Source organism: Pseudomonas brassicacearum (assembly GCF_003732265.1).
Taxonomy (GTDB): Bacteria; Pseudomonadota; Gammaproteobacteria; order Pseudomonadales; family Pseudomonadaceae; genus Aquipseudomonas; species Aquipseudomonas brassicacearum_D.
This window is the reverse complement of sequence record NZ_MOBK01000007.1, coordinates 1-227,610: the sequence shown is the minus strand read 5'-3', so window position 1 is coordinate 227,610 and position 227,610 is coordinate 1. Positions and strand designations below refer to the sequence as shown.

Below are 227,610 nucleotides of genomic sequence, written 5' to 3'. Positions count from 1 at the left end.
ATTGAGATGCTAAATGTGAGTCCTTATCATTTGCCCTCACTTTTTCAATCGAGAGATCGCTCCCCATGTTGCCGAAGCGTCTACTGACCGCACTCGCCCTGTCCCTGATTGGCAGCACCGCCGCCCAGGCCGCTGATGAGGTGGTGGTTTACTCCTCGCGTATCGACGAGCTGATCAAACCGGTCTTCGACGCCTACACCGCCAAGACCGGGGTGAAGGTGAAGTTCATCACCGACAAGGAAGCGCCGCTGATGCAGCGCATCAAGGCCGAGGGCGAGAACGCCACCGCCGACCTGCTGTTGACGGTCGATGCCGGCAACCTCTGGCAGGCCGAGCAAATGGGCATCCTGCAGCCATTCACCTCCAAAGTGATCGACACCAACATTCCGCTGCAATACCGTGCCGCCTCCCATGCCTGGACCGGCCTGAGCCTGCGGGCGCGGACTATCGCTTACTCCACTGATCGCGTGAAGCCGGGCGAGCTGACCACCTACGAAGCACTGGCCGACAAGAACTGGGAGGGTCGCCTGTGCCTGCGCACGGCGAAGAAGGTCTACAACCAGTCCCTGACCGCCACGATGATCGAAGTCCACGGCGCCGAAAAAACCGAGAAGATCCTCAAGGGCTGGGTGAGCAACCTGTCCACCGACGTGTTCTCGGATGACGTTGCGGTGCTGGAAGCGATCAATGCGGGCCAGTGTGATGTCGGTATCGTCAACACCTACTACTATGGTCGCCTGCACAAGCAGAAGCCCGATTTGGGCGTGAAGCTCTTCTGGCCGAACCAGGCTGACCGCGGGGTACACGTCAACCTGTCGGGTATTGGCCTGACCAAACACGCACCGCACCCGGAAGCGGCCAAGGCACTGGTGGAGTGGATGACCACTCCTGAGGCGCAAAAGATTTTCGCTGACGTGAACCAGGAATTCCCGGCCAATCCGGCGGTGGCACCTTCGGAAGAAGTGGCGGCGTGGGGCAAGTTCGTGGCCGATACCCTGCCGGTGGAAGTGGCCGGCAAGCGTCAGGCCGAAGCGATACGCATGATGGATCGCGCTGGCTGGAACTGAGACTGTTGCCTTTGTGTCGAGTGACTCACCTGTGGCGATGCGGCGTTCCGACAAGCCCCCTCGCCACAAAGCAAGCTCGCTCTCTTCTCGGCCAGTGGCCCAACATTTTCTAGAGAACCCCTTTGGCCCACCCCGCCCAACGCCGCTGGTATCCCCTGGTCTTCGCCATCGCTGCGCTGGTCTTGTTGCCCCTCAGTGTTTTACTGCTGTCCTGGCAATCCATCGATCAACAGATCTGGTCCCACCTCTGGGACACGCAGATGCCGCGCCTTTTGGGCAACACCCTGACCCTGATAGTCGGCGTCGGGGTCGGCGTCACTTTGCTCGGCGTCAGCCTCGCGTGGCTGACCAGCCTCTGTGAGTTCCCCGGCCGGCGCTGGCTGGACTGGGCCCTGATGCTGCCGTTTGCGATTCCGGCCTACGTGCTGGCGTTTGTCTTCGTCGGCCTGCTGGATTTCGCCGGCCCTGTGCAAACCCTGATGCGCGAGTGGTTTGGCACCGGCCTGAGGTTGCCGCGTGTGCGCTCCACCGGCGGGGTCATTGTCGTGCTGGTGCTGGTTTTCTATCCCTACGTCTATCTGCTGGCCCGCACCGCGTTCCTCGCCCAGGGCAAAGGCTTGATGGAAGCCGCCCGGGTGCTCGGTCAATCGCCGTGGCAGGCGTTCTGGCGAGTCGCCTTGCCGATGGCGCGCCCGGCCATTGGCGCGGGGGTGGCGTTGGCGCTGATGGAAACCCTGGCGGATTTTGGTGCGGTATCGGTGTTCAACTTCGACACGTTCACCACCGCCATCTACAAAACCTGGTACGGATTCTTCAGCCTTTCCACCGCCGCCCAACTGGCCAGCCTGTTGCTGTTGGTGGTGATGGTTGTGCTCTACGGCGAACGTCGTGCTCGCGGGGCCAATCGGGCGAGCAACGAACGGCCGCGGGTCAAGGCGCTGTATCACTTGCGGGGTTTCAAGGCGCTGGCGGCGATGAGCTGGTGCGGTCTGGTGTTTGCCTGTGCGTTCGTCATTCCGATGCTGCAACTGCTGGTGTGGTTCTGGCAGCGCGGGCGTTTCGATCTGGATGAGCGTTATACCGGCCTGATTCTTCACACTTTGTACTTGGGCGGCATGGCGGCGCTGATCACGGTCAGCGTTGCCCTGGTGCTGGCGTTTGCGCGACGCCTGGAACCGACCCGAACGATCCGCGCCGGCATCGGCCTGGCCAACCTCGGCTATGCCTTGCCGGGTTCGGTGTTGGCGGTGTCGATCATGCTGGCGTTCAGTTACCTGGATCGCGAGCTGGTGGTCCCTTTGTCCGGCTGGCTCGGCGGCGCTGGCAAGCCTTTGCTGCTGGGCAGCCTGTCGGCGTTGTTGCTGGCCTATCTGGTGCGTTTCATCGCAGTGGCATACGGGCCACTGGAAAGCAGCCTGGCGCGTATACGGCCATCTTTGCCCGAAGCAGCACGTAGCCTTGGCGTCAGTGGGCCACGACTGTTTTTCAAGGTGTATCTGCCATTGTTGTTGCCGGGCACGTTGAGCGCCGCGTTGCTGGTGTTCGTCGATGTGCTCAAGGAAATGCCCGCCACCCTGCTGATGCGCCCGTTTGGCTGGGACACGCTGGCCGTGCGGATCTTTGAAATGACCAGCGAAGGGGAGTGGGCGAGGGCGTCTTTGCCGGCACTGACGCTGGTTTTGGTCGGCCTGTTACCGGTCATCGGATTGATTCGACGTTCGGCGCATCGAAACAGCTAGGTGCCAGTCCTACACCTTGCGGCTACAATGCGCGGCATTCGGTGCGGTCCGTCTGACAGACCCGGTAGCTGAAATCGGCTGAAAGCCTTCTATTTCAAGGTTTTCACCCCGTGCAGCGCCTGTCCGCACCTTCGCCACGCCCGGAAGGAGAAACCCATGGGACAGCGTACGCCTCTGTATGACCTTCATCTCGCCCTCGGCGCGAAGATGGTCGATTTTGGCGGTTGGGATATGCCTCTGCATTACGGCTCGCAGGTCGAGGAACACCACCAGGTGCGCCGCGATTGCGGGGTTTTCGATGTATCCCACATGACCGTGATCGATGTCAGCGGCCCCCAGGCCAAGGCCTGGCTCCAGCATTTGCTGGCCAATGATGTCGAACGCCTGCACAGCCCCGGCCGTGCCTTGTACAGCACCATGCTCAATGAGCGCGGCGGCATCGTCGACGACATGATCGTCTATCGCCTCGACGACGGTTATCGCCTGGTGGTCAACGCCTCCACCCGCAATCAAGACCTCGCCTGGATGCAGGCTCACCTCGATGGCTTTGATGTGCAGCTCAACGAGCGTGCAGAGCTGGCGATGCTGGCGATTCAAGGCCCTCATGCCCGTCAAAAAATCTGCGAACTGGTCTCCCAGGCGCGCAGCAATCTGATCCAGCTGCTCAAGCCATTCGAAGGCCAGCCGGAAGGTGACTGGTTCATCGCCCGTACCGGTTACACCGGCGAGGATGGATTGGAAATCGTTCTACCGGCTGATCAAGCTCCAGGATTTTTCAACGACCTGGTCGGCGCGGGCATTTCCCCCATCGGCCTGGGTGCGCGGGATACCTTGCGGGTCGAAGCCGGCATGAACCTCTACGGTCAGGACATTCATCAAGATGTATCGCCACTGGCGTCCAATATGGCCTGGAGCATTGCCTGGGAACCGGCCTCTCGCCAGTTCATCGGGCGCACCGCCCTGGAAGCCGAACGGGCCGGCGGCGTACAGCACAAACTGGTGGGACTGGTCCTTGAGGAGCGCGGTGTTTTGCGCGCTCATCAAGTGGTCCGCATCGCCAATGTTGGCGAAGGGGAGATCACCAGTGGTAGTTTCTCTCCTACGCTTAGCAAGTCGATAGCACTGGCGCGCGTGCCGATGGCAACTGCCGACCGCGCAGAAGTGGAAATCCGTGGCAAGTGGTACCCGGTCCGAGTGGTCAAGCCGACCTTCGTACGCCATGGCAAAACCTTGATCTAACCTTTTTTGGCGGACTACGACCGCTGACATTTTTCTTGAGGACACAGAACATGAGCGATATTCCTGCCGACCTGCGTTTTGCCGAAAGTCACGAATGGGCCCGCCTGGAAGCCGACGGCACCGTCGCCGTGGGCATTAGCGATCACGCGCAGGAAGCGCTGGGTGATGTGGTGTTCGTCGAGCTGACTGAAGTCGGCAACAAGTTTGCTGCTGAAGATCAGGCGGGCGTCGTTGAATCGGTGAAAGCCGCCTCCGACATCTACTCCCCGATTGCCGGTGAAGTGATTGCGGTCAACGAAGAACTGAGCGCCAACCCGGAACTGCTCAACACCGACCCGTACGGCGCGTGGATCTTCAAGCTCAAGCCAAGCAACACCGCTGACCTGGAAAAACTGCTCGATGCGGCCGGCTACAAGGCTGCGATCGGCGAGTAATTCTCGCCCTGCGAAATCCAATGTGGGAGCGAGCCTGCTCGCGAAAGCGGTGTGTCAGCAAACATTTATGCCAGCTGACACTCCCACTTCGCGAGCAGGCTCGCTCCCACAGGTTTTATCGCTTCAGAACTGCCTTGACCGCTGCCACCGAACGCTCGACATCCGCTTTGCTCATCGCCGTGAACATCGGCAACGACACAATCAAACGGCCGACCCGCTCGGCGACCGGGAACATCCCCTCCTTGAACCCGCGTTCGCGGTAAAGGCTCAGCAAGTGAATCGGCGGATAGTGATAGCCGATACCGACGCCCAACGCCTGCATCTGCTCCATGAAAGTCGCCCGTGCTGGCAAGCCATCCCCTCGCTCCGGCAACACCAGCTGGAACAAATGCCAGTTGCTGTTCTCGAAATCCGCCGGGGGCAGTTGAGCCCCGTACTGCGCTTCGAAATCCTCACCAAAACACGCGAAATAGTGCCGTGCCAGTTCGCGGCGATGGGTCGTGATGGCTTCGATGTGAGCAAATTGCCCAAGGCCGATGGCCGCCGCGACGTCGGTCATGTTGAACTTGCCGCCCAACACATCGACATCCAGGCCATCGAAACCGCTGCGGGTCACGCCCTGCAGACGGTACTTCTGCGCCAGTCGCACTTCCTCATCATTGTTCAACACCAGGCAGCCGCCCTCTGACGAGGTGACGTTCTTGTTCGCCTGGAAACTGAACGACACGAAATCACCGGTCGAGCCGATGCGCTGGCCGTTCCAGCTCGAACCCAAGGCTTGTGCGGCGTCTTCGACAATCCGCAATCCGTGTTTTTTGGCGATCGCATACAACCGGCTCATGTCCACCGGCAAACCGGCGAGGTACACCGGAATGACCGCTTTGGTCCGCGGCGTGATTGCGGCCTCCAACTGATCCAGGTCGATGTTGCGGGTGATCGGGTCGATGTCGGCAAACACCGGCGTGGCACCGACTTCCAGAATGACGTTGGCGGTGGCCACCCAGGAAATCGGCGTGGTGATCACTTCATCGCCCGGTCCGACCCCGGCAATGCGCAGGGCGATTTCCATGGTGCAGGTGCCGGAATTGAAGGTGAGCACCGGGCGCCCGCCAAAAAAATCCGAGAGTTGTTGCTCAAAGGCCTGGACCTTGGGGCCGCTGGTAATCCAGCCCGAGCGCAATACGTCGCCCACCGCGGCAATCGTCGCTTCATCGATGGTGGGTTTGGAGAACGGCAGGAAAGGCTGTTGGCTCATAAATTCAGGCACCTGATCAGCGGACATTAGGCAGATGCCCAGCATGATGTCCGCAATGGTCGTCGGCGCCAAGCCATCCGCCCGGATATCGACTGCTATGCTGGTTTGACCGTGTTGCATCGACGCTGAGCGCCAGTCAAGAGAGAGCCCGTCATGTCCCAGTTGCCGTCCCTGAGCCAGTTACGCGACCCCAATGCCTTTCTGCGCCGCCACCTCGGGCCCGATGCCGCCGAGCAGCAGGCGATGCTCGACAGCCTCGGCCTTGGCAGCCGGGTCGAACTGATCGAGCAGACGGTGCCGCCGGGTATCCGCCTGAACCGCCCACTCGACCTTCCACCCGCCCTCGATGAGCAAGCCGCGCTGGCCAAGCTGCGTGGCTACGCCGAGCAAAACCAGGTCTGGACCAGCCTGATCGGCATGGGCTACCACGGGACCCTGACGCCGACCGTGATTGTGCGTAACGTCCTGGAAAACCCCGGTTGGTACACCGCATACACGCCTTATCAGCCAGAGATTGCCCAAGGCCGGCTCGAAGCGCTGCTGAATTTCCAGCAACTGACCATCGACCTCACCGGCCTGGATCTGGCCAACGCGTCCTTGCTGGATGAAGCCACAGCCGCCGCTGAAGCCATGGCGCTGGCCAAGCGGGTTGCCAAGTCCAAAAGCAATCTGTTCTTCGTCGACCAGAACTGCCATCCGCAGACCATCTCCGTGGTACAGACCCGTGCCGAAGGCTTCGGCTTCGAGCTGATCATCGACACTGTGGATAACTTGAAACAGCACCAGGTGTTCGGTGCCCTGCTGCAATACCCCGACACCCATGGCGAGATCCACGATCTGCGGCCGTTGATCGATCACCTCCATGCTCAGCAAGCCCTGGCGTGTGTTGCCACTGATTTGCTGAGTTTGCTGCTGCTGACCCCGCCGGGAGAGTTGGGCGCCGATGTGGTGTTTGGCTCATCCCAGCGTTTCGGCGTGCCCATGGGCTACGGCGGACCGCACGCGGCGTTTTTTGCCAGCCGCGATGAGTACAAGCGGGCAATTCCCGGGCGGATCATCGGCGTGTCCAAGGATGCTCGCGGCAATGTTGCCTTGCGCATGGCCCTACAAACCCGCGAGCAACACATTCGCCGGGAGAAGGCCAACTCGAACATTTGCACCGCGCAGGTGTTGCTGGCCAACATCGCCAGTTTCTACGCGGTGTACCACGGTCCTGAAGGGCTCAAGCGCATTGCCCAGCGTGTGCATCGCTTGACCTGCATCCTCGCTGCCGGCCTTGAGCGGCATGGCGTCAGCCGCCTCAACCAGCACTTCTTTGACACACTGACCCTGGACGTCGGCGGCACCCAGACCGCGATCATCGAAAGCGCACAAGCGGCGCAGATCAATGTGCGGATTCTGGGGCGAGGACGGTTGGGGTTGAGCCTCGATGAAACCTCCGACGAAACCACCGTCGCCAAGTTGTTCGATGTGTTCCTTGGCGCCGATCATGGTTTGAATGTCGACGATCTGGACGCTGAAACGCTGGCGTCCGGCATTCCTGACGGACTGCTGCGCGCCTCGCCTTATCTGCGTCACCCGGTGTTCAATGCGCACCACAGCGAAACCGAGATGCTGCGCTACCTCAAGCAACTGGAGAACAAGGACCTCGCCCTCAACCAGTCGATGATCCCGCTGGGCTCCTGCACCATGAAACTTAACGCGACCAGCGAGATGATTCCCATCACCTGGCCGCAGTTCGCCAACCTGCACCCGTTCGTGCCGAAGGAACAGGCCGTGGGTTATTCGCTGATGATCGAAGAGCTGGAACGCTGGCTCTGCGCGATCACCGGTTTCGATGCGATTTGCATGCAACCCAACTCCGGCGCCCAGGGCGAATACGCCGGGTTGCTGGCAATTCGCAAATACCACGAGAGCCGACACCAAGGGGCGCGGGACGTCTGCCTGATTCCGTCTTCGGCCCACGGTACCAACCCGGCCTCGGCGCAAATGGCCGGGATGCGCGTGGTGATTGTCGAGTGCGACGAAGCCGGCAACGTTGATCTGGATGACCTCAAGCAAAAAGCCTCGGAGGCGGGGGACAAACTCGCGTGCCTGATGGCGACGTATCCATCGACCCACGGCGTTTACGAGGAAGGCATCAGCGAGATCTGTGACGTTATCCACAGCCACGGCGGCCAGGTGTACATGGATGGCGCCAACCTCAATGCCCAGGTTGGCCTCGCCCGCCCGGCGGACATTGGCGCCGACGTCTCGCACATGAACCTGCACAAGACCTTCTGTATTCCCCATGGCGGCGGCGGGCCGGGCATGGGGCCGATTGGTGTGCGGGCGCACCTGGCGCCGTTCGTGGCCAATCACCCGGTGGTGCCCATCGACGGGCCATTGCCGCAGAACGGCGCCGTGAGCGCGGCGCCTTGGGGCAGTGCGAGCATTTTGCCGATCAGCTGGATGTACATCGCGATGATGGGGCCGCAACTGGCGGACGCCAGCGAAGTGGCGATCCTCGCCGCGAATTACCTGGCGCAGCATTTATCCGGGGCGTTCCCGGTGCTCTACACCGGTCGCAACGGGAGGGTAGCTCACGAATGCATTCTGGATTTGCGCCCGCTGAAGGCGCTGACCGGCATCAGTGAAGAAGACGTTGCCAAGCGCCTGATGGATTACGGTTTCCATGCGCCGACCATGTCGTTTCCCGTGCCGGGGACGTTGATGGTCGAGCCGACCGAAAGTGAATCGAAGGCCGAGCTGGACCGGTTCATCGGAGCGATGCTGAGCATCCGTGCGGAAATCAGCGAGGTGGAAAACGGCAATTGGCCGGCCGAGGACAACCCGCTGAAGCGTTCACCGCACACCTTGGCGGACATCACCGGGGTGTGGGAGCGGTCGTACAGCATCGAGCAAGCGGTGACGCCGGATGCGCACACCCGACAGCACAAATACTGGCCGGTGGTGAACCGGGTGGATAACGTTTATGGCGACCGGAATCTGTTTTGCGCCTGCGTCCCGGTGGATGACTACCGCTGAACTACCGAAACACAAATTCCCCTGTGGGAGCGAGCCTGCTCGCGAAGAGGGCGTGTCAGTCGACATTGATGTTGCCTGTTACACCGCCTTCGCGAGCAGGCTCGCTCCCACAGGGGATGATTTTCAGGGCAAAAAAATGCCGCTCAGTGAGCGGCATTTTTGTATCGATGGACTTACTTCGAAGCGACGGCGTTCTTCGCCAGAATCGCATTCGCCAGTTCCATGTCCGTCGCCTGCAGGCCCGGGTTGTCGGCGCGGACTTTCTGCATCGCCGCTTCCAGGTAAGGGCCGCGAATGCCGCCGTCACTGGCAACAAAGCTCCCTGCATCGTCCTGGGCCGCGACGATCAGTTTGTGATCCTTGAACGTCAGGTAGGTCGAGCCGGTGGTCGCACCCGACGAAAGGACGTTAGTCCAAAAGCTATCGGCCATCGCGGAACCGACTGGAAGGGACAGCAGCGCGACGGTGGCGACAGCAAGTTTGAAACGCATGATGGGTGACTCCACTGGGTTAACTACACGGCCTTGGATAGCCATCCCCCCATCCAGTTCCATACACCCGCGTCTACTTTTGCTCGCTCTGCGGCGTCACGCGCAGCACCTCTTCGATCGTGGTCAAACCCGCCGCCACTTTCTGCGCGCCCGACAGCCGCAAGCTGCGCATACCCTCCTTGAAGGCCTGACGCCGGATCGCCAGCAGGTCGGTGTCCGGGTTGATCAACGCTTTGACGCCGTCTGTGAGTTGCATGATTTCGTAGACCCCGGCGCGGCCGTGATAGCCGGTGTCGCGACATTCCAGGCAGCCGATGGCGCGTTGTGCGTTGCTCGGCAGCGGGGCTTGCCAGGGTTTGGTCAAGGTTTGCCAATCCTCTTCGCCCAGTGTCAGTGGCGCCTTGCAGTGGGGGCACAACGTTCGCACCAGACGCTGGGCCATGACGCCCAGCACCGTGGCTTTGATCAGGTAATGCGGCACGCCGAGTTCCAGCAGGCGACTGATCGCGCTCGGTGCGTCGTTGGTGTGCAGCGTCGAGAGCACCAAGTGACCGGTGAGCGCCGCCTGAATCGCCATCTCGGCGGTTTCGAGGTCGCGAATCTCGCCAATCATGATGATGTCCGGGTCTTGCCGCATCAGTGCGCGCACGCCGGCGGCGAAGGTCAGGTCGATGTTGTGCTGGACCTGCATCTGGTTGAACGCGGGCTCGACCATTTCAATCGGGTCTTCGATGGTGCAGAGGTTGACCTCGGGCGTCGCCAGTTTTTTTAGCGTGGTGTACAGCGTGGTGGTCTTGCCGGAACCGGTCGGCCCGGTGACCAGAATGATGCCGTTGGGCTGACGGGTCATGTCCTGCCAGCGGCGCAGGTCCTCGGCGGAAAAGCCCAGCTGATCGAAATCCTTGAGGAGCACTTCCGGATCGAAAATCCGCATGACCATTTTTTCGCCAAACGCCGTCGGCAATGTCGACAACCGCAACTCGACTTCGCCGCCGTCCGGGGTCTTGGTTTTCACCCGGCCGTCCTGGGGTTTGCGCTTTTCCGCGACGTTCATCCGCCCCAGGCTTTTCAGGCGACTGACGATGGCCATGGTCACTTGCGGCGGGAATTGATAGACGTTGTGCAACACGCCGTCGATGCGAAAACGCACCGTGCCTTGCTCACGTCGGGGTTCGATGTGGATATCGCTGGCGCGCTGCTGGAAGGCGTACTGAAACAGCCAGTCGACAATGTTGACGATGTGCGCGTCATTGGCGTCCGGCTCCTGGTCGCTGGCGCCGAGGTTGAGCAGCTGTTCGAAGTTGCCCAGGTTAGACGCCTGCTGATCGGCGTTGCTGGCGCCGCTGACCGATTTGGCCAGGCGGAAAAACTCCACGCTGAAGCGCTGAATGTCGACCGGGTTGGCCACGACCCGTTTGATCGGCAGCTTCAGCACGTGGGTCAGGTCGGCTTCCCAGCCGCTGACGTAAGGCTGGGCGCTGGCCACGGTCACCGCATCGCGGTCGATCGACACCGCGAGAATCTTGTGGCGCTGGGCAAAGGCGTAGGACATCAGCGGCGTGATGGCCGCGACGTTGATCTTCAGTGGATCAATGCGCAAGTAAGGCTGGCCGGCCTGCTGCGACAGCCACAGGGTCAGGCTTTCCAGGTCCAGGTGTTTGCCGGGACGGCTGAGATCGTCGAGCTGTTGGCTGGCGATGAATTCCAGCGGATGCATCTGACCATGGGCGGCGTGGCGGCGGCGGGCGTTGAGCGCGTGCTCGGCCGAGTCCTGGCTGATGAAGCCTTGGGCGACCAGTTCGCGCAGCAAATCATTGAGATCCAGCCAGCGGTCCTGAATGGCAAGTTGAACGGACATGCGGGCTCCTCATGAACAACAGTCCGCAAAGGATAGTCGCGCAGCCGTCGACCGTTGGGCCACTACCCGACGAAGCCGTGTCGGGGTTTTTCAGCCTGCCGCCTGGGCCAGTTGATCCCACGCTGCCTCAGCGGTTTGCAACTCGACCGAGCAGACGCTGATCAGGTTACGTAATTTTTCTGCAATGACTTGGGCGCGGTGCCAACTGAGACCGTCCATGACGATATCGATCGACAGCAAATCCTCCTGGCGCTGCACGTTGACCTGTTGCGGCGTCAAAAACTGCAAGGCGAACAGATTGAGCGCCCGGCACAGCAGATCCGGCTCGGCCTCGGCCAGCAGTTGGTAATGAACGCGGCAGTGGGCGTTGCCGACGTTCCAGACATCAGCGCGGGTGGACGGGGTGTGGACGGCTTCTAGGTGCGGCATGGTCGGACTCCAAAATCACTGGAGGAATTTTTACATTCGTTGCCGGGCATTTCTTATCTATGATTGGGCTAATTGACGATTCATCGAATCGTTTAATTCGAATAACGGACGATTGAAGGTTTTCCTATGCAAAGCGAGCTGGATGGCTACGACCGCAAGATTCTCGCGTTGCTGCAAGAGGACGCTTCGCTCTCCAGCGCGCAGATTGCCGAACAGGTAGGGCTGTCGCAGTCGCCGTGCTGGCGGCGAATTCAGCGGATGAAGGAGGAGGGGATCATTCGTGGGCAGGTCACGCTGCTGGACCGCAAGAAGATCGGCCTGAACACGCAGATCTTTGCCGAGATCAAACTCAACGCACACGGGCGTTCGAACTTCACTGAATTCACCGAGGCGATTCGCGGCTTTCCCGAGGTGCTGGAGTGTTATGTGCTGATGGGGTCGGTGGATTTTTTGCTGCGGATCGTCACGGCGGACATTGAGGCGTATGAGCGGTTTTTCTTTGAAAAACTGTCGATGGTGCCGGGGATACAGGAAGTGAACTCGATTGTGGCGTTGTCGGAGATCAAGTCGACGACGAGTTTGCCGGTCTGAGTTTTGCGGTGAATGTGCTGGCCCCTTCGCGAGCAAGCCCGCTCCCACCTTCGACCGCATTCTTCTGCGAGAACTCGATTAAATGTGGGAGCGGGCTTGCTCGCGAAGGCGGTTTTACATACGCAGCAGCATTTTCCAGGCACGATTCTGATACACCGCAATCGCCTGCTGCTTACGCGCATCCAGCGATTCATCGGTGATCGGCTCGTTGGCCAGTTGCGCCAGCTGTTTCAGCTCACCGTACAGGCGATCCATCTCCGGGATATCCAGCACGCCACGGGCATGGTGCAGCCACGCCTGAATGCGCTCGATGCGCGGCAGTTGCTCGGCCAGATCTTCCGGCTGTTGCTGATAACGCTGCAGTTGCAGGGACGTTGCTTCTTCACCCAGCAAACGTGGCAACCAGCTACCCAGTTGCGCAGCGCCTTGGCGATTGCCGCGAACGTTACGATCAGCCGCCCAGGTGCGAGCCAACAACCAACGCGAAGTGTTCAGCGAGAACAGGCCCCAGCGCGGGTCTTCCAGCTCTTCGAGGAATTGTTCCGGTGCGGCTTTGCGCACGTCTTCGTCATCGATACCGGCCTGTACCAGCGGACGCCAGTCTTCGAGCAACGCATCCAGCGCCAGGCGCAGGTCGTGTGTCGACTGACGTGGAGCGGCCTGGCCCAGGCTGCTGAGCAAAGCACGCAATTCAGCGAGGTTTTCGACCCAGTCCAGCAACAGGCGCCAGTGGCCATTGAAGCGATATTGCTCGGCCAGGCGTTGGCTGCTGCCCAGCAAATGCCAGCTCAACGCGGCGAAGGCATCGTCCAGCGGGGTTTCGGCGGTGATTTGCGGCGCCGGCAGGCTCAGCGAATAGCTGTTGGCGTCGTACAGGCGATAGCCGCGCTCAGCCTTGCTGATGTCACACGGCATCAATGCCAGGGTCGCGGCCAGTTCGGCGGCCAATTCCAGCAGGGCAGCCGGCTCGCCTTCGCGCAATTCCAGTTCCAGCTCGCAGATCTCTTCTTTCTGCTTGCCGACGATCACGTGGCCCAGGTCCAGCGCGGCTTCGATGACCACTTTGGTCTTGCCGCGGCCCCAGGCGATTTCAGCGCGTTCGCGAACGAAATCGGTGGTGAAGATCGGCTTGAGGGTTTTCTTGTCCAGCTCGGCCAGCTCTTCAGGCCAGCATTCGCCGTCGAGTTTCTTCACGTCGAGCTTGGCTTTGGGCAGGTTCCAGTCGTATTCGTTACGCTCGGACAAACCGGCAACACTCTGGCCGCGGGTCTTGAGCGTCTGAATCACTTCTTCGCCATCGCGGCGCAGGCGCAGGGCAACCTTGGCGCGGGCCAGGTCGCGCTCAGGCGTGTCGAAGTACTGATTCATCAACTCACGGCGTTCCCAGCCACTTTTGTTGCGTTTTTTCAGGAGCGGGTGCTCGCGCAGGGCGGCGAGGGTTTCGCGGCTGACGCGGAGCTTGATTTCGGTTTCTTTCTGCATGGCCGGAAAATCCAGGATCGGGAGCGCAGCCGGGGGAATGTGTGGCTGCCAAGGTCGTGCAGTGTACAGGAGTGAGCGTTCCTACGCGCCGCGACGGTTTATTCCTGTCGCCAGATGGTTCTATGATGGACTTCAATTCGGGAGTTGGAGTCAGCGATGCCTTTGCCGTCCATGAAAGATCAGTTCGCTGCACTGATCGCTGCGCCGTCGGTGAGTTGCACTCAACCGAATCTGGATCAGACCAACCGCCCGGTGATCGATTTGCTGGCGACGTGGCTGGGTGATCTGGGTTTTGCCTGTGATATCCAGCAAGTCAGCCCCGGCAAGTTCAACTTGCTCGCCAGTTTTGGTTCCGGCCCCGGTGGCCTGGTGCTGGCCGGCCACAGCGACACGGTGCCGTTCGACGGCGCGTTGTGGCAGACCGATCCGCTGAAACTCACCGAAGTCGATGGTCGCTGGGTGGGCCTGGGCAGTTGCGACATGAAGGGCTTTTTCGCCCTGGCCATCGAAGCGGTGATCCCGCTGCTCGATCAGCCGTTCAAGCAACCGCTGCTGATCCTCGCGACCTGCGATGAAGAAAGCTCGATGTCCGGTGCTCGCGCCCTGGCCAAGGCCGGTCGTCCATTGGGCCGCGCAGCGGTCATTGGCGAGCCGACCGGGCTGAAGCCGATCCGCATGCACAAAGGCATCATGATGGAGCGCATCGACATTCTCGGTCAGAGCGGCCATTCCTCGGACCCACGCCTGGGCCACAGCGCTCTTGAAGCGATGCACGACGCGATCGGCGAACTGCGGGGCCTGCGCCTGTTGTGGCAGCGCGAATTCCGCAATCCGCAGTTTGGCGTGCCGACGCCGACCATGAACTTCGGCTGCATCCATGGCGGCGACAACCCTAACCGTATCTGCGGTCAATGCTCGCTGGAGTTCGACCTGCGGCCCTTGCCGGGCATGGATCCCAAGGCTTTGCGTGCGGAGATTCTGCAGCGGCTAAAACCGGTTGCCGAGCGCCATCAGGTGAAGATCGAGTACGCACCGCTGTTCCCCGAGGTGCCGCCCTTTGAGCAGGCCGAAGACGCGGAATTGGTGCGGATCGCTGAAAAGCTTACCGGCCATGGCGCCGAAGCAGTGGCGTTCGGCACCGAAGCGCCTTATCTTCAGCAACTTGGCTGCGAGACACTGGTGCTCGGCCCGGGCGATATCGCCTGCGCCCACCAACCGGGGGAATACCTCGAAATGTCACGTTTACAGCCTACGGTGCATCTATTGCGTCAGTTGATTCAACATTACTGCCTGACACCGGCCAGTTGAGCGACATCTAAATGTGGGAGCGGGCTTGCTCGCGAAAGCGGTATGTCAGACAACATTGAATTGAATGACACGGCCCCTTCGCGAGCAAGCCCGCTCCCACAGGGTTTTGTTTTGGCTGACTAACCGTATAAATTGCCAGTGTCCCAACCCGTATTCATGAGGAGAGCGCGCGTGTCGCCAAGCCTGTTCCGACGATAACCATCAGCCCGCTGTGCGTTTTCAGTTTCGCCCATTTTTTGGCTGCTATTTATTACAGGCCCAGGTTCATGCCCGAATACGTTAATTGGCTTCGTCACGCTTCGCCTTACATCAACGCCCACCGCGATTGCACCTTTGTCGTCATGCTTCCCGGCGATGGGGTGGAGCATCCGAATTTCGGCAATATCGTCCACGACCTGGTGCTGTTGCACAGCCTGGGCGTGCGACTGGTGCTGGTGCACGGTTCCCGTCCGCAAATTGAAACCCGCCTCGCCGCGCGTGGCCTGACCCCGCATTACCACCACGGCATGCGCATCACCGATGCCGCGACGCTGGAGTGTGTGATCGATGCCGTCGGTCAACTGCGCATCGCCATCGAAGCGCGCCTGTCCATGGACATGGCCTCGTCGCCGATGCAGGGCTCGCGCCTGCGGGTGGCCAGCGGCAACCTGGTCACGGCACGGCCGATCGGGGTGCTGGAAGGCGTGGACTATCACCACACCGGCGAAGTGCGCCGGGTCGACCGCAAAGGCATCAATCGCCTGCTGGACGAGCGCTCCATCGTGTTGCTGTCGCCGTTGGGCTACTCGCCGACCGGTGAGATTTTCAACCTCGCCTGCGAAGACGTCGCCACTCGCGCGGCCATCGACCTGGGCGCGGACAAGTTGCTGCTGTTCGGCGCCGACCTGGGCTTGATCGATGAAAACGGTCGTCTGGTGCGTGAATTGCGTCCACAGCAAGTGCCGGCGCATTTGCAGCGCCTGGGCAGCAACTATCAGGCTGAGCTGCTGGATGCGGCGGCTGAAGCATGCCGGGGCGGCGTGGCGCGTAGCCATATCGTCAGCTATGCCGAAGACGGTGCACTGCTCACTGAACTGTTCACCCGTGACGGTGGCGGTACGCTGGTGGCGCAGGAGCAATTCGAAGTGGTGCGTGAAGCCGCGATTGAAGACGTCGGCGGTTTGCTGGACCTGATCAGCCCGCTGGAAGAGCAGGGGATTCTGGTGCGTCGTTCCCGCGAAGTGCTGGAACGTGAGATCGAGCAATTCAGCGTGGTTGAACGCGAAGGCATGATCATCGCCTGTGCGGCGCTGTATCAGATTGCCGATTCGGACGCCGGGGAGCTGGCGTGCCTGGCGGTGAACCCGGAATACCGCCATGGCGGTCGCGGTGATGAGCTGTTGGAGCGCATCGAAACCCGCGCCCGGGCTCAAGGGTTGAAAACCCTGTTCGTACTGACGACCCGCACTGCTCACTGGTTCCGCGAGCGCGGGTTTGTGCCGAGCAGCGTTGAACGCCTGCCGTCGGCACGGGCTTCGCTGTACAACTATCAGCGTAATTCGAAGATCTTCGAAAAGACCCTGTGAAGACAGGCTTTTGTGGCGAGGGGGCTTGTCGGAACGCCGCATTGCCCCGTTCGGCTGCGCAGCAGTCGTGAAATTTGTGTTGCCGCTGCAATTCTGGGGCGGCTCCGCCACCCAACGGGGGCAAGCCCCCTCGCCACAGGGTTCAGCCGTTATTCCGCCACAAACTTCGCACTGACATACGCCGAATAATCCGGCAGCACCGTCTCGACCTTCCCCTGTTCCTTCAAGAACTTCGCCGTCTCGCCAATCGCCTTCGCCGTGCCGCCTTCCAGTAGCGCGGTGGTCTGCTGGGCCTTGGCATCCGGGAACGCGGAACCGGCCAACAACTCCGGTACATCGGCAGCATTCGCACCGGTCAGTTTGGCGATTTTCTGGACCGGCACCGAGTCGGCGGTCCAGCTGTCCTTATGCGCGGCGTAGTCGGCGAACGAGTCGAGCGTGACCTTGGCAAATTTGGCCACCACCTCAGGGTGTTTCTCCGCGTAATCCTTACGCGCGACCCAGACCTCGAAGGTCGGCGCTCCCCACTGACCCACCTGCGCCGCATCGGTCAACGTCTTGCCGGTCTTGCGAATTTCCCCCAACGCCGGCGACCAGACAAACGCGCCATCAATGTCCCCACGCTTCCATGCCGCAGCAATTTCCGCCGGTTGCAGATTCACCACTTTGACTTTCGAGGCGTCCAGGCCCCAGTGCTTGAGTGCGCCGAGCAAGCTGTAGTGAGAGGTTGAAACGAACGGGGTGGCGATGGTCTTGCCGATTAGATCTTCCGGTTTATCGATGCCGCTGCCGTTGCGCACCACCAGGGCTTCCGCCGCATTGATCTGGGCCGACACGATGAACGCAACAATCGGCAGATTGCGCGAAGCGGCCGCAGCCAAAGGACTGGAGCCGAGGTTGCCAATCTGCACGTCACCCGAGGCGATGGCGGTCACCACCTCCGGGCCGCTGTTGAAGCGACGCCAGTCAATTTTTTCGCCGATGGTTTTTTCGTACAGACCGTCCGCCTGGGGGACTTTGCTGGGGTCAATGCCGGTTTGATAACCCACGGTCAAGTTGGCCGCCTGAGCCGAGAGAGAAAATAACAGCGATACACAAACTGTAACAATTGGACTGGATAGTGCGCGTTTGGTCGTCATGACATGGCCTTTCGGTAAGGTTTTGTTTCCGAATTGCTTCAAACGCTAAACGATCTAAAAAACAGCTAATAAATACTATTTAGGAATTAGCTTATGAGCTGGGGGCTCTATTCTGGGGGCAGGAAACGGCGAAGAGCGTAATTCCTAAAGGGTATGAGAAAAGAGAGAGCTAGTTCTTTTCAGGTTTATGACGAACTCATGACCAGCATGGACCAAAAAACGGGGGATTAGACCATGGTCGTAGACACACATAGTTACGATTGACTTGTGGGTCACGCTCTGGCGCTAATCGCGCATCTTAGGATTCCGAGCATCGACTTGGGGCCAGGAACACAAGAATTAGAATCGAGAGGAGCTTAACAATGAACAAGTCAAACTTGGCTTTGGCCGTGGCCGTAGGGGTTTTGGCGCAGCAGGCAGGCGCCGCCGGTTTCCTGGAAGACAGCAAGGCTTCCGTCAGTTCCCGCACCATGTATTACGACGCCGATATACGTTCAAGTCTGAACGCTCCTGCTAACAAGGCTGCTGGTAACCGTCAGCGAGAAACCGCTGAAGGTCTCAAGTTCGATTACCTGTCCGGTTTTACCCAAGGTACTGTCGGCTTCGGTATCGATGCCCAGGCACTCGTTGGCATCCACCTGGACGGTGGCAAAGGGCATCACCCGACGGGTAACGCTAACTCGTTCTTCCCTAGCGATGGCGATCATGCGGCCGATGAGTGGAGCCGTATAAATGGCAACGTCAAGGCGCGCTTCTCGAAGACCGAAGCCCACTACGGTGGCGCCCTGGCTCCTAACCTGCCGATCCTGATCGCGAACGACAGCCGTTTGCTGCCACAAACCTTTGAAGGGGGCACCATCTCCTCGAAGGAAATCGACAACGTCACCATCAACCTGGGTCAGTTGGAACACGCGGCGGGTCGCGCCTCCTCCAACAGCACCGGCATGGCAGTGGCAGGCGGTACTCAGGACAGCAACCAGTTCCGTTACGGCGGTGCTGACTGGAAAGTCACCAAAGACCTGACCTTGCAGTACTACCACGCGGAACTGAAGGACTACTACAAACAGGACTTCCTGGGGTTGGTGCACGTCTGGACGATCGATCCCAAGCAGTCGTTCAAGTCGGATTTCCGCTACTTTGACAGCGGCTCGGTTGGCAAGAACGGCGACGCCGGTTACCGCTTCAACAACAACAACGGTTACGCCAAGACCCCGGGCGAGGTCGACAACACGACCTGGAGCGGTATGTTCACCTACACCCTGGGTGGCAACGCATTCCTGCTGGGTCACCAGCGCGTCAGCGATGACGGTGGCTTCGTGTTCCTGAACCAAGGCAACCTTGTCGATGGCAACGGTAATCAGGAAGGTGCCGGCGGCGCCAGCTTCTACTCGTTTACCGATGCCACGGTTGGCAGCTTTATCCGTGCTGGTGAAAACACCACGTTCGGTCAGTACTCCTATGACTTCGCCGCGCTGGGCGTGCCAGGTTTGAAAGCTTCGATCGCTTACCTCAATGGTCAGGACATCAAGGCTACCAACGGCACGGGTAAAGACCTGAGCGAGCACGAGACCGACGCGCGCGTGGACTATGTGATTCAAACGGGTGCACTTAAAGGGTTTGGTACAACGCTGCGTCACGGTACTTACCGTGGCAACACCAGCACCCTTGATCAAGACCAGACTCGTCTGATCTTCAACTACACCTACAGCTTCATGTAATAAGTCGTCAGAAAACGCCTCGCCAATTGGCGAGGCTTTTTTTTGCCTGTTCATATTCCAATAACAGCAGACGTGCGTATTTTTTATTCTTTTTGGTTTTTTTCGCAAACACCTAAAGTAGGCCCGCCCGGTCCTCACCACGAAACCGGCGTTAGTTGAAACAACCCCCGTCAGTAGAACAGGTCAAGGAATTGGCTTTCATGCCGATACCTCGGATCTGTGCTGTGCAGGCATATACCTAAACGGCATTAAAAAGAAACACGAAATTCTTTTTAGCTTTATGTAGCTGTATCCTGCACGGCCAAAACGACCGGCCTAGAAGGGTCGGCAAAAATTGCGTGTCTTAGGATCCAGGGCATCAGACCCAGGACCAGGACCATAAGCATTAGTAATGAGGAGCGAAACAATGAACAAGTCCACCTTGGCCATCGCTGTGGCCGTTGGGGTTTTGGCGCAGCAAGCAGGCGCCGCCGGTTTCATCGAAGACAGCAAGGCCACCCTGGGGCTACGTAACTTCTACATCAACACCGATAACCGTGACGGTACCGGTCCGAACAAAAACGAAGAGTGGGGTCAAGGCTTCGATCTGCGTTTCATCTCCGGCTACACCCAAGGCACCGTCGGCTTCGGTATCGATGCGATCGGCCTGTTGGGCGTCAAGCTGGATTCGGGCGGCGGCACCAACGGCGCGACGGCTACTTCTTACGGCGGCACTGTGTTCCCGAGCAAGTCCAACGGCGAAGCGGTTGATGACTTCTCCAGCCTGGGCCTGACCGCCAAGGCCAAGGTTTCCCAGACTGAACTGAAACTGGGCACTCTGCAGCCGAAAAACCCGGTGATCGTGACCAACGATGGTCGTCTGCTGCCGCAAACCTGGCAGGGTGGCCAGATCACTTCCGCCGAGATCAAGGACCTGTCGCTGGTCGGCGGTCAGATCGAAGCCGTTAAAGGCCGTAACTCCAGCAACAACGAGCAGATGTCCATTTCGGGCGCGAACTCCCGTGGGACCAAATTCCGCGACAGCAACAAGTTCATCTACGCCGGTGGTGACTACAAAATCACCAAGGACCTGACGGCCCAGTACTACTACGGCAACCTGGAAGAGTTCTACAAGCAACACTTCCTGGGTCTGGTTCACAACTGGGCAATCGGCCCGGGCGTGTTGAAGTCGGATTTCCGTTACTTCAACAGCTCTGACGATGGTGCCAACGGTCACGACCCGCTGTACTACACCACTGGCAACTACAACGCGCCAAACGGTAAAGGCAAGGTCGACAACAACCTGTACAGCGGCTTGTTCCTGTACTCGGTTGCCGGTCATACCTTCGGTGGCGGTTACCAGGTCAGCAACGGCAGCAGCGACTTCCCTTGGCTGAACCAGGGTGACGGTTCGTCGAACTACACCATCACCGATTCGCAAATCCAGAAGTTCGGCCGTGCCGGCGAGAAAACCTGGCAAGCACGCTACTCGTTCGACTTCGCCAAGGTGGGCGTACCAGGTCTGACCGCCGGTATGGTTTACCTGCGCGGCGACAACATCGACACCGTCAACGGTGCAGGTAGAGAGTTGGCTAACGGTGCTTCCGAGTGGGAACGCGACTTGAGCGTTGCCTACGTCGTACAGGACGGCCCGCTGAAAAACCTTGGCCTTGCCTGGAAGAATGCGATGTGGCGCACCGACCTGCCGGGCACTCGCTCCCAGGACGAAAACCGCCTGATCCTCAGCTATTCGATCCCGCTGTTGTAATAGCGCTCGAGTAACCGAGACAAAAAAAAAGCCCCGCCCGGCATCTCGCCCGGCGGGGCTTTTGCGTTTCAAGGCGGGGTCACCCCCGTAAACCCGCCTTGAAATTCCCCTCTTTTGCAGCACTCAAGGCCTTCTCGAACCTTGTGGGTGATGTTGGGCTCGTTGCCTGTTCGCGTCCAATGAACAGATATTTAATATTTCTTTATGATCTAAATAAATCAATATTTATTCTTTTTAATTATTCGCGGATGCAGGCAAAGTCGAACTCAACAAGCACTCACCAGGAGCAGCACCATGAGCCTCAGACTTGGCGACATCGCCCCCGACTTTGAACAGGATTCCAGCGCCGGCACCCTCCGTTTCCACGAATGGCTGGGCGATAGCTGGGGCGTGCTGTTTTCCCATCCGGCGGACTTCACCCCGGTGTGCACCACCGAACTGGGTTTCACCGCCCGGCTCAAGGACGAGTTTGCCCAGCGCGGGGTCAAGGCCATCGCCCTGTCGGTTGACCCGGTGGACTCGCATCACCGGTGGATCGAGGACATCAACGAAACCCAGAACACCCTCGTCAACTTCCCGATCCTCGCCGATGCCGACCGCAAGGTGTCGGACCTGTACGACCTGATTCATCCCAACGCCAACGACACCCTGACCGTGCGCTCGCTGTTCGTGATCGACCCGAACAAAAAGATTCGGCTGACCATCACCTACCCGGCGAGTACCGGCCGCAACTTCCACGAAATCCTGCGCGTGATCGATTCGCTGCAACTCACCGACAATTACAAGGTTGCCACTCCGGCCAACTGGCAGGACGGTGACGAAGTGGTGATCGTGCCGTCGCTCAAGGATGAAGATGAAATCAAGCAACGTTTTCCCAAGGGCTATCGCGCAGTGAAACCGTATCTGCGCCTCACTCCGCAACCGAATCGCTAAACATTTTCTGCGCGGCTTGAATCCTCTTCGCGAGCAGGCTCGCTCCCACCTTGGATCGCGATTTACCTGTGGGAGCGAGCCTGCTCGCGAAGACGGTGTGATAGGCGCTACCGAATTCAGATCCAATAGCAGGGGATTTCAGGCCGTTTCGACGGCCTTTTTTTATGCCCGTAAATCACTGATTTGTATATCTCCATAAGGCATAACCAAATGAATAAATATGATTTATGGATATAACAATCACCTGTTAAGGTCACTCCCATCTCAGCGAGATCGCAAACCGCGAATCGCCAACACCGTTCAAGGAATCATCTGAATGCTGGTCGTCTCACTCGGTGGCAGTCCCAGCCAACGCTCCCGATCCGGGGTGCTGCTGGAACGCTCCCAGCGCTGGTTGCAGGAGCAAGGGGTGGAAGTGGTGAGTTACCAGATTCGGGATTTCCCGGCGGAAGACTTGCTGCACGCACGCTTCGACAGCCCCAAGGTCATCGACCTGCTGCAACAGATTGAAAATGCCGATGGCCTGCTGATCGCCACGCCGGTTTACAAAGCGTCGTTCTCGGGCGCACTGAAAACCGTGCTGGATCTGCTGCCCGAACGCGCCCTGGCCCACAAGGTCGTATTGCCGATGGCCACCGGCGGCAGCATCGCCCACATGCTGGCGGTGGATTACGCGCTCAAGCCAGTGCTCTCTGCGCTGAAAGCCCAGGAAATGCTTCACGGAATTTTTGCGGTAGACAGCCAGATCGCTTACGGCGAAGGCAGCGCCCAGGCGCAATTGGCGCCGGAGCTGGAGCAACGATTGAACGAGTCGCTGGAACTGTTTTTCAGCGCCATGACACGGCGGCCCAAGCCACTTGATCCGAACCTGTTGAATGAACGTTTGTTGAGTGCTCGCTGGAGCATTTAAGCCTCACCCGAAATTGATCCACTCACCTTACTCAGCCGACAACGGCCAAGCAGGTGCAGCCAAAACCCAACTGCAAAAAGGAGAGCGCTATGCGCACTGTCATTTTGCGTCGTGGTCTGGTCGCTCTGTTTGTTGCGGCTGTGTCCCTCGGCGCCATTACTCAAGCTCAAGCCGAGACGTTGCGAATCGGTTATCAAAAGTACGGCACGCTGGTGCTGCTTAAAGCCAAAGGCACCCTGGAAAAACGCCTCGCCGCCCAAGGCGTGGACGTGCAATGGACTGAGTTCCCCGGCGGCCCGCAACTGCTCGAAGGCCTGAACGTCGGCTCCATCGACTTCGGTGTGACCGGCGAAACCCCGCCGGTGTTCGCCCAGGCTGCCGGCGCCGATCTGCTCTACGTCGCCTACGAACCACCGGCACCGCACAGCGAAGCGATCCTGGTGCCGAAGGACTCGCCGATCAAATCGGTGAAGGACCTCAAGGGCAAGAAAATCGTGCTCAACAAAGGCTCCAACGTCCACTACCTGCTGGTGCGTGCGCTGGAAGACGCCGGCCTCAAATACACCGACATCCAGACCGTGTTCCTGCCTCCAGCCGATGCCCGCGCTGCCTTTGAGCGTGGCAGCGTCGACGCCTGGGTCATCTGGGACCCTTACCAGGCCGCCGCCGAAAAACAACTGCAAGCGCACACCCTGCGCGATGGTCAGGGCATCGTCGACAACCATCAGTTCTATCTCGCGACCAAACCCTACGCGCAGAAAAATCCTGAGGTGATCAAGACCCTCGTCGAAGAAGTGCGCGCGGTCGGTGAATGGTCCAAGGCCAATCCTGAAGACGTGACCCAACAGGTGTCGTCACTGCTCGGTCTGCCGGCAGACATCACCCTGACCTCGGTGAAACGCCAAGGCTATGGCGCGCTGTTCCTCACGCCTGAGGTGGTCGCGGCGCAACAGAAAATCGCCGACAGCTTCTACCAGCTCAAGCTGATTCCTAAGCCGTTGAGCATCAAAGACGTGATCTGGGCGCCACCGGCAGCCGTAGCTAAAGCGCAGTAATTCGATTCCCTGAAGGAGACCACTCCATGAGCCTCAATATTTTCTGGTTCCTGCCTACCCACGGCGACGGCCATTACCTTGGCACCGCCGAAGGCGCTCGCGCCGTCGACCACGGTTACCTGCAACAAGTCGCGCAAGCGGCGGACCGCCTCGGCTTCGGCGGGGTGCTGATTCCTACCGGGCGCTCCTGCGAAGATTCGTGGCTGGTGGCCGCGTCGCTGATTCCGGTGACCCAACGTTTGAAATTCCTTGTCGCCCTGCGCCCCGGGATCATTTCCCCGACGGTGGCCGCGCGGCAGGCGGCGACCCTCGATCGTCTGTCCGGTGGTCGAGCGTTGTTCAATCTGGTCACGGGCGGTGATCCGGACGAATTGGCCGGCGACGGATTGTTCCTCAGCCACGAAGAACGCTATCAAGCCTCGGTGGAGTTCACCCGCATCTGGCGTCGTGTGCTCGAAGGCGAAACCGTCGATTACGACGGTCAGCACATCAGCGTGAAAGGGGCGAAATTGCTCTATCCGCCGATCCAGCAACCGCGTCCGCCCCTGTACTTCGGTGGCTCGTCGGAAGCGGCGCAAGACCTCGCGGCAGAGCAAGTGGAAATGGTCCTGACCTGGGGCGAACCGCCAGCCGCCGTGGCCGAAAAGATCGCGCAAGTGCGGGCCAAAGCGGCGAAACTCGGTCGCACGGTGCGCTTCGGTATTCGTCTGCATGTGATCGTTCGCGAGACCAACGCCGAAGCCTGGCAAGCCGCCGATAAATTGATCTCGCATCTGGACGACGAAACCATCGCCCGCGCCCAGGCTTCGCTGGCGCGTTTCGATTCCGTCGGCCAGCAGCGCATGGCCGCACTGCATGGTGGCAGCCGCGACAACCTCGAAGTCAGCCCGAACCTGTGGGCCGGTGTCGGCCTGGTTCGTGGCGGTGCCGGTACCGCGTTGGTTGGCGACGGCTCGACCGTGGCCGCTCGCGTGAAGGAGTACGCGGACCTGGGCATCGACACCTTTATCTTCTCCGGTTATCCACACCTTGAAGAGTCGTATCGCGTGGCTGAACTGCTCTTTCCGCATCTGGACATTCAACGTCCGGAGTTGCCAAAGGGCGGCAACTACGTCAGCCCGTTCGGCGAGATGGTCGCCAACGACATCCTTCCCAAAGCCGTGTCCCAGAGCTGAGGCGCGCCATGAAAAAAATCATCCACAACCTCGCACCCTGGGCGTTGCCGGTGTTGCTGCTGGCGGTGTGGCAGTTGTCGGTGTCGGCGGGCTGGTTGTCGACGCGGATCCTGCCGGCACCGATCGCCGTGATCGAAGCCGGTGTGAGCCTGGTGCGCAGCGGTGAAATCTGGACGCACCTGGCAATCAGCGGCTGGCGCGCCGCGCTGGGCTTCACCATCGGCGGCAGCATCGGCCTGGTGCTGGGCTTCATCACCGGCCTGTCGAAATGGGGCGAACGCCTGCTCGACAGTTCAGTGCAGATGATCCGCAACGTGCCGCATCTGGCGCTGATTCCACTGGTGATTTTGTGGTTCGGCATCGACGAGTCGGCGAAGATTTTTCTGGTGGCACTGGGTACGTTGTTCCCGATCTACCTCAACACCTATCACGGAATCCGCAACGTCGACCCGGCACTGGTGGAGATGGCGCGCAGTTATGGCTTGTCCGGTTTCAGCCTGTTTCGTCAGGTGATTCTGCCGGGCGCGCTGCCTTCGATTCTGGTCGGCGTGCGTTTTGCGTTGGGCTTCATGTGGTTGACGCTGATCGTCGCGGAAACCATTTCCGCCAGTTCCGGCATCGGTTACCTGGCAATGAATGCCCGGGAGTTTTTGCAGACCGACGTGGTGGTGCTGGCGATTCTTTTGTACGCGGTGCTCGGCAAACTGGCCGACGTCGCGGCCCGTGGACTTGAACGCGTGTGGCTGCGTTGGCACCCGGCCTATCAGGTTGTCAAAGGGGGGGCGGCATGACCGCTCAACAACCTCCGCGCCTGCTGCGCGGGATTCCGCTGGTGGTGCGCAAGCTGCAAAAAACCTTTGGCTCGCGGCAGGTATTGCGCGAGATCGATCTGCACATTCCGGCGGGACAATTCGTGGCGGTGGTTGGGCGCAGCGGCTGCGGCAAAAGTACGTTGCTGCGGTTGCTGGCGGGCCTCGACAAGCCTACGGGTGGTGAATTGCTCGCCGGCGCTGCGCCGTTGAGTGATGCGCGGGAAGACACCCGATTGATGTTCCAGGAAGCGCGTTTGCTGCCGTGGAAAAAGGTCATCGACAACGTCGGCCTCGGCCTTAAAGGCGACTGGCGTGCGCAAGCCCTTGAAGCACTGGAATCGGTCGGCCTGGCGGATCGCGCGAATGAATGGCCGGCGGCCTTGTCCGGTGGACAGAAACAACGTGTGGCGCTGGCGCGGGCGTTGATTCATCAACCGCGCTTGCTGTTGCTCGACGAGCCGCTGGGCGCGCTCGATGCCCTGACCCGAATTGAAATGCAGCAACTGATCGAGCGGCTCTGGCAGAAACACGGCTTCACCGTGTTGCTGGTGACCCACGACGTCAGTGAAGCGGTGGCGATTGCCGACCGGGTGATCCTGATCGAAGAGGGCGAAGTCGGCCTCGACCTGATGGTGGAACTGCCGCGCCCTCGGGTTCGCGGCTCGCATCGGCTGGCGGCGCTGGAAACCGAAGTGCTCAATCGCGTCCTCGCACTGCCCGGCGAACCGCCGGAACCGGAACCCGTTTCACCCTTGCCTACGCAATTGCGTTGGGCTCACTAACTCAAGCCGTATCCAACGACAGGAATCAACATCATGACTATCAAAGCCATCAACGTTCGTAACCAGTTCAAAGGCTCGATCAAGGAAATCGTGCTGGGTGACGTACTCTCGGAAATCGACGTGCAAACCGCGTCCGGCATCGTCACTTCGGTGATCACCACGCGTTCAGTGAAAGAGCTGGAACTGGTGGTAGGCAGCGAAGTGATCGCGTTTGTGAAATCCACTGAAGTGTCGATTGCCAAGTTGTAAGGCGGTCAGTGAGATAGGCGGCGCTGCCTTCGCGAGCAAGCCCGCTCCCACACTTGACCGAGTTGTCCAGACGGATGCGATCAATGTGGGAGCGGGCTTGCTCGCGAAGAGGCCCGCACAGCCAATAAAGAAATCAGGCTGAAATGGCGCGCTTGGGCAGATACGGCGGCAAGTACAACCCAAGATAAGCATCAAACACCCGCATCCCTTCCTCAGCCATGCGCGGCGTGATCTGCCCATGCTGCTGCACTGAACGCGCATAAACGCGGTCACCCAATTCCATGGCCAGTGCAAACACATCAACGTCTGTCGGCAGCTTCGGCAATTCGAAATGGTGATCGAAGAGTTTGTGCATCAGGTCGCCCAGTTCGATGTCGTGCTGGCGGTCGGCCTGGGTGACTTCGGTCAGGCCATGCTGGGCGAGGATCAATTGGCGGGCGGCGGCATCTTCGCTATAGATCGCGAGCATTCGTTGTTCCACCAGGCGTGACAGGTCACGCCAGCCGCTGAGGGCGCCATGATCGATGGGCGCTTGCAGGCAGGCGCGGAACGCGGCGTGAACGTCGGCCGTCAGCGCTTCAAGCAGCGCCGGAACGCTGGCGAAGAAGTGGTAGACGGAGGAGGGCGGGATCTCCGCGCGCTCGGCGACGCTGTAGATCGACAGACTGGCCACGCCCTCGGCGGCCAGCAGCGTGCGGGCGGCATCGAGTATCGAATCAATCCGCGCCTGGCTGCGGGCGCGGGGTTTGCGTGGGGTGGCGAGTCGGGTCATTGAAGTCTCCTGCGGGGGCAGCGGGCATTGTACGCAGAGCAGGCAGATGTTCCATATCCCTGTGGCCCTCTAAGGTTGCCGGCGAACGCCTGTGGCGAGGGAGCTTGCTCCCGTTGGGTCGCGAAGCGGCCCCAAAACCGTCTAACCCGGTGTGTCTGACGGAATCGTATTGGGGATGAAAGGGAGTCCTTCGGCCTCCAGCGGGAGCAAGCTCCCTCGCCACAGGTTTGATGTTGGCCATAAAAAAACGCCGCAGGCTTCAATAGCCGACGGCGTTCTTTTTTACTGCAATCGCTTACACGGTATGCAGGTACCAGTTGTACTCAAGGTCGGAGATGGAGTGTTCGAACTCCTCCAGCTCGCTTTCCTTGCAGGCCACGAAGATATCGATGTATTTAGGATCGATGTACCTGGCCATGACTTCGCTGTCGTCCAGCTCACGCAATGCATCGCGCAGGTTGTTCGGCAGGCTTTGCTCGTTCTGCTCGTAGGAGTTGCCTTCCACGGGCGCGCCCGGCTCGATCTTGTTGGTCAGGCCGTGATGCACGCCTGCCAGGACCGAAGCCATCAGCAGGTATGGGTTGGCATCGGCGCCGGCCACACGGTGTTCGATGCGCACGGCATCGGAAGCACCGGTCGGAACGCGGATCGCTACAGTACGGTTGTCCAGGCCCCAGCACGGCGAGTTCGGCACGTAGAACTGTGCGCCGAAACGACGGTAGGAGTTGACGTTCGGGCAGAGGAAAGCCATCTGCGCGGGTAGGGTCTCGAGCACACCGCCGATCGCGTGACGCAGTGCGGCGTTCTGCTCGGGATCCTCGCTGGCAAAAATGTTTTTGCCGTCTTTATCAAGAATCGAGATGTGGACATGCAGACCGTTGCCCGCCTGGCCCGGGTAAGGCTTGGCCATGAACGTGGTGTCCATTTCATGGTCATAGGCGATGTTCTTGATCAGGCGCTTGAGCAGGACCGCGTAGTCGCAGGCCTTGATCGGGTCGGCCACGTGGTGCAGGTTCACTTCGAACTGCGCCGGGGCACTTTCCTTGACGATCGCATCGGCAGGGATGCCTTGCTCTTTCGCACCTTCCAGAATGTCCTGGAGGCAGTCGACGTATTCGTCGAGGTCGTCGATCAGGTAGACCTGTGTCGAATGCGGGCGTTTGCCGGATACCGGCGAGCGTGGCGGTTGCGGACGACCGTTCACGTTCTCCTGGTCGATCAGGTAGAACTCCAGTTCGAATGCGGCGCAGATGGTCAGGCCCATGTCGTCGAACTTGCGAACCACATTGGCCAGCACTTCCCGAGGGTCGGCGAAGAACGGCTGGCCTTCGAGTTCGTGCATGGTCATCAACAGTTGCGCGGTAGGGCGCTTCTGCCAAGGCTCGTTGCACAGGGTGTCAGGGATTGGATAGCAGATTCGGTCAGCATCACCGATGTCCAGGCCCAGGCCGGTGCTTTCCACCGTCGAGCCATTGATATCCAGAGCAAATAGAGAGGCCGGCAGGTTGATGCCTTTCTCGTAAACCTTGTGGAGACTGGTGCGTTCAATGCGCTTGCCGCGCACCACACCATTCATATCCGCAATCAGAAGGTCAACGTACAGAACCTCAGGATGTTCCTTAAGGAACGCGTTCGCTTCGTTAAGCTGAACGGCACGCGGGGGTACCGACATGATGCAACACCTTTGTTGTTAAAAATATCAATCATTGATCTCTTCGGATTCCAGTCAACCCGAACGGCCTGCCGAAGTCAAGCGAGGCCTTTTTTGCCCTAAAAAAGCGCTCGTAAGGCTTTTTTGGGGCACTTTGGGGCGTTTTTATGCCTTTGAACGCTTTGGTTGTCGCGGGCTTGAGCGGGGCGTGTTGTATTTTTTACGGGGGTGTTGTGTAAAAAAATGAACAAGGCTAAGCTCGATTCAAACCCATAACACCAATAATACCGGGGTGCTTCATGTCTCGCCTGCCGTTAATCGGCGTCACCAACTGCTCTAGGCAGATTGGTCTGCATGCTTATCACATCAGTGGCGACACCTTCGTCCGCGCCGTGGCCTCAGACGCTCCGGGACTGCTGGTCATTCTGCCGTCCCTGACGGATCGCCTGTCTCCGTCCGATATTCTGGACGCCGGAGATGGCACCCCCATTACGGTTACTTCATTCAATATAGAACCGATTCACAATAGCGCCCCGGCTATCGCTCAGGGCATTGCTCGTGATTCTGCACGCCCGGCGTTTGCCGCAACGTCCGGAAAAACACGATAGCCTGACCTAGACACCCGTTTCAACGCGACGCCGATGCGTCAAACATTGCCTGACGCAAGCAAGCGTCAGGAAACTCAAAGCCTAGAGGCATTTATGAGTAACAACCTCGACCAGCTCACCGATTGGTTGAAAGACCACAAGATCACAGAAGTCGAATGCATGATCGCCGACTTGACCGGGATCACCCGGGGCAAGATTTCGCCGACCAACAAGTTCATTGCTGAAAAAGGCATGCGCCTGCCCGAAAGCGTTCTGTTGCAGACCGTAACCGGCGACTATGTCGAAGACGACATCTATTACGAACTGCTCGACCCGGCCGACATCGACATGATCTGCCGCCCCGACCAGAACGCCGTATTCCTCGTGCCGTGGGCCATCGAGCCGACCGCCCAGGTGATCCACGACACCTACGACAAGCAAGGCAACCCGATCGAGCTGTCGCCGCGCAACGTGCTCAAGAAAGTCCTCAAACTCTATACCGACCGCGGCTGGCAGCCCATCGTGGCGCCGGAAATGGAGTTCTACCTGACCAAGCGCAGCGACGACCCCGACTACCCGCTGCAACCGCCGATTGGCCGTTCCGGGCGCCCGGAAATCGGTCGTCAGTCGTTCTCGATCGAAGCGGCGAACGAATTCGACCCGCTGTTCGAAGACGTCTACGACTGGTGCGAATTGCAGAAGCTGGACCTCGATACGTTGATCCACGAAGACGGCACGGCGCAGATGGAAATCAACTTCCGTCACGGCAATGCCTTGTCCCTGGCCGACCAGATCCTGGTGTTCAAGCGCACCATGCGCGAAGCCGCGCTCAAGCATGACGTGGCGGCGACGTTCATGGCCAAGCCCATGACCGGCGAGCCGGGCAGTGCGATGCACTTGCACCAGAGCATCATCGACATCGAGACCGGCAAGAACATCTTCTCCAATGAAGACGGGACCATGAGCCAACTGTTCCTGCACCACATCGGTGGCTTGCAGAAGCTGATCCCTGAGTTGTTACCGCTGTTCGCCCCGAACGTCAACTCGTTCCGCCGCTTCCTGCCGGACACTTCGGCGCCGGTGAACGTGGAGTGGGGCGAAGAGAACCGCACCGTGGGCCTGCGGGTTCCGGATGCCGGGCCGCAAAACCGTCGGGTGGAAAACCGCCTGCCGGGCGCTGACGCCAACCCGTACCTGGCGATTGCCGCGAGCCTGCTCTGCGGCTACATCGGCATGGTCGAGGGCCTCAACCCGAGCGCACCGGTGGTGGGTCGTGGCTATGAACGCCGCAACCTGCGCCTGCCACTGACCATCGAGGACGCGCTGGAACGCATGGAACACAGCACGACCATCGAGAAATACCTGGGCAAAAACTTCATCACTGGCTACGTCGCGGTCAAGCGGGCCGAGCATGAAAACTTCAAGCGCGTGATCAGTTCGTGGGAGCGGGAATTCCTGCTCTTCGCCGTCTGATACGCCGGGCGCCGTCGTTGTCGGGCGGCGCTTTCACCTGATTTTTTTTGGAGATTGGTATGACCAGCAACAATCCGCAAACCCGTGAATGGCAAACCCTGAGCAACGATCACCACCTGGCCCCGTTCAGCGATTTCAAGCAGCTGAAAGAAAAAGGCCCGCGGATCATCACCAACGCCAAGGGCGTTTATCTGTGGGACAGCGAAGGCAACAAGATCCTCGACGGCATGGCCGGCCTGTGGTGCGTCGCGATCGGCTACGGGCGTGATGAACTGGCCGACGCGGCCAGCAAGCAGATGCGCGAACTGCCTTACTACAACCTGTTCTTCCAGACCGCTCACCCGCCGGTACTGGAACTGGCCAAGGCCATTGCCGACATCGCGCCAGAAGGCATGAACCACGTGTTCTTCACCGGTTCCGGCTCCGAAGGCAACGACACCATGCTGCGTATGGTTCGTCACTACTGGGCAATCAAGGGCCAGCCGAAAAAGAAAGTCATCATCAGCCGCAAGAACGGTTATCACGGTTCCACCGTGGCCGGCGCGAGCCTGGGTGGCATGACGTACATGCACGAACAAGGCGACTTGCCGATCCCGGGCATCGTCCACATTGCGCAGCCGTACTGGTTCACCGAAGGCGGTGACATGACGCCAGAAGAGTTCGGCGTCTGGGCGGCGAATCAGCTGGAAGAGAAGATTCTGGAAATCGGCGTGGACAACGTCGGTGCCTTTATTGCCGAGCCGATCCAGGGCGCCGGCGGCGTGATCATTCCGCCTGAGACCTACTGGCCGCGCATCAAGGAAATCCTCGCCAAGTACGACATCCTGTTCGTAGCGGACGAAGTGATTTGTGGTTTTGGCCGCACCGGTGAGTGGTTCGGTACCGATTACTACGACCTCAAGCCCGACATGATGACCATCGCCAAGGGCCTGACCTCCGGCTACATCCCAATGGGTGGCCTGATCGTGCGTGACGAAGTGGTGGCCGTACTGAACGAAGGCGGCGACTTCAACCACGGTTTCACCTACTCCGGTCACCCGGTGGCGGCTGCGGTGGCGCTGGAAAACATCCGCATCCTGCGCGAAGAAAAAATTATCGAGCGCGTTCACGCAGAAACGGCACCCTATTTGCAAAAGCGTCTGCGGGAACTGAACGATCATCCGTTGGTGGGGGAAGTGCGCGGGGTCGGTCTGTTGGGGGCCATTGAACTGGTTCAGGACAAAGCCACGCGCAAGCGCTACGAAGGCAAGGGCGTCGGCATGATCTGCCGCCAGTTCTGCTTCGACAACGGCCTGATCATGCGTGCCGTGGGCGACACCATGATCATTGCTCCGCCACTGGTGATTACACCGGCTGAAATCGACGAACTGGTGGCCAAGGCACGCAAGTGTCTGGACCTGACCCTGAGTGCGTTGCAGGGCTAAGTGCTAGGCTCTGGGCGGGGTGCGAAGCTGGCACTTCGCTCAGGGCAAATTAAGGATGGGTCTTTCCTTGAAAGCCTGCCTCGGAACTTGCCAGACTACCGGTTGTTCGGATGCCCAGTAAAAGGCCGCTGAGCACGTGGTTAAAAAGAAAAAATTGGAGCATTACTGATGAAGGCATTAGGTATGAAGATAGCTGGCAAGACCCTTCTCGCCATGTCCCTGTTGGGCGCGATGGCAGGTGCAGTTCAGGCGGACGACAAGGTGTTGCACGTCTATAACTGGTCCGACTACATCGCTCCGGACACTATCGCGAACTTTGAAAAAGAGTCCGGGATCAAGGTGGTGTACGACGTTTTCGACAGTAACGAAACCCTCGAAGCGAAGTTGCTGGCAGGCAAGTCCGGTTACGACATCGTCGTGCCGTCGAACAACTTCCTGGCCAAGCAAATCAAGGCCGGCGTTTACCAGAAGCTGGACAAGTCCAAGCTGCCTAACTGGAAAAACCTGAACCCTGAACTGCTCAAAGCGGTATCGGTGAGCGACCCGGGTAACGAACATGCCTTCCCTTACATGTGGGGTTCGATCGGTATCGGCTTCAACGCCGAGAAGGTCAAGGCTGCACTGGGCGCCGACGCACCGACCAATTCCTGGGACCTGATCTTCAAGCCTGAAAATGCTGCCAAGCTGAAGTCCTGCGGTATCAGTCTGCTGGATTCGCCAACCGAAATGATTCCGGCGGCATTGCACTACCTGGGCCTGCCGACCGACAGCCAGAAGAAAGAAGACATCGATAAGGCTGAAGCCCTGCTGCTCAAAGTCCGTCCTTCGATCGCCTACTTCCACTCGTCCAAGTACATCTCCGACCTGGCCAACGGCAACATCTGCGTCGCCGTGGGTTACTCGGGTGACATCTACCAGGCCAAGTCCCGCGCGGCTGAAGCCGGTGACAAGGTGAAAGTCAGCTACAACATTCCGAAAGAAGGTGCCGGCAGCTTCTACGACATGGTCGCCATCCCTAAAGATGCCGAAAACGTCGAAGGCGCCTACAAGTTCATGACCTACCTGCAGAAGCCGGAAGTCATGGCTGCCATCACCAACGCCGTGCGCTTCCCGAACGGTAACGCGGCTGCCACACCGTTGGTTGATAAAGACATCACCAGCGACCCGGGCATCTACCCGCCAGCAGACGTGATGGCCAAGCTGTACGCGATTGCCGACTTGCCGGCCGCGACCCAGCGTCTGCTGACTCGCAGCTGGACCAAGATCAAATCGGGTAAATAAGTACTAAACCTGTAGCAGCTGCCGAAGGCTGCGTTGAGGTCCGAAGGACCTCCGCTGTTCGCCAGCACAACCGCTTCGCCGTTGAACGCAGCCTGCGGCAGCTGCTACAGATTTTCATAAAGTTTGCTGGAACGGTTTTTCGAGGGTAAGTTGCGCGCCGGTTTTGTTGCCAGGCAGCCATGGCTGTCATGTAACGCGGGGCAACTTGGGCCCAACTAATTTTAGAGGACCTCCACTTGCCTATTTTTTCTCTGTTTCGCAATGCCATGCTGGTCGCAGCCGGGTTGACGCTTGCCGTCAATGTCCAGGCCGCCGGCACTGTGCATATTTATAACTGGTCGGACTACATCGGTTCGACCACCCTGGCAGACTTCCAGAAAGAGACCGGCATCAAGCCGGTTTACGACGTCTTCGATTCCAACGAAACCCTGGAAGGCAAGTTGCTGGCCGGGCGTACCGGGTACGACGTCGTGGTGCCGTCCAACCACTTCCTCGGCAAGCAGATAAAGGCGGGCGCGTTCCAGAAGCTCGACCGCTCCAAGCTGACAAACTACGGCAACCTCGACCCGGTGCTGCTCAAGCGCCTGGAGCAGAACGATCCGGGTAACCAGTACGCCGTGCCGTACCTGTGGGGCACCAACGGCATCGGTTACAACGTCGACAAGATCAAGGCCGTGCTGGGCGTCGACAAGATCGATTCCTGGGGCGTGCTGTTCGAGCCGGAAAACATCAAGAAACTGCACAGTTGCGGCGTAGCGTTCCTCGATTCCGCTGACGAAATGATGCCCACGGTCCTCAACTACATGGGCCTGAACGCCAACAGCACCAACCCGGAAGATTACAAAAAGGCCGAAGCCAAGTTGCTGGCCGTGCGGCCTTACGTGACGTACTTCCACTCCTCCAAATACATCACCGACCTGGCCAATGGCGATATCTGCATCGCGATCGGGTTCTCCGGCGACATGTTCCAGGCCCGCAACCGCGCGAACGAAGCCAAGAAAGGCGTGAAGATCGCCTACACGATTCCGAAAGAGGGCGGCGCGCTGTGGTTCGACATGCTGGCGATTCCAAAGGATTCGGCCAACGTCAAGGAAGCCCACGCCTTCATCAACTATTTGCTGAAACCTGAGGTGATTGCCCAGGTCAGTGATTACGTCGGCTACGCCAACCCTAACCCCGGGTCGGACAAACTGATGGAACAGTCCATTCGCACCGACGAAGCGGTTTATCCACCGCAAGCCGTCCTCGACAAGACCTACGTGTCGGTCGAGTTACCACCGAACATTCAACGTTTGATGACCCGCAGCTGGACCAAGGTCAAGACGGGTAAATAGCTTCAAGGCTCAAACTATCCAAGGTTGGCTCACCTTGAGCGAACTGCACTCTTTTTTTCTGGGAGTTTCGTAAATGGCAGTTGCCTCCGGCGCCTATAAGAAAGCCCTCGAGGGCGACCAGTCACCTAAACAGGTGCTGGTCAAAATCGACCGGGTCACGAAGAAGTTCGACGAGACGATTGCCGTGGACGATGTGTCCCTGGAAATCAAGAAAGGCGAGATTTTCGCCCTGCTCGGCGGCTCGGGATCGGGCAAATCCACCTTGCTGCGCATGCTCGCAGGCTTCGAACGGCCCACGGAGGGGCGCATTTACCTCGACGGCGTCGACATCACCGAGATGCCGCCGTACGAGCGACCGATCAACATGATGTTCCAGTCGTACGCCTTGTTCCCGCACATGACCGTGGCGCAGAACATCGCCTTCGGCCTCAAGCAGGACAAAATCCCTGCCGCTGAAGTCGATGCCCGTGTCGCGGACATGCTCAAGCTGGTTCAGATGACGCAATACGCCAAGCGCAAGCCGCATCAGTTGTCCGGTGGTCAGCGTCAGCGTGTGGCCCTGGCGCGTTCCTTGGCCAAGCGACCGAAGCTGTTGCTGCTCGACGAGCCAATGGGTGCACTGGATAAAAAACTGCGTTCGCAAATGCAGCTGGAGCTGGTCGAGATCATCGAGCGCGTCGGCGTAACCTGCGTCATGGTGACCCACGACCAGGAAGAAGCCATGACCATGGCCGAGCGCATCGCGATCATGCACTTGGGCTGGATCGCCCAGATCGGCAGCCCGATCGACATCTACGAAACCCCGACCAGCCGCCTGGTCTGCGAGTTCATCGGCAACGTCAACATCTTCGACGGTGAAGTGATCGACGACGCCGAAGGTCACGCCACCATCACCTGCAAGGACCTGGACCGCCAGATCTACGTGGGCCACGGCATCAGCACCTCGGTGCAGGACAAATCCGTGACCTACGCGATCCGTCCTGAAAAACTGCTGGTGACGCCGACCATGCCGACCTGCGAATACAACTGGTCCAGCGGCAAGGTGCATGACATCGCCTACCTCGGCGGTCACTCGGTGTTCTACGTCGAACTGCCGAGCGGCAAGATCGTCCAGTCGTTCGTCGCCAACGCCGAGCGCCGTGGCCAGCGCCCAACCTGGGGTGACCAGGTTTACGTGTACTGGGAAGACGACAGCGGCGTGGTACTTCGCTCATGAACATGCGCAAGTTCAAACGCCGCCTCAATCGAATAATTCCCGGTGGCCGTCAGCTGGTCATCGGGGTTCCGTTCATCTGGCTGTTCATGTTCTTCATGTTGCCGTTCTTCATCGTCTTGAAGATCAGCTTCGCCGAAGCCGACGTGGCCATTCCGCCTTACACCGAGATCTACAATTTTGTAGACCAGAAGCTGCAGGTGCTGCTCAACCTCGGCAACTACGCGATGCTCGGCGACGACGAGTTGTACATCGCCGCTTACCTCGGCTCGTTGAAGATGGCGCTGATCAGCACCGTGCTTTGCCTGTTCATCGGTTATCCGATGGCCTATGCCATCGCCAGTGCCCGTAAAGAGCTGCAAACGGTGCTGGTGTTGCTGATCATGATGCCGACGTGGACCGCGATCCTGATCCGCGTGTATGCGTGGATGGGCATCCTCAGCAACAACGGCCTGCTCAACGGTTTCCTGATGAGCATGGGCTGGATCAACGAACCGCTGCAGATCCTCAACACCAACCTCGCGGTGTACATCGGTGTTGTTTATTCGTACCTGCCGTTCATGATCCTGCCGCTCTACGCCAACCTGGTGAAGCACGATAACAGCCTGTTGGAAGCCGCCTCGGACCTCGGTTCGAGCACGTTCAACAGCTTCTGGAAGATTACGATTCCGCTGTCGAAAAACGGCATCGTTGCCGGCTGCATGCTGGTGTTCATCCCGGTGGTCGGTGAGTTCGTGATCCCGGAACTGCTCGGCGGTCCGGAAACCCTGATGATCGGTAAAGTGTTGTGGCAAGAGTTCTTCAACAACCGTGACTGGCCGGTGGCGTCTGCCCTGGCGGTGGTGATGCTGTTGATCCTGATTGTGCCGATCATCCTGTTCAACCGCAGTCAGGCCAAAGAAATGGAGGGCAAAGAATGAAGCGCTTCAATTTCTCGAGTTTCATGCTGGTATTCGGCCTGCTGTTCATCTACGCACCGATGCTGATCCTGGTGATCTACTCGTTCAACGCCTCGAAACTGGTGACGGTGTGGGGCGGCTGGTCGATCAAGTGGTACGTCGGACTGCTCGACAACAGCCAACTGATGGGCTCGGTGGTGCGCTCGCTGGAAATCGCTTGCTACACGGCGATTGCAGCGGTTGCGCTGGGCACGCTGGCTGCGTTCGTGCTGACCCGTATCACCCACTTCAAGGGTCGCACGCTGTTCGGCGGCCTGGTGACCGCGCCGCTGGTGATGCCGGAAGTGATCACCGGTCTGTCGCTGTTGCTGCTGTTCGTGGCGATGGCGCAGATGATCGGTTGGCCACAGGAACGCGGCATCATTACCATCTGGATCGCGCACACGACGTTCTGTGCGGCGTATGTGGCGGTGGTGGTATCGGCGCGCTTGCGTGAGCTCGACCTGTCCATCGAAGAAGCGGCCATGGACCTCGGTGCACGGCCGTGGAAGGTGTTCTTCCTGATCACCATCCCGATGATCGCGCCATCGCTGGCGGCGGGCGGCATGATGTCGTTTGCCCTGTCGCTGGATGACCTGGTGCTGGCGAGTTTCGTGTCCGGACCGGGCTCGACGACTTTGCCGATGGAAGTGTTCTCGGCGGTGCGCCTGGGCGTGAAGCCTGAGATCAACGCCGTGGCCAGCCTGATTCTGCTGGCGGTGTCGATCGTGACCTTCCTGGTCTGGTTCTTCAGCCGCCGTGCCGAAGAAAGCCGCAAGCGTGCGATTCAGCAAGCCATCGAAGAAGGCGCTGCCGACTCCTGGAAACAACCGGACGTACGCCGCGCCCCGGCGCCGGAAGCGGCTTAAGGGTTGGCCACAAACGTGTGGCCGACCCAGATCCAATGTGGGAGCGGGCTTGCTCGCGAAGGCGGTGTATCAGTTGATGTATCTATCGACTGACACACCGCCTTCGCGAGCAAGCCCGCTCCCACATTTTGTTTCAGGACACCCAAGGAGATTGGCGGATGATCTCGACAAAGTTCATCGGCTTGAACCCCGCCTCGCTGTCCACCAGCACATCCGCATTCACCGTGCCGAACGTCGTGTCCGGCTTGTGCTTGAAGCCGTTGGCGAACGCACACAGGATGCACTCCTTGAACCCTTCGCCCCGTGGATGCGCATGCACCACCGCCTCGCGCTGCACGGTGGAAAACCCCGCGTAGTCGATGCCCAGCACATCCATTTCAACGCCTGCGGTCACCAGCGCCACGTTCGGCCGCAGGTGCTGCGGCACACCCGGTGTGGTGTGCAACGCAATCGACAACCAGACCTGCTCGATATCGTCATCGCTCAGCCCGTAAGGCTTGAGGAACGCCTTGGCGGCATTGGCGCTGTCGACTTCAAAACGCTCGTCCGCGCTGCGATGACCTTCCATCAGACCGAGGTCATGGAACATCGCACCGACGTACAACAACTCCGGGTTGTAGGCCAGTTGCTTGCGTTCGCCGCTCAAGGCACCGAACAGGAACACCCGGCGGGAGTGGTGATACAGCAGGTCGGATTCGACGTCGCGGATGTATTCGGTGGTGGCCTTGGCCAGTGCGCTGTCGGGGATTTTGATACCGGCAATGATGCTGCTCATGGTGATTTCCTCGTGGGGAACGCCGTGGCGGCGCTGATGGGTAAAGTCTGTGCCGCCCCCTGAAACCGGACAATCGATCCATGGCTGCGATCCTTGCCAATGAACCTGCATATCGCGCCAACCTCGCTTGTTGCGCGTGGATTGGCTAAGTTGGACGGCAGTGAATGAGCTTTTGTGGCGAGGGGGCTGTTGTGGCGAGGGGGCAAGCCCCCTCGCCACAACAGCCCCCTCGCCACAGGTCCGCGCCAAATTCGATATTTAGAGGGCGTCCGCTTTCATGAGTAAAACCGTCGCCATCGTGGTCTTCGCCGGCGTTCAGTCCCTGGACGTCACCGGTCCCATGGATGTGTTTTCTGAAGCCAATCGTTTCCTCGAACCACAAGACCACTATCGATTGGAGGTGATCGGTGTCGAGCGCGGGGTGATGCCGTGTTCCAACGGTCTGTCGCTCAATGCTCACCGGCATTTCAGCGAAGCGCTTGAGGTGTATGACCTGCTGCTGGTGGCCGGTGGACCACAGTTGCCGTTCATGGAGTTCGGCGCGGCGTTCGATACCTGGCTGCGAGGTGCCTGCGCGCGGGCGCAGCGCTTTGGCTCGATCTGCAACGGCGCCTTCATGCTCGCCCGGGCCGGATTGCTGCAGGGGCGAACCGTGACGACTCACTGGGGCGACGCTGCCGCGCTGGCTCAGTTATGTCCGTCGACCCAGGTCGAGGCGGATCGTTTGTACGTGCAGGACGGCGAGCTCTACACCTCGGCCGGGGTCACGGCGGGGATCGATTTGTCGTTGTATCTGCTGGCCATGGACCACGGACCGGAAGTCGCGCTGAACGTGGCCAAGCGTCTGGTGGTGTTCACCCAACGCTCAGGCGGGCAATCGCAGTTCAGCCCCTTCCTCACGCCCCACGCCGAGCCGACCTCTGCCGTGGCGCTGGTTCAGCTCTACGTGTTGGCCAATCTCACCGGCGACCTGACCATCGCGGACCTGGCGAATGCGGCCAACATGAGCACGCGCAATTTCTCCCGGGTGTTCGCCAAGGAAGCCAAGATCACCCCGGCGGAATTCGTCGAGCGGGCGAGGGTGGATGCGGCGCGGGTGCTGCTGGAGAGCACGCATTCGCCGCTCAAGACCGTGGCTTACCAATGTGGATTTCGCGATGCCCAGCACATGCGCAGCGTGTTCAACCGCAGGCTGGGCGTGACGCCGCAGCAGTTCAGGCTGAATTTTTCTGCGATGGTTTGAGCGAGCTTTTTTGTTGCCTGTCAGGGCCTCTTCGCGAGCAAGCCCGCTCCCACATTGGAACGCATTTCAAACTGTGGGAGCGGGCTTGCTCGCGAAGGCGTCAGTCCAGGCACGAAAAATCTAAGGCACTGCCCGCGCTGGCAAAAACTTCACCGTACTACGCGTATTGGCCGTGACTTCTTCATCGTTGAAATGCGCTTCGTAGTACACCCCTTCGACATACGCCTCGGCCTGGTCGTCGTAGTGACTGTCAAACGGCACGCCGCTCTGGCCGACCGGGTTGATGGTCAGGCTGTGAGCCGGGTCGGCGAAATCCACCAGGCGCCGCGTCGACGGGCCATAAGTCACCGGCCAGGGCGCCGGACCGATTTTGGCCGAGAGATTGTTCGGCACTTCGTGGGTACCGGGTGCATCGAACGGCCCGACGTTGAAGACCCGATCAAGCGGCTTCTGCACGCCCAGTGGATGACCATGGGTCAGGGTATGCGCCTTGCCCCACTGCCACTGCGCCGAATCCGCGCCGAGGGTGGTCTTGAGGTGGGCGATGCTCGCTTGCCAGGCCACCTTGACCGTGTCGGCGCGGGTTTCCTTGCCGAGGGTATTGCGGTTGTCCCACCACGGCGAATCAGGCGTGGCAGCGAGGCGCGGCAGCGCGGCATCGATCACCCGGGTCGAGAGCAAGGTCTCGAAAAAATCATTGCCCAGTTCATCGTGCATCGTCGCGTCAGCGAGGTTGAACAGGAACTGGTTGAACAGCGTGGCGCTGGTCGAATCGAGCGGGTAGTCGCCTTTCCACTGCGCCAGTTGTTCCACCCGTTTCAGTTCGCTGGGATCAGTCACCACTTCACGCAGCACCGGCAGCAACGGCGCCAACAGCCGAGGACCGTAGGCGGTGGTGGTGCCCAGTTGCAGCTTCTGGCTGGCATCGATGTCCCACTTCACGTTTTTGTCGCTGAGCTGGCGATTAAGCTGCTGACCGCGATCGGCCAGGTTGTAGTAACCGGGAATCTCCATCCCGGTCGGCGACAGCGGCTGGAAGTTGGCCGAGACGATGTAGCCGCGTGCCGGATTTTCTTCCTGCGGGTTGGCGCTGAACGGGTAGAAGCCGTCCTTGTCCGGCTGATTGGTGCTGCCGTCGAGGATGAAACCGGGTTTCACCCCGGCCGCGCGCTTGGGCAGCAACGCCGAAGCCCACCAGCCGATGTCGCCCTTGGCGTTGGCGTAGACAATGTTCAACCCCGGCGCTTGAACCTTGGCGGCTGCAACGCGCGCCTTGGCCAGGGTGTCGGCGCGGTTGAGCTGATAGAAGCCGTCGAGAATCGGGTTCGGTGTTTCAAGGAACGCCCACCACATCGCCACCGGCGTCTTGCCGGCCGCCGTGCCGAGTGCATCGTTGATGATCGGGCCGTGGGGCGATTGACGCAGCGTCAGCTTGACCGCTTCCTGCCCCTTCACGACGATCTGTTGCTCGGTGGTGACCATGTCCACCCACTTGCCGCGATACCAGACCTGGTTCGGATTGTCCGGGTTGGTTTTCTCGGCGATCAGGTCCAGGTCGTCGTTCTGGAACATGGTCAGGCTCCAGCCGAAGTCCAGGTTGTGGCCCAGAAACGCAAACGGCACCAACGCCTGATGGTGACCGTACAACTCGAAGCCCGGTGCAGAGAGTTGCGCCTCGTACCAGACCGCCGGCACGGAAAAGCGAATATGCGGGTCACCGGCCAGCAGCGGTTTGCCGCTTTTGGTGCGGTTGCCGGAAATCACCCAGGCGTTACTGCCCTCGAATTGCGGCAGGCCATTGTCGGCCAGTGCCTGTTCACTCAGACGGGCGAGGGCGTTCAGGTCTTTCCAGTCGCTGGAGGACAGGATTGGCGCAGGCTTGGAATGCCCTTGGGCCAGGACGCCTTTGGGCTGCCAGTCGAGATCGAAGATGTTCAGGTAGTCGGCGCCCAACTGATCGCGCACGAACGTCAGCAACGGCTCGGTGCGAAACGCCGCGGCAAAGCTGTAGGCCATGTAACCGGCGACGCTGATGCTGTCTTGCGCCGTGAACGGGCGCTTGTGGATGCCCAGCACGTCGAACTCGACAGGCGCGGCGTGCGTGTCCTGATATTGATTGATCCCGTCCAGATAGGCTTCCAGGGCCTTCCATGCCGGTGACTGCCGATCCAGCGTGGCGACGTAGCTGTCGGCCCGTTCGCGGATGCGCAGGCTGCGGAACAGTTTGTCGGTGTCGATCAGTTTCGGGCCGAGGATCTCGGCCAGTTCACCGCGGGCCAGGCGACGCATGGCTTCCATCTGGAACAAACGATCCTGGGCCTGCACATAGCCGAGGGTGCGGTAGAGGTCGGTCTCGTTTTCCGCGCGGATATGCGGCACGCCGCGCTCGTCGTAGCGCACGCTCACCGAACCTTGCAGGCGCTGCAACTCCACCTGGCCCTGGCGCGTCGGCTGCTTGCTGTACACGTACCCGCCGACCCCGATAGCGAGCGCGACAATCAGCAAGGCAAGTACGGTCAGGACGCGTTTCATGGAGACTCCTTGTTCTTATTGGATTGCCGCCCGTGTGGGCTGCCAACATGTAGCACAGACCTCCTGTGCCGGGCACTGCGGTCCTGCAAAAGTCAGGAATGCCTTAGTTCACTTCAACCGGCCACGGGCAGTAACAACCGATGGCCAGCGTATGCGTTGCGTTCACTGCGCGACCTTCGCTCAGTGCTTGCAGGATGGGCTCGATAAAGCTGTTGTTCGAATTGCAGGTCAGGCCTTCGCTGTACGGGCCGAAATACGCCAGTTTGCCGCTGCGATCCCAGATCGCCACGGCGGGGCTGGCGGGAATCTGTTCGGAGCCGGGCAGCAGGGTGATGGTTTTCAGGCTGTTCAACGTAGTGGGGAGCTGGCCATGACTGCCGGGTTTTTGCACGGCGTAAAACTCGACGCCCTGTGGCACATAGCGTTCAACCAGTTCGCTCAGGTGTTGCTGATTGCCGACGTTGCACGGGCAGGCCGGGTCCCAGAAGTGCACCAAGCGAATGGCGCCGGGGCCGGCAAGGTCATCGGGCAGGCGCAGCGGGTCGCCGGAAAATACCGCAGTGTGTTCGCTGAACGCCCGCAAGTAGCGTCCTTGAAACCAGTCATACGCGGCCCACAGGACGCCGGCACACACGAGGGCGAGCAGGCTGGCAAGCAGTGTGGTGCGGTAGGCCGGGCGCATGGGTTTCATCCTCGAAGGCCGGCTAGCTTGCCATGCTTGCTGCGACAGATGAATATCGCAGGCCTATAAAGTCCGTTTAACGCTCTGGAATCCTTCATGTCAGCCACGTTTTCCCCCGATCATTTGCGCGCCAGCCTGCGGCCATTGGCCGAGGGGCAGCCGCTGTCGACCGAGGCCATGGCGTATCAGCATTTTTACGGGCTGGATTTTCCGGGGCGTACATTGCGTGGGGGGCTCGGGCGTTTCGAGATCGATGGCTATCACTTGGTCAGCCAGTTCTGGTGGCCGGAGCGGGCGAAGGCGACGCTGTTCCTGTTCCACGGTTTCTACGATCACACCGGGCTCTATCGCCATGTGATCGAGTGGGCGCTGGATCAGGGTTTTGCCGTGATCGCCTGCGACTTGCCGGGGCATGGGCTGTCCAGTGGCGAGCGGGCGAGCATCAAGGAATTCGCCGAGTATCAGGACACGCTGCAAGGGTTGTTCGCCGAGGCGTTGTCCATTGACCTGCCGCAGCCGTGGCACCTGTGCGGGCAGAGCACGGGCGGGGCAATCGTGATTGACCATGTGCTCAATCACGGCGCGAACAGTCCGGCGCAAGGCCAGGTGATCCTGTTGTCACCCCTGGTTCGGCCGCGTGCCTGGGGGTGGTCGAAACTCAGCTATTACCTGCTCAAACCGTTCGTCAAAGCCATCGCCCGGCGCTTCAGTGAGAACTCCAACGACCCTGATTTCCTGCCATTCCTGCAAGCCGATCCGTTGCAGCCGCTGCGTTTGCCCACGGCGTGGGTCGGGGCGTTGTCGCGCTGGATCAAGCGAATCGAAGCCGCCCCGAACAGCCCGCGTCGGCCGCTGATCGTGCAGGGGCAGGCGGACATGACGGTGGATTGGGAGCATAACCTGGGGGTGTTGAAGGCCAAGTTCGACCGGCCTCAGGTGTTGATGTTGCCAGAGGCGCGGCATCATCTGGCGAATGAGACGTTGGTGATGCGGGAGGAGTATTTCGGGTTTTTGAGCAAGCGGATCAAGGGCCGGAATTTGTAGCGACAGTAATGGCCCCTTCGCGAGCAAGCCCGCTCCCACACTTGACCGCACTCCCCTGAGAGAACTCGGTTAAATGTGGGAGCGGGCTTGCTCGCGAAGGCGATTTCCCTGGCGCCGAAAATTACTGGGCGAGATTCGAAGTACTTTGCCCCACCGCCAACCCCGCCCGAATCGCCGCCAGCGCCGCCTGGTAATACGCCTGGCCCTCGGTGGACTCGGCAAACGTGGCGAACTCTTCCAGTTCGTTGTCCGAGAGATCGCGATAGACATACAGCAGCGTGTTGTTCAGGTCGCTGCCGATCTGGTCCATCAATCGCAGGCGCTGACCGTTCAACATCCCTTGCGACTGTCCACTACTGAGCAACCCGGGGATCATCGAACTCAGGCTGTCAGCCGCGACACCGGCAATCGCCAGGCTGACCTCAGCACCCGCCTCGCGAGCCGGCAGGGCCTTGGCCAAGTGGCCGATGATCAATTGACGGCTGTCGCTGGCCTGCATCTTCGGCAGGCCCTTGGCGTTTTTCGCCAGTTGGTCGCGACGGGTGGCCAGCAACTCGGCGGCCACGACTTTTTTGCCCAGGGGCGATTGGAAGAAGGTCAGTGCAGGTTTTGGGTCGGCGAGACTTTTGCGTAGTTGTGCTTCGGCGCGTTGATCGACCGACTGCGGAGCGAATCGCTGATTGCTGTTGTTGACCAGTGCCTGAAACACCGCCGGTGGCAGGCTGCTTTCGTAGCGTTGTTGCGCGGCTGTGAGGGCGTCGTTGAAATGCGCGCGTTGGTCTGGCCAGCCGGCGACTTTATACAACTGGTCGTGGCCGTCTGCCCAAGCGGGCAAAGCACAGAGCATCAACAGTGAAAAAAGCAACCGGCGCATAGGGACTCCTGTCAGCAGGCGACTATTCTCCGTGTGGCATCCGTACTTGTCGAGAATTCGTATCAACCCGCTGCGTGGCTCTGTCGGATTTTCAGGCACAGGAATACTATGCGCGGCATGCAAATACCCTCTGATCACCCGCTGCTGTTACGTATCGTTGACGACCTGGCTGCAAACGGCTGGTCGCAACAGAACATTTTCCTGCCTGAGGATCTGACCCGGGCGCTGGCGGCTGAGTGCCGTAAACGTGCAGCCGAGGGTGAACTGGCCCCTGCGGCGGTAGGCCGAGGGCCGTCATCGGAGGTTCGCGAGGGGATTCGCGGCGACCATATCCAGTGGATCGACCCCGGTCAGGCCGAGGCGTGCGACAGCTATCTGGGATTGATGGACAGCCTGCGCGAAGCGATGAATCGCGGTTTGTTTCTGGGTCTTGAGGATTTCGAAAGCCATTTCGCGCTGTACCCGCCGGGTGCATTTTACCTCCGGCATGTCGACCGTTTTCGCGATGACGACCGGCGCATGGTCTCGGCCGTGGTGTACCTCAATGACGGTTGGCTGCCCGAGCACGGCGGACAGTTGCGCATGTATCTGGAGGAAGACCGGGCCTACGATGTGGAACCTGTCGGCGGATGCCTGGTGGTGTTTCTGTCGGGCGAAGTCCCCCACGAAGTCCTGCCCGCGACCCGGGATCGCCTGTCATTGACCGGCTGGTTCCGACGCCGGGGTAACGAGCCGTTCTGATCATGCAGAAAATTCTGGTAAGCCGCTGCCTGCTGGGCCACCGCGTACGCTACGACGGCGGGGCGAGCGGGCCATTCGACCAGCTTCAGCAGTGGCTGGACGAAGGCCGGGTCATCCCGTTGTGCCCCGAGGTGGCGGGAGGTTTGCCGACACCCAGGGCCGCAGCGGAAATTCCTGGCGGGCAGGGCGCGCACGTGCTGGATGGCCACGCCAGCGTGATCACCACCGAGGGTGAGGATGTCAGTGCCGAGTTCCTGTCGGGGGCTTATCAAGCGCTGGAACTGGTGCAAAAGCACGGCATCCGCATTGCCGTGCTCAAGGCCAATAGTCCGTCTTGCGGGAATTTGCTGACGTATGACGGAAGCTTCAGCGGTGTGAAGGTGGCGGGCGAGGGTGTGACGGCGGCGTTGCTCAGGCGTAATGGTGTGCAGGTTTTCAGCGAGTTGGAGTTGCCGCAAGCGGCTGCTGCCCTGACAACCTTAGTCTGAAGACCGCCACAAAACTAATGTGGGAGCGGGCTTGCTCGCGAAGGCGCAGTGTCAGTCGACATCGATGTGTCTGACACTCCGCCTTCGCGAGCAAGCCCGCTCCCACATTAGATCTCCACAGCCTTCAACCTGAAATCAGGGTTTTGACGCCGCGCTCGCATCCGCCCCAAACCACTTCTTCTCCAGCGCCGCCATCCGGCCATCGTCCTTGATCCGCTGCAACGCATTCTCCAGGCTGGCATGAAACGCCGGGTTGCCTTTCTGAAACGGAATCGCCAGACCCACCGGCGGATTGGCCTTGGGCTTCTCTTCGGCAAACGACTGCACCAGCAGCATCGAGCGCGGCTCTTCCTTCTGCGCGATCAATTGCGCGGTTTGAAGGTAAGGCTCGCTGAAATCGAAACGATCCTTCAGATCCGGGGTCATTGCTATGTGGTTGATGGCGACGTCGTACTTGCCGCTTTCTACGCCGGTCAACAGATCGCCCGAGTCGGTGACGACGAAGTCGGGGCGGACATCGAGTTCGCTGGCCAGCAGTTGGCCCAACTCGACTTCGAAGCCGCTGAGTTTGCCTTCATCCTTGAAATTGAAGGGCGGTGTATTAGCTTCAAGAGCAATGCGCAGTTCGCCACGGTCGTTGATGTCGTCAATCAGTTCGGCATGAGCCAAAGGGCTCAAAAGGGGTAGCAGGCAGATCAGGCCAGGCAAGAAACGCATGGTCACTCCTTTGAATTCATTATCGCGATGCTCTGGTTCAGGCTCGCTTTGCTATGGTTGTCGAGTGCCTTCGACAACGATTGACCATGAAGTTGTCATGGTCACGCGGATTTTACGAAAAAACTGGAGAAGAGAATGAAAACGTTTATGTCTCGTGCGGCTATGGCTGGCCTGCTGATGGGTGTTTCGGTGCTGGCCAGTGCTGCCACGCCGGCGCCTAAAGGTGCCGAAGTGTCCATCGTCTCTCCTGAAGACGGTGGGACTGTCCCGCAAACTTTCAAGGTTAAATTCGCTGTCGAGAACGTTTCCCTGGCCCCGGCGGGTGATGAGACCAAAAACACCGGTCACCACCACCTGCTGATCGATGCCAAGGACGTAATCCCTGCAGGTTCGGTGATTCCGGCAGACGCCAATCATGTGCATTTCGGCAAGGCGCAGACCGAGACCGAGCTGACGCTGACTCCCGGCAAACACACCTTGCAACTGGAGCTGGGTGACAAAGGCCACATGGCTTTCGATCCGCCAATCGTGTCGAAAAAAATCACCGTCAACGTCAAGTGACCTGGTCGGAATAAAAAACCGCGCCCATGAAAAAGGAGCCCCTGAGGGCTCCTTTTTTTGTTGCTCAGTCGCTATCAGAACAACACGCGGCAACGAATGGTGCCGTTGATGTGCTGCAACTTCTCCTGGGCGATTTCCGAGTAGTCGGCGTCGACGTCGATCACGACGTAGCCGACTTTCTCGTTGGTCTGCAGGAACTGACCGGAGATGTTGATGCCGTTTTCGGCGAACACCTTGTTGATCTCGCTCATCACACCCGGAATGTTTTCGTGGATGTGCAGAAGGCGGTGCTTGCCAGGGTGAGCCGGCAGGGCCACTTCCGGGAAGTTCACCGACGATACGGAGGTACCGTTGTCGCTGTACTTGACCAGTTTTTCTGCCACTTCCAGACCGATGTTGGCTTGCGCTTCAGCGGTGGAACCACCGATGTGCGGGGTCAGGATCACGTTGTCCAGGCCACGCAGCGGGCTTGCGAACTCTTCGTCGTTGGAGCGTGGCTCCACCGGGAACACGTCGATGGCCGCGCCGATCAGATGCTTGTCCTTGATCGCGTCCGCCAGGGCGTCCAGTTCGACCACGGTGCCGCGAGCGGCGTTGATCAGGATGCCGCCCTTCTTGATCGCGCGGATTTCCTTCTCGCCGATCATCCACTGGGTCGCAGCGGTTTCCGGAACGTGCAGGGTGACGATGTCGGACATGCCCAGCAGCTCGTGCAGGTTGCCGACCTGCGTGGCGTTACCCAGTGGCAGCTTGGTCACGGTGTCGTAGAAGTACACCTGCATGCCCAGGCCTTCAGCCAGGACCGACAGTTGCGTACCGATCGAGCCGTAACCGACGATGCCCAGCTTCTTGCCGCGGATCTCGAAGGAGTTGGCCGCGCTCTTGATCCAGCCGCCACGGTGGCAGGAAGCGTTCTTCTCAGGGATGCCGCGCAGCAGCAGGATCGCTTCGGCCAGCACCAGCTCCGCTACGGAGCGAGTGTTGGAGTACGGTGCGTTGAACACCGCAATCCCGCGTTCGCGCGCTGCGTTCAGGTCAACCTGGTTGGTGCCGATGCAGAAACAGCCGACCGCGACCAGCTTCTTCGCGTGATCGAAGATCTCTTCGGTCAGTTGAGTGCGCGAGCGAATGCCGATGAAGTGCGCATCAGCGATCTTTTCCTTCAGTTGGGCTTCCGGCAGAGAACCGGTGAGGTACTCGATGCTGGTGTAGCCCGCCGACTTGAGAACGTCGACAGCCGATTGGTGGACGCCTTCGAGAAGAAGGAACTTGATCTTGCTCTTATCGAGAGAAGTCTTGCTCATCTGCGTAAACCTGTATCCCGGAGAAAAATGGCAGGAAATAGCCAGCAGACGCTGACCCGGACGGCAGGAAAGCCGTCGCCGCAGATTGGCCGTTGGGCACTATGCTGCGGGGTCGGTATGCTAGCATACGCACCCCGCTAAACACTCATTCCTGCGACGTGAAGCGTTCTCAGGATGACCATGAATTGTTCGAGAGTTCTGTCGATGACCAATCCTGCGCTGATTGATGAGCTGAAGACCCTGGTTGAGCCTGGCAAGGTGCTGACCGATGCCGACTCCCTGAATGCTTACGGTAAGGATTGGACCAAGCATTTTGCTCCGGCCCCGACCGCCATCGTGTTCCCCAAGACCACCGAACAGGTGCAGGCCATTGTCCGTTGGGCCAATGAACGCAAGGTGGCGCTGGTGCCGTCCGGCGGCCGTACCGGGCTTTCTGCTGCGGCGGTGGCTGCCAATGGCGAAGTGGTCGTGTCGTTCGATTACATGAACCAGATCCTCGATGTAAACCTCACCGATCGCACGGCCGTTTGTCAGCCGGGCGTGGTCACCGAGCATTTGCAGAACGTTGCTGAAGAAAAAGGTCTGTACTACCCGGTGGACTTCGCCTCGGCAGGTTCGAGCCAGATTGGCGGCAATATCGGCACCAATGCCGGCGGGATCAAGGTTATTCGCTACGGCATGACCCGTAACTGGGTCGCCGGCATGAAAGTCGTGACCGGTAAGGGCGACCTGCTGGAACTGAACCGCGACCTGATCAAGAACGCCACCGGCTACGACCTGCGTCAGCTGTTCATCGGCGCGGAAGGCACCCTCGGGTTCGTGGTTGAAGCGACCATGCGTCTGGATCGCGCACCGAAAAACCTCACCGCGATGGTCCTCGGTACCACCGATTTCGACTCGATCATGCCGGTGTTGCACGCGTTCCAGAGCAAACTCGACCTGACCGCCTTCGAATTCTTCTCCGACAAGGCCTTGGCTAAAGTCATGGGGCGAGGCGATGTTCCGGCGCCTTTCGAAACCGATTGCCCGTTCTACGCGCTGCTGGAATTTGAAGCGACCACCGAAGAAGTGGCCAACCACGCGCTGGAAACCTTCGAGCACTGCGTCGAACAGGGCTGGGTGCTGGACGGCGTGATGAGCCAGAGCGAAACCCAGTTGCAGAACCTCTGGAAGCTGCGCGAATACATCTCCGAAACCATTTCCCACTGGACGCCGTACAAGAACGACATTTCGGTCACCGTGTCGAAAGTACCGGCGTTCCTCAAGGAAATCGACGCGATCGTCGGCGAACACTACCCGGACTTCGAAATCGTCTGGTTCGGCCACATCGGCGACGGCAACCTGCACCTGAACATCCTCAAGCCGGAAAACCTGAGCAAGGATGAGTTCTTCGCCAAGTGCGCCACGGTGAACAAGTGGGTGTTCGAAACCGTCGAGAAGTACAACGGTTCGATTTCCGCCGAGCACGGCGTGGGCATGACCAAGCGTGATTACTTGACCTACAGCCGTTCGCCGGTTGAGATCGAGTACATGAAAGCGGTCAAAGCGGTGTTCGACCCGAACGGCATCATGAACCCGGGCAAGATCTTCGCTGTTTGATTTTCGAACGTTAAGAGCACGAATCAGGAGTCGGTAATGAGCTATCAGCACCAGTATGTCGACGGTACGCGTATTCATTTCCCGCTGGGGAAAGTGGTGTGCATCGGCCGTAACTACGCCGAACACGCCAAGGAACTGGACAACCCGGTGCCTACCGAGCCGCTGCTCTTCATTAAGCCGGGCAGTTGCGTGGTGCCGCTGGAAGGCGGTTTTGCCATTCCGACCGAGCGCGGTTCGGTGCACTACGAAGCGGAAATCGCTGTGTTGATCGGCAAGCCGTTGTCGACCAAGCCGAGCCGCGAAGAAGTGCTGGACGCCATCTCCGGTTTCGCCCCGGCACTCGACCTGACGCTGCGTGACAAGCAGGCCGAGCTGAAATCCAAGGGCCTGCCGTGGGAAATCGCCAAGTCGTTCGACGGCGCGGCGGTGATCGCGCCGTTCGTGTCCGGCAGCACCTTTGCTGACCTGACCGACATCGGCATCCGCCTGACCATCAACGGCGAAGTGCGCCAGGATGGCAACAGCAGCGCGATGCTCAACCCGATCGTGCCGATGATCCAGCACATGGCCGGCTGCTTCTCGCTGCAGGCCGGTGACGTGATCCTGACCGGCACGCCAGTGGGCGTTGGTCCGTTGAATGTCGGCGATGAGATTGTTCTGGAACTGCCAGGCGCGAGTAGCTTCACCAGTAGCGTGCGCTAGTCGCATCACCGCAAAACAACTGTGGGAGCGGGCTTGCTCGCGAATGCGGTGTATCAGGCAACTTTAATGTTGACTGACACGCCGCGTTCGCGAGCAAGCCCGCTCCCACAGTGGGTTTCGTGGTTGGTCGCAGTAGGGCAATCCCGCCATTTCCCGTTTTTTTCACATTTCGTCTGGATAATTCCGGGGCTCGCGGCGTCTGAGCCGGCCCCAATTGTGCTATTACCCCTAGCCTGAATTTCTGGAACGCATCCCTCAATGGCCACCCCACCGCTGTCCACGCTCAAAACAACCCGCCGCTCGCGCTTCGCGCTGCCTTGGTTCGCCTGGCTGATGCTGGTGGCGGTCATTGCGTACGGCGTTGCTTTTGCAATGCATTGGGATAATCGCGGCGTGCTCTGGGTGAAAGAGCAATTCAAGAGCCCGGCCGAGCGTCAGGCCAGTATCTGGCTTCCTGGCTACCGGGCAGTGATCGATGCCAAGGTATTGCCGGGCATGGAAAAGGACGAAGCCTCGGACCTCGCTTACGATCCTCAGACCAAAACGCTGTTTTCGGTTATGGGCAAGAACCCGTTTCTGGTCGAGCTGAATCTTCAAGGCGATGTCCTGCGCAAAATGCCGCTGGTGGGTTGGAGCAACCCGGAAGGCGTCACCGTGCTGGGCAACGGCCTGCTGGCGATTGTCGATGAGCGCGAGCACTTGATCACCGTCGTCAAGGTCGATGCCAACACCCGTGAATTGAACATCGCCGACTTTACGAAGTACGACCTCGGGCCTTCGAAAGACCAGAACAAGGCCTTTGAAGGGGTCACCTGGGATTCGCAAAACCAGCAGTTGCTGCTGGGCGAAGAGCGTCCGCCGGCCCTGTTTGCCTGGAAAGGTGACGGCCGGGTCCTGACCGGTGACAAGCTGAAGCTGGCCAGCCATGCGCTGGACATGCGCAACCTGTCGGCCCTGGCCATCGACCCGCGCACGGGCCACATGCTGGTGCTGTCCGCCGACTCGCACTTGTTGATGGAGCTGGACAAAAAGGGTGAGCAAGTCAGCTTCATCGCCCTGTTGCGCGGCTTCAATGGCCTCAAGAGCACCATTCCACGCGCCGAAGGCGTGACCATGGACGACGCGGGCAATTTGTACATGGTCAGTGAGCCGAACCTGTTCTACCGCTTCGAAAAGCAGAAATAGTCGCCACACACCCACGGTTGTGGTCGCAAGCCAATGGCCATTAAGCTTGAATTCATACGGGCGTGATATTTCATCCGCCCGTTTTGTTTTCGAGCTCGCCTGAATGCGCCGACTTGCCCGTCCCAAACCCCTCGTTTTGATCCTGTCAGTGATTGCGCTGATCGTGCTGGTTGCGATCGGCCAATACATGCGCCTGTTCGAGCGTGCGTGGTTCAATCTGCATAAGCTTTGGCAGCCGCAGAGCAGCATCTCTATGGGCCTGGATCAATACCGGGTGGACATCGAGGCGCGGGTGATCGACGGGCTGAACGATAACGTCTCGGCGCTGACGTTCGATCCGGTGCGCAAAAGCCTGTTCACGGTCACCAATAAAGATTCCGAGCTGATCGAGTTGTCGCTTGAGGGCAAGATCCTGCGGCGTGTGGCGTTGATTGGTTTCGGTGATCCGGAGGCGGTGGAGTTCATCAGTGCCGACACTTACGTGATCACCGATGAGAGCCAGCAGCGGCTGATCAAGATTCACCTGGAGCACGACACGACTTTTCTCGACGGGGCGGACGCCGAGCAGATGGTCCTTGGCGTGCACATGGGCAGTAACAAGGGGTTTGAAGGGCTGGCCTACGATTCGGTGGGCAAACGGTTGTTCGTCGCCAAGGAGCGCGACCCGATGCTGATCTACGAAGTGCAGGGATTCCCGCATTACAACCCGGAGAAATCCTACGCCGTGCACGTGGTGAACAACCCCAAGCGCGATGCCGGGATGTTTGTGCGAGACCTGTCGAGCCTGCAATACGACGAACGCAGCGGCCATTTGCTGGCGTTGTCCGACGAGTCGCGACTGATTATTGAGCTGGATGTGGACGGGCGTCCGCTGAGTACGATGTCACTGAACAAGGGGCGCCAAGGCCTGCAAAAGACCGTGCCGCAAGCGGAAGGCATCGCCATGGACGACGACGGCACGATGTACCTCGTCAGCGAGCCGAACCTGTTCTACGTCTTCAAAAAACCCACGCAACCCTAACAAACACCGCAAAACAACTGTGGGAGCGAGCCTGCTCGCGAAGCGGTGCATCATTCAACATCACTGTCGACTGACACACCGAATTCGCGAGCAGGCTCGCTCCCACAGGTTTTGTTTTGTGTATGGCTTACTCGGCGCGCAGGGTTTTCACGCCTTCGCTGGTGCCCAGCAACAGCAGGTCTGCCGGACGCGCCGCGAACAGGCCATTGGTGACCACGCCAACAATCGCGTTGATCTGGCGTTCCAGTTCAACCGGGTTGGTAATCTGCATGTTGAACACGTCGAGGATGATGTTGCCGTTGTCGGTCAACACGCCTTCGCGGTAAACCGGGTCGCCGCCCAGTTTCACCAGCTCGCGGGCCACGTGGCTGCGGGCCATCGGGATCACTTCGACCGGCAGCGGGAACTCACCGAGCACCGGCACCAGTTTGCTGGCGTCGGCGATGCAGATGAAGGTCTTGGCCACGGCCGCGACGATCTTCTCGCGGGTCAGGGCTGCGCCGCCGCCCTTGATCAGGTTCAGGTGCTCGTCGCTTTCATCGGCGCCGTCGACGTAGAACTCCAGGTCGCTGACGGTGTTCAGCTCATACACCGGAATGCCGTGGCCTTTAAGTCGGGCGGCAGTGGCTTCGGAGCTGGCAACCGCGCCGTCGAACGCGCCTTTGTGCTTGGCCAGGGCGTCGATGAAGCAGTTGGCGGTGGAGCCGGTGCCGACCCCGACGATGCTCTTGTCGTCGAGTTTCGGGAGGATGAAGTCGACGGCGGCCTGAGCCACTGCCTGTTTGAGTTGATCCTGGGTCATGCGGGCTCCGAGGTGCCGAAGGAGGAAACTAAAGGCCGGCATTATAGGCTTCGAGGCGGGGAAGGTCATTGCCCGATTGGCAGAAGTACACAACCCTTTGTGGCGAGGGGGCTTGCCTGTGGCGAGGGGGCTTGTCGGAACGCCGCATCGCCCCGTTGGAGCGCGAAGCGCTCCCCAGCATTCCTTCAAGCAGACCGCATCAGTCAATTTTACGACTGCTTCGCAGCCGAACGGGGGCGAGCCCCCTCGCCACAATGGATCTTCATCGCCTGCGGAGGGCTAAAACCACCTGTTTAGTGTGGTCGCCCGGCCGAAAGCCGGGTTAGACTCCTTGGCCCTGCCCAACCCGCTCAGTGATGCTTTCCGATGCTCGAACAGTACGTCAAAAAGATCCTCACCTCGCGCGTTTATGACGTTGCCGTAGAAACCCCATTGCAGACTGCCCGCCAGCTCTCCGAGCGGCTGGGCAACAATATCTGGCTCAAGCGTGAAGACTTGCAGCCGGTGTTCTCGTTCAAGATACGTGGCGCTTACAACAAGCTGACCCAGTTGAGCGATGAAGAACGTGCTCGCGGCGTGGTCACGGCGTCGGCAGGCAACCACGCGCAAGGCCTGGCCCTGGCGGCGAAAGTGTTGGGCGTCAAAGCCACCATCGTCATGCCCAAGACCACCCCGGAAATCAAAGTCGAAGGCGTGCGTTCGCGCGGCGGCAAAGTGGTGCTGCACGGGGATTCATTCCCGGAAGCCCTGGCCTACTCGCTGAAACTGGTCGACGAAAAAGGCTACGTCTACATCCACCCGTACGACGATCCCCACACTATTGCCGGGCAGGGCACCGTGGCGATGGAGATTCTGCGCCAGCACCCTGGCCGTCTCGACGCGATCTTCGTCCCGGTCGGTGGCGGCGGCCTGATTGCCGGCATCGCGGCGTACGTGAAATACCTGCGCCCGGAAATCAAGATCATCGGCGTCGAACCGGACGACTCCAATTGCCTGCAAGCCGCGATGGCGGCTGGCGAGCGCGTGGTACTGCCGACCGTGGGCATCTTCGCCGACGGTGTGGCGGTGGCGCAGATTGGCCAGCACACCTTCGATATCTGCAAAGACTATGTCGATGACGTGATCACGGTCAGCACCGACGAGATCTGCGCGGCGATCAAGGATATCTACGACGACACCCGCTCGATCACCGAGCCGGCCGGTGCGCTGGGCGTGGCGGGAATCAAGAAATACGTCGAGCAGAATGGCGTCACCGGCCACACTTTCGTCGCCATCGACTCTGGCGCCAACGTCAACTTCGACCGTTTGCGTCACGTCGCCGAACGCGCGGAACTGGGCGAGGGCCGTGAAGCGATCATCGCCGTGACCATCCCCGAGAAACCGGGCAGCTTCAAGGCGTTCTGCGAAGCCATCGGCAAGCGCCAGATCACCGAATTCAACTACCGCTACAACACCGGCAGCGAAGCGCACATCTTCGTGGGCGTGCAGACGCACCCGGAAACCGACCCGCGCAGTGCGCTGCTGGCGAGCCTGACCGAGCAGGGTTTCCCGGTGCTGGACCTGACCGACAACGAACTGGCCAAGCTGCACATCCGCCACATGGTCGGCGGTCGTGCGGCCCACGTGGTCGACGAAGTGATCCTGCGCTTCGAATTCCCGGAGCGTCCGGGCGCGTTGTTCAACTTCCTCAGCAAGCTGGGTGGGCGCTGGAACATCTCGATGTTCCACTACCGCAACCACGGTGCCGCGGACGGTCGAGTAGTCGCCGGGCTGCAAGTGCCTCATGACGAACGTCATCTGGTGCCGGCGGCGCTGGAAGAAATCGGTTACCCGTACTGGGACGAAAGCGACAATCCGGCCTATAAGCTGTTTCTGGGCTGAGCGGCTACGCTGGTGGGCAGGCATAAGGAAATCGGACAATGGAAACGTTAACTGCCCTGAAAATGGCGCACACCGCGGCAACGGCCATATTGTTGGGCTGTGCGCTGGGCCTGGGAATATGGGTTTGGCAAACGCGGCGTAGTGGCGATGCGACTGCTGGGGCACGCACGCTGCAGCGGCCACGGGTGTTCGTTTGGCTGCTGATGGGCCTGGCGCTGCTGAGCATGCCGTTCACGGGGTGGTGGATGGTGCATCTGGTGGGCTGGCCGTTGGGGCAGACGTGGTTGTTGGCGTCGAGTGTGCTTTACACCGTGGCGGCGTTGGCGTGGTTTTGGTTGCTGGTGCGGCTTAATCGGTTGCGCAAGGCGCCGGGTGGGGTGGGGAGATTTACCTTTGCCTTGGCGTTGTTCAGTTTTGTCTGCTTTATCGCCATTGCGGGGTTGATGGGGGCCAAGCCTGTTTAAGGCTTGAGACCGGGTTGACCCCTTCGCGAGCAAGCCCGCTCCCACCTTTAACCGTATTTCTCTGAGGGAACTCGGTTAAATGTGGGAGCGGGCTTGCTCGCGAAGGCGATATCAGCCGCGCAACGAAATCACCGGCCACCCACGCTTCTCGGCTTCAGCACGCAAATTCGGATCCGGATCCACCGCCACCGGATTCGCCACCTGCTCCAGCAACGGCAAATCATTCATCGAGTCGCTATAGAAATAGCTGTCCTCCAACGAATACCCGGTCTCTTCCAGCCAACGAGTCAACCGCGTCACCTTGCCTTCGCGAAAGCACGGCACATCCGTGCTGCGCCCGGTATATCGGCCATCGACCATTTCGCACTCGGTGGCGATCAGGGTTTCAACGCCCAGGCGCTGGGCAATCGGCCCGGTCACGAAGCGGTTGGTCGCGGTGATGATCACCAGTTTGTCGCCGGCATCGCGGTGTTTGGCCAGCAGTTCGATGGCCTGCGGCAACACGATCGGCTCGATGCAATCGCGCATGTAATCGAGGTGCCATTGATCCAGCGTGGCCATCTCGGTGCGCCCGAGTACTTCCAGGCAGAAGTTCAGGTAGGCGTCGTTATCCAGCTTGCCGGCCAGGTAATCCTGATAGAACTCGTCGTTGCGTGCCTTGTAGGCGACGGCGTCGAGAAAGCCGCGCTCGCACAGGTAATCGCCCCAGGCGTGGTCACTGTCGCCGCCCAGCAGGGTGTTGTCCAAGTCGAATAAAGCCAGACGCATTGCAGTTACTCGCTGAAAAGTCTGTAGAAAGGCGCCCAGAATACGGACTTTTCACAAGAGTGCACATAAGGTCGGTCGGCGCGTTGCTGCTTTCACAACCTTTGTGGAACAATGCGGCGACATGCGTTTGCGAGGTTGTTGCCGTGATCGACCCCGATGGTTTCCGCCCCAATGTCGGGATCATTCTCACGAATGATGCCGGACAGGTGCTATGGGCTCGCCGTATCAATCAAGATGCCTGGCAGTTTCCTCAGGGCGGTATCAACCCCCAGGAGACGCCGGAAGACGCCTTGTACCGCGAGTTGAACGAAGAAGTGGGTCTTGAGCGCGAAGATGTTGAAATTCTCGCCTGCACCCGGGGCTGGTTGCGCTATCGTTTGCCGCAACGTCTGGTTCGTACCCACAGCCAACCGCTGTGCATCGGCCAGAAACAGAAATGGTTTCTCCTGCGCCTGATCTCCAACGAGCAGCGGGTGCGGATGGATTTGACCGGTAAACCGGAATTCGATGGCTGGCGCTGGGTCAGCTATTGGTATCCGTTGGGCCAGGTGGTGACATTCAAGCGCGAGGTGTATCGACGCGCTCTCAAAGAGCTTGCCCCGCGCCTTTTAACGCGCGACTGACGACGGAGTTCGACCCCGAGCCATGCTCAATACGCTGCGCAAGATCGTCCAGGAAGTTAACTCCGCCAAGGATCTCAAGGCGGCGTTGGGCATTATTGTATTGCGCGTCAAAGAGGCCATGGGCAGCCAGGTCTGCTCGGTCTACCTGCTTGACCCCGAGTCCAACCGCTTCGTGCTGATGGCCACCGAGGGCTTGAACAAGCGCTCGATCGGCAAAGTCAGCATGGCGCCCAACGAAGGTCTCGTTGGCCTGGTCGGCACGCGCGAAGAACCGCTGAACCTCGAAAACGCCGCGGATCACCCGCGCTACCGCTACTTCGCCGAAACCGGTGAAGAGCGCTACGCCTCCTTCCTCGGGGCGCCGATCATTCACCACCGTCGCGTTGTCGGCGTGTTGGTCATCCAGCAAAAAGAACGCCGCCAGTTCGATGAAGGTGAAGAAGCCTTCCTCGTGACCATGAGCGCGCAGCTTGCTGGCGTAATCGCCCACGCCGAGGCCACCGGTTCGATCCGCGGCCTGGGTCGTCAGGGCAAGGGCATTCAGGAAGCCAAGTTCGTCGGCGTGCCGGGTTCGCCGGGTGCGGCGGTCGGTACGGCGGTGGTCATGCTGCCACCTGCCGATCTGGACGTGGTGCCGGACAAGACCATCGTCGACATTGATGCCGAACTGGCGTTGTTCAAGACCGCCATCGAAGGCGTGCGCGCCGACATGCGCGCGTTGTCGGCCAAACTGGCTTCGCAGCTGCGTCCTGAAGAGCGGGCCTTGTTCGACGTCTATTTGATGATGCTCGACGATGCCGCGCTGGGCAACGAAGTCACCACCGTGATCAGGACCGGCCAGTGGGCCCAGGGTGCGTTGCGCCAGGTGGTCACTGAGCACGTCAACCGTTTCGAATTGATGGACGACGCCTACCTGCGTGAGCGCGCCTCGGACGTCAAGGACCTTGGCCGGCGCTTGCTGGCGTATCTGCAGGAAGAGCGTCAACAGAATCTGGTTTACCCGGAAAAGACCATTCTGGTCAGCGAAGAGCTGACGCCGGCGATGCTCGGCGAGGTGCCGGAAGGCACGCTGGTCGGTCTGGTCTCGGTCCTCGGCTCGGGTAACTCCCACGTCGCGATCCTCGCCCGGGCGATGGGCATCCCGACGGTGATGGGCCTGGTCGACCTGCCCTATGCCAAGGTAGACGGCATCGACCTGATCGTCGATGGCACCAAGGGCGAGGTCTACACCAACCCAAGCGAAGTTCTGCGCAAGCAATTCGCCGAGGTGGTGGAAGAAGAGAAACAACTGGCGCTCGGTCTAGACACCCTGCGCGACTTGCCGTGCGTGACCCTCGACGGTCACCGCATGCCGCTTTGGGTCAACACCGGCCTGCTGGCGGACGTGGCGCGGGCGCAGAAGCGTGGCGCCGAAGGCGTGGGTCTTTACCGCACCGAAGTGCCGTTCATGATCAACCAGAGGTTTCCGAGCGAAAAGGAGCAGCTGGCGATCTACCGCGAGCAGCTCGCCGCGTTCCATCCGCAACCGGTCACCATGCGCAGCCTGGACATCGGTGGCGACAAGGCGTTGTCGTACTTCCCGATCAAGGAAGACAACCCGTTCCTAGGCTGGCGCGGGATTCGCGTCACGCTGGATCACCCGGAAATCTTCCTGGTGCAGACCCGCGCCATGCTCAAGGCCAGCGAAGGCTTGAACAACCTGCGGATCCTGCTGCCGATGATCTCCGGCACCCACGAACTCGAAGAAGCCCTGCACCTGATCCACCGGGCCTGGGGCGAAGTACGCGACGAAGGCACCGACGTGCCGATGCCGCCGATTGGCGTGATGATCGAGATTCCGGCAGCGGTGTATCAGACCAAGGAACTGGCGCGGCAAGTGGACTTCCTGTCGGTCGGCTCCAACGACCTGACCCAGTACCTGCTGGCCGTGGACCGCAACAACCCGCGGGTGGCCGACCTTTACGACTACCTGCACCCGGCGGTGCTTCAGGCGTTGCAGAACGTGGTGCGTGACGCCCATGCCGAAGGCAAGCCGGTGAGCATCTGCGGTGAGATGGCCGGCGACCCGGCTGCGGCGGTGCTGTTGATGGCGATGGGCTTCGACAGCCTGTCGATGAACGCCACCAACTTGCCGAAAGTGAAGTGGATGCTGCGTCAGATCAACCTGAGCAAGGCCAAGGATTTGCTCGCGGAACTGATGACCATCGACAACCCGCAAGTTATCCACAGCTCCTTGCAACTGGCGCTGAAGAACCTTGGGTTGGCGAAGATGATCAATCCGGCTGCGGTCAAGACCCTCTAAACCTATTGCGGACCCTTCACGAGCAAGCCCGCTCCCACATTCGATCGCATTCTTCTATGAGAACTCGGTTAAATGTGGGAGCGGGCTTGCTCGCGAAGAGGCCAGTCAAGACAACACAAAACTAAACCCTGATCTCCACTTCCCCCAGATGCCCCCCATACGGCCCGAAACTCCTTTCGACCATATGCCGCGTCCCATCCGCCTGAACAATCAGCGCCGTACTCGCCCGCGTCCCATAACTCTGGCTGGCGATAAACACACTCGACAACAACGTCTCGGTCGCCAAACCAACCCCGGTATCCGGCAGTTCGGTAAACGGCGCCGCCTGCGAATCCCCCAATAACGCCAGCAACGCCTGCGGCTTCGGGTCCGCCAACTCTTTTTCCAGCGCAGCACGGGCCTTGAGCAATTTTGGCCACGGCGTATCGAGCCCGGCGTTCGACAGTCCGTAAACACCCGGGGGCAACATCACCGCCTCAGACTCCCGCGCATTGAAGTGCCACAGCTCGTTGGCATTGCCCATCAGCAGATTAAACCCGGCATATTCGATGGAACGTCGGACAACATCGCCCAAATAGTCATCAATCGTGCGATCACCCAACAGAAACCCCGCCACCAGTTCACCCCGGGATTTACGCGAAGGGGGCTGATGCGGATCACGAATATTGGTCAGTGCCGCAAAGCGCCCATTGGCGCCAATACCGAGCCAGGTGCCGCCGGCTTCCAGGTCTCGACCGGCATAAACGTCGGGCGCTTCGGGCCATTGCGCCAGGGGCAGGCTCGGGCGGGCATAGAATTCGTCGCGGTTGGCCGCCACGATCAGCGGCTGGGCGTGGTCGGGTCGCCAGGCGAAGACAATCAGGCACATAAGGTGGTCCTTGTGTGTTTTTTGCTCACTCTACGCAGTCCTCGCCCGTCGTTCCATCGCCTCGCGCAGTGGAGCGTTGACCCCTCCATCCGTTACCATGCCCCACTTCTTCGGGGATGCATCCATGGAATTTCTGCTTTACCTGGCGCTCGGCGCCTGCGCAGGCGTGCTGGCCGGGCTGTTCGGGGTTGGCGGCGGGATCATCATCGTCCCCGTGTTGGTTTTCAGTTTCACCTTGCAGGGCTTTGACGCATCGATCCTGACCCACCTGGCCGTCGGTACGTCCCTGGCGACGATTATCTTTACCTCGGTCAACGCCGTTCGCGAACATCATCGCCGTGGCGCGGTGCGTTGGCCGATTTTCGTCTGGATGACCGTCGGCATTCTGATGGGCGCCGGTTTCGGCGCGCTGACCGCCGAAGCGATCTCCGGCCCGAACCTGCAGAAGATCATCGGTGTGTTCGCCCTGGTCATCGCCGCGCAACTGGCGCTGGACGTCAAGCCCAAGGCCAGCCGAACGGTGCCGGGCAAACTCGGTCTGACCTTGGCCGGCAGTGTGATTGGCTGGGCCTCGGCGATTTTCGGGATTGGCGGCGGCTCATTGACCGTGCCGTTCCTGACCTGGCGCAGTGTGCCGATGCAGCAAGCCGTGGCCACATCGTCGGCCTGCGGTCTGCCCATCGCGTTGGCCAGTGCTTTAAGTTTCATGATTCTGGGCTGGCACGATCCGTTGTTGCCGGCCCATAGTCTCGGTTTTATCTATTTGCCGGCGTTGCTGGGGATTGCCCTGACCAGCATGGTGTTTGCCCGTATCGGCGCGCGACTGGCCCACAGGCTGTCGCCGAAGTTGCTGAAAAGACTGTTTGCCGCTTTGCTGTTCTGCGTTGGCCTGAGCTTTCTGCTCTGACACGCGGCGCAATCCTGGCTTAATCCTGAGGTGGCAGCGTCGCCCGGGAATTTTGGTTTCAACTCTAACGAGGAGTCGCAATGCTGCCTTACCCGCAGATCGACCCGGTGGCCCTGGCCATCGGTCCGCTGAAAATCCACTGGTACGGCTTGATGTACCTGATCGGCATTGGCGGCGCCTGGCTGCTGGCGTCTCGCCGGTTGAACCGGTTCGACCCGACCTGGACCAAGGAGAAACTCTCCGACATGGTCTTCTGGATGTCGATGGGCGTCATTGTCGGCGGCCGTCTGGGTTATGTGCTGTTTTACGATCTGCACGCCTATCTGGCCAACCCGACGCTGATTTTCGAAGTGTGGAAGGGCGGCATGTCGTTCCACGGCGGTTTCATCGGCGTGATGCTGGCGGCGCTGTGGTTTGGCAAGAAGAACAACAAGTCGTTCTTCCAGCTGATGGACTTCGTCGCACCGATGGTGCCGATCGGCCTCGGTGCCGGGCGTATCGGCAACTTCATCAACGCCGAGTTGTGGGGCAAGCCGACCGACGTGCCATGGGCGATGATCTTCCCGCCGTTCAGCGATCCGTCGCAGTTGCCGCGCCACCCCTCGCAGCTGTACCAGTTCGCGCTGGAAGGCGTCGCGCTGTTCCTGATCCTGTGGCTGTTCTCGCGCAAACCGCGGCCGACCATGGCGGTATCGGGGATGTTCGCGCTGTTCTACGGCATCTTCCGGTTCATCGTCGAATTCGTCCGAGTACCGGACGCGCAACTGGGCTATCTGGCCTGGAACTGGCTGACCATGGGCCAGGTGCTCTGCGTGCCGATGATCGTCGGTGGTCTGTTCCTGATCTGGCTGGCGTATCACCGCGCCCCGGCGACCCCAGCGGCAGCTGTATAAATTCGAATCCCGGAGGCGACGGCCTCCGGGTTCAAGGACACAGGTAACTCATGAAGCAATATCTCGAACTGGTCGCCCATGTCATCAAGAACGGCACCAAGCAAGCCAACCGCACGGGCGTGAACACCATCAGCTTTCCGGGCGCGATGCTGCGTTACGACCTGAAAGAAGGGTTCCCGGCGATCACCACGCGCAAGATGGCTTTCAAATCCGCCATCGGCGAGATGTGCGGTTTCCTGCGTGGCGTGAACAACGCCGCCGAATTCCGTGCACTGGGCTGCAAGGTCTGGGACCAGAACGCCAACGAAAACGCCCAGTGGCTGGCCAACCCGTTCCGTCAGGGCGAAGACGACCTCGGCGAGATCTACGGCGTGCAATGGCGCAAATGGCCGGCGTACAAGCAGATCCCCGTCAGCAACCAGGCCGCCATCGAGCAGACTCTGAGCCAAGGCTATCGCCAGATTGCTGAAGGTGAAGAAGACGGTCAGGCCTACGTGGTGCTGTACAAGGCGATCGACCAGATCCGCCAGTGCGTCGACACCATCATCAAGGACCCGGGCAGCCGGCGCATCCTGTTCCACGGCTGGAACGTTGCCCAGCTCGATGAAATGGCCCTGCCGCCATGCCACTTGCTGTACCAGTTCCACCCGAATGTCGAGACCAAAGAGATTTCTTTGACGCTCTACATCCGCTCCAACGACCTGGGCCTTGGCACACCGTTCAACCTCACCGAAGGCGCTGCGCTATTGAGCCTGATAGGTCGCCTGACCGGTTACACGCCGCGCTGGTTCACCTATTTCATCGGTGATGCCCACGTCTACGAAAACCACCTGGACATGCTCAACGAACAGCTCAAGCGTGAGCCGTTCCCGATGCCGAAACTGGTGATCAGTGATCGTGTGCCGGCGTTTGCCGAGACGGGCGTGTATCAGCCGGAGTGGCTGGAACTGATCGAACCGGGCGATTTCTCGCTTGAGGGTTATCAGCACCACGCCCCAATGACCGCGCCGATGGCGGTCTAAAACTTAACACCGACCAAATGTGGGAGCGGGCTTGCTCGCGAAGGCGTCGTGTCAGTCAGCGATAATGTCGACTGGGATACCGCTTTCGCGAGCAAGCCCGCTCTCACATTTGATTTTCGGTTGTTTAGTGACCGTGGCTTCTCCCGACATGGGAATGCTCAACCTCCGTCGCCACAACCCCGCCACTCACTTCCAACCGCTGCAAAATCCCGCACTGATCAATATCCGGCCCTTCGCCACACCGTTGGCGCAGGTCGAGCAACTGTGTCTGCAAGGCCAATAACCCATCGATCCGCGCCTTGACGTGATGAATGTGCTCATCGATCAACGCATTCACGCTTTGACACTGGTCCTGCGGGCTGTCGCGCAAGGCCAGCAGGCTGCGGATCTCTTCGAGGGTCATGTCGAGGGTGCGGCAGTTGCGGATGAAGGTCAGGCGTTCGGCGTGGGCCTGGGTGTAGACGCGGTAGTTGCCGTCGCTGCGGGCCGGTTCCGGCAGCAGGTTTTCGCGCTCGTAATAGCGGATGGTTTCCACGGCGCAATCGGTCAGTTTGGCCAGTTCTCCGATCTTCATGACGGCAATCTCCAAATGGGTGCTTGACCCTATAGTGGCTACAGGGTCTTTACTTGGCAACAGGCACCTTCATGGACGCGACCCGATGAGCGATTCCCGACACACCCACACCCACGAGGCTGGGCACGATCACAGCCACAAGCTGCAGCCTATGCAGAAACATGAGCATGGCGGGCACGGCGATTCCTGCTGTTCCGCCAAAGTGGCGGCACCTTCACTGATCAAGTTGAGCGAAACGCCAACCGCCGGTGCGCGGCTGAGCAGTTTCCGCATCGACGCCATGGACTGCCCGACCGAGCAAACGCTGATCCAGAACAAACTCGGCAAACTCGCGGGTGTGCAACAGCTGGAATTCAACCTGATCAACCGCGTGTTGGGCGTGACCCATAACCTGCCGGGTACCGCGCCGATCATCGAGGCGATCAAGTCGCTGGGCATGGTTGCCGAGCCGCTGGAGCAGGGTGTCGAAGCGCCCGTGCCGGCTCCCGAGAAAAAACCGTGGTGGCCATTGGCGCTGTCCGGTGTCGGCGCGCTCGCCGCCGAAGTGATCCACTTCACCAATGCCGCGCCCACTTGGGTGGTGGCGGTCATCGCGCTGGTCTCGATCCTCAGCGGCGGCCTGACCACGTACAAAAAGGGCTGGATCGCCCTGAAGAACCTCAACCTGAACATCAACGCGCTGATGAGCATCGCCGTGACTGGCGCGATCCTGATCGGGCAATGGCCGGAAGCGGCGATGGTGATGTTCCTGTTCACCGTGGCCGAGTTGATCGAGGCCAAATCCCTGGACCGTGCCCGCAACGCCATCAGCGGCTTGATGCAGATGACCCCGGAACAGGCCACGGTGCAGTTGGCCGACGGCAGTTGGGTCGAGCAGGACGTCAAAACCATCGAGCTGGGTGCGCGGGTGCGGGTGAGGCCCGGTGAGCGCATTGGTCTGGACGGTGAAGTGGTCTCGGGCAGTTCGACCATCGATCAGGCGCCGATCACGGGCGAAAGCCTGCCGGTGGAGAAAGCCATCGGCGACAAAGTCTTCGCCGGCACCATCAATCAGGCGGGGTCTCTGGAATATGCCGTGACCGCAGCGGCCAACAACTCGACCTTGGCGCGGATCATCCACGCCGTCGAACAGGCTCAGGGCGCACGCGCGCCGACCCAGCGTTTCGTCGACCAGTTTTCCAAAATCTACACACCGGCGGTCTTCATTCTTGCTCTGGCGGTCGCGGTCATTCCACCGCTGTTCATGGGCGCCGTCTGGTTTGACTGGATCTACCGCGCGCTGGTGTTGCTGGTGGTCGCGTGCCCGTGTGCACTGGTGATTTCTACCCCGGTGACCATCGTCAGCGGCCTCGCAGCGGCAGCGCGCAAGGGCATTCTGGTCAAGGGCGGCGTTTATCTGGAGGGCGGTTACAAACTCGATTACCTGGCGCTGGACAAGACCGGCACGATCACCCACGGCAAACCGGTGCAGACCGACTACCTGTCGCTCGACTCGAGTGCTGACGAATCCGCCCCGGCGATTGCGGCGGCGCTGGCCGGTCGCTCGGATCACCCGGTGTCGCTGGCCATCGCCAACGCGGCTGTGGATAAACAGTTCGCACCGCTGATTGTGGATAACTTCGAAGCGCTGGCCGGTCGCGGCGTTCGCGGCGATATCAACGGTCAGACTTACCACTTGGGCAACCATCGTCTGGTGGAGGAGCTGAACCTCTGCTCGCCCGCGCTGGAAGAGAAGCTGTTCGCGCTGGAAAAACAGGGCAAGTCGGTGGTGCTGCTGCTCGATAAATCTGGCCCGTTGGCGTTGTTCGCCGTGGCGGACACGGTCAAGGAGTCCAGCCGCGAAGCGATCCAGCAACTGCACGACCTGGGCATCAAGACCCTGATGCTCACCGGCGACAACGTCCACACCGCTCAAGCGATTGCCGCGCAAGTCGGCATCGACGAGGCCAAGGGCGACCTGTTGCCGACCGACAAGCTGCAAGCCATCGAAGCCCTTTATGCACAGGGGCATCACGTCGGCATGGTCGGCGACGGCATCAACGACGCGCCGGCACTGGCTCGGGCCGAGATCGGTTTTGCCATGGCCGCGGCCGGTACCGACACTGCGATTGAGACCGCCGATGTCGCCCTGATGGACGACGATCTACGCAAGATTCCAGCGTTTATCCGCTTGTCGCGCCAGACCTCGAGCATCCTGAAACAGAACATCGCCCTCGCGTTGGTCATCAAGGCGATCTTTCTTGGGGTAACCTTCGCCGGGATCGCTACCATGTGGATGGCGGTGTTCGCCGACATGGGCGTGAGCCTGTTGGTGGTGTTCAACGGTTTGCGCCTGTTGCGCAAATAAGCGATGAGGAGCGGGTGTGCTGAGTGCCGAGCTGAAGGCGTTTTACATGGTGGCCCGGTTGGGCAGCATTACCCTGGCGGCGAAAAAGCTAGGCCTGAGCCAACCGACGGTGACGACGCAGATCCGCAATCTGGAAAGCCAGTACTCGGTTGAACTGTTCTACCGGGGCGGTCGCCGCCTCAGCGTCAGCGAAGAAGGCGCGCGGCTGTTGCCGATGGTCAAGGCGCTGTTGCAGCAGGAAGCCGACATCGAGTTTTTCCTGCGCAACAGCGGCCAGGTCCAAGGCACTTTGCGCATCGCGGCCACGGCGCCGTATTACATCCTTGATCTGGTGAAGACTTTTCGCGAGCGCTTGCCGCAAGTGGAAGTGTCGGTGGAAATCGGCAACTCCCAGCAAGTGCTCGAAGCGCTGGAGGATTACCGGGTGGATGTCGCGGCGTCATCGCAATTGCTCGACGATGCGCGGTTGATTCGCCGGGTGCTGGGCAGCGATCCGCTGGTGCTGGCGGTGCATCGCAACCATCCGCTGGCGGTGCATGACCATGTGCCGCTGAGTGCGTTGGCCGGACATACGTTGTTGATGCGTGAATCGGGCTCGACCACTCGGCGTCTGACTGAAGAGTTGCTGGCCAGCGCCGGGGTGAGTTTCGGGCCGCTGCTGGAGATTGGCAGCCGTGAATCGATCCGGGAGGCGGTGTTGCGCAACATCGGCATCAGCATCATTGCCCGGCAGGAAGTGCCGCATGATCCGCAACTGCGGGTGCTGACCATCGAAAATGCGCCGCAGATTCCCGAGTACCTGTATTGCCTCAAGGAACGCAAAGGCGCACGGCTGCCGGCGGCGTTTCTGGGGTTGGCGCAGGAAATGGCCCCGGCCTGAAATCTCTGGTGTCTATGCTGGCCTCTTCGCGAGCAGGCTCGCTCCCACAGGGGAATGCGGTCAACTGTGGGAGCGAGCCTGCTCGCGATGGCGTCAGCCCCAGCAACCAAAATCCCTGAATACCACTATCAGCCATTTTTGCCTCACTGCCACATGACGGACGCATTACATCCCTAGGATGGCCTTCATCTGCTTGATGAGGCCCGTCCATGAACCACTCGATCGCAACTGCCCTGACCAACCCCGGCGCCCCGATGAAGGTGCGCGGCGTACAGAAACGCTTCGGTGCCTTTACCGCGCTGGATAACGTTTCCCTCGACGTGGCGGCCGGTGAACTGGTGTGTCTGCTGGGCCCGTCGGGTTGTGGCAAAACCACCTTGCTGCGCTGCATCGCCGGTCTGGAAAAACAGGACCGCGGCGAGTTGTACCTCGGTGATCGTGACGTTTCCCACCTGGCCCCCCAGGCGCGGGACTACGGCATTCTGTTCCAGTCCTACGCGCTGTTCCCCAATCTCACCGTCGAAGCGAACATTGCCTACGGCCTCGCCGGCAGTGGTCGCGATGAAGTGCGCAAGCGTGTCGGTCAGATGCTGGAACTGGTCGGCCTGATCGGCAGTGAGAAAAAGTACCCCGGCCAATTGTCTGGCGGCCAACAACAACGCGTCGCCCTGGCTCGGGCCCTGGCGCCGGCGCCTTCATTACTGTTGCTGGATGAACCGATGTCGGCACTCGACGCCCGGGTTCGCGAGCATCTGTGCACCGAACTGCGCCAGTTGCAGCGCAACCTCGGCATCACCACCCTGATGGTCACGCACAATCAGGACGAGGCCATGCTGATGGCCGACCGCATCGCCGTGATGAACAACGGTAAGGTCGAGCAGTACGCCACGCCGCAGGAAATCTACGACCGTCCGGCCACGCCGTTTGTGGCGGAGTTCGTCGGCCAGGGTAACTGGCTGCCGTTCCGCCGCAGCAGTGACAGCCACGCCCAGGTCGGCGGGCTGAACATGCGCCTGGCCGATGGCAGCGCGAAAACCGCGTCGGGCCGTTTGTTCTGCCGCCCGGAAGCGATCAACGTCAACCCGCTGGTGCATGAAGAAAACCTGTTCCCGGCCAAGGTTCGCGAGATTACTTTCCTCGGCAACCGCTGCCGAATGAGCTTCGAACTCGATCAATTGCCCGGTCACCCATTGCTCGCCGAACTGGCGCCGGAAGCCATGCCGCGCCTTGGCGCCCAGCAGATCATGGTCGCCTTGCCGCCGCGCAGCCTGCAGGTGTTTGCCTGATGAGCGCGAACATCGCGCTGCCGATACCGCACAAGCAGGTTCGGCAGACCTCCCGTGCCGAAATCGGCGACCGGGTGTTCGTGGTCGGCGGCAAAGTCCTGTTGCTGGTGTTGCTCGGCGTCGCTGTGTTGATGCCGTTGCTGGCGATCTTCTGGCGCGGTTTCAGCTCCGAAGCCGGGCAGGGCGGTGGTCTGGTGGCTGCACGGGAGTTGGTCACCAGCGAGAATTTCCACTGGCTGTTAGGTAACAGCCTCAAGGTTTCCCTCAGCGTCGCGGCGATTGTCGTACCGCTGGCCTATCTGTTTGCCTACGCGCTGCAACGCACATTGATTCCCGGCAAAGGCATCTGGCGCGGCATTTCGCTGCTGCCGTTGATGGCGCCGTCGATGCTGCCCGGTATTGCACTGGTGTATCTGTTCGGCAATCAGGGCATGTTGCGCGGTCTGCTCTCGGACAACATCTACGGCTTCTGGGGCATTGTGCTCGGCGAGGTGATCTACACCTTTCCACACGCCTTGATGATCCTGCTGTCGGCGCTGTCCCTGGCGGATGCACGACTGTTCGATGCCGCCTCCAGTATGGGCGCGAGTCCGGCAAAAGCCTTCCGCAGCATTACCTGGCCGGCGACGCGTCAGGCCGTGTTCGCCGCGTTCTGTCTGGTCTTCACGTTGACCATCACCGACTTCGGCGTGCCTGTGGTGGTCGGTGGCGACTACCAGGTGCTGGCGCTGGAAGCCTATAAAGCGGTGGTCGGCCAGCAGCAATTCGGTCGCGGCGCGTTGATCGGCATGGTCCTGCTGTTGCCGGCGCTGTTCAGCTTCGGCGTCGATGCGTGGTTGCGTCGACGTCACGGCGACTCCATGAGCGGGCGTGCGCAAGTCTTCAAACCTGCGCCCTCGACACTGCGCGACGGCTGCTACCTGGGCATCGTGTTGCTGATCAGCGCGGCGTTGCTGCTGGTGTTCGGCATGGCGATCTTCTCTTCGCTGGTCAAGTTCTGGCCGTACAACCTGTCGCTCTCGCTCAATCACTACCAGTTCAACGACACGGCGGGCGGCGGCTGGCTGGCTTACGGCAACAGCGTGAAGATGGCGTTGTGCACGGCGTTGATCGGCAGCGTGCTGATTTTCACCGGCGCTTACCTGATGGAAAAAACCAAGGGCCAGCGCGGACTGAACCTGACTTTGCGCATGCTCAGTTTCGTACCGATGGCGGTGCCGGGCTTGGTGCTGGGCCTGGGTTACGTCTTCTTCTTCAACCTCACCGGCAACCCGCTTCATGTGCTCTACGGGACCATGACCCTGCTGGTGGTCTGCACCATTGCTCACTATTTGACCACCGCACAAATGACCGCGACCACCGCGCTGCGTCAGCTCGACGCCGAGTTCGAAGCCGCCGCGCTGTCGCTCAAGGCGCCGCTGTATCGGCATTACCTGCGCGTCACCGTGCCGATCTGCCTGCCGGCGCTGCTGGACATCGTGCGCTACCTGTTCGTCTCGGCCATGACCACCGTCTCGGCGGCGATCTTCCTCTACAGCCCCGACACCATCCTCGCGGCGGTGGCGGTGCTGAACATGGACGACGCCGGCAACGTTGGCGGCGCGGCGGCGATGTCGACACTGATTCTGTTCACCTCGGCGGGCGTGTCCCTGCTGCTGGCCTGGGCTTCGCGCGGTTTGCTGCGCCGTTCCCAAGCCTGGCGGCAGACCGCGCCTGGCCACTGATTCACACCCTCAACTCAAAAACAGGAAAAGATCATGTTCAAGCCTTTGGCCCTGGCCGCTGCTGTCCTCACCGCTTTCAGCCTGAACGCTTTCGCGGCGCCAACCGAGTTGACGGTGTACACCGCCCTCGAAGCCGAACAACTGAAGACCTACAAAGAAGCCTTCGAAAAGGCAAACCCGGACGTCGAGATCAAGTGGGTACGTGATTCCACCGGCATCATCACCGCCAAGTTGCTGGCCGAAAAAGCCCGCCCACAAGCCGACGCCGTCTGGGGCCTGGCCGCTTCGAGCCTGGCGATTCTCGACCAGCAAGGCATGCTGCAAAGCTACGCGCCGAAGGACCTGGGCAAGATCGGCGGCAACTACCGCGACGCCGCCAACCCGCCAGCCTGGGTCGGCATGGACGTCTGGGCCGCGACCATTTGCTTCAACACCGTCGAAGCCGAGAAGCAGGGCCTGACCAAGCCGGTGAGCTGGCAAGACCTGACCAAACCTGAGTACAAAGGCAAGATCGTCATGCCTAACCCGGCCTCGTCCGGCACCGGTTTCCTCGACGTCAGCGCCTGGCTGCAAACCTTCGGCGAGAAGCAGGGCTGGCAGTACATGGACGACCTGCACCAGAACATCGGCCAGTACGTTCACTCCGGCTCCAAGCCTTGCAAACTGGCGGCGGCCGGCGAATTCCCGATCGGTATTTCCTTTGAATACCCGGCCGTTCAGCTGAAGCGCCAAGGCGCACCGCTGGACATCATCCTGCCGAAAGAAGGCCTTGGCTGGGAGATCGAAGCGACCGCCGTGATCAAGGGCACACCGCATGAAGACGCGGCGAAGAAACTGGCTGACTTCTCGGCGAGCCCGGCGGCGATGGAGCTCTACAAAGAGAACTTCGCGGTACTGGCTCAGCCTGGCATCGCCAAGCCGCAGACCGAATTGCCGGCCGACTATGAGCAGCGTTTGATCAAGAACGACTTTGCCTGGGCTTCCAAAAATCGCGATGAAATCTTGACCGAATGGCGCAAGCGCTATGACGGCAAGTCCGAGAAAGTGGTTGCCAAGTAAGATCTTCATCGGCTGACAGGGCCCCTTCGCGAGCAAGCCCGCTCCCACATTTGATCTGTGTCGTTCACAAATCCAGTGTGGGAGCGGGCTTGCTCGCGAATGCGGCTTCAAACTCGGGACAATTTTCCATGACACACCACAACGACCTGCTGGTCGTCGGCGCCGGCATCCTCGGCCTGTCCCACGCCTACGCCGCCGCCCGACGCGGTCTGAAAGTCACCGTCTTCGAACGCAGCGAAACGCCTCTGGGCGCCTCGGTGCGCAACTTCGGCCAGGCCCTCGTCACTGGCCAGCCGCCGGGCCCGATGCTCGAACTGGCCAAGGCCAGCCGCGAGATCTGGGGCCAGTGGGCGCAACTCGCCGGCCTGCAACTCAAGCGCAACGGCTCATACCTGTTCGCCCGCAACGAAGCTGAAGAACACCTGCTGGAAGCGTTCTGTGCCGGCCGCGCCGTGGAGCACGGTTACCGCGTCGAACTGCTGCGCGGCGCTGCCTTGCGTGATCTGTACCGCGGCCAGTTCACCCATCACCGCGCCGCGTTGCACGGGATGGACGATCAGCAACTGTATTCCCGCGAAGCCATTCCGGCGCTGATCGACTACCTGCGCCGCGAACTCGGCGTGACCTTTCACTTCTCGACGCTGGTCCGCGACATCGAACCGGGCCGCTTGCACAGCACCGCCGGCACGTTCAGTGCCGAGCAGATCATCGTCTGTTCCGGCCACGATTATCAGACGTTGCTGGCCGAACAGATTGCCGAACTCAAACCGCAAATCTGTCGTCTGCAAATGCTTCGCGCCCGCCCGCAGATCAACCTCAACCTGCAACACGCCTTGCTCACCGGTTTGAGTTGCGTGCACTACGGCGCCTTTGCCGATCTGCCGGAAGCGGCGGCGGTGCAGGCGCAAATTCTGCGCGATGAACCGCACCTGCATGACAACGGCATTCACCTGCTGATCAGCCCGACCCCTTACGGCGAATTGATCATCGGCGACTCCCACCACTACGGCAGCGATCCGTCGCCGTTCAACACCGAGCAAGTGGACGACTGGATGATCGAACTGGCCGAGCAGACGCTGGGCTGCAAGGTGCAAGTGGTCGAACGCTGGCAGGGTGTCTATGGTTCACGGGGGCCGGGGCCGTTTTCGTTCCTGCGTCCGGCACCGGGATTGAGCGTGGCGCTGATGCACACCGGTGTCGGCATGAGTGTCGGGCCAGCGATGGCTGAACGTAATGTGGCGACTGTGTTGGGAGAGCGTTGATGAGTAACCACGAACAGGTGATCTCCGAAGTGTTCGGTCTGTACGAACGCTTTGGCGACAGCGACTACATTGGCGAACCGGTGTCGCAGATCGAGCATATGTCCCAAGCCGCGCAATTGGCGATGGCCGAGGGCTTCGATGATGAAGTGGTGTTGGCTGCGTTTTTTCACGACATCGGGCACATCTGCGCCGAAAGCGCCGAGAACATGGGCGGCTTCGGAGTGGTCAGCCACGAACGACTGGGCGCCGACTACCTGCGCCGCGCCGGTTTCAGCGAGCGCATGGCGCGGCTGGTGGAATACCACGTGCAGGCCAAGCGTTATCTGACGCTCAAAGAGCCGGGGTACTACGAGCGGTTGAGCGAAGCCAGCCGCCGCACGTTGGAATTTCAGGGCGGTGTGATGACAGCGGTCGAGGCTGATGCCTTCGAGCAGGATCCGCTGTGCGAGGTCAGCTTGCGCATGCGTCAGTGGGATGAGTTGGCGAAGGAAATGTCGGTGCCGGTGATCGACTTACAGGTGCTGAAGTCGAAAGCCTCGGCGCTGTTGGCCAGGAACAAGTCTCCTGCAACTCAGACACCTTTTGCGGCAGGTGTTTAGCGAGATTTCCTACATAACGCGGCGCAGTTGCGCCATGGTTCCAACGATTTCGAATCGTTAGTGTTTGAGCTTCTTTTATTGCCAGGGAATGCTCATGCGCTATTTGAAAGTCACCGTCCAGGACCGGGTCGGCAACGGTCGTGCCGACTCGGTACTGCTGCAATTCTATGAAACTGCCTGTACACCCGGCGACGATGTCCTGATCAAAAAAGCCTTCGCACTCGACTTCGATGCCGACGGCAAAGTCGACTACAAAATGGGCGACGTCACCAACGACGGCAAGGAAAACACGGTTGATCAGCGCCTGCTGAAAACCTTCGCCAATGCCTGCCTCAGGCTGCAATGGTTCAATCCAGGCGCTTCGACAAAACGCTATCTGAAAATATTTACCGAGGATTTCGCCGGCGATGGCACCCCGGACACCGTGCGGTTGCACTTTCACGAAGGCACTGGGAAACCCACGGACAAAACGCTGGCGTCTACTGCCGCTGCTTACGACACGGATAACAACGGCACACTCGACTGGTCGGTCCACTTCGATGTGGATAACGATGGTGATACAGATGCTACGGATCGTGAACTGGTGTCGTTGCTGAGCGACACTTACCTCAAGTTCAAATGGAAGTAGGCCCTGGAGCGTTGTGCTGAGTTCTGACGCGTTGGTACGGGCTGTGAGCAATCAGAGCGTGAAACCGCGTCACGGCCATCGCGAGCAGGCTCGCTCCCACATTGGATTTGTGCACGACGCAAATTCCCTGTGGGAGCGAGCCTGCTCGCGAAGGGGCCGGTCCAAACACCGCAATCTACCCGACCTTAAAGCTGCTGCGCCAACACCTCAACCTGCTCCTGTCTCTCCGCCTGATTCAACTTCGCCTGCGTATTCAGCGACGACCACTGCGGGTGCGCCCGGGCCTTGTTTAACACCTCGGGCAGTTTTCCTTCGCGCCAGATCTTGTCCTGCGGCGTGGCGACCTGAATGCTGTCCATTGCCGCATGCCCGCGTGCGTTCAGCGCCTGCAACAACTGGCGCTGACGCAACGCCAACAACCGCAGCACACTGTCATCGATGGTCAGCTCTCGCTGACCTTTGATCTTGCCGATCAAGCGGCTGCCATAGCTGCGCGCGGTTTGCAGGGCGCCACCGGCAATCGCGCCGGCCAGTGCTGCCGCACCCAGGGTCAGACCACCCACCAGCAAGTCGACCCCGGCCCCGGCGGCTGCACCGGCCGCTATCCCGCTGCCGACCCGTACACCGAGCTGCTTCAGGGTTTCCGGGTTAAACAAATCATCGCCCCAACGCCCATCGAGCAGCGGCAAGTCACTGGCCGCCGCATCCTGTGGGCGGAAGGCGTACAGCTTGAGCAGCGCTTCAACGCAGCGTTGTTCGCGCTGACGCACGGCTTTGTGCAGTTCGTTGATGGCCTGTCGTTCTTGATCCGCATCGCTGGCGACGCTGCGCCGGCAGGCGGCGCAATCAATCAACAATTCGGCAATCAGCCGCACCGCGCTTTGTTGACGTGCGACGCGCTGAGCCTGTTGATCGGCGATCAAGCGTTCAAGCTGTTCACGGGAATTTTCCAGCAGCAGCGCGAGGCTTTCGTAGAGGCGACGTTCGCCATCCTCCGGCGGTGCGACGCTGTCGAAGCGAACCAAGGCGTGCAAGCCCAGACGCGCCAACGCTTCGCGCCAATCCGGCTCGCGATGCTGGGCGCTGCTGACGAAATTCAGCACCGGCAGCAGCGGCTTGCCGCAACTGGCCAGCACTTCCAGTTCATCGCGGTACTTGGCCAGCACCGGTTCGCGGGCGTCAATCACGTAGAGGCCGGCATCGCAGGTGAGCAGTTGCCGCAACACTTTGGCTTCCTGCTCAAAGCGCTGCCGGGCTTCACTGCCCTCAAGGAATCGCGCCAGGCGGGCCGGGCCGTCGAGGCGTTCGCCGGGTCGCTCCAGGCGTTCGAGGTAATCGAGCAGGGCGATGGCGTCTTCCAGGCCGGGGGTGTCGTAGAGGTCGAGCAATGGCTCGCCGTCCACCGACAAGCGTGCGCCTTCGACGTGGCGCGTGGTGCTGGGGCGATGGGACACTTCGCCGAAGCCGACATCGCGGGTCAAGGTGCGCAGCAATGAGGTTTTGCCGACGTTGGTGTGGCCGACCACGGCGAGTTTCAACGGGGCCTTCCAGGCGTTACTCATGACCGGTCTCCAGCCAGTTCATCGGCGCGCAATCGGCGAACGGTAATTCCAGCTGCTGCAATGCGATGTGCCAGTCACCCAGCCGTTCGGCGTCGAGCGCCTCGCCGGGCGGCGCTTGCAGCAGCCAGACGCGAGTGGCGGCGGCATTGCGCGCCAGTTCGGCGATCAACGCCAGGCTGCCACGGTCCGGCGAGCGCCGTGGATCGCAGGCGATGAGCAGGCGTGCGGGTGGAAAGCGGCTCAATTGTTCGAGGAGTCGGTGGCGCGATTCACGGCTGTCGAGAACCCCGGCGTTGCCCACGGTTTTCGGCAGTTGCGGTGGCCACGGACGTTGGTCATCGAGTTCGATGGCGACCAGCAGGGCACCGTCGCTTTGCTGGTCGGTGACACCGCTTTCGACGCGATGCAGTTTCTCTGGTGCGGCGTCACTGATGCCCAGGCGTTCGCTGGTGGGCATCAAGCGTTCACGCAATTGGGCGTAGCCGGGCAGGTTCAGGTCCAGCTGCAATTTCCCTTGGCCGGTTTTCCAGCGCCAGCGGCAAAACAGCATCAGCAGCAAGCGCGGTAGCACCCCGTAGATCAACAGGACACCGACCAGCCAGGCGGCCCAGGCCTGTCGGGCGCTTTCGATGTTCAGCGCGGCATCGCCGCTGGCGCGGATCATTTCCACGGTGGGCACGCTGAAACCGAGCAGTGCCGGAAGCGCGCCGAGGGCCTGGGTCATGGCGACGAATGTGTCGGCGCTCAAAATGGTGGTTTCCCAGACGAAACCGTAGCGCCGGGTCGCCATCAACGTCAGCAGAATCACCAGGGCGCTGAGCATCGCCAGCAGCCACAAACCGTTGACCAGCGTACCGACCGCCCAGCGATTGAGTTTGTGTCGTTGCAACAGCAGCAACAGCGCCGGGGCCAGTTGCGCGGCTTTGGCATCGCGGGCGAGTTTTTCGCTGAGCCACAACCATAAGCGCCCGAGGGTGGCGCCCTGTTCACCGGCGAATATCAGCCCCAGCGCCCAACTCAGCAACAGAATCAGGTTCAGCCCGAGCAAACTGCCCAAGGCCCAGAACACATTCACCGGGGTTTGCCCGTCGCCCATCGCGGCGAAGGCCAGGCCGGCGCCGCTGATCACGGCGAGCACCGCCATCACGATCAGCGCCAGTCGCGCACCTTGCAGCCAGTGTTGCAGGGCGTTGGCCAATCCATCGCGTTCGGCCAGCCACATGGCCCGCCGGTGAATCCGTGTCGGCAAGTCGCCGCCGGCGCTGCGGGCCAGGCGGTTGGCTTCCATGTCTTCCAGCGGGCCGGCGTGTTCTTCACGCAGGCGCACGGTTTCGGTCAGCCAGAGAGTTTGCAGTCCAGTCAGTTCAGTCACGCGCGATCCCATCGCTCCATTGAGCTGTGAGCATAACCGCTGTGGCGCTTATCGGGGTACGGATGGCTCTGGTATCCTCGCGGGCATGACTAAATTACTTCCCCTCAGCCTGATCGCAGCCCTCGGTGAAAACCGTGTGATCGGCGTCGACAACAGCATGCCCTGGCACTTGCCGGGGGACTTCAAATACTTCAAGGCCACCACCCTGGGCAAACCGATCATCATGGGTCGCAAGACCTGGGATTCCCTCGGTCGACCGCTGCCGGGCCGGTTGAACATCGTGGTCAGCCGTCAGGCGGATCTGGTGCTGGAAGGCGCCGAGGTTTACCCGTCGCTCGAAGCCGCGGTGGTTCGCGCCGAAGCATGGGCGAAGGAGCAGGGCGTCGATGAGCTGATGCTGATTGGCGGCGCGCAGTTGTATGCGCAGGGGATGGCCCAGGCGGACCGGTTGTACCTGACCCGCGTGGCGCTGAGCCCGGAAGGGGATGCGTGGTTTCCGGAGTTTGATTCGGGGCAGTGGAAGCTGGTGTCGAATGTTCCGAATCCGGCTGAAGGCGACAAGCCGGCGTACAACTTTGAGGTTTGGGAAAAAGCCTAAAAGCTTCGCGAGCAAGCCCGCTCCCACATTAGTCCTGCGACGAACACAGCATTTGTGAACACCTGAATTCAAATGTGGGAGCGGGCTTGCTCGCGAAGAGGCTCGCCCAGTCGCTGAAAGACTCAGGCGTGAGCCAACTCCGAATGCTCATCCGCATCCAGCAACTCTTTATCCGTCTGCTGCATGATCTGGCTGGTAATCGCCCCCGCCGTCATCGACCCGCTGACGTTCAGCGCCGTGCGCCCCATATCAATCAGCGGCTCGACCGAAATCAGCAACGCCACCAGTGACACCGGCAAGCCCATCGCCGGCAACACGATCAGCGCAGCAAATGTCGCACCACCGCCCACACCCGCCACACCGGCCGAGCTCAGCGTCACAATCGCCACCAACGTCGCGATCCACAGCGGGTCCAGCGGGTTGATACCCACGGTCGGCGCGACCATCACCGCCAACATCGCCGGGTACAGACCGGCACAGCCGTTCTGGCCAATGGTCGCGCCAAACGACGCGGCGAAGCTTGCGATGGATTGCGGAATGCCCAAACGGCGGGTCTGCGCTTCGATGCTCAACGGAATCGTCGCCGCGCTCGAGCGGCTGGTGAACGCAAACGTCAGCACCGGCCAGACTTTGCGGAAGAACCGCAGCGGGTTGATCCCGGCCGCTGACACCAGCAGGCCATGCACCACAAACATCAGGCCGAGGCCGATGTAAGACACCACGACAAAACTGCCGAGCTTGATGATGTCTTGCAGGTTGGAACCGGCGACCACTTTGGTCATCAGCGCCAGCACACCGTACGGGGTCAGCTTCATCACCAGACGCACCAGACGCATTACCAAGGCTTGCAGGGTGTCGATGGCGTTGATCACTTTCTGACCTTTCTCGACGTCATCCTTCAGCAATTGCAAAGCGGCGACGCCGAGGAACGCCGCAAAAATCACCACACTGATGATCGAGGTCGGTTTGGCGCGCGCCAGATCGGCAAACGGGTTTTGCGGGATGAACGAGAGCAACAGTTGCGGCACGTTCAGGTCTGCGACCTTGCCGGCGTAGTCGGTCTGGATGGTTTGCAGGCGCGCCATTTCCTGGGTGCCGGCCACCAGGCCTTCGGCGGTCAGGCCGAACAAGTTGGTCAAGCCGATGCCGATCAACGCCGCGATGGCGGTGGTGAACAGCAGCGTGCCAATGGTCAGGAAGCTGATCTTGCCCAATGACGACGCGTTGTGCAGACGGGCCACGGCGCTGAGGATCGAGGCGAACACCAGCGGGATCACGATCATTTGCAGCAACTGCACGTAACCGTTGCCCACCAGATCGAACCAGCCGATCGAGGCTTTCAAGACCGGATTGCCGGCGCCATAAACGGTGTGCAGCGCCACACCAAACACCACGCCCAACACCAGGGCGAGCAGGACTTTTTTCGCCAGGCTCCAGGTGGTGTGGCGGGTTTGGGCCAGGCCGAACAGCAGGGCGAGGAATACCAGCAGATTGAGGATCAGCGGCAGATTCATAAAAACTCCGATCAGACATGTGCCAGCTGCCTTCCGGGGCAGCCGCGAACCGGCAAGCCTAACAGCTTGATATCTAATGAATTAATACCAAAATCGGAGGTGAACTGTCGTTTTTGGAATAAGCCGGTGTCGCTGTCGGGGATGCAGTTGGCGCGATGGGTACGGTAGCGGTCGCTGACAGACGAGGACTGTCACACTTATTTGTTAGCGTCGATGTCTTTCACATTCAGGGAGAGTCGTAGATGAAATTCATACCAAAAATGCTGGCTGCAGCCATTTGCCTGGGCCTTGCCGGCCAGGCATTCGCCACCGACTTGAAACACTGGCCAGCCGATCAGGCCAAGGCGCTGGACGCAATGATTGCCGCCAACGCCAACAAAGGTAACTACGCGGTGTTCGACATGGACAACACCAGCTACCGCTACGACCTGGAAGAGTCGTTGCTGCCATTCATGGAGAACAAGGGCCTGATCACCCGCGACAAACTCGACCCTTCCCTGAAACTGATTCCGTTCAAGGACACCGCCGACCACAAGGAAAGCCTGTTCAGCTACTACTACCGTCTCTGCGAAATTGACGACATGGTGTGTTACCCATGGGTCGCGCAAGTGTTCTCGGGCTTCACGCTCAAAGAACTCAAAGGTTATGTCGACGAGTTGATGGCCTCCGGTAAACCGGTGCCGGCCACTTATTACGAAGGCGACGTGGTCAAAAAACTCGACGTCAACCCGCCGAAAGTCTTCACCGGCCAGGCCGAGCTGTACAACAAGCTGATGGAGAACGGCATCGAGGTCTATGTGATGACCGCCGCCTCCGAAGAGCTGGTGCGCATGGTCGCTTCCGATCCGAAGTACGGCTACAACGTCAAACCGCAGAACGTCATCGGCGTGAGCCTGCTGCTGAAGGACCCGAAGTCCGGCGAACTGACCACCGCGCGCAAGCAGATCACTGCTGGCAAGTATGACGAGAAGGCCAACCTCGGCCTCGAGCTGACTCCATACCTGTGGACCCCGGCGACCTGGATGGCTGGCAAGCAAGCGGCAATCCTGACTTACATCGATGAGTGGAAAAAGCCGGTGCTGGTGGGCGGCGATACCCCGAGCAGCGATGGTTACATGCTGTTCCACAGCGTTGACGTGGCCAAGGGCGGCATTCACTTGTGGGTTAACCGCAAGGACAAATACATGACCCAGATTAACGGCATGATGGCCAAGAACGCCGCGGCCCAGGCCAAGGAAGGGCTTGAGGTTACGGCGGACAAGAATTGGGTGATCGTGAAGCCTGAAGAGATCCAGTAAGCGCCAAAAATCTAAATGTGGGAGCGGGCTTGCTCGCGAAGGGGCCAGCACTTTCAACATCAATGTTGAATGTCAGACCGCTTTCGCGAGCAAGTCCGCTCTCACATTTAACCGAGTACAACAAAGATGCCCCGCACTTGGCGGGGCATTTTTATTTCTGCGATTGACGCTTACAACCCGTCGAGCATCGCCTTGTTGCGCACGGCACCCTTGTCGGCGCTGGTCGCCAGCAGGGCGTAGGCTTTCAGTGCAGTGGTCACCTTGCGTGGACGTTTTTCCACAGGCTTCCAGCCTTTCTGATCCTGCTCGGCACGACGCCCGGCCATTTCTTCGTCGCTGATCAACAGGTTGATCGAGCGGTTCGGAATGTCGATCAGCACTTTGTCGCCGTCCTGCACCAGGCCAATCGCGCCACCCGCTGCCGCTTCTGGCGAAGCGTGGCCGATGGACAGGCCCGAGGTGCCGCCCGAGAAGCGGCCGTCGGTGAGCAGGGCGCAGGCTTTGCCCAGGCCTTTGGATTTCAGGTAAGACGTCGGGTACAGCATTTCCTGCATGCCCGGGCCGCCTTTCGGGCCTTCGTAACGAATGATCACGATGTCGCCGGCCTTCACTTCGTCAGCGAGGATGCCGCGTACGGCGCTGTCCTGGCTTTCGAAGATCTTGGCGTTGCCTTCGAAGACGTGGATCGACTCGTCGACGCCTGCGGTTTTCACCACGCAGCCATCCAGCGCGATGTTGCCGTAGAGAACGGCCAGGCCGCCTTCTTTCGAGTAAGCGTGTTCGACACTGCGGATGCAGCCGTTTTCACGGTCGTCGTCGAGGGTTTCCCAACGGGTCGACTGGCTGAACGCGGTCTGCGTCGGAATGCCTGCCGGGCCGGCCTTGAAGAAGTGATGCACGGCTTCGTCGTCAGTCTGGGTGATGTCCCACTTGGCGATGCCTTCGGCCAAAGTCTTGCTGTGCACGGTCGGCAGGTCGGTGTGCAGCAGGCCGCCACGGGCCAGCGAGCCGAGGATGCTGAAGATCCCGCCGGCGCGGTGCACGTCTTCCATGTGGTACTTCTGGATGTTCGGCGCGACTTTGCACAGTTGCGGCACGTGACGGGACAGACGGTCGATGTCGCGCAGGTCGAAATCGATCTCGGCTTCCTGGGCGGCGGCCAGCAAGTGCAGGATGGTGTTGGTGGAGCCGCCCATGGCGATGTCCAGCGTCATGGCGTTTTCGAACGCCTTGAAGTTGGCGATGTTGCGCGGCAGTACCGACTCGTCGTTCTCGGTGTAATAACGCTTGCACAGCTCGACGATGGTGCGCCCGGCCTGCAGGAACAATTGCTCGCGGTCGCTGTGGGTGGCCAGGGTCGAACCGTTGCCCGGCAATGCCAGGCCCAGGGCTTCGACCAGGCAGTTCATCGAGTTGGCGGTGAACATGCCGGAGCACGAACCGCAGGTCGGGCAGGCGCTGCGCTCGTACTCAGCGACTTTCTCGTCAGAAGCGCTGGAGTCGGCGGCGATCACCATGGCGTCGACGAGGTCGAGACCGTGGCTGGCCAGTTTGGTCTTGCCGGCTTCCATCGGGCCGCCGGAAACGAAGATCACCGGGATGTTCAGGCGCAGGGACGCCATCAGCATGCCAGGGGTGATCTTGTCGCAGTTGGAGATGCAGACGATGGCGTCGGCGCAGTGGGCGTTGACCATGTACTCGACGGAGTCGGCGATGATCTCGCGGCTCGGCAGCGAATACAGCATGCCGTCGTGGCCCATGGCGATGCCGTCATCCACGGCGATGGTGTTGAATTCTTTTGCCACACCGCCAGCGCGTTCGATCTCGCGGGCGACCAGTTGGCCCAGGTCCTTGAGGTGGACGTGGCCCGGTACGAACTGGGTGAAGGAGTTGGCAATGGCGATGATCGGCTTTTTGAAGTCGTCATCTTTCATCCCCGTAGCGCGCCACAGTGCGCGGGCGCCGGCCATGTTGCGGCCGTGGGTGGATGTTTTCGAGCGGTAATCAGGCATGAAGCACTCCGGGCGGCTAATCAGGTATCAAAAGGGAAGTGAGCTTCTATTGACGTCTGGAACACTCAGAAATGGCCGTGTGTCCGGAAGTTGCCGATAACTTTGCGGGATCGCCGCGCGCTTCAGCTTGAGCTCATAAACCCGCCGGGGGATGACTGGCGATGAATGTCGCGATTCTACACGGCTGGCGTCAGGAGGGAATGGCTGCCGCTTTGGAGATAGCGCTGACAAGACGTGTGGACAGGGTTATCGGCGATTGATCACGACGTTCAAGCCGATACCCACCGCACTCAACATCAAAAAGCACACGGCCAGGGCCGTGGTCAGGTAGGCGCTGGCCAGGTTGATCACGGCACTGATCAGGCCGCCACACATGAAAATCAGCAGGCTGCCGGCCGAGGTCGCGGTACCGGCGTGTTGGGGGTAGAGGCTCATCGCCCTGGAGTTGGCGATGGGGCGGCAAATGGTGGTGCCAGCGGTACAGATCAGCATGGGAATCAGAACCGTGGCGGCGGACAGGCCAAACTGCCAGACCAGCCATGGCATCACCAGGCCCGAGAGCGCAATCAGGCCCAGGCCGATATTGATTTGCCGGCCGCCCTCCAGATGGCGATGCAGGAGGCTGGCGATAATCCCGCCGACCACATACGCGGCGCCATACAGCAACAGCGCCCAGGCGAACTGGTAGGCGGACAGGTTCAGGTGCTCCATGAACAGGAGTGGTGAAATGACGATGAACGAGAAATGGCAGGCGAAGGCGAGACCGGATATCAGCCAGTAACCCGTAAAGCGGATGTCGCTCAGCAGCAACCAATAAACGCTGAAGAATCGCCGGGACGATGGAGCACTGCTACGGCTTTCCTTCAGCAGGAAGCAGGACCTCAACCAGACAATAATGGCCAGGCCGATGAAAACATAAAAACTGCCCTGCCAGCCCACATGCAACTGTAGCCAGGTGCCGATCAGCGGCGAACTGGAGATGAAAATCCCGCCGGCGGTGGCCATCCAGATTCGCAGTCGTTCCAGTTCGCGGCCAGCGAACAGGTCCTGGACCAGTGCCTGCGACAAGGCAAACGAGCCGCAGCCCATCGCCTGAACAACGCGAAAGACCAGAAACCAGGTGTAATCGCTGACGAGCAGACAACCCGTTGCACCCACGGCAGCCAGAGCAATGCCCCCTAGCAGCAGTTTTTTGCGGCCGAACCTGTCGGACAACGGCCCGATCAGCAGCAGTGAAAACGCCAGGCCAATGGCAAAGAGGCTGACGGACAACGCTATATCGACAGGCGTAGTGCGGAAGTGGTCGGAGAGCGCGGGAAAGGACGGGAGCACGACGTCGAGGGGGAAAACAGCAAGCAGCGTCATGGTCATCAACAGAATGACCATGGCCCGGCCTTCTTTGACCTGGGGTGCTTCGATAACTTTATTCATCAAGAAGCCCGGCTCTGGTGAAGAGTTGCCGGTTGTAAGGCAGGTCGAAGAACCCGGCGTTTTTCAGGGCGCTCAGGGTCGCGCTGGCGCCCGAACGGGTCCGTTGCAGCGTGGCTTGCGCATCGGACAGTCCTTCAGTGATTTCCAGGCAGACTGCTTCCCTGAGGCCGACGCTGCGAAAGCTTGCCCTCAGCCAGTGCTCATCGACTTCAAAGAAAACCCGAATGAGCTCCGGCAGCAGACCCGCGCAGAACAGGCGTTGGGCGCTGGTCAGGTGCAGCCACAGGTAATGGAACACTTCGCAGAAATAGCGACTGTGTCGCGCCTCGTCGGCAAGGTGGTCCCTGAGCATTTCCTGAACGCCGTCCACCAACGCATCGCGGCAGATGTCGAGTAGATCCTTGGCGATGATCGTTTCGGAGACGAAACCGGTGAGGAACCAGGCCAGTGGCTTGTGCCGGTCAGGTGTGCGTTCGAGCAGGGCGTGCAGCCGGGTGATTCGCTGCGGCATGACGGGTCGATCGAACAGGCCGTAGAACGCGGCAATCTGCTCGGCGAGGCCGTTGGAAAAGAGCGCGTGATAGCCCTCGTCGGTGTAGAGCTGCAGCGCAGCGTTTTTCATCCGCTGTGGAATGCTCACACCCAGTTCGTCATGGACGATGGTTTCGACAGATCGATTGACGATGCGATGTTCGAGCAAGGTGGTGTAGTCGAGGAAATACACCAGATGATTGGCCGACAGTCGATGAGTGATCGCGCGGCCGGCGTCTTTCACGGCCGGGTGATTCAAATAAGGCAGGAAGGCCGGCGGGAACCAATGTCGGGTTTCCAGTTGCTGTTCAATATCGGGCGGCAATAAATAGCTATGTTTGCTGGTTCGCACTGCGGCGCGGTTATCCCAGTCGCCGAGGGTAAAGCGATCGGCCCAGCCAGTGGGAAGCATTGCCTGTTCGAGGCGCGTGTCGGTCATGACTGCGAGTCCTGACGGTTCAGCAGCGTTTTCAGTTCCTTGCACAGCGGGTCCCCGTCGCTGTTGCCGCAACCGACAAAAAACAAAGGCTGTTCTGCGCTGTCATTGAGGCCGAGAAGCGTCTCGACCTGATCATCGGTCAGGGCGCCGGTCAGCCAAGTGTTAAAGCCGAGCGAGGTGGCCAGCAACTGGAAGGTCTGGGAAATATGCCCAGCTTCAACGTAGGCCATTCGATAGGCGCGCGAGTGTTCATATTTCCACCACAGCTTGTCGAATCGACTGGTGATGAACAGGCCAACCGGCAGGTTATTGATGAAGTGTTGCCCGCACAGCAGTTGCCCCAGTGGTCGATCTGGCAGCGAGTTGACGAAGCTCAACGCATGTTCGGTTGGATGGTAGGCATAGAGCCCAGGTTTGAGGCCGCTGACGTTTTGCACGAGCAGGAAGCCTTCACAGGCGTTTAGCCCCCCCCCGGAGGGGCTGGTGCGGCGGGCGCCAAGTCCTTCGGCGACGTTTTCGTCGACGTCGTCCTCACGTTCTCGCAAGTAACCGAGGGACAAGTAGAGCAACGTGCTGACCGCTTCGAGCGAGAGGGGCTCGCTGGTGAAGGTACGGCAGGTTTTTCGGTCGATCAGGGCATTTGCCAGAGTGCCTTGTGGCAGGCATCCAGGTTTGGGCAATGAAATCTTTTCGTCTGCCAGACGTTCCGCCAGACGGGTGTCCGGGGTCGGTGTGGCCAGCACTTCGCTGCAATGGTTCAGATATTCTCTGGACCATTCATGAATATCTTGTGGGGTATGTTGGCAAGGGATGTTCTTGGTGCCGATATGAAATATTTTCGACAGATCATCCCAGCCCCATTCAATTAGAGTGGGGGTTGAAGTCGTGAGTATTCCTGCTTCAAGAAGTTGGGTGTCTATACTGTTGTTACGATTGAACTTGTTCGGGTTGTTGATCAATTCTGCAAGTCGTGTTGAATAGTCAAGATCCAGTTCGTACTGTTTGTGATTTTTGTAATCCCACACTATTTGATCGGGCGTGCGCGGAAGTATGAAAAGATAAGGGTTTATCTGCATGATGGGCGATTCACTCTGGGTTTTTCGTAGAGAACGCTGGGTAGCCGGCACTCCCCAGCGCTTCATTTACTTAGCGGGCTTTCGGCGCAACCAGAAAAGCCAGGTTGGCGATGGTGTTTGCTTCCAGAGTAATTGCTTTCATCTTTGTAACTCCTTGTCATTGATAATGAGCGTCACTTCAATGTGACAACTCAATCATAGTTGGTAATGAATTCTTATCAAGGAGAGATTGAGTAGGAATGTTCTAGTTATTTTGTCGGATCAATCGAAATGACCCTTAGATTTTGTAAGGCGTATTCTCCAAAGTGCAAAGCACAGAGAAACGTCCTGCAAGTCGCAAGGATTGCAAGTGTAAGAAGTTGTAGGAATGAACATCGAATAATAGGACGGGGAGCCGATCGGCTCCCCGTCAAACCGCGCAATCAGCTGTTTGGCAGCAGGCGGCAGGTGATGCTCTTGATGTAGCGGGTTTCAGCGATGGCCGGGTGAACCGGGTGATCCGGGCCTTGAGCGCCACGCTCCAGCAACTGGATGTTGCGGTCCAGGTGACGGGCGCTGGTCAGCAGGATGTTTTGCAGGTCGTCTTCTGGCAGGTGCATCGAGCACGAAGCGCTGACCAGGATGCCGTCCTTGCTGAGCAGGCGCATGGCTTGCTCGTTCAGGCGGCGGTAGGCGCCTTCGCCGTTCTTCATGTCTTTCTTGCGTTTGATGAACGCCGGCGGGTCGGCCACGATCACGTCGAAACGTTCTTCGCTGGCTTTCAGCTCTTTGAGGGCTTCGAACACGTCGCCTTCAATGCAGGTCATTTTGTCGGCGAAACCGTTCAGCGCGGCGTTACGCTCGACGCCGTCGAGGGCGAAGGCCGACGCGTCGACGCAGAACACTTCACTGGCGCCGAAGGCGGCTGCTTGCACGCCCCAGCCACCGATGTAGCTGTACAGGTCGAGCACGCGTTTGCCTTTGGCATACGGGGCCAGGCGTGCGCGGTTCATGCGGTGGTCGTAGAACCAGCCGGTTTTCTGGCCTTGCATGACCGGTGCTTCGAATTTCACGCCGTTCTCTTCCAGCGCTACCCACTCCGGCACCAGGCCGAACACGGTTTCGACGTAGCGGTTGAGGCCTTCGGCATCACGGGCGGCGGAGTCATTCTTGAACAGAATGCCGCTTGGCTTGAGCACTTGGGTCAACGCGGCGATCACGTCTTCTTTATGAGCTTCCATGGTCGCCGAGGCGATCTGTACCACGAGGATGTCGCCGAAACGGTCGACCACCAGGCCTGGCAGCAGGTCGGAGTCACCGTAGACGAGGCGATAGAACGGCTTGTCGAACAGGCGATCGCGCAGCGACAGGGCGACGTTGATACGGTGAACGAGCAACGACTTGTCCAGCGGCAACTTGATGTCGCGCGACAGCAGGCGGGCGCAGATCAGGTTGTTCGGGCTCATGGCAACGATGCCCAGCGGCTTGCCGCCGGCGGCTTCGAGGATCGCCTGATCACCGGCCTTGAAGCCGTGCAATGGAGTGGCGGCGACATCGATTTCGTTGCTGTAGACCCACAAGTGGCCGTTTCGCAGGCGACGGTCGGCGTTGGCTTTGAGGCGCAGGCTAGGCAGGGACATGACGTCGCTCCGGAAAAAAGAGCGGGAGTATAGCGTGTTGCGCAAGGCCCCGGTTTGATGGATGGACATGCGGTGAAGGCGCGCCAAAGATGAAACTTCAGCAGATGTACCCTCCAAGGTGTCGGATCCAACTTTTAGAAGCTAGAATCTGCGCCTGGCCCAGAGTGTGTACTTATGTCCCAAGAGCTGACTACCGAACAGATTCAACAGTCCCTGCAAGGCATCAGCGTGCCCGCCCAGCCGCAAATCATGGTGGATTTGCAGATGGAGCAGTACATGCCCGACCCGGACCTGGAAGTGATCGCCAAACTGATCTCCCAAGACCCGGGCCTCTCTGGCGCCTTGCTGAAGATCGTCAACTCGCCGTATTACGGCTTGAGCAACAAGATCGCCTCGATCCAGCGCGCAGTGAATCTGCTGGGCAGTCGCTCAATCATCAACCTGATCAACGCGCAGTCGATCAAGGGTGAGATGAATGACGACACCATCGTCACGCTGAACCGCTTCTGGGACACGGCTCAGGATGTGGCGATGACCTGCCTGACGCTGGCCAAGCGCATTGGTGCCCAGGCGGGCGACGAAGCGTACGCGCTGGGCCTGTTCCACGACTGCGGCGTGCCGCTGATGCTGCAGCGTTTCCCCAACTACATGACCGTTCTGGAAGAGGCGTATGCCAACGCCAGCGCCGAATGCCGGATAGTGGACACCGAGAACCGCGTGTTCAACACCAACCACGCCGTGGTCGGTTACTACACCGCCAAATCCTGGCGCCTGCCGGACCATGTGACCGCCGCGATCGCCAATCACCACAACGCGTTGGCGATTTTCAGCGATGAGTCGTCGCGCAATGCCCAGCTCAAGAACTTGCTGGCGATCCTCAAGATGGCCGAACACATTTGTGCGTCCTACCGGGTGTTGGGCAACCAGAATGAAGACCACGAATGGAACAGCATCGGGCATCTGGTGCTCGACTATGTCGGCCTCTCGGATTACGACTTCGAGACGCTCAAGCAAACCATTCGCGACCTCGGCGCTCACCGTTGAGTGCTGGATAGCCTGATTCGAGTGCACCATGCCTGAACTGCCGGAAGTCGAAACCACCCGCCGCGGAATTGCGCCGCACCTCGAGGGCCAACGGGTCAGCCGGGTGATCGTGCGTGACCGGCGCCTGCGCTGGCCGATTCCCGAAGACCTTGATGTGCGGTTGTCCGGGCAGCGCATCGTGCTGGTGGAACGGCGCGCCAAGTACCTGCTGATCAATGCCGAAGTCGGCACGTTGATCAGCCATCTGGGCATGTCGGGGAATTTGCGGCTGGTGGAAGCCGGCCTGCCGGCGGCCAAGCATGAGCACGTGGATATCGAACTGGAATCCGGCCTGGCGCTGCGTTACACCGACCCGCGACGGTTTGGCGCGATGCTCTGGAGCCTTGACCCGCTCAACCACGAACTGCTGATTCGCCTGGGGCCGGAGCCATTGACCGACCTGTTCGACGGCGAGCGTCTGTTTCAACAGTCACGTGGGCGTTCCATGGCAATCAAGCCGTTCATCATGGATAACGCCGTGGTGGTGGGCGTCGGCAATATCTACGCGACCGAAGCGCTGTTCGCCGCCGGCATCGATCCGCGCCGCGAAGCCAAGAGCATTTCCCGGGCGCGTTATTTGAAACTGGCGATAGAAATCAAACGCATCCTCGCCGCCGCCATCGAGCGCGGCGGCACCACGTTGCGCGACTTTATCGGCGGTGACGGCCAACCGGGTTACTTCCAGCAGGAACTGTTCGTGTATGGCCGGGGCCATGAGCCCTGCAAGGTCTGCGGCACAGAACTTCGGGATGTGAAGCTCGGGCAGCGCGCCAGCGTCTTTTGCCCCCGCTGTCAGAGCTGAAAACTCCCACGGTCTATAGTCAGTGTTCTCACTGCCTCGCATAAGGACCGTGCCATGAACCTGTTTCGAACCCTTGTCGTTGTCTGCTTGCTCGGCGCCAATGCCGGCGCGCTGGCAGCAAACAATGGCAGCGGCGACCCGCTCTACACCATCCAGAATCCCCCGGCGTACGCCATGATCGGTGATTTGCTGATTGCCCGACCGTTGCTGGTCGTGGCGACGGTGATTGGTGCTGGTGTGTTTGTGGTGTCGTTGCCGTTTACCGCACTCGGTGGTGGCGTTGGCGACGCGGGGCAGGCGTTGGTGGTTGACCCGGCGAAAGCGGCGTTTGTACGGTGTCTGGGGTGTATCGGGGAGGGGTTTGAGCAGCGGGAGTGACAGCCTTTGGATTTTCTGTGTGGCTGATGGCGCCTTCGCGAGCAAGCCCGCTCCCACATTAGACCGCGATCAAATGTGGGAGCGGGCTTGCTCGCGAAGGCGTCTGAACAGGCTCTACAAAACTATCTGACTCAAGCCTTGCCGGTAATCTTCCGGTACTTCTCCATCAACTCGTCTTCAGTCTCCGGATGCGCTTCGTCCAGCGGAATGCAATCCACCGGGCACACTTGCTGGCACTGAGGTTCGTCGTAGTGGCCGACACACTGCGTGCACAGGTTCGGGTCGATCACATAGATCTCTTCGCCTTGGGAAATGGCGGCGTTCGGGCACTCGGGTTCGCAGACGTCGCAGTTGATGCAATCGTCGGTGATGATCAGGGACATGCTAACTCCAGCCAGGGCGACAGGCCCGGGCGCAATAAACCAATGCGCGCAATTGTGCCGCATTGGCGCCCGCAGTGCACGCGGGCGCCGCTTGAGCGGTCTTTACTTCTTGAAGCGCTCAGTAAGAGCGTCGGCCACCGCAGGGTGGACGAATTTGGTGATATCACCGCCCAGCGCCGCGATTTCACGGACCAGCGTCGAGGAAATGAACGAATAACGCTCGGAAGGCGTAAGAAACAGGCTTTCCACATCCGGCGCGAGCTGACGGTTCATGTTGGCCAGCTGGAATTCGTATTCGAAGTCCGACACCGCACGCAAGCCACGCAGGAACACGTTGGCGTTCTTCTCTTTGGCGAAGTGCGCGAGCAGCGTCGAGAAACCGACGACTTCAACGTTCGGCAGATGTTTAGTGACCTCGCGGGCCAGCTCCACACGCTGTTCCAGAGGAAACAACGGGTTTTTCTTGGGGCTGGCGGCGACGGCAATGATCACATGATCGAACAGGCGCGCGGCGCGTTCGACCAAGTCGCCATGGCCCTTGGTAATAGGGTCGAAGGTACCTGGGTACAACACTCGGTTCATCGCGTCGTCCTGGCGGGAGTCCGTTGGGGAGTCGGATGGTATCGCAGCCTTCCCGGTCGGCCAAGTCGCCTGTTGGGTAAGAAAGCACTATAGACGATACGAATATTCTCCCTTTTCATGGGTTTTTCAAACGTTCGGCCAGGGAAGTGGCCAGTTGCGCGGTCAGCCCGTACACCGACAACTGCGGGTTTGCGCCAATGCTGGTGGGGAACAGCGAGCCGTCATGGATCGACAGATTGCTCAGCTGGTGATGACGGCCGAGGCTGTCAGTCACGGCGTTTTTCGGGTCTTCGCCCATCGCACAACCGCCCATTACGTGGGCGCTGCCCAGGCGCGTGCGATACAACTCAAGGCTCAAGCCATCGATCAACGTGCGCGCTTCAGCCAGGGTTTTCACGTAGCGAGCATCGGCGTGCATCGGCATCACTGATTTGGCGCCACCGGCGAACTGGATCTCGGCCATGCTGTGGAAGGCCCGGCGCAAACCGTCCCAGGCGTAAGGCGAGACTTGATAGTCGAGCACGGGCGTGTTGTCACCGCGCAGTTCGACGCTGCCGCCGGGGCTGTCCGGATGGAAACCGTCGCGCAACAACGCAAGCATGGCGTGGGTATGCGGCAGGTGCTCCATGTGCTGGGCGTTTTCCTTGCCAAAACCGCCGAGCAGGGTCGTCGCCAGTGCCGGGTGCAGGGGCGGGACTTCAAGTTTGTAGGCCATCTTGCCGGTGGTGCCGTCCTGCCATTGGAAATGGTCGGAATAGATCGACTGTGGCGCGCCGTAGAACGGGTTGATCACCTCGTCGAACAGCCCGGCGGACATGTTCACCAAATGCAGGAACGTGCGTTTGCCCAGACGCTTGTGCGGATCCGGTGCCTCAGAACGCAGGAGCAGCGCCGGGCTGTTGATCCCGCCGCCGGCGAGTACGTAGTGGCGCGCCTTGACCGTGATCGTGCGTCCGATCGGTGCGACGCAACGGTCGTCCATCGCCACGCATTGCAGGCCAGTGACCTTGCCGTCCTTGATCGACAGCTTTTCGGCGCGGGCCAGGTACAGCAGCTCGCCACCTTTTTCCAGGGTCGCCGGAATGGTCGTGACCAGCATCGATTGCTTGGCGTTGGTCGGGCAGCCCATGCCGCAATAGCCGAGGTTCCAGCAGCCACGCACGTTGCGCGGGATAACGTGCCAGCTGTAGCCGAGTTTTTCACAGCCTTTGCGGATCACGTCGTTGTTGGCGTTGGGCGGCACCCTCCACGGCGCGACGCCGAGGCGTTGTTCCATTTTTTCGAACCAGGGCGCCATTTCGGCAGGCGAGTGGCCTTTTACATCGTGTTCGCTGGCCCAGTGTTCGAGCGTTGGGGTGGGTGTGCGAAAGCTCGAAGTCCAGTTGATCAGCGTGGTGCCGCCCACCGCGCGGCCCTGGAGGATGGTGATTGCGCCATCCTTGCTCATGCGCCCGATGCCTTCCTGATAGAGGCTGGTGTAGGCCTGGTCTTCGAGCATCTTGAAGTCGCTGCTGGTCTTGAGCGGGCCCTCTTCGATCAACAGCACTTTGTAGCCGGCCGCGCTGAGGATTTCCGCCGTGGTGCCGCCGCCGGCACCGCTGCCGATGATCGCCACGTCCGCTTCGAGGGTCAGGTCTTGGGTCAGTTGCGCGCCGTTGTAGGTTTTCCAGCCACGGGACAGGCCTTCTCGGAACGGGTCGGGTACAGGCATTCTCAGGTTCTCTTGTAGTTGTTTTTTGGGTGTTCTTGCGGGCGCCATCGCGAGCAGGCTCGCTCCCACAGGGGGACGCAATCTCATGTGGGAGCGAGCCTGCTCGCGATAGGGTCGACTCGGTTTCAGACTGTAGGCGGCCCGGGATACCCGCAATGCACCCACGATTCGGCCCGGGTGTACCACGCCATCATCACCAGTTGCAGCAACGAGCTATGCCCCATGCGCAACAAGCTCAACGAACTGTTTTCCCAGCGATCAAGAAAATGCCGGATCTCATCACCACTGGCATTTTCCCAACTACCCCAGATCCCGGTCAGCGGCCCGCGCGTCACGGCCATCCCCAACACATCGAACAGTTGCTGAGTCAGCCTGAGCATTTCCGGCGACAGGTGATTCAGGCTGTTATCCAGGCAGTGCAGGGTCTGGTCGACCGATGCCGGCATTTTTTCGGCAGCGACCGCACCCTCGAGCATCACCGGGATCAGTGCACGCAAAAACAGCAGGTCGCTGCTGCGCAGGATCACGAAACCGTTCGCCGCGGTGCTCGACGAGCAGCCGCTGAGGCTTGCGCCCAACCCGGCGGTAGCCAGGAAGGCGCTGGCGCCGAGGCTGAATTTCAGCAGGCCGCGCCGTGACAGCGCGGGTGTATCGGTCAGGCTTGGGCTCATTATTGTTATTACCCGATGGTGGTGATCGTTAGCGGATGAACAGCTTCTGGATCAGTTTCTGGATGGATTTTCCGTACGGCGGGTAGATCAGCTTTGAGGCATTGAAGCGCTGCTTGATCAACACCCCTTTGGCCTTGCTGAAGGTCAGGAAGCCTTCGTGGCCGTGGTAATGGCCCATGCCCGATGCACCGATGCCACCGAACGGCATATCGTCCTGCGCGACGTGCAGCAGCGTGTCGTTGAGGCAGACACCACCGGAGTGGGTTTCGTGGAGCACACGGTTCTGTTCGCGTTTGTCGTAGCCGAAGTAGTACAGCGCCAGTGGGCGAGGGCGTTGGTTGATGTAGGCAAAGGCCTCATCCAGGTGCTTGTACGGCACGATTGGCAGCAGCGGGCCGAAGATTTCGTCCTGCATCACGGTCATGTCGTCGGTGACGTTGAGCAGCAGACTATGGCTCATGCGCCGGCCCTGACCCTGATCGAACAGCGGAATCAACAGCGCACCTTTGCTGGTGGCATCGCTGATGTAGCCGTTGAGACGCGCCAGTTGCCGCTCGTTGATGATGGCGGTGTAGTCCGGGTTGTCAGCCAGTGTCGGATAAAACCCGCGAACCACCTGACGATAGGCTTCGACGAAACTACCGACGCGGTCTTCCGGCACCAGCACGTAGTCCGGGGCCACGCAGGTTTGCCCGGCGTTCAGGGTCTTGCCGAAGGCGATGCGTTCGGCGGCGTCTTTCAGCGGTACGTCATGGGACACAATGGCCGGGGACTTGCCACCGAGTTCGAGGGTCACCGGGGTGAGGTTCTCGGCCGCCGCACGCATCACGTGTTTGCCGATGCTGGTGGCGCCGGTGAACAGCAGGTGGTCGAAACGCAGGCGAGAGAACGCGACACCAACGTCGGCTTCACCCAGCACCACGCACACCAGGTCTTGAGGGAAGACCCGGGCGAGCAACTCCTTGAGCAGCAAACCGGTGGCCGGGGTCGATTCGCTGAGTTTGAGCATCACCCGATTACCGGCCGACAGCGCGCCCACCAATGGGCCGATGGCCAGGTACAGCGGGTAGTTCCACGGCACGATCACGCCGACCACGCCCAGCGGTTGGTAAACGACTTTGGCCGCCGCCGGTTGAAAAGCGATGCCGACCTTGCGCCGCGAGTCTTTCATCCAGCCTTTGAGGTGCTGGCTGGCGTAATGAATGCCGTGCAGGCTGGGCATCAGTTCGGCGAGCAGGGTTTCGTCGGCGCTTCGATGGCTGAAATCCTGGCTGATCGCCTCGATCAGTGCCTGGCGTTCATTGCTCAACAGGTCGCGCAGGGCTTTGAGCCATTGCTGGCGCTGGGCGGCCGGCGGCATCGGGTTGGCGGCGTAAGCGGAGCGCTGGGCGTCGAACAGGGTCTGCAGTTCTTCCAGAGGCTGATTCAGGTTCTGAAGGTAGGCGATGTCAGCAGTCATTGTCGGCTCCGGATTTATTGTAATGAGTGACTTTTTAGAGTCTATGCTCTAGAAAGTCAAATGACATCCTGGAACAGCATTGTTTTATCCACTCGCGGATAGGTCGTAAGATGCCTGTCATCGCACTCTGAATTAAAGCTCAAGCCATGGCCCCTCGGATCAAAACCAGCGAGCGCATCGTGCAGAACAGCCTGGAGCTGTTCAATCAGCAGGGTGAGCGCAGCATCAGCACCAACCACATTGCTGCCCACATGGAAATTTCACCGGGCAACCTGTACTACCACTTCCCCAACAAGCAGGCGATCATCGCCGTGTTGTTCAGTGAGTACGAAAGCCTGGTGGACAGCTTTCTGCGCCCGCCGCAGGGGCGTGCGTCGACGGTGGACGACAAGCGCTTCTACCTTCAGGAGTTGCTGGCGGCGATGTGGCGCTACCGGTTTTTGCATCGCGATCTCGAGCACTTGCTCGACAGCGATCCGGAACTCGCCGCCCGTTACCGACGGTTTTCCCAGCGCTGCCTGATCCATGGGACGCACATCTATGCGGGCTTCGTCGAGGCCGGCATCCTGCAGATGGACAAGGTCCAGATCGAGTCCCTGACACTGAATGCGTGGATCATCCTGACGTCCTGGGTGCGATTCCTGTGCACCACGCGGGAAAACTCCAATCACTTGAGCGAGCAAGCCATTAAACGGGGCGTGTATCAGGTGCTGGTGCTTGAGGCCGGTTTCGTCACGGATCAGGCGCGCGATGCCGTGGATGCGCTGTACGAAGAGTTTTACGTGCCGTTGGCCCAAGCCCTTGAGGAAGTGCAGTAGGATCGAACACCGACTTATTCACAGGAGCCCGCTATGCCCATTGCGCAACTGATCAGCCCGCAAGCACTGGACCTGAAAAAGGACCAGCCGGGGCTGGTGATTCTCGATTGTCGTTTTGCCCTCGAAGACCCGGATTACGGCCAGCGCAGCTATGCCGAAGGGCACATCGCCGGTTCGAAGTTTGCCGATCTCGAGCGTGATTTGAGCGGGACGGTGGTCAAGGGCGTGACCGGGCGTCATCCGCTGCCTGAAGCGGATGACTTGATCGAGCGCCTGCAAGCCTGGGGCATCAACCCCGACAGCGAAGTGGTTTTGTACGATGACGGTCCCGGTGCCTTTGCGGCGCGGGCCTGGTGGTTACTGGCATGGCTGGGCAAGCGTGACGGCGTGTTTATTCTGGATGGCGGGCTCAAGGCCTGGCATGCGGCGGGTTTGCCGCTCAGTCTGGATGCGTGCGACACCAAACGGGGCACCTTCAGCGGGACGCCGGACAACGCGCTGGTCTTGAGTACGCAACAGCTTGAGCAGCGTCTCGGCCAACCTGAGTTGACCTTGCTCGATGCCCGCGGCTTGCCGCGTTTCAAAGGCGAAGTGGAACCGATTGATCCGATAGCCGGGCACATTCCGGGGGCGCAATGTGCGGCGTTTACCGACAACCTTGGCGGCGATGGGCGGTTTTTGCCGGCTGATCAGCTCAAGCAGCGATTTGCCGCGAAACTTGGTGATCGCTCGCCGACCGATCTGGTGGCGTACTGCGGGTCGGGCGTAACGGCTTGCCATAACCTGTTTGCGCTGTGCCTGGCGGGTTATCCGTTGGCTTCGTTGTATGCCGGTTCGTGGAGCGAGTGGATCAACGATCCCTCACACGGCGTCGCTATCGGCGAATAAACACAGATCCCAATGCTCCCACACTGGGATTTGCGCCACGCTCAATCCCAGAGCGGTTTTCGGGCGCTGCGATACGCCCCCGGCCCCACGCCATACACCTGCTTGAACTGCCGACCCAGATGACTCTGATCGGCAAACCCCAATTTCGGCGCCGTTTGCCAGAAGCGGATCGACTCGCCCTGATCGACGTCCATCGGCTACTCGCGCCCCACGGCGGCCAGCCACTGCGGAATGCGTCGTTCCAGGTAATAACCCGGTTGCCTGAACGAGCCATCGACGAAGCCGACATGCCCGCCCCTGGTCTGTAATTCCAGTTGCGTGCAGGCCGACAATTCGTCGGCTTGCGGCAGGCTGTGGGGGAAGACGAAGGGATCGTCGGCCGCCTGAATGATCAGGGTCGGTGTGCGAATCTCCCCAAGGAAATAACGGCTCGACGCGCGGCGGTAATAATCCTCGGCATCGATAAAACCATTCAATGGCGCTGTGACCCGGCCATCGAAATCCCAGAAGGTGCGCATGTTTTCCAGCGAACCCAGTGCTGCCAACGCCGCAAGGCCCTCTTCGCGTCCGTCGTGCTGGAACTGGCGCTGTTTGTTCTTGATGTAGGCGAGCATCTCGCGCATGAAATGCGCCTGATAAACCCTGGAAAAGCCCTGTCCGATACGGTCCGCGCACTGGTCGAGGCGAAACGGCACCGACACCGCGACCGCGCCGGCCACGCCGCTGTCACTGCCGGATTCACCCAAGTGCTTGAGCAAGACATTGCCGCCCAAGGAATAACCCACCACGTACAGCGGCGCTAATGGACGTTTGGCCCGCAGGTGCCTGATGGTTTCGGCGAGGTCTTCGCTGGCGCCGGAATGGTAGCTGCGCGCCAACAGATTAGGTTCGCCCGAACAGCCGCGCCAGTTCAACGCGACACTGGCCCAGTCTTGGGCGGCGAGGGCCTTTTGCACGCCGGCCACATACGGTGAATTCGAGGAGCCGGTCAGCCCGTGCAACACCAGCACCAACGGTGCAGTCGCGCTGTGTGGGCCGTGCCAGTCGAGGTCGAGAAAGTCGCCGTCTTCGAGCCACAAGCGTTCGCGCTCGCGTTCGATGTGCGTGGTTTTGCGCCAAAGCGGTCCCCACAAGGTTTGCAAGTGCGGATTGCCCAGGCCCAAGGCGGGGGTGAAGCGGTCTGGCGGATGGGACACGATTGCTCTCGATGCAGCGGTGCGCAACGGGTGCGCACCTTTTCAGGCCGGTCGATTAACCGGCGATCTCTGCCATACGTTGCCACAACGCGTAGTAGACCCGCCCGGATTTCTGTTCCCGGTGCAGGCGCCAGTTGCCTGGCAAACCGAGGGACGACGGCGCGTTTTCGCTTTCAGTGTAGATCCAGGCCTCGTCGGCCAGCCACTGACGCTCTTCCAGCAGCGTGCAGACGCCCGGCAGCAGGTTCTGGTTGAACGGCGGGTCGAGGAACACCAGGTCGTAGGCCGTGGCGGTCTGGGTTTCCAGATAGCGCAGGGCGTCGGCGGTCTGAATCTGGCCGGTGGTGCAGCGCAGTGTGCCCAGATGTTCCTTGATGCTGGCGACCGCGATGTTGCTCGCGTCCAGCGCCTGGCCCATGGCCGCGCCACGGGACAGGGCTTCGAGGAACAGTGCGCCGCTGCCGGCGAACGGGTCCAGCACCTTGGCGCCCGCGACATACGGCGCGAGCCAGTTGAACAGGGTTTCACGCACCCGGTCCGGCGTCGGGCGCAGGCCCGGGGCGTCGGGGAAGCTCAGCTTTCGGCTGCCCCATTCGCCGCCGATGATGCGCAGTTGATTCACGCCGTTATGGACGTTGTGAACAGGTTTTTTAGGACGCGTGGCCATTAATGCTCCGGAACCCCGAGCGGCTGCTCGGCAGGTTTATCAGATGGGGCCGGTAACGGCTTTTGTGGCACGGTCGGGCCAGCGCTGACGATGACCATTTTGTCCGTGCTCAAGTGTTTGTTCAGTGCGGTCTTGACCTGGTCGACGGTCAGGCTCTGGGACTCACGCATGAAGTCATCCAGATAATTGAGCGGCAGGTTGTAGAAACCCATGGCGCCCAACTGGCCGACGATATCGGCGTTGCTGGCGGTGGACAGCGGGAAGCTGCCGGCCAGTTCACGCTTGGCGTCATCGAGTTCTTTCTGTGTCGGGCCGGTTTTAAGGTAGTCGGCCAGCACGTCCTGCACCAGTTTCAGCGTGCCTTCGCTCATCTCGGCGCGGGTCTGCAGGTTGATCATGAACGGGCCGCGCGCCTGCATCGGGGTGAAGCCCGAGTACACGCCGTACGCCAGTCCGCGTTTTTCGCGCACTTCGCTCATCAGACGGGTGCCGAAACCACCGCCGCCGAGGATCTGGTTGCCCAAGGACAGGGCGGCGTAGTCCGGATCGTCACGGTCGATGCCCAGTTGCGCGAGCATCAGGTTGGTTTGCTTGGACGGAAACTCGATGTGGCCGACGCTGGCTTTCGGTTCTTGCGGCTGCGCGATCTTCGCCAGTGCCGGGCCTTTGGGCAGTGCGCTGGAGACTTGCGCGGCAATCGCTTCGGCCTCGGCGCGGGACAAGTCACCGACCAGCGCAATCACTACGTTGCCGGCGGCGTAGGCTTTCTCGTGGAAAGCTTTGAGCTGCGCCAGAGTGATCGCCGGAACGGTTTTCGCCGTGCCATCGCTGGAGTGCGCGTAAGGGTGATCGCCGTACAAACGGTTCATCAGCTCCAGGCTCGCCAGTTTGCCGGGGTTCTGTTTCTGGTATTCGAAACCGGCGAGCATCTGGTTCTTGATGCGCGCGAAGGAATCGGCAGGGAAGGTCGGTTTGCCGATCACTTCAGAGAACAGCTTCAGGGCCGGTTCGCGTTTGTCCTTGGCACTGAGGCTGCGCAAGGAAGCCAGCGCCATGTCCTTGAACGCGCCGTTGCCGAAGTCAGCGCCCAGGCCTTCGAAGCCCTGAGCGATGGCGCCGACATCTTTGCCGGCCACACCTTCGTTGAGCATCGCGTTGGTCAGCACGGCCAGGCCCGGCGCAGTACCGTCCTGGCTGCTGCCGGCGGCGAAGATCAGGCGCATGTCGAACATCGGCAGCTCACGCGCTTCGACGAACATCACCTTGGCGCCTTCGGCGGTATTCCAGGTCTGTACGTCGAGCGTGCGGTGGCTTGGCGCCTTGCCGTCGAGTTCGGTCAGCGATTGGAGCTTCTGGCTGGACTTGGCTTTGTCCAGGGCCTCGCTGGCTTTGGAATCTTCACTTCTCGACAAATAAAACGCTGCGGAGCCGATCAGGGCGACGGCGATCAGGCCGATCAGGGCCAGGCGTGGTTTTTTGCGCTCACTCATGAGTCGTCTCCAGTGGCAGGACATGGGCGACGCTGAGACGTTCGCGGGTGAAATACAGCTTGGCGGCGTTCTGGATGTCTTGCGGGGTTACGCTTTCCAGGTCGCTGAGTTCGGTATCCATCAGTTTCCACGACAGGCCGACGGTTTCCAGTTGGCCGATGGACGTGGCCTGGCTGGTGATCGAATCGCGCTCATAGACCAGACCGGCAATTACCTGGGCCCGCACACGCTCGAGTTCTTCAGCGGACGGCGCGGTGGTTTTCAGCTGTTCAAGCAGCTTCCACAGACCGGCTTCGGCCTGGGCCATGGTTTTCTTTTTCTGCGTGTTCGGCGTGGCCGACAAGGTGAACAGGCTGTCGCCGCGGGTGTAGGCGTCGTAGCTCGACGAACCGCCGGACACCAGCTCTTCGCCGCGTTCCAGTTGCGCCGGTATGCGGCCGCTGTAGCCGCCATCGAGCAGGGCCGAGATCAGGCGCAAGGCGTTCACCGAACGTTTGTCTTCGGCGGTGGCGATGCTGGGCACGTTGAAGCCCAGCATCAGGCTCGGCAATTGGGTTTGCACGTGCAGGGTAATCAGGCGCTCGCCGGGCTCGGCCAGTTCCAACGGGATTTTCGCCGGGGGCACGTCACGCTTGGCGATCGGGCCGAAGTAACGTTGGGCCAGGGCCTTGACCTCGTCCGGGGTCACGTCACCGACCACCACCAACGTGGCGTTGTTCGGCACGTACCAGGATTGGTACCAGTGGCGCAGCTCTTCGACTTTCATGCGGTCCAGGTCCGCCATCCAGCCGATGGTCGGCGTGTGGTAACCGCTGGCCGGGTAAGCCATCGCCTTGAAGCGTTCGTAGGCCTTGGACATCGGCTTGTCGTCGGTGCGCAGGCGACGTTCTTCTTTAATGACTTCGATCTCGCGGGTGAACTCGTCAGCCGGCAGGCGCAGGCTGGCCATGCGGTCGGCTTCCAGTTCGAAGGCCACGCCCAGGCGGTCGCGGGCCAGCACTTGGTAATAGGCGGTGAAATCGTCGCTGGTGAACGCGTTCTCTTCGGCGCCGAGGTCACGCAGGATCAGCGAGGCTTCGCCGGGGCCGACTTTCTCGCTGCCCTTGAACATCATGTGTTCCAGCGCATGGGAAAGACCGGTCTGGCCCGGTGTTTCGTAGCTGGAGCCGACCTTGTACCAGACCTGGGACACCACCACCGGCGCCCGATGGTCTTCGCGCACGATAACTTTCAAGCCGTTATCGAGGGTGAATTCGTGGGTGGGTTGTGGATCGGCAGCCAAGGCTGACAGTGGCAGACAAACTGTGCTGAGCAGCAGGCCTGCAGCGCGGCGGGCTAGAGCATTCATTCGTTTTTTAAACCTGTTGGGCTGCCCGCTTGGTCTTAGCGTCAGCGGGCGAGAGGGTGCTAGGATAACGGTCCGTTTTACTGGCGGCCACGCCTATCAGGCCTTTGATCGGTCTGCAGGTTGTTTGGGTTTGCGGCGCAAGCTACGAGTTTGACAGCTAAACTCTGCGTTTTCGCCGACGATGCCGTTCCAGTCCTTCGTATTAGTCGACCTTTGGGGTGCGATTTGCACCTCGACAAATTGTTGCGCGTGAACAAGCTGGATCAATCGCAGTCTGTTCTGCATCGAATATTTATTTGCCGAGGCGCCCTTTGGCGCGTCGCTACCGTGAGATAGCCGTCCTCCATGTTTGGTTCCAACGACGACAAGAAAGCCCCAGCTGCGGCTGGCGAGAAGAAAAGCCTGTTCGGATGGCTGCGCAAAAAGCCGCAGGAAACCGTCGTCGAACAGCCACAGCCACTTTCTGAGCCCGCACCGGCGCCGGTAATAGAAGAAGAGCTCGCGCCGATCGTCTTGCCGATCGCCGAGCCGGTGCTGCAATCGGTGGTCGAGCCTGATCACGTTGCCGAAGTCGTAGCGCAACCCACCCTGACCCCGATTGCCGAACCCTGGCTGACACTGCCGGTGGCCGAAGAGCCGGTTGCCCTCGTTGAAGACGAGTTGGCACCGCACGTTACGCCGCCGATTCCAGCCCCGAGCGCGTTTGTGCCTGAGCCCGTGCCTGTGCCTGTGCCTGTTCAGGTTCCGGTGGTCGAGCCGGTTGTAGCGCCAGTGGTTGTGGCCGAGCCTGAACCGGTGGTTGCAGAACCGGTGGTTCCTGCTTCCGTTGCTCCGGTTGCTCCGGTTGCTCCGGTTGCTCCGGTCGCTCCGGTCGCTCCAGCCCCAGCCCCGGTTGCCGCGCCCGTCGAAACGCCCGTCGAACCGCCGCGTACAGAAGAATCCAAAGCCGGCTTCTTCGCCCGCCTCAAGCAAGGCCTGTCCAAGACCAGCGCCAGCATCGGCGAAGGCATGGCCAGCTTGTTTCTGGGCCGGAAGGCCATCGATGACGAACTGCTCGAAGACCTCGAAACCCGCCTGCTGACCGCCGACGTTGGCGTCGAGGCCACGTCGGTGATCATCCAGCGCCTGACCCAAAAGGTCGCGCGCAAGGAGCTGGCCGATTCCGATGCCCTGTACAAATCCCTGCAAGCCGAGCTGGCCGCGATGCTCAAGCCGGTCGAGCAACCGCTGAAAATCACCTCGCAGAACAAGCCGTTCGTGATTCTGGTGGTGGGCGTCAACGGCGCCGGCAAGACCACCACCATTGGCAAACTGGCGAAGAAGCTGCAGCTTGAAGGCAAGAAAGTCATGCTCGCGGCCGGTGATACTTTCCGTGCCGCAGCAGTCGAGCAACTGCAGGTCTGGGGCGAGCGCAACAAGATCCCGGTCATCGCCCAGCACACCGGCGCCGACTCGGCTTCGGTTATCTTCGATGCCGTGCAGGCCGCCAAGGCCCGTGGCATTGATGTGCTGATCGCCGACACCGCCGGTCGTCTGCACACCAAAGACAACTTGATGGAAGAGCTGAAGAAGGTTCGCCGGGTGATCAGCAAGCTCGACGCCGATGCGCCGCACGAAGTGCTGTTGGTGCTCGATGCCGGCACCGGCCAGAACGCCATCAGCCAGGCCAAGCAATTCAACCAGACCGTCGAACTGACCGGCCTGGCGCTGACCAAGCTCGACGGCACCGCCAAGGGTGGGGTGATTTTCGCCCTGGCCAAGCAGTTTGGCCTGCCGATTCGCTACATCGGCGTCGGTGAGGGCATCGACGATTTGCGTACCTTTGAAGCAGAACCCTTTGTCCAGGCACTGTTTGCCGAGCGGGAGCGTTCATGATTCGTTTCGAACAGGTCGGTAAACGCTACCCGAACGGTCACGTCGGCTTGCATGAGCTGAGTTTTCGAGTCCGTCGGGGCGAATTCTTGTTTGTCACCGGCCACTCTGGCGCCGGTAAAAGCACCTTGTTGCGCCTGTTGCTGGCGATGGAACGTCCGACCACCGGCAAATTGCTGCTGGCCGGCCAGGACCTCGCCACCATCAGCAACGCGCAGATTCCTTACCTGCGCCGGCAGATCGGCGTGGTGTTCCAGAATCACCAGCTGCTGTTCGATCGCACGGTGTTCAACAACGTCGCGCTGCCTTTGCAGATCCTGGGTCTGTCGAAGGCCGAGATCGTCAAACGCGTGGATTCGGCCCTGGAGCGCGTGGCGCTCTCGGACAAGACCGATTTGTACCCCGGCGACCTGTCCACCGGTCAGCAACAGCGCGTCGGCATCGCCCGCGCCATCGTTCATCGCCCGGCCTTGCTGCTGGCGGACGAACCGACCGGTAACCTCGACCCGCGTCTGGCCGCCGAAATCATGGGCGTATTCGAAGACATCAATCGCCTGGGCACCAGTGTGCTGATCGCCAGTCACGACCTGGCGCTGATCGCCCGTATGCGTCACCGCATGCTGACCCTGCAACGTGGCCGATTGATCGGCGATGGGGAGGCTGCCGAATGAGTGCGACCCGCAGCCCCAAAGTTTCCGAACGCGTAGCCCCGAAGGCTGCCGATCCGCAACCGCAGAAGAAAAAACGCGACGATGACGACGGCCCGGACTTCGCGACGTTGTTCCGCGCCTGGGTTGAAAGTCACCGCGCGAGTCTACTGGACAGTTTGCGCCGCTTGGGCAAGCAGCCGATTGGCAGCTTCTTCACCTGTATGGTGATGGCCGTTGCGCTGAGTTTGCCGATGGGCCTGTCACTTTTGCTAAATAACGTCGAGCGTCTGGGCGGTTCCTGGCAGCGTGCGGCACAAATTTCCCTGTACCTGCAACTGGAAGCCAGTCCTGAGCAGGGCGAGGCGTTGCGCGAACAGATCAAAGGCATGCCGGGCGTAGCTGATGCGGAATATGTCGGTCGCGACCAGGCGCTGGAGGAGTTTCAGCAGCAGTCCGGTCTGGGCGAAGCGCTCAAGGAGTTGCCGGAAAACCCGCTGCCCGGTGTGGTTCTGGTGACGCCGAATGAAGTCGACAAGCCCGCACTTGAAGCATTAAGACAAAAACTATCCGAGCTGCCGAAGGTACAACAGGCACAACTTGATCTAGTCTGGGTGGAGCGTCTGGCAGCCATCCTCAAGCTGGGCGACCGTTTTGTCTTCGGTCTGACTGTGCTTCTGGTTTCTGCATTACTTTTGGTGATAGGCAATACCATTCGTCTTCATATTGAAAACCGCCGCACAGAGATAGAAGTGATTAAACTCGTCGGCGGCACTGACAGCTATGTGCGCAGGCCCTTTCTATATATGGGCGCGCTGTATGGCTTCGGTGCGGGGATGCTGTCTTGGGGTGTATTGGCGTTTGGCCTGAACTGGCTGAACGACGCGGTGGTTGGGCTGGCCGGTCTGTACGGTAGTGATTTTGCGCTGGCCGGAGTGCCAGTTGCCGACGGTCTGTCTCTCTTGCTTGGCGCGGTGCTGTTGGGGTATATCGGTGCATGGATTGCAGTCGCACGCCACCTGAGGGAGCTTGCGCCTAAGTAGTATCATTTTGCTCGTATTGACCTTTCAGCGTTTTTGGGAACTTGTCTTTCGGTTTCCGGTCAATTTTCGCAGTGCTGAACTGCACGAGTTTGTAAGTGGGAGGTTTTTTCGTATGACCAATTCTTTGCAACCTGCATATGCTCTGGTCCCGGGTGCGAACCTGGAGGCCTATGTGCACACCGTGAACAGCATTCCATTGCTGACGCCGGAGCAGGAGCGTGAACTGGCCGAGAGTCTCTATTATGAGCAGGATTTGGGGGCGGCTCGGCAGATGGTGCTCGCCCACCTGCGTTTTGTCGTACATATCGCCCGTAGCTATTCCGGCTACGGTCTGGCTCAGGCTGACCTGATCCAGGAAGGCAACGTCGGCCTGATGAAGGCCGTGAAGCGCTTCAACCCGGAAATGGGTGTGCGTCTGGTGTCGTTCGCCGTGCACTGGATCAAGGCGGAAATTCACGAGTTCATCCTGCGCAACTGGCGCATTGTGAAAGTCGCGACCACCAAGGCCCAGCGCAAGCTGTTCTTCAATCTGCGCAGCCAGAAGAAACGCTTGGCGTGGCTGAACAACGAGGAAGTCCACCGTGTGGCGGAAAGCCTTGGTGTAGAGCCTCGGGAAGTGCGCGAGATGGAAAGTCGCCTGACCGGCCATGACATGGCCTTCGACCCGGCCGCGGAAGCGGACGACGACAGTGCTTTCCAGTCGCCAGCGAACTATCTGGAAGACCACCGGTACGACCCGGCCCGTCAACTGGAAGACGCTGACTGGAGCGACAACTCCAACCACAACCTGCACGAAGCGCTGGAAGTGCTGGACGACCGCAGCCGTGACATCCTTTATCAGCGCTGGTTGGCTGAAGAGAAAGCCACGCTGCACGACCTGGCGCAGAAGTACAACGTGTCGGCCGAGCGTATTCGTCAGCTTGAGAAGAGCGCGATGAACAAGCTCAAGTTGTCGATCGCGGCATAACCTGCGAATCGGCCATAAAAAACGCCCCGATCATTGATCGGGGCGTTTTTGTTTGTGCCTGGTTTTGTGGTGTTACTGAGCCCAAGGCGCTCGCCGTGAATCATTGAGGCCCAACAGATAGCTGTCACCTCCCAACTGACTCATCTGCTGCCGAATCCACCCGGCCCGTCGTGCGACGTAATGGGTCGGATGGCTTGCGCTCCACACTCGTGGATTTGGCAATACGGCCGCCAGCAAGCTCGATTGCTGACGGCTCAGGCTTTTAGCGCTCACGCCAAAGTGATGCCGTGCGGCAGCCTCGGCGCCAAACACCCCGTCATCCCACTCGACGCTGTTGAGGTACACCTCAAGAATCCGCTGCTTGGGCCAGAACACCTCAATCAATCCGGTGAACCACGCTTCCAGGCCTTTACGCAGCCAACTTCGACCAGACCATAAAAACAGGTTCTTCGAAACCTGCTGACTCAGCGTGCTGGCGCCGCGAATCGAGCCACCCAGTTCGTTATGAGCCAGTGCCGCCTGAATCGCGCCGAAGTCAAAACCCCAGTGCTCCGGGAATTTCTGATCCTCACCGGCAATCACCGCGACTTTCAGGTCGTCGGAGATTTCGTCCCACGGCTTCCAGGTCCGTTGCAGGTCGATCGGCTCGCCGTCGAACCAGGATTCGATCTTGCGCTCGACCATCAGCGCCGTTCCCGGCGGCGGCACCACGCGAAAGATCAGCACCAGCAAGACGCTGCCGCCCGCGAACCAGAGCACGGCCTTTGTGAATCGTCGTAAAAATATACGCAGCATAGAGATGGCTTGGCCGAACCCGTTGAGCGGGCCATTATACAGACCCTGTTGATCGAGTCTGACTGGAGTTCTTCATGCTGCGTGGCTTTTTGATGCTGGCCGCTTTCTTCGGCTTCACAGGCGTTGCCCTCGGTGCGTTCGCCGCGCATGGCCTGAAAAACCGTCTGACCCCCGAATACCTGGCGATTTTCCACACAGGCGTCACCTACCAGCTGGTGCACACTCTGGCGTTGCTGGGCGTGGCGCTGCTGGCCACGCAGATATCCGGGCGTTTGATCACCTGGGCCGGGGCCTCGTTTGCTATCGGTATCCTGCTGTTTTCCGGCAGTCTGTACCTGCTGACCCTGACCGGCGTCAGCAAGCTCGGAATCGTCACACCTTTCGGTGGGTTGGCGTTCCTGATCGGCTGGATGTGCTTGGGTCTCGCCGCCTGGCGCTTGCCACTTACCGCTTGACGCTTGTTGCTGACCTTTAGGTCATGATCGGGCTAGAATGCCAGCCCCTAAAAATGATGGCGGCATTCGGCATGCGCATTCAGTTGAACGGCGAATCCCTTGAACTGCCCGACGGTGAAACCGTTGCGGCCCTGCTGACCCGTCTGGATCTGACCGGACGCCGGGTGGCAGTCGAACTCAATCTGGATATCGTCCCGCGCAGTCAGCATGCCGACACCACGCTGAACGACGGCGACAGCGTCGAAGTCGTTCACGCCATCGGCGGCGGCTAGTCGTCCGGCCCGCAAGGGCACAGAATTCTGCAAGAACCTCACCCCTACAGAGGATTTCCCATGAGCATCGTTCGTAACGACAAGCCCTTCGTCCTGGCCGGTCGTACTTACCAGTCGCGTTTGCTGGTAGGCACCGGCAAGTACCGCGACATGGAAGAAACTCGCCTGGCCATCGAAGCCTCGGGCGCCGAGATTGTCACCTTCGCCGTGCGCCGCACTAACCTCGGCCAGACCCCGGGCGAACCGAACCTGCTCGAAGTCCTGTCGCCGGATCGCTACACCTTCCTGCCGAACACCGCCGGTTGCTTCGACGCTACCGAGGCCGTGCGCACATGCCGCCTGGCCCGTGAGTTGCTCGGCGGCCACAACCTGGTGAAGCTGGAAGTGCTGGCCGACCAGAAAACCCTGTTCCCCAACGTGATCGAAACCCTCAAGGCCGCCGAAGTGCTGGTCAAGGAAGGTTTTGACGTGATGGTCTACACCAGCGATGACCCGATCATCGCCCGTCAACTGGCGGAAATCGGCGTTATCGCGGTGATGCCGCTGGCCGGTCTGATCGGCACGGGCCTGGGGATCTGCAACCCGTACAACCTGCAGATCATCCTCGAAGAAGCCAAGATTCCAGTGTTGGTGGATGCCGGTGTCGGCACCGCTTCCGACGCCACCATCGCCATGGAACTGGGTTGCGAAGCGGTGCTGATGAACTCGGCCATCGCCCACGCCCAGCAGCCGGTCATGATGGCGCAAGCCATGAAACACGCCATCGTTGCAGGTCGCCTGGCCTACCTCGCCGGCCGCATGCCGAAAAAACTCTATGCCAGCGCCTCCTCGCCGCTGGATGGTCTGATCAAGTAAGAGCCATTGATGACTGAATCAAACGAAACGCCTGTCCTGCCGGAAGAAGGCGAAGAGCGCCAACACCGCCGCATCAAGAGCTTTGTGATGCGCGCCGGTCGCATGACCGAAGGCCAGCAAAAAGGTCTGGAGCAGGGCACGCCGCTGTTCGTCCTGCCGTTGGCCGATGCGCCGGTGGACTTCGATCAGGTGTTCGGCCGATCGGCGCCGCGCTCGCTGGAAATCGGTTTTGGCATGGGCCATTCGCTGCTGGAAATGGCCGCGGCCTCGCCGGAACAGGATTTCATTGGCGTGGAAGTTCACCGTCCGGGTGTCGGGGCGCTGCTCAATGGCGTGCTGACGCAGGGCCTGACCAACCTGCGGGTCTACGATTGCGACGCGATCGAGGTGCTCAACCGCTGCATCGCCGACAACAGCCTCGATCGCCTGATGCTGTTTTTCCCGGACCCGTGGCACAAGAGCCGCCATCACAAGCGCCGTATCGTTCAGGCGTCGTTCGCTGAACTGGTGCGCAGCAAGTTGAAGGTCGGCGGTGTGCTGCACATGGCAACCGACTGGGAACCGTACGCCGAGTACATGCTGGAAGTGATGAACGTTGCACCGGGTTATCGCAACCTCGCCGAAGACGGCAAGTGCGTACCGCGCCCGACCGAACGCCCGATCACCAAATTCGAACGCCGCGGCGAACGTCTTGGGCATGGCGTGTGGGACCTGAAGTTCGAAAAACAGTCCTAAAGCCCTACGCAATACCCTATGTGGGAGCGGGCTTGCTCGCGAAGGCGTCGTGTCAGTCGACATAAATGTGTCTGATACACCGCCTTCGCGAGCAAGCCCGCTCCCACATTTGTTGTGTGGTGTGTTCGAAAGTTATCGGCGATCAGCGACTACGCCGATCAGCACCAGCACCACCAACAGCACCGGTGCCAGGCTGTAGTTGTTGAACTGGCTAAGGCCGCGCACGATCCACGGCGTGGCGTAGATCAGCGCTGCGCCGCTGCCGACCATGCACAACAGGGCCATCAGCGGGACGCGCAAGGCGCCGGCGATGCTGCCCAGGCGTTGCTCGACCCAGGTCTTGAAATCCGAACCGAACAGCACCAGCAAGCAGCCCACCAAAGCCAGGGCGATTTCCGACAGGTTACTGCGGCTCCAGCGGGACACGGTGGCGAGCAGGTCGAGTATCAAATCCATTCGTTTTCCCTTAAGGCTGAAATCAGCTCAGAAATGTCTGCAGCAAGTCATTGAGAAACAGCTGTCCGCGCTCGGTGGCCGCCAGACGTGACGGTTCGACCTGCAACAAGCCACTTTGTTCGGCTTCCCGGCGGCCTTCGGCGAGGCTTTCCAGGGTCATCCCGGTGCGTTCCGGGTACAGCCGCGATTCGACGCCCTCGGTCAGGCGCAGCGCGTTCATCAGGAACTCGAACGGCATCTCGTCATTGGTCAGCGCTTTGTCGCCGGCCTTGAAGCTTTTCGCCGGGTTGAGGTAGTCCTTGGGCAGGCGGGTCTTCCAGGTGCGCACGATGCGCCCGTCCGGATGACTCAGCTTGCCGTGGGCACCCGCGCCGATGCCGATGAAGTCGCCGAAGCTCCAGTAATTGAGGTTATGCCGCGCCGGGCGACCCGGTTGCGCGTAAGCCGAGACTTCGTATTGCGCGTAACCGTGTTCGGCGAGCAACGCCTGACCCGCCTCCTGAATGTCCCACAACGTGTCGTCTTCGGGCAGCGTCGGCGGCTGGTTCCAGAACACCGTGTTCGGCTCCAGCGTCAGCTGATACCAGGACAGGTGCGTCGGTTTCAGGGCGATGGCTGTGCGCAGGTCGCTCAGGGCATCTTCCAGCGACTGATCGGGCAAGCCGTGCATCAAGTCCAGGTTGAAGTTATCGAACCCGGCCTGACGCGCCATGCCGGCGGCACGCACCGCTTCGTCACCGTTGTGAATCCGCCCCAGCGCCTTGAGTTTCTCTTCCTGAAAACTCTGGATGCCGATCGACAGGCGATTGATCCCCAGTTTCCGGTACGCCACGAACTTGTCTTGCTCGAACGTCCCCGGATTGGCTTCCAGGGTGATTTCGATGTCGCTGGCAAACGGAATGCGTTGCTCGACGCCTTTGAGCAAACGGCCCAAGGCCTCGGCGCTGAACAGGCTAGGCGTGCCGCCGCCAAAGAAGATCGAGCTCAGCTCACGGCCGTACACCGCGTGCAGGTCCTGATCGAGGTCAGCGAGCAAGGCGTCGACGTACTCTTCTTCTGGCAGCACCGGGCTGGCGGTGTGGGAGTTGAAGTCGCAATAAGGGCATTTACGCACACACCACGGAATGTGGATGTACAGCGCCAGTGGCGGCAGCACTGGCAGTGCCGCCCGTGGCGATTGGGCGTCGCCGCCGTAGATCAGCGGTGACGCGGATGAGTCGTGGGTCATTTCAGTCCCAGACGCTGGCGCAGCAGATCCATTGCACGGGCGCGGTGGCTGATCTGGTTCTTGTCGCTCGGGCTCAGTTCGGCGCTGGAGCAATCGCGCTCCGGGACCCAGAACAGCGGGTCATAGCCGAAACCATGCTCGCCACTGGCCGCCATCAGGATACGCCCGTGCCACAGGCCTTCGCAGAGGATCGGCAACGGATCATCGGCGTGACGCACCAGTGCGAGGACGCAGACGAACTGCGCGCCGCGCTCGGCTTGCGGCACGTCTTTCAACGCGTCGAGCAGTTTGGCGTTGTTCGCCGCATCGCCCTTGCCGTCAGCGTAACGAGCCGAATAGATACCCGGCGCACCGCCGAGGAAATCCACGGCCAGCCCGGAATCGTCAGCCAGCGCCGGCAAACCGGAAATGCGCGCGGCGTTGCGCGCCTTGAGAATGGCGTTCTCGACGAACGACAGGCCGGTTTCTTCAGGCTCGACAGTGCTGAACTCGCCGATCGAGCGCAGTTGCACCGAGTCGCCGAGCATGGCCTGGAGTTCCTTGAGTTTGCCGGCGTTATGGCTGGCCAGTACGAGTTGCGTGAAGTTGATCATTCGCCGGGGAAAAGCTCTTGGTTGAAATTGATGGTGTTGATTTTGTCACCGTTCTGCACCTTGATCTCGAAGGTGCGGATTTCCTGCTGGTCCACCGGGTATTGGGCGATGTAGTAAATCGCACCCTGTTCGGTGATCTGTTTGAAGTTCAACGGCACGGTCTGGCTGGTCAGGTCTTTGACCGAGCCGGACACCGAAGCCACCAGCGGCTTGCCGTCCTTGATCACGGAGACATTGATCACGCCCTGATTCTTGCTGCGAACCAGTTCCGCCGCTTTGGCGATGTCCGGGGTCAGGTACGTGGAGTTGAAGGTGTTGTAGTGCACCGTCGTGTCGCCGAAGGTTTCCTGGCGTTCGCCCTTGATGACGTCAGCGGCCATGGCGGTGACGCTCAGGCAGGCAGTAAGTACAAACAGCGCTAGACGACCCATGTTCGTTCTCCTTGGAATGTCGTGGTTCAGACCGCGACCTTGTGATCCTGCAGCCCGGGGCTGCTGACGCGGTAAATACCGATCTCACCTAACAGATTAGGCCATAGCTTACTGGCCCACCCGTGCCGATGCTGTTGATCCACGGCAAGCCGATCAATGACCTTGGCTTCACGTTCGCGACACAACGCCTCAAAGTCTTCAAAAGTGCAGAAGTGGATGTTCGGCGTGTTGTACCAGGTGTACGGCAGAAACTCGGAAACCGGCATCCGCCCCTTGCTTGCCAGGTACCAGCGGCAACGCCAGTGACCGAAGTTGGGGAAGGTGATGATGCACTGGCGACCGACCCGCAGCATTTCGTCGAGGATTTTGTCCGGGTAATGCACGGCTTGCAGCGCCTGGGTCATGACCACGATGTCGAAGCTGTTGCTGGCAAAGTTGCCCAGGCCCTTGTCCAGGTCCTGCTCGATGACGTTGATGCCCTTGGCCACGCACTCGGCGATGTTGTCCGGGTCGTTTTCCAGGCCATAACCGGTGACTTGCTTATGGTCGCGCAGCCAGGTCAGCAGTTCGCCATCACCGCAGCCAAGGTCGAGCACGCGGCTGCCGGCGGGGATCCATTCCTGGATGATTTCCAGATCAGCTCTCATGGCTTTCTCACAACGTAATGCGGTTCATGTAATTGCTGAAGGCCTGCAAGTAACGCGGGATCGGAATCAGGAAGGCGTCGTGGCCTTGCGGAGCATCGATCTCGAGGTAGCAGACGTCTTTCTTGGCCGCCATCAGCGCGTCCACCAGTTCCCGCGAGCGGGCAGGGGAGAAGCGCCAGTCAGTGGTGAAGGACATCACGCAGAACTTGGCCTGGGCGTTGGCGAAGGTTTTCGCCAGGTCGTCGTCGAAGTTCGCTGCCGGGTCGAAGTAGTCCAGCGCCTTGGTCATCAGCAAATAGGTGTTGGCGTCGAACCGCCCGGAGAACTCCTCGCCCTGATAACGCAGGTAGCTTTCGACCTGGAACTCGACGCTGTGGAAGTCGTAGTTGAGCTTCTCACTCTTGAGGCCGCGGCCGAATTTCTCGCCCATGGAGTCGTCGGACAGGTAGGTGATGTGCCCGACCATCCGCGCCAGCATCAAGCCGCGCTTGGGGATCACGCCCGCTTCCTGGAACGAACCGCCGTGGAATTCGGGGTCGGTGAGGATGGCCTGGCGTGCCACTTCGTTGAAGGCGATGTTCTGTGCCGAGAGCTTGGGCGCCGAGGCGATGGCCAGGCAGTGGCGAATGCGTTCCGGGTAGGTGATGCTCCATTGCATCGCCTGCATGCCGCCGAGGCTGCCGCCAATCACCGCCGCCCATTGGCTGATGCCGATACGGTCGGCCAGACGCGCCTGGCTGTGCACCCAGTCTTCCACGGTCAGCACCGGGAAATCGGCGCCGAAGGGCTTGCCGGTTTCCGGGTTGATGCTGCTCGGGCCGGTTGAACCGTTGCAACCGCCGAGGTTGTTCAGGCTGACGACGAAGAATTTGCTGGTGTCGATCGGCTTGCCGGGACCGATGCAGCTGTCCCACCAACCGGGTTTACGGTCGTCGGCGCTGTGAAAACCGGCAGCATGATGGTGACCGGACAACGCATGGCAAATCAGCACGGCGTTGCTCGCCGTGGCGTTCAGCGTGCCGTAGGTTTCGTAGATCAGGTCATAGGCTGGAAGCGAACGCCCGCAGGCCAGGGCCAGGGGTTCGCTGAAGTGCGCCACTTGCGGCGTCACCAGACCAACAGAATCGGGGGGAAAGGCAGTTGGCATCGACCCTGCTCTCGTTGAAATGAGGCGTAAGTCTAAAGACCGGGGGGGTTAGCGGCAAGCAAAGGGCTGAGCTGATTTTCCCTGTCAGACCGAGGCGCGGCCATCGCGGGCAAGCCACGCTCCCACAATGGAATGCGATCCCCTGTGGGAGCCGGGCTTGCCCGCGATGAACGATGACGCGGTCATCCTGCCGGACGCACCAGATCAGGCAACTCCGGCAGCTTCTTTGGCGAACAAATTCGCACCCGTTTCTGCCGGTTCAACTCGCCGCTGATCAAACTGACCTGGCTCTTGGACACCCCAAATGCCTTGGCCAGAAACGCCATCAGATACGCATTGGCCTTGCCTTCAACCGGCGGCGCGGTCAGGCGAATTTTCAGGCGATCGCCGTGCAGCCCGCAGAAATCATCACTGCGGGCCGCCGGTTGCAGGTGACACTCCAGAATCAGGTCGTCACCTTCCCAGCGAAAGTAGCTCATCAGATCAGGCCGAGCAGCCCCTGCGGCATGAAGGCAAAGTAGGCCAGGCGCGGGATCAGCCAGCTTTGCAGCAGCTGGATCACGATGAAGGCGAAGATCGGCGAAATATCCAGACCGCCAAGGTTCGGGATGATCTTACGGAACGGTGCGAGGACCGGCTCAGTAATCTGCGCGACCAGCTCGGCGCCCGGATTGTGGCTGCCCGGGGCGACCCAGGACAGGATCACGCTGATGATCATGGCGTAGAACAGAATGTTCAAAAACAGCGAGAACAGCGCGATCAGGGCCCATGGCACCAACAGCAGCCAGTCGACCATGAAGCCTTTGAGCGCCAGGATGACGGCGATCAGCAGCATCTGGATGATCAGCGCCAGCACCAGCGACGACATGTCGAGCCCGAACATGCTCGGGATCACCCGACGCAGCGGCTTGAGCAACGGCTGAGTGGCTTTGACGATGAACTGGCAGAGCGGGTTGTAGAAGTTCGCCCGAACCAGTTGCAGGATGAAACGCATCAGTACGATCAGCAGGTACAGGCTGCCAAGGGTTTTAATGATGAAAATGGCAGCGTCATTGAGTCCGAGCATCGTTGATTCCTTTGTAAGAGCTGATTAGCGACCGAGTTGCTCAGCCATCTCGGCCGAGCGATGCGCGGCGGCGCCGAGTGCTGTTTCGACCAGAGCTTCGAAGCCCCCGGCCTGGAATGACTTGATCGCAGCTTCCGTGGTGCCCGCAGGCGACGTTACACGACGACGCAGTTCGGCGGCATCGACATCGCTGGCAACCGCCATGTGCGCGGCGCCCAGCGCAGTTTGCAGGGTCAGTTGCGCGGCAATGTCTGCCGGCAGGCCAAGTTTCACGCCGGCGGCGGTCATCGCTTCGATAAGCAGGAAGAAATACGCCGGGCCAGAACCGGAAACGGCGGTGACCGCGTCCAGCTGCTGTTCCTCGTTCAGCCACAGGGCGATGCCCACGGCCGAGAGCAGTTGTTGCGCTTGCTGGCGTTGATCGGCGTTCACTTCGGCGGTGGCATACAAACCGCTCACGCCCTGACGCAGCAGCGCCGGAGTGTTGGGCATGCAGCGCACGATTGGTTGGGCGCCGAGCCAGTTGTTCATGCTGGCGCAGGTGATGCCAGCGGCAATCGACACCACCAGTTGATTCGGCTTGAGGCTCGGGCGAATCGCTTCGCACACGGTTTTCATCGCTTGGGGTTTGACCGCCAGTACGATGACGTCGGCATCCCGGGTGGCGTCGGCGTTGTCGGCGAAGACTTCGATGCCGTGTTCGGCAGCCACCTTGGCGCGGGTTTCAGCACCCGGATCGCTGGCGCGGATTTGCGAGGCGTCCAGACCTTTGGCGCGCAGGCCACCGATCAGGCTGGCGGCCATGTTGCCGGCACCGATAAAGGCAATACGGGTTTTGCTCATGTCAGGTCCTTAAAAAAGAAAGTGGTCAAGGCTGGCTGTAGTCGCGGGCGCCGAACAGGGCCGTGCCGATACGGACCCAGGTAGCGCCTTGGGCGATGGCCGACTCGAGGTCATGGCTCATGCCCATGGAAAGTGTGTCGAGTGGCAGGTTCAGGCTGGCTTGCAGGCTTTGTACGGCAGCAAAAGCGGCATCCTGTTCGGCACGATCATCCGTCGGCTCGGGAATCGCCATCAACCCGCGCAGATGAAGGCGCGGCAATTCGCTGATGGCCTTGACCAGGGCCGGCAGGTCGGCCGGGGTGCAGCCGGATTTGCTGGCTTCACCGCTGACGTTGACCTGGATGCAGATGTTCAAGGGCGGCAGATCGGCAGGGCGTTGTTCGGACAGACGTTGTGCGATTTTCAATCGATCCACGGAATGCACCCAGGCGAAGTGCTCGGCGATAGCGCGAGTCTTGTTCGATTGAATGGGGCCGATGAAGTGCCAGATCAAGGGCAGGTCGGCCAGTTCGAGCTGTTTGCCCAAGGCCTCCTGCAGGTAGTTCTCGCCAAAGTCGCGCAGGCCGGCGGCATACGCTTCGCGCAGGGCTTGGGCGGGTTTGGTCTTGCTCACGGCCAGTAGCTGAACGCTGTGCTCATCGCGCTGGGCAGCCAGGGCGGCGGCACGGATGCGTGAACTAACCTGAGCAATGTTGTCTGCTATCGTGGACATTCAATGTGCGCCAGCGGTCTGAAGGTTCGCGGCATTCTACTGGAATTGAGGGGCGCTATGGATATCACTGAACTGCTGGCTTTCAGCGCTAAACAGGGCGCATCCGACCTGCACTTGTCCGCCGGCCTGCCACCGATGATCCGTGTCGACGGCGATGTGCGACGCATCAACCTGCCGGCCCTGGACCATAAACAGGTGCAGGCGCTGATCTACGACATCATGAACGACACCCAGCGGGTGGACTTCGAGAAACACCTGGAAACCGATTTTTCTTTTGAAGTACCTGGCGTGGCGCGCTTCCGGGTAAACGCCTTTAACCAGAACCGTGGCGCAGGCGCCGTGTTCCGGACCATTCCGTCGAAGGTCCTGAGCATGGACGACCTCGGCATGGGCGAGGTGTTTCGCAAAATCACCGACGCGCCGCGTGGGCTGGTGCTGGTGACGGGGCCGACCGGCTCTGGCAAGTCCACCACGTTGGCGGCGATGATCGATTACCTGAACAACCATCGCCATCACCACATTCTCACCATCGAAGACCCGATCGAGTTCGTCCACGAATCGCGCAAATGCCTGATCAACCAGCGCGAAGTGCATCGCGATACGCGCAGTTTCGCCACGGCCTTGCGTTCGGCGCTGCGGGAAGACCCGGACGTGATCCTGGTGGGGGAGATGCGGGATCTGGAGACCATCCGCCTGGCGCTGACCGCCGCCGAGACCGGGCATCTGGTGTTCGGCACGCTGCACACCACCTCAGCGGCGAAAACCATCGACCGGGTGGTGGATGTGTTTCCGGGGGATGAGAAGTCGATGGTGCGTTCGATGCTGTCCGAGTCGTTGCTGGCGGTGGTGTCGCAGTCGCTGGTGAAGAAGATCGGTGGCGGGCGGATTGCGGCGCACGAGATCATGCTCGGCACGTCGGCGATCCGTAACCTGATCCGCGAAGACAAGGTTGCGCAGATGTACTCGTCGATTCAGACCGGCGGGAACCTGGGGATGCAGACGCTGGATATGTGCTTGAAGGACTTGGTGACCAAGGGCTTGATCAGCCGCGAGCATGCGCGGGAGAAGGCGCGGTCGCCGGATAACTTTTGAGGTGCGGTGTTCTCACGGGCCCCTTCGCGAGCAGGCTCGCTCCCACAGGATTGATGCAGTCCATGTGGGAGCGAGCCTGCTCGCGAAAGGGTCATCATGCACAAAAAAAATCCCGGGACAGGCCCGGGATTTTCGGATCAGCGCTGTACGACGCGCATCTGATTCGGTTCTTTCGGCAGAACCCGCTTGGCAACCACGTAGTGGCTTTCCCAGTACGGCTTCTTCAGCGTGTCGATGGTCACCGACTTGCCACGACGTGGAGCGTGGATGAAGCGGTCGTTGCCCAGGTAGATGGCAACGTGATTGACCCGACGGCTCTTGATGTTGAAGAAAATCAGGTCGCCCGGCTTCAAATCGCTGCGATCGACTTTCTCGCCGTGACCGCTGGCCATGGCGTTAGAAGTGCGCGGCAGGTCAAACGTGGCGTCGTTAAACGCATATTTCACCAGGCCGCTGCAGTCGAACCCTTTACTTGGGCTGCTGCCGCCCCAACGGTAAGGCGTACCGAGGACGTTTACAGCGCGGCTCAGCACGTTGCTGCTGGTCTTGCTCGCCATCGGCGGAACAAGCTTGCTGTTGTCACTCAGCTGGGCCGAGTGTTTTGCATTTTGTTTGTTTTTGCTCGAAGGAGCAGAAACGTGGGATTTTGGGGTGTAACCATTAACGTTTGGAAGACGTTGCTCACGATTGGTGGCGTGGGCGGCCAGTGGCATCAAAAGGCAAATGGTTAGCCATGTCTTGAAAAATGGACGCATTAGGCAGGGCTCGAATAGGTGAACGCGCAACTTTATAACAGCTTTTTTTGCCCTTCCGAGGCCGTTGGTCGATTCAACCTGGTGGTCAATGGAACCAAACAAGCGGCAAATGGACGCAATTGTCGGACAGAAGTCAGGTGCTATAAGGCTTTGACGGACATCACGGTACCATTTGCCATACGTCGGCAACCTGTAAAAAAGTCACAAAGATTTAAAGAATATTTATCTATCGTGTGAATCGAGGTGCTCCATGAACAGCTATCAACAGTCCGCCGCGCATCAAGATACGCACAGCAAAGTGATCGGTTATCTGCTGTGGATTTTCGGTTTTACCGGCGCTCACCGCTTCTATTACGGCAAGCCGGTGACCGGGACGATCTGGTTCTTCACCTTTGGCTTGTTGGGAATCGGCTGGCTGATCGACCTGTTTCTGATCCCGGCAATGGACCGTGAAGCGGACCTTCGGTTCACCGCGGGGCCGATCGAATACAACGTGGCGTGGATTCTGCTGACGTTTCTAGGGGTGTTCGGCGTACACCGGATGTATCAGGGGAAGTGGATCAGCGGATTGCTGTACCTGGTGACGGGCGGGTTGTTCTTTGTCGGGGTGCTGTATGACTTCTGGACGCTGAATGACCAGGTTTCGGTGCGTAACGCGCAGAACAGAGGCGCTTTCCAGTAAGCCTTCGCGAGCAAGCCCGCTCCCACATTTGATCTGTGTCGTTTACAAATCTAGTGTGGGAGCGGGCTTGCTCGCGAAGGCAGGCAACCCGGTATTACGCCTGGTGGCTAATCCGCCCATCCACCAAGGTGTAGCGCACCACGCTCGGCAGGCTATGCCCAATGAACGGGCAGTTCTCACCCTTGGACAGCCAGGTTTCGCCCGCCACGGTCGACGCCGCAGGGTCGAACAGCACGATATCCGCTGGCCCACCCACCGCCAGCTTACCGGCCGGCAAACGCAGCGCCTCGGCAGGCCCGGCACTCAAGCGCGCCAACAACGTCGGCAGGTCCAGCAAACCATCCTCCACCAGCGTCATCGCCAGCGGCAGCAGCAATTCAACACTGCTGATGCCCGGCTCCGTCGCGCCGAACGGCGCCAGTTTGGCATCCCGTTCATGCGGTTGGTGATGGCTGGAGATGGCCGAGATCACCCCCGATTTCACAGCCGCACGCAGGCCGTCGCGGTCGGCGCGGGTGCGCAGCGGCGGCTGGACGTGGTAGAGGCTGCTGAAGTCAATCAAAGCTTCATCGGTCAGGATTAGCTGATACAACGCCACATCGGCGGTCACCGGCAGTCCACGGGCCTGGGCCTGAGCGATCAGGGCCACGCCGCGAGCGCTGGTGAGCTGGCTGAAGTGCGCGCGTACGCCGCTTTGCTCGACCAGCAACAGGTCACGGGCCAGGGCCACGGTTTCAGCGGTTTCCGGAATGCCCGGCAAACCGAGGAAACTGGCGGTCGGGCCTTCATGGGCCAGACCACCTTCGGCCAGGTCGTGGTCCTGCGAGTTGAAAATCACCGTCAGGTCGAACGTCGCTGCGTATTCCAGTGCCCGGCACAGGGTGCGGGTGTTGCGGAAACTGTCCAGGCCGTTGCCGAAGGCTACGCAACCGGCATCGCGCAGGGCAACGAGCTCGGCCAGCTGTTCGCCGTCGAGGCCTTTGCTCAGAGCGCCGATCGGGAAGACCTTGGCGTTGCCGGCTTCACGGGCGCGGTCGAGGATCAGTTCGGCCACGGCCGAGGTGTCCAGCACCGGTTTGGTTTTCGGCGGGCAGCACAGGCTGGTCACGCCGCCGGCGGCTGCGGCGCGGGTTTCGCTGATGATCGAGCCTTTGCGGCTGTAGCCCGGCTCGCGCAGGGCGACGTTCAGGTCAACCAGCCCGGGAGCGGCCACCAGGCCTTGGGCATCGAGGGTGTCGACCGCGACAAAACCGGCTGGCGCGGCGCCGAGGGCGACGATCTTGCAGGCTTCAATGTGGATATCAGTCACTTTATCCAGGCCAGAGGCCGGATCAATCACGCGTGCGCCGAGAATGCTGAGCTTCACTGGGCGTTCTCCTGCTCGAATTGGCGCTGGGCTGTTTGCCCGCTCATGGCCATGGACAGCACGGCCATACGAATCGCAATACCGTAGGTGACCTGGTTGAGGATCACCGAGTGCGGACCGTCGGCCACCGCCGACTCAATCTCCACCCCGCGGTTGATCGGCCCAGGGTGCATGACGATGCAATCGGGTTTGGCCCCGGCCAGGCGCGCGGTGGTCAGGCCGAACAGGCGGTAGAACTCGCCCTCGCTCGGCAACAGGCCACCGGCCATGCGCTCGCGTTGCAGGCGCAGCATGATCACCACGTCGACGTCTTTCAGGCCTTCGGTCATGTCGGTGTAGACCTTCACGCCGTATTGCTCGACGCCGATCGGCAGCAGGGTTTTCGGTGCGATCACGCGGATGTCCGGGCAACCGAGGGTTTTCAGCGCCAGCATGTTCGAACGTGCCACCCGCGAGTGCAGGATGTCGCCGACGATGGCCACCGAGAGGTTTTCGAAGCCGCCCTTGTGACGACGGATCGTCAGCATGTCGAGCATGCCCTGCGTCGGGTGCGCGTGCCGGCCGTCGCCGCCGTTGATGATCGCCACTTGCGGGCACACATGTTCGGCGATGAAGTGCGCGGCGCCGGAGTCACCGTGACGCACGACAAACATGTCGGCGGCCATGGCTTCCAGGTTGCGCAGGGTGTCGAGCAGGGTTTCGCCCTTGCTGGCCGACGAGGTCGACACGTTCAGGGTGATCACGTCCGCCGACAGCCGCTGGGCGGCGAGTTCGAAGGTGGTGCGGGTGCGGGTGGAGTTTTCGAAGAACACGTTGCACACGGTCTTGCCGCGCAGCAACGGGACTTTCTTCACCGCCCGGGCGCCGACTTCGAGGAACGAGTCAGCGGTGTCGAGGATTTCCGTCAGCAGCTCGCGGCGCAAACCGTCGAGCGAGAGGAAGTGGCGCAGCTGGCCCTGATCATTGAGCTGCAGCGGGCGCTTGGTATCTAGAGGCGTCATCGCGAGGGGGACTCTCAATAGGGCGGATTAAAGGGCGAGGTCTTGCAGTTCAAGCTTGAGCTCGGGGCCGGACAGCTTGACCCGCTCGTGGGCGGCCAGCGACAGCGTTGCGCCGACCACATTCGGGCTGATCGGCAACTCGCCGGCGTCGAGGTCCAGCAGGCAGACCAGCGTTACGCTGGCCGGGCGGCCGTAGTCGAACAGTTCGTTCATGGCGGCGCGGATGGTCCGGCCGCTCATGAGCACGTCGTCGATCAGCACCAGGTGCTGGCCTTCGATCTCGAACGGCAGTGCCGACGGGCGCACCTGCGGGTGCAGGCCATTCTGGCTGAAATCGTCACGGTAGAAGGACACGTCCAGGGTGCCGAGCGGCGAGTCGCTGCCCAGTTCTTCGAGCAACGCCTGGGCGACCCAGACGCCGCCGGTACGGATACCGATGTAACGCGGTTCGCTGATGCCACGTTTGGCCAGATAGGCGTCAAGCCGGATCGCCATCTGGCTGATCAGTTCGGCGGGATTGGGCAGGCTCATGGTTGCTCCTTCTTGGGCCCGAGCCGGATGCTGCTTGAAGGGTGGCTCGGGTTGTCGCTATAGAGAGTCGCTTGCGGCGGCTCTTGAGGATTCGTTGCTTCAGGACTCGAACAGCGCGCTGTTCTCATCGAGCCAGCCTTGCAGCAGCAGTGCGGCGGCAATGGCGTCGACCGGGTTGTCGCGGTAACTGCCTTTTTGCCCGCCGCGGTCACGTCGCTCGCCTTTGGCTTCAAACGTGGTCAAGCGTTCGTCGTGGGTATAGAAGGGCAGGTTGTAGCGGCCATTCAGGCGGCGGGCGAATTTTTCCGCGCGCAGGCACATGTCGCTCGGGGTGCCGTCCATGTTCAGGGGCAGGCCGACCACTACGGCGTCAGGCTTCCACTCCTTGATCAGGGCTTCGACCTGATTCCAGTCGGGAACGCCGTTCTGCGCCTTCAAGGTGCACAGCTCGCGGGCCTGGCCGGTAATCACCTGGCCGACCGCGACGCCGATCTGTTTGGTGCCGTAGTCAAAACCCAAAATCAGGCGCAGGGCCATCAGGCGTGCCCCGCCTGGCTGGTCAGCAGGCTGAGGTTAACGCCGAGGTGCTTAGCCGCCGCTTCAAGGCGCAGTTCGCTGCTGGTGTTGAACAGGATGTCGGCGGCGTACGGGCAGGTCAGCCAGGCGTTCTGCGCCAGTTCGGCATCCAGCTGGCCGGGTTCCCAGCCCGCGTACCCGAGGGCGATCAGGCTTTTCGCCGGGCCCACGCCGTCGGCGATGGCGAACAGCACGTCCTGGGAAGTGGACAGGGACAGTTGGTCTTCCAGATCAACGGTCGCCTGATAGCTCTGGCCCTTGGGATGCAGGACAAAACCGCGATCGGTCTGCACCGGGCCGCCGATGAAAATCGGCACATGCCGGCACAGCGCGGGTGGCTCGATGTCCGGGCGCAGTTGCTCGAGGATCTCGGCCAGATTCAGGTCTTGCGGGCGGTTGATCACCAGCCCCATGGCACCATTGGCGGTGTGCTCGACGATGTAGGTCAAGGTGTGCGCAAAGTTCGGGTCGGCCATGTGAGGCATGGCGATCAGGAAGTGATGCTTGAGGTAGCTGGGGCTGACGTTCTTCATGAGCGCTAGTGTGGCGTTGGAGGGGCAAACTGACAAGCTGGGGATGCCGCAATTTGGCAGTCGACACAGCTTAAATGTGGGAGCGGGCTTGCTCGCGAATGCGGTTAATCATTCAACACTGATGTCGACTGACACCACACCTTCGCGAGCAAGCCCGCTCCCACAGGGGATTTGTGTGGGTCAGTTACTGGACAGTCTGTCCCCACGCGCAAACTTCCACGTGCGGATGATTTCCAGGCGGTCGATGTCCGAAAGGTCCCCGGTAAACGGCGCAAACGGTGCCGCGAGCCTGACGATCCGCTGCGCCGCCTGATCCAGCAACGGCTGCCCGGACGACTCCAGCACCAGCACTTCATACAGCGAGCCATCGCGGTTGATCGAGACCATCAAGCGCAAATTGCCGTAAATCTGTTGGCGGCGGGCTTCATCGGGGTAGTTGAGGTTGCCGATGCGCTCGACCTTCTTGCGCCATTCGTCCTTATACCAGGCGCCTTTGTCTTTCATGGTCGAAGCAGCGCTTAGGCGGTGGATGCGCGGGCGCTTGGCGTACAACTGTTGTTCGTTGGCCAGTTCCGCTTCGAGGCTGGCGATGTCGCTGGACAGCTGGGAACTGTCAAACGTCGGCGCGGCCACCTCCGCTTTGGTTTGCGGTTTGACCTCTTCGTTCTTGGCCGGGGCTTTTTTCGGCTTCGGTGCGATGGTCGTCACGGCAGCCTTGGGCGGCGCTTCTTGTACTTCAGGCTTGGCGGCGGGCGGTGGCGTGACTTTCTGCACCTTGTTGTCCTGGAACGGCGCGACCTCGGTGGTCTTGGGAATGGCCTTTTTGTCCAGGGTGCCGCTGCCTTGCTGATTTTCCTGGGCGAGGAAATCAGCTTTTTCGGGCTTTTTTTCGCTCTTGAAGGTGGCGAGGGTGATTTCCAGGGTTCTGCTGATCTGTTTGGGCTCGACCATCGTAAAGCCGACGCCCAACAGCAACGCCAGGTGAATCAACGCCGCCAGAAACAGGGTAAAACCGAGGCGATCGGCCGGGCGCACGCCACGATGGGCGAGTTCAGCGGGCAGATCGGACGGAAGTGTCATGACAAAAAAACCAACATCGCGTTTTTCACAGGCCGCGCATGATAACGCAATGTTGGTTTCATCTTGGGTGTTCTATATCAACGAGCCTTGAGCTTCTGATCGATGGCATCCATCAGCAGGCCACCGATGTCGGTGCCGAACGCGTTATCAATCTCGCGAATGCACGTCGGGCTGGTGACGTTGATTTCGGTCAGGTGCTCGCCGATCACGTCCAGACCCACGAACAACAGGCCTTTCTCGCGCAGGGTCGGGCCCACTTGGGCGGCGATCCAGCGATCCTTGTCGGTCAACGGGCGAGCTTCGCCACGACCGCCGGCCGCGAGGTTGCCACGGGTTTCGCCAGCGGCAGGAATTCGCGCCAGGCAGTAATCCACCGGCTCGCCGTCGATCATCAGAATGCGCTTGTCGCCGTCCTTGATCGCCGGCAGGTAAGCCTGGCCCATGATCTGCTGGGTGCCCAGCGCGGTCAGGGTTTCCAGAATCACCGACAGGTTCGGGTCGCCGGCGCGGTGACGGAAAATCGAAGTGCCGCCCATGCCGTCCAGCGGCTTGAGGATCACGTCGCCGTGTTTGGCGGCGAATTCACGCAGCACATCGGCGCGACGGCTGACCACGGTCGGCGGCGTGCATTGCGGGAACAGCGTGGCGAACAGCTTTTCGTTGCAGTCACGCAGGCTCTGCGGCTTGTTGACCACCAGCACGCCAGCGCGCTCGGCCTGCTCCAGCAGGTAGGTGGAGTACACGAATTCCATGTCGAACGGCGGATCCTTGCGCATCAGGATCACGTCCAGATCGCTCAGCAGCGCGTCGGTCTCGGCTTCCAGTTCGAACCATTTTTCCGGGTTGGCGAAGACTTTCAGCGGACGCATCCGCGCCCGTGCTTCACCTTCACCTTGGTACAAATCGCGCTGTTCCATATAGAACAGTTCCCAGCCGCGCTTCTGCGCAGCCAGCAGCATGGCCAGCGAGCTATCCTTTTTATAGGAGATGCTGGCAATAGGATCCATGACAATCCCGACGCGAACGCTCATGGGTTTTTCCTCGAAAATGGGTGGTCCGAATGGACACGAAAAAGTGGCGTCAGAGTGGCGCTGAGTGTGTTCCCGGTCAAGGAAAAACCACCGCAAAGACCGGCCGATAGATTGCATTTGGAGACTGTGCTAAAAAGGCTGCCATGCCGTGCTGGCCCTTGAGCATCAAGGGTTTCCAGCCACCGGTAACCGAAAAACGGACAATTTGTTTCGCAAAGGCGACGGTAGAGCATTTATGGATCAGCATTCCAGCGCCTTGAAGGTCATGGTGATCGACGACTCGAAGACGATTCGTCGCACCGCCGAAACGCTGTTGAAGAATGTGGGTTGTGAAGTCATTACGGCCATCGACGGTTTCGATGCGCTGGCCAAGATTGCCGATAACCATCCCGGCATCATCTTTGTCGACATCATGATGCCGCGTCTGGATGGCTATCAGACCTGCGCTTTAATCAAGAACAACAGTGCGTTCAAGTCCACGCCAGTGATTATGCTGTCGTCCAAGGACGGGCTGTTCGACAAGGCCAAGGGGCGCATCGTCGGCTCCGACCAGTTTTTGACCAAGCCTTTCAGCAAGGAAGAATTGCTGAACGCGATCCAGGCCCATGTTCCGGGCTTCGCCGCCGTTTTGCCGCAGTAGGACACGCACAGTGACGCTCGGCCAGCGGGCCCGGCGTCGACAAGAATGGGGAAGACCATGGCACGTATTCTGATCGTCGATGATTCGCCGACCGAAATGTACAAACTGACCGGCATGCTGGAAAAGCACGGTCACGAAGTGTTGAAAGCCGAAAACGGCGCCGACGGCGTAGCCCTGGCCCGTCAGGAAAAACCTGACGCCGTGCTGATGGACATCGTCATGCCTGGCCTCAACGGTTTCCAGGCAACCCGTCAGTTGACCAAAGACCCGGACACCGGGCACATCCCGGTGATCATCATCACCACCAAGGATCAGGAAACCGACAAGGTCTGGGGTACGCGCCAGGGCGCCAAGGACTACCTGACCAAACCGGTCGACGAAGAAACCCTGATCAAAACCCTCAACAACGTACTGGCCGGTTGATCGTCCGGCCATGACCGAGTCGCTGACGGCTTTCGAACTGCTGCTGCAGATCGACCAGCGCTGTCGTCTGCTGGCGGCGGACCTGCCGTCGCAGCCGACCCGCCAGGACAGCTGGAGCGGCATCGGTTTTCGCATGGGCGAGGATTGGTACGTCGCGCCGATGGGCGAAGTCAGCGAAGTCCTGCATGAACCACGTTTCACTCAGTTGCCGGGCGTCAAATCCTGGGTCAAAGGGGTGGCCAACCTGCGTGGGCGATTGCTGCCGGTCATGGATCTGTGCGCTTTCTTTGGTCACGAAGTCTCGGCGCCGCGCAAGCAGCGGCGGGTGTTGGTGGTGGAACATAACGAGGTGTTTGCCGGGTTGCTGGTCGACGAAGTCTTCGGCTTGCAGCACTTTGCCCAGGACAGCCTGGAGCCGGCAGATCAGGCGAACGGGCCGATGGCGGCGTTCGTCAAAGGCCAGTTCCAGCGCGAACAGGCCTGGCAAGTGTTCAGCCCGTTTGCGCTGGCGCAGTCGCAAGGTTTTATGCACGTGGCGCTCTAGTTGGCTCGCCACCTATTAAATGTGGGAGCGGGCTTGCTCGCGAAAGCGGTGGATCATTCAACATAGATGTCGATTGATAGACCGCTTTCGCGAGCAAGTCGAATCGTCGCACCGCCGCTCACACAAGGGTTCTTCGGCGGGTTCTAAAGGTTGGTTAACAGGCGAGGACCGATGATAAAAACAAAAACAGGCAAGCCAGAAGGATCGCGCAGCCGCTCGCAGATCATCGTGCTGTTTATCGCGCTGATCGTGTTCATCATGCTGCTGTTCGCCAATTTCGCTTACCTCAACACTCAGGCCACGTACGACAAACAGTACATCGGCCACGCCGGTGAGCTGCGCGTGCTGTCCCAGCGCATCGCCAAAAACGCCACCGAAGCCGCCGCCGGCAAAGCGGCCGCGTTCAAGCTGCTCAGCGATGCGCGCAACGATTTCGCCCTGCGCTGGGGTTACCTTAAGAAGGGTGACCCGGCCACCGGCCTGCCGCCCGCGCCATCCACTGTGCGCCCGGAAATGCGCGCTGTGCAGCTCGATTGGGAGCGCCTGCTGAAAAACACCGACGCCATTCTCTCCAGCGAGCAGACCGTGCTGTCGCTGCATCAGGTCGCCGCGACCCTGGCCGAAACCGTGCCGCAGTTGCAGGTCGAGTACGAGAAAGTGGTCGAGATTCTCCTGCAACGGGGCGCGCCGGCGGCGCAGGTGGCGATGGCCCAGCGTCAATCGTTGCTGGCCGAGCGTATTTTGGGCGCGGTGAATACCGTGCTGTCCGGCGACGAGAACTCGCAGCAGGCCGCCGATGCCTTTGGTCGCGACGCCGCGCGTTTCGGTCAGGTGCTTAACGGCATGCTTCAGGGCAACGTCGCGCTGCGCATCAGCCAGGTCGAGGACCGCGATGCGCGTGCCCGGTTGACCGAGATTTCCGAACTGTTCGAATTCGTCTCGGGCTCGGTGGATGAAATCCTCGAAACTTCGCCCGAACTGTTCAAGGTCCGCGAGTCGGCGACCAACATTTTTACCCTGTCGCAAACCCTGCTCGACGAAGCCTCGCACCTGGCCACCGGTTTCGAAAACCTCGCCGGCGGGCGCAACACTGACACCATCGGCGGCTACGTGCTGGGTTTGCTGGCGCTGACGTCGATCATCCTGATCGGCCTGGTGATGGTTCGTGAAACCAACCGCCAGCTTCAGGAAACCGCCGAGAAGAACGAACGCAACCAGAACGCGATCATGCGCCTGCTGGACGAAATCGAAGACCTGGCCGACGGCGACTTGACCGTCACCGCCTCGGTGACCGAAGACTTCACCGGGACCATCGCCGACTCGATCAACTATTCCGTCGACCAATTGCGCGACCTGGTGGCGACCATCAACCTCACCGCCGGCCAGGTCGCCGCCGCCGTGCAGGAAACCCAGGCCACCGCCATGCACCTGGCGCAGGCCTCGGAGCATCAGGCGCAGCAGATTTCCGAAGCTTCCACCGCGATCAACGACATGGCCCAGTCCATCGACCAGGTGTCGGCCAACGCCGCCGAATCGTCAGCGGTGGCCGAGCGCTCGGTGGAAATTGCCAACAAGGGCAACGAGGTGGTGCACAACACCATCCACGGCATGGACAACATTCGCGAACAGATTCAGGACACCGCCAAGCGCATCAAGCGTCTGGGTGAGTCTTCTCAGGAAATCGGCGACATCGTCAGCCTGATCGATGACATTGCCGACCAGACCAACATCCTCGCGCTCAACGCCGCTATTCAGGCGTCGATGGCCGGTGATGCCGGGCGTGGTTTTGCCGTGGTCGCCGACGAGGTACAGCGCCTGGCGGAGCGCTCGTCCGCTGCCACCCGACAAATTGAAACCCTGGTGCGGGCGATCCAGACGGACACCAACGAAGCGGTGATTTCCATGGAGCAGACCACCACAGAAGTGGTGCGTGGCGCGCGGCTGGCGCAGGATGCCGGTGTGGCCCTGGAAGAAATCGAAGGGGTGTCGAAGACCCTCGCTGCGTTGATCCAGAGTATTTCCAACGCCGCGCAGCAACAAACCTCTTCGGCCGGGCAGATTTCCCTGACGATGAACGTGATTCAACAGATCACCTCGCAGACCTCGTCCGGTTCCACCGCCACCGCCGAGAGCATCGGCAACCTGGCGAAAATGGCCAGTCAGCTGCGGCGTTCGGTGTCCGGCTTCACCTTGCCGGCCGCCAAGGCGCAGGCGGCAGACAACGCGTGAACCGTCCACAGGCGTATGATTTTTGATTGGCGTAGGGACTGGAGTGGTTATGGGTGATCGGCACGACTATGTGGCCCTTGAGTGGGTCAAAGGCGAGATTGCCGAAACGCTGAAGCTGGCTCATCAAGCCATCGAAACCCTGCTTGATGACCCGCAGGCGTTGTACGCCCTGAGCGATTGCCTGGCGTACATCCATCAGGTTCACGGCAGTTTGCAGATGGTCGAATTCTACGGCGCGGCGTTGCTCGCCGAAGAGATGGAACAGTTGACCAGCGCCTTGCAGCACGACCGCGTCAGCCATCGTGACGAGGCACTGCACCTGTTGCTGCAAGCCCTTGGGCAACTGCCGATTTACCTCGATCGGGTGCAAAATGCACGCCGCGACCTGCCTTTGGTGGTGCTGCCGCTGCTCAACGATTTGCGCAGTGCCCGGGGTGAAACCCTGCTCTCGGAAACCAGCCTTTTCAGCCCGCAACTGGCGGATCTGCCGCCGTTGGACGAAGCTTCGCTGACCCGGCTGGAACCGGCGGATTTCGCCAATGTGCTGCGCAAATTACGCCAGATGCTGCAGGTGGCGCTGGTCGGGTTGCTGCGCGAACAGGATGACCAGACCCACCTCGATTATCTGGCGAGGGTTTTTTCACGGCTGGAAGGATTGAGCTCGGGTGCGCCTCTGAGCCCGCTGTGGCAAGTTGCCTCGGCGCTGGTCGAAGGCATGCGCGCCGGCGTGATCGCCAACAGCCCCGCGCTGCGCAGCCTGTTCAAGGAGGCCGATCATGAGCTCAAGCGTTTGCTTGAACAAGGCTTCCACGGCATCAATCAACCGGCACCGCCGGAGCTGCTCAAGAGTTTGCTGTTCTACATTGCCAAGGCCGACCATCCCACCGGGCAGATGCTGACCATGAAAGATCGCTACTCACTGGACGATGCGTTGCCCGACAGCGCGATGGTCGATGAAGAACGGGCACGGCTGGCCGGCCCCGACCGCGATGCCATGCGCTCGGTGCTGGCTGCGCTCTGTGAAGAACTGGTGCGGGTCAAGGAACGCCTCGACCTGTTCGTACGCAGCGACCGTCAGCACACCTCGGACCTCGACAGCCTGCTGGCGCCGCTGCGGCAGATCGCCGACACCCTGGCGGTGCTGGGATTTGGTCAGCCGCGCAAAGTCATCATCGATCAACTGGCGGTGGTGCTGAGCCTGGTTCAGGGTCAGCGCGAACCCAACGACGCGATCCTCATGGACGTTGCGGGCGCCTTGCTCTATGTCGAAGCGACCCTGGCCGGCATGGTCGGCACCGTGGAGCCCGAGAGCCAGGAAGAAAGCCGCCTGCCGACCACCGACCTGACGCAGATCCACCAGATCGTCATCCGCGAAGCGCGCATCTGTTTGCAAGAAGCCAAGGACATGATCGTCGACTACATCGACGCCGACTGGGATCGTCAGCATCTTCAGGCATTGCCTGCGTTGCTGACCCAGGTGCGCGGCGCGTTGGCGATGATCCCGTTGAGCCGGGCGGCGAGCCTGATCGAAACCTGCAATCACTTCATCCGCGAGCATTTGCTGCTGGAACCGGATCAGCCCGGTTGGCAGGAACTGGACAGCCTCGCCGACGTGATTTCCAGCATCGAGTATTACCTGGAACGCCTGAGCGACGACCCCGAAGCACCGGGCGAAAAGCTGCTCGATGTCGCCGAAAAAAGCCTGGCATCGCTCGGATTTTTCCCCAGCGAACTGCACGTGCCGATGCTCGATGATGTGCTCAGCCCAAGTGAAGCCCAGGTGATGCAGGAGCAGCAGGAACTCGATGACCCCGAGACCGTGCAGTCGCTGGCCGATGTGCTGGCCAGTCCCGTGTCCTCCGTCAATCCACCGGCCCTGACCACGCCGGGCAGCCTGTTACCGCCGCCTGCCGGTGAAGAACCGGTCGACGATGAGCTGCGCGAAGTCTTTCTCGAAGAGACCGATGAAGTCCTCGACATCCTCCATGAATACTTGCCGCGCTGGTCCGCCAATCCCGACGACAAGCCCGCCCTGAGTGAGCTGCGCCGCGCCTTTCACACGTTGAAAGGCAGTGGCCGGATGGTCCGGGCGCTGGTATTGGGCGAGCTGGCGTGGGCGGTGGAAAACCTGCTCAACCGCGTGCTCGAAGACAGCGTCGCGCCTGGCGCCGCCGTGCAACAACTGCTCACCGATGCACTGAATCTACTGCCGGAGCTCGTGGCCGAATACGCCGGCAATGCCCAGCGGCAACGCAACGATGTCGACCAATTGGCGGCGCGTGCTCACGCCCTCGCCAAGGGCGATGCGCCGGCCAGCGATGAAGACACGCAGGACGTTGCGGCCCTCGATCCGCTGTTGCTGGAGATCTTCCGCAAAGAAGCCGAAACCCACCTGGCCAGCCTCAACCGTTTTCTCGATCAGGCCGCTGAGCATGTGCCGCTGCAGGCCAGCGACGAATTGCAGCGCGCCTTGCACACGCTCAAGGGCAGCGCCTCGATGGCCGGCGTGTTGCCGATTGCCGAGCTGGCGACGCCGCTGGATCAACTGGCCCGCGAATACAAGGCGCACCTGATTGCGCTGGACCTGGACGAAGTCGAACTGTTGCTGGAAGCCGAAGGGCTGTTCCGGCTCGGCTTGCGCCAGCTCAAGACTGATCCGCTGGCCGAGATTCGCGGTGCCCGCTCACTGATCGAGCGCACCCAGGCGTTGCTCGCCGAGCGTCTGCAATCCCTGTCGAGCACGCCCAATACCGCGCTGCGAACCAAGCGCGATCCGCAGCTGATCAACAATTTCCTGGCCCAGGGCATGGACATCCTGCTGGACGCCGAAAGCCTGTTGCAGCGCTGGCAAAAGCATCCCGGCGAACGTCAGGAACTGACCGCGCTGCTCGATGAACTGACCACCCTCGGCGAAGGCGCGCACCTCGCCGACCTGCATCCGGTGGACGCGCTCTGCGAAGCCTTGCTCGACCTCTATGGCGCGGTGGAAGAGAGCAGCCTGGCGGTCAGCGAACGGTTTTTCGATGAGGCGCAAAGTGCCCACGAAGCGCTGATCAACATGCTCGACGAACTGGCCGCCGGCCAGGAAGTCAGCCCGCAGCCGGAACGCATCCGGGCCTTGCGCGGCTTGCTCGATGAAAGTCTTGATCCGTCGTCCATGGGCCTGATCCGCAGTGATGGCAGCCGTACCCTGAGCATTCGGGAACTGGGCAGCGCCACCGCCGAACTTGAGCAATCGGCGACCCAGGTGGATCTGGACGATGAAATCGTTTCGATCTTCCTCGAAGAAGCCGTGGATATCCTCGAAAGCGCCGGCCAGGCCCTGCAGCGCTGGCTGAGCGACCCGGACAACGCCGCACCGCTGTCGTCCTTGCAGCGCGATTTGCACACGCTCAAGGGCGGTGCGCGGATGGCTGAGGTCGAGCCGGTTGGCGACCTCGCCCATGAATTGGAAAGCCTGTACGAAGGCTTGGTGGACCGCCGTTACACCCACAGCGAAGCCCTGGCGCAATTGCTGCAAAAGAGCCATGACCGGCTCGCGGTGCTGCTGGAGCAGTTGCAGAATCAGCAGTCGCTGGGAAATCCAGGCGAGCTGATCGAGGCGATTCGCGAGTTTCGTCAGGGCAATACGAACACCGCCGAAGCGGCGGAGCCTGTGCCGGTCAAGGATTCACCGGGGCATGATCCGGAGTTGCTGGAAATCTTCCTCGAGGAAGGTTTCGACATCATCGAAAACTCCGGCGCAGCGCTGGTGCGCTGGCAAGCCGAGCCGTCGAACCGACAAGAAGTAGAAACTCTGCTGCGCGACCTGCACACGCTCAAGGGTGGTGCGCGCATGGTCGAAATCGCCCCGATTGGCGACCTGGCCCATGAGTTGGAATTTCTCTACGAAAGCCTGTCGGCGGGCACCCTGCAACCGAGTGCAGCGTTGTTTACCTTGTTGCAAAGCAGTCACGACCGCTTGGCGCAGATGCTCGATGCGGTCCGCGCCGAACAGCCATTGCCGCCCGCCGACCGGTTGATCGACGCGATCAAGAATTTCAGCCATCCGGCCGTTCTGCAACCGGCCGTGGTCGCGCCCGTCGCCGCCAAGCCCGAGGTCCCCGCGCCGCAAGCCGACGCGGGTGCCGACATGGTCAAGGTCTCGGCGGAATTGCTCGACGATCTGGTCAACCTGGCCGGTGAAACTTCGATTTTCCGTGGCCGTATCGAGCAACAGGTCAACGATGCGCGGGTCACCCTGAGCGAAATGGAAACCACCATCGAGCGGATGCGCGACCAATTGCGCCGGCTCGATACCGAAACCCAGGGGCGGATTCTCAGCCGCCAGCAAGTCGACGCCGAACGCCTGGGCTACGAAGAATTCGACCCGCTGGAAATGGACCGCCACTCGCAATTGCAGCAACTGTCGCGGGCGCTGTTCGAGTCGGCCTCTGACTTGCTGGACCTCAAGGAAACCCTCGACCGGCGCAATCAGGATGCGGAAAACCTGCTGCAACAGCAGGGCCGCATCAATACCGAGTTGCAAGAAGGCCTGATGCGTACGCGTATGGTGCCGTTCGAACGGATGCTGCCGCGTTTGAAGCGCATCGTTCGCCAAGTCTCCAGCGAGTTGGGCAAGGACGTGGAATTCATTGTCGGCAACGCGGAAGGCGAGATGGACCGCAACGTCCTCGAACGCATGGCGCCGCCGCTGGAGCACATGCTGCGCAACGCCGTGGACCATGGGCTGGAATCGGCCGAGGTGCGCATCGCTGCCGGCAAACCGGCCAAGGGGCGGATCACCCTCGACTTGTCCCGCGAGGGTGGCGACATGATTTTCGACATCCGCGACGACGGTGCCGGCGTGCCGCTGGACGCCGTGCGGCGCAAGGCGATCAAGCGCGGTTTGCTCGCTGAAGACGCCGAGATCAGCGACCGCGACGTGTTGCAGTTCATCCTGCAACCGGGGTTCTCCACGGCCGAGAAGATCACCCAGATTTCCGGGCGTGGCGTCGGCATGGACGTGGTCCATGAAGAAGTCCGCCAGCTCGGTGGCACCATGGTCATCGACTCGGTGCCGGGGCAGGGCGTGCATTTCCGCATTCGACTGCCATTCACCGTGTCGGTCAACCGCGCGCTGATGGTGCAGTGTTTTGACGATCAATACGCGATCCCGCTGAACACCATCGACGGTATCGTCCGTGTACTGCCCAACGAACTGGAAGGGCATTACCGACTCGATCCTCCGCGGTACAAATACGCCGGGCAGGACTATGAACTGTGCTACCTCGGCGAGCTGCTGAAAACCAGCAGCCGCCCGAAATTGCTGGGCCAAAGCCTGCCGTTGCCGGTGTTGCTGGTGCAATGCAACGATCGGCACATTGCGGTGCAGGTCGACTCCATGGCCGGCACCCGCGAGATCGTGGTGAAAAGCCTCGGCCCGCAATTCGCCGCGGTGCAGGGTTTGTCCGGGGCGACGATTCTGGGCGATGGCCGGGTGGTGCTGATTCTTGATCTGCTGGCGCCGATCCGCGCCCTGCAGACGCCTTCGCCGCAACAGACACTGACCCAGGACACCGAGGTCGAGCCGCACAAGCCCTTGCTGGTGCTGGTGGTCGATGACTCGGTGACTGTGCGCAAGGTCACCAGTCGTTTGCTCGAACGCCACGGCATGAACGTGCTGACCGCCAAGGACGGGGTCGACGCCATGCTGCTGCTCGAAGAACACATGCCGGACGTGATGCTGCTGGACATCGAGATGCCGCGCATGGACGGCTTTGAAGTCGCGACCCAGGTGCGCGCCGACGAGCGTTTGCAGCACCTGCCGATCATCATGATCACCTCACGCACCGGCCAGAAACACCGCGACCGCGCGATGGCCATTGGCGTCAACGACTACCTCGGCAAGCCGTACCAGGAATCGGTGCTACTGGAAAGCATCGCCCTGTGGAGCAAACCCCATGTTTGATGACCATTTTTACCAGCGCACCAACAACCTTACCGGCCTGTTGCTGCCCTTGGCCGACCGCAACCTGATCGTGCCCAACGTCGCGGTGGCGGAGCTGATCGACTATCAACCGGGGGCGTTCGATCTCGATACACCGCCGTGGTACCTGGGGTTGGTGAAGTGGCGCGACCGGCAGATTCCGTTGCTCAGTTTTGAATCAGCGTGCGGCCAGAAAATTGTTATTGGCGAGCGGGCGCGGATCGTGATTCTCAATGCGCTGGGCGGGCGGCCAGGGTTGAAGTTCATTGCGCTGCTGGTGCAGGGGATTCCGCGGTCGTACAAGCTCGACAGTCAGTTGAGCTATGTCGACGTGCCGTTGTGTTCGCTGGAACAGGCGGCGGTGCAGGTAGGGGAGCAAGTGGCGAAGGTGCCGGACTTGCTGGCGCTGGAGGAGTTACTGGTAAGTGCCGGGTTGGCCTGACGGGCCCCTTCGCGGGCAAGCCCGCTCCCACATTTAACTTGCGACCGACGCAACACTAATGTGGGAGCGGGCTTGCTCGCGAAGGCGGCCTTCAATTCACCTCAAACCTGACGGCTAAACCTTGGCCTGAGCCCGCAACTGCATCTGCAACGCCTCGACATGGTCCAGCGCCCGCTCCACCAACAACTGCACCCCATCCGCCATTCGGCTGATCGCCAAGGCAACCGAGCGGCGTGAGCCTTCCACATCGTCCGCCAGATCAGCCGCAATCGCGCTGATCGACAGCATGTCTTCGGAGGCGTTGGCCAGCAGGGCTTCTGCGTCGATGTCGGGGCATACCGTGAAGAGCCGGGACTTGTTACGGCGTCTCGATGGTTTGTCGCTGGCAGGGGGGAAGTAATGGGCGAAGGCGCGGTCGGCAGCTTCCTTGAGTTTTTCGGCTTCGAGGGATGCTTGGGAGTCGGTGTCGGTGATATCGGCTGGGTTGGACGTAACCTTGGACATAATGAGTTTCCGCTTACAGGTTGGAGTTGGTCCACTCGTAATGAATGGTGCTTTTTCTCCGTCTTTTCGGGGTTCCAGGCCCGGGCGCTGAATTCGCGGCGACCCATAAACGATAACGATCCGAGCAAAACCCCACCAGTCAGCGGCTTCCGGCATTGCTGTAGGTATCGCCGCCAGACTGCGTAGCCTCACACCATTCCTGCTTACAAACTTTTAAACACAAAACCTCAATCGACCGGCAAAAGTTGATAAGTCCCAAAAAGGGACCTATCGTTCCTTTTTTGGGACTTATCGGTTGCCACTGTGAAAAACCTTTCCCTCAGCGAAGTCCTGTTCACGACCACTCAGCAAAAAGTGCTGGGCTTGTTGTTCGGCAAACCCGACCGCAGTTTTTACGCCAACGAGATCGCCCGCTGGGCTCAAGTGGGTAAAGGCAGCCTCATGCGCGAACTGGATCGGTTGCAGCAAGCCGGCGTGCTGACCCTGAGCCGTCAGGGCAACCAGACCCACTATCAAGCCAATCCGCAATGCCCTATCTATGCCGAACTGTTGGGCATCGCCCGCAAGACGTTCGGTATTGCCGAGCCTTTGCGCCATGCGCTGCAGCCTTTTGCCGATCAGATCACCTGGGCATTTGTGTACGGTTCAATCGCCAAGGATTCGGCAAACGCATCCAGTGACATTGATCTCATGCTGATCGGCGAAAGCCTCCACTACAGTGAAGTGATGGAACGGCTCATGCCTCTGGAAGAGCAACTGGGCCGCGTCCTCAACCCGACGCTCTACACCCCCGACGACTGGGCCGCAAAACTGGCGGCTGAAAACAGCTTTGTCGTGCGGGTGGCGCAGCAGGACAAGATCAACCTGATGGGGGGAAACCCTTTGGAGTCCAAGGATGGGCAGCAACGAGAACCTGGAGAACCTGATACGTAGCGGTGGACTGAAAGCCGAGCCGCCGGATCGCAAGGAATGCGAAGGACTGATGCGTTCCGCGGTGGATCGATTGAAAGATGCGCAAACGTCTTCGCTTTCCTTCGCGAGCCGTTTTGACCTGGCTTACAACGCTGCCCATGCCTTGGCTCTGACGGCTCTTCGTTTGTGTGGTTACCGTTCAGACAAGAGATATCTGGTGTTTCAGTGCCTGGTTCATACCGCTGATATTGGCAAAGTGCAGGTTCGGTTATTCGCGCTGTGCCATGAGCGACGGAACCTGGCGGAGTACGAAGGTTACATGGATGAAGATCCGGCGTTGTTGGTGCAGTTGTTGGAAAGCGCTGAGTATTTGCTGGTTCGTGTTCAGCAGATGATGACTGGGTGAAATGTTGAAACTGCGGTGATTGTTCCGGCGCCTTCGCGAGCAAGCCCGCTCCCACATTGGAATGCGATTCAATGTGGGAGCGGGCTTGCTCGCGAAGGTGCCAGTCCAGGCCCCAGATATCTCCAGTCAACCATTACCCTGACCGTAACGATCCACCACTCAGCTTGATTGATGCCCCCACCCAACACTCCTAAGGTGACTCCCACGACAGCGAACCCGTGGAGTGGTCATGACAACAACAATATCCCCCGACTCGCGATGGACGCGGCGGCGCAGCGAAAAGCAGCGGCGTCTGGCGTTTGTCAAGGATCTTGCCGACGGTGTGGTGCTGCCCACCGACAATATCGTCGCGGCGCTGGAAGCCTTGATCCTGCCCGGCGACCGCGTAGTGCTGGAGGGCAATAACCAGAAGCAGGCGGACTTCCTCTCCCGCTCCCTGGTCAAGGCTGATCCCGCCAAGCTCCACGACTTGCACATGATCATGCCCAGCGTCGGCCGTGCCGAGCATCTGGACCTGTTCGAACGCGGCATCGCCCGCAAGCTCGACTTTTCCTTCGCCGGTACGCAAAGCCTGCGCATCAGCCAGTTGCTGGAAGACGGCCTGCTGGAAATCGGCGCGATCCACACCTACATCGAGCTCTATGCGCGGTTGGTAGTCGACCTGATTCCCAACGTCGTGCTCTCGGCCGGTTTCATGGCCGACCGCGCCGGCAACATCTACACCGGGCCGAGCACCGAAGACACCCCCGCCTTGATCGAACCGGCGGCCTTCAGCGACGGCATCGTCATCGTTCAGGTCAACCAATTGGTGGACGACGTCACTGACCTGCCGCGCGTCGACATCCCCGCCTCCTGGGTCGATTTCGTGGTGGTGGCTGACAAGCCGTTCTACATTGAACCGCTGTTCACCCGCGACCCACGGCACATCAAACCTGTGCACATCTTGATGGCGATGATGGCGATCCGCGGCATCTACGAAAAACACAACGTTCAGTCCCTTAATCACGGCATCGGTTTCAACACCGCGGCCATCGAATTGATCCTGCCGACCTACGGCGAATCCCTCGGCCTCAAAGGCAAGATCTGCCGCAACTGGACGCTCAATCCGCACCCGACCTTGATCCCGGCCATCGAAAGCGGCTGGGTCGAAAGCGTGCACTGCTTCGGCACCGAACTGGGCATGGAAAACTACATCGCCGCGCGTCCGGATGTGTTCTTTACCGGGCGCGACGGCTCGCTGCGCTCCAACCGGATGTTCTGCCAACTGGCGGGGCAATACGCGGTGGACCTGTTCATCGGCGCGACCCTGCAAGTCGATGGCGACGGTCATTCCTCCACCGTGACCCGCGGCCGCCTCGCCGGTTTTGGCGGTGCGCCGAACATGGGCCACGACCCGCGCGGTCGCCGTCACAGCACGCCGGCCTGGCTCGACATGCGCCACGAGGATGCGCCTGAAGCCTTGCTCGAACGCGGCAAAAAACTTGTGGTGCAAATGGTCGAGACTTTTCAGGAGGGCGGTAAACCGACCTTCGTCGAGACCCTCGACGCGATAGACGTGGCGAAGAAAAGCGGCATGCCGCTGGCGCCGATCATGGTCTACGGCGACGACGTCACCCACTTGCTGACCGAAGAAGGCATCGCCTATTTGTACAAGGCGCGTTCGCTGGAAGAACGCCAGGCGATGATCGCCGCCGTCGCCGGGGTGACCGCCATCGGCCTGCGCCACAACCCGAAAGACACCGCACGCCTGCGCCGTGAAGGTTTGATTGCCTTGCCCGAAGACCTCGGCATCCGCCGCACCGACGCCACCCGCGAACTGCTCGCCGCGAAAAGCGTGGCCGATCTGGTCGAGTGGTCCGGTGGCCTCTACAACCCGCCCGCCAAGTTCAGGAGCTGGTAATGCACGCACTCAACCTGCAACCGAAAACCCTGACCTTGGCCGAACGGCTGGCCGATTTGGCGGTGGACGCTTTGATCGACGAAGCGGACCTGTCGCCGAAACCGGCACTGGTCGACCGTCGTGGCAACGGCGCGCACACCGATTTGCACCTGGGGCTGATGCACGCCTCGGCGTTGTCACTCTGGTCCGCGTTCAAGGAAATGGCCGAAGCTGCTATCGAATGTGGCGAAATCGGTTTGCCGCTGCGCGAAGCGGTGGGGCGAATTGGTCGGGAAGGGGAGCAAGCGATGCTCGCCACCACGGGTGGTGTGAACACCCATCGCGGGGCGATCTGGGCCTTGGGCCTGTTGGTCACGGCTGCCGCGCTGGAGCCTGAATCCAGCGCCGCAGGCTCCATTACCCTGCGCGCCGCACGCCTGGCGTTACTCGACGACCGCTACGCACCACGACCTCTCAGCCACGGCGCCCAAGTCGCCCAGCGTTACGGCGCCCATGGTGCCCGTGAAGAAGCGCAGCTGGGTTTCCCTTCTGTGGTTCAACGCGCATTGCCGCAACTCAAGCACAGTCGCGCCGCTGGTCACGGTGAACAGAACGCCCGGCTCGATGCCTTGCTGGCGATCATGACCCGACTGGCCGACACCTGTGTGCTCTACCGCGCCGGCGAAGCAGGACTTCACACCATGCAACACGGCGCACAAGCCGTGCTCGATGCGGGCGGCAGCGCCAGCCTTGCCGGTCGCCGCCGTTTGCATGAGCTGGATGAACAATTAATCGCGCTGAATGCCTCGCCCGGTGGTGCTGCCGACCTGCTCGCCGCCTGCCTGTTTATCGACCGCCTCGAGTCCGGAGCTTTCTGATGGAAACCTTATCCTTTGAATTCCCCGCCGGGCAGCCGCCACGCGGTCGCACGCTGGTGGGCTGTGTCGGCTCGGGCGATCTGGAAGTGCTGATCGAACCGGGTCAGGCCGGCAAGCTGACCATCAACGTGCAGACCTCGGTCAATGGTGCGCAGCAGCGCTGGGAGCATTTGTTCTCGCGGATGTTCGACGGTCAGACACCGCCGGCGATGGACATCGCCATCCATGATTTCGGCGCGACACCGGGTGTCGTGCGCTTGCGTCTGGAACAAGGCTTTGAGGAGATCGGTCATGACTGATCTCCTTCACAAACACAGCTTCATCGAACTCGGCGCCCGGCAACGCGCGAAAGCCTTGCTCGACCCCGGCACCTTCCGCGAATTGCTCGACCCGTTTCAACGCGTCATGTCGCCGTGGCTTGAGCGCCAGGGCGTGGTGCCGCAAGCCGATGACGGCGTGGTGATCGCCAAGGGCAGCATGGGTGGTTTGCCGGTGGTGATCGCCGCCATCGAAGGCGCCTTCCAGGGCGGCAGCCTTGGTGAAGTCGGCGGAGCGAAGATGGCGGGCGCGCTGGAACTGGCTGCCGAAGACAACCGCAACGGCATTCCAACTCGCGCCGTGCTGCTGCTGGAAACCGGTGGCGTGCGCTTGCAGGAAGCCAACCTCGGGTTGGCGGCGATTGCCGATATCCACGCGGCGATTGTCGACCTGCGCCAATACCAACCAGTGATTGGGGTGGTGGCCGGCAGCGTCGGCTGCTTTGGCGGGATGTCGATTGCCGCCGGGTTGTGCAGCTATTTGTTGGTGACCCAGGAAGCGCGCCTTGGCCTGAACGGTCCGCAAGTCATCGAACAGGAAGCCGGGCTTGAGGAATATGACTCCCGCGACCGGCCTTTCATCTGGAGCCTGACCGGGGGCGAGCAGCGTTTCGCCAGCGGTCTGGTGGATCGTTTTGCCGCCGATGATGTGGCGCAGATTCAGCAGCAGGTGAGTGAATTGCTGCAGCAGGGTTTGCCGGCGCAACAACGCAGTCGTCAGGCCGATCTGTACCTGGAACGGCTGGCCCGCCTGGACGCCGCTCCGCAAATCGAACCGGCGACGGTTCGCGATCTGTATCAGGGAGCGCGCTCATGAACAGCTATTCGCTGAGAGGTTTGAACTGGTTCAACGCCTTGAGTGCCGGGGCGACACCGGTCGAAGGTTTGCCGGCTTCATTGAAGGTCGCCGATGGCGTGCTGGGTGATCAGCCTGTCCGGTTTATCGCGGTGGTGGCGGATCCGGACAACCGTTTTGTCCGTGCGCGCAACGGTGAAGTCGGTTTGCTGGAAGGTTGGGGTTTGGCCAAGGGGGTGGATGAAGTGATCGCCGCTGATGTGGATAAACCGCACAAGCGCGCCGTGATCGCCATCGTCGATGTGCCGAGCCAGGCCTATGGCCGACGCGAAGAAGCCCTCGGCATTCATCAGGCATTGGCCGGGGCGGCGGACAGTTATGCCCGTGCCCGGTTGGCGGGTCATGCGGTGATTGGTTTGCTGGTGGGCAAGGCGATGTCCGGGGCGTTTCTGGCCCACGGGTATCAGGCCAATCGGCTGATCGCCCTGCGCGATCCGGGGGTGATGGTGCATGCGATGGGCAAGGCGTCGGCGGCGCGGGTGACCTTGCGCAGCGTTGAAGAACTTGAAGCACTGGCCGCCAGCGTGCCGCCGATGGCCTATGACATCGACAGTTACGCCAGCCTTGGTTTGCTGTGGGAAACCCTGTCGGTGGAACAGATTGAACAGCCGACGGCTGCTGATCTGACGCGAGTGACTGAATGCCTGAATCAGGCGATTGGCGATGTGGCTACCCACGGTCGCGATCTGAGCAGCCGCTTGGGTGCGGACAACCGTGCCGCGTCGAGCAAGGTTCGCCAACTGCTGAGAGCGCAGTGGTGAATACGTTTCTGGCCCACGATTTGCTCTGGGGCATGACCCCGCAGCAGCTACCTGCGGATGCGCCTACGTGGGTGACCGAATCCCTGAGCGCGGGCCAGCCCGTGGTGGTTCGGCGTGCGCTGAGCGCGCCGGGTCTGGTCGCTGTCGGTGTGCGTGGGCGTTTGCGTGAACAACGTTTTGCGACGCTGATGCCGGTCGATGCCATTCAACGTCGGGTCAAACCGGAAGACCTTTGCCAGCGCTCGACTGATCGCGATTTGCCGGCCGTGCGCGCCCTCAATCATCTGCGGCCGATGCTCGATGCCTGTGGTTGGGTGTGGGGTGTCAGCGGCAGTGCGGGGTTTGAATTGGCCAGCGGGTTTGCAGCGTTGCACGAGGGCAGCGATCTCGACTTGATCCTGCGTACGCCGCAAGCGCTGGGCCGTTCTCAAGCACAGGATCTGGTGGAGATTCTGCAGGCTGCCGAGTGCTTGGTGGACATGCAGTTGCAGACACCGTTCGGCGCTGTGGCCCTGCGCGAATGGGCCGGTTCGGCTCGTCGGGTGTTGCTGAAAAATGCCAGCGAGGCCTGTCTGGTGATCGATCCGTGGAACCCGCAGGAGCACGCCGCGTGAGCAGTTTGCTGGTGTTCCCGGGCCAAGGCGCGCAGCAGCCGGGCATGCTCCAGCGTTTGCCTCGCGAAACGCTGAACGAGGCGAGTGGCGTGTTGGGTGAAGACGTTTTACTGCTCGATTCTGCGCAGGCGTTGAAGTCGACACGAGCCGTTCAGCTTTGCCTGTTGATCGCAGGAGTCGCGGCCTCTCGTCAATTGGCCATGGCGCCGGATTACGTGGCCGGATTGTCCATCGGCGCTTACCCGGCAGCGGTGGTGGCCGGCGCCTTGAGCTTCGGCGATGCGCTGCATCTGGTCAGCCTGCGCGGTGAGTTGATGCAGCAGGCTTATCCACAGGGCTACGGCATGACCGCGATCATCGGTCTTGAGTTGTCCACTGTGGAAGGCTTGCTGGCGCAGGTTCACAGCCTCGACACGCCGGTTTACCTGGCCAACATCAACGCCGATAACCAGGTGGTGATTGCCGGCAGCGACGAGGCGATGAAAGCGGTGGCGGCGTTGGCGAAAGGTCAGGGTGCAGGCCTGGCGAAACGGCTGGCGGTCAGCGTGCCTTCGCACTGTCCGCTGCTGGAGGGGCCGGCAAAAATCCTGGCCGAAGCATTCGCCAAGGTGTCACTGAAAACGCCGTCGTTGGGTTACCTCAGCGGCAGTCGCGCCCGGCCCATCATCAACGCCGACGCCTTGCGCGATGACCTCGCGTTCAACATGTGCCGTGTCGTCGATTGGCGCGGCACGGTGCAAAGCGCTTATGAGCGCGGCGTAAGACTTCAGATTGAACTGCCGCCCGGTGCGGTGTTGACCGGGCTGGCGCGCCGGGTATTCGAGCAGGGCACCGTGATCGCTTTCGACGGTGCGCGGCTCGACACCTTGCAGGCGCTGTTGCGTGAGGAGGGAAGCCGCCAACTCTAGACCCGGACTCAGGCCTTCGAACAACAAAAACAACATTCGACGATGCACTTTGAGGACTACAACAATGATTATTTACGGTGTGGCGCTGTTGGCGATCTGTACGCTGGCAGGGGTGATCATGGGTGATGCGCTGGGCGTGTTGCTGGGCGTCAAATCCAACGTCGGCGGGGTCGGGATCGCGATGATCCTGCTGATTTGCGCGCGGTTGTGGATGCACAAACGCGGCGGCATGACCAAGGATTGCGAGATGGGCGTCGGCTTCTGGGGCGCGATGTACATTCCGGTGGTGGTCGCAATGGCCGCGCAACAGAACGTCGTCACCGCGCTGCACGGCGGCCCGGTCGCGGTGCTCGCGGCGATCGGATCGGTCGTGATCTGCGGCTGCACGATTGCCTTGATCAGCCGGACCCACAAAGGCGAACCCTTGCCCGATGAACCGGTGGAAGTCACCCCGGTCGGCACACCCGTAGGAGGTCGCTGATATGTGGGAACTCATTGATAAAGGCTTGACCGCTAATGGCCTGGTCACCGCGTTCGCGTTTGTTGGCGTGATCATGTGGGTGTCAGTGGTGTTGTCGAAACGCCTGACGTTCGGGCGGATTCACGGCTCGGCGATTGCCATCGTCATCGGCCTGGTATTGGCTTGGGTCGGCGGCACCATGACCGGCGGGCAAAAAGGCCTGGCGGACCTGACCTTGTTCTCGGGTATCGGGTTGATGGGCGGTGCGATGCTGCGGGACTTTGCCATCGTTGCCACGGCATTCGAAGTGCAAGCCACGGAAGCGAAGAAGGCCGGGCTGATTGGTGTGATCGCGTTGCTGCTGGGCACGATCCTGCCGTTCATTGTCGGCGCGAGCATGGCCTGGGCGTTTGGTTACCGCGATGCGATCAGCATGACCACCATCGGCGCGGGCGCGGTGACGTACATCGTCGGGCCGGTGACCGGGGCGGCGATTGGTGCCAGTTCCGATGTGGTGGCGCTGTCGATTGCGACCGGGCTGATCAAGGCGATTTTGGTGATGGTCGGCACCCCGATGGCGGCGCGCTGGATGGGCCTGGATAACCCGCGTTCGGCGATGGTGTTTGGCGGGTTGGCCGGGACGGTCAGCGGCGTGACGGCGGGGCTGGCGGCGACCGATCGGCGACTGGTGCCTTATGGCGCGTTGACGGCGACGTTCCACACCGGGCTTGGGTGCTTGCTGGGGCCTTCGCTGCTGTACTTCATTGTTCGCGGGATTGTGGGCTAGGGGTTGGTTCCTCTATTGAATGATCGGCCCCCTTCGCGAGCAAGCCCGCTCCCACATTGGCTCATGGTCGTAGTCAAATATCAGGTACGACACAAATAGAATGTGGGAGCGGGCTTGCTCGCGAAGGGAGCGACGCGGTTTCAGATCTGGCGATTGGCGTACATCCGGCACTCCGCCAACAGCGCCAGCAAATTCGGATCACGTTCCTTGGCTTTCAAGAACACCACACCAATGTGCTGCTGCAACCGATAACGCTCCTGCAACGGAATCAGCTTCACCCGGTTCTCATACACCGCCGCAATCCGCCCCGGCAGCAACGCATAACCCACCCCTGAACTGACCATGCTCAGAAGGGTGAAGATGTCGTTGACCTGCATCGCCACCTTCGGCTCGAACCCCGCCTGCTTGAACACCCGATTACCGTCCTGGTGCGTGGCGAAGCCCTGGGTCAGGGTAATGAATGTCTCGTCGCGCACTTCGGCCAGGTCGACTTCGGCGCGCTGGGCAAACTTCGAATCCGCTGGCGTCGCGAGAAAGATGTCGTCGGAAAACAGCGGGATCTGCTCGCAGTCCGGATCGTTGACGCTGTCGTCCAGCGACACCAGGATCGCGTCGACCTCCATGTTCTTGAGCTTGTACAGCAGGTCGAAATTGGAGCCGAGGATCAGGTCGATGTTGAGTTCGCTGCGGCGAATCTTCAGGCCCATGATCAGTTGCGGCACGGTCTTCACCGTCAGTGAATACAGCGAGCCCAGCTTGAAGCGTTCCGCAGAAAAACCGGCGGCTTCGCGGGTCAGGCGCACGGTTTCGACCACGTCCTGAATCAGCTTCTGTGCCCGTTCTTCGAGCACGTAAGCGCTTTCCAGTGGTGTGAGGTTGCGGCCTTCATGTTTGAACAGCGGGCAACGCAGGGCACTTTCCAGGGAGTGGATCGCCCGGTGCACGCTGACGTTGCTGGTCTGCAACTCGGCCGCAGCGCGGGCCAGGTTGCCGGTGCGCATGAAGGCCAGGAACACCTCGAGTTTTTTCAGGGTCAATTCTTCATCGATCAGCATGAGGCAGACTCTTTTTGGAATGACCTGATTGTGCCCAATTGGGCCGCCCTTGGCTCAAAGGATTTAGGGGCGCGACAATCAGAAACATTGCGCTTTTACCCTCAAGGCCTGAGCCTTGCGCGATGTTGCAACGAATGTTGAGGTGAGCGACACATGTATCACGGGGAACGATTGAACGCCTGGACGCATTTGGTCGGGGCAGTGGCGGCAACGGTCGGGGTGGTGTGGATGCTGGTGATCGCCAGCATGGACGGCAGCCCATGGAAGATCGTCAGCGTGGCGATTTACGGTTTCACCTTGCTGAGTTTGTACAGCGCCTCGACCGTTTACCACAGCGTGCGCGGGCGCAAGAAAGCGATCATGCAGAAGGTTGATCACTTTTCGATCTATTTGCTGATCGCCGGCAGCTATACGCCGTTCTGCCTGGTAACCCTGCGCGGGCCGTGGGGCTGGACGCTGTTCGGGATTGTCTGGGGGCTGGCGCTGATCGGCATCCTGCAAGAGATCAAGCCGCGCTCGGAAGCGCGGATTCTGTCGATCGTGATTTACGCGGTGATGGGCTGGATCGTGCTGGTGGCGGTCAAGCCGTTGCTCGCGGCGTTGGGCGCGGCGGGGTTTGCGTGGCTGGCGGCGGGCGGGATTTTGTACACCGTTGGGATTATCTTTTTTGCCCTTGATCATCGCCTGCGCCATGCCCACGGGATCTGGCATTTGTTTGTGATTGCCGGGAGCTTGCTGCACTTTGTGGCGATTTTCTTTTACGTCCTCTAAGACCGAGGTGCGGCCTTCGCGAGCGGGCTCGCTCCCACATTTAATCTGTGTCGTATGAAATTTTGTGTTCACAGAAGATCTAGTGTGGGAGCGAGCCTGCTCGCGAAGGCTGCCTAGAAGTCACCCCACAGCTGCTGGGCCACCGCAAGCGCAACGACCGGTGCGGTCTCAGTGCGCAACACCCGAGGCCCAAGCCGGGCAGCATGAAAACCAGCAGACTTGGCCTGCTCGACTTCGGCATCGGACAGCCCGCCTTCGGGGCCGATCAGGAATGCCAATGTCGCCGGCTTCGCATGACTCACCAACGGCTCCGCCACCGGGTGCAGCACCAGTTTCAACTCGGCTTCGGTCTGCTTCAACCAATCCGCCAGCAGCAGCGGCGGATGAATCACCGGCACCCGTGAGCGCCCACATTGCTCGCAGGCGCTGATTGCCACTTGGCGCCAGTGCATCAGGCGTTTGTCGGCGCGCTCGTCCTTGAGGCGGACTTCGCAGCGGTCGCTGAAGATCGGGGTGATTTCGCTGACGCCCAGTTCGGTGGCTTTCTGAATCGCCCAATCCATGCGCTCGCCACGGGACAGGCCCTGGCCGAGATGGATCGCCAGCGGCGACTCGACTTGCCCGGCAAAGCTTTCATCGATCTGCACCACGACGCGCTTCTTCCCAACCTCCACCAGCGTCGCGCGAAACTCGTGGCCCGAACCGTCGAAAAGCTGCAACCCATCGCCCTCGGCCATGCGCAGCACGCGGCTGATGTAATGGGCCTGGGCTTCGGGCAACTCGTGTTCGCCGGTGCTCAGGGGGGCGTCGATAAAGAAGCGGGACAGTCTCATGCGGGTTCTCTGAAAAATTGGCTTTTGTGGCGAGGGGGTACTCAGTGACTTCTAGCCCGGATCGCGGAAGCCGGGGTGGAAGTCCTTCGGCACCGCCACGCTCACGCTGTTACGCGTCGCGATGTCGATCCCTTCACTGGCCACTTCCGCCAGAAAGTCGATCTGCTCCGGCGTGATCACGTACGGCGGCAGGAAATACACCACGCTGCCCAACGGACGAAGTAAAGCACCGCGTTCCAGTGCGTGCTGGAACACCTTCAAACCGCGACGTTCCTGCCACGGATAGGCTTCCTTGGTGGCCTTGTCCTTGACCATCTCGATGGCCAGCACCATGCCGGTCTGGCGCACTTCCGAGACGTTCGGATGATCAGCCAGGTGCGCAGTGGAGGACGCCATGCGCTGGGCCAGGGCCTTGTTGTTCTCGATGACGTTGTCTTCTTCGAAGATATCCAGCGTCGCCAGTGCCGCCGCGCACGCCAGCGGGTTGCCGGTGTAGCTGTGCGAATGCAGGAAGGCGCGCAGGGTCGGGTAGTCGTCGTAGAAAGCGCTGTAGACGTCTTCGGTCGTCACGCAGGCCGCCAGCGGCAGGTAACCGCCGGTCAGGGCCTTGGACAGGCAGAGGAAGTCCGGGCGGATGCCGGCCTGTTCGCAGGCGAACATCGTGCCGGTGCGGCCAAAGCCGACGGCAATTTCGTCGTGGATCAGGTGCACGCCATAGCGGTCGCAGGCTTCGCGCAGCAGTTTGAGATAAACCGGGTGGTACATGCGCATGCCGCCAGCGCCCTGGATCAGCGGCTCGACGATCACTGCCGCGACAGTGTCATGGTTCTCTGCCAGGGTCTGTTCCATGGCCGCGAACATGTTGCGCGAATGTTCTTCCCAGCTCATGCCGTCCGGACGCAGGTAGCAATCCGGGCTCGGCACCTTGATGGTGTCCAGCAGCAGGGCCTTGTAGGTTTCGGTGAACAGCGGCACGTCGCCCACCGACATCGCCGCCATGGTTTCGCCGTGGTAGCTGTTGGTCAGGGTGACGAAGCGCTTCTTGTTCGGCTGGCCGCGGTTGAGCCAGTAGTGAAAGCTCATTTTCAACGCGACTTCGATGCAGGACGAACCGTTATCGGCGTAGAAGCACCTGGTCAGGCCTTCCGGGGTCATCTTCACCAGGCGCTCGGACAGCTCGATCACCGGCTGGTGGCTGAAACCGGCGAGGATCACGTGCTCCAGCTGATCGACCTGATCCTTGATGCGCTGGTTGATGCGCGGGTTGGCGTGGCCGAACACGTTGACCCACCAGGAGCTGACAGCGTCGAGGTAGCGCTTGCCTTCGAAGTCTTCCAGCCAAACGCCTTCACCGCGCTTGATCGGGATCAGCGGCAGTTGTTCGTGATCTTTCATCTGGGTGCAGGGATGCCACAACACCTTGAGATCGCGTTCCATCCACTGTTTATTCAGGCCCATTTTCTGTCTCCTCGAGGCTACCCGTGACGTAGGCGGGTAAACAATCGCGCAAGCCTATGCAATGCGTCGCGCCGGGACAACCCATTGTGACGATTGAGCTACTTTGTATGGGGCGATAGACGTTGCTGGCGGGCGTCTTAAGCCTGACGTATCCTTCGCGGTTCCTGGAGTCGCCTGACTCGTAAAACTGCTATTTCCTCATGTATTTCCGGAGTTCGCTGAATGTCTGTCGGTTGGCTGCGCGCCTGTGCGCTGGTGATGTTGGGGCTGTTCAGCGTGTCTGCGCTGGCCAAGGATAAAACCGCGATCGTGATCGGCGGCGGGCTGTCTGGCCTGACGGCGGCTTACGAGCTGCAGAACAAAGGCTGGCAGGTCACCCTGCTGGAAGCCAAACCGAGCCTGGGCGGTCGCTCCGGCATGGCCACCAGCGAGTGGATCGGCAACGACAAGACTCAGCCGGTGCTGAACAAATACGTATCGACCTTCAAGCTGAGCACCACGCCAGCCCCGGAATTCGTGCGCACCCCAAGTTATCTGATCGACGGTGAGTACTTCTCCGCGGCTGATCTGGCGACCAAGCAACCGGCCACCGCCGACGCGCTCAAGCGTTTCGAAAAAACCCAGGATGACCTGGCGCGCTCGATTGACGATCCGCAGAACCCGCTCGCCACCAGCACCTTGCAAACCCTGGATCAGATCACCGTCTCCAGCTGGCTCGACAAGCAAAACCTGCCAGCCACGGCGCGTCAGCTGATCAACCAGCAGATTCGCACCCACTACGACGAGCCTTCGCGTCTGTCGCTGCTGTACTTCGCGCAGCAAAGCCGTGTTTACCGTGGCACGTCCGATCGTGACCTGCGTGCTTCGCGACTGGTGGGCGGCAGTACAGTGCTGGCCCAAGCGTTCGTCAAACAGCTGAAAACCATCAAGACCAGCTCCCCGGTCTCCTCGATTACCCAGGACAAGGACGGCGTGACCGTAAAGGTCGGCACGGTCAGTTATCAGGCTGACTACGTGGTATTGGCTGTGCCGCTGCGCGCACTGAACAAGATCCAGATGATCCCGTCGCTGGATGCCCAGCACATGGGCGCCATCAAAGGCACCAACTACGGTTGGCGCGACCAGATCATGTTGAAGTTCAAGACGCCGGTATGGGAACCGAAGGCGCGCATGTCCGGCGAGATTTTCAGCAACACCGGCCTCGGCATGTTGTGGGTCGAGCCGGCGTTGAAGGGTGGCGCCAACGTGGTGATCAACCTGTCTGGCGACAACGCTCGTGTGATGCAGGCGTTCGGCGACAAGCAGATGGTCGATCAGGTGCTGATTCGCCTGCACGCCTTTTATCCACAGGCGCGCGGTTCGTTCACCGGTTATGAAATCCGCCGCTACAGCACCGACCCGTCGATGGGCGGCGCTTACCTGGCCTTCGGCCCGGGCCAGATCAGCAAGTACTGGCGCCTGTGGGAACGTCCGATCCAGCGCGTAGCGTTTGCCGGCGAACACACCGACACCTTGTACCCAGGCACCCTGGAAGGCGCATTGCGCACCGGCCAACGGGCGGCCAGTCAGGTAGAAGACCTGGCTGCGGGCAAATCGTTTGAACCGGCGAAAGTGGTGCCGGCAGCAGCGGCCGGCGCAGTGGCGGCGAAGAAAGGTAATTTCTTCAGCAACCTGTTCGGTGGTTCGGATGACGACAAGAAGGCCGAGCCGGTCAAGGCACCAGCGCCTTACACGCCACCGGCGCCGGATCCAGCCCCGGTCGTTGCACCCGCCCCGGTGGAAGCACCGAAGCCTGCAACGCCGGTGAAAGCCGAGCCTGCCAAAAAGGCTCCGGCGAAAAAACCGGCAGCCAAGACCGATACCAAAAAGGCGCCAGCCAAGGCACCGGTGAAGAAAACCGAACCGGCAAAAAAACCAGCCGCTAAACCGGCTGCAACCCCGGCAACGGAATCCAAGGCGCAGTAAGCGTCTGGACTAAAAAAACGCGGCAGAGATGCCGCGTTTTTTTATGCCTGGAGAAAAACCGGTACTAAGAATCGAATAAACCCGGGGGCGAGGGTGTTCTTTAGTTGGGCTTCAACTTTTCTCATGCATTGGTCTTTAATCTTTCCTTAACAAGCCTATTTCAAGCTCTTGATCGTATTTCTCGATATTTCAAAGCGAAATTTTCCGCTTTAATTCGATAGATAACTCGATAGTCTTGGGCCAGCACTTACAGGGACTCGGCAATGCAACTACGAAACTCTACCTCTCGCTACGGCTGGGTCAGCATCTTCATGCACTGGGGCGTAGCGCTGGCAGTGTTCGGTTTGTTCGGTCTGGGTCTGTGGATGGTCGGTCTCGGCTACTACGACCCTTGGCGCAAGGCGGGACCTGACCTGCACAAGAGCATCGGTCTGATCCTGCTGGCTGTCATGGTGTTGCGCGTGTTGTGGCGCTTTATCAGCCCACCGCCGCCAACGCTGACCAGCTACAGCCGAATGACGCGCCTTGGCGCCAAGTTCGGGCATGCTTTTCTGTATCTCTGTTTGTTCGCTGTGATGATTGCCGGTTACCTGATTTCCACCGCAGAGGGTGTCGGGATTCCGGTGTTTGACTGGTTTGAAGTGCCTGCACTGGTTTCCGGGCTACCGGACCAGGCAGATAACGCAGGTGCGATTCATCTCTACCTGGCGTGGGCATTGGTAATTTTTTCCGGTCTCCATGCGTTGGCAGCATTGAAGCACCACTTTATCGACCGTGATGTGACCCTGAAACGAATGCTGGGTCGCAAAGCCTGACATTCAACTTAGCCCCTCAAGGAATACAAGACATGTTGAAAAAGACTCTCGCCGCTCTGGCAATCGGTTCCGCCCTGTTGTCCGCAAACGTAATGGCAGCTGACTATGTCGTCGACAAAACTGGCCAGCACGCCTTCGTCGACTTCAAGATCAGCCACCTGGGTTACAGCTACATCACCGGTACTTTCAAGGACATCGACGGCAAGTTCAGCTTTGATGCTGCCAAGCCAGAAGACAGCAAGATCGAGTTCAACGTGAACACCGCGAGCGTTTTCACCAACAACGCCGAGCGTGACAAGCACATCTCCAGCAAAGACTTCCTGAAAGTGGCTGATTTCCCTAAAGCCACGTTCGTGTCGACCAGCGTTAAAACCACCGGCAAAAACGCCGACGGTAAAGTCACTGCCGATGTGGCCGGCGACCTGACCATTGCGGGTGTCACCAAGCCAGTTGTGGTCAAGGCCACTTTCCTGGGTGAAGGCAAGGATCCATGGGGCGGCTACCGTGCCGGCTTCGAAGGCACCACCAGCATCAAGCGTTCTGATTTCGGCAAGATGATGGATCTGGGTCCACAGTCCGACGCGGTTGATCTGTACGTCACCTTTGAAGGTGTGAAAGCGAAGTAATTTTCGCCGCAGACACAAGAACGCCCCCGACCTCACGGCCGGGGGCGTTTTTTATTGCCCACCAAAAATGCACAGGCGCTACACGTCTAATGTGGGAGCGGGCTTGCTCGCGAAGGCGCCAGGTCAGTCGACATCAATGTTGAATGATCCACCGCTTTCGCGAGCAAGCCCGCTCCCACATTTGATCTTTGGTGAGATCGGTAATTGTGCGTGGTCCAGAAAAAATGCCCCGGATCGTGAGATCAGGGGCATTTTTCATGGCGGGGAAAACTCAGCGATTGCGGGTCAGCAATGCTGGTTTTTCGCCGCGTGGACGGCCTGGCAGTTGATCAAGTTGCTCGGGAGTCGGGAAACGATCGGTTTTCGACTCCTTGTGAATGATCTTCGGCGCTGGACCGCGCGGGTTCTGCACGGCCGGTTCCGAACGTGGCTGATCGTCACGGGCCGGACGACGGTTGCGGCCTTCTTCGCGACGGGCTTGACCGTCACGTGGAGCACCGCTGCGTGGACCGCTGCGCTTTGCCGGCGGGGTGCCGGTGGTGGCGCCGTCGCTGCTGCGCGGACCGCTTTGGCGACCCTGAGGCTTGCCGCCGGTGCGCGGAGCACCTGCGCCAGCCGTCGTGCCTTGTGCCGGAGCACCCGGACGGCGACCACGGCCCTGAGCCGGTTTGGCTTGCGGGACGTAATCAACGCGGTTACCGAAGTTATCGATATCGTCGTCCAGGAACTCGTCCGGAGCACGGTCCGCTGCGGCAGCGCGTGGCGCCGGACGCTGTTGCTCGCGCGCCGGGGTGCCTTCGCGTGGCTTGTGTTCACGGGCCGGGCGATCGCCACGGCCAGTGGCGGCAGGCTTTTCCTTGCCGCCCTTGTCCTTGCCTTTGTCCTTGCGACCGCCACCACCACCGGTGCCGTTCGGGCCGTCGCCGCGCGGGCCACGTGGGTTGCGCGGGTTACGCACATCCGGACGCTCGCGAACTTCAGGCTTCTCGGCTTCTACAGCGCTGGAGTCGAAGCCCATCAGGTTGCCGTCGGCAATCTTCTGCTTGGTCATGCGCTCGATGCTTTTCAGCAGCTTCTCTTCGTCCGGAGCAACCAGCGAGATCGCCTCGCCCGAACGGCCGGCACGGCCAGTACGGCCGATACGGTGCACGTAGTCTTCGTCGACGTTTGGCAGTTCGAAGTTGACCACGTGTGGCAACTGGTCGATGTCGAGGCCGCGAGCGGCGATGTCGGTAGCAACCAGAATGCGCACTTCACCGGCCTTGAAGTCGGCAAGGGCTTTGGTGCGAGCGTTCTGGCTCTTGTTACCGTGGATCGCGACGGCGCTGAGGCCGTGTTTGTCCAGGTACTCGGCCAGGCGGTTGGCGCCGTGCTTGGTGCGGGTGAACACCAGCACCTGTTCCCAGGCGCCTGCGGTGATCAGGTGCGCCAGCAGCGAACGCTTGTGGTTGGCTGGCAGGCGGAATACGCGCTGTTCGATGCGCTCGACCGTGGTGTTCGGTGGCGTGACTTCGATGCGTTCCGGGTTGTGCAGCAGCTTGCCGGCGAGGTCGGTGATGTCCTTGGAGAACGTCGCCGAGAACAGCAGATTCTGCCGTTTGGCTGGCAGACGGGCCAAAACCTTTTTCACGTCATGGACAAAGCCCATGTCGAGCATGCGGTCGGCTTCGTCCAGCACGAGGATTTCCACGTGGGACAAGTCGACGCTGCCTTGGCCAGCGAGGTCGAGCAGGCGGCCAGGGCAGGCCACCAGCACGTCGACACCACGGGACATGGCCTGAACCTGCGGGTTCATGCCGACGCCGCCGAAGATGCAGGCGCTGACGAACTTCAGGTCACGGGCATAGACCTTGAAGCTCTCGTGCACTTGAGCCGCGAGTTCGCGAGTAGGGGTCAGGACCAGGACGCGCGGTTGGCGCGGGCCGTGACGCTGGGATTTGTCCGGGTGACCGTTAGGGAACAACCGCTCCAGGATCGGAAGGGCGAAGCCACCGGTTTTACCAGTACCTGTCTGAGCCGCAACCATCAGGTCGCGACCTTGCAACACGGCGGGAATGGCCCGCTGTTGCACCGGAGTAGGCTCGGTATAGCCCGCTGCCTCGATGGCGCGGACTAAAGCCTCGGAGAGACCGAGGGAAGCAAAGGACATGAGTAATCCTGTTTTAGTTAGGGCTTGGCCCAATGGGAGTCTTGCCTGGCGCGAATGGCGTTTAAGAGGAACGCAATCCCGTCCGGTCCTGCTGGGCCTTGAAAGCTCGTCTGGAGCGCTCGCGCGGGCTGAAGAGCTGCGCTGTAGCGGGGTCGAGATGCCTTGAACAAGTCCGAGCGTCCGGGCGTGAGCCTGGCGGGAAGGCCGGAGTATAACAGAGCAATCACTGTGCGCCGCTTTCCTGCTGCTCAACGGTTTTTACCGTGGCCGAAGTGGCGGTGGCGGCTTTCACATCGGATCTAACATCGGCACTGGGATCGGCACCGTAACGGGCGCTCAACTCCGCGTAGGCGGGCTCGCGCTTGAAACGCTTGAGTTCGGCACCGAAACGCTGCACCAACAAATCCATGCCGGCATTTTTACGGACCGCCAGAAACTGGCTCTGATGGCTGATAACGGTCGGGTTTTCAGTGATGCTGCCGCGGATACCCAATTCATCGAGCAAGTGCTGGCCAACCCGACGATCCGTGATCAGTAGGTCGATACGCCCGCGTACCAGCTTGCCGAAGTTGGCTTCATGGGTCGGCGCCGGCTCACGGGTGAACAGGGTGGAGTCGCTGAAATCCTTGCTATAGAGGTAGCCCGGCGAAGTGCCGATGGTCAGACCTTTCAGGTCGTCGAGGGTACGAAACGGATGGGGCCGCTCATTGGCATAGAACATCACGAATTCGACTTCCGAGAGCGGTTCCCCGGGGTAGAGCAGCGTCGCGTCACGCTCATCGCTGTGGAAAATGTCCAGCGCGCCGTCCGCCTGACCGGTTTCAAGCATCGACAGGCAGCGTTTCCACGGCAGGAACTGCCAGTCCACTTCGATCCCCAGGCGTTTGAAGACGATGGCCGTGGTTTCGTAATCCAGTCCCAGGGCTTTGCCGTCTTCCTCGTAGACGTAAGGCGCCCACGGTTCGGTGACAATGCGCAGCTTCTCGCCCCGGGCGGCGAAGCTCAGGCAAGTGAAAAGCAGCACTGTCAAAAATTGCGAAATCAGGGGCATGGCTTGAGATTACGACGAGAAATCATAAAGAGCCAGAAACGGGATCCAGAAGCTCTGGCACAACGCCTATTCCATAAAAAAGGCCCTGGATTTCGCCAGAGCCTTTTCGGGGTTTTGCACTGTTTCAGCGCGGCAACTTCAGGTTGTTCCACACCGCCAGGCTCGCCTCAGCCTGATTCAGTGTGTAGAAGTGCAGGCCCGGTGCGCCACCTTGCAGCAGGCGTTCGCACATTTCGGTGATGACTTGCTCACCAAAGCCTTGAATGCTTTGGGTGTCGTCGCCGTAGGCTTCCAGCTGTTTACGGATCCAGCGCGGAATTTCCGCGCCACAGGCGTCAGAGAAGCGCGCCAGTTTGCTGTAGTTGGTGATCGGCATGATCCCCGGCACGATCGGGATGGTCACGCCCGCTGCCCGTACACGCTCGACGAAGTAGAAGTAGCTGTCGGCGTTGAAGAAGTACTGGGTGATCGCACTGTCCGCGCCAGCGTTGGCCTTGCGCACGAAGTTGGCGATATCGTCTTCGAAGTTGCGCGCTTGCGGGTGCATTTCCGGGTAAGCGGCGACTTCGATGTGGAAATGATCGCCGGTCTCTTCACGAATGAATTCGACCAGGTCATTGGCGTGGCGCATTTCGCCGCTGGCCATGCCCATGCCCGAAGGCAGGTCACCGCGCAGGGCAACGATACGCTTGATGCCGGCAGCCTTGTATTGGGCCAGCAGGCCGCGCAAGTCGTCCTTGCTGTCGCCGACGCACGACAGATGCGGGGCGGCAGGGACTTTGACTTCGCTTTCGAGCTGCAACACGGTGTTGAGGGTGCGATCACGGGTCGAACCGCCAGCGCCATAGGTGCAGGAGAAGAAATCGGGGTTGTACGTGGCCAGCTGACGGGCAGTGGCGAGCAGCTTTTCATGCCCAGCGTCGGTCTTCGTAGGGAAGAACTCGAAGCTGTAGCGACGGTCTTGGGACATGGGAATACCCTTGAAAACACGTGAGCCTGGAAGACTTGCACATCCCAATGTGGGAGCGGGCTTGCTCGCGAAAGCGGTGGGTCAGACAACATTAATGTTGAAGGATAAACCGCCTTCGCGAGCAAGCCCGCTCCCACAAGGGAGAGCAGGCAGCAGGTCAATCAGTAGCGGTAAGCGTGCGGCTTGAACGGACCTTCAACGGTCACGCCGATGTAGTCGGCCTGGGTCTTGGTCAGTTGAGTCACAACGCCGCCGAAACCGCGGACCATTTCCAGGGCCACTTCTTCGTCGAGTTTCTTCGGCAGTACTTCAACAGTCAGGCGCTCGGCTTTCTGGGCTGGCGACAGGTCGGCGTACTTCTGGCCGAACAGGAAGATCTGCGCCAGAACCTGGTTGGCGAACGAACCGTCCATGATGCGGCTTGGGTGACCGGTAGCGTTACCCAGGTTAACCAGACGGCCTTCGGCCAGCAGGATCAGGTAGTCATCGTTCTGAGCGTCGAAAGCGCCCGGGCCGGTGCGGTGGATTTTGTGAACCTGTGGCTTCACTTCTTCCCACGCCCAGTTTTTGCGCATGAAAGCGGTGTCGATTTCGTTGTCGAAGTGACCGATGTTGCAGACAACAGCGCGCTTCTTCAGGGCTTTGAGCATGTTCGAGTCGCAAACATTGACGTTACCGGTGGTGGTCACGATCAGGTCGATCTTGCCCAGCAGCGCTTTGTCGATGCTTGCTTCGGTGCCGTCGTTGATGCCGTCGATGAACGGCGAAACCAGCTCGTAGCCGTCCATGCAGGCCTGCATGGCGCAGATCGGGTCAACTTCGGAGACTTTGACGATCATGCCTTCCTGACGCAGGGACTGAGCGGAGCCCTTGCCCACGTCACCGTAACCGATGACCAGCGCTTGCTTGCCGGACAGCAGGTGGTCGGTTCCGCGCTTGATCGCGTCGTTCAGGCTGTGACGGCAGCCGTACTTGTTGTCGTTCTTGCTCTTTGTTACCGAGTCGTTGACGTTGATGGCCGGGATTTTCAGCTCGCCCTTGGCAAGCATGTCCAGCAGGCGGTGAACGCCGGTGGTGGTTTCTTCGGTCACGCCGTGGACGCGGTCCAGAACCTGTGGGTACTTGTCGTGCAGCAGCTGAGTCAGGTCGCCGCCGTCGTCGAGGATCATGTTGGCATCCCAAGGCGCGCCATCTTTGAGGATGGTTTGCTCCAGGCACCACTCGTACTCTTCTTCAGTCTCGCCTTTCCAGGCGAAAACCGGGATACCGGCAGCAGCGATAGCGGCAGCGGCCTGGTCTTGAGTCGAGAAAATGTTGCAGGACGACCAACGTACTTCGGCACCCAGGGCAACCAGGGTTTCGATCAGCACGGCAGTCTGAATGGTCATGTGGATGCAGCCGAGGATTTTCGCGCCTTTGAGCGGCTGCTCACCGACGTATTTACGGCGCAGACCCATCAGGGCAGGCATTTCGGATTCGGCGATGATGGTTTCGCGACGGCCCCAGGCAGCCAGGGACATGTCGGCCACTTTGTAATCGTTAAAATCTGCAGGCGTGATAACAGCGCTCATGATGAGCCTCCATTCGTAATGTATGCGAATGGGCGCCGTTGTGCGTTTAGTGTCTGGTCGATAACGACCAAGCAACGCCCCATCCGAGCCTGACAGGTCGAACCTGCTGCAGCGCCCCTCGGACAGGTGGCGGGAAAACGGTATCAACCGAAGATGACCGTTTTGAAACGGTGGCGATTATAGCCGTGTGAGCGATACTTCCAAAGCGTTTATGTGGGGCAATGTCTGAACGGTAATCGAGACCATAGTCTATGCGTAATAGAGCTCCAGGCCGGGCTCTGCCATGATGCCCCCCATCATTTCGCAAGACGCTCAGGAGTGAATATGAATTTCCACACCCGCAAATGGGTAAAACCTGAAGACCTCAACCCCAACGGCACGCTGTTCGGCGGCAGCCTGTTGCGCTGGATCGACGAAGAAGCGGCGATCTATGCCATCGTTCAACTGGGCAACCAGCGCGTCGTCACCAAGTACATTTCCGAAATCAACTTCGTCAGCGCCTCGCGCCAGGGCGACATCATCGAGCTGGGCATTACCGCGACCGAGTTCGGGCGCACGTCGATCAGCCTGACCTGCGAAGTGCGCAACAAGATCACCCGCAAAAGCATCCTGACGGTAGAGAAGATGGTGTTCGTCAACCTGGGCGAAGACGGCTTGCCGGCGCCGCACGGGCGTACCGAGATCAAGTACGTCAAAGACCAGTTTCAGGATGATGTGGCTAGCGAGTGACATCGGTGGCGCGGCCTTCGCGAGCAAGCCCGCTCCCACACTTTATCTCGGTCAATCACAAATGCTGTGTTCACTGAAGATCAAATGTGGGAGCGGGCTTGCTCGCGAAGGCCGCGCCGCCGTCAATGATGATTTGACTGACCACTGAACAGCTCCGAACCGCGCGTGTCGTACCTAAATGACACGCCACCGGTTCAGGAACGCTATGGACACCCCAAAAGACGGCAAGACCCCGAACCTCTCGGCTGAAGAACAGCACGACGTCGACAAAAACCAGCCGCCCCGTGCGGCGGTACTGCACGAAATCATCCGCACCCAGGGCGACCAGGAGCTCGAGCGCAGCATCGCTGCGTTGTGGTGGTCGGCGCTGGCCGCGGGCCTGACGATGGGCTTGTCGCTGATGGCCATGGGGTTACTCAACTCACGGCTGCCGGACGGCGAGCATTTCAAGGTGATCGCCAGTTTCGGCTACTGCGCCGGTTTTCTCGCGGTGATCCTCGCTCGTCAGCAGTTGTTTACCGAAAATACCCTGACCGCCGTGTTGCCGGTCATGACCAAACCCACTCTGAACAACTTCGGCCGATTACTGCGGCTGTGGGTAGTTGTGCTGGGAGGCAACCTGTGCGGCACGTTGCTGGTGGCCTACGTGATGCTGAACCTGCCGATTTTCGATACGAAGACCGACGTGGCCTTCCTCGAAATCGGGCGCAAAGTCATGGAAAACCACGCCAGCCAGATGTTCGCCAAGGGCATCGTCTCGGGCTGGATGATCGCCACCATGGTCTGGATGATCCCGTCCATGGAGAGCGCGAAGATGTGGATCATCATCCTCATCACCTACCTCATGGCGCTGGGTGATTTCACCCACATCGTGGTCGGTTCGGCCGAGGTGTCGTACCTGGTGTTTGCCGGCGAGTTGCCGTGGAAGGATTTCTGGCTGGTGTTCGCCGGGCCGACGCTGGCGGGGAACATCATCGGCGGCAGCTGCATCTTTGCGCTGATCAGCCATGCGCAGATTCGCAGCGAAAGTGGGCCGCCGAAGAAGAGCCCTGATCAAGTGGCGGATTCAAGCAAACGCAAAGATGAGTGAACCGCGTCAACTTCTTCGCGAGCAGGCTCGCTCCCACAGGGAAGGACGCGGTCCATGTGGGAGCGAGCCTGCTCGCGAACGCAATGTCATGGGCGATGCAGCTATTCAGCCCGATACATTCACTGCAGCCGCACCACGACGCTGCAGGTAAATAAAGAACAACGCGGTCAACACCGTCAAACCGCTGACCCACGCGCCGGTCCACGGCAAGTCCGCCAGGTCGGCGCCACTGGCAACCACCAGCCCGCCGATCCAGGCGCCGGCGGCGTTACCGAGGTTGAACGCGCTCTGATTCAGCGTCGAGCCGAGGTTGGGCGCTTCGTGTGCCTGATCGATGATCAGCAGCTGCAGGATCGGGCACAGGGCGAACGCAAAAATCCCCCACAACACCAGCGTGATCGCCGCCGGAATCACCGAATGGCTGGTCTGCGTGAATGCCGCCAGCACCACCAGCACGGCCAGCGCCATGCCCACCAGCGAAGGCAGTAAACGACTGTCCGCCAGTCGACCGCCGAGCATGCTGCCCGCAGTCAGCCCCACGCCGAACAACAGCAGCATGATGGTCACGCCATGCGGGCTGACGCCGGTGATGTCTTGCAGGATTGGCGCGATGTAAGTGAACACGCTGAACAGACTGGTCGACGCCAGCACGCTCATGCCCAGCGCCAGCAACACATTGACCTTGCCCAGCACCTTGAACTCGCTGGCCAGATTCGCCTTGTCCATGGCGATGTGTTTCGGCAGCCAAAGCCATTGTGCGATGGCGGCAATCACGCCAATCACCGAGACCGCCCAAAAGGTCGAGCGCCAGCCGGCGTACTGCCCGAGCGCGGTGCCCAAGGGCACGCCCAGCACATTGGCCAGCGTCAGGCCGGTGAACATCATCGCAATGGCTTGTGCCCGTTTGTTCGGTGCGACCAGCCCGGCCGCGACCACCGAACCGATGCCGAAGAAGGCGCCGTGGCACAACGCAGTGACCACGCGAGCCGCCATCAAGGTGGCGTAGTTCGGCGCGAGGGCACACAGGACGTTGCCGAGGATGAACATCAGCGTCATCCCCAGCAATGTCGCCTTGCGCGGCATGTTCGCGGTGCCGATCGCAAGGATCGGCGCGCCGAACACTACGCCCAGGGCGTAGCCGGTGATCAGCAGGCCAGCGTGCGGGATGCTGACGGCGAGGTCGCGTGCGACGTCAGGCAGCAGGCCCATGATGACGAATTCAGTGGTGCCGATGCCGAACGCGGCAACAGCGAGGGCAAGCAAGGCGAGTGGCATGCGCAAGGTCTCTGTCGGTAGTCTTGACGCTGTGATCAGGCATACGCATGCCGACGACCGTTCTCGGCGAGAGCGGGCATGGACAGAAATTATTGGAATTAGTCTGTGCGCAACTGAGTGCGGCGTGGTCGCTTGCAGTATAAACAGCTGCTGACATATCGCGAATCAATTATCCGGGCGCGTCCCGCCGGAAATAAAAACAAATGAAGGAGTAGGCCGTGCTTGCAACAGCACTGGTGTTAGTCGCGGCGCTGTTGCATGCGGCGTGGAATACCCTGATCAAATTCAGTGCGGAACGTTTGTTGGTGGTGGCCTGCATGGACAGCGTGGCGATGTTGTTTGTCGCCGTGATGCTGCCGTTTGTGAACATGCCACCCATTGAAATCTGGCCGTGGATCCTGGCCTCGGCGGCGTTCGAATTGCTGTATCGCTATCTGCTGATTCAGGCCTATCGGGTCGGTGATCTGGGGCTGGTCTATCCGTTGATGCGCGGGCTGTCGCCGTTGGTGGTGCTGGCCCTGACACTGGTCTTTGCCGGGGAAGTGCTGACGAATCAGCAGATCTTCGGAATCCTGCTGATCCCGTTCGGCATGCTGTGCCTGCTGTGGCAGGGCGGTGGCGGCGCACGTTTGCCGTGGTCGATGCTGCCGGTGGTGGCGCTGATCGGTCTGTGCATCGGCTGCTACACGTTCATCGACGGTCAGGCGTTGCGGCGCTGGTCGCACCCGCTGGATTACCTGGTGTGGGTCACGTTGCTCAGTGCCTGGCCGTTTCCGTTGCTGGCGCTAGTGCGCAAACGGCCGGCGTTCATGCTGTTCTGGCGGGAGCAATGGCGGCTGGGGCTGGCGGTCGGGTTTTGCGTGTTGTTCAGCTACGCTCTGGTGCTGTGGGCCATGCAGCTGGGCTCGATTGCCGAAGCGGCGGCGTTGCGTGAGATCAGCGTGATCCTGGTGGTGTTGTTCGGAATGCGCTACCTGAAAGAACCTTTCGGCCGGCCACGGCTCTTAGCCTGTGGGCTGGTGCTGATCGGCATCCTGGTGATGAAGTTTTAACCGACACCCGAATTTCCAAACTGAAGAAAGGACTGCTTTATGACGGTTGCGCTGTGGTGCATTTTGATCGCGATTTTCCTGCCTTATGTCTGCACGGCGATCGCCAAGGCCAGTGGTGGGTATGGGCTGAAAGACAACCATGATCCCCGTGACTTTCTCGAATCGCTCAATGGTTTGGGTCGACGCGCGCATGCTGCGCAACTGAACAGTTTTGAAGTGACCCCGGCGTTCGCGGCAGCAGTGATCGTGGCGCACCTGGCCGGCAATGCCGAGTTGGTGACGATCAATGTGCTGTCGGTGTTGTTCATCACCAGCCGGTTGCTGTACATCATTTGCTACCTGGCGGACTGGGCGATATTGCGGTCGTTGGTGTGGTTTGTGGGGATGGGGTTGATTGTGAGTTTCTTTGTTGTGTCGGTCTGATAGAACTGCGTTGGTTTACCGGCCCCTTCGCGAGCAAGCCCGCTCCCACATGTGACCTCTGTGGACACAGTATTTGTGTACACCCGAGATCTAGTGTGGGAGCGGGCTTGCTCGCGAAAGCTATCTATCAGTCGCTGCAGAAGTCAGGGGGTAGTCTTCACCGCATCAGCCACCTGAGGCACTTGCGGCAACGCCGCACCTTTAGGCCAAAGCATCCAGATCTGCCCCTGCTGTTTCATGTCCCCGGCCAATTGCCCGGCCGCCTCGCCTGTGCCCCAGAACAGATCCGCCCGCACTTCGCCGGCAATCGCGCCGCCGGTATCTTGAGCCGCTACCGGACGAACCAGTGCAGTGCCGTCCGGTTTAGTAGTGGATAACCACAACAGGCTACCCAGCGGAATCACTTTGCGGTCCACCGCCGCGCTATAGCCGGCAGTGAGCGGCACGTTCAACGAGCCGCGCGGCCCTTCGTTACTGTCAGGGTTACGGGTGAAAAACACATAGCTGGGGTTGCTGCCGAGCAGCTCCGGAATGCGCGTCGGGTTGGCCTTCGCCCAATTGCTGATCGCACCCATGGTCACGTCTTCCTTCTTCAGTTCGCCTTGCTCCACCAGCCAGCGGCCGATGGGCCGGTACGGATGGCCGTTCTGGTCGGCGTAAGCGATGCGCAGCTGGCGACCGTCATCGAGCTGAATGCGCCCGGAACCCTGGATCTGCAGGAATTGCAGGTTCATCGGATCGGTCAGCCAGGCGACCACCGGTGCCTTGACCCCTTTGGTCTCAATCGTTGCCGCATCGTCGTAAGGCTTGAGCACTCGCCCTTCCAGTCGACCGCGCAGGCGCTTGCCCTTGAGTTCTGGGTAAATGCTGTCCAGCGAGACGATGATCATGTCGTCGGGCACGCCGTACACCGGGATGTTCGCCACTGCGGTTTGCGTCAGGCTGCCGGGGTAGACCGGTTCGTAGTAGCCGGTGATCAACCCGTTGGGGTTGTCATTGGCGGCGCGCAGGCCGTAGACGTCCAGATTCTGTTTCAGAAAGGCGCGAATATCGGTGGCGGTTTGCGGCACGTTGGCGGAAGCGGTGCAGGTCGAGCCCCAGACCGGGTCGGCCTTGAGTCGGTTGCACGCGCTGCGCCACGATCCGAATCCGGCGACCAGGTCGCTGTCGGACACCGCCGGCAGCGCTTCCCAGGTGGCGCTGGAATAGGTGGCCAGTGCGTGGGTTTTTGGCTTGTTGTTATCGCCGCCGGTGCAACCGGCGAGGACCGCCACCATTGGAAGAGTCCACGCGAGGTGGTGACGCCATGCCTTGAAACGGCTGTTCATGGAGTAATTCCTTTGCCGGTCGCCTGAGTGCTCCATGCGCTCAAACAACCCGTATTGATAATAGGGCTATTGGTCTTTGTCGATGACGCGAGGATACTGGCCGCCGTTTCCCGTGACCTGAAGCCACCATGACTCTTAAAAGACTTTCTGTTGTATTGCTGGCCTGCCTGACGTTGTCCGCTTGCGGCGGCGTAGACCCGAATTCGCCGTTGGGTCAGCGCAAGGCGATCTTCAAGCAGATGCTCAAGACCGGCGAAGACCTGGGCGGCATGCTGCGTGGCCGCATTCCGTTCGATGGTCAGAAATTCGCCGACGGCGCCGTGAAACTCGATGCGCTGTCCCATGAGCCGTGGAAACATTTTCCACAGGTGCGCGAAGAAGATCACACCAGCGCCAAGGACACTGTCTGGCAACAGCAGGCTCGTTTTCAGGAAATGTCCCGCAACCTTGAAGCTGCCACCGGTGAATTGGTGATCGCCAGCCAGGTTCAGCCTTACAAGGCCAGCAACCTGGGGCCGGCGGTGCAGAAAGTCGAAGATGCCTGCAGTGCTTGCCATAAACAGTTTCGGGATCATTGATTCTCGCTTGGCTAGATGATCGTTCCCCACGCGGAGCGTGGGAACGATCACTACCAAGGCTACTTATCCAGTTCGTCGAGCGCGTCCTGCAATTCCTTGCGAGACTCGGCGAGTTTGTCTTTGCGCTTGTTGATCTTGTCGGGGTCGCCGTTCTTCATGGCTTTGTCGAGGTCGGCCTGACGTTTGCTGACTTCATGCTTGGCGTCGAGGACTTTGTTTTCCCGTTCTTTCTTCAGCAAAGCGTCTGTGCAATGCGCCGTGACTTCGCTCAAGGCGGTTTCCAGGCCTGCTTGCTGATCGGCGTTGCCGTGTGACTTGGCCAGTTCGATCTGGTTGATGATGCCCTGTTTCTTGGCGGCGCAGCCGGTCAGTTCCGGCGCTTCTTCAGCCGCCATCAGTGGAGCGGCCAGCACGCTGCAAAGGGTCAACAGGGCGAGCGGTGAAAGAAATTTCATAAAAGCTCCATGTGCAAAGGCAAGCGGGTCTGTGTGGCAATGGGCGTTGGAGCGTATCGGTCCTTGGGGGTTCCCGGCTGCCGTGGATTGCCGGTCTTTAGAAACCGTCAATCCCGGCAACCCGTAATGTTTCACTCAAGGCCAGGACCTGCGGGTCGCGGAAAAACGCGCTCAATTGCGCCGCGCGTCCCGGGCCGATACCGGTTTCAGCCTGCCATTGTTCTGTGTTTCGGCTCGCCAGCGCCTGCCACGAATCGGCAAGTTGTGCCTGACCCGTCGGCGGTAAACCCAAGGCTTTCAGCCAACGACTGAAGGGGCGCTGTCGAGCACTGTTGAAACTGTTTAAAAGACGAGCACTGCTGCGTTCGCCGAAGCCGTTAATGGTAGCAAGCTCTTGAGCGTCGAAGGTCAACCAATCCAGAAGGCTATTCAGGCGGCCTGTTTCTAAAAGTTTCTCCCAAGTGCCGGGGCCGACATGAGGCAAGGCCAGTCCCTGCTTGCCGCTGAGCCAGGTCAGTCGTGCGAGGAATTGGCTCTCGCACCCCGGCGTAGGTTGCCAGCAACTCAATTGATGGTAATCGGCCGCTAGCGGAATATTCAGTTCGGGGCGTTCGGTGCCGCGATGCACAACGCTGTCGAGCCTGGGAATGGTCAGTCCGGCCAGGCTGATGGACACCTGATCGCCGGGGCGGATGTCCAGTTTCTCCCAGCGCTGCAGGGAGCTGACGCTCACGCGTTTGATCTGCCGGTCATCGAGCGTCACCGGTTTGAGGTTCAGCACCGGTGTGATTCGACCCGTGCGCCCGACCTTGAAGTCGACTTTTCGCACCTCGGCCAGCACCTGTGCGAAAGGGTATTTCCAGGCGACGGCCCAGTGGGGTGATTTCGCCTGCCAGCGTTCGGCCGAAGGTCGCTGACTTTGGCGCAGGACGACACCGTCACTGGCAAACGGCAGGGGCGAGCGATACCAGTGATCGCGCCATTGTTGGGCGTCGGCCAATGTCTGTATGGGTTGGCTATAAGATGCAGTGCTCGGGAAACCCAGTTCATCCAGAGCAGCGATTCGTTCCGGCAGACTGGCCGGGCCTTGTGGCCAGTCCCAGACAAACAACCTGATATTGGCGGCGTGTTCTGGGGCGAGCGTTTTGCGCGCCATCAGACCGGCTACGGTGGAGCGTGCATTGAGGCTGCCGGCCTTGGCTTGTATGTGGTCGGTCAACTGCCAATAGAGTTCTCCCTGCACCAGCATATCCACAGGTTGTGCGAGTTGTCGGGGAATGCCGGGGATCAGTCGCGCCGAGGCCGTCCAGTCCTGACCATTGATGCCATCGCCACGACTGATCGCTTGATGCAGCATGCCATTGCGATAGGCCAGTGTGACGGCCACCCCATCGATCTTGGGTTGTATCCAGATGTCCTTGCGATCGCGCAGCCAGTTTTCCACAGCGTGACCATCACGGAGTTTGTCCAGACCGGTGTGGGCGATGGGGTGGGCGATCTTGCCACTGGCAGTGCGCAAGGGTTCGGGTGCCAGGCCCAAGTCAAAGCACTCACGCCATTCGATCAATTGTGCGCGGGACTGATCGTAGATTTCGTCGGCGACCAGTGAGCGTCCGCCCCGGTGGTAATGGTCGTCCCAGAGGTCGATCTGTTTTTGCAGGGCGTTGATTTCGTCTTGGGCACGGGCGGGTGGCCAGTCGGGGCAGTCGGCAGCGTTTGAGTTCAGGCAAAACAAAGTCAGGAAGACAGCGGAAAAGAGGCGCAGCAGCATCGTGAGCGTCCTTGCTCAAGTGGAGTGCTTGAAGGCTAGTAAAAATTTTCGGGCGGGCAGGGTGGGTGTTTTGCCTGGTGTTTCGGGGGTGGCCGGGCGGGCCTCATCGCGAGCAGGCTCACTCCCACAGGGGCGACAATAAAAAGCCCCGCACGGCGAACCGTGCAGGGCTTTGGGTACCGCCGGGGAAGTCTTACAGGCCAGCAGCCAGACGCAGGTCGTCGGCGCGGTCGGTTTTTTCCCAGGTGAACGTGGTGAAGGTGTCTTCGCCCACGGTCTTGGTCGCCGGGGTGCGACCGAAGTGGCCGTACGCAGCGGTTTCCTGGTACATCGGGTGCAGCAGGTCGAGCATGGTGGTGATTGCGTATGGACGCAGGTCGAACACTTCACGAACCAGTTTGACGATTTTGTCGTCGCTGATTTTGCCGGTGCCGAAGGTGTTCAACGAGATCGACGTAGGCTGGGCAACACCGATCGCGTAGGAAACCTGAATCTCGCAGCGCTCGGCCAGGCCGGCAGCGACGATGTTCTTGGCCACGTAACGACCGGCATAGGCAGCCGAACGGTCAACCTTCGATGGATCTTTACCGGAGAACGCGCCGCCACCATGACGGGCCATGCCGCCGTAGCTGTCGACGATGATCTTGCGACCGGTCAGGCCGCAGTCGCCAACCGGGCCACCGATGATGAACTGGCCAGTCGGGTTGATGTGGAACTGAGTGTCTTTGGTCAGCAGTTCGGCAGGCAGTACGTGCTTGACGATCAGCTCCATCACGCCTTCGCGCAGGTCTTTGTACGACACTTCAGGGTTGTGCTGGGTCGACAGAACCACGGCGTCGATACCGACAACCTTGCCGCCTTCGTAACGGCAAGTCACTTGCGACTTGGCGTCCGGGCGCAGCCAAGGCAGCAGGCCGGATTTACGGGCTTCGGCTTGGCGTTGCACAAGCTGGTGCGAGAAGGTGATCGGTGCTGGCATCAGCACGTCGGTCTCGTTGCTCGCGTAGCCGAACATCAGGCCCTGGTCGCCGGCACCCTGATCTTCAGGCTTGGCACGGTCAACACCCTGGTTGATGTCTGGGGACTGCTTGCCGATGATGTTCATCACACCGCAAGTGGCGCCGTCGAAGCCGACATCGGAGCTGTTGTAGCCGATGTCCAGAATGACGTTACGCACGATTTCTTCCAGGTCGACCCAGGCCGACGTGGTCACTTCACCGGCGATGATTGCAACGCCGGTCTTTACCAGAGTCTCGCACGCCACACGGGCGAACTTGTCTTCAGCAATGATGGCGTCCAGCACCGCATCGGAAATCTGGTCGGCGATTTTGTCCGGATGTCCTTCAGACACGGACTCGGAGGTGAAGAGGGAGTATTCGCTCATCTCGATGTTTTCCTGAATTTACCGATGGTGAGTGTCGCCAGCCGGTCGCTGAAAATGGCGGACCTGGATCTGGAAACCATTACGTAAGCCTACATAGAGGCTTTCCCCGGGAACGAGTCCCGCAGCGGTGGCCCAACGGGCCAAATCGTCCTGTTCAAACCCCAACCAGAGATCACCGCAGGCCTCCCTGGCCCAACTCTGGTTGTGGCTACATAACTCTGTCACGAGCAGGCTACCGCCCGGTTGCAGCAAGTCGGCCATGTGCTTGAGCGCTTCGGCCGGCGCGGCGAAATGGTGCAATACCATGTTCAGTACAACGCAGTCGGCCTGAAGACTGACACCGTTTAATGCATCGGCCAATTGCAGGCTGACGTTAGCCAGCTTTTCACGTTCGCAGACCTGGCGCGCCAGTTCGAGCATCGCCGGGCTGTTGTCCAGCGCGGTGACTTCAGTGAAGCGGCGCGCCAGTTCCGGCAGAAACTCGCCGTCACCGGGGCCGACTTCAATGGCCGTGGCGCCGTTGCCGAAACCCAGCTTGTCGAGCAAGGCCACCACGCTTTCGCGGTATTGCGGCAGGCCGGCGATCAAGTCTTGCTGGGCGCGAAATTTCTCCGCAACCCGTGAGAAAAAGTCCTGGCTGGCCGCCGCTCGTTGTCCGTGTACCTGACCGATCCGCGACTGCACATCAGCCGGCAGGGTCAGGTTGTCCACTTCTTCCAGCAGGGCGGCGTGCAGCTTGCCGCCCAGCAGGTCGGTGTGGGGCAGGGCGCGACGGTAGAAAATCGCGTTGCCTTCACGGCGGGTCGCCACCAGGTCGGCCTGGGCCAGTACCTTGAGGTGATGACTCATGCCGGACTGGCCGATGCCGAAGATCTGCGCCAGTTCCAGTACGCCGAACGAATCGTTGGCCAGGGCGCGCAATACATTCAGACGCAGAGGGTCGCCGCCGGCCTTGCAGAGGGCCGCCAGCTCGTCGCAATCGTCATGTTGAATGGAAGGCACGCGTAAATTCATAAGGCCAGCAGTCTAGTGATGGGTCGAAATCACTGCAAGAGCAATATCAAAAAGTTTTGATATTGCTCGATAGATGGCACTTCTCGACGTCAGGTTCTGTCAACAAATGGACAGCGGAAAGGTTTCACCCGTCGAAACCGCCGTTATCACATGGAAAAACGCCTCCAGATGACTATCTGTCATTGCCCCGAGGCGGCCCGGTGAGGGAAAATGCTCGCCTTTTTTCCGATTCGTTTTATTCACTCTCGATTCAATATCCGCAGGAGAACAGCGATGCCCAGCCGTCGTGAGCGTGCCAACGCCATTCGTGCCCTCAGCATGGATGCCGTGCAAAAAGCCAACAGCGGCCATCCCGGTGCCCCTATGGGTATGGCGGATATCGCCGAAGTACTTTGGCGTGACTACCTGAAGCACAACCCGAGCAATCCATCGTTCGCTGACCGTGACCGCTTCGTGCTGTCCAACGGCCACGGTTCGATGTTGATCTACTCGCTGCTGCACCTGACCGGCTACGACCTGTCGATCGATGACCTGAAAAACTTCCGCCAACTGCACAGCCGCACCCCGGGTCACCCGGAATTCGGCTACACCCCAGGCGTTGAAACCACCACCGGTCCACTGGGCCAAGGCCTGGCGAACGCCGTAGGTTTTGCCCTGGCAGAAAAAGTCATGGCCGCGCAGTTCAACCGTCCTGGCCACAACGTTGTCGACCATCACACCTACGTGTTCCTGGGTGATGGCTGCATGATGGAAGGCATTTCGCACGAAGTCGGCTCTCTGGCCGGTACGTTGGGCCTGGGCAAGCTGATCGCTTTCTATGATGACAACGGCATCTCCATCGACGGCGAAGTCGAAGGCTGGTTTACCGACGACACGCCGAAGCGCTTCGAAGCCTATAACTGGCAAGTGATCCGCAACGTCGACGGTCATGATCCGGAAGAGATCAAGACAGCAATCGAAACCGCGCGCAAAAGCGATCAGCCAACCCTGATCTGCTGCAAGACCACCATCGGTTTCGGTTCGCCGAACAAGCAAGGCAAAGAAGACTGCCACGGCGCCCCGTTGGGTGACGCGGAAATCGCTCTGACCCGCGCCGCACTGAAATGGAACCACGGTCCGTTCGAAATCCCGGCTGATATCTACGCCGAGTGGGACGCCAAGGAAGCCGGTAAAGCGGCCGAAGCCGAGTGGGATCAGCGCTTCGCTGCTTACTCCGCTGAATTCCCTGAGCTGGCCAACGAACTGGTGCGTCGCCTGAGCGGCGAACTGCCGGCCGACTTCGCGGAAAAAGCCTCGGCTTATATCGCTGAAGTCGCGGCCAAGGGCGAAACCATCGCCAGCCGTAAAGCCAGCCAGAACGCACTGAATGCCTACGGCCCGCTGTTGCCTGAACTGCTGGGCGGCTCCGCTGACCTGGCCGGTTCCAACCTGACCCTGTGGAAAGGTTGCAAAGGTGTTTCGGCTGAAGACGCCAGCGGCAACTACATGTACTACGGCGTTCGCGAATTCGGCATGAGCGCGATCATGAACGGCGTGGCCCTGCACGGCGGTCTGGTGCCTTACGGCGCGACCTTCCTGATGTTCATGGAATACGCGCGCAACGCGGTACGCATGGCTTCGCTGATGAAGAAGCGCGTGGTGTTCGTCTACACCCACGACTCCATCGGTCTGGGCGAAGACGGCCCGACTCACCAGCCAATCGAGCAACTGACCAGCCTGCGCAGCACGCCGAACCTCGACACCTGGCGCCCAGCCGACGCCGTTGAATCGGCCGTGTGCTGGAAGCTGGCTCTGGAACGCAAGGACGGCCCTTCGGCGCTGATCTTCTCGCGTCAGAACCTGCAGCACCAGGATCGCAACGCCCTGCAAATCGCCGACATCGCCCGTGGCGGTTATGTGTTGAAGGACTGCGACGGCGAGCCTGAGCTGATCCTGATCTCCACCGGTTCTGAAGTAGGCCTGGCGGTTCAGGCGTACGACAAACTGACCGAGCAAGGTCGCAAAGTGCGCGTTGTCTCGATGCCTTGCACCAGCGTGTTCGATGCTCAGGACGCCGACTACAAGCAAGCGGTTCTGCCGTTGCAGGTCAGCGCCCGTATCGCCATCGAAGCCGCTCACGCGGACTACTGGTACAAGTACGTGGGCCTGGAAGGCCGCGTAATCAGCATGACCACCTACGGCGAGTCGGCGCCTGCGCCTGCCTTGTTCGAAGAGTTCGGCTTCACCCTGGAAAACATCCTGGGTCAGGCTGAAGAGCTGCTGGAAGACTAAGTTCAGGTGATGTATTGCCTGTTCTGACGCCATCGCGAGCAGGCTCACTCCTACAGGGTTTTACATTGCCCATGTAGGAGTGAGCCTGCTCGCGATAGCGCCGGTCCAGGCAATACAAAACTGACAGATTCACCACGGTAATCGAGAACCCCATGCCTCAACCGCGTCCTTACAAAGTTGCACTCAACGGCTACGGCCGGATTGGTCGTTGCGTCTTGCGTGCGTTGTTTGAGCGAGGCGAAAAGGCCGGGTTTGAAATTGTCGCGATCAACGATCTGGCTGACATGGCCAGCATCGAATACCTGACACGCTTCGACTCCACTCACGGGCGTTTTCCCGGCGAAGTGCGGGTTGACGGCGATTGTCTGCATATTAATGGCGACTGCGTGAAGGTCCTGCGCAGTGCCACCCCCGAAGGCATCGATTGGGCGTCGTTGGGCGTCGATCTGGTGCTGGAGTGCTCCGGCGCTTACCACACCCGTGCCGATGGCCAGCGCTTTCTCGACGCCGGCGCACCGCGTGTGCTTTTTTCCCAGCCGATGGCCAGCGAGGCGGATGTCGACGCCACCATCGTCTACGGCGTGAACCAGGATTGCCTGACCGGCGACGAACTGCTGGTGTCCAACGCGTCCTGCACCACCAACTGCGGCGTGCCGCTGTTGCGTCTGCTGGACCAGGCCATTGGCTTGGAATACGTGTCGATTACCACCATTCACTCGGCGATGAACGATCAGCCGGTGATTGACGCCTATCACCACGAAGACCTTAGACGCACCCGTTCGGCGTTCCAGTCGGTGATCCCGGTGTCCACCGGTCTGGCGCGTGGCATCGAGCGCCTGCTGCCGGAACTTGCCGGGCGAATTCAGGCCAAAGCCGTACGGGTGCCGACGGTTAACGTGTCTTGCCTCGACATTACGATGCAGACCGTCAGCGACACCGACGCCACCGAGGTCAACCGGATTCTGCGCGAGGCCGCCACCACTGGCCCGCTCAAAGGCCTTCTGGCTTACACCGAGTTGCCTCACGCCAGTTGTGATTTTAACCATGACCCACATTCGGCGATTGTCGATGCCAGTCAGACTCGAGTTTCCGGCCCGCGGCTGGTGAACATCCTGGCCTGGTTCGACAACGAATGGGGGTTTGCCAACCGAATGCTGGACGTTGCAGAACACTATCTGCAAACAGCTACTCCAACAGCTTCTCCAAAACAGTAACTCAGGAATTGCGACCCATGACCGTGTTGAAGATGTCCGACCTCGATCTGCAAGGTAAGCGCGTACTGATTCGCGAAGACCTCAACGTCCCAGTCAAGGACGGTGTTGTCACCAGCGATGCGCGAATCCTGGCCTCGCTGCCGACCATCAAGCTGGCCCTGGAGAAAGGCGCGGCCGTGATGGTCTGCTCGCACCTTGGCCGTCCGACCGAAGGCGAATTCTCGGCCGAGAACAGCCTCAAGCCAGTGGCTGACTACCTGAGCAAGGCCCTGGGCCGCGAAGTGCCGCTGGTCGCCGATTACCTGGGCGGCGTCGACGTGAAAGCCGGCGACATCGTGCTGTTCGAAAACGTGCGCTTCAACAAGGGCGAGAAAAAGAACGCGGACGAACTGGCCCAGCAATACGCCGCCCTGTGCGACGTGTTCGTGATGGACGCCTTCGGCACCGCTCACCGTGCCGAGGGTTCGACCCACGGCGTGGCCAAGTTCGCCAAAGTCGCCGCCGCTGGCCCGTTGCTGGCTGCCGAGCTGGACGCACTGGGCAAAGCCCTCGGCGCCCCGGCCCAGCCAATGGCTGCCATCGTTGCCGGCTCCAAGGTCTCGACCAAACTCGACGTACTCAACAGCCTGAGCCAGATCTGCAACCAGCTGATCGTTGGCGGCGGCATTGCCAACACCTTCCTGGCCGCTGCCGGTCACCCGGTCGGCAAATCCCTGTACGAACCGGACCTGCTGGACACCGCTCGCGAAATCGCCGCCAAAGTCAGCGTGCCATTGCCGGTCGACGTTGTAGTTGCCAAGGAATTCGCCGAGAGCGCCACTGCGACCGTCAAGTTGATCGCTGACGTGGCTGCCGACGACATGATCCTGGACATCGGCCCGCAGACCGCAGCGAATTTCGCCGAGCTGTTGAAGTCGTCCAAGACCATTCTGTGGAACGGCCCGGTCGGCGTGTTTGAATTCGACCAGTTCGGCAACGGCACCAAAGTGTTGGCCCAGGCCATCGCGGAAAGCTCGGCGTTCTCCATCGCGGGCGGCGGCGACACCCTGGCGGCCATCGATAAATATGGCGTTGCCGAGCAGATCTCCTACATTTCTACCGGCGGCGGCGCGTTCCTCGAATTCGTCGAAGGCAAAGTGCTGCCAGCCGTTGAAGTCCTGGAAAGCCGGGCGAAAGCCTGAGGCCGCCCATTTGACCAGGCGAAGGAGTGTTTACATGGTCAAGACGTTAACGCTGTTGATCGCAGCGGGCATGCTGGCGGCTTGCGGGAGTAACCCGAAAGCCAAGCCGGAGCCTGCGCCGCAGTCGCAGGAAAAAGGCTGCTACCAGGCCGACTGGCAAGCGGAAACCAATCCTGTGCTCAACAAGCGTTCCGGACCCGATGGCCTGGATAAATACGAGACACAGACACCCGCCAAGGAACATGGTTGTCCTTGACGGGTCTGACTCATTACTCAGGGCTGGCGGCGTGCGCCGTCAGTCGAGGAACATGGATGAAAGGTTTTATCGCCGTTACGGCGTTGGCGTTGCTGGCCGGTTGCGCTCAGTTGAACCTGTTCCAGTCGTCCACCCCTGTGGATAACTGGACCACCTGGACCTGCGACAGCCAGGCCAAAGTGCTGTGGCGCTACACCGACGACAGCCGCAAGGAAGTCGACGTGCGCCTCGGCGGGGCCGATCAGGTGTACCGCTTGAAACAGGAGCCGGGCGCCGAAGGTTCGCTGTACAGCAATGACATGCTGGCGTTTCACGTAAAAGGTGAGGAAGGCCTGGTGTACTGGGTCGCCACCAATGATTTGATTGGCCGCGGTTGTAAAGCGCAGTAATTGACACACCACGGACCTGGTGTGGGAGCGGGCTTTTGTGGTGAGGGGGCTTGCCCCCGTTGGAGTGCGAAGCGCTCCCGAAGCCAGTAGATGCGGTGTTTCAGTTAAACCGCATCGTCCTGTTTACGACTGCTTCGCAGCCGAACGGGGGCAAGCCCCCTCGCCACAAGGTATGAGCGTTACTTGGCTTTTGGCAGTACCGAATTCGCAGCCCGGACCAACCCCCGATCTGCAATAACTTGAATAGCCGCCGCCGCTACGGCAGGCTGGCACGATTAACGACCCAAACCGGGAGAGACACACACAATGGCACTTATCAGCATGCGCCAGATGTTGGACCACGCAGCCGAGTTCGGCTACGGCGTTCCAGCCTTCAACGTCAACAACCTTGAGCAGATGCGCGCCATCATGGAAGCCGCTGACAAGACTGACTCTCCGGTGATCGTCCAGGCTTCGGCCGGTGCTCGCAAATACGCTGGCGCCCCGTTCCTGCGCCACCTGATCCTGGCCGCGATCGAAGAATTCCCGCACATCCCGGTGTGCATGCACCAGGACCACGGCACCAGCCCTGACGTCTGCCAGCGCTCCATCCAACTGGGCTTCAGCTCGGTGATGATGGACGGTTCCCTGGGCGAAGACGGCAAGACCCCGACTGACTACGACTACAACGTGCGTGTTACCCAACAAACCGTGGCCATGGCTCACGCCTGCGGCGTTTCGGTAGAAGGCGAGCTGGGCTGCCTGGGTTCGCTGGAAACCGGCATGGCTGGTGAAGAAGACGGCATCGGCGCTGAGGGCGTTCTGGATCACAGCCAAATGCTGACCGACCCGGAAGAAGCCGCTGACTTCGTCAAACGCACTCAGGTTGATGCCCTGGCAATCGCCATCGGCACCAGCCACGGCGCGTACAAGTTCACCAAGCCGCCTACCGGCGACGTACTGGCCATCGACCGCATCAAAGAAATCCACAAACGCATCCCGAACACCCACCTGGTGATGCACGGTTCTTCTTCGGTTCCGCAAGAGTGGCTGGCGATCATCAACCAGTACGGCGGCGACATCAAAGAGACCTACGGCGTACCGGTTGAAGAAATTGTTGAAGGCATCAAGCACGGCGTGCGCAAGGTCAACATCGACACTGACCTGCGTCTGGCATCCACCGGTGCGATGCGTCGCCTGATGGCCACCAACCCGAGCGAGTTCGATCCGCGTAAGTTCTTCGGCGCGACTGTGACCGCGATGCGTGATGTGTGCATCGACCGTTACAACCAGTTTGGTACCGCGGGTAATGCTTCGAAGATCAAGCCGATCTCGTTGGAAGGGATGTATCAGCGGTATTTGAAGGGTGAGTTGAACGCTAAGGTTAACTAAGACCTTTCGTGTTTGAGTTGCATAAAAACCCGCCGAGAGGCGGGTTTTTTAATGCCTGAAAATAGGCTACTGAGCGTGGCTCGTTTGCCGTCCTACGCTGCTACAGGAGTTTTTACTTGTCGTGATCAATGTCCAGCTTGCTGAACGTTACTTTGCCGCCTTCGCTGGTGTACCCGGTGTGGTCTTGCACATAGACCCCAGCCTTGAAATACAGCGGCTTGTCGCGCCACGTCGCGCTGATGTTGGTGTCCCACTGGTAGCCTGCCGCGCTGATGCCCAATGCACCGCCAGGACTCAGGTGAATGAGGTAGGAAAACTCCTGGTCCATCTTCACGCCGGTGGCGATGGTGATCACCCGACCTTCACCGTCATCCGGATGCATGCGCACTTTGGCGACAATGTTGCCGGTAGAGGTGCTGGTCTTGTACTGATACTCAAGTTTCACCAAAGGCTTTTGACTTTCATAAGCGTGAATCTGGCCGATAACGATCTTCCCTGAACTCGGCACCTGGTTCACCGCCAGCGTCGCGCGAAGGGAGTTGTCCGCGTCCGGATAGAGCCAATTACGCAAAGTGCCGTTGCTGTAGGTTTCGCGAAGTTCAGTGCGGGGATACTTTGCATTGGCTGTTTTAGAGCCGGTGACCGGTGCCCAGAAAAACAACGTGCCGGTGTCGGAGTGGAAGTATTGGTCCTTGAAGCCGTCCACCAGTTTGGCGGTTTCAACGGTATACGGCGGATTGCCAACGGGAACGCTGAGGTTCCAGGTTGCGAGATCGATCATAGACAAAGCTTCCACAAATTTTTGCTGCACGCACGTGCCAGATGCTCTAGCACGCGCATCGGGGGGCGGCCTTTATAAGCGTACGAGGCCACTTTGTTAATGCCCATCCGGCGGAGATTTGGCGTCAACGTCCTGTCGAAATGCCATCTTTCCCGGTTTTCGGGGCTCTCAGGACCGACCGTTAGTCGGCAAATGAACGTGTTAGTTAAATGATGGCGCTCTGATGGCTTCTGCTTTTGTGTATCCCGGTCTAGAGTGAAGGCCTAGTATTTGTCCGGTTTTCACGAGAAATCGGCCTGACGTCCCCGAACAAGAGAAGCAGCATGGAATGCGCGCAACCCACGCCAGCCGAAGGCAACTCGATCCTTTTAATCGTCGATGACTACCCTGAAAACCTGATCAGCATGCGCGCTTTGCTCCAGCGCCAGGACTGGCAGGTGATGACCGCCGCCTCCGGCTTTGAAGCGCTAAACCTTTTGCTCGAACACGATGTCGACCTGGTGTTGCTCGATGTGCAGATGCCGGGCATGGACGGTTTTGAAGTCGCGCGCCTGATGCGCGGCAGTCAGCGAACCCGCCTCACACCGATCATTTTCCTCACCGCCAACGAACAGTCCCAGGACGCCGTGATCAAGGGCTACGCCAGTGGTGCGGTGGATTACCTGTTTAAACCGTTCGACCCGCAAATTCTCAAGCCAAAAGTCCAGGCCCTGCTGGAGCATCAACGCAGTCGCCGGGCGCTGCAGCGCCTGAGCCACGACCTGGAAGTCGCGCGCGCGTTTAATGCCTCGGTGCTGGAGAACGCGGCCGAAGGCATTCTGGTGGTGAGTGAGGGCGGGGTGATCCGTTTTGCCAACCCGGCGATGTCGCGACTGCTGAATGCCACGGTGCAGGAGCTGCAAGGCAAGGATTTCCTGGACTTCCTGCAAAAACCGCACATCCCGGTGTGGCTGGAGTCCGAGATTTATACCGGTTACCAGCGCGGCGAAACCTTGCGCCTGCATGATGCGCTGTTGCGTACCGCGCCGGGTCAGCAGGTGCCGGTGGCGCTGTCGTGCGCGCCATTGCCTGCAGAGCAGCACGCGATGGTGGTGACGGTGCTGGACATGTCGGTGGTCCGCCACCTGCACCAGCAACTGGAATTCCAGGCCGTGACCGATCCATTGACCGGCCTGCTCAATCGCCGAGGTTTCTACCAGACCGTTGAAAACCTGTTGCTGCGCGGTGAACGCACCGACAGCGCCTGGGTGCTGCTGTACCTGGACCTCGACGGTTTCAAGCGGGTCAATGACTCCCTCGGTCACGATGCTGGCGACCGCGTGCTGCGCTGGGTGTCCGAGCAGTTGAAGGCCTGCTTGCGGCCGTTCGACATTCTGGCGCGCATGGGTGGCGATGAATTTACGGCACTGCTGGACCTGGAGTTTCCCGAGCAGGCGGCGAAGATTGCGGAAAAACTCATCGAGCGGGTATCGATCTGTCAGCAGATTGATGGCCTGGAAATCACCTTGGGCGCCAGCATCGGGATTGCGACGTTTCCGGATTGCGGGGCCAACCTCGACGGTTTGTTGCGCGCCGCAGACATTGCGATGTACGAAGCCAAGCGCGCGGGCCGTCAGCAGTATCGTTTCTACGATCACGAAATGAACGGCCGGGCGCGCTCGCGGCTGATGCTCGAAGAGAGCGTGCGCACGGCCATCGAAAACCGTGATTTCAATCTGGTGTACCAACCTCAAGTGTCCATCGCCAACGGGCAGATCCGTGGGTTCGAGGCGTTGTTGCGTTGGCAGCACCCGAGTGTCGGCGACGTCCCGCCGGGGCTGTTTTTGCCGTTGCTGGAAGAGGCGCGGCTGATCAGTCGGCTGGGCAGCTGGATTTACCAGCGTGGGGCCGGGCAGCGCAAGGCCTGGGAAACCCTGTTTGCCGAGGACCTGGTACTTGGCGTCAGTTTGAGCAGCACCCAGTTCGGCATGCCCAACCTGGTCACCGAATTGCGCCAAGTGCTGGAGCGACATGGCCTGCAACCGCGGCATCTGGAAGTCGAAGTGACGGAAGAAGCGTTGATGCAAAACCCGGAAGAAACCCATAAGACTCTGCGTCTACTGCGCAATCTTGGGGTGCGGGTGGCACTCGATGACTTTGGTTCCGGGCCCTGCTCGCTGGCGCATCTGCGGGACCTGGAACTGGACACGCTCAAGCTCGACCGGCATGTGATCGCCCGGCTACCCGAGTCCTCAAGGGATGCGGCGCTGGTGCGCACGGTGATCGACCTGTGCAAGCAATATGGAATGCTGGTGATTGCCGAAGGGGTGGAAACCGTTGCCCAGTACCAATGGCTGCAAGCGAATGGCTGTGAGTACGTGCAGGGTTTTCTGGTGGCGCGGCCGATGATGGCCGAGGACGTCGGCGACTTTGTGCGGCCGTTCGACTGGAGCGCACTGAACAGTTGAATTCGCTACACTGGCGACCTTTTCGTGATTCGTGTTGCCGCCCCAATGACCGCGTTGAAATACCTCCAGGCCTATCCTGCTGCATTGCAGGATCAAGTGCGCCAGCTGATCGCCGACGATCGGCTGGGCGAGTACCTGACCCAGCGCTACCCGGAAAAGCACGGCGTGCAGAGCGACAAGGCGCTGTACACCTACGCGCTGGACCTCAAGCAGGAATACCTGCGCAATGCTCCGGCCATCGACAAAGTGCTGTTCGACAACCGTCTGGACCTCACGCATCGCGCCCTTGGCTTGCACACCACGATCTCGCGGGTGCAGGGCGGCAAGCTCAAGGCCAAGAAAGAAATCCGTGTGGCCTCGCTGTTCAAGGAAGCGCCTTCCGAGTTTCTGAAAATGATCGTGGTGCATGAGCTGGCGCACTTTAAAGAGTCGGATCACAACAAGGCGTTCTACAAACTCTGCGAACACATGCTGCCGGGCTATCACCAGGTGGAATTTGACCTGCGGGTGTACCTGACCTGGCGAGACATGCAATAACGGATCAACGGCCGGGAGTGTTTGAATGGAAGTCAGCAAGACCAAGAGCAGTTTCTATCGCCGGTTATACGTGGCGTACCTGATCGACAGCGGGCTGGCGAGCAGCGTCCCGGCCTTGACCGAAGTCACCGGCATGCCCCGGCGCACGGCGCAGGACACGATTGCGGCGTTGGCGGACCTGGACATCATTTGCGAGTTCGAGCAGGAAGAAGGCGCGCGCAATCATGCGGGGCGTTATCGGATTCGAGAGTGGGGGGCGATTGATCGAGGGTGGATCGAGCGGAATTTGCGGCAGATCAAAGCGGTGCTTGAGTATCCCTAGCTCCTGCGGTGTGACAGCTGACGCCTTCGCGAGCAAGCCCGCTCCCACATTCGACCGTATTCTCCTGGAAGAGCTCGGTTAAATGTGGGAGCGGGCTTGCTCGCGAAGAGGCCCTTAAAGCCGACGCATCCCGATATGCGGAATACCATCCTCGACATACTCCTCACCCGCCACCACAAACCCGTACTTCCCGTAATACCCCTGCAAATGCGCCTGGGCCGACAGATAAACCGGCATGTCTGGCCAGTGCTTTTCAGCCTGCTTCAACGCCTGCGCCATCAGCTCATGCCCAATCCCGGCGCCACGGGCCGCAGGGGCAACGATCACCCGGCCAATCACCACGTCACCTCCCTGCAACTGCGGATCGAGCAATCGCAGGTAACCCACCAGTCGGTTCTCGTCCCATGCCATCAAATGGCAGGTGTCACCTTCCAGGTCCTGGCCATCGATGTCTTGATAGACGCATTTCTGCTCGACGACGAACACCTCGGCGCGCAGTTGCAGAATGGCGTAAAGCTGTTCCTTGCCCAAGTCGCTGTGGTGTTTGCAGATCCAGTCAATTGTCATTTTCACTTTCCTTGAACGTCGTCGCTCCGATACTAAGCGTCCTGAGGATCATTGTCTTTATGGCGGGGAAATCTGTGACAAAGGCCAAAATGCCATCATTCATTTCGCGCGGTGCCATCTTCTTTGTGTAATCTTCGATGACGCGCTGTGCAATCGCTTCAATGAGCTAATGTTGAGTACTGGCTGCCGGTACACGGGTCTTGGAGTTTGGGCTGAAAAACACGTCGGGTTTACCGCCCGCTAAGGATTTTCTAGCATGCCGCGATTGCATCGAGCTTGCGCTTTGATCGTATTGCTGTTGCTGTCACAGGGCGCGGCAGCGGAAAAGCTGCGTCTGGTCGCCGACGCCTGGCCACCCTTTACCGACGCCACGCTGATCAACGGCGGATTGGCGACGGACATCGTCACGACCGCGCTGGCACGCGCAGGCTATGCCAGTGATTTCGAGCAGGTGCCCTGGGCCCGAGCGTTATTGGGCGTAGGCGAGGGGCGTTATGACGTGCTGGTCAACGCCTGGTTCACCAATGATCGGACCAAACTGGGCCAGTTCTCCGGCGAATACCTGCTGAATCGGGTGCGCTTTCTGAAACGCAAAGATGCGCCCATCGAATACAACAACTTGCAGCAACTGCACACCTATCCGATTGCGATCGTGCGCGGCTACGCCTATTCGCCGGAGTTCGATGACGACGCATCACTGCAGAAAGTCCCGGTGCATAACTTTTCGATGGCGGTGCGCATGGTCGCGGCGGACCGGGTCAAGTTGACGCTGGAAGATGAATACGTCGCCCGTTATTACCTGGCGCGTGAATCCTCCAAAGTGCGCAATGCGGTGGAGTTTCTGCCCAAGCCGTTGAGCGAGAACAGCCTGCATATATTGGTCAGTTTGAAGAACCCGCAGCATGAGCAGATCGTCGCCGGGTTTGACCGGGAGATTGCCGAGATGAAGGCGGATGGCAGTTATGAGCGGTTGATGAAGCAGCATGGGATGTGAGGTGTGGCTGATGGCCTCTTCGCGAGCAGGCTTGCTCCCACAGGGGATTTGTGTCACGCCATAGATCAATGTGGGAGCGAGCCTGCTCGCGAAGAGGCCGGCCCAGCCCCCCGCAAATCTCAATCCTCACTGGTGTCTTTGATCAAATGCGCCGCCAACGTCCGCAACGGTCCCAGTTGCCGACAGATCAACGCCAACTGCGTCTGCACCAGCCGCTGCCCTTCATCGATTTCATCCGGCATCTGCTCAAGCGAATTGGCCAGAGCCTCTTCTTCATCACTCTGAATCGCCACCGGCGTTTTGCTCGCCAGGCCTTGGGCGATCTCGTCGATGCTCGCCGCCAGGCTCACGCCGGCACCCTCGATCAGTTGTTCGCGTACATCCGCGGGTAGCGCCGTTTCACGGTGCGCGCCCAGCCCGGACAGATAGCTGAGCAAGGTGTGCGACAGCACCAGAAAACGAAACCCGACATCCGCCTCTTTCCGGAAGTGCCCAGGCTCCATGAGCATGTTGGCCAGCGTCGTCGACAGCGCCGCATCGGCGTTGTGCGCGTTGCGTCGAGCCAGGCGATAGGCCAGGTCGTCGCTTTTGCCGGCGGCGTATTGCTGCATGATCTGGCGCAGGTAAATGCTGTTGCAGGTCAGGGTGTTGGCCAGCACTTTGTTCAGGCGTCGACCCTGCCAGTCCGGGAGGAACAGGAACACCGCCAGCCCGGCGATCAGGCTGCCGAGCAAGGTATCGAGCAGTCGCGGCAGGAACAGCCCGTAACCGTCGCCGACCTGGTTGAAACAGAACAGCACCATCAAGGTGATCGCGGCCGTGGCCAAGGTGTAGCGGGTGGTGCGGTTGATAAAGAACACCACGCCGGCGGCAATCGCAAAACACGACTGGATCAATGGATTCGGGAACAGATCGAACAGTGCCCAGGCCAGGGTCAGACCGATCGCCGTGCCGATGATCCGCTGGCCGAGTTTGCGTCGGGTGGCGCCGTAGTTCGGCTGGCACACGAACAGCGTGGTCAGGATGATCCAGTAGCCTTGCGACGGGTGAATCAAATGCACCATGCCGTAGCCGATGCTCAGCGCCAGGGGCAAACGCAGTGCATGGCGGAACAGCAGCGATGTCGGCGTCAGTTGCGTGCGCAAGCGCATCCACACATCTTTGAGACTGCGCGGCGAACGGTCGAGCAGGCTGCTGTCGGTGGCATCGGCCAGGGCGTCCGGGTTGCTCGCGTCGCTGAGCAAGCGGTCGAGTGTCGAGAGGTTGGCCGTGAGTGCCCGCAGCGAGCGCAACAGGCCGCGCCAGGCCGGGTTGCTCTGGATGCGCAGGTGTTCGATGGAGGCATTAAGGTCGCCCAGGGCTTCGGCGAAGCTGGCGTCGTAGACAAACGGCTGACGCATCTGGATCGACTCGGCCAGGGCGCGGCACGCCTTGCCTTGCTGACGCAGCAGGCGCTGACAGCGGAACAGCACGTCGCTGTGGAAAAACGCCTCGGCGAGTGCGTTATAGGGGTAATGCGACGAACTGGCGCGCTCGTGGATGTCCTGGGCGAGGAAGTACAGTTTCAGGTAGCGGCTGACTTTCGAGCCCGGCCGTCCGTTGCCGACCCGGTGCAAAATGATTTCCTTGGCCGCGTTCAACGCGGCCACCACTCGGCCGTTTTGCTGGGCCAGTTCCAGGCGCCGCGCTTCGACGTCCATCTGCCGGATCGGCTCGAACAGCGACGATTTCAGCTTCAGGTAGAACCCCAACTCACGGAACAACCGCGCCAGGCTTTGTTGCACCGGCTGATTGGAAAACATCGCCTGCCACAACACCGACAGCAAACCGTACCAGGCCGCACCGGCCACCAGCAGCACCGGTTCGTGCCAGAAATCGGTGACCGCGCCGCCGCGCTGGTCCACGCCGATCATGGTGTAGACCGACAGAATCAGCGTCGCCGAGGCAATGGCGCCATAGCGTTCGCCGAGGGCGCCGAGCATGGTCAGGCCGAAACTGGCGAGGGCCAGGGCAACGATGAAGATGTAGGGGTAGGGGAACAGCAACTCGACGGAGAAGGCGGCGACGCTGAAGCACACCAGCGTCACGGCGAGCGCATTGAGGCGGCCCTGCCAACTGTCGTCGGTTTCGGCCAGGGCGCTGGCGATGATCCCCAGGAACAACGGGATCAGCAGGCCCATTTCATCCTGATACCAACAGACCGCCATGCTGCCGGTCAGGGCGATGAACACCCGCACGCTGTAGCTGAATTTATCCAGTGCCCAGAGGCGACGCAGAGACTGACTGAGAGGAGTCGATGACATGAAGTGCGAGGGCCTTCCGAGGCAATGACGCTAAATTGAGCCAGTAATGACGCCGACGCAATGGCGTCGATCACATCTGACAGCAAAATCTGTTCCTTTACCGGTCACCACGTCACCCATGTGGGAGCGGGCTTGCTCGCGAAAGCGGCGTGTCAGTCAATATCTATGGCGACTGACAGATTGCATTCGCGAGCAAGCCCGCTCCCACATTTTATTTGTGTACACCCATTGATCAGGCGTACTGCGCAGCGGCGTAGCCGGAAGCCCAGGCCCACTGGAAGTTGAAACCACCGAGGTGACCGGTCACGTCGAGCACTTCGCCGATGAAGTACAGGCCAGGGCTTTTCAGCGATTCCATGGTCTTGGACGACACTTCGTGGGTGTCGACGCCGCCCAGGGTCACTTCCGCCGTGCGATAGCCTTCGGTACCGGCCGGCACCACTTTCCAGCTCGCCAGTTTTTCGGCGATGTCGGCGATTTCCGCGTGGGTGTATTGCTTCATCGGTTTGGACACGAACCAGTTATCCGCCAGCAGGTTGGCCATCTTTTTGGTGAAGATTTCCCCCAGCAGGGTTTTCAGTTCGCTGTTCGGGCGTTCGGCCTGCTGCTGTTGCAGCCACTCATGCGCGTTGTGGTCCGGCATCAGGTTGATCTCGACCGTGTCGCCAGATTCCCAGAACGAAGAAATCTGCAAAATCGCCGGGCCGCTGAGGCCACGATGAGTGAACAGGATGTTTTCGCGGAAACTCTGTTCGTTGCAGCTCACCAGGCAATCCACCGACGTGCCGGACAGCTCGGTGCAAAGCTCTTTCAACTGATCGGTGATGGTGAACGGCACGAGGCCAGCGCGGGTCGGCAGCAGTTCATGACCGAATTGCTTGGCGACCTGATAACCGAAACCGGTGGCGCCCAGGGTCGGAATTGACAGTCCGCCCGTGGCGATGACCAGCGATTCGCAGGTGATCTGGCCCATCGTGGTGTCCAGCAGGTAACCGCTTTCGAGTTTTTCGATGGTCTGGATCGAGGTGTCCAGGTGCAGGCTCACGCCGACCTGATCGCACTCGTTGAGCAGCATTTCGAGGATGTCGCTGGATTTGTTATCGCAGAACAATTGCCCGAGCTTCTTCTCGTGGTACGGCACGCCGTGTTTGGCGACCATGCCGATGAAATCCCACTGGGTGTAGCGCGCCAGTGCGGATTTGCAGAAGTGTTCGTTCTGCGAGAGAAAATTGCCAGGTTCGGTGTACATGTTGGTGAAATTGCAGCGGCCACCGCCCGACATCAGGATTTTCTTGCCAGCCTTGTTCGCATGGTCGAGCAACATCACCTCGCGCCCACGCCCGGCGGCGGTCAGCGCACACATCAACCCTGCGGCGCCAGCGCCAATGATCACGACTTCGGTAGAGCGCAAAACGGTGTCCTCACACAAGAGCTGATCTGGAATGCAATCAAATGTGGGAGCTGGCCTGCCGGCGATGGCATCGACGCGGTTACCAGTCTGACCGAGTCGATGCCATCGCTGGCAGGCCAGCTCCCACAGGGGGCCGCGGCGTTCTTACAGGATGCGAACGCGCAGTGAACGGCCTTTGATCTTGCCGTCGTTCAGGCGCTGCAAGGCTTGCTTGGCGATCCCGCGTTCCACGGCCACATACGCCTGGAAGTCGAAAATCGCGATCTTGCCGACCTGGGCGCCCGGAATGCCCGCATCACCGGTCAGTGCGCCGAGGATGTCGCCCGGACGAACCTTGTCTTTACGGCCTGCGCCGATGCACAACGTGCTCATGACCGGCAGCAGCGGGCCACCGCCCTGGGACGTCAGGTTGTCCACCAGATCCCAGGTCAACGGCGTCTGCTGGAGGTGTTCGATGGCTTGGGCGCGCTGCGCTTCGGGCGGTGCAACCAGGCTGATCGCAATACCTTTCTCGCCAGCGCGGCCGGTACGGCCGACACGGTGGATGTGAATTTCCGAATCACGGGCCAGTTCGACGTTGATCACCATGTCCAGCGAGTCGATGTCCAGACCGCGAGCGGCGACATCGGTGGCCACCAGGACCGAAGTACTGCGGTTGGCGAACATCGCCAGCACCTGGTCACGGTCACGCTGTTCCAGATCGCCATGCAGGCCGACGGCGGAGATGCCTTTGGCGGTCAGGTGATCGACGGTTTCCTGAACCTGTTGCTTGGTGTAGCAGAAGGCAACGCAGGACGCCGGGCGGAAGTGGCCCAGAACCTTGGTCACGACGCTCATGCGCTCTTCTGGGGAAATTTCGTAGAAGCGCTGCTCGATCTGCGTGTCGTCATGGAACGCCTCGGCCTTCACAATCTGAGGGTTACGCATGAACTTAGCGGCGAGCTGCTTGATGCCCGACGGGTACGTGGCCGAGAACAGCAAGGTCTGGCGACGCTCCGGGGTCTGGGCGATGATTTCTTCGATGGAGTCGTAGAAACCCATGTCGAGCATGCGGTCAGCTTCGTCGAGGATCAGCGTGTTCAGGCCGTGGAGGACCAGCGAACCTTTGCGCAGGTGCTGCTGGATGCGACCCGGGGTGCCAACGATGATGTGCGCGCCGTGTTCCAGCGAGCCGATCTGCGGACCGAAGGACACGCCACCGCACAAGGTCAGGATCTTGATGTTGTCTTCGGCGCGGGCCAGACGACGGAGTTCCTTGGCAACCTGGTCCGCGAGCTCGCGAGTCGGGCAGATGACCAGTGCCTGGCAACCGAAGAAGCGCGGATTGATCGGGTTCAGCAGGCCGATACCGAAGGCGGCGGTCTTGCCGCTGCCGGTCTTGGCCTGGGCGATCAGGTCCATCCCCTTGAGGATCACCGGCAAGCTTTGCGCCTGGATCGGCGTCATCTGGGCATAACCGAGGGAGTCGAGGTTAGCCAGCATGGCGGCGGACAGCGGCAAAGTATTAAAAGCGGTGGCAATGGTGGTCACGGGACTGGCCTGCAAAACAAAATGTCGCGCAGTGTATCAGTCCCGGGGCCATTCGCCCTAAGGCTCGATGTGTTCTTCCGGACGTTTGACGCGCCGTCCGTCTTCCTTTGAGAGCTGGGAAAAGATCGTCGCGGCCAGCATGGCCATGATTCCGACCGTGACAAACGTCAACTGGAACGCGCCCAACACCGTCTCCACGCCATCGTTGCCGATCTCGGCGGTAAAGCCGCCGAGCAACGCACCGGCGCAGGCAACGCCCAGGCTCAGGGACAATTGCGCGACCACCGACAGCAGGCTGTTGCCGCTGCTGGCGCTGGCGTCGTCGAGGTCGATCAGGGTGACGGTGTTCATCGCGGTAAATTGCAGCGAGTTGATCGCCCCGAGAATCGCCAGCAGGCACAGCAGCAGCCAGTACGGCGTCTGTTCGCTGACCAGGCCCATGCTCGCGAGCATGATGCCCAGCGCCAGGGTGTTGCCGGTCAGCACGATGCGGTAACCCAGGCGTTCGATCAGCGGCCGCGCCACCCACTTGGCAATCATCGCCGCCGCGGCCAGCGGCAGCATGCTCATCCCCGCCTGAGACGGCGAATAACCCAGCGCCACTTGCAGCAGCAACGGCACGAGGAAGGGCAGGGCGCCGCTGCCGAGGCGGGCGAACAGGTTGCCGAGGATGCCCACGGCGAAAGTCCGGGTCTTGAACAGCGACGGCGCGAACAGCGGGTTTTCAGTATGCCCGGCGCGCAACCAGTACGCCGCGAGGCAGGCCATGCCGGCGAACAGCAGCAGCATCACACGCAGGTGGGGCAAGTGCAGTTCGCCCAGGCCTTCCATGGCGACGGTGATCAGAATCATCGCCGCGCCGAACAGCACGAACCCCAGGCTATCGAAACGGGTGCGCTCGGTGCCGCGCAGGTCGGGGATGAATTTCCACACGGCGTAGCAGCCGACCAACCCGACAGGCAGGTTGATCAGGAAGATCCAGTGCCAGGTCAGGTATTCGACCATCCAGCCGCCCATGGTCGGGCCGATCAAGGGGCCGAGGAGGCCGGGGATGGTGATGAAGCCCATGATCCGCACCAATTCCGAACGGGGGTAGGCGCGCAGCACCACGAGGCGCCCGACCGGCAACATCAACGCGCCGCCCAGGCCCTGAATGATCCGTGCACCGATCAGCAGGCTCAGGCTGGTCGACAAGGCGCAGAGCAATGAGCCGAGGCTGAACAGAAGAATCGCGCCGAAGAAGATTTTCCTGGTGCCGAAACGGTCGGCAATCCAGCCGGAGGCGGGGATCAGCAAGGCAACGGTGAGCATGTAGGCGATGATCACGCCCTGCATGCGCAACGGGTCTTCCGCCAGGTCCCGGGCCATGGCCGGCAGGGCGGTATTGAGGATGGTGCCGTCGAGGGACTGCATGAAAAACGCAATGGCGACGACCCACGGCACCCAGCGGGCGGTGACAGCGTCGAGAGGCGGGCGGTTGGGCATGGGACCTCTTGCGGGAGAAGTGTTAATGCAATGTAGCGGAGGATTGCAATCCCTGTGGGAGCGGGCTTGCCCGCGAAGAGGCCATCAGCTTGAGCATCAATGTTGACTGACACACCGCCTTCGCGGGCAAGCCCGCTCCCACAGGGTCCCCTGTTTGCTGGAGTTTTGTGTTTACAGGGTCAAGGTGAGTTTGCTGATGAGCGCACCCGGCAATAACGCCGAAGCCGTCGCCCGTTGGCTGTAGGTACTCGCTGACAGCAACAACTCGCGCTCCTCGGTCAACGCTTCCAACTGCGAACCCAGCAAGCTGTAGGCGCTGTCATCAAAGCGCATGGTGCTGACCGGTGCCTGAATCTCACCGTTCTCGACCCAGAACGTCGCAAACCGCGTCATGCCGGTCATGCGTGCCCCCGGTTGGTCGGAGTAATTCAGGTACCAGAGATTACTGATGTACAACCCAGTGCCCAGTTGCTTGAGGATCTCGGCTTCAGGCAACGTCCCGGCCGCCATGTTCAATGCACTTGGCATTTCACCGCCGCCAGCCCCGTTGGCGGTCAAGCCGTATTCGGCCGCGCTTCGTGAGCTGACCATTTGCGCGCCGGCCTTGCCTTCGACGATCAACCCCAGATCACTGCGGGGATAACCTTCGCCGGAGAATGCCGGACTCAACGAGCCGCTGACTTTTTCATCAATGGACACCTGCGGGCTGAACGCACTGTCCCCTGCATAAAGCTTTTGCAGCGGGCTGGTTTTGCTGGCAATCGACTGCGCTGAAAATCCTCCCCAGCCGAGCATGCCCATGATTTCCTCAAGGGCTGCCGGTGCGAGGTAAGCGCGGTACTGACCCGGTGCCAGCGTGCGCAACGGCCGACCAAGAAACGCCAATTGCTCGCGCGCCAGGGCGAAGCGCTTGGCAAAGCCTTCGCTGCTCCAGTCATGCCCGGCGTAGCTGGCTTTCACCGCTTGGCCATTGTCGTGAAACAGGCTGAAGTCGAAGTTGAAGCTGTTGGCCTGATGCCAGCCAAACGCACCCGAGGAACTGGCGAAACCACGACTGATCGGGCCCGCCGCATAGAAACCCACCAGGTCCAGCCCCTCGGCAGCCTGTGTGATTTCGGCCACCACCTGCTCGGTGTCTGGCAACGGATGGTCCTGCACATTCTGGCTCTGCCAGCCGTTGTGGTTGAGCAGCAGGTACGGATCCTGCGGCAGCAATGGCAGGGTGTCGCGCAACTGTTGCAGGCCTTCGGCCAGACGCTGCAGGTCCACTTCCGGGTCGCCGGCCAGCGTGATGTCGAGGTCGGCATGCCGGCCATCGTTGATCAGCTTGAGGCCGATGCTCGCTTGCTGTACCTGCCCGGCCTGGCGCACCTTGGCGTGGTTGAAGCGCACGAAGGCCGATGACTCGGCGGCGTAGCTGAGGGTGAATTGTTCCGGCTCGCGAATGGCGTCGCGCAGCCAGTTGACCAAGGCCTTGAAGCCATCGACCTGATTTTTTGAAGTGCTCATCAGGCGTCTCCCCCAAACACATCCACGTTGCTGAACACACAGGCCGGCGACGCATGGCCGACGCGGATCACCTGGTTCGGTTCGCCCTTACCGCAGTTCGGCGTGCCCAGGACCTTGACGGTATTGGCGTCGCCGACGGCGCTGAGGCTTTTCCAGAACTGCGCGGAAATCGCCCGGTAGTTGGGGTTTTTCACCACGCCCTTGAGTTCGCCGTTTTCGATCAACTGCGCCCATTCGCAACCGAACTGGAACTTGTTGCGCGCATCGTCGATGGACCAGGATCGGTTGGTCGACATCATGATGCCGTGCTCGATGTTGCCGATCAGTTGCGCCAGCGGTTGATCGCCAGGCTCGATATTGAGGTTGGCCATGCGGTCGATCGGCGGACGGTTCCAGCCGCAGGCGCGGCTGTTGGCGACACCGTTCATGCCGGCGCGGAATTGCGACAGCGCCCCGCCCAATGGGCGCAGCAACAAGCCTTCCTTGATCAGAAATTGCTTGCTCGCGGCCGTGCCGTCATCGTCATGGCCGTAGCTGGCGAGCTGCTCCGGGATGTCCGGGTCGAAGGTTACGTTGAGCAGTTCCGAGCCGTATTGCAGGTGACCGAAGTCTTCTGCCTTGACGAAACTGGTGCCGGCGTAATTGCGCTCATCACCGAGGATGCGGTCCAGTTCCAGCGGGTGACCGATGGATTCGTGGATTTGCAGCATCATCTGGTCGGGCATCAGCAGCAGGTCGCGCGGGCCTTGCGGGGTGTTCGGCGCCAGCAGCAATTGCAGCGCCTGATCGGCGACTTGCGGGCCGGCACCGATCAAGCCGCAACGGCTGATCACATCGGCGCCACCCTGCTGGCCGAAGTTCTCGCGGCCCAGGCTGCGGGTCTGGCTGTCGCTGCCGTCATAGGCTGTGACGTCGAGGCCCGGGTAGACAAAACGTTGGGCCTGGCGCAGTACGGCGCCGGCGCTGTTGAGGTAGATCTGCTCGACGTTGGTGATGCCGATGCTGACCTGCCAGTTCACCAGCCGCTCGTCCTTGGGTACGGACGCGGATTCGGCGCCGAGCAATTGGTAGCAGTCGCTCAAGGATGGGAAGGGCTGGTCGAGATTCGGCGAAAAATAGTCGGCGCGGTCGCTGGAAACGGCCTGGTCGCGCAGGTCGAGCAACGCGTGGGGCTTGAGTCGGCGGGCTTGTTGTTCGGCGCGGTCCAGTGCCGATTGCAGGCCTTGTTGCGACAGGTCGTTGGTCGCGGCGTAGGCTTCGACGCCGTTGACCCGTACGGTCAGCATCGCGCCTTCATCACGGCTCAGGCTGGGAGGTTCGGCGACATTCTTGCGCACCGACAGGTATTGGCCGGACTCGCGCACATAACGCAGCGAAAAGAATTCAGCGCCCGTGCGCAAGGCAGCGAAGCGCTGCTTGAGCTGGGGGTGGAAATCGAACATTCGGGAACCTCCTTGGAATGGAGTGGCGGTGTAGCGGTGTTGCGAAGGGGGAGGTGAAACGTTTGCGTGGCGCTAGATTAGGCCTGCGCGGGGGGTAGGATCAAGCTTGGATCGGTGTAGGAAAAGGAATGCTGAGAGATGTGTGGTGTTTTGTAGGGCCCCTTCGCGAGCAAGCCCGCTCCCACATTTGACCGCGTCGTTATCTGGCGACTCGGTCAAATGTGGGAGCGGGCTTGCTCGCGAAGGCAGCACCGCGGTGTAACTGTCTTACTGCGCGGTCAGGCTCACTTCCCGCAACGGCTTGCCCCGCACCGGTGCATCACCGGCCACGAAGTAGGCAGCCTTGCTGCGCGGCAGCGGCTGGCGACCACGGATCTTGTCGGCGATTTTCTCGGCGATCATGATCGTCGGCGCGTTCAGGTTCCCGGTGGTGATGATCGGCATGATCGAGGCATCGACCACACGCAGACCTTGCATGCCATGCACGCGGCCTTCGCCATCAACCACGGCCATTTCGTCGGTGCCCATCTTGCACGAGCAGGACGGGTGGAACGCGGTTTCGGCGTGTTCGCGGATGAACTTGTCGAGCTGTTCATCGGTTTGCACGTCGATGCCCGGGCTGATTTCGCGGCCACGGAAAGCGTCCAGCGCAGGCTGCTGCATGATTTCGCGGGTCAGGCGAATGCCGTCGCGGAATTCCTGCCAGTCCTGCTCGGTGGCCATGTAGTTGAAGAGGATGCTCGGGTATTCGCGCGGGTCTTTCGACTTCGCTTGAATGCGACCCCGGCTCGGCGAACGCATGGAACCCATGTGCGCCTGGAAGCCGTGCTCTTTCACGCCGTTGCTGCCGTTGTAGTTAATCGCGACCGGCAGGAAGTGGTACTGGATGTTCGGCCAATCGAATTCTTCACGGGTGCGAATGAAACCGCCGGCTTCGAACTGGTTGCTGGCGCCGATACCGGTGCCGTTGAACAGCCATTCGGCACCGATGGCCGGCTGGTTGTACCAGAGCAGCGACGGGTACAGCGAAACCGGTTGGGTGCAGGCGTATTGCAGGTACAGCTCAAGGTGATCCTGCAGGTTTTCGCCGACGCCTGGCAGGTCGTGGACCACCGGGATGTCGAGCTTGTTCAGCAGTTCGGCCGGGCCGACACCGGAGCGTTGCAGAATCTGCGGCGAGGCGATGGCGCCGGAGCACAGCAGCACTTCTTTGCGGGCGCGGGCTTCAACGCGCTCTTCAGCGGCGCCGATCAGGTAACGCACGCCGACCGCACGCTTGCCTTCGAACAGGATCTTGTCGGTGAGGGCGTGGGTGACGATGGTCAGGGTCGAACGCTTCTTGGCGACGTCCAGGTAACCGCGAGCGGTGCTGGCGCGACGGCCGTTCGGCGTCACGGTGCGGTCCATCGGGCCGAAGCCTTCTTGCTGGTAACCGTTGAGGTCTTCGGTGCGCGGGTAACCGGCTTGCACGCCGGCTTCAACCATGGCGTGGAACAGTGGGTTGTTGCCGGCTTTCGGCGTGGTCACGCTGACCGGACCTTCGCCGCCGTGGTAATCGTTCGGGCCGATGTCGCGGGTTTCGGCTTTGCGGAAATACGGCAGGCAGTTCAGGTAATCCCAGTCTTCCAGACCTGGCAGCTTGGCCCAGTTGTCGTAGTCCATTGCGTTGCCGCGGATGTAGCACATGCCGTTGATCAGCGAGGAACCACCGAGGCCCTTGCCGCGACCGCATTCCATCCGGCGACCGTCCATGTGTGGCTCTGGATCGGTTTCGTACGCCCAGTTGTAGCGACGGCCTTGCAGCGGGAACGCCAGGGCGGCCGGCATCTGCGTGCGGAAGTCGAAACGGTAGTCCGGGCCGCCGGCTTCGAGCAGCAGGACGGTGACGCCTTCGTCTTCAGTCAGACGGGTCGCCAGGGTGTTACCGGCCGAGCCGGCACCGATGATGATGTAATCGAATTCTTGGGACATAGGCCCTCCGGGAGTTTCAAGCTGCAAGCTTCAAGCTGCAAGAGAGCAGCGAGCGGTGTTGAGATGGAGCGGCAAACCAAACTGCTTTTACTTGCAGCTTGAAGCTTGCCGCTTGTAGCTGGATCAGCTAATCAAAATACCGAAACGTACTCACCCAGTTCGACTTGCACGGACTTGATGCGGGTGAAGTTATTGAGAGAGCTGATCCCGTTCTCACGACCCACACCCGACTGCTTGTAGCCGCCGACCGGCATCTTCGCGTCGGACTCGCCCCAGGCGTTGATCCAGCAGATACCGGCTTCCAGTTGATGAATCACGCGGTGAGCGCGGTTCAGGTCCTTGGTGACAACACCAGCGGCCAGGCCGAAGTCGGTGTCGTTGGCACGACGGATCACTTCTTCTTCGGTTTCGTAAGTCAGGATTGCCATCACCGGGCCGAAGATTTCTTCGCGCACGATGGTCATCTCGTCGGTGCAGTCGGTGAACACGGTCGGGGCCACGAATGCGCCTTTGGCGAATTCGCCATCGGTCAGACGACCGCCGCCGCACAGCACGCGAGCGCCTTCTTCCTTGCCTTTGGCGATGTAGCCCAGCACGCTTTCCATGTGGGCGAAGCTGACCAGAGGACCGAAGTTGGTGTTCTCGTCTTCCGGGTTGCCGACGCGGATGCGCGCAACGCGCTCAACGATCTTGGCTTCGAACGTAGCTTTCAGGTGGCTCGGTACGAACACGCGAGTACCGTTGGTGCAGACCTGGCCGGAGCTGTAGAAGTTGGCCATCATCGCGGTGTCGGCGGCGCGATCGAGGTCGGCGTCGTCGAAAATGATCAGCGGGGATTTGCCGCCCAGTTCCATGGTCACGTCTTTCAGTGACGAGGCAGAGGCGCTGGCCATGACTTTCTTGCCAGTGTCGGTGCCGCCGGTGAAGGAGATTTTTTCGATGCGTGGGTGCTCGGTCAACCAGGTGCCGACTTCACGGCCGCTGCCGGTCAGTACGTTGAACACGCCGGCTGGCAAGCCTGCTTCGGTGTAGATCTCGGCCAGTTTCAGCGTGGTCAGGGACGTGACTTCGCTTGGCTTGAAGATCATCGCGTTACCGGCCGCCAGGGCCGGTGCGGATTTCCACAGGGCGATCTGGATCGGGTAGTTCCACGCGCCGATACCGGCGACGACGCCCAACGGCTCGCGACGGGTGTAGACGAACGAGGTGGTGCGCAGGGGAATCTGCTCGCCTTCGATGGCCGGGACCAGACCTGCGTAGTACTCCAGCACGTCAGCGCCGGTGACGATGTCGACGTACTTGGTTTCGGAAAACGACTTGCCGGTGTCCAGGGTTTCCAGGGCGGCCAGTTCATCGTTGCGCTCGCGCAGGATGTCGACGGCTCGACGCAGGATGCGCGAACGCTCCATCGCGGTCATCGCGGCCCAGACCTTCTGGCCCTTTTCGGCGCTGACCACCGCGCGTTCAACGTCTTCTTTGGTCGCGCGTTGTACGGTTGCGAGGACTTCACCGTTAGCCGGGTTGATGGCTTCGAAAGTGGCGTCGCTGCTGGCGTCGGAGTAACCGCCATCGATGTAGAGTTTTTGCAGTTCGAAACGGGCCATAAAGTCCTCGCAAGTGCATAAGTGGTTGGCGTTGACCACTGGACGTGCCGTGTTGCGCTGGCACGCTGGTCAGTGGCGGTTCGGGGGTTGAGCGTTCTGTGTGTGCTCTAACTCACCCGCTTGGCCAGTTGGAAATCCATGTATTCGTAAGCGATCTGTTGCGCCTGCTCGGTGTCGAAAGCATCTCCCGACAACGCGCCGCGCAACCACAAACCGTCAATGAGAGCCGCCAGGCCGCGGGCCGCACTGCGCGCATCATCGAGCGGCAATACACGGCGGAACTGGCAACACAGGTTGGAATACAGACGGTGATCGTTGATCCGCTGCAACCTGTGCAAAGACGGCTGGTGCATGCTGGTGGCCCAGAAGGCCAGCCAGGTTTTCATTGCCGGTCCATTGACCTGGCTGGCGTCGAAGTTGCCTTCGATGATCACCTGCAGATGTGCCCGTGGGCTTTCATCTGTCAGCGCTTGGCGGCGCAGGGTGACGTTCTCGCTGAGGACACTCATCAGGTACCGCATCGTGGCGGCGATCAGACCGTTCTTGTCCTGAAAGTAATGACTGATGATGCCATTCGAGACACCGGCCAAACGGGCGATCAGCGCAATGCTGGCGTCCCCCATGCCGACTTGATCGACGGCCAGCAATGTGGCTTCGATCAGTTGCTGGCGGCGGATGGGTTGCATACCGACCTTGGGCATCTTGCACATCTCCTTAGGCCTTCCGGTGGACGTCAAACGGCTACCGGATTGAGGGCCAGTCTATTTTGTTTTGATTGAACGTTCAATCAACAAAGAATAAGATCTGCGACAAATCGTCGCTGCCTACAGGTTTTTCCTACGCGCAGTGGCGGAAAAAACGACTTCCGAAATTGCTCGAAACCCACGCGCTCTGGCGCTCCCGGGGTTTCGGGCTTTTTTCGGGGTGTCTTTATATCACCCGCCGGTCGGCTGCCCACTAACCGATTGGTCGGGTAACGCGTTGCCTTGTGTTCTTCTCTCGCACTGCCTGGAGCATCTGTGCCATGAGTTCTGCCTCTCTTATAAAGACCCCACCCGATAAGGTGACGGTCAACGGTTGGGTGTTCTACACCTCTACCGCGCTGATCCTGTTGTTGACCGCCATTCTGATCATCGCCCCGCAAGAGGCCGGCAGATTGCTCGGTATTGCCCAGGCCTGGTTGTCCCGCAGCTTCGGCTGGTACTACATGGTGGTGATCGCCGCGTACCTGGTGTTTGTGGTGGGCCTGGCGTTTTCGTCCTACGGCAAACTGAAACTGGGCAGCAAGGACGACACCCCGGACTTCAGCTACGGCGCCTGGGCGGGGATGCTGTTCTCGTCGGGTATCGGCATCTCGCTGCTGTACTTCGGTGCTTCCGAACCGCTGGACCACTACTTCAATCCGCCCGAAGGCGTGGCCGCCAGCAACATGGCCGCCCGTCAGGCCGTTCAGCTGACGTTCCTGCACTGGGGCCTGCATGGCTGGGCGATCTACGCATTGGTCGGTCTGGCCGTTGCCTACTTTGCCTACCGTCACAACCAGCCGCTCGCGTTGCGTTCTGCGTTGTACCCGCTGGTGGGCGAGCGCTGGGTCAAAGGCGCGGCTGGTCATGCGGTGGATGGCTTTGGCATGTTCGTGACCCTGCTGGGTCTGGTGACGAACCTGGGGATTGGTTCGCTGCAAGTGTCCTCGGGCCTCGAAAACCTGTTCGGCATGGAACACAGCAACACCAACCTGCTGATCGTGATCATCGTGATGAGCACCGTGGCGACCATCGCTGCCGTGTCCGGTGTGGAAAACGGTATTCGCCGTCTGTCCAACCTGAACATCGTGCTGTTCAGCGGTTTGCTGATTTTCGTCCTGCTGTTCGGCCCGACACTGCACCTGCTCAACGGCTTCGTGCAGAACATCGGGGATTACCTGAACGGCGTGGTGCTGAAGACCTTCGACCTGTATGTGTACGAAGGCGACAGTGAGAAGTCCGATCGCTGGTTGGGGCTGTGGACCCTGTTCTACTGGGCCTGGTGGATTTCCTGGGCGCCATTCGTGGGCATGTTCATCGCGCGTATTTCCCGTGGTCGCACGGTGCGTGAACTGGTGGCTGGCGTGCTGCTGATTCCGCTGGGCTTCACTCTGGCGTGGCTGTCGATCTTCGGTAACTCGGCCCTGGACCTGGTGATGAACCATGGGGCGGTGGAGCTCGGGAAGACGGCGCTCGAACAGCCGTCGATGGCGATCTACCAGTTGCTTGAGCATTACCCGGCGTCGAAGGTTGTGATCGGCGTGTCGATCTTTGTCGGTTTCGTGCTGTTCCTGACCCCGGCGGATTCCGGCGCGGTGATGATGGCCAACCTTTCGTGCAAGGGCGGCAATGTCGACGAAGATGCGCCGCACTGGCTGCGGATCTTCTGGTCGGCGGTGATCACGCTGGTGACCATCGGCCTGCTGTTCGCCGGTAACTTCGAAGCCATGCAAACCATGGTGGTGCTGGCCGGTCTGCCGTTCTCGGTGGTGCTGGTGTTCTTCATGTTCGGCTTGCACAAGGCCATGCGCCAGGACGTGCAGATCGAGCAGGAGCAAGCGGAGTTGGCGGCGCGTGGTCGTCGTGGTTTCAGCGAGCGTCTGACTCAGCTGGACCTGCAACCGAACCAGTCGATTGTTCAGCGTTTCATGGACAAGCAAGTCAGCCCGGCGCTGGAAGATGCGGCGGTGCAATTGCGTGGTCAGGGTCTGGATGTGCAGACATTGCTGGGCAAGTCGAAGCGCTGCATGGGCGTGCGGATCGAGATGGAAGAGGGCAACCCTTTTGTCTACGAAGTGAGCCTGGACGGCTATCTGGCGGCGGCGAGTGACACCGCGTCTGCGGAAAGCGCTGATGAACCGCGCGCACGCTACTACCGCGCCGAGGTGTACCTGCACAACGGTAGCCAGGATTACGACTTGATGGGCTTCACCCAGGATCAGATCACCCGTGACGTGCTCGATCAGTTTGAAAGCCATCGGCAACTCCTTGGCCGTGTCTATAGCTAGGTCTTGATTGAACGCGGTGTTTCAGTCTGAAACACCGCGTTATCTTCTTCGCGAGCAAGCCCGCTCCCACATTGGATTTGTGAACGACGCAGATCAAATGTGGGAGCGGGCTTGCTCGCGAAGGGGCCATCAGCTTCACAACTGCTGCCCCCGATATTCCGATAAACAAAAACGCCGCGATCCTCTCGCGGCGTTTTTGTGTCTGTTGCCTTACCCCAGATTCTTGCCGAGCAGCGCGTGATACAACTCGCTGTCCCCGAGAATCCCGACCACTTTGTTGTTGTCGTGCAACACCAGTTTGTTGCCTGTCTGGTAACGAATCTGCAGCGCATCGCGCATGCCGATGTTCGAGTCCACCAGCGTCGGCCGACGCCCCAGACCTTCCACCGCTTGCCCTGGAATCCAGTTCTGCAGGTCCAGGCTCGCGCCGTTCTGGCGGGCGCCCTTGATGGTGTTGCCTTCAGCCAGGTCCAGCCACGAATCGCCGCCCGGATCGAGGCACACCGAACCGTTGATGCGCTTGCAGTTGTCCAGCGTGCGCATCAGGCTGCGGCCGCACAACACGTTCAGCGGGTTAGTGTGCGCGACGAAGGTCCGCACGTAGTCATCCGCCGGGTTCAGCACGATTTCTTCCGGCTTGCTGTACTGGATGATCCTACCGTCTTTCATGATCGCGATGCGGCTGCCGAGCTTCAGGGCTTCATCGAGGTCGTGGCTCACGAATACGATGGTCTTGCTCAGCTTGCGTTGCAGTTCCAGCAATTCGTCTTGCAGGCCTTGGCGGATCAGCGGGTCGAGTGCCGAGAACGGTTCGTCCATCAGCAGGATGTCGGCGTCCATCGCCAGGGCGCGGGCCAGGCCCACACGTTGCTGCATACCACCGGACAGCTCGTTGGGTTTCTTGTTGCGCCATTGGGTCAGGCCCACCAGCTCAAGCTTGTCGTCCACCAGTTTGCGGCGTTCCTTCTCGGGACGACCCTGCATCTCCAGGCCGAAACTGATGTTTTCACGAACGGTTAACCAAGGCATCAGGGCGAACTTCTGAAACACCATCGCAATGCGCTTGGTGCGCATCATTTTCAGTTCTGCCGGGGTGCACGAGGCGATGTCGATCTGCTTGCCTTCGTGCTCGACAAACAGCTTGCCACGGCTGACGGTGTTGAGGCCGTTGATGCAGCGCAGCAGGCTGGACTTGCCGGAGCCGGACAGGCCCATCAGTACGCAGATTTCACCTTTTTCGACGTCCAGGCTGGCCTTTTCCACACCAACGATCTGCCCGGTCTTTTTCAGGATCTCGTTACGGGTCATGCCTTGATCCAGCAGCTTGAGTGCCTCGCGTGGATCTTTGGAGAAGATTACGTCGACGTTATCGAAGCGAATAATGCTCATGCGTCACCCCCTACTTTGGCGTCGGGTTGTTTGCAGATACGGTCGAGCATGATCGCCAGCAATACGATCGCCAGGCCCGCTTCGAAGCCCAGGGCGATATCAGCAGTGTTCAGTGCGTTGACCACGGGTTTGCCCAGGCCGTCGGCGCCTACCAGTGCCGCGATCACCACCATCGACAGCGACAGCATGATGCACTGGGTAATGCCGGCCGCGATGCTTGGCATGGCGTGGGGCAATTCAATCCGTGAGAGCAGTTGACGTCGCGAGCAGCCAAAGGCCTTGCCAGCGTCCATCAATTCTTCCGGAACATCGCGAATGCCCAGGTAGGTCAGGCGGATAGGCGCGGCAATCGCGAACACTACCGTCGAGATCAAGCCCGGGACCACACCCAGACCGAAGAGGGTCAGGGTAGGAATGAGGTACACGAACGTCGGTACGGTCTGCATCAGATCGAGCACCGGACGCATCAGTGTGTAGAACATCGGTTTGTGCGCGGCGACGATGCCCAACGGCACGCCGATGACCACGCAGACCAGGGTGGCGAACAGCACCTGGGCGAGGGTTTCCATGGTTTCCTGCCAGTACCCCAAGTTGAGGATCAGCAGGAAGGAGGCGATGACGAAGACCGTCAGTCCCCACTTGCGTTGAATGAAGTGTGCCAGTAGCGCGATGAGGCCGATCAATGCCAGCGGGTTGAACCAGGTCAGCGCAAAAGTCACGCCGTGGATCATCGTTTCCAGTGTCACGGCGATTGCGTCGAAGGTGTTGGCGCCGTGTTGCGTCAACCATTCAACGAAGCCCGCGATGTACTGGCCTAAAGGGATTTTCTGATCAATCAGCATGGTAGTGAACGTCCGCATGCAAGGAAATAAACAGCCCGGACGGCCGAAGCCGTCCGGCGTAAGCGATTACTGCGCGAGCTTGGCTTTCACGGCTTCCAGGCCAGGTTTACCGTCAATGGTGGTCACGCCAGCGAGCCAGGTATCGAGGACCTGTGGATTCTTTTTGAGCCAGGCCTTGGCGGCCGCGTCAGGCTTCATCTTGTCGTCCAGGATGTTGCCCATCAGAGAGCTTTCCATGTCGACGTTGAATTCCAGGTTCTTCAGCAGTTGGCCGACGTTGCTGCATTCCTGGGTGTAACCCTTGCGGGTGTTGGTTGCCACGGTGGCGGCGCCGAAGTCGGGGCCGAAGAAGTCGTCACCACCGGTGAGGTACTGGATCTTGAAGCGCTTGTTCATCGGGTGCGGCGCCCAGCCGAGGAAGACCACGGCGGTGTCGCGCTTCTGCGCGCGATCGACCTGCGACAACATGCCGGCTTCGCTGGACTCGACCACTTTGAAACCAGCGTCTTTAAGGCCGAAGGCGTTCTTGTCGATCATACTCTGGATCAGGCGGTTACCGTCGTTACCAGGTTCAATGCCGTAGATCTTGCCGTCGAGCTCTTTCTTGAATTTGGCGATGTCGGCGAAGTCATGCAGCCCTTTGTCGTACAGCGCTTGCGGCACGGCGAGGGTGTACTTGGCGCCGGTCAGGTTGGTGCGCACCACGTCGACGGTGCCGGCATCACGGTAAGCCTTGATGTCGTTTTCCATGGTCGGCATCCAGTTACCCAGGAAGACGTCCATGTTCTTGCCGTCGGCCAGGGACTTGTAGGTCACCGGCACGGAAATCATCGTGGTTTTGGTCTTGTAGCCGAGGGCGTCGAGCACGACGCTGGTGGTAGCGGTTGTCGCGGTAATGTCGGTCCAGCCGACATCGGAGAAGTTTACGGTACTGCACTGAGCGGGTTCTGCAGCTTGAGCCAGTAACGGCAGACTCAGCATGGCGGCCAACAACAACGACGGGGAACCTTTCATGGATGGACTCCTTGGTGTTTTTTTTGGCAGTGTTCCGACTGGACCACCGCACTTATAGGTTGCGGTTGGATGGCGTTTTGGAGACAGCTCTACCACGGCGCCTTGCAATCGAGTCGATACGATCATGTACCAGTGAAAATCTGACGCCTACAGGGGGCGTCGTATCCAGTACAGGGATGGTCGCATCCAGTGTCGGTGACGTCGTTTACAGCTTTTTTCGGCTCTCTTTCCCCCTCTGATCCGCTAAAAAACGGCGAAAACATTGCGTCACCGCCCTGCGGCGTTAGTGGGCATGAGTGCGTCGGTGTGAGACGTCGAACGACATGACAAAAGCCTGATGATGCGGCCATCTCGGCGGATTGCAGCTTGAGCGTAGCAGCTCCGCCACTGGGCGCCTTTGCGTCTGGAGTCGGCACATCCAGGAGTTCGGCAGTAATGGCTATCAGCGTTTTCGACCTGTTCAAAATCGGCATCGGCCCTTCCAGTTCACACACCGTGGGGCCTATGCGGGCCGCCGCGCTGTTTGTCGAGTCGCTACGGGACAAGCATCTACTTGAGCAGGTGCGACGGGTCGAAGTTCAACTTTATGGTTCGTTGTCGGCCACCGGCATCGGTCACGGCAGCGACAATGCGGTGATCATGGGCCTGATGGGCGAGTGGCCGGATGCGATCGATCCGTCGCAAATCGGCATCCGCATCGAAACCCTGCGCGAAACCCACACGTTGTTGCTCGACGGTCGCTTGTCGGTGCCTTTTGTCTGGGCCCGCGACATGCGCCTGATCGACGAAAACCTGCCGTTCCACCCCAATGCCATGACCCTGATCGTCGAAGGCGATCACGGTGAAATACATCGCGACACCTACTATTCCGTCGGCGGTGGTTTTGTCGTGGATGAGGCCCAGGCGTCCAGCGGCGTGGTCGATCTGGACCGCACCGAGTTGCCGTACGATTTCTCCAGCGCCGTCGAATTGTTGAGCCTGTGCCAGACGCACAACCTGCGCGTGGCTGAATTGATGATGGCCAACGAGAAGGTCTGGCGCAGCGAAGAAGAAATCCGCGCCGGCCTGATGAAGTTGTGGCGCGCCATGCAGGATTGCGTCGACCAGGGCCTCAAGCACGAAGGCATCCTTCCCGGCGGACTGAATGTGCGCCGTCGTGCGGCGAAGTTGCACCGCAGTCTGCAGGAGCTGGGCAAACCCAACGTGATCGGCTCGACCTTGAGTGCCATGGAGTGGGTCAACCTGTTCGCCCTGGCGGTCAACGAAGAGAACGCCGCCGGCGGGCGCATGGTCACGGCGCCGACCAACGGCGCGGCGGGGATCATTCCGGCGGTGTTGCACTACTTTATGAAGTTCAGCGAGGCGGTGACGGAGGCCAACGTGGTCGACTATTTCCTCAGCGCCGCAGCGGTGGGAATTCTGTGCAAAAAAAACGCCTCGATCTCCGGCGCCGAAGTCGGTTGCCAGGGCGAAGTGGGTTCGGCCTGCGCGATGGCGGCAGCGGGGCTGGCGGAGATTCTCGGTGCAACGCCGGAGCAGTTGTGCAATGCGGCGGAAATCGGCCTGGAACACAACCTCGGCCTGACCTGCGACCCGGTGGGCGGGCTGGTGCAAGTGCCGTGCATCGAGCGCAATGCGATTGCGGCGGTGAAAGCGATCAACGCGGCGCAGATGGCGCTGCGTGGGGATGGTCAGCACTTTATCTCGCTGGACCGGGTGATCCGCACCATGCGCGATACCGGCGCCGATATGCATGACAAATATAAAGAGACATCGCGGGGTGGGTTGGCGGTTAGCGCGGTGGAGTGTTGAATCAGTAGGGTCGAGTTGTCTGCTTCGCGAGCAAGCCCGCTCCCACATTTGATCTCTGCTGTACACAAAACCATGTTCACTGGAGATCTAATGTGGGAGCGGGCTTGCTCGCGAAGAGGCCAGACCAGTCAAAACTGCGCGCTAAATGAACACCCGATCCCAAACGCGCCACCTTTTAGCGCGTCGCTTACAGATAAGCCCCTTTACCAAACACAGGGATCCAAACCGCCCCTGACCACTCGTCACCCGTGCTTGCGGTGACACTCTCTCCCGGCACCTCGCAGCCCTGTTCCCACAAGTGCTACCGATTTGCTCACGCCCAGCAGGACAGGGCGTCTATCGCCGATAATGGCACTTATATCCACCCGTCGCCGCGCGGCTTATGTAGACATGCCGCGACGTCGTTTTCAGGAGTTATTGAACGCGCATTCAATTTTAGGCATGGCAATTGCTCTGTCATTACAAAGCCCGTCTCCCACGCGAGAACGATGGCAATAACAAGAGCCTCCGCCTGAGGCCATCACCCGCTTTGTGTGAGGAGATACCGCGATGACGACGTCCAACTCCGGGGCCCAACCCCAGAACCGTGCGCCTCAATCCATCGGCTTTCTGCTGTTGGACAATTTCACGCTTATTTCTCTGGCCTCCGCAGTGGAACCCCTGCGCATGGCCAATCAATTGTCCGGCCGCGAGCTGTATCGCTGGTCCACACTCACCGTCGATGGCGGCCAGGTCTGGGCCAGTGACGGCCTGCAGATAACCCCCGACTGCTCCATGCACAAAGCCCCGCCACTGGACACCATCATCGTCTGCGGCGGTATCGGCATCCAGCGCACCGTTACCCGTGAACACGTGTCATGGCTGCAAAGCCAGGCGCGTCAGTCCCGTCGCCTCGGCGCGGTCTGCACCGGCAGCTGGGCCCTGGCCTGCGCCGGCCTGCTGGACGGTTTCGATTGCAGCGTGCACTGGGAATGCCTGGCCTCGATGCAGGAAGCGTTCCCGCGTGTGGCCATGAGCACCCGCTTGTTCACCCTCGACCGTAACCGTTTCACCAGCTCCGGCGGCACCGCGCCACTGGACATGATGCTGCACCTGATCAGTCGCGATCACGGCCGTGAACTGTCCGCCGCGATCTCGGAAATGTTTGTCTACGAACGTATCCGCAACGAGCAGGATCACCAGCGCGTGCCACTCAAGCACATGCTTGGGACCAACCAGCCGAAGTTGCAGGAAATCGTCGCGCTGATGGAAGCCAACCTCGAAGAGCCGATCGACCTCGACGAACTGGCGGTGTACGTCGCCGTTTCGCGTCGACAGCTTGAGCGCCTGTTCCAGAAATACCTGCACTGCTCGCCGTCGCGCTACTACCTGAAGCTGCGCCTGATCCGCGCCCGGCAGTTGCTCAAGCAAACGCCGATGTCGATCATCGAAGTGGCGTCGGTGTGCGGTTTCGTGTCCACGCCGCACTTCTCCAAGTGCTACCGCGAATACTTCGGCATTCCGCCGCGTGACGAGCGCGTAGGCTCCAACACCACGCAACAGGTGGCGATGATGCCGCTGCCGCAAGCGCTGGTGCTGTCGCCGTTGTCCGGGCCGTTGTCGGCGTTGAGTCAGGCGCGCAACGAGTCGACGTTCGCTAGCGTACGGCTCTAGACCATTGTGGCGAGGGGGCTTGTCGGGACGCCGCATGGCCCCGTTCGGCTGCGCAGCAGTCGTAAAGCTTTTAGGGCCGCTTCGCGACCCAACGGGGGCAAGCCCCCTCGCCACAGGTCAGGTTCGGGAGCTCTGCTGATACTCCGCCAACGCTGGCAGCAATTGCTTGTCGATCGCCTGACGCACCGCCGGCAGGATGGTCGCGCTGCTGGTGTACATATCCTTGACCATCTTGCGCAGTTCATATGCCCGGGCATCGTCCAATCCCCTTACCGCACACTCGCAAGCCTGTTCGGCTGTGGCACCGCTCGGCACTTGAAAACCCAACGACTTCAGCTGGCCCAACAGGTCTTCCTGGTCGATCAAATCAGCGTACATCATGACGCAATCCTTCTTCAGGGAACGGTGTCTTGGCTCGATTCTGGTAGGGGGACGAAGTGGCGGCAAGGGCGATTTGTCGCAATGGCCGCAATACCTATGAACAGGTCGTTTTCGGCTAACTTGTGAATCAAGGGAGTGGGCACACTGGACTCAGCTGGCAACACGAAGGTTTGGTCACCCTCGCGCAACGGCTCCTCAACAGTACCCTCCTCAGCTCCGATCCTGTCACGGCTTGATCGGGGTTTTTTTTGCCTGTGATTCAGGGATATTTGAGGTGCATTGACTGACGCCTTCGCGAGCAAGTCGAATCGTCGCACCGCCGCTCCCACATTCAACCGGGTTTTATCAGGAGAATGCGGTCGAATGTGGGAGCGGCGGTGCGACGATTCGACTTGCTCGCGAAGAACGATGACGCGGTCTAGCGTTGCAACACCAGGATCCGCGACAACAACTCATCACGGTCTACATAGCACCCCTGAAAATGCCGGGCGCCACTGGCAGGATCAAACGCATTGCGCGCATGCAGCGTACGGCGGTTATCAAAACACCACAGCTCACCCGGATTCAGCCGCGTCATCAGCCGAAACCGCGCTTCCCGAGTCATCGCGATGAACCGCCGGTAAGCGTGATACAGCCTGGGCATTTGCTCCACTGACGCATCAAACGGCCCGCGCAGGAAATTCGCCATGCGGATTTCCGACACCTGCCCGCGTGCATCCAGCGCGATGATCGGCGCCAGGCAACGGTAGTCGCTGTGACGGTCCTTGTTGCGGAATTCCACGGGGATTTCACAGAGGCTTTTAAACGCCTCCGGATCTTCACTGCGCAAGGCATCGGCGATGGCAAAACCGTCGACGAAAATACTCTCGCCACCGTCGGCGTCATTGACCAGGCAATGCAGGAATTGCAGGCCAGGTTGCAGCTCCCGGGTCGGCAGATCGCTGTGCAACGGCAGGTTGAAAGCGGTGTAGGCATTGCTGTCGGCATCGGCCTTGGATTGCACGTTGAACAGCACGCCGAAATTGCTCTCGCGGATAAAGGAGATCCGCTGGGCGATCAATTTCAGCGAGCCCGGCTCAGTGGGGACGCCGCGCACTTGAGTCAGGCCGATATCGCGCACTGCCAGCAGCCATTGCAGCAGGGCGTCGTTGTCATTCATCAGGGCCTTGTATTCGAACACCGGCAGCTGCAAATCCTGCTGCCAAAGCCTGGCCTTGGGTTTACGCGCCTCGCGTTCGGCACGGGACTCATCGTCATACGCATGGGCACGCAGCCAGCCGGGGTCGAAGCGGCTGAGATGACCGTCCTGCCAATCGATGCAGAGACAACCTTCAGCATCGACGCGTGAATCGGTGGGCGACAGGGTTTCGGCGACATCGACGATTTCCAGCACTTGCTCGCGGGTCACGGTATAGACGCATTGCGGGCACGGGCAGTTGTCGCGCAACCACTGATGATGAAAGGGGCTGACACGACCGTCCGCCCAGTTCACTTGAATTCGGTCCGCCAGGGTGTGCACGGCGGTCAACGCGCTGATCAACGGGTAGGTACGGAAGTCGGCAAAAGCGGCGGCGGTGTTCAATGGCGATCTCCTTGTTATTTTTTTGGAGGTAAAGCGATCACTCGACCAATGTACTCGGGGGTGGGCAAGTCAGTCTGTTCGGCGACGATGGCTTGCAGCTTACTGAGCGACAGTTCGCTGAATGGCGCGGATCGCGGCCCGGCGAGGTCGACGTGCAGCAACATTTGCTCGTTGCCGGCCAACTCCTTGTCGTCACCGACCAGATGCAGGCTGTGGTAGAGGTGCAGGCGCTTGCTGTCGTGGCCAATGATTTGCGTGTGCACTTCGACGTCAGCGTCGAGCTTCACTTCGTGCAGGTAATTGAGGTGCAGTTCGAGGGTGAACAGTGAGTGACCGCTGGCTTCGCGGTTGTTGCTGTCGAGCCCTAAGCGATCCATCAGCGCGTCGGTGGCGTAGCTGAAGATCAGCAGGTAGAAGGCGTCGCGCAGGTGGCCGTTGTAGTCGACCCAGTCGGGGATGATGCGGGTTTGGTAGGTGGTGAGGGTGGGCATGATGTCTGTTCCAGAATTAAGGGTGACTGGACCGTCGTCTTCGCGAGCAAGCCCGCTCCCACAGGGGATTTGTGGTGTGAACAATGTCTATTTCACAACGCAGAACCAATGTGGGAGCGGGCTTGCTCGCGAAGGGGCCAGACCTGCTGATGGGTTATTCGCTGAAGGCCATCCCATGCTTCTCTTTGGTGGTCTTCACCGCCTCCAGCACCGCCAGCAGGCAATCATCACGATAGCGCTCCAGCGCCGAAATGCTGTGCGTCCCCAGCTGATCAGTGGTGCCATCCACCACGTCATCGATCAATTTGTCGGTCAGCTCTGGCGCTGGTAAATAGGTCCAGGGCAATTGCAGGGCCGGCCCGAATTGCGCCATGAAGTGGCGCATCCCGGCATCACCGCCGGCCAGCGTGTAGGTCAGGAACGTGCCCATGAACGACCAGCGCAAACCCGCGCCAAAACGAATCGCGTCATCGATTTCACCGGTGGTCGCCACGCCGTCGTTCACCAGGTGCAGCGCCTCACGCCAGAGCGCTTCGAGCAAGCGGTCGGCGATAAAACCCGGGACTTCCTTGCGCACGTGGAGCGGACGCATCCCCAGGGATTCATACACTTTCATCGCCGCTTGAACAGCTTCCGGTGCGGTGTTTTTACCACCGACCACTTCCACCAGCGGCAGCAGGTACACCGGGTTGAACGGGTGGCCGACCACGCAGCGTTCCGGGTGGGTTGCGCTCTCGTAGAACTCGCTCGGCAACAGGCCCGAAGTACTTGAACCGATCAAGGCATTGGGCTTGGCGGCGGCGCTGATTTTGCTGTGCAGTTCCAGTTTCAGATCGAGGCGCTCGGGGGCGCTTTCCTGGATGAAATCGGCCTCGCGAACGCATTCTTCAATCGTCGCGACAAAGCGCAGGCGATCCTGAGAAGCGCCCGGCGCCAGGCCTTGTTTCTCCAGTGCGCCCCAGGCGTTGGCGACGCGTTTGCGCAGGACGGCCTCGGCACCGGGGGCCGGGTCCCAGGCGATCACGTCAAGGCCATGGGCGAGGGCGCGGGACACCCAACCGCTGCCGATGACACCGCTGCCCAGGGCTGCGAAGGTTTTGATTTCGGTGATAAAAGTCATGGCGACGTCCTGTAAGAATTAGGTGACCTAATGTGGGAGCGGGCTTGCTCGCGAAAGCGGAGTGTCAGTCGACAGAGATGTCGGATGTGACTGCCTCTTCGCGAGCAAGCCCGCTCCTACAGGTAATGTGTAGGTGTGGGTTAACCGCGCTTGGTCAGGCCCATTTTTGCCCGGCCTTCCGCCGGGGTCAGAACCCGGGCGCCGAGGCGGCTGAGGATTTCGCCGGCGCGTTCGACCAGTTGGCCGTTGGTCGCCAGTACACCCTTGTCCAGCCAGATGTTGTCTTCCAGCCCGACCCGCACGTTGCCGCCGAGCAGCACCGCTTGCGCCGCCATCGGCATCTGCATGCGGCCAATACCAAAGCCTGCCCACACAGCATTGGCCGGCAGGTTGTCGACCATGGCTTTCATGGTGGTGGTGTCGGCCGGGGCGCCCCACGGGATGCCCAGGCACAGCTGGAACAACGGGTCGTCGAGCAGGCCTTCCTTGATCAGCTGCTTGGCGAACCACAGGTGACCGGTGTCGAAGATTTCCAGCTCGGCTTTCACGCCCAGCTCTTGAATACGTTTGGCGCCGGCACGTAGTTGGGCCGGGGTGGACACGTAAATGGTGTCGCCATCGCCGAAATTCAGGGTGCCGCAATCGAGGGTGCAGATTTCCGGCAGCAGTTCTTCGACGTGCGCCAGACGGGTCAGCGGGCCGACCAGGTCGGTGTTCGGGCCGAACTCCATCGGGTTCTCGCCGGCGCCGATTTCCAGGTCACCGCCCATGCCGGCGGTGAGGTTGACGATGATGTCGACGTCGGCCTCGCGTATGCGCTCCATCACTTCACGGTACAACGCCACGTCGCGGCTGAACTTGCCGGTTTCGGGGTTGCGCACATGGCAGTGGACCACGGTGGCGCCAGCCTTGGCGGCTTCCACGGCGGCAGCGGCGATTTGTTTCGGGGTGACCGGCACGTGTGGGCTCTTGCTGGTCGTGTCGCCAGCACCGGTGAGTGCGCAGGTGATGATGACGTCGTGGTTCATTGGGCGGTTCCTTACAGGCGAGTGTTTTTCAGGAGAAAAGCCGGGCGTGGTGGTCCCGTTCGCAGCCCGCTCGGGCTGCGAATCGGTGGTTCGGTTCCAGGATTTATTTACTGGTCAGTTGCAGGTTTTCAGCCGCTGGTTTGCCATCGAAGGTGGTTACGCCTTCGAGCCAGCGCTGCTTGTCTTGCGGGTGATCTTTCAGCCATTGCCTGGCCGATTCGAAGGCGTCCTTGTGATCCAGCAGCGGCTGCATCATCCGGCTCTCGTCTTCGGCGGTGTAGGTCAGGTTGCTCAACAAGCGACCGATGTTCGGGCACTGTTCGGCGTATTTCGGCGCGGTGACGGTCCAGACCGTGGCCATGCCTTCGTTCGGGCCGAGGGCGTTGTCACTGCCGGTGAGGTAGGTCATCTTCACGTTGACGTTCATCGGGTGCGGCGCCCAGCCGAAGAACACCACGGCCTCGTTGCGGCGCACGGCGCGATCCACGGCGGCAAGCATGCCGGCTTCGCTGGACTCGACCAGCTGGAACTTGCCGAGGCCGAACTGGTTCTTGGCGATCATCGCCTTGATCTGGGTATTGGCGCCCGAGCCAGGCTCGATGCCGTAGATCTTGCCGCCCAGTTCCTTCTCGAACTTGGCGATGTCGGCGAAGGTTTTCAGGCCCTTGTCGGCGAGGTAGGTCGGTACGGCGAGGGTTGCGCGGGCGTCTTTGAGGCTTGGGGCTTGCAGCACTTTGACCTGGTTGCCATCGACGAACGGAGTGATGGTCTGGGTCATCAGCGGGTTCCAGTAACCGAGGAACAAGTCCAGGCGCTGGTCGCGGATCCCGGCGAAGATAATCTGCTGGGACGCGCTGGTTTGTTTGGTGTTGTAGCCGAGGCCATCGAGCAGGACCTGGGTCATGGCACTGGTGGCGATCACGTCGGTCCAGTTCACTACGCCCATGCGCACGTTCTGGCACGAGGCGGGTTCGGCGGCCATGACGCTGGCGCTCAGCAAAGCGGTACCACTGAGTGCAAGAACACAGCTGCTGATCAGTCGTTTCATCTCAGGTTCCTCGGCAGTTCGTTATTGTGGGTCCCGGAGTCTGATGCGCCGGTGATGCCAAGTTACGCAGCTAAAGGCCCGTGAAAGCGCACCACGGCGACCAGCTCTTGCACTGCAGCGACCTGTCCTCTTGAATGCCTGTCGCAAGTGGCGTATCAACGTCCACACGCTCCCCGCCCTCTCGTTACCCCAATCGAGTGCGCTCCATGTCCCAGGATTTCTACTTCTTGTTGATGCCGGGTTTCTCGGCGATTGGATTTATCTCGGCCATCGAGCCGCTGCGGGTCGCCAATCGCTTTCGCGGCGAGCTGTATCGCTGGCATGTATTGAGCGCCGACGGCGGGGCGGTACTGGCCAGCAACGGCATGTCGGTCAACGCCGACGCGGCGCTGGAACCGCTGAAGAAAGGCGCGACGCTATTGGTGGTCGCCGGTTTCGAACCGCTGAAATTCGCCACCCCGGCACTGGAGCACTGGTTGCGCCGTCTCGACAATGAAGGCGTGACCCTCGGCGCCATCGACACCGGCAGCTTCATCCTCGCCGAGGCCGGCCTGCTCGACGGCCATCGCCTGACGCTGCACTGGGAAGCCATCGACGCCTTCAAGGAATCGTATCCACAGCTGAGCGTCACCCAGGAGCTGTTCGAGATCGACCGCCGCCGCATCACTTCGGCCGGCGGCACCGCCTCCATCGACCTGATGCTCGACCTCATCGCCCAGGCCCACGGCCCGGAACTGGCGATCCAGGTCAGCGAACAATTCGTACTCGGCCGCATCCGCCCACGCAAAGACCACCAGCGCATGGAAGTCGCCACGCGCTATGGCATCAGCAACAAGAAGCTGGTTCATGTGATCGGCGAGATGGAACAACACAGCGAACCGCCGCTGACCACGCTGGAACTGGCGGAATCGATCAAGGTGACGCGGCGGCAACTGGAGCGATTGTTTCGCTTGCACCTGAACGACACGCCGAGCAATTTCTATCTGCGGTTGCGATTGGAAAAGGCCCGGCAGCTACTGCGTCAAACGGACATGAGCGTGCTGGAAGTGAGTATTGCGTGCGGGTTTGAATCGCCGTCGTATTTCACCCGTAGCTATCGGGCGAAGTTTGCGCGGTGCCCGCGGGAAGACCGCCGGCGTTTGGGGGATGGGCGAGAGCTGGTTTGAGCCAAACGCAAAACGAAGCGTGGAAGCGGGCTTGCTCGCGAAATCGGTCAGTCATTCAACATTGATGTTGGCTGACACAACGCCTTCGCGAGCAAGCCCGCTCCCACATTTGATCTGCGTTCGCTTCTATTTCTTCATCAGCATTGAGCATGCCGCTTTAAACGCTTCATGCTGATACTTGTTCAGCGTCGCCGGCGGTTCGAAATCATGCTTCTTGCTCTGCGCATTGATCGTCTGCGGCGACAGCAGCGTCACCTCGCAATTCTCCAGCAGCTGAAACACACCCTCGATCTTGAACGTGGTCGGCCCACCGGCGAACTCGCCTTTCTTGCTGCGCTTCTTGATCGCAATCCGATCGATTGAGTTCTCGCGCACAAACGACGCCACCTGAGCAGCAAAGACTTTGACGTTCGCCGCCTCATCGTCATCGTCGAGGGCGATTTTCTTTGTGTTGAGGGCGATATGGCTCAGGGTCGAACCGTCGAGGGAGGCCACGGCGATGATCGCTTCGCTGCCTTTGATTTCAATGCCGCAGATTTTCATTTCGATCCCTTTCCCGGTAGATGTTGTGCAGCTTACAGCTCAAAGAATAACCGTAATGGGGGCGCAAGAAGTCGGAAAGGTTTTTTAAGTTAAAATAAAAGATCAAATATTATCCGTTAATGGCAAATTATCATGTGTATGGACAATATATTATCCCCTGAGTGTTGGGTTTCTATCGCGCTGCTACACTTGCTCATATTCCTCTTGAGGTCGACCTGTGGCCCTTACCCATATTCTCTACTCCCCCGGAGAGATCGCTTTACAGATTGCCGGGAATGCCAAGCGCCTGAGACTCAGCAAGAACCTTTCGCGACGCACGCTCGCGCAAAAATCAGGTGTTCCCGAGTCGAATATCAAGCGCTTTGAAACGACCGGCAAGATCTCTCTGGATGGCTTGTTGCTCATTGCAATTTGCCTCGGGGCGGAAGAGCCGTTGACGAGTTTATTCGCCTCTACGCCGTCGCTGACACTCCAGGAACTGAAAAATTACGAAAGGGCTCGTGGCCGACAATGAAAATCGTCAACGCACTCAGCGTCATGCTTCAAGGTTCAAGAGTCGGCGAGTTGGTCGCGATTCCACGTCGGGGCGTGTTCTTTTCTTATGATCCGGGGTGGTTGGCGAAAGGCTTCAACCTTGCGCCGTTTCACATGGATTTCTCGATCAAGCCACAGAGCGCGGCTGATCCGCTGCTGTTCGACGGTCTGCACGGCGCGTTCAGTGATTCGTTGCCCGATGGTTGGGGACTGCTGCTCATGGATCGATTCTTTCGCAGTCAATTGGGCGTCGAGCGCCACGCAATCGGCCCGCTGGACCGCCTGGCATACATGGGTAATCGCAGTATGGGCGCGCTTGAATACGTGCCGATGTTCGAAACCGTTGAAGCAAACGAGGATCTCGACTTGGCTGCCCTCTTCGAGGCTTCACAAACGATATTTTCAGGCAGCACTGACGAGGTCATCAATTCTCTGCGACTGGCTGGCGGTTCCCCCGGTGGAGCAAGACCTAAAGCGGTGATCGGCCTTTCGCCGGACAAACATCGCGCCGTTTCGTCATTTGGCAAAATGCCCGTGGGTTTTGAGCACTGGTTAATCAAGTTTCGCTGTGAAGAGGAACATCGAGACAGTGGCGCCATTGAGCAGGTGTATGCGCTGATGGCCCATCGGGCAGGCATCGAAATTTCCGAATCGAAACTGTTTCAAGTAGAAACCACGAAGGGCACGGAGCAATTTTTCGCCACGAAACGCTTCGATCGGGAAGAAGGCACCAAGCGCCACATGCTTACCGCTGCGGCGATTCTATACGCGGACTTCCGGACGCCAAGCCTCGATTACAGTGATTTACTGCGAGCGACCTGGGCAATGACCAAGGACGCGGCAGAGGTCGAGAAAATGGCCCGATTAATGGTGTTCAACGCTCTCGCTCACAACCACGATGATCACGCAAAGAACTTCTCGTTTTTTGGCGAGAAGGATGGCTGGAAAATGGCGCCGGCCTACGACCTGACCTTTTCCAACACCGCCGGGCGCGGTAACGAACACACCACAGCATTCGCGGGAAGAGGCAAGCCCTCACGCAAGGCGCTGATTGAGGTGTGCAAACCCTTCAGTTTCCTTGCGCCGGAACGCTACATGGAACAAACGCTGGATGCTTTTTCCGGGTGGGATGCCTGTTGCGCCGATCTGGGCGTCGATAAAACGACGAAACAAAAACTGCTGGCCACGCTTGAGTCCGTATGGCGGGCGCTCTAACGCGTCATTCCTGCCCAATCGACTCCAAAAACTCCGACCGCTCATCACTCATCCGCGCCACGCAATCATTCTGCGCAATCGTGAACGCCTTGCTACCACTCGTCGCCGGAAACGCTTCAACCGCGCAATCCGCATCCCGGGTCTTCAGCCATTGCTGTTGGGCGGCTTTGAGTTTGGCGGTGATGTCGGCCAGTTGGGACGGGTTCTTGCCGTAGGCCGTTTGCATGCGTTCGGCCAGGCCCTGGTAGTTTTCTTTGAGCAGGTCTTCGGCGGTGGTTCGGCTGAAGGCCGAGCATTCGAGGGTCTGGACGTCGTTTTCGACTTTGTCGCAGGGGTTGTCGTCGGATTCTTCAGCGGCGTGTACGCCGGTCGCTATCAGTGCCAAAGCCAGGAAGATCGATTTCATTGCGTCGCCGCCCCAATCCAAAAGTGCATTCAGTAAAGCAGCGAATTCTGGCCCATGCGCAGACCCTTGAACAGGTGGGCAATGGTGCCCCGCGGCGACCCTTTGTCGCGGATTGACGCTTTCGGCAAACCCCCTGTCGTTTTTGCACCCGGCTGCCCCGTCCCTCAGGCATATGCTGGCCCCAAAGCGCCGGCACACGATTCGGCGCATGAATTGCCAATAGGGGACAGCCTGATGAGCCCAGCCGAATTGCACGCCGACAGTATCGTTATCGACGGGCTGATTATCGCCAAGTGGAACCGTGAACTGTTCGAAGACATGCGCAAGGGCGGTCTGACCGCAGCCAACTGCACCGTGTCGGTGTGGGAGGGCTTCCAGGCCACCGTCAATAACATCGCCGCCAGTCAGAAGCTGATTCGCGAGAACAGCGACCTGGTGATTCCGGTGCGCACCACCGCCGACATCCGTAAAGCCAAGGAGCAGGGCAAGACCGGCATCCTGTTCGGCTTCCAGAATGCTCACGCGTTTGAAGACCAGATCGGCTATGTCGAGGTGTTCAAGCAGCTCGGCGTCGGCATCGTGCAGATGTGCTACAACACCCAGAACCTGGTGGGCACCGGCTGCTACGAGCGCGATGGCGGCCTGTCGGGCTTCGGTCGCGAAATCGTTGCCGAGATGAACCGTGTGGGCGTCATGTGCGACCTGTCCCACGTTGGCTCGAAAACCTCCGAGGAAGTCATTCTCGAATCGAAGAAGCCGGTGTGCTACTCGCACTGCCTGCCGTCGGGTCTGAAAATCCACCCGCGCAACAAGTCCGACGAAGAACTGAAGTTCATCGCCGATCACGGCGGTTTCGTCGGCGTGACCATGTTCGCGCCGTTCCTGGCCAAAGGCATCGACTCGACCATCGACGACTACGCCGAGGCCATCGAATACACCATGAACATCGTCGGTGAAGACGCCATCGGCATCGGCACTGACTTCACCCAGGGCCATGGCCAGGACTTCTTCGAATACCTGACCCATGACAAAGGCTACGCCCGCCGCCTGACCAGCTTCGGCAAGATCATTAACCCGCTGGGCATCCGCACCGTCGGCGAGTTCCCGAACCTGACCGAAACCTTGCTCAAGCGCGGCCACTCCGAGCGCGTGGTGCGCAAGATCATGGGCGAGAACTGGGTGAACGTCCTCAAGGACGTCTGGGGCGAATAAGCCCCTTTCAAACACGATTCCTGTAGCAGCTGCCGAGGTACGAGGCTGCGTTGCGGTCCGCAGGACCGCCCTCGGGGCCGCTTCGCAGCCCAACGCAGCCTCGCAGGCTCGACAGCTGCTACGGGACAACAGCACAACGAATTTTTCTGGAGTTAAGTTTCCATGGCCAAGATCGCCCCGCAATTGCCAATCGAAGTCGACAGCGAAACCGGTGTCTGGACCTCCGACGCCCTGCCGATGCTGTACGTGCCACGTCACTTCTTCGTGAATAACCACATGGGCATCGAGGAAGTGCTGGGCGCCGACGCCTACGCCGAAATCCTCTACAAGGCCGGCTACAAATCCGCCTGGCACTGGTGTGAAAAAGAAGCCGAATGCCACGGCCTGGAAGGCGTCGCGGTGTTCGAGCACTACATGAAGCGCCTGTCGCAACGCGGCTGGGGCCTGTTCAAGATCCAGGACATCGACCTCGACAAAGGCACCGCCAGCGTCAAGCTCGAACACTCGGCGTTCGTTTACGTCTACGGCAAGGTCGGGCGCAAGGTCGACTACATGTTCACCGGTTGGTTTGCCGGTGCCATGGACCAGATTCTGCAGGCCCGGGGCAGCAAGATCCGTACGGTTGCCGAGCAAGTCTACGGTGGCTCCGAAGAAGGCCACGACGACGGTTTGTTCACCGTCAAGCCGTTGTAAGTCGAGGACCCCGCCATGGCTTTCGAAGCAATGTTCCAGCCGATCCAGATCGGCAAACTGACCATCCGTAACCGCGTGCTGAGCACCGCGCACGCCGAGGTCTATGCCACCGACGGCGGCATGACCACCGACCGGTACGTCAAGTATTACGAAGAGAAAGCCAAGGGCGGGATCGGCCTGGCGATTTGCGGCGGCTCCTCCAGTGTGGCCATCGACAGCCCGCAAGGCTGGTGGAAGTCGGTCAACCTGGCCGACGACCGGATTATTCCGCACTTCCAGAACCTGGCCGATGCCATGCACAAGCATGGCGCCAAGATCATGATCCAGATTACCCACATGGGCCGTCGTTCGCGCTGGGACGGCGAGCATTGGCCAACCCTGCTGTCGCCATCGGGCATCCGTGAACCGGTGCACCGCGCGACCTGCAAAACCATCGAGCCGGAAGAAATCTGGCGGGTGATCGGCAACTACGCCAGCGCCGCCGCACGCGCCAAGGCCGGTGGCCTGGATGGCGTTGAACTGTCCGCCGTGCACCAGCACATGATCGACCAGTTCTGGAGCCCGCGCGTCAACAAACGTACCGACGAATGGGGTGGTAGCTTCGAGAATCGCATGCGTTTCGGCCTGGAAGTGTTGAAGGCTGTGCGGGCTGAAGTCGGCCCGGATTTCTGCGTCGGCATCCGTCTGTGCGGTGACGAGTTCCACCCGGATGGTTTGTCCCACGAGGACATGAAGCAGATCGCCAAGTACTACGACGACACCGGCATGATCGACTTCATCGGCGTGGTCGGCTCGGGTTGCGACACCCACAACACCCTGGCCAACGTTATCCCCAACATGAGTTATCCACCGGAGCCTTTCCTGCACTTGGCGGCCGGAATCAAGGAAGTCGTGAAGGCCCCGGTCCTGCACGCGCAGAACATCAAGGACCCGAACCAGGCGACCCGTATTCTGGAAGGCGGCTACGTCGACATGGTCGGCATGACCCGCGCCCACATTGCGGACCCGCACCTGATCGCCAAGATCAAAATGGGCCAGGTCGACCAGATCAAGCAATGCGTCGGCGCCAACTACTGCATCGACCGTCAGTACCAGGGCCTGGACGTGCTGTGCATCCAGAACGCCGCGACCTCCCGTGAATACATGGGCGTGCCGCACATCATCGAGAAATCGACCGGTGTGAAGCGCAAGGTTGTGGTGGTCGGTGCCGGTCCTGCCGGGATGGAAGCGGCGCGTGTGTCGGCTGAACGTGGCCACGACGTGACCCTGTTCGAGAAGAAAGAATTCATCGGCGGCCAGATCACGACCGCTTCGAAAGCCCCGCAACGGGACCAGATCGCCGGTATCACCCGCTGGTTCCAACTGGAACTGGCACGCTTGAAAGTCGACCTGCGCCTCGGCGTGGCGGCGGATGCGGCAACCATTCTCGACCTGCGCCCGGACGTGGTGGTACTCGCCGTCGGCGGTCATCCATTCCTGGAGCAGAACGAGCACTGGGGCGCGGCTGAAGGCCTGGTGGTCAGCAGCTGGGACATCCTCGACGGCAAGGTAGCGCCGGGCAAGAACGTGCTGGTCTACGACACCATTTGCGAGTTCACCGGGATGTCGACCGCCGACTTCCTCGCCGACAAGGGCAGCCAGGTCGAGATCGTCACTGACGACATCAAGCCAGGCGTGGCGATTGGCGGCACCTCGTTCCCGACGTACTACCGCAGCATGTACCCGAAAGAAGTGATCATGACCGGGGACATGATGCTGGAGAAGGTCTACCGCGAAGGCGACAAGCTGGTGGCGGTATTGGAAAACGAATACACCGGCGCCAAAGAGGAGCGGGTGGTGGACCAGGTTGTCGTCGAAAACGGCGTGCGTCCGGACGAAGAAATCTACTACGCGCTGAAGGAAGGCTCGCGCAACAAAGGCCAGATGGACATCGAAGCCCTGTTCGCGATTCAGCCGCAACCTTCGCTGAGCCAGGCAGGCGACGGCTACTTGCTGTTCCGCATCGGCGACTGCGTGGCGCAGCGCAACACGCACGCCGCCATTTATGACGCACTCCGGCTCTGTAAGGATTTTTGACGGCTTAGCTGCAAGCCGTAAGCTGCAAGCCACAAGTAAAAGCTCAGCTTCACCGCCGCTTTTACTTGCAGCTTGTAGCTTGTTGCTTGCACCTCGCCAGAGGTGACTCTGATGTTGAACACCCTTCTTCCAATCCTGTTGTTCGCTGCCCTGGGCCTTGCGGTTCTGGGCGCGTTGCGGCGGGTGGCCATGTGGCGCCGGGGCCGAGCCTCGAAGGTCGACCTGATCGGCGGCCTGTTTGCCATGCCCAAGCGCTACATGGTCGATTTGCACCATGTCGTCGCGCGGGACAAATACATCGCCAACACCCACGTCGCCACGGCCGGTGGTGCGGTGGCGTCCATCGTGCTGGCGATTCTGGTGCACGGTTTCGGCTTGCATAACCGCATCCTCGGTTATGCGCTGCTGTTGATGACGGCCGTGATGTTCGTCGGTGCGATCTTTGTCTACCTGCGTCGGCGCAACCCGCCGGCGCGCCTGTCAAAAGGCCCGTGGATGCGCCTGCCGAAAAGCCTGTTGGCGTTCTCGGCATCGTTTTTCCTGCTGACCCTGCCGGTCGCCGGCATCCTTCCGGAAAACTTCGGCGGTTGGCTGGTCGCTGCGATCCTCGGCGTCGGTGTGCTGTGGGGTGTTAGCGAACTGTTCTTCGGCATGACCTGGGGCGGGCCGATGAAGCACGCCTTCGCCGGCGCTTTGCACCTGGCCTGGCACCGTCGCGCCGAGCGTTTTAATGGTGGCCGTTCCACCGGTTTGAAACCGCTGGACCTGAACGATCCAAACGCGCCACTGGGCGTGGAAAAACCCAAGGATTTCACCTGGAACCAACTGCTCGGCTTCGACGCCTGCGTGCAGTGCGGTAAGTGCGAAGCCGCGTGCCCGGCGTTCGCCGCCGGCCAGCCGCTGAACCCGAAAAAACTGATTCAAGACATGGTCGTTGGCCTGGCCGGTGGCACCGATGCCAAATTCGCTGGCAGCCCTTATCCGGGCAAAGCCATCGGCGAACACGCGGGCAATCCGCATCAACCGATCGTCAACGGTCTGGTGGACGCAGAAACCCTGTGGTCCTGCACCACCTGCCGTGCCTGCGTCGAGGAATGCCCGATGATGATCGAGCACGTCGACGCCATCGTCGACATGCGCCGCCATCTGACCCTGGAAAAAGGCGCGACCCCGAACAAGGGCGCCGAAGTCCTGGAAAACCTGATCGCCACCGACAACCCGGGCGGTTTTGCGCCGGGCGGTCGGATGAACTGGGCTGCGGACCTTAACCTGACGCTGATGAGCGAAAAGAAATCCGTCGACGTGCTGTTCTGGGTCGGCGACGGCGCGTTCGACATGCGCAACCAGCGCACCCTGCGCGCCTTCGTCAAAGTGCTTAAAGCGGCCAAGGTCGACTTCGCGGTGCTCGGTCTGGAAGAACGCGACAGCGGTGACGTCGCCCGACGTCTGGGCGACGAAGCGACATTCCAACTGTTGGCCAAACGCAACATCCAGACCCTGGCCAAATACAGCTTCAACCGCATCGTCACCTGCGACCCGCACAGCTTCCACGTGCTGAAAAACGAGTACGGCGCCTTCGACGGCAACTACCTCGTACAGCACCACAGCACCTACATGGCGGAAATCATCGGCGCTGGTGCCTTGAATCTCGGCCAGCACAAAGGCAGCAGCGTGACCTACCACGACCCGTGCTACCTCGGTCGCTACAACGGCGAATATGAGGCGCCGCGTGAAGTGCTGCGCGCCCTCGGTATCGAAGTGAAAGAGATGCAACGCTCCGGCTTCCGCTCGCGCTGCTGCGGCGGCGGTGGCGGCGCACCGATCACCGACATTCCGGGCAAGCAACGGATCCCCGACATGCGCATGGAAGACATCCGCGAAACCGGCGCCGAACTGGTGGCCGTGGGTTGCCCACAATGTACCGCGATGCTCGAAGGCGTGGTCGAACCGCGTCCGCTGATCAAAGACATCGCCGAACTGGTGGCCGACGCATTGCTCGAAGATGCCGCACCGAGCAAACCGGCTGCACCGGCCCAACGTGAACCTGCGGAGGCCCACTGATGAGCGACATTATCCGCCGCGACCCCCGCGCCGAATGGATTGCCCGTAACCGCTTGCATCCGCTGCACGCGGCCATGCAACCGGCGCAACACAGCTGGATGGGCCCCAACGGCGTCATCCGCAAGAATCTGCACGGCATCGGTTTTATCGGCCCCAACGGCATCAAGCGCATTGACCGCAGCGGCGCTCAACAGGGCGGTGCGACTAAACGTACGGCTGCCGTTGAAGTGCAATTGCCGCTGCATTCAGTGCCGGCACCGGCGTTCTACATCAGCGTGGTGCCGGACATGGTCGGCGGTCGCTTGAGCAGCCACGACCGCGACTTGCTGGGCCTGGCTCATCAGTTGGCTGGCCAGGACGGCGCGGTATTGGCCGTGGTCTTCGGCGAACACAAGGAAAACGCCTTTGCGACGGCGGGTGTTGATCGTTTGCTGGTGCTGGAAGGCGAAGAATTCAGCGGTTATGCACCGGAACAACGGGTCCAGGGCCTGCGGGCTGTGGATAACCAGTTCAGCCCGCGTCACTGGTTGCTGCCGGACAGCCGCAGCGGCGGTGGTGAACTGGGTCGACGCTTTGCCGCCGCACTGGGCGAACGCCCGGCCACGCGGGTCTGGCAGGTCAAGGACGAGGAATGCATCGGCCGCGCCGGTAAGGGTTTGCAAGACCTTGCGCGCCCGGTTGCACGCTTGATTCTGGCCGCCGCCGAATGCGCCGAACCGGTCAGCGAAACTCGTCACGAAGCCTTGCCTGTGGAGTTATCCACAGCCGTGGTACGCAGCCTGTCGCGCATCGAAGATTTGGGCGCGGTGGCGGTGGACCCGGCGGCGATTCCGATGGCCGAAGCCGAATTCATTTTTTCCGGCGGCAACGGGGTCAAGGACTGGGGCCTTTTCCACAGGACCGCCGAAGCGCTGGGCGCCACCGAAGGCGCCTCCCGTGTGGCGGTGGACGATGGCTTCATGGCGCGCGACCGTCAGGTCGGCGCGTCCGGCACCTGGGTCACCGCGCGGGTGTATGTGGCGGTGGGCATTTCCGGGGCGATCCAGCACCTGCAAGGCATCGGTGCCTGCGACAAGGTGGTGGCGATCAACCTCGACCCTGGCTGCGACATGATCAAAAGGGCCGATCTGTCGGTAATCGGCGAGAGCGCCGAGATTCTTCAAGCCTTGATCGATGCGATTGCGGCTTACCGCAACGACGCCAAGCGCGATGCGGCTTAAGGGAAGGAAAGGGTTATGAGCACGAAAATCATCAGCCTGGTGTCCATCGGCGCCCACCCGACCTCCGGCCGGCCACGTCGCGCGGAGCAGGATGCGCGGGCAGTGGAACTGGGCCTGCAACTGGCTGGGGATAACCTGCAAGTGCTGCATGCCGGCGACGTCGCGGAACCGGCGCTGCGCGCTTATCTGGGCATGGGCCTGGAGCAGTTGCATGTGCTGGAACAACCATCAGGCGCGGATGCCTTGCCGGCGTTGACCGCTTATTTGCGCGATGCGGGGGCGCAAGTCGTATTGACCGGCAGTCAGGCAGAAACCGGCGAAGGGTCGGGCATGTTGCCGTTCCTGCTGGCGGAAAGCCTCGGCTGGCCGCTGGTGGTCGGGTTGGCGCAGGTGGAATCCATCGACGGCCATTCGGCGCTGGTGCTGCAAGCCTTGCCGCGTGGTCAGCGTCGTCGCTTGAAAGTGCGCCTGCCGTTTCTCGCGACGGTGGATAACGCTGCGCCGAAGCCTCGGCAAAGCGCCTACGGTCCGGCTCGACGAGGCGTGCTGCAAGCCGATGAAGTCGAAGTGATCGACGATGAACTGCTGGCGGTCGCCACGTTGCAACCGGCCAAACCCCGGCCTAAACGCCTCAAGGTGATCAAGGCCAAGAGCGGCGCCGACCGGATGAAAGCCGCCACGGCCAAGGCCAGTGGCGGCGGCGGGCAGGTGCTCAAAGGCGTCACGGCGCAAGCGGGTGCCGAGGCCATTCTCAAGTTACTGATCGAAGAAGGCGTGGTCCGCTAACGCACATCCAGTGAAGATCTAATGTGGGAGCGGGCTTGCTCGCGAAGGCGGTGGTTCAGTTGACATCAATGTTGAATGTCAGGCCCCTTTCGCGAGCAAGCCCGCTCCCACAAGGGGAAACAATGACCGTTGAATTTCGTTCGGCCCTGCGCGCGGATGCGCGGGAGATTGCTCGCTTGTTCCAGATTTCATCAGAGGGCGCTTCGGATTACATCTGGAGCCAGATAGCCGAGCCCGGCCAGGACCTGCTGGACGTCGGCGCCCTGCGCTATGCCCGCGACGATGTGGATTTCTCCTGGCAAAATTGCCTGATCGCCGAGGCAAACGGGGAAGTCATTGGCATGATGCACAGCTACGTGATGCGTCATGACCCGATGGCAGCGCCCGTCACCGACCCGGTGCTGGCGCCGTACGCCACCCTGGAAATCCCTGACACCCTCTACATTTCCAGCCTGGCGCTGCATGAGGGCTGGCGCAACCAGGGCCTGGGCAAGCAATTCCTCGCCTACGCCTACGACCGCGCTAATCAATTGGGGCTCAATGGCCTGAGCCTGATCGACTACGCCGCCAACACCGGCGCCCGGCGGTTTTACGAACGACATGGTTTCCGTATCGTCGACACCTGCCAGATCACGCCCCACCCGATGATCCGGGTTACGGGTGAAGCCTATCTGATGTACCGGCCGTAGGGCTGGCTCCCGCCATACCACTCGGTGAACTACAGTTTTGCTGTGCGCTGGTTAAGGGTGCAGCACGGTTCACGGAGCTTTCAGATGTTCAGCGCTGAGTCGTAAAACCCGTTTTCAGGCGTGGTTGAACATGAAGGCGTTGCGTTGGCGTGCGACCTGGTTGCTCTGTGGGGTGATGTGCGTGCCTGCCGGGTTGATGGCGGCTGCCAACACTGAGTCCGATCAGGATTTTTATCAGTGGCTGGAGTCGGACCAGGGGCAAACAGCCTCCTTGGCCCAACTGCGCACGCGCTGCGACAAGGTTGTGGACGCCACAAACAACCTCAACTGTTCAGTGTCCGTGTTCGCCCGAATGTTCGAGGCCAAAGCTGCCAATCAATTGCCCGATTACTACTTGGCGATCAGGCGCCGCCATGCTCAGGCCATCGCGAGTGACCCCGAACTCAACGTCCTGTTTTCCATGTTTGGCCGTCAATCGATCGCGACCCTGCGCGCGACCGGCGATTTTTCGGTGTCCACAGCCAAGCGGCACGAAGTGCTCACGGTTTATTCAAGCCCCAGTGAAGGCTACGTCAGCGATGAAGTGCTGCCGTACATCGACGTCAAAGCGGCCAACGGCGTCTCTTCGCGTTTTATTGTCGATACAGGAGCGCCGCAAACCCGGGTCAACGCCGAAACCGCGAAGCGGATGGGCATCACGCTGTTAACCGACTCCCATTACGGCTATAGCACGTTTTATGGCGAACATGACCTGTCGGCCAAGCTCGGGGTCTTCCAAGCGTTGAAGGTCGGCGGAAGCGAGTTCAGGAACGTCCTGGTGTTTGTCAGCGACCGGGATAACTTGTTGGGCCTGGACCTGGTCGGCAAGCTGGGGCGTTTGAAGCTCACGAAAAAGACCCTGGAGCTCAACGCGCAACCTCCTGCGCGCTGCGATTCGCCGGTGACCTATTCGCGTGCGGACATCAATCAACGACTGACCATTGCCGCGCGGCTGGATCGTCGGGCGACGCTGGCGATTCTGGATACCGGGAATGTGGATTACCTGACGTCGGCGTCGCCCGGTGACTTGCCTGTTCACGTCGCGGAAAACTCGCGCCACCAGACGTTCAAGGGTGAGCTGGATTTGTCGGGCGACATCCGTGCAATCACCTACAAATACTACCCGGGCTTTACCATCCCTCCGTCGTTGGTGTCCGGACAGTACGTGCCGTCGATTTTGTTCGGATGGCGGGTATTCAATGATTATGAATTGAACCTGGATACGCTGTCAGGGCGCTCGTGCCTGAATAAAATCTGATTTACCCACAAAGCCTGTTAGCGCTTCTGTGGATAACGTGTTCGCCCCTCGCTACGGCCTATACAAATCAAGGCCTGCAAGCCTTCGTACAAAAAACGATCAGCCTAACTTGCGGTTTTTACTCGCTTTTTACGGTGGATAAGGTTTGCCGATAATCAATACTTGCCCCCAATCTCTGTTGGCGCTTCTGTGGATAAGATGTTTGCTAACCGCTACAGGCTATATAAACCGGGCAGCTCAGGCTTCTGGTTAAAAAACGATCAAATCGTCGTTTCAGCTTGGTGAACATCGCACAAAGCGCGATTTATCGCGGCTTTCAGCGGTTTTCCACAGATCCGCCGAAGTTGCCCCCAAAGTCTGTTGGCGCTTCTGTGGATAAGGTGTTTGCCATCCTCTGCAAGCCACGTAGAACGTGCCCCACAAGCTTTCGATCAAAAAATAACCAGCGACTGTTCGAAACCAGGCTTCTGGATAAGTCACGGATTTTCTTCGGTTTATGTGGAGAAAGTTTTGTGTAAAACCACACTTGTCCCCAATAGCTGTGGGTGGAGGTGTGGATAACTTGTTTGTGGAAGGCTGGGAGGTGCGGGTGGCATAGCGCTGAACGGAATAGGTCATATTTCGTACAGTTCTGACGCAGGGGCGATATCGGGGAAGGATGTGTTGTTGGGGAGGGCGCTTTCGCGAGCAAGCCCGCTCCCACACTCGACCGTGTCGTTCACAATGTCTATGAACACCACCGATCTAATGTGGGAGCGGGCTTGCTCGCGAAGCTTTTGCCTTAGCCTTGTACAGGAACACCTTTGAGGTAAGGAGCAGGCTCGGCCCCGAGGTTGTTCAGCAGGCGCTCGCTGTACCAATCCACAAAATTCACCACACCAAACTCATAGGTTTTGGAGTAAGGCCCAGGCTGGTACGCGGTGGAGTTGATGCCGCGCTGGTTTTCTTCCGCCAGTCGACGGTCCTGGTTGTTGGTTTCATCCCACACTTTGCGCATGCGTTCTACGTCGTAGTCCACGCCTTCGACCGCGTCCTTGTGCACGATCCACTTGGTGGTGACCATGGTTTCCTGAGCGCTGATCGGCCACACGGTGAAGACGATGATGTGATCGCCCATGCAGTGGTTCCACGAGTGCGGCAAGTGCAGGATGCGCATCGAGCCCAGGTCCGGGTTCTTGATACGGCCCATGAGCTTGGCGCAGCCCTGTTTGCCGTCCATGGTCATCGACACGGTGCCTTTGAGCAGCGGCATGCGCACGATGCGATTACGCAGGCCGAAGCTGGCGTGGGCGTAAGGGATCTTCTCGGCTTCCCAGGCAGCGGCGGAGGCGGCGACGTGGTCCTTGAAGGCCTGGTCGGCGCGCGGGTCGGTGACGTCGTCCCATTCCAGCAGGGTTTTCAACAGTTCCGGGTGCGACGCGTTGCAGTGGTAGCACTCGCGGTTGTTTTCCAGCACCAGTTTCCAGTTGGCTTTTTCGTACAGGTTGGTCTGGATTGCCACCTTGGTGTTTTCCATGTCGTACGGTTCCATGTAATGGCTCAACGTCGACAGGAAGTCATCAATGGCTGGCGGGTTCTCCGACAGGCTGATGAAGATGTAACCACCGGCGGTCTTCACGTTCACCGGTTTGAGGCCGTACTGCTTCATGTCGAAGTCGGCGCCCATTTCGGTGCCGGCGAACAGCAGGCGGCCGTCCAGCTCATACGTCCACTGGTGGTAGTGGCAGACCAGTTTGGCGACCTTACCTTTTTCACTGGTGCACAGGCGCGAACCGCGGTGGCGGCAGACGTTATGGAACGCATGCACCACGCCGTCGGCACCGCGAATCACGATGATCGGGTTCTTGCCGACTTGCAGGGTCAGGTAATTGCCCTTGGTCGGGATCTCGCAGGTCATGCCGGCGATCAACCATTCTTTCTGGAAGATTTCCTGCATGTCGATATCAAACAGCCGCTCGTCAGAGTAAAACGGCTGCGGCAGCGAGAACGTACGCTCGCGCTCTTGCAGCATCTGCGCGGTGGCCTTGCGTGCGGGTTCCAGTGGATCGCCCAGGCTCAGGGTAGTGGTGACGTCCATCGTGTATTTCCTCAAGGCCATCTGCGTGGCCGCGAAAGTGGCTGATCAGGTTTGCTACGCAAGGTGTAAAGGATGTGTCTTGGTATGGGGCGAGTGTGGGGCCGGCGCTGGCCAGAACCTTATCTACGAGCGACATGGCCCACTCTGTTCCCGACGCGCAACCCCCGGTAGTTGGGGCTTGGTCGCGATAAGTATGTGAATGTCGCAGATAGGTAAATGGGTGGTTCGCACGTTACGCAGAATCGCCAACATAAGGCCGAGCATCGGCGGTGGAGAACAGCATGTCCAACAGCTTCCTGAATCCGGTAACGACCCAGACCTGGGCCAATGGTCGACACATCGTCCGTTGCGTCAAAGTCATCCAGGAAACCTGGGATGTGCGCACCTTCTGCTTTATGGCCGACCAGCCGATCCTGTTCTTTTTCAAGCCGGGGCAGTTCGTCACCCTGGAGCTGGAAATCGACGGCGTGCCGATCATGCGCTCCTACACCATTTCCAGCTCGCCATCGGTGCCTTACAGCTTCTCGGTGACCATCAAGCGCGTGCCCGGCGGCAAGGTCTCGAACTGGCTGCACGACACCCTGCATGAAGGTCAGGAGCTGGCGGTGCACGGCCCGGTGGGGCTGTTCAACGCCATGGACTTCACGGCGCCGAAGGTGCTCTACCTCAGCGGCGGCGTCGGCATCACGCCGGTCATGTCCATGACGCGCTGGTTCTACGACACCAACGGCAACGTCGACATGGTGTTTATCCACAGCGCCCGCTCGCCAAAAGACATCATTTACCACCGCGAGCTGGAACACATGGCGTCGCGGATCGATAACTTCAGCCTGCACCTGATCTGCGAGAAGCACGGTCTGGGTGAGCCGTGGGCCGGTTATCGCGGTTACCTGAACCACAAAATGCTCGAGTTGATGGCACCGGACTTCCTGGAGCGCGAAGTCTTCTGCTGCGGCCCGACGCCGTACATGAACGCGGTGAAACGCATGCTCGAGACCGCCGGTTTCGACATGTCGCGTTACCACGAGGAATCGTTCGGTGCGACGCCACCGGAAGCGCGCGCAGACGCCGTGGAGCAAGCCGAACAAGCGGCGGATGCACCGGAAGTCGACGTGGCGGACCTGCACCAGGTGGAATTCACCGCGTCCGGCAAAAGCATTCGCGTGGCGCCGGGTGAAACGGTGCACGCGGCGGCGGCCAAGCTTGGTTTGTTGATTCCGAAAGCGTGCGGGATGGGGATCTGCGGGACGTGCAAGGTGATGAAGCTGGGTGGTGAGGTCGAGATGGACCACAACGGCGGGATCACCGAGGAAGACGAGGCGGAAGGGTTCATCCTTTCGTGCTGCAGCGTGCCGAAGGGCGACGTGCGTATCGAGTTCTAAGCAACACCGCAAAACTAATGTGGGAGCGGGCTTGCTCGCGAAGGCGTCGTATCAGTCAACATTAATGTTGAATGTCAGTACGCCTTCGCGAGCAAGCCCGCTTGTATGTTTAGACTTGAAGGGGTGGGTGGGACTAAAGCTCA

208 protein-coding genes, 2 pseudogenes and 1 riboswitch are annotated in these 227,610 nt (G+C 60.3%); of the genes and pseudogenes, 117 read left to right on the top strand and 93 right to left on the bottom strand.

The genetic code is table 11. The features are described from left to right. The first annotated feature begins 65 nt into the window (after positions 1-65). The 4 genes from BK660_RS20415 (at position 66) to gcvH (ending at position 4,479) form a co-directional block, all read left to right on the top strand. On the top strand, positions 66-1,067 hold the full coding sequence (locus BK660_RS20415) for an extracellular solute-binding protein (RefSeq protein ID WP_123434821.1): 1,002 nt from the start codon (positions 66-68) through the stop codon (positions 1,065-1,067). A gap of 122 nt (positions 1,068-1,189) precedes the next feature. Further along, a complete protein-coding gene (locus tag BK660_RS20410) occupies positions 1,190-2,806 on the top strand; it encodes an ABC transporter permease (RefSeq protein ID WP_123434820.1) in 1,617 nt (538 codons plus the stop codon). 156 nt (positions 2,807-2,962) lie between these two features. Then, positions 2,963-4,045, top strand: a complete 1,083-nt coding sequence (gene gcvT / locus BK660_RS20405; RefSeq protein ID WP_123434819.1) for a glycine cleavage system aminomethyltransferase GcvT — start codon at positions 2,963-2,965, stop codon at positions 4,043-4,045. A gap of 50 nt (positions 4,046-4,095) precedes the next feature. Further along, positions 4,096-4,479, top strand: a complete 384-nt coding sequence (gene gcvH, locus BK660_RS20400) for a glycine cleavage system protein GcvH (protein ID WP_123434818.1) — start codon at positions 4,096-4,098, stop codon at positions 4,477-4,479. Positions 4,480-4,594: 115 nt separating this feature from the next. Here the strand turns inward: gcvH and BK660_RS20395 are convergent, their stop codons facing one another. Beyond that, the gene (locus BK660_RS20395) at positions 4,595-5,734 is read right to left on the bottom strand and encodes a DegT/DnrJ/EryC1/StrS family aminotransferase (protein WP_123434915.1); all 1,140 of its coding nucleotides are present in this window, start codon (positions 5,732-5,734) and stop codon (positions 4,595-4,597) included. A gap of 153 nt (positions 5,735-5,887) precedes the next feature. Here BK660_RS20395 and gcvP point away from each other — a divergent pair, with 153 nt between their 5' ends. After that, complete coding sequence (gcvP, locus tag BK660_RS20390; RefSeq protein WP_123434817.1) at positions 5,888-8,761, top strand: aminomethyl-transferring glycine dehydrogenase; 2,874 nt, start codon at positions 5,888-5,890, stop codon at positions 8,759-8,761. A gap of 173 nt (positions 8,762-8,934) precedes the next feature. Here gcvP and BK660_RS20385 read toward each other — a convergent pair whose 3' ends face one another. The 3 genes from BK660_RS20385 to BK660_RS20375 all read right to left on the bottom strand — a co-directional run bounded on the left by BK660_RS20385 (position 8,935) and on the right by BK660_RS20375 (position 11,539). Continuing rightward, entirely contained in the window at positions 8,935-9,252 is a 318-nt protein-coding gene (locus tag BK660_RS20385; protein WP_027926468.1) for a DUF2388 domain-containing protein, read from the bottom strand. A 73-nt stretch (positions 9,253-9,325) separates the two neighbouring features. Next, the gene (gene tfpB, locus BK660_RS20380; protein WP_123434816.1) at positions 9,326-11,110 is read right to left on the bottom strand and encodes a type IV pilus assembly ATPase TfpB; all 1,785 of its coding nucleotides are present in this window, start codon (positions 11,108-11,110) and stop codon (positions 9,326-9,328) included. Positions 11,111-11,200: 90 nt separating this feature from the next. Further along, a complete protein-coding gene (locus BK660_RS20375; protein WP_123434815.1) occupies positions 11,201-11,539 on the bottom strand; it encodes a hypothetical protein in 339 nt (112 codons plus the stop codon). A 126-nt stretch (positions 11,540-11,665) separates the two neighbouring features. On the opposite strand from BK660_RS20375, the gene BK660_RS20370 reads away from it, so the two are divergent. Further along, the gene (locus BK660_RS20370) at positions 11,666-12,130 is read left to right on the top strand and encodes an Lrp/AsnC family transcriptional regulator (protein ID WP_027926471.1); all 465 of its coding nucleotides are present in this window, start codon (positions 11,666-11,668) and stop codon (positions 12,128-12,130) included. Positions 12,131-12,244: 114 nt separating this feature from the next. On the opposite strand, the gene BK660_RS20365 is transcribed toward BK660_RS20370, so the two are convergent. Then, positions 12,245-13,612 carry a CYTH domain-containing protein gene (locus BK660_RS20365; RefSeq protein WP_123434814.1) on the bottom strand — a complete coding sequence of 456 codons (1,368 nt, stop codon included), beginning with the start codon at positions 13,610-13,612 and terminating at the stop codon, positions 12,245-12,247. Positions 13,613-13,768: 156 nt separating this feature from the next. Here BK660_RS20365 and argE point away from each other — a divergent pair, with 156 nt between their 5' ends. Next, on the top strand, positions 13,769-14,920 hold the full coding sequence (gene argE, locus BK660_RS20360; RefSeq protein WP_123434813.1) for an acetylornithine deacetylase: 1,152 nt from the start codon (positions 13,769-13,771) through the stop codon (positions 14,918-14,920). A 266-nt stretch (positions 14,921-15,186) separates the two neighbouring features. Further along, positions 15,187-16,485 carry an amino-acid N-acetyltransferase gene (gene argA / locus BK660_RS20355; protein WP_008026003.1) on the top strand — a complete coding sequence of 433 codons (1,299 nt, stop codon included), beginning with the start codon at positions 15,187-15,189 and terminating at the stop codon, positions 16,483-16,485. 149 nt (positions 16,486-16,634) lie between these two features. On the opposite strand, the gene tauA is transcribed toward argA, so the two are convergent. Next, positions 16,635-17,624: a taurine ABC transporter substrate-binding protein gene (gene tauA, locus BK660_RS20350; protein ID WP_123434812.1), complete on the bottom strand. Its 990-nt coding sequence runs from the start codon at positions 17,622-17,624 to the stop codon at positions 16,635-16,637. Positions 17,625-17,986: 362 nt separating this feature from the next. Between tauA and BK660_RS20345 the strand changes: the two genes are divergently transcribed. The 9 genes from BK660_RS20345 (at position 17,987) to BK660_RS20305 (ending at position 27,005) form a co-directional block, all read left to right on the top strand. Further along, positions 17,987-19,342: an OprD family outer membrane porin gene (locus BK660_RS20345; protein WP_123434811.1), complete on the top strand. Its 1,356-nt coding sequence runs from the start codon at positions 17,987-17,989 to the stop codon at positions 19,340-19,342. A 406-nt stretch (positions 19,343-19,748) separates the two neighbouring features. Further along, complete coding sequence (locus BK660_RS20340) at positions 19,749-21,089, top strand: OprD family porin (protein WP_123434810.1); 1,341 nt, start codon at positions 19,749-19,751, stop codon at positions 21,087-21,089. A 294-nt stretch (positions 21,090-21,383) separates the two neighbouring features. Next, positions 21,384-22,022: a peroxiredoxin gene (locus BK660_RS20335; RefSeq protein ID WP_123434809.1), complete on the top strand. Its 639-nt coding sequence runs from the start codon at positions 21,384-21,386 to the stop codon at positions 22,020-22,022. Positions 22,023-22,338: 316 nt separating this feature from the next. Beyond that, a complete protein-coding gene (gene ssuE / locus BK660_RS20330) occupies positions 22,339-22,932 on the top strand; it encodes an NADPH-dependent FMN reductase (RefSeq protein WP_123434808.1) in 594 nt (197 codons plus the stop codon). Between the two features lie 89 nt (positions 22,933-23,021). After that, positions 23,022-23,987 (top strand): sulfonate ABC transporter substrate-binding protein, encoded by a 966-nt coding sequence (locus BK660_RS20325; RefSeq protein ID WP_123434807.1) that lies wholly within the window; start codon positions 23,022-23,024, stop codon positions 23,985-23,987. 26 nt (positions 23,988-24,013) lie between these two features. Continuing rightward, complete coding sequence (gene ssuD / locus BK660_RS20320; RefSeq protein WP_123434806.1) at positions 24,014-25,162, top strand: FMNH2-dependent alkanesulfonate monooxygenase; 1,149 nt, start codon at positions 24,014-24,016, stop codon at positions 25,160-25,162. An 8-nt stretch (positions 25,163-25,170) separates the two neighbouring features. Continuing rightward, complete coding sequence (gene ssuC / locus BK660_RS20315) at positions 25,171-25,953, top strand: aliphatic sulfonate ABC transporter permease SsuC (protein ID WP_123434805.1); 783 nt, start codon at positions 25,171-25,173, stop codon at positions 25,951-25,953. Further along, positions 25,950-26,756, top strand: a complete 807-nt coding sequence (ssuB, locus tag BK660_RS20310) for an aliphatic sulfonates ABC transporter ATP-binding protein (protein ID WP_123434804.1) — start codon at positions 25,950-25,952, stop codon at positions 26,754-26,756. The genes ssuC and ssuB overlap by 4 nt, the downstream gene beginning before the upstream one ends. Positions 26,757-26,789: 33 nt before the next feature. Then, the gene (locus BK660_RS20305) at positions 26,790-27,005 is read left to right on the top strand and encodes a TOBE domain-containing protein (protein ID WP_003229256.1); all 216 of its coding nucleotides are present in this window, start codon (positions 26,790-26,792) and stop codon (positions 27,003-27,005) included. A gap of 133 nt (positions 27,006-27,138) precedes the next feature. Here BK660_RS20305 and BK660_RS20300 read toward each other — a convergent pair whose 3' ends face one another. After that, the gene (locus tag BK660_RS20300; RefSeq protein ID WP_123434803.1) at positions 27,139-27,777 is read right to left on the bottom strand and encodes a TetR/AcrR family transcriptional regulator; all 639 of its coding nucleotides are present in this window, start codon (positions 27,775-27,777) and stop codon (positions 27,139-27,141) included. A 295-nt stretch (positions 27,778-28,072) separates the two neighbouring features. Further along, on the bottom strand, positions 28,073-29,449 hold the full coding sequence (locus tag BK660_RS20295; RefSeq protein ID WP_123434802.1) for a glutamine synthetase family protein: 1,377 nt from the start codon (positions 29,447-29,449) through the stop codon (positions 28,073-28,075). 278 nt (positions 29,450-29,727) lie between these two features. On the opposite strand from BK660_RS20295, the pseudogene BK660_RS20290 reads away from it, so the two are divergent. The 8 genes and pseudogenes from BK660_RS20290 to BK660_RS20255 all read left to right on the top strand — a co-directional run. Then, a pseudogene (locus tag BK660_RS20290) lies at positions 29,728-30,006 on the top strand (gamma-glutamyl-gamma-aminobutyrate hydrolase family protein); the annotation flags it as partial. A gap of 123 nt (positions 30,007-30,129) precedes the next feature. Beyond that, complete coding sequence (locus BK660_RS20285; RefSeq protein WP_123434800.1) at positions 30,130-31,488, top strand: glutamine synthetase family protein; 1,359 nt, start codon at positions 30,130-30,132, stop codon at positions 31,486-31,488. A 59-nt stretch (positions 31,489-31,547) separates the two neighbouring features. Then, positions 31,548-32,912, top strand: a complete 1,365-nt coding sequence (locus BK660_RS20280; RefSeq protein WP_123434799.1) for an aspartate aminotransferase family protein — start codon at positions 31,548-31,550, stop codon at positions 32,910-32,912. A gap of 183 nt (positions 32,913-33,095) precedes the next feature. After that, positions 33,096-34,193 carry a polyamine ABC transporter substrate-binding protein gene (locus BK660_RS20275; RefSeq protein ID WP_123434798.1) on the top strand — a complete coding sequence of 366 codons (1,098 nt, stop codon included), beginning with the start codon at positions 33,096-33,098 and terminating at the stop codon, positions 34,191-34,193. Between the two features lie 236 nt (positions 34,194-34,429). Then, positions 34,430-35,527, top strand: a complete 1,098-nt coding sequence (locus BK660_RS20270; RefSeq protein ID WP_123434797.1) for a polyamine ABC transporter substrate-binding protein — start codon at positions 34,430-34,432, stop codon at positions 35,525-35,527. Between the two features lie 73 nt (positions 35,528-35,600). Beyond that, on the top strand, positions 35,601-36,743 hold the full coding sequence (locus BK660_RS20265) for an ABC transporter ATP-binding protein (RefSeq protein WP_123434796.1): 1,143 nt from the start codon (positions 35,601-35,603) through the stop codon (positions 36,741-36,743). Between the two features lie 35 nt (positions 36,744-36,778). Continuing rightward, on the top strand, positions 36,779-37,660 hold the full coding sequence (locus BK660_RS20260; protein WP_185045160.1) for an ABC transporter permease subunit: 882 nt from the start codon (positions 36,779-36,781) through the stop codon (positions 37,658-37,660). Further along, positions 37,657-38,547: an ABC transporter permease subunit gene (locus BK660_RS20255; RefSeq protein ID WP_123434794.1), complete on the top strand. Its 891-nt coding sequence runs from the start codon at positions 37,657-37,659 to the stop codon at positions 38,545-38,547. The genes BK660_RS20260 and BK660_RS20255 overlap by 4 nt, the downstream gene beginning before the upstream one ends. A 133-nt stretch (positions 38,548-38,680) precedes the next feature. Here BK660_RS20255 and BK660_RS20250 read toward each other — a convergent pair whose 3' ends face one another. Continuing rightward, a complete protein-coding gene (locus BK660_RS20250; protein WP_123434793.1) occupies positions 38,681-39,322 on the bottom strand; it encodes an HD domain-containing protein in 642 nt (213 codons plus the stop codon). Positions 39,323-39,599: 277 nt separating this feature from the next. Here BK660_RS20250 and BK660_RS20245 point away from each other — a divergent pair, with 277 nt between their 5' ends. Next, entirely contained in the window at positions 39,600-40,565 is a 966-nt protein-coding gene (locus tag BK660_RS20245; RefSeq protein WP_123434792.1) for a GlxA family transcriptional regulator, read from the top strand. A gap of 120 nt (positions 40,566-40,685) precedes the next feature. Here BK660_RS20245 and BK660_RS20240 read toward each other — a convergent pair whose 3' ends face one another. Both BK660_RS20240 and BK660_RS20235 read right to left on the bottom strand, forming a co-directional pair. Then, positions 40,686-43,097: a penicillin acylase family protein gene (locus BK660_RS20240; RefSeq protein ID WP_123434791.1), complete on the bottom strand. Its 2,412-nt coding sequence runs from the start codon at positions 43,095-43,097 to the stop codon at positions 40,686-40,688. 103 nt (positions 43,098-43,200) lie between these two features. Further along, positions 43,201-43,779, bottom strand: a complete 579-nt coding sequence (locus BK660_RS20235) for a DUF6436 domain-containing protein (protein ID WP_123434790.1) — start codon at positions 43,777-43,779, stop codon at positions 43,201-43,203. A 96-nt stretch (positions 43,780-43,875) separates the two neighbouring features. Between BK660_RS20235 and bipL the strand changes: the two genes are divergently transcribed. Further along, entirely contained in the window at positions 43,876-44,823 is a 948-nt protein-coding gene (bipL, locus tag BK660_RS20230) for a phospholipase BipL (RefSeq protein ID WP_123434789.1), read from the top strand. A 121-nt stretch (positions 44,824-44,944) separates the two neighbouring features. Here bipL and BK660_RS20225 read toward each other — a convergent pair whose 3' ends face one another. After that, positions 44,945-45,697 carry a DUF2059 domain-containing protein gene (locus tag BK660_RS20225; RefSeq protein WP_123434788.1) on the bottom strand — a complete coding sequence of 251 codons (753 nt, stop codon included), beginning with the start codon at positions 45,695-45,697 and terminating at the stop codon, positions 44,945-44,947. Positions 45,698-45,805: 108 nt separating this feature from the next. Between BK660_RS20225 and BK660_RS20220 the strand changes: the two genes are divergently transcribed. Then, on the top strand, positions 45,806-46,438 hold the full coding sequence (locus BK660_RS20220; RefSeq protein WP_123434787.1) for a 2OG-Fe(II) oxygenase: 633 nt from the start codon (positions 45,806-45,808) through the stop codon (positions 46,436-46,438). A 2-nt stretch (positions 46,439-46,440) separates the two neighbouring features. Continuing rightward, the gene (locus BK660_RS20215; RefSeq protein ID WP_123434786.1) at positions 46,441-46,926 is read left to right on the top strand and encodes a 2-thiouracil desulfurase family protein; all 486 of its coding nucleotides are present in this window, start codon (positions 46,441-46,443) and stop codon (positions 46,924-46,926) included. A gap of 135 nt (positions 46,927-47,061) precedes the next feature. Here BK660_RS20215 and BK660_RS20210 read toward each other — a convergent pair whose 3' ends face one another. Next, positions 47,062-47,643: a transporter substrate-binding domain-containing protein gene (locus BK660_RS20210; protein WP_123434785.1), complete on the bottom strand. Its 582-nt coding sequence runs from the start codon at positions 47,641-47,643 to the stop codon at positions 47,062-47,064. A 135-nt stretch (positions 47,644-47,778) separates the two neighbouring features. Here BK660_RS20210 and BK660_RS20205 point away from each other — a divergent pair, with 135 nt between their 5' ends. After that, complete coding sequence (locus tag BK660_RS20205; RefSeq protein ID WP_123434784.1) at positions 47,779-48,204, top strand: DUF4399 domain-containing protein; 426 nt, start codon at positions 47,779-47,781, stop codon at positions 48,202-48,204. 74 nt (positions 48,205-48,278) lie between these two features. On the opposite strand, the gene serA is transcribed toward BK660_RS20205, so the two are convergent. Continuing rightward, positions 48,279-49,508, bottom strand: coding sequence for a phosphoglycerate dehydrogenase (gene serA, locus BK660_RS20200; RefSeq protein WP_123434783.1), 1,230 nt, complete (start codon positions 49,506-49,508; stop codon positions 48,279-48,281). A 204-nt stretch (positions 49,509-49,712) separates the two neighbouring features. On the opposite strand from serA, the gene BK660_RS20195 reads away from it, so the two are divergent. The 4 genes from BK660_RS20195 to BK660_RS20175 all read left to right on the top strand — a co-directional run bounded on the left by BK660_RS20195 (position 49,713) and on the right by BK660_RS20175 (position 54,015). Then, entirely contained in the window at positions 49,713-51,107 is a 1,395-nt protein-coding gene (locus BK660_RS20195; RefSeq protein WP_123434782.1) for an FAD-binding oxidoreductase, read from the top strand. Between the two features lie 36 nt (positions 51,108-51,143). Further along, positions 51,144-51,809, top strand: a complete 666-nt coding sequence (locus tag BK660_RS20190) for a fumarylacetoacetate hydrolase family protein (RefSeq protein WP_059182000.1) — start codon at positions 51,144-51,146, stop codon at positions 51,807-51,809. 258 nt (positions 51,810-52,067) lie between these two features. Continuing rightward, complete coding sequence (locus tag BK660_RS20180) at positions 52,068-52,994, top strand: SdiA-regulated domain-containing protein (RefSeq protein ID WP_123434781.1); 927 nt, start codon at positions 52,068-52,070, stop codon at positions 52,992-52,994. 103 nt (positions 52,995-53,097) lie between these two features. Next, positions 53,098-54,015 carry an SdiA-regulated domain-containing protein gene (locus tag BK660_RS20175; RefSeq protein WP_123434780.1) on the top strand — a complete coding sequence of 306 codons (918 nt, stop codon included), beginning with the start codon at positions 53,098-53,100 and terminating at the stop codon, positions 54,013-54,015. 127 nt (positions 54,016-54,142) lie between these two features. On the opposite strand, the gene rpiA is transcribed toward BK660_RS20175, so the two are convergent. Continuing rightward, complete coding sequence (gene rpiA / locus BK660_RS20170; protein WP_123434779.1) at positions 54,143-54,817, bottom strand: ribose-5-phosphate isomerase RpiA; 675 nt, start codon at positions 54,815-54,817, stop codon at positions 54,143-54,145. 366 nt (positions 54,818-55,183) lie between these two features. Here rpiA and ilvA point away from each other — a divergent pair, with 366 nt between their 5' ends. Further along, positions 55,184-56,698: a threonine ammonia-lyase, biosynthetic gene (gene ilvA / locus BK660_RS20165; protein WP_123434778.1), complete on the top strand. Its 1,515-nt coding sequence runs from the start codon at positions 55,184-55,186 to the stop codon at positions 56,696-56,698. Between the two features lie 38 nt (positions 56,699-56,736). Continuing rightward, on the top strand, positions 56,737-57,162 hold the full coding sequence (locus BK660_RS20160) for a DUF2269 domain-containing protein (RefSeq protein ID WP_123434777.1): 426 nt from the start codon (positions 56,737-56,739) through the stop codon (positions 57,160-57,162). A 111-nt stretch (positions 57,163-57,273) separates the two neighbouring features. On the opposite strand, the gene BK660_RS20155 is transcribed toward BK660_RS20160, so the two are convergent. Continuing rightward, entirely contained in the window at positions 57,274-57,930 is a 657-nt protein-coding gene (locus tag BK660_RS20155; RefSeq protein WP_123434776.1) for a histidinol-phosphatase, read from the bottom strand. Positions 57,931-58,073: 143 nt separating this feature from the next. Here BK660_RS20155 and BK660_RS20150 point away from each other — a divergent pair, with 143 nt between their 5' ends. Then, entirely contained in the window at positions 58,074-58,553 is a 480-nt protein-coding gene (locus BK660_RS20150; protein WP_007945562.1) for an RNA pyrophosphohydrolase, read from the top strand. 22 nt (positions 58,554-58,575) lie between these two features. After that, a complete protein-coding gene (gene ptsP, locus BK660_RS20145) occupies positions 58,576-60,855 on the top strand; it encodes a phosphoenolpyruvate--protein phosphotransferase (protein WP_123434775.1) in 2,280 nt (759 codons plus the stop codon). Positions 60,856-60,976: 121 nt separating this feature from the next. On the opposite strand, the gene BK660_RS20140 is transcribed toward ptsP, so the two are convergent. Further along, on the bottom strand, positions 60,977-61,723 hold the full coding sequence (locus BK660_RS20140; RefSeq protein ID WP_123434774.1) for an NRDE family protein: 747 nt from the start codon (positions 61,721-61,723) through the stop codon (positions 60,977-60,979). 124 nt (positions 61,724-61,847) lie between these two features. On the opposite strand from BK660_RS20140, the gene BK660_RS20135 reads away from it, so the two are divergent. The 3 genes from BK660_RS20135 (at position 61,848) to BK660_RS20125 (ending at position 64,545) form a co-directional block, all read left to right on the top strand. Beyond that, positions 61,848-62,630, top strand: coding sequence for a sulfite exporter TauE/SafE family protein (locus BK660_RS20135; RefSeq protein WP_123434773.1), 783 nt, complete (start codon positions 61,848-61,850; stop codon positions 62,628-62,630). Positions 62,631-62,710: 80 nt separating this feature from the next. Next, on the top strand, positions 62,711-63,523 hold the full coding sequence (gene lgt / locus BK660_RS20130; protein ID WP_059182002.1) for a prolipoprotein diacylglyceryl transferase: 813 nt from the start codon (positions 62,711-62,713) through the stop codon (positions 63,521-63,523). Between the two features lie 50 nt (positions 63,524-63,573). Next, complete coding sequence (locus tag BK660_RS20125; protein WP_123434772.1) at positions 63,574-64,545, top strand: thymidylate synthase; 972 nt, start codon at positions 63,574-63,576, stop codon at positions 64,543-64,545. A gap of 124 nt (positions 64,546-64,669) precedes the next feature. On the opposite strand, the gene cadR is transcribed toward BK660_RS20125, so the two are convergent. Further along, a complete protein-coding gene (gene cadR, locus BK660_RS20115; RefSeq protein ID WP_123434771.1) occupies positions 64,670-65,119 on the bottom strand; it encodes a Cd(II)/Pb(II)-responsive transcriptional regulator in 450 nt (149 codons plus the stop codon). Positions 65,120-65,204: 85 nt separating this feature from the next. On the opposite strand from cadR, the gene BK660_RS20110 reads away from it, so the two are divergent. The 8 genes from BK660_RS20110 (at position 65,205) to BK660_RS20075 (ending at position 74,904) form a co-directional block, all read left to right on the top strand. Then, a complete protein-coding gene (locus BK660_RS20110) occupies positions 65,205-67,466 on the top strand; it encodes a heavy metal translocating P-type ATPase (protein ID WP_123434770.1) in 2,262 nt (753 codons plus the stop codon). A 16-nt stretch (positions 67,467-67,482) separates the two neighbouring features. Further along, on the top strand, positions 67,483-68,346 hold the full coding sequence (locus BK660_RS20105) for a LysR family transcriptional regulator (RefSeq protein ID WP_123434769.1): 864 nt from the start codon (positions 67,483-67,485) through the stop codon (positions 68,344-68,346). 209 nt (positions 68,347-68,555) lie between these two features. After that, a complete protein-coding gene (locus tag BK660_RS20100) occupies positions 68,556-69,632 on the top strand; it encodes a putative 2-aminoethylphosphonate ABC transporter ATP-binding protein (RefSeq protein ID WP_123434768.1) in 1,077 nt (358 codons plus the stop codon). After that, positions 69,632-71,356, top strand: a complete 1,725-nt coding sequence (locus BK660_RS20095) for a putative 2-aminoethylphosphonate ABC transporter permease subunit (protein WP_123434767.1) — start codon at positions 69,632-69,634, stop codon at positions 71,354-71,356. Before BK660_RS20100 ends, BK660_RS20095 begins: the two co-directional genes overlap by 1 nt. A gap of 33 nt (positions 71,357-71,389) precedes the next feature. Continuing rightward, on the top strand, positions 71,390-72,415 hold the full coding sequence (locus BK660_RS20090; protein ID WP_123434766.1) for a putative 2-aminoethylphosphonate ABC transporter substrate-binding protein: 1,026 nt from the start codon (positions 71,390-71,392) through the stop codon (positions 72,413-72,415). 128 nt (positions 72,416-72,543) lie between these two features. Beyond that, positions 72,544-73,677, top strand: a complete 1,134-nt coding sequence (locus tag BK660_RS20085) for a TIGR03364 family FAD-dependent oxidoreductase (protein ID WP_123434765.1) — start codon at positions 72,544-72,546, stop codon at positions 73,675-73,677. After that, positions 73,677-74,276 (top strand): phosphonate degradation HD-domain oxygenase, encoded by a 600-nt coding sequence (locus BK660_RS20080; protein WP_123434764.1) that lies wholly within the window; start codon positions 73,677-73,679, stop codon positions 74,274-74,276. Before BK660_RS20085 ends, BK660_RS20080 begins: the two co-directional genes overlap by 1 nt. 94 nt (positions 74,277-74,370) lie before the next feature. Then, complete coding sequence (locus BK660_RS20075) at positions 74,371-74,904, top strand: hypothetical protein (protein ID WP_123434763.1); 534 nt, start codon at positions 74,371-74,373, stop codon at positions 74,902-74,904. Between the two features lie 185 nt (positions 74,905-75,089). Here BK660_RS20075 and BK660_RS20070 read toward each other — a convergent pair whose 3' ends face one another. Further along, positions 75,090-76,466, bottom strand: a complete 1,377-nt coding sequence (locus tag BK660_RS20070) for a GTPase/DUF3482 domain-containing protein (RefSeq protein ID WP_123434762.1) — start codon at positions 76,464-76,466, stop codon at positions 75,090-75,092. Further along, complete coding sequence (locus tag BK660_RS20065) at positions 76,459-77,838, bottom strand: DUF2868 domain-containing protein (RefSeq protein WP_123434914.1); 1,380 nt, start codon at positions 77,836-77,838, stop codon at positions 76,459-76,461. The genes BK660_RS20070 and BK660_RS20065 overlap by 8 nt, the downstream gene beginning before the upstream one ends. Positions 77,839-77,923: 85 nt before the next feature. Here BK660_RS20065 and BK660_RS20060 point away from each other — a divergent pair, with 85 nt between their 5' ends. After that, on the top strand, positions 77,924-78,436 hold the full coding sequence (locus BK660_RS20060; RefSeq protein WP_123434761.1) for a dihydrofolate reductase: 513 nt from the start codon (positions 77,924-77,926) through the stop codon (positions 78,434-78,436). A gap of 122 nt (positions 78,437-78,558) precedes the next feature. On the opposite strand, the gene BK660_RS20055 is transcribed toward BK660_RS20060, so the two are convergent. After that, on the bottom strand, positions 78,559-79,950 hold the full coding sequence (locus BK660_RS20055) for an L-cystine transporter (RefSeq protein WP_123434760.1): 1,392 nt from the start codon (positions 79,948-79,950) through the stop codon (positions 78,559-78,561). A 242-nt stretch (positions 79,951-80,192) separates the two neighbouring features. Here BK660_RS20055 and BK660_RS20050 point away from each other — a divergent pair, with 242 nt between their 5' ends. Next, positions 80,193-81,248: an HAD family hydrolase gene (locus BK660_RS20050; RefSeq protein WP_123434759.1), complete on the top strand. Its 1,056-nt coding sequence runs from the start codon at positions 80,193-80,195 to the stop codon at positions 81,246-81,248. Positions 81,249-81,418: 170 nt separating this feature from the next. Here the strand turns inward: BK660_RS20050 and ilvD are convergent, their stop codons facing one another. The 5 genes from ilvD to BK660_RS20025 form a co-directional block, all read right to left on the bottom strand. Continuing rightward, the gene (gene ilvD / locus BK660_RS20045) at positions 81,419-83,260 is read right to left on the bottom strand and encodes a dihydroxy-acid dehydratase (protein ID WP_027926529.1); all 1,842 of its coding nucleotides are present in this window, start codon (positions 83,258-83,260) and stop codon (positions 81,419-81,421) included. 246 nt (positions 83,261-83,506) lie between these two features. Further along, entirely contained in the window at positions 83,507-84,691 is a 1,185-nt protein-coding gene (locus tag BK660_RS20040) for an MFS transporter (protein WP_123434758.1), read from the bottom strand. Continuing rightward, complete coding sequence (locus BK660_RS20035) at positions 84,684-85,661, bottom strand: diiron oxygenase (RefSeq protein WP_123434757.1); 978 nt, start codon at positions 85,659-85,661, stop codon at positions 84,684-84,686. The genes BK660_RS20040 and BK660_RS20035 overlap by 8 nt, the downstream gene beginning before the upstream one ends. Further along, entirely contained in the window at positions 85,658-86,737 is a 1,080-nt protein-coding gene (locus tag BK660_RS20030) for a SagB family peptide dehydrogenase (protein ID WP_123434756.1), read from the bottom strand. Before BK660_RS20030 ends, BK660_RS20035 begins: the two co-directional genes overlap by 4 nt. Positions 86,738-87,159: 422 nt before the next feature. After that, the gene (locus tag BK660_RS20025; RefSeq protein ID WP_007945535.1) at positions 87,160-88,356 is read right to left on the bottom strand and encodes a class I SAM-dependent rRNA methyltransferase; all 1,197 of its coding nucleotides are present in this window, start codon (positions 88,354-88,356) and stop codon (positions 87,160-87,162) included. Positions 88,357-88,584: 228 nt separating this feature from the next. Here BK660_RS20025 and BK660_RS20020 point away from each other — a divergent pair, with 228 nt between their 5' ends. From BK660_RS20020 to BK660_RS20010, 3 genes are read left to right on the top strand one after another with little or no spacing between them, the layout of a single operon-like run. Beyond that, positions 88,585-89,400 carry an HDOD domain-containing protein gene (locus BK660_RS20020; RefSeq protein ID WP_185045158.1) on the top strand — a complete coding sequence of 272 codons (816 nt, stop codon included), beginning with the start codon at positions 88,585-88,587 and terminating at the stop codon, positions 89,398-89,400. A 28-nt stretch (positions 89,401-89,428) separates the two neighbouring features. After that, positions 89,429-90,241 (top strand): bifunctional DNA-formamidopyrimidine glycosylase/DNA-(apurinic or apyrimidinic site) lyase, encoded by an 813-nt coding sequence (gene mutM, locus BK660_RS20015; RefSeq protein ID WP_123434754.1) that lies wholly within the window; start codon positions 89,429-89,431, stop codon positions 90,239-90,241. Positions 90,242-90,295: 54 nt separating this feature from the next. Then, positions 90,296-90,619: a multidrug transporter gene (locus tag BK660_RS20010; protein ID WP_123434753.1), complete on the top strand. Its 324-nt coding sequence runs from the start codon at positions 90,296-90,298 to the stop codon at positions 90,617-90,619. A gap of 131 nt (positions 90,620-90,750) precedes the next feature. Here BK660_RS20010 and BK660_RS20005 read toward each other — a convergent pair whose 3' ends face one another. The 5 genes from BK660_RS20005 to BK660_RS19985 form a co-directional block, all read right to left on the bottom strand. After that, positions 90,751-91,002 carry a YfhL family 4Fe-4S dicluster ferredoxin gene (locus BK660_RS20005; RefSeq protein WP_007945532.1) on the bottom strand — a complete coding sequence of 84 codons (252 nt, stop codon included), beginning with the start codon at positions 91,000-91,002 and terminating at the stop codon, positions 90,751-90,753. 102 nt (positions 91,003-91,104) lie between these two features. Next, positions 91,105-91,584 carry a pantetheine-phosphate adenylyltransferase gene (gene coaD / locus BK660_RS20000; protein ID WP_007945531.1) on the bottom strand — a complete coding sequence of 160 codons (480 nt, stop codon included), beginning with the start codon at positions 91,582-91,584 and terminating at the stop codon, positions 91,105-91,107. A 115-nt stretch (positions 91,585-91,699) separates the two neighbouring features. Continuing rightward, complete coding sequence (locus BK660_RS19995; RefSeq protein WP_123434752.1) at positions 91,700-93,295, bottom strand: GMC family oxidoreductase; 1,596 nt, start codon at positions 93,293-93,295, stop codon at positions 91,700-91,702. 125 nt (positions 93,296-93,420) lie between these two features. Then, positions 93,421-93,966: a twin-arginine translocation pathway signal protein gene (locus BK660_RS19990; protein ID WP_123434751.1), complete on the bottom strand. Its 546-nt coding sequence runs from the start codon at positions 93,964-93,966 to the stop codon at positions 93,421-93,423. 28 nt (positions 93,967-93,994) lie between these two features. Then, a complete protein-coding gene (locus tag BK660_RS19985) occupies positions 93,995-95,425 on the bottom strand; it encodes a coniferyl aldehyde dehydrogenase (RefSeq protein WP_123434750.1) in 1,431 nt (476 codons plus the stop codon). 146 nt (positions 95,426-95,571) lie between these two features. On the opposite strand from BK660_RS19985, the gene BK660_RS19980 reads away from it, so the two are divergent. Further along, positions 95,572-96,243 (top strand): TetR/AcrR family transcriptional regulator, encoded by a 672-nt coding sequence (locus tag BK660_RS19980; RefSeq protein WP_123434749.1) that lies wholly within the window; start codon positions 95,572-95,574, stop codon positions 96,241-96,243. 33 nt (positions 96,244-96,276) lie between these two features. Then, positions 96,277-97,131 carry a sulfurtransferase gene (locus BK660_RS19975; RefSeq protein WP_123434748.1) on the top strand — a complete coding sequence of 285 codons (855 nt, stop codon included), beginning with the start codon at positions 96,277-96,279 and terminating at the stop codon, positions 97,129-97,131. A 41-nt stretch (positions 97,132-97,172) separates the two neighbouring features. Here the strand turns inward: BK660_RS19975 and BK660_RS19970 are convergent. The 5 genes and pseudogenes from BK660_RS19970 to BK660_RS19950 form a co-directional block, all read right to left on the bottom strand. Further along, positions 97,173-97,289: pseudogene (locus tag BK660_RS19970) on the bottom strand (AraC family transcriptional regulator); the annotation flags it as partial. Positions 97,290-97,328: 39 nt separating this feature from the next. Further along, positions 97,329-98,327: a hydrolase gene (locus BK660_RS19965; RefSeq protein WP_123434747.1), complete on the bottom strand. Its 999-nt coding sequence runs from the start codon at positions 98,325-98,327 to the stop codon at positions 97,329-97,331. A 55-nt stretch (positions 98,328-98,382) separates the two neighbouring features. Continuing rightward, entirely contained in the window at positions 98,383-98,994 is a 612-nt protein-coding gene (gene rsmD / locus BK660_RS19960; protein WP_027926543.1) for a 16S rRNA (guanine(966)-N(2))-methyltransferase RsmD, read from the bottom strand. After that, positions 98,994-100,484 (bottom strand): M16 family metallopeptidase, encoded by a 1,491-nt coding sequence (locus BK660_RS19955; RefSeq protein ID WP_123434746.1) that lies wholly within the window; start codon positions 100,482-100,484, stop codon positions 98,994-98,996. Before BK660_RS19955 ends, rsmD begins: the two co-directional genes overlap by 1 nt. Then, on the bottom strand, positions 100,477-101,832 hold the full coding sequence (locus tag BK660_RS19950; protein ID WP_123434745.1) for a M16 family metallopeptidase: 1,356 nt from the start codon (positions 101,830-101,832) through the stop codon (positions 100,477-100,479). The genes BK660_RS19955 and BK660_RS19950 overlap by 8 nt, the downstream gene beginning before the upstream one ends. Before the next feature lie 345 nt (positions 101,833-102,177). Here BK660_RS19950 and ftsY point away from each other — a divergent pair, with 345 nt between their 5' ends. From ftsY to rpoH, 4 genes are all read left to right on the top strand, one after another. After that, entirely contained in the window at positions 102,178-103,707 is a 1,530-nt protein-coding gene (gene ftsY / locus BK660_RS19940; protein ID WP_123434744.1) for a signal recognition particle-docking protein FtsY, read from the top strand. Continuing rightward, complete coding sequence (gene ftsE / locus BK660_RS19935) at positions 103,704-104,375, top strand: cell division ATP-binding protein FtsE (RefSeq protein WP_123434743.1); 672 nt, start codon at positions 103,704-103,706, stop codon at positions 104,373-104,375. Before ftsY ends, ftsE begins: the two co-directional genes overlap by 4 nt. Further along, a complete protein-coding gene (ftsX, locus tag BK660_RS19930) occupies positions 104,372-105,394 on the top strand; it encodes a permease-like cell division protein FtsX (RefSeq protein WP_123434742.1) in 1,023 nt (340 codons plus the stop codon). Before ftsE ends, ftsX begins: the two co-directional genes overlap by 4 nt. Before the next feature lie 112 nt (positions 105,395-105,506). Continuing rightward, a complete protein-coding gene (rpoH, locus tag BK660_RS19925) occupies positions 105,507-106,361 on the top strand; it encodes an RNA polymerase sigma factor RpoH (RefSeq protein WP_007897890.1) in 855 nt (284 codons plus the stop codon). A gap of 72 nt (positions 106,362-106,433) precedes the next feature. Here rpoH and mtgA read toward each other — a convergent pair whose 3' ends face one another. Continuing rightward, the gene (gene mtgA, locus BK660_RS19920) at positions 106,434-107,156 is read right to left on the bottom strand and encodes a monofunctional biosynthetic peptidoglycan transglycosylase (RefSeq protein ID WP_123434741.1); all 723 of its coding nucleotides are present in this window, start codon (positions 107,154-107,156) and stop codon (positions 106,434-106,436) included. 74 nt (positions 107,157-107,230) lie between these two features. Between mtgA and BK660_RS19915 the strand changes: the two genes are divergently transcribed. The 4 genes from BK660_RS19915 to trmB all read left to right on the top strand — a co-directional run bounded on the left by BK660_RS19915 (position 107,231) and on the right by trmB (position 109,473). Then, positions 107,231-107,611 (top strand): DUF423 domain-containing protein, encoded by a 381-nt coding sequence (locus BK660_RS19915; RefSeq protein ID WP_123434740.1) that lies wholly within the window; start codon positions 107,231-107,233, stop codon positions 107,609-107,611. 71 nt (positions 107,612-107,682) lie between these two features. Then, positions 107,683-107,883 (top strand): sulfur carrier protein ThiS, encoded by a 201-nt coding sequence (gene thiS, locus BK660_RS19910; protein ID WP_054044430.1) that lies wholly within the window; start codon positions 107,683-107,685, stop codon positions 107,881-107,883. A gap of 60 nt (positions 107,884-107,943) precedes the next feature. After that, positions 107,944-108,738, top strand: a complete 795-nt coding sequence (locus BK660_RS19905) for a thiazole synthase (protein ID WP_123434739.1) — start codon at positions 107,944-107,946, stop codon at positions 108,736-108,738. Positions 108,739-108,747: 9 nt separating this feature from the next. After that, the gene (trmB, locus tag BK660_RS19900) at positions 108,748-109,473 is read left to right on the top strand and encodes a tRNA (guanosine(46)-N7)-methyltransferase TrmB (protein WP_123434738.1); all 726 of its coding nucleotides are present in this window, start codon (positions 108,748-108,750) and stop codon (positions 109,471-109,473) included. A 132-nt stretch (positions 109,474-109,605) separates the two neighbouring features. Here trmB and BK660_RS19895 read toward each other — a convergent pair whose 3' ends face one another. The 10 genes from BK660_RS19895 to BK660_RS19850 all read right to left on the bottom strand — a co-directional run bounded on the left by BK660_RS19895 (position 109,606) and on the right by BK660_RS19850 (position 116,596). Then, the gene (locus BK660_RS19895) at positions 109,606-109,929 is read right to left on the bottom strand and encodes a DUF3392 domain-containing protein (protein ID WP_123434737.1); all 324 of its coding nucleotides are present in this window, start codon (positions 109,927-109,929) and stop codon (positions 109,606-109,608) included. A 22-nt stretch (positions 109,930-109,951) separates the two neighbouring features. Then, positions 109,952-111,157, bottom strand: coding sequence for a radical SAM family heme chaperone HemW (hemW, locus tag BK660_RS19890; RefSeq protein WP_123434736.1), 1,206 nt, complete (start codon positions 111,155-111,157; stop codon positions 109,952-109,954). Beyond that, the gene (gene rdgB / locus BK660_RS19885; RefSeq protein WP_123434735.1) at positions 111,154-111,750 is read right to left on the bottom strand and encodes an RdgB/HAM1 family non-canonical purine NTP pyrophosphatase; all 597 of its coding nucleotides are present in this window, start codon (positions 111,748-111,750) and stop codon (positions 111,154-111,156) included. The genes hemW and rdgB overlap by 4 nt, the downstream gene beginning before the upstream one ends. After that, positions 111,747-112,181 (bottom strand): DUF4426 domain-containing protein, encoded by a 435-nt coding sequence (locus BK660_RS19880; protein WP_123434734.1) that lies wholly within the window; start codon positions 112,179-112,181, stop codon positions 111,747-111,749. Before BK660_RS19880 ends, rdgB begins: the two co-directional genes overlap by 4 nt. A gap of 26 nt (positions 112,182-112,207) precedes the next feature. Then, on the bottom strand, positions 112,208-112,828 hold the full coding sequence (gene metW, locus BK660_RS19875; RefSeq protein WP_046029734.1) for a methionine biosynthesis protein MetW: 621 nt from the start codon (positions 112,826-112,828) through the stop codon (positions 112,208-112,210). Positions 112,829-112,835: 7 nt separating this feature from the next. Further along, positions 112,836-113,975: a homoserine O-succinyltransferase MetX gene (gene metX, locus BK660_RS19870; RefSeq protein WP_123434733.1), complete on the bottom strand. Its 1,140-nt coding sequence runs from the start codon at positions 113,973-113,975 to the stop codon at positions 112,836-112,838. A gap of 182 nt (positions 113,976-114,157) precedes the next feature. After that, positions 114,158-114,454, bottom strand: a complete 297-nt coding sequence (locus BK660_RS19865; RefSeq protein ID WP_123434732.1) for a DUF167 domain-containing protein — start codon at positions 114,452-114,454, stop codon at positions 114,158-114,160. Next, positions 114,454-115,041, bottom strand: coding sequence for a YggT family protein (locus tag BK660_RS19860; RefSeq protein WP_123434731.1), 588 nt, complete (start codon positions 115,039-115,041; stop codon positions 114,454-114,456). The genes BK660_RS19865 and BK660_RS19860 overlap by 1 nt, the downstream gene beginning before the upstream one ends. Positions 115,042-115,065: 24 nt before the next feature. Further along, on the bottom strand, positions 115,066-115,884 hold the full coding sequence (proC, locus tag BK660_RS19855) for a pyrroline-5-carboxylate reductase (protein WP_123434730.1): 819 nt from the start codon (positions 115,882-115,884) through the stop codon (positions 115,066-115,068). Positions 115,885-115,909: 25 nt separating this feature from the next. Then, positions 115,910-116,596 carry a YggS family pyridoxal phosphate-dependent enzyme gene (locus BK660_RS19850; protein WP_123434729.1) on the bottom strand — a complete coding sequence of 229 codons (687 nt, stop codon included), beginning with the start codon at positions 116,594-116,596 and terminating at the stop codon, positions 115,910-115,912. Positions 116,597-116,653: 57 nt separating this feature from the next. On the opposite strand from BK660_RS19850, the gene BK660_RS19845 reads away from it, so the two are divergent. Further along, positions 116,654-117,688: a type IV pilus twitching motility protein PilT gene (locus BK660_RS19845; RefSeq protein WP_123434728.1), complete on the top strand. Its 1,035-nt coding sequence runs from the start codon at positions 116,654-116,656 to the stop codon at positions 117,686-117,688. 137 nt (positions 117,689-117,825) lie between these two features. Here the strand turns inward: BK660_RS19845 and BK660_RS19840 are convergent, their stop codons facing one another. Next, positions 117,826-118,443, bottom strand: coding sequence for a C40 family peptidase (locus BK660_RS19840; protein ID WP_123434727.1), 618 nt, complete (start codon positions 118,441-118,443; stop codon positions 117,826-117,828). A 250-nt stretch (positions 118,444-118,693) separates the two neighbouring features. On the opposite strand from BK660_RS19840, the gene BK660_RS19835 reads away from it, so the two are divergent. Next, positions 118,694-119,125 (top strand): NINE protein, encoded by a 432-nt coding sequence (locus tag BK660_RS19835; protein ID WP_123434726.1) that lies wholly within the window; start codon positions 118,694-118,696, stop codon positions 119,123-119,125. Between the two features lie 94 nt (positions 119,126-119,219). On the opposite strand, the gene BK660_RS19830 is transcribed toward BK660_RS19835, so the two are convergent. From BK660_RS19830 to BK660_RS32650, 8 genes are all read right to left on the bottom strand, one after another. Then, entirely contained in the window at positions 119,220-120,491 is a 1,272-nt protein-coding gene (locus BK660_RS19830; protein ID WP_123434725.1) for a dihydroorotase, read from the bottom strand. Next, a complete protein-coding gene (locus BK660_RS19825; protein ID WP_123434724.1) occupies positions 120,488-121,492 on the bottom strand; it encodes an aspartate carbamoyltransferase catalytic subunit in 1,005 nt (334 codons plus the stop codon). The genes BK660_RS19830 and BK660_RS19825 overlap by 4 nt, the downstream gene beginning before the upstream one ends. A 27-nt stretch (positions 121,493-121,519) precedes the next feature. Beyond that, positions 121,520-122,023 (bottom strand): bifunctional pyr operon transcriptional regulator/uracil phosphoribosyltransferase PyrR, encoded by a 504-nt coding sequence (pyrR, locus tag BK660_RS19820; protein ID WP_123434723.1) that lies wholly within the window; start codon positions 122,021-122,023, stop codon positions 121,520-121,522. A gap of 99 nt (positions 122,024-122,122) precedes the next feature. Continuing rightward, the gene (gene ruvX / locus BK660_RS19815) at positions 122,123-122,560 is read right to left on the bottom strand and encodes a Holliday junction resolvase RuvX (RefSeq protein ID WP_007945492.1); all 438 of its coding nucleotides are present in this window, start codon (positions 122,558-122,560) and stop codon (positions 122,123-122,125) included. Further along, complete coding sequence (locus BK660_RS19810) at positions 122,560-123,132, bottom strand: YqgE/AlgH family protein (RefSeq protein ID WP_123434722.1); 573 nt, start codon at positions 123,130-123,132, stop codon at positions 122,560-122,562. The genes ruvX and BK660_RS19810 overlap by 1 nt, the downstream gene beginning before the upstream one ends. A 180-nt stretch (positions 123,133-123,312) precedes the next feature. Beyond that, positions 123,313-124,212, bottom strand: a complete 900-nt coding sequence (locus BK660_RS19805; protein WP_123434721.1) for an energy transducer TonB — start codon at positions 124,210-124,212, stop codon at positions 123,313-123,315. A gap of 77 nt (positions 124,213-124,289) precedes the next feature. Next, the gene (gene gshB / locus BK660_RS19800; RefSeq protein ID WP_123434720.1) at positions 124,290-125,243 is read right to left on the bottom strand and encodes a glutathione synthase; all 954 of its coding nucleotides are present in this window, start codon (positions 125,241-125,243) and stop codon (positions 124,290-124,292) included. A 76-nt stretch (positions 125,244-125,319) separates the two neighbouring features. Beyond that, the gene (locus BK660_RS32650; protein ID WP_185045147.1) at positions 125,320-125,490 is read right to left on the bottom strand and encodes a hypothetical protein; all 171 of its coding nucleotides are present in this window, start codon (positions 125,488-125,490) and stop codon (positions 125,320-125,322) included. Here BK660_RS32650 and pilG point away from each other — a divergent pair. From pilG to BK660_RS19770, 6 genes are all read left to right on the top strand, one after another. Then, positions 125,479-125,883, top strand: a complete 405-nt coding sequence (pilG, locus tag BK660_RS19795) for a twitching motility response regulator PilG (protein ID WP_027926573.1) — start codon at positions 125,479-125,481, stop codon at positions 125,881-125,883. The genes BK660_RS32650 and pilG overlap by 12 nt on opposite strands. 57 nt (positions 125,884-125,940) lie before the next feature. After that, on the top strand, positions 125,941-126,306 hold the full coding sequence (gene pilH, locus BK660_RS19790) for a twitching motility response regulator PilH (RefSeq protein ID WP_027926574.1): 366 nt from the start codon (positions 125,941-125,943) through the stop codon (positions 126,304-126,306). A gap of 10 nt (positions 126,307-126,316) precedes the next feature. Next, positions 126,317-126,850, top strand: a complete 534-nt coding sequence (locus BK660_RS19785) for a chemotaxis protein CheW (RefSeq protein ID WP_123434719.1) — start codon at positions 126,317-126,319, stop codon at positions 126,848-126,850. Between the two features lie 171 nt (positions 126,851-127,021). After that, a complete protein-coding gene (locus BK660_RS19780) occupies positions 127,022-129,079 on the top strand; it encodes a methyl-accepting chemotaxis protein (RefSeq protein ID WP_123434718.1) in 2,058 nt (685 codons plus the stop codon). Positions 129,080-129,128: 49 nt separating this feature from the next. Next, positions 129,129-135,029, top strand: a complete 5,901-nt coding sequence (locus BK660_RS19775; protein ID WP_123434717.1) for an Hpt domain-containing protein — start codon at positions 129,129-129,131, stop codon at positions 135,027-135,029. Beyond that, the gene (locus BK660_RS19770) at positions 135,022-135,489 is read left to right on the top strand and encodes a chemotaxis protein CheW (RefSeq protein WP_123434716.1); all 468 of its coding nucleotides are present in this window, start codon (positions 135,022-135,024) and stop codon (positions 135,487-135,489) included. Before BK660_RS19775 ends, BK660_RS19770 begins: the two co-directional genes overlap by 8 nt. A 114-nt stretch (positions 135,490-135,603) precedes the next feature. On the opposite strand, the gene BK660_RS19765 is transcribed toward BK660_RS19770, so the two are convergent. Continuing rightward, positions 135,604-135,993: a DUF6124 family protein gene (locus tag BK660_RS19765; RefSeq protein WP_123434715.1), complete on the bottom strand. Its 390-nt coding sequence runs from the start codon at positions 135,991-135,993 to the stop codon at positions 135,604-135,606. Positions 135,994-136,296: 303 nt separating this feature from the next. On the opposite strand from BK660_RS19765, the gene BK660_RS19760 reads away from it, so the two are divergent. The 11 genes from BK660_RS19760 to madM all read left to right on the top strand — a co-directional run bounded on the left by BK660_RS19760 (position 136,297) and on the right by madM (position 144,771). Continuing rightward, positions 136,297-136,926, top strand: coding sequence for a transcriptional regulator (locus BK660_RS19760; protein ID WP_123434714.1), 630 nt, complete (start codon positions 136,297-136,299; stop codon positions 136,924-136,926). Then, positions 136,889-137,311, top strand: coding sequence for a hypothetical protein (locus tag BK660_RS19755; protein WP_123434713.1), 423 nt, complete (start codon positions 136,889-136,891; stop codon positions 137,309-137,311). Before BK660_RS19760 ends, BK660_RS19755 begins: the two co-directional genes overlap by 38 nt. 229 nt (positions 137,312-137,540) lie before the next feature. Further along, a complete protein-coding gene (mdcA, locus tag BK660_RS19750; protein ID WP_123434712.1) occupies positions 137,541-139,211 on the top strand; it encodes a malonate decarboxylase subunit alpha in 1,671 nt (556 codons plus the stop codon). Next, entirely contained in the window at positions 139,211-140,068 is an 858-nt protein-coding gene (locus tag BK660_RS19745; protein WP_123434711.1) for a triphosphoribosyl-dephospho-CoA synthase, read from the top strand. The genes mdcA and BK660_RS19745 overlap by 1 nt, the downstream gene beginning before the upstream one ends. Next, complete coding sequence (locus tag BK660_RS19740; protein WP_123434710.1) at positions 140,068-140,367, top strand: malonate decarboxylase subunit delta; 300 nt, start codon at positions 140,068-140,070, stop codon at positions 140,365-140,367. Before BK660_RS19745 ends, BK660_RS19740 begins: the two co-directional genes overlap by 1 nt. Then, entirely contained in the window at positions 140,360-141,202 is an 843-nt protein-coding gene (locus BK660_RS19735; protein ID WP_123434709.1) for a biotin-independent malonate decarboxylase subunit beta, read from the top strand. Before BK660_RS19740 ends, BK660_RS19735 begins: the two co-directional genes overlap by 8 nt. Beyond that, complete coding sequence (gene mdcE, locus BK660_RS19730; protein ID WP_123434708.1) at positions 141,199-142,002, top strand: biotin-independent malonate decarboxylase subunit gamma; 804 nt, start codon at positions 141,199-141,201, stop codon at positions 142,000-142,002. Before BK660_RS19735 ends, mdcE begins: the two co-directional genes overlap by 4 nt. After that, positions 141,996-142,616, top strand: coding sequence for a malonate decarboxylase holo-ACP synthase (locus BK660_RS19725; protein ID WP_123434707.1), 621 nt, complete (start codon positions 141,996-141,998; stop codon positions 142,614-142,616). Before mdcE ends, BK660_RS19725 begins: the two co-directional genes overlap by 7 nt. Further along, the gene (mdcH, locus tag BK660_RS19720; RefSeq protein WP_123434706.1) at positions 142,613-143,524 is read left to right on the top strand and encodes a malonate decarboxylase subunit epsilon; all 912 of its coding nucleotides are present in this window, start codon (positions 142,613-142,615) and stop codon (positions 143,522-143,524) included. Before BK660_RS19725 ends, mdcH begins: the two co-directional genes overlap by 4 nt. A gap of 64 nt (positions 143,525-143,588) precedes the next feature. Next, positions 143,589-144,005, top strand: coding sequence for a malonate transporter subunit MadL (gene madL, locus BK660_RS19715; protein ID WP_123434705.1), 417 nt, complete (start codon positions 143,589-143,591; stop codon positions 144,003-144,005). Position 144,006: 1 nt separating this feature from the next. After that, on the top strand, positions 144,007-144,771 hold the full coding sequence (madM, locus tag BK660_RS19710) for a malonate transporter subunit MadM (RefSeq protein WP_123434704.1): 765 nt from the start codon (positions 144,007-144,009) through the stop codon (positions 144,769-144,771). 140 nt (positions 144,772-144,911) lie between these two features. Here madM and BK660_RS19705 read toward each other — a convergent pair whose 3' ends face one another. After that, on the bottom strand, positions 144,912-145,826 hold the full coding sequence (locus BK660_RS19705; RefSeq protein ID WP_123434703.1) for a LysR family transcriptional regulator: 915 nt from the start codon (positions 145,824-145,826) through the stop codon (positions 144,912-144,914). Between the two features lie 153 nt (positions 145,827-145,979). On the opposite strand from BK660_RS19705, the gene trhA reads away from it, so the two are divergent. Beyond that, on the top strand, positions 145,980-146,597 hold the full coding sequence (gene trhA, locus BK660_RS19700; RefSeq protein WP_123434702.1) for a PAQR family membrane homeostasis protein TrhA: 618 nt from the start codon (positions 145,980-145,982) through the stop codon (positions 146,595-146,597). Between the two features lie 113 nt (positions 146,598-146,710). On the opposite strand, the gene BK660_RS19695 is transcribed toward trhA, so the two are convergent. After that, entirely contained in the window at positions 146,711-147,430 is a 720-nt protein-coding gene (locus BK660_RS19695; RefSeq protein ID WP_123434701.1) for a 16S rRNA (uracil(1498)-N(3))-methyltransferase, read from the bottom strand. Positions 147,431-147,481: 51 nt separating this feature from the next. Then, positions 147,482-148,888 (bottom strand): adenosylmethionine--8-amino-7-oxononanoate transaminase, encoded by a 1,407-nt coding sequence (locus BK660_RS19690; protein WP_123434700.1) that lies wholly within the window; start codon positions 148,886-148,888, stop codon positions 147,482-147,484. Between the two features lie 222 nt (positions 148,889-149,110). Between BK660_RS19690 and BK660_RS19685 the strand changes: the two genes are divergently transcribed. The 3 genes from BK660_RS19685 to BK660_RS19675 all read left to right on the top strand — a co-directional run bounded on the left by BK660_RS19685 (position 149,111) and on the right by BK660_RS19675 (position 152,294). Further along, entirely contained in the window at positions 149,111-150,853 is a 1,743-nt protein-coding gene (locus BK660_RS19685) for a flavin monoamine oxidase family protein (protein ID WP_123434699.1), read from the top strand. A gap of 263 nt (positions 150,854-151,116) precedes the next feature. Continuing rightward, positions 151,117-151,668, top strand: coding sequence for a cytochrome b (locus BK660_RS19680; RefSeq protein WP_123434698.1), 552 nt, complete (start codon positions 151,117-151,119; stop codon positions 151,666-151,668). 32 nt (positions 151,669-151,700) lie between these two features. After that, the gene (locus BK660_RS19675) at positions 151,701-152,294 is read left to right on the top strand and encodes a YceI family protein (RefSeq protein ID WP_027926598.1); all 594 of its coding nucleotides are present in this window, start codon (positions 151,701-151,703) and stop codon (positions 152,292-152,294) included. Positions 152,295-152,565: 271 nt separating this feature from the next. Here BK660_RS19675 and BK660_RS19670 read toward each other — a convergent pair whose 3' ends face one another. The 4 genes from BK660_RS19670 to ahcY form a co-directional block, all read right to left on the bottom strand. Continuing rightward, positions 152,566-154,443: an RNA helicase RhlE2 gene (locus BK660_RS19670; protein ID WP_027926599.1), complete on the bottom strand. Its 1,878-nt coding sequence runs from the start codon at positions 154,441-154,443 to the stop codon at positions 152,566-152,568. Positions 154,444-154,666: 223 nt separating this feature from the next. Then, positions 154,667-155,494 (bottom strand): substrate-binding periplasmic protein, encoded by an 828-nt coding sequence (locus BK660_RS19665; protein WP_123434697.1) that lies wholly within the window; start codon positions 155,492-155,494, stop codon positions 154,667-154,669. A gap of 124 nt (positions 155,495-155,618) precedes the next feature. Continuing rightward, positions 155,619-156,464: a methylenetetrahydrofolate reductase [NAD(P)H] gene (gene metF / locus BK660_RS19660; protein WP_123434696.1), complete on the bottom strand. Its 846-nt coding sequence runs from the start codon at positions 156,462-156,464 to the stop codon at positions 155,619-155,621. Between the two features lie 161 nt (positions 156,465-156,625). Next, positions 156,626-158,035: an adenosylhomocysteinase gene (gene ahcY, locus BK660_RS19650; RefSeq protein ID WP_027926602.1), complete on the bottom strand. Its 1,410-nt coding sequence runs from the start codon at positions 158,033-158,035 to the stop codon at positions 156,626-156,628. Between the two features lie 23 nt (positions 158,036-158,058). Beyond that, positions 158,059-158,161: riboswitch (S-adenosyl-L-homocysteine riboswitch) on the bottom strand. Between the two features lie 198 nt (positions 158,162-158,359). On the opposite strand from ahcY, the gene BK660_RS19645 reads away from it, so the two are divergent. Continuing rightward, positions 158,360-158,764: an acyl-CoA thioesterase gene (locus BK660_RS19645; protein WP_123434694.1), complete on the top strand. Its 405-nt coding sequence runs from the start codon at positions 158,360-158,362 to the stop codon at positions 158,762-158,764. A gap of 205 nt (positions 158,765-158,969) precedes the next feature. Continuing rightward, positions 158,970-159,854 (top strand): formate/nitrite transporter family protein, encoded by an 885-nt coding sequence (locus BK660_RS19640; protein WP_123434693.1) that lies wholly within the window; start codon positions 158,970-158,972, stop codon positions 159,852-159,854. A gap of 105 nt (positions 159,855-159,959) precedes the next feature. On the opposite strand, the gene BK660_RS19635 is transcribed toward BK660_RS19640, so the two are convergent. Continuing rightward, on the bottom strand, positions 159,960-161,129 hold the full coding sequence (locus BK660_RS19635) for an MFS transporter (RefSeq protein ID WP_123434692.1): 1,170 nt from the start codon (positions 161,127-161,129) through the stop codon (positions 159,960-159,962). Positions 161,130-161,347: 218 nt separating this feature from the next. Between BK660_RS19635 and BK660_RS19630 the strand changes: the two genes are divergently transcribed. Together BK660_RS19630 and BK660_RS19625 are read left to right on the top strand one after the other, a co-directional pair. Next, a complete protein-coding gene (locus tag BK660_RS19630) occupies positions 161,348-162,181 on the top strand; it encodes an EamA family transporter (RefSeq protein WP_123434691.1) in 834 nt (277 codons plus the stop codon). A 39-nt stretch (positions 162,182-162,220) separates the two neighbouring features. Continuing rightward, positions 162,221-162,604, top strand: a complete 384-nt coding sequence (locus BK660_RS19625; protein ID WP_123434690.1) for an MAPEG family protein — start codon at positions 162,221-162,223, stop codon at positions 162,602-162,604. Positions 162,605-162,747: 143 nt separating this feature from the next. On the opposite strand, the gene mltA is transcribed toward BK660_RS19625, so the two are convergent. Then, positions 162,748-163,932, bottom strand: a complete 1,185-nt coding sequence (mltA, locus tag BK660_RS19620; RefSeq protein ID WP_123434689.1) for a murein transglycosylase A — start codon at positions 163,930-163,932, stop codon at positions 162,748-162,750. 128 nt (positions 163,933-164,060) lie between these two features. Between mltA and BK660_RS19615 the strand changes: the two genes are divergently transcribed. Further along, positions 164,061-164,510, top strand: coding sequence for a c-type cytochrome (locus BK660_RS19615; protein ID WP_123434688.1), 450 nt, complete (start codon positions 164,061-164,063; stop codon positions 164,508-164,510). 59 nt (positions 164,511-164,569) lie between these two features. Here the strand turns inward: BK660_RS19615 and BK660_RS19610 are convergent, their stop codons facing one another. The 4 genes from BK660_RS19610 to BK660_RS19595 all read right to left on the bottom strand — a co-directional run bounded on the left by BK660_RS19610 (position 164,570) and on the right by BK660_RS19595 (position 169,134). Further along, positions 164,570-164,965: a DUF1090 domain-containing protein gene (locus tag BK660_RS19610; protein WP_123434687.1), complete on the bottom strand. Its 396-nt coding sequence runs from the start codon at positions 164,963-164,965 to the stop codon at positions 164,570-164,572. Positions 164,966-165,062: 97 nt separating this feature from the next. Further along, entirely contained in the window at positions 165,063-166,736 is a 1,674-nt protein-coding gene (ligB, locus tag BK660_RS19605) for an NAD-dependent DNA ligase LigB (RefSeq protein WP_123434686.1), read from the bottom strand. 193 nt (positions 166,737-166,929) lie between these two features. Further along, complete coding sequence (gene metK, locus BK660_RS19600; RefSeq protein ID WP_123434685.1) at positions 166,930-168,120, bottom strand: methionine adenosyltransferase; 1,191 nt, start codon at positions 168,118-168,120, stop codon at positions 166,930-166,932. 18 nt (positions 168,121-168,138) lie between these two features. Beyond that, entirely contained in the window at positions 168,139-169,134 is a 996-nt protein-coding gene (locus BK660_RS19595; RefSeq protein WP_123434684.1) for an ArsR/SmtB family transcription factor, read from the bottom strand. A gap of 273 nt (positions 169,135-169,407) precedes the next feature. Here BK660_RS19595 and tkt point away from each other — a divergent pair, with 273 nt between their 5' ends. From tkt to fba, 6 genes are all read left to right on the top strand, one after another. Further along, the gene (gene tkt, locus BK660_RS19590; protein WP_123434683.1) at positions 169,408-171,405 is read left to right on the top strand and encodes a transketolase; all 1,998 of its coding nucleotides are present in this window, start codon (positions 169,408-169,410) and stop codon (positions 171,403-171,405) included. 152 nt (positions 171,406-171,557) lie between these two features. Further along, positions 171,558-172,619, top strand: a complete 1,062-nt coding sequence (epd, locus tag BK660_RS19585) for an erythrose-4-phosphate dehydrogenase (protein WP_123434682.1) — start codon at positions 171,558-171,560, stop codon at positions 172,617-172,619. 17 nt (positions 172,620-172,636) lie between these two features. Further along, positions 172,637-173,800, top strand: coding sequence for a phosphoglycerate kinase (locus tag BK660_RS19580; RefSeq protein ID WP_123434681.1), 1,164 nt, complete (start codon positions 172,637-172,639; stop codon positions 173,798-173,800). Between the two features lie 34 nt (positions 173,801-173,834). Beyond that, positions 173,835-174,056, top strand: a complete 222-nt coding sequence (locus BK660_RS19575) for a hypothetical protein (RefSeq protein WP_123434680.1) — start codon at positions 173,835-173,837, stop codon at positions 174,054-174,056. A gap of 56 nt (positions 174,057-174,112) precedes the next feature. After that, on the top strand, positions 174,113-174,445 hold the full coding sequence (locus BK660_RS19570; RefSeq protein ID WP_123434679.1) for an MliC family protein: 333 nt from the start codon (positions 174,113-174,115) through the stop codon (positions 174,443-174,445). Positions 174,446-174,751: 306 nt separating this feature from the next. Further along, positions 174,752-175,816 carry a class II fructose-bisphosphate aldolase gene (gene fba, locus BK660_RS19565; RefSeq protein ID WP_007945427.1) on the top strand — a complete coding sequence of 355 codons (1,065 nt, stop codon included), beginning with the start codon at positions 174,752-174,754 and terminating at the stop codon, positions 175,814-175,816. 112 nt (positions 175,817-175,928) lie between these two features. Here the strand turns inward: fba and BK660_RS19560 are convergent, their stop codons facing one another. Next, on the bottom strand, positions 175,929-176,597 hold the full coding sequence (locus BK660_RS19560; RefSeq protein WP_123434678.1) for a polysaccharide lyase family 7 protein: 669 nt from the start codon (positions 176,595-176,597) through the stop codon (positions 175,929-175,931). 323 nt (positions 176,598-176,920) lie between these two features. On the opposite strand from BK660_RS19560, the gene BK660_RS19555 reads away from it, so the two are divergent. From BK660_RS19555 to BK660_RS19545, 3 genes are read left to right on the top strand one after another with little or no spacing between them, the layout of a single operon-like run. Next, entirely contained in the window at positions 176,921-179,044 is a 2,124-nt protein-coding gene (locus BK660_RS19555) for a putative bifunctional diguanylate cyclase/phosphodiesterase (protein ID WP_123434677.1), read from the top strand. Positions 179,045-179,089: 45 nt separating this feature from the next. Beyond that, complete coding sequence (locus BK660_RS19550) at positions 179,090-179,581, top strand: M48 metallopeptidase family protein (protein ID WP_123434676.1); 492 nt, start codon at positions 179,090-179,092, stop codon at positions 179,579-179,581. 25 nt (positions 179,582-179,606) lie between these two features. Further along, on the top strand, positions 179,607-179,903 hold the full coding sequence (locus tag BK660_RS19545) for a winged helix-turn-helix domain-containing protein (protein ID WP_123434675.1): 297 nt from the start codon (positions 179,607-179,609) through the stop codon (positions 179,901-179,903). Between the two features lie 114 nt (positions 179,904-180,017). Here the strand turns inward: BK660_RS19545 and BK660_RS19540 are convergent, their stop codons facing one another. Then, complete coding sequence (locus tag BK660_RS19540) at positions 180,018-180,470, bottom strand: GNAT family N-acetyltransferase (protein ID WP_123434674.1); 453 nt, start codon at positions 180,468-180,470, stop codon at positions 180,018-180,020. Positions 180,471-180,726: 256 nt separating this feature from the next. On the opposite strand from BK660_RS19540, the gene BK660_RS19535 reads away from it, so the two are divergent. Then, positions 180,727-181,464, top strand: coding sequence for a substrate-binding periplasmic protein (locus tag BK660_RS19535; RefSeq protein WP_123434673.1), 738 nt, complete (start codon positions 180,727-180,729; stop codon positions 181,462-181,464). A gap of 119 nt (positions 181,465-181,583) precedes the next feature. Here BK660_RS19535 and yccS read toward each other — a convergent pair whose 3' ends face one another. The 9 genes from yccS to betI all read right to left on the bottom strand — a co-directional run bounded on the left by yccS (position 181,584) and on the right by betI (position 195,420). After that, positions 181,584-183,767 (bottom strand): YccS family putative transporter, encoded by a 2,184-nt coding sequence (yccS, locus tag BK660_RS19530; RefSeq protein ID WP_123434672.1) that lies wholly within the window; start codon positions 183,765-183,767, stop codon positions 181,584-181,586. A gap of 232 nt (positions 183,768-183,999) precedes the next feature. Beyond that, a complete protein-coding gene (locus tag BK660_RS19525; RefSeq protein WP_123434671.1) occupies positions 184,000-185,178 on the bottom strand; it encodes a BaiN/RdsA family NAD(P)/FAD-dependent oxidoreductase in 1,179 nt (392 codons plus the stop codon). Positions 185,179-185,322: 144 nt separating this feature from the next. Then, complete coding sequence (gene dbpA, locus BK660_RS19520; protein WP_123434670.1) at positions 185,323-186,708, bottom strand: ATP-dependent RNA helicase DbpA; 1,386 nt, start codon at positions 186,706-186,708, stop codon at positions 185,323-185,325. Positions 186,709-186,765: 57 nt separating this feature from the next. Then, positions 186,766-188,193 (bottom strand): multidrug transporter subunit MdtD, encoded by a 1,428-nt coding sequence (mdtD, locus tag BK660_RS19515; protein ID WP_123434669.1) that lies wholly within the window; start codon positions 188,191-188,193, stop codon positions 186,766-186,768. Positions 188,194-188,364: 171 nt separating this feature from the next. Beyond that, the gene (locus BK660_RS19505; RefSeq protein WP_123434668.1) at positions 188,365-189,702 is read right to left on the bottom strand and encodes a TldD/PmbA family protein; all 1,338 of its coding nucleotides are present in this window, start codon (positions 189,700-189,702) and stop codon (positions 188,365-188,367) included. Then, on the bottom strand, positions 189,702-191,144 hold the full coding sequence (locus BK660_RS19500; protein WP_123434667.1) for a TldD/PmbA family protein: 1,443 nt from the start codon (positions 191,142-191,144) through the stop codon (positions 189,702-189,704). The genes BK660_RS19505 and BK660_RS19500 overlap by 1 nt, the downstream gene beginning before the upstream one ends. Before the next feature lie 267 nt (positions 191,145-191,411). After that, the gene (betA, locus tag BK660_RS19490; protein WP_123434665.1) at positions 191,412-193,115 is read right to left on the bottom strand and encodes a choline dehydrogenase; all 1,704 of its coding nucleotides are present in this window, start codon (positions 193,113-193,115) and stop codon (positions 191,412-191,414) included. Positions 193,116-193,246: 131 nt separating this feature from the next. Then, a complete protein-coding gene (gene betB, locus BK660_RS19485; RefSeq protein WP_123434664.1) occupies positions 193,247-194,719 on the bottom strand; it encodes a betaine-aldehyde dehydrogenase in 1,473 nt (490 codons plus the stop codon). A gap of 107 nt (positions 194,720-194,826) precedes the next feature. After that, positions 194,827-195,420 carry a transcriptional regulator BetI gene (gene betI / locus BK660_RS19480; protein ID WP_123434663.1) on the bottom strand — a complete coding sequence of 198 codons (594 nt, stop codon included), beginning with the start codon at positions 195,418-195,420 and terminating at the stop codon, positions 194,827-194,829. Between the two features lie 380 nt (positions 195,421-195,800). Here betI and BK660_RS19475 point away from each other — a divergent pair, with 380 nt between their 5' ends. After that, positions 195,801-197,750, top strand: a complete 1,950-nt coding sequence (locus tag BK660_RS19475; protein ID WP_259698522.1) for a BCCT family transporter — start codon at positions 195,801-195,803, stop codon at positions 197,748-197,750. Positions 197,751-197,960: 210 nt separating this feature from the next. Here the strand turns inward: BK660_RS19475 and choV are convergent, their stop codons facing one another. The 3 genes from choV to BK660_RS19460 all read right to left on the bottom strand — a co-directional run bounded on the left by choV (position 197,961) and on the right by BK660_RS19460 (position 200,995). Then, positions 197,961-199,139 carry a choline ABC transporter ATP-binding protein gene (choV, locus tag BK660_RS19470; RefSeq protein WP_123434661.1) on the bottom strand — a complete coding sequence of 393 codons (1,179 nt, stop codon included), beginning with the start codon at positions 199,137-199,139 and terminating at the stop codon, positions 197,961-197,963. Beyond that, entirely contained in the window at positions 199,136-199,981 is an 846-nt protein-coding gene (gene choW, locus BK660_RS19465; RefSeq protein ID WP_027926639.1) for a choline ABC transporter permease subunit, read from the bottom strand. The genes choV and choW overlap by 4 nt, the downstream gene beginning before the upstream one ends. A 66-nt stretch (positions 199,982-200,047) precedes the next feature. After that, on the bottom strand, positions 200,048-200,995 hold the full coding sequence (locus tag BK660_RS19460) for a choline ABC transporter substrate-binding protein (protein ID WP_123434660.1): 948 nt from the start codon (positions 200,993-200,995) through the stop codon (positions 200,048-200,050). Positions 200,996-201,430: 435 nt separating this feature from the next. Here BK660_RS19460 and BK660_RS19455 point away from each other — a divergent pair, with 435 nt between their 5' ends. Both BK660_RS19455 and gbdR read left to right on the top strand, forming a co-directional pair. Next, positions 201,431-202,807 carry an L-serine ammonia-lyase gene (locus tag BK660_RS19455; protein ID WP_123434659.1) on the top strand — a complete coding sequence of 459 codons (1,377 nt, stop codon included), beginning with the start codon at positions 201,431-201,433 and terminating at the stop codon, positions 202,805-202,807. 549 nt (positions 202,808-203,356) lie between these two features. After that, the gene (gene gbdR / locus BK660_RS19450; protein WP_027926642.1) at positions 203,357-204,460 is read left to right on the top strand and encodes a choline metabolism transcriptional regulator GbdR; all 1,104 of its coding nucleotides are present in this window, start codon (positions 203,357-203,359) and stop codon (positions 204,458-204,460) included. Positions 204,461-204,577: 117 nt separating this feature from the next. Here gbdR and BK660_RS19445 read toward each other — a convergent pair whose 3' ends face one another. From BK660_RS19445 to choX, 6 genes are all read right to left on the bottom strand, one after another. Beyond that, a complete protein-coding gene (locus BK660_RS19445; RefSeq protein WP_123434658.1) occupies positions 204,578-204,841 on the bottom strand; it encodes a hypothetical protein in 264 nt (87 codons plus the stop codon). 418 nt (positions 204,842-205,259) lie between these two features. Then, on the bottom strand, positions 205,260-206,423 hold the full coding sequence (locus BK660_RS19435) for a gamma-butyrobetaine dioxygenase (RefSeq protein ID WP_123434657.1): 1,164 nt from the start codon (positions 206,421-206,423) through the stop codon (positions 205,260-205,262). A 14-nt stretch (positions 206,424-206,437) separates the two neighbouring features. After that, entirely contained in the window at positions 206,438-206,914 is a 477-nt protein-coding gene (locus BK660_RS19430; RefSeq protein WP_123434656.1) for a thioesterase family protein, read from the bottom strand. Positions 206,915-207,068: 154 nt separating this feature from the next. After that, positions 207,069-208,034, bottom strand: coding sequence for an L-carnitine dehydrogenase (locus tag BK660_RS19425; RefSeq protein ID WP_123434655.1), 966 nt, complete (start codon positions 208,032-208,034; stop codon positions 207,069-207,071). 140 nt (positions 208,035-208,174) lie between these two features. After that, a complete protein-coding gene (gene cdhC / locus BK660_RS19420) occupies positions 208,175-209,062 on the bottom strand; it encodes a 3-dehydrocarnitine:acetyl-CoA trimethylamine transferase CdhC (RefSeq protein ID WP_123434654.1) in 888 nt (295 codons plus the stop codon). Positions 209,063-209,165: 103 nt separating this feature from the next. After that, a complete protein-coding gene (gene choX, locus BK660_RS19415; RefSeq protein WP_123434653.1) occupies positions 209,166-210,110 on the bottom strand; it encodes a choline ABC transporter substrate-binding protein in 945 nt (314 codons plus the stop codon). Between the two features lie 206 nt (positions 210,111-210,316). On the opposite strand from choX, the gene BK660_RS19410 reads away from it, so the two are divergent. Next, entirely contained in the window at positions 210,317-211,276 is a 960-nt protein-coding gene (locus tag BK660_RS19410; protein ID WP_123434652.1) for a GlxA family transcriptional regulator, read from the top strand. A 126-nt stretch (positions 211,277-211,402) separates the two neighbouring features. Here the strand turns inward: BK660_RS19410 and BK660_RS19400 are convergent, their stop codons facing one another. Further along, complete coding sequence (locus BK660_RS19400; RefSeq protein WP_123434650.1) at positions 211,403-211,819, bottom strand: DUF3010 family protein; 417 nt, start codon at positions 211,817-211,819, stop codon at positions 211,403-211,405. A gap of 217 nt (positions 211,820-212,036) precedes the next feature. Here BK660_RS19400 and BK660_RS19395 point away from each other — a divergent pair, with 217 nt between their 5' ends. Further along, positions 212,037-212,333, top strand: a complete 297-nt coding sequence (locus BK660_RS19395) for a helix-turn-helix domain-containing protein (RefSeq protein WP_123434649.1) — start codon at positions 212,037-212,039, stop codon at positions 212,331-212,333. Next, positions 212,330-213,568, top strand: coding sequence for a type II toxin-antitoxin system HipA family toxin (locus BK660_RS19390; protein WP_123434648.1), 1,239 nt, complete (start codon positions 212,330-212,332; stop codon positions 213,566-213,568). Before BK660_RS19395 ends, BK660_RS19390 begins: the two co-directional genes overlap by 4 nt. 4 nt (positions 213,569-213,572) lie before the next feature. On the opposite strand, the gene BK660_RS19385 is transcribed toward BK660_RS19390, so the two are convergent. Beyond that, positions 213,573-213,974, bottom strand: a complete 402-nt coding sequence (locus BK660_RS19385) for a lysozyme inhibitor LprI family protein (protein WP_123434912.1) — start codon at positions 213,972-213,974, stop codon at positions 213,573-213,575. 234 nt (positions 213,975-214,208) lie between these two features. On the opposite strand from BK660_RS19385, the gene BK660_RS19380 reads away from it, so the two are divergent. The 8 genes from BK660_RS19380 to BK660_RS19345 all read left to right on the top strand — a co-directional run bounded on the left by BK660_RS19380 (position 214,209) and on the right by BK660_RS19345 (position 224,008). Continuing rightward, on the top strand, positions 214,209-215,186 hold the full coding sequence (locus BK660_RS19380; RefSeq protein ID WP_008033250.1) for a dipeptidase: 978 nt from the start codon (positions 214,209-214,211) through the stop codon (positions 215,184-215,186). A gap of 162 nt (positions 215,187-215,348) precedes the next feature. Continuing rightward, positions 215,349-215,879: a DUF5943 domain-containing protein gene (locus BK660_RS19375; RefSeq protein WP_008033249.1), complete on the top strand. Its 531-nt coding sequence runs from the start codon at positions 215,349-215,351 to the stop codon at positions 215,877-215,879. Positions 215,880-215,894: 15 nt separating this feature from the next. Next, positions 215,895-217,955, top strand: a complete 2,061-nt coding sequence (gene dgcA, locus BK660_RS19370; RefSeq protein ID WP_123434647.1) for a dimethylglycine demethylation protein DgcA — start codon at positions 215,895-215,897, stop codon at positions 217,953-217,955. Positions 217,956-218,066: 111 nt separating this feature from the next. Further along, positions 218,067-220,016, top strand: coding sequence for a dimethylglycine demethylation protein DgcB (gene dgcB / locus BK660_RS19365; RefSeq protein ID WP_123434646.1), 1,950 nt, complete (start codon positions 218,067-218,069; stop codon positions 220,014-220,016). Next, the gene (gene etfA / locus BK660_RS19360; RefSeq protein ID WP_123434645.1) at positions 220,016-221,236 is read left to right on the top strand and encodes an electron transfer flavoprotein subunit alpha; all 1,221 of its coding nucleotides are present in this window, start codon (positions 220,016-220,018) and stop codon (positions 221,234-221,236) included. Before dgcB ends, etfA begins: the two co-directional genes overlap by 1 nt. A 15-nt stretch (positions 221,237-221,251) precedes the next feature. Beyond that, positions 221,252-222,022: an electron transfer flavoprotein subunit beta gene (gene etfB, locus BK660_RS19355; RefSeq protein ID WP_123434644.1), complete on the top strand. Its 771-nt coding sequence runs from the start codon at positions 221,252-221,254 to the stop codon at positions 222,020-222,022. A 122-nt stretch (positions 222,023-222,144) separates the two neighbouring features. Continuing rightward, complete coding sequence (locus tag BK660_RS19350; RefSeq protein ID WP_123434643.1) at positions 222,145-222,711, top strand: GNAT family N-acetyltransferase; 567 nt, start codon at positions 222,145-222,147, stop codon at positions 222,709-222,711. Between the two features lie 130 nt (positions 222,712-222,841). Beyond that, positions 222,842-224,008, top strand: coding sequence for a retropepsin-like aspartic protease (locus tag BK660_RS19345; protein WP_123434642.1), 1,167 nt, complete (start codon positions 222,842-222,844; stop codon positions 224,006-224,008). Between the two features lie 781 nt (positions 224,009-224,789). Here the strand turns inward: BK660_RS19345 and gbcA are convergent. Beyond that, complete coding sequence (gbcA, locus tag BK660_RS19340; protein WP_027926660.1) at positions 224,790-226,085, bottom strand: glycine-betaine demethylase subunit GbcA; 1,296 nt, start codon at positions 226,083-226,085, stop codon at positions 224,790-224,792. Between the two features lie 281 nt (positions 226,086-226,366). On the opposite strand from gbcA, the gene gbcB reads away from it, so the two are divergent. After that, entirely contained in the window at positions 226,367-227,467 is a 1,101-nt protein-coding gene (gene gbcB / locus BK660_RS19330; protein WP_123434641.1) for a glycine-betaine demethylase subunit GbcB, read from the top strand. Positions 227,468-227,610: the final 143 nt, after the last annotated feature.

What these genes read in the sequence shown, in the direction of transcription:
- betB (WP_123434664.1), bottom strand. Translation starts at nt 194,719, where the DNA reads ATGGCCCGTTTCGAACTGCAAAAACTCTACATCGATGGCGGTTACTCC.
- BK660_RS19950 (WP_123434745.1), bottom strand. Translation starts at nt 101,832, where the DNA reads ATGAATGCTCTAGCCCGCCGCGCTGCAGGCCTGCTGCTCAGCACAGTT.
- BK660_RS19500 (WP_123434667.1), bottom strand. Translation starts at nt 191,144, where the DNA reads ATGTTCGATTTCCACCCCCAGCTCAAGCAGCGCTTCGCTGCCTTGCGC.
- BK660_RS20335 (WP_123434809.1), top strand. Translation starts at nt 21,384, where the DNA reads ATGAGCCTCAGACTTGGCGACATCGCCCCCGACTTTGAACAGGATTCC.
- BK660_RS19845 (WP_123434728.1), top strand. Translation starts at nt 116,654, where the DNA reads ATGGATATCACTGAACTGCTGGCTTTCAGCGCTAAACAGGGCGCATCC.
- metK (WP_123434685.1), bottom strand. Translation starts at nt 168,120, where the DNA reads ATGAGCGAATACTCCCTCTTCACCTCCGAGTCCGTGTCTGAAGGACAT.
- BK660_RS19380 (WP_008033250.1), top strand. Translation starts at nt 214,209, where the DNA reads ATGAGCCCAGCCGAATTGCACGCCGACAGTATCGTTATCGACGGGCTG.
- BK660_RS20210 (WP_123434785.1), bottom strand. Translation starts at nt 47,643, where the DNA reads ATGCGTTTCTTGCCTGGCCTGATCTGCCTGCTACCCCTTTTGAGCCCT.
- tkt (WP_123434683.1), top strand. Translation starts at nt 169,408, where the DNA reads ATGCCCAGCCGTCGTGAGCGTGCCAACGCCATTCGTGCCCTCAGCATG.
- BK660_RS19825 (WP_123434724.1), bottom strand. Translation starts at nt 121,492, where the DNA reads ATGACGCCTCTAGATACCAAGCGCCCGCTGCAGCTCAATGATCAGGGC.
- mdcE (WP_123434708.1), top strand. Translation starts at nt 141,199, where the DNA reads ATGAACAGCTATTCGCTGAGAGGTTTGAACTGGTTCAACGCCTTGAGT.
- BK660_RS20295 (WP_123434802.1), bottom strand. Translation starts at nt 29,449, where the DNA reads ATGTCGGTACCCCCGCGTGCCGTTCAGCTTAACGAAGCGAACGCGTTC.
- ssuD (WP_123434806.1), top strand. Translation starts at nt 24,014, where the DNA reads ATGAGCCTCAATATTTTCTGGTTCCTGCCTACCCACGGCGACGGCCAT.
- BK660_RS19670 (WP_027926599.1), bottom strand. Translation starts at nt 154,443, where the DNA reads ATGTCCTTTGCTTCCCTCGGTCTCTCCGAGGCTTTAGTCCGCGCCATC.
- epd (WP_123434682.1), top strand. Translation starts at nt 171,558, where the DNA reads ATGCCTCAACCGCGTCCTTACAAAGTTGCACTCAACGGCTACGGCCGG.
- metF (WP_123434696.1), bottom strand. Translation starts at nt 156,464, where the DNA reads ATGTCCCAAGACCGTCGCTACAGCTTCGAGTTCTTCCCTACGAAGACC.
- BK660_RS20040 (WP_123434758.1), bottom strand. Translation starts at nt 84,691, where the DNA reads ATGAATAAAGTTATCGAAGCACCCCAGGTCAAAGAAGGCCGGGCCATG.
- BK660_RS19780 (WP_123434718.1), top strand. Translation starts at nt 127,022, where the DNA reads ATGATAAAAACAAAAACAGGCAAGCCAGAAGGATCGCGCAGCCGCTCG.
- BK660_RS20010 (WP_123434753.1), top strand. Translation starts at nt 90,296, where the DNA reads ATGAACCTGTTTCGAACCCTTGTCGTTGTCTGCTTGCTCGGCGCCAAT.
- BK660_RS19400 (WP_123434650.1), bottom strand. Translation starts at nt 211,819, where the DNA reads ATGAAAATCTGCGGCATTGAAATCAAAGGCAGCGAAGCGATCATCGCC.
- BK660_RS20250 (WP_123434793.1), bottom strand. Translation starts at nt 39,322, where the DNA reads ATGAGCAGCATCATTGCCGGTATCAAAATCCCCGACAGCGCACTGGCC.
- BK660_RS20050 (WP_123434759.1), top strand. Translation starts at nt 80,193, where the DNA reads ATGAAATTCATACCAAAAATGCTGGCTGCAGCCATTTGCCTGGGCCTT.
- BK660_RS20275 (WP_123434798.1), top strand. Translation starts at nt 33,096, where the DNA reads ATGAAGATAGCTGGCAAGACCCTTCTCGCCATGTCCCTGTTGGGCGCG.
- metX (WP_123434733.1), bottom strand. Translation starts at nt 113,975, where the DNA reads ATGCCAACTGCCTTTCCCCCCGATTCTGTTGGTCTGGTGACGCCGCAA.
- BK660_RS20005 (WP_007945532.1), bottom strand. Translation starts at nt 91,002, where the DNA reads ATGTCCCTGATCATCACCGACGATTGCATCAACTGCGACGTCTGCGAA.
- rsmD (WP_027926543.1), bottom strand. Translation starts at nt 98,994, where the DNA reads ATGGCCACGCGTCCTAAAAAACCTGTTCACAACGTCCATAACGGCGTG.
- BK660_RS19685 (WP_123434699.1), top strand. Translation starts at nt 149,111, where the DNA reads ATGTCTGTCGGTTGGCTGCGCGCCTGTGCGCTGGTGATGTTGGGGCTG.
- BK660_RS19570 (WP_123434679.1), top strand. Translation starts at nt 174,113, where the DNA reads ATGAAAGGTTTTATCGCCGTTACGGCGTTGGCGTTGCTGGCCGGTTGC.
- gbcB (WP_123434641.1), top strand. Translation starts at nt 226,367, where the DNA reads ATGTCCAACAGCTTCCTGAATCCGGTAACGACCCAGACCTGGGCCAAT.
- BK660_RS20055 (WP_123434760.1), bottom strand. Translation starts at nt 79,950, where the DNA reads ATGAATCTGCCGCTGATCCTCAATCTGCTGGTATTCCTCGCCCTGCTG.
- BK660_RS19995 (WP_123434752.1), bottom strand. Translation starts at nt 93,295, where the DNA reads ATGCCTGTACCCGACCCGTTCCGAGAAGGCCTGTCCCGTGGCTGGAAA.
- BK660_RS20365 (WP_123434814.1), bottom strand. Translation starts at nt 13,612, where the DNA reads ATGCAGAAAGAAACCGAAATCAAGCTCCGCGTCAGCCGCGAAACCCTC.
- BK660_RS19755 (WP_123434713.1), top strand. Translation starts at nt 136,889, where the DNA reads ATGGGCAGCAACGAGAACCTGGAGAACCTGATACGTAGCGGTGGACTG.
- BK660_RS19675 (WP_027926598.1), top strand. Translation starts at nt 151,701, where the DNA reads ATGTTGAAAAAGACTCTCGCCGCTCTGGCAATCGGTTCCGCCCTGTTG.
- BK660_RS19880 (WP_123434734.1), bottom strand. Translation starts at nt 112,181, where the DNA reads ATGGGTCGTCTAGCGCTGTTTGTACTTACTGCCTGCCTGAGCGTCACC.
- lgt (WP_059182002.1), top strand. Translation starts at nt 62,711, where the DNA reads ATGCTGCCTTACCCGCAGATCGACCCGGTGGCCCTGGCCATCGGTCCG.
- BK660_RS19985 (WP_123434750.1), bottom strand. Translation starts at nt 95,425, where the DNA reads ATGACTGCTGACATCGCCTACCTTCAGAACCTGAATCAGCCTCTGGAA.
- BK660_RS19860 (WP_123434731.1), bottom strand. Translation starts at nt 115,041, where the DNA reads ATGCTCGGACTCAATGACGCTGCCATTTTCATCATTAAAACCCTTGGC.
- BK660_RS19410 (WP_123434652.1), top strand. Translation starts at nt 210,317, where the DNA reads ATGTCCCAGGATTTCTACTTCTTGTTGATGCCGGGTTTCTCGGCGATT.
- etfA (WP_123434645.1), top strand. Translation starts at nt 220,016, where the DNA reads ATGAGCGACATTATCCGCCGCGACCCCCGCGCCGAATGGATTGCCCGT.
- BK660_RS20195 (WP_123434782.1), top strand. Translation starts at nt 49,713, where the DNA reads ATGACCAATCCTGCGCTGATTGATGAGCTGAAGACCCTGGTTGAGCCT.
- BK660_RS19690 (WP_123434700.1), bottom strand. Translation starts at nt 148,888, where the DNA reads ATGGGCCTGAATAAACAGTGGATGGAACGCGATCTCAAGGTGTTGTGG.
- mutM (WP_123434754.1), top strand. Translation starts at nt 89,429, where the DNA reads ATGCCTGAACTGCCGGAAGTCGAAACCACCCGCCGCGGAATTGCGCCG.
- trmB (WP_123434738.1), top strand. Translation starts at nt 108,748, where the DNA reads ATGACTGAATCAAACGAAACGCCTGTCCTGCCGGAAGAAGGCGAAGAG.
- BK660_RS20080 (WP_123434764.1), top strand. Translation starts at nt 73,677, where the DNA reads ATGAGTAACCACGAACAGGTGATCTCCGAAGTGTTCGGTCTGTACGAA.
- BK660_RS20345 (WP_123434811.1), top strand. Translation starts at nt 17,987, where the DNA reads ATGAACAAGTCAAACTTGGCTTTGGCCGTGGCCGTAGGGGTTTTGGCG.
- madL (WP_123434705.1), top strand. Translation starts at nt 143,589, where the DNA reads ATGATTATTTACGGTGTGGCGCTGTTGGCGATCTGTACGCTGGCAGGG.
- BK660_RS20030 (WP_123434756.1), bottom strand. Translation starts at nt 86,737, where the DNA reads ATGCAGATAAACCCTTATCTTTTCATACTTCCGCGCACGCCCGATCAA.
- BK660_RS19785 (WP_123434719.1), top strand. Translation starts at nt 126,317, where the DNA reads ATGACCGAGTCGCTGACGGCTTTCGAACTGCTGCTGCAGATCGACCAG.
- BK660_RS19765 (WP_123434715.1), bottom strand. Translation starts at nt 135,993, where the DNA reads ATGTCCAAGGTTACGTCCAACCCAGCCGATATCACCGACACCGACTCC.
- argA (WP_008026003.1), top strand. Translation starts at nt 15,187, where the DNA reads ATGCCCGAATACGTTAATTGGCTTCGTCACGCTTCGCCTTACATCAAC.
- trhA (WP_123434702.1), top strand. Translation starts at nt 145,980, where the DNA reads ATGTATCACGGGGAACGATTGAACGCCTGGACGCATTTGGTCGGGGCA.
- BK660_RS19680 (WP_123434698.1), top strand. Translation starts at nt 151,117, where the DNA reads ATGCAACTACGAAACTCTACCTCTCGCTACGGCTGGGTCAGCATCTTC.
- BK660_RS19345 (WP_123434642.1), top strand. Translation starts at nt 222,842, where the DNA reads ATGAAGGCGTTGCGTTGGCGTGCGACCTGGTTGCTCTGTGGGGTGATG.
- BK660_RS19695 (WP_123434701.1), bottom strand. Translation starts at nt 147,430, where the DNA reads ATGAGACTGTCCCGCTTCTTTATCGACGCCCCCCTGAGCACCGGCGAA.
- BK660_RS20245 (WP_123434792.1), top strand. Translation starts at nt 39,600, where the DNA reads ATGAGTAAAACCGTCGCCATCGTGGTCTTCGCCGGCGTTCAGTCCCTG.
- ruvX (WP_007945492.1), bottom strand. Translation starts at nt 122,560, where the DNA reads ATGGCCCTGCGCCTGATTTTGGGTTTTGACTACGGCACCAAACAGATC.
- BK660_RS20175 (WP_123434780.1), top strand. Translation starts at nt 53,098, where the DNA reads ATGCGCCGACTTGCCCGTCCCAAACCCCTCGTTTTGATCCTGTCAGTG.
- BK660_RS19835 (WP_123434726.1), top strand. Translation starts at nt 118,694, where the DNA reads ATGAACAGCTATCAACAGTCCGCCGCGCATCAAGATACGCACAGCAAA.
- rpiA (WP_123434779.1), bottom strand. Translation starts at nt 54,817, where the DNA reads ATGACCCAGGATCAACTCAAACAGGCAGTGGCTCAGGCCGCCGTCGAC.
- tauA (WP_123434812.1), bottom strand. Translation starts at nt 17,624, where the DNA reads ATGACGACCAAACGCGCACTATCCAGTCCAATTGTTACAGTTTGTGTA.
- BK660_RS20160 (WP_123434777.1), top strand. Translation starts at nt 56,737, where the DNA reads ATGGAAACGTTAACTGCCCTGAAAATGGCGCACACCGCGGCAACGGCC.
- BK660_RS19740 (WP_123434710.1), top strand. Translation starts at nt 140,068, where the DNA reads ATGGAAACCTTATCCTTTGAATTCCCCGCCGGGCAGCCGCCACGCGGT.
- BK660_RS20090 (WP_123434766.1), top strand. Translation starts at nt 71,390, where the DNA reads ATGTTCAAGCCTTTGGCCCTGGCCGCTGCTGTCCTCACCGCTTTCAGC.
- BK660_RS19850 (WP_123434729.1), bottom strand. Translation starts at nt 116,596, where the DNA reads ATGTCCACGATAGCAGACAACATTGCTCAGGTTAGTTCACGCATCCGT.
- BK660_RS20205 (WP_123434784.1), top strand. Translation starts at nt 47,779, where the DNA reads ATGAAAACGTTTATGTCTCGTGCGGCTATGGCTGGCCTGCTGATGGGT.
- BK660_RS19595 (WP_123434684.1), bottom strand. Translation starts at nt 169,134, where the DNA reads ATGAATTTACGCGTGCCTTCCATTCAACATGACGATTGCGACGAGCTG.
- gshB (WP_123434720.1), bottom strand. Translation starts at nt 125,243, where the DNA reads ATGAGCGTTCGCGTCGGGATTGTCATGGATCCTATTGCCAGCATCTCC.
- BK660_RS20035 (WP_123434757.1), bottom strand. Translation starts at nt 85,661, where the DNA reads ATGACCGACACGCGCCTCGAACAGGCAATGCTTCCCACTGGCTGGGCC.
- BK660_RS19540 (WP_123434674.1), bottom strand. Translation starts at nt 180,470, where the DNA reads ATGACAATTGACTGGATCTGCAAACACCACAGCGACTTGGGCAAGGAA.
- BK660_RS20100 (WP_123434768.1), top strand. Translation starts at nt 68,556, where the DNA reads ATGAACCACTCGATCGCAACTGCCCTGACCAACCCCGGCGCCCCGATG.
- BK660_RS19555 (WP_123434677.1), top strand. Translation starts at nt 176,921, where the DNA reads ATGGAATGCGCGCAACCCACGCCAGCCGAAGGCAACTCGATCCTTTTA.
- BK660_RS19430 (WP_123434656.1), bottom strand. Translation starts at nt 206,914, where the DNA reads ATGCCCACCCTCACCACCTACCAAACCCGCATCATCCCCGACTGGGTC.
- BK660_RS20095 (WP_123434767.1), top strand. Translation starts at nt 69,632, where the DNA reads ATGAGCGCGAACATCGCGCTGCCGATACCGCACAAGCAGGTTCGGCAG.
- gcvT (WP_123434819.1), top strand. Translation starts at nt 2,963, where the DNA reads ATGGGACAGCGTACGCCTCTGTATGACCTTCATCTCGCCCTCGGCGCG.
- BK660_RS19560 (WP_123434678.1), bottom strand. Translation starts at nt 176,597, where the DNA reads ATGATCGATCTCGCAACCTGGAACCTCAGCGTTCCCGTTGGCAATCCG.
- ilvA (WP_123434778.1), top strand. Translation starts at nt 55,184, where the DNA reads ATGCTCGAACAGTACGTCAAAAAGATCCTCACCTCGCGCGTTTATGAC.
- pilH (WP_027926574.1), top strand. Translation starts at nt 125,941, where the DNA reads ATGGCACGTATTCTGATCGTCGATGATTCGCCGACCGAAATGTACAAA.
- BK660_RS19455 (WP_123434659.1), top strand. Translation starts at nt 201,431, where the DNA reads ATGGCTATCAGCGTTTTCGACCTGTTCAAAATCGGCATCGGCCCTTCC.
- thiS (WP_054044430.1), top strand. Translation starts at nt 107,683, where the DNA reads ATGCGCATTCAGTTGAACGGCGAATCCCTTGAACTGCCCGACGGTGAA.
- gbcA (WP_027926660.1), bottom strand. Translation starts at nt 226,085, where the DNA reads ATGGACGTCACCACTACCCTGAGCCTGGGCGATCCACTGGAACCCGCA.
- BK660_RS19665 (WP_123434697.1), bottom strand. Translation starts at nt 155,494, where the DNA reads ATGCCCCTGATTTCGCAATTTTTGACAGTGCTGCTTTTCACTTGCCTG.
- BK660_RS19445 (WP_123434658.1), bottom strand. Translation starts at nt 204,841, where the DNA reads ATGATGTACGCTGATTTGATCGACCAGGAAGACCTGTTGGGCCAGCTG.
- ptsP (WP_123434775.1), top strand. Translation starts at nt 58,576, where the DNA reads ATGCTCAATACGCTGCGCAAGATCGTCCAGGAAGTTAACTCCGCCAAG.
- mltA (WP_123434689.1), bottom strand. Translation starts at nt 163,932, where the DNA reads ATGAACAGCCGTTTCAAGGCATGGCGTCACCACCTCGCGTGGACTCTT.
- BK660_RS20285 (WP_123434800.1), top strand. Translation starts at nt 30,130, where the DNA reads ATGAGTAACAACCTCGACCAGCTCACCGATTGGTTGAAAGACCACAAG.
- BK660_RS19905 (WP_123434739.1), top strand. Translation starts at nt 107,944, where the DNA reads ATGAGCATCGTTCGTAACGACAAGCCCTTCGTCCTGGCCGGTCGTACT.
- ssuE (WP_123434808.1), top strand. Translation starts at nt 22,339, where the DNA reads ATGCTGGTCGTCTCACTCGGTGGCAGTCCCAGCCAACGCTCCCGATCC.
- etfB (WP_123434644.1), top strand. Translation starts at nt 221,252, where the DNA reads ATGAGCACGAAAATCATCAGCCTGGTGTCCATCGGCGCCCACCCGACC.
- BK660_RS20265 (WP_123434796.1), top strand. Translation starts at nt 35,601, where the DNA reads ATGGCAGTTGCCTCCGGCGCCTATAAGAAAGCCCTCGAGGGCGACCAG.
- BK660_RS19535 (WP_123434673.1), top strand. Translation starts at nt 180,727, where the DNA reads ATGCCGCGATTGCATCGAGCTTGCGCTTTGATCGTATTGCTGTTGCTG.
- BK660_RS19625 (WP_123434690.1), top strand. Translation starts at nt 162,221, where the DNA reads ATGACGGTTGCGCTGTGGTGCATTTTGATCGCGATTTTCCTGCCTTAT.
- BK660_RS20375 (WP_123434815.1), bottom strand. Translation starts at nt 11,539, where the DNA reads ATGCCGCACCTAGAAGCCGTCCACACCCCGTCCACCCGCGCTGATGTC.
- BK660_RS19375 (WP_008033249.1), top strand. Translation starts at nt 215,349, where the DNA reads ATGGCCAAGATCGCCCCGCAATTGCCAATCGAAGTCGACAGCGAAACC.
- cdhC (WP_123434654.1), bottom strand. Translation starts at nt 209,062, where the DNA reads ATGAACCACGACGTCATCATCACCTGCGCACTCACCGGTGCTGGCGAC.
- BK660_RS20415 (WP_123434821.1), top strand. Translation starts at nt 66, where the DNA reads ATGTTGCCGAAGCGTCTACTGACCGCACTCGCCCTGTCCCTGATTGGC.
- mdcA (WP_123434712.1), top strand. Translation starts at nt 137,541, where the DNA reads ATGACAACAACAATATCCCCCGACTCGCGATGGACGCGGCGGCGCAGC.
- BK660_RS19770 (WP_123434716.1), top strand. Translation starts at nt 135,022, where the DNA reads ATGTTTGATGACCATTTTTACCAGCGCACCAACAACCTTACCGGCCTG.
- BK660_RS20110 (WP_123434770.1), top strand. Translation starts at nt 65,205, where the DNA reads ATGAGCGATTCCCGACACACCCACACCCACGAGGCTGGGCACGATCAC.
- BK660_RS20060 (WP_123434761.1), top strand. Translation starts at nt 77,924, where the DNA reads ATGACTAAATTACTTCCCCTCAGCCTGATCGCAGCCCTCGGTGAAAAC.
- argE (WP_123434813.1), top strand. Translation starts at nt 13,769, where the DNA reads ATGCCTTTGCCGTCCATGAAAGATCAGTTCGCTGCACTGATCGCTGCG.
- BK660_RS19610 (WP_123434687.1), bottom strand. Translation starts at nt 164,965, where the DNA reads ATGAAATTTCTTTCACCGCTCGCCCTGTTGACCCTTTGCAGCGTGCTG.
- BK660_RS19915 (WP_123434740.1), top strand. Translation starts at nt 107,231, where the DNA reads ATGCTGCGTGGCTTTTTGATGCTGGCCGCTTTCTTCGGCTTCACAGGC.
- BK660_RS19505 (WP_123434668.1), bottom strand. Translation starts at nt 189,702, where the DNA reads ATGAGCACTTCAAAAAATCAGGTCGATGGCTTCAAGGCCTTGGTCAAC.
- BK660_RS19640 (WP_123434693.1), top strand. Translation starts at nt 158,970, where the DNA reads ATGGACACCCCAAAAGACGGCAAGACCCCGAACCTCTCGGCTGAAGAA.
- ssuB (WP_123434804.1), top strand. Translation starts at nt 25,950, where the DNA reads ATGACCGCTCAACAACCTCCGCGCCTGCTGCGCGGGATTCCGCTGGTG.
- fba (WP_007945427.1), top strand. Translation starts at nt 174,752, where the DNA reads ATGGCACTTATCAGCATGCGCCAGATGTTGGACCACGCAGCCGAGTTC.
- BK660_RS19745 (WP_123434711.1), top strand. Translation starts at nt 139,211, where the DNA reads ATGCACGCACTCAACCTGCAACCGAAAACCCTGACCTTGGCCGAACGG.
- ligB (WP_123434686.1), bottom strand. Translation starts at nt 166,736, where the DNA reads ATGCTGCTGCGCCTCTTTTCCGCTGTCTTCCTGACTTTGTTTTGCCTG.
- BK660_RS20070 (WP_123434762.1), bottom strand. Translation starts at nt 76,466, where the DNA reads ATGAGTAACGCCTGGAAGGCCCCGTTGAAACTCGCCGTGGTCGGCCAC.
- BK660_RS19840 (WP_123434727.1), bottom strand. Translation starts at nt 118,443, where the DNA reads ATGCGTCCATTTTTCAAGACATGGCTAACCATTTGCCTTTTGATGCCA.
- ssuC (WP_123434805.1), top strand. Translation starts at nt 25,171, where the DNA reads ATGAAAAAAATCATCCACAACCTCGCACCCTGGGCGTTGCCGGTGTTG.
- BK660_RS20280 (WP_123434799.1), top strand. Translation starts at nt 31,548, where the DNA reads ATGACCAGCAACAATCCGCAAACCCGTGAATGGCAAACCCTGAGCAAC.
- BK660_RS19390 (WP_123434648.1), top strand. Translation starts at nt 212,330, where the DNA reads ATGAAAATCGTCAACGCACTCAGCGTCATGCTTCAAGGTTCAAGAGTC.
- BK660_RS20385 (WP_027926468.1), bottom strand. Translation starts at nt 9,252, where the DNA reads ATGCGTTTCAAACTTGCTGTCGCCACCGTCGCGCTGCTGTCCCTTCCA.
- BK660_RS19955 (WP_123434746.1), bottom strand. Translation starts at nt 100,484, where the DNA reads ATGAGTGAGCGCAAAAAACCACGCCTGGCCCTGATCGGCCTGATCGCC.
- BK660_RS20235 (WP_123434790.1), bottom strand. Translation starts at nt 43,779, where the DNA reads ATGCGCCCGGCCTACCGCACCACACTGCTTGCCAGCCTGCTCGCCCTC.
- dgcA (WP_123434647.1), top strand. Translation starts at nt 215,895, where the DNA reads ATGGCTTTCGAAGCAATGTTCCAGCCGATCCAGATCGGCAAACTGACC.
- BK660_RS19775 (WP_123434717.1), top strand. Translation starts at nt 129,129, where the DNA reads ATGGGTGATCGGCACGACTATGTGGCCCTTGAGTGGGTCAAAGGCGAG.
- mdtD (WP_123434669.1), bottom strand. Translation starts at nt 188,193, where the DNA reads ATGCCCAACCGCCCGCCTCTCGACGCTGTCACCGCCCGCTGGGTGCCG.
- BK660_RS20075 (WP_123434763.1), top strand. Translation starts at nt 74,371, where the DNA reads ATGCGCTATTTGAAAGTCACCGTCCAGGACCGGGTCGGCAACGGTCGT.
- ilvD (WP_027926529.1), bottom strand. Translation starts at nt 83,260, where the DNA reads ATGCCTGATTACCGCTCGAAAACATCCACCCACGGCCGCAACATGGCC.
- BK660_RS19975 (WP_123434748.1), top strand. Translation starts at nt 96,277, where the DNA reads ATGCCCATTGCGCAACTGATCAGCCCGCAAGCACTGGACCTGAAAAAG.
- BK660_RS19895 (WP_123434737.1), bottom strand. Translation starts at nt 109,929, where the DNA reads ATGGATTTGATACTCGACCTGCTCGCCACCGTGTCCCGCTGGAGCCGC.
- metW (WP_046029734.1), bottom strand. Translation starts at nt 112,828, where the DNA reads ATGAGAGCTGATCTGGAAATCATCCAGGAATGGATCCCCGCCGGCAGC.
- BK660_RS19550 (WP_123434676.1), top strand. Translation starts at nt 179,090, where the DNA reads ATGACCGCGTTGAAATACCTCCAGGCCTATCCTGCTGCATTGCAGGAT.
- BK660_RS19865 (WP_123434732.1), bottom strand. Translation starts at nt 114,454, where the DNA reads ATGAGCTACTTTCGCTGGGAAGGTGACGACCTGATTCTGGAGTGTCAC.
- BK660_RS20300 (WP_123434803.1), bottom strand. Translation starts at nt 27,777, where the DNA reads ATGACCCGACTCGCCACCCCACGCAAACCCCGCGCCCGCAGCCAGGCG.
- dgcB (WP_123434646.1), top strand. Translation starts at nt 218,067, where the DNA reads ATGTTGAACACCCTTCTTCCAATCCTGTTGTTCGCTGCCCTGGGCCTT.
- BK660_RS32650 (WP_185045147.1), bottom strand. Translation starts at nt 125,490, where the DNA reads ATGCTGATCCATAAATGCTCTACCGTCGCCTTTGCGAAACAAATTGTC.
- rpoH (WP_007897890.1), top strand. Translation starts at nt 105,507, where the DNA reads ATGACCAATTCTTTGCAACCTGCATATGCTCTGGTCCCGGGTGCGAAC.
- madM (WP_123434704.1), top strand. Translation starts at nt 144,007, where the DNA reads ATGTGGGAACTCATTGATAAAGGCTTGACCGCTAATGGCCTGGTCACC.
- hemW (WP_123434736.1), bottom strand. Translation starts at nt 111,157, where the DNA reads ATGACCCACGACTCATCCGCGTCACCGCTGATCTACGGCGGCGACGCC.
- BK660_RS19580 (WP_123434681.1), top strand. Translation starts at nt 172,637, where the DNA reads ATGACCGTGTTGAAGATGTCCGACCTCGATCTGCAAGGTAAGCGCGTA.
- BK660_RS19460 (WP_123434660.1), bottom strand. Translation starts at nt 200,995, where the DNA reads ATGAAAGGTTCCCCGTCGTTGTTGTTGGCCGCCATGCTGAGTCTGCCG.
- coaD (WP_007945531.1), bottom strand. Translation starts at nt 91,584, where the DNA reads ATGAACCGAGTGTTGTACCCAGGTACCTTCGACCCTATTACCAAGGGC.
- choW (WP_027926639.1), bottom strand. Translation starts at nt 199,981, where the DNA reads ATGCTGATTGATCAGAAAATCCCTTTAGGCCAGTACATCGCGGGCTTC.
- BK660_RS20340 (WP_123434810.1), top strand. Translation starts at nt 19,749, where the DNA reads ATGAACAAGTCCACCTTGGCCATCGCTGTGGCCGTTGGGGTTTTGGCG.
- gcvP (WP_123434817.1), top strand. Translation starts at nt 5,888, where the DNA reads ATGTCCCAGTTGCCGTCCCTGAGCCAGTTACGCGACCCCAATGCCTTT.
- BK660_RS19385 (WP_123434912.1), bottom strand. Translation starts at nt 213,974, where the DNA reads ATGAAATCGATCTTCCTGGCTTTGGCACTGATAGCGACCGGCGTACAC.
- cadR (WP_123434771.1), bottom strand. Translation starts at nt 65,119, where the DNA reads ATGAAGATCGGAGAACTGGCCAAACTGACCGATTGCGCCGTGGAAACC.
- BK660_RS19425 (WP_123434655.1), bottom strand. Translation starts at nt 208,034, where the DNA reads ATGACTTTTATCACCGAAATCAAAACCTTCGCAGCCCTGGGCAGCGGT.
- gcvH (WP_123434818.1), top strand. Translation starts at nt 4,096, where the DNA reads ATGAGCGATATTCCTGCCGACCTGCGTTTTGCCGAAAGTCACGAATGG.
- BK660_RS20135 (WP_123434773.1), top strand. Translation starts at nt 61,848, where the DNA reads ATGGAATTTCTGCTTTACCTGGCGCTCGGCGCCTGCGCAGGCGTGCTG.
- rdgB (WP_123434735.1), bottom strand. Translation starts at nt 111,750, where the DNA reads ATGATCAACTTCACGCAACTCGTACTGGCCAGCCATAACGCCGGCAAA.
- BK660_RS20225 (WP_123434788.1), bottom strand. Translation starts at nt 45,697, where the DNA reads ATGCGCCGGTTGCTTTTTTCACTGTTGATGCTCTGTGCTTTGCCCGCT.
- BK660_RS20085 (WP_123434765.1), top strand. Translation starts at nt 72,544, where the DNA reads ATGACACACCACAACGACCTGCTGGTCGTCGGCGCCGGCATCCTCGGC.
- BK660_RS19645 (WP_123434694.1), top strand. Translation starts at nt 158,360, where the DNA reads ATGAATTTCCACACCCGCAAATGGGTAAAACCTGAAGACCTCAACCCC.
- BK660_RS19350 (WP_123434643.1), top strand. Translation starts at nt 222,145, where the DNA reads ATGACCGTTGAATTTCGTTCGGCCCTGCGCGCGGATGCGCGGGAGATT.
- ahcY (WP_027926602.1), bottom strand. Translation starts at nt 158,035, where the DNA reads ATGAGCGCTGTTATCACGCCTGCAGATTTTAACGATTACAAAGTGGCC.
- bipL (WP_123434789.1), top strand. Translation starts at nt 43,876, where the DNA reads ATGTCAGCCACGTTTTCCCCCGATCATTTGCGCGCCAGCCTGCGGCCA.
- ftsY (WP_123434744.1), top strand. Translation starts at nt 102,178, where the DNA reads ATGTTTGGTTCCAACGACGACAAGAAAGCCCCAGCTGCGGCTGGCGAG.
- ftsE (WP_123434743.1), top strand. Translation starts at nt 103,704, where the DNA reads ATGATTCGTTTCGAACAGGTCGGTAAACGCTACCCGAACGGTCACGTC.
- choX (WP_123434653.1), bottom strand. Translation starts at nt 210,110, where the DNA reads ATGAAACGACTGATCAGCAGCTGTGTTCTTGCACTCAGTGGTACCGCT.
- yccS (WP_123434672.1), bottom strand. Translation starts at nt 183,767, where the DNA reads ATGTCATCGACTCCTCTCAGTCAGTCTCTGCGTCGCCTCTGGGCACTG.
- serA (WP_123434783.1), bottom strand. Translation starts at nt 49,508, where the DNA reads ATGAGCAAGACTTCTCTCGATAAGAGCAAGATCAAGTTCCTTCTTCTC.
- BK660_RS20140 (WP_123434774.1), bottom strand. Translation starts at nt 61,723, where the DNA reads ATGTGCCTGATTGTCTTCGCCTGGCGACCCGACCACGCCCAGCCGCTG.
- BK660_RS19735 (WP_123434709.1), top strand. Translation starts at nt 140,360, where the DNA reads ATGACTGATCTCCTTCACAAACACAGCTTCATCGAACTCGGCGCCCGG.
- BK660_RS19635 (WP_123434692.1), bottom strand. Translation starts at nt 161,129, where the DNA reads ATGCCACTCGCCTTGCTTGCCCTCGCTGTTGCCGCGTTCGGCATCGGC.
- mtgA (WP_123434741.1), bottom strand. Translation starts at nt 107,156, where the DNA reads ATGCTGCGTATATTTTTACGACGATTCACAAAGGCCGTGCTCTGGTTC.
- gbdR (WP_027926642.1), top strand. Translation starts at nt 203,357, where the DNA reads ATGACGACGTCCAACTCCGGGGCCCAACCCCAGAACCGTGCGCCTCAA.
- BK660_RS19810 (WP_123434722.1), bottom strand. Translation starts at nt 123,132, where the DNA reads ATGAAGAACGTCAGCCCCAGCTACCTCAAGCATCACTTCCTGATCGCC.
- BK660_RS19980 (WP_123434749.1), top strand. Translation starts at nt 95,572, where the DNA reads ATGGCCCCTCGGATCAAAACCAGCGAGCGCATCGTGCAGAACAGCCTG.
- choV (WP_123434661.1), bottom strand. Translation starts at nt 199,139, where the DNA reads ATGAGCATTATTCGCTTCGATAACGTCGACGTAATCTTCTCCAAAGAT.
- BK660_RS20190 (WP_059182000.1), top strand. Translation starts at nt 51,144, where the DNA reads ATGAGCTATCAGCACCAGTATGTCGACGGTACGCGTATTCATTTCCCG.
- tfpB (WP_123434816.1), bottom strand. Translation starts at nt 11,110, where the DNA reads ATGTCCGTTCAACTTGCCATTCAGGACCGCTGGCTGGATCTCAATGAT.
- BK660_RS20220 (WP_123434787.1), top strand. Translation starts at nt 45,806, where the DNA reads ATGCGCGGCATGCAAATACCCTCTGATCACCCGCTGCTGTTACGTATC.
- BK660_RS19575 (WP_123434680.1), top strand. Translation starts at nt 173,835, where the DNA reads ATGGTCAAGACGTTAACGCTGTTGATCGCAGCGGGCATGCTGGCGGCT.
- ftsX (WP_123434742.1), top strand. Translation starts at nt 104,372, where the DNA reads ATGAGTGCGACCCGCAGCCCCAAAGTTTCCGAACGCGTAGCCCCGAAG.
- proC (WP_123434730.1), bottom strand. Translation starts at nt 115,884, where the DNA reads ATGAGCAAAACCCGTATTGCCTTTATCGGTGCCGGCAACATGGCCGCC.
- BK660_RS20370 (WP_027926471.1), top strand. Translation starts at nt 11,666, where the DNA reads ATGCAAAGCGAGCTGGATGGCTACGACCGCAAGATTCTCGCGTTGCTG.
- BK660_RS20255 (WP_123434794.1), top strand. Translation starts at nt 37,657, where the DNA reads ATGAAGCGCTTCAATTTCTCGAGTTTCATGCTGGTATTCGGCCTGCTG.
- BK660_RS20395 (WP_123434915.1), bottom strand. Translation starts at nt 5,734, where the DNA reads ATGAGCCAACAGCCTTTCCTGCCGTTCTCCAAACCCACCATCGATGAA.
- BK660_RS20305 (WP_003229256.1), top strand. Translation starts at nt 26,790, where the DNA reads ATGACTATCAAAGCCATCAACGTTCGTAACCAGTTCAAAGGCTCGATC.
- BK660_RS19705 (WP_123434703.1), bottom strand. Translation starts at nt 145,826, where the DNA reads ATGCTGATCGATGAAGAATTGACCCTGAAAAAACTCGAGGTGTTCCTG.
- BK660_RS20180 (WP_123434781.1), top strand. Translation starts at nt 52,068, where the DNA reads ATGGCCACCCCACCGCTGTCCACGCTCAAAACAACCCGCCGCTCGCGC.
- BK660_RS20325 (WP_123434807.1), top strand. Translation starts at nt 23,022, where the DNA reads ATGCGCACTGTCATTTTGCGTCGTGGTCTGGTCGCTCTGTTTGTTGCG.
- BK660_RS19545 (WP_123434675.1), top strand. Translation starts at nt 179,607, where the DNA reads ATGGAAGTCAGCAAGACCAAGAGCAGTTTCTATCGCCGGTTATACGTG.
- BK660_RS19615 (WP_123434688.1), top strand. Translation starts at nt 164,061, where the DNA reads ATGACTCTTAAAAGACTTTCTGTTGTATTGCTGGCCTGCCTGACGTTG.
- BK660_RS20125 (WP_123434772.1), top strand. Translation starts at nt 63,574, where the DNA reads ATGAAGCAATATCTCGAACTGGTCGCCCATGTCATCAAGAACGGCACC.
- BK660_RS20240 (WP_123434791.1), bottom strand. Translation starts at nt 43,097, where the DNA reads ATGAAACGCGTCCTGACCGTACTTGCCTTGCTGATTGTCGCGCTCGCT.
- BK660_RS20025 (WP_007945535.1), bottom strand. Translation starts at nt 88,356, where the DNA reads ATGTCCCTGCCTAGCCTGCGCCTCAAAGCCAACGCCGACCGTCGCCTG.
- betI (WP_123434663.1), bottom strand. Translation starts at nt 195,420, where the DNA reads ATGCCCAAGGTCGGTATGCAACCCATCCGCCGCCAGCAACTGATCGAA.
- pilG (WP_027926573.1), top strand. Translation starts at nt 125,479, where the DNA reads ATGGATCAGCATTCCAGCGCCTTGAAGGTCATGGTGATCGACGACTCG.
- BK660_RS19990 (WP_123434751.1), bottom strand. Translation starts at nt 93,966, where the DNA reads ATGAGCCCAAGCCTGACCGATACACCCGCGCTGTCACGGCGCGGCCTG.
- BK660_RS20215 (WP_123434786.1), top strand. Translation starts at nt 46,441, where the DNA reads ATGCAGAAAATTCTGGTAAGCCGCTGCCTGCTGGGCCACCGCGTACGC.
- pyrR (WP_123434723.1), bottom strand. Translation starts at nt 122,023, where the DNA reads ATGAGCCTGCCCAATCCCGCCGAACTGATCAGCCAGATGGCGATCCGG.
- betA (WP_123434665.1), bottom strand. Translation starts at nt 193,115, where the DNA reads ATGTCCCAAGAATTCGATTACATCATCATCGGTGCCGGCTCGGCCGGT.
- BK660_RS20155 (WP_123434776.1), bottom strand. Translation starts at nt 57,930, where the DNA reads ATGCGTCTGGCTTTATTCGACTTGGACAACACCCTGCTGGGCGGCGAC.
- BK660_RS19805 (WP_123434721.1), bottom strand. Translation starts at nt 124,212, where the DNA reads ATGACACTTCCGTCCGATCTGCCCGCTGAACTCGCCCATCGTGGCGTG.